Source organism: Serratia sp. 22264 (assembly GCF_052045345.1).
GTDB classification, from domain to species: Bacteria; Pseudomonadota; Gammaproteobacteria; order Enterobacterales; family Enterobacteriaceae; genus Serratia; species Serratia plymuthica.
Window position 1 is genome coordinate 1 of record NZ_JBQEOY010000002.1, and the last position, 226,012, is coordinate 226,012.

The following is a 226,012-nucleotide window of genomic DNA, read 5'->3' on the forward strand; positions in this document are numbered from 1 at the left end:
TGGCGGCAATAGCGCGGTGGTCCCACCTGACCCCATGCCGAACTCAGAAGTGAAACGCCGTAGCGCCGATGGTAGTGTGGGGTCTCCCCATGCGAGAGTAGGACACTGCCAGGCATCAATTAAAGCAACAAGCCCTATGCGAAAGCGTAGGGCTTTTTGTTTTATCTATTTTTGGGTGTTCTACACGAGCATGGGCATGCGAAAAGCCCGTCGGGAACGGGCTTCAACGCCGCTTGCGGCGGCCCCGAAGGGGTGAGTCTCAGGATGAGACGAATATTGTAGGACACTGCCAGGCATCAAATAAAGTCGAAAGCCTCATGCGAAAGCATGAGGCTTTTTGCTTTGGGGCCAAGAAATACCGGGCGCAGCTACGCTGCGCCTCAGTAATCTACATTTTCACGATCCCCAACTGCTGTAATAACGTCAGATTATCCTCAATATGCCAATTGGCGGTTATTGAGCCTTGCTTGATCTGATAGATATCTGTCGCAATAAAATCAATGGGTTGTCCCTTTCCCTGTTTGCCCTGAAAACGGCCGGTAAAATGCCCGCTAAAGCGCAAATGCGCTACGACGCGATCGCCGGTGACAATCATTTGCGCTACCTCGCAACGTAAATCCGGGACGGCCTGGCGGAAGGTTTTCGAGGCCTGTAACGCACCGCGGATGCCCTGTATTCTGCCGGCGGGTAAGGTCATATCGGTAAAGTCGCTGGCCAGCGCCTGTTTTGCCAGTGCTTCATCGCCGGTATTCCAGAAGCTGTCGTAGCGTTTGGCGGCAAGTATCTGCGCCTGCAACTGTGCGGTCGGCAGGGTGTAGTCGCTAATCAACTGCAGTGGTTCGATAAGCGGGGTTGCCAGTGCGTTGCCGGCAAAGATTAGCAATAGTAAGGCCGTAGGCTGTTTCATGATTCTGTCTCTTGTATTGTTCAGAGCATCTATCTTGATTCTTGCTGTTCGAATGAAAAACCCCGATATCAGCGATGAACCTTCAAAGATTATTTACAACTGACAGAACGAGAAAAGGCCCCGAAGGGCCTTTGATTAGGGTGTGTTTGCTTTTTTTCACTTATTATTCGGTTAATGCGAGCTGCCTTGAGAGATGCCCAATCCGGTTTGCGAACGTACAAACTGAGAGCGGAAGCGTTCGCGTTCCTGCTGCCCGGCTAGCGAACTGTCGGTGACTGAGAACAGCCAGGTACCCACAAACGCCACCAACATGGAGAACAGCGCCGGATATTCATAAGGGTAGATCGGTTTTTCATGGCCAAGGATCTGCACCCAAATCGTCGGGCCCAGGATCATCAGGATCACCGCGGTCAGCAAGCCCAGCCAGCCGCCGATCATCGCTCCGCGGGTGGTCAGGCGTGACCAGTACATTGAAAGAATGATAATTGGGAAGTTACAGCTGGCAGCGATAGAGAAGGCCAGCCCCACCATAAAGGCGATATTCTGCTTCTCAAACAAAATGCCCAGCGCGATTGCCACGATCCCCAGGATCACTACCGTGATTTTGGAAACCCGAAGCTCATCACGTTCGGTCGCCTTGCCATCTTTAACGACGCTAGCGTACAAGTCGTGAGATACCGCAGATGCACCCGCCAGCGTCAGGCCGGCAACCACCGCAAGGATGGTGGCAAAGGCCACTGCCGAGATAAAGCCAAGGAAGAAGTTACCGCCAACTGCATTAGCCAAATGCACTGCCGCCATGTTGGTACCACCCAGCAACGCACCGGTGGCATCTTTGAATGCCGGATTAGGGCTGACCAGCAAAATAGCGCCAAAACCGATAATAAAGGTCAGGATATAGAAGTAACCGATAAAACCGGTAGCATAGAACACGCTCTTACGTGCTTCCTTGGCGTCACTCACGGTAAAGAAGCGCATCAGAATATGCGGCAACCCGGCGGTGCCGAACATCAGCGCCAGCCCCAGGGAAAGTGCCGAAATAGGATCCGAGACCAAACCACCCGGGCTCATAATGGCTATGCCCTTCGGATGCACTTTCACGGCTTCGGTAAACAGGGTGTTGAAGTCAAAGTTGACTGATTTCATCACCATCAGAGCCATAAAACTTGCACCGGCCAACAGCAGCACCGCTTTGATAATCTGTACCCAGGTCGTGGCCAGCATGCCGCCGAACAGTACGTACAACACCATCAAAATACCGACCAAAATCACCGCCACGTGGTAGTTCAGCCCGAACAATAACTGGATCAACTTGCCGGCCCCAACCATCTGAGCAATCAGATACAGCGCGACCACCACCAGTGAACCGCAGGCAGAGAGTGTGCGGATCGGTTTTTGCTTCAGACGATAAGAGGCTACGTCAGCGAAAGTATAGCGGCCAAGGTTACGCAGGCGCTCGGCAATCAGGAACAGAATGACCGGCCAGCCGATCAAAAAGCCGATGGAGTAAATCAGCCCGTCATAGCCAGAGGTATACACCAGCGCGGAAATACCCAGGAAAGAGGCCGCCGACATAAAGTCACCGGCGATGGCAAGGCCGTTCTGCAGGCCGGTGATTCTCCCCCCTGCGGTATAGTAGTCCTGGCGCGAGCGGGTGCGCTTGGAGGCCCAATAGGTGATATACAACGTGGCGCCGACAAACAACACGAACATGACGATCGCCTGAATATTCAACGGCTGGCGCTGTACTTCACCGCCAATGGCGTCGGCAAAGGCCAACCCCGGTAGAGCCAGCAGAGCGGCGATGGAGAGTAAACGCCTCATTTCTTCACCTCACGCAGGATTTCTGCAGTCAGACGATCGAACTCGCCATTGGCGCGGAATACGTAGATCCCGGTCAGAACGAAAGAGATCACGATCAGACCCACGCCCACCGGGATCCCACGGGTAATGGTCGATCCGGCAGCGATCGGCGTACCAAGCCACTGCGGATCGAAAGCGATCAGTAAAATAAAGCCAACATAAAGCACCAGCGTAATCAACGAAAGCAGCCAGGCGAAGCGGCCGCGTTTTCGTACCAGCTCTTTAAAACGCGGGTTTTCCTCAATCCTTTGATAAATGGTGTCATTCATCAGTGCGTCTCCAGTAGGTATTGATCGAGAACGCCGCGCTGACAGCCGTCCATCGGGTGATTTCCTGATGAACGGCCGGAGACGGCGGAAATTACGACGGTACTTTCATGGATTGTTTTTCTTCCAACAGCTTGTCTACTACGGCTGGGTCCGCCAGGGTTGAGGTATCCCCGAGATTGCTGGTGTCACCCGCCGCGATTTTGCGCAAGATGCGGCGCATGATCTTGCCGGAACGCGTTTTGGGCAGAGAGTCTGTCCAGTGCAGCACGTCTGGCGTGGCGATCGGCCCTATTTCCTTGCGTACCCAGTTACGAACTTCGGTATAAAGTTCCGGTGAAGGTTCTTCGCCATGATTCAGCGTGATATAGGCGTAAATCGCCTGGCCTTTAATGTTATGAGGAATACCGACAACCGCCGCTTCGGCGATTTTCGGATGCGAGACCAGGGCTGATTCGATTTCTGCGGTACCCAGACGGTGCCCGGAAACGTTCAGCACATCATCGACGCGACCTGTGATCCAGTAATATCCATCTTCATCACGGCGTGCGCCGTCACCGCTGAAATACATGCCTTTAAAGGTGGAGAAGTAAGTCTGCTCAAAACGATCGTGATCGCCAAACAGCGTACGCGCCTGGCCCGGCCAGGAATCGGTGATCACCAAATTGCCTTCGCAGGCACCTTCCTGCGGTATGCCTACGTTATCGACCAACGCAGGCTGCACGCCGAAGAACGGGCGCGTGGCAGAGCCGGCTTTCAACTCGGTTGCGCCCGGCAGTGGGGTGATCATAAAGCCGCCGGTTTCGGTCTGCCACCAAGTGTCGACGATCGGGCATTTGCCGTTACCGATTTTGTTGTAATACCACTCCCAGGCTTCCGGGTTGATCGGCTCCCCGACCGAACCCATGATGCGCAGCGAATCGCGTTTGGTGCCTTCAATCGCTTTATCGCCTTCGGCCATCAGCGCACGAATGGCGGTGGGGGCGGTATACAGGATATTGACCTGGTGCTTATCAATCACCTGCGACAGGCGGTTGACGCCAGGGTAGTTCGGCACGCCTTCGAACATCAGGGTGATGGCGCCGCAGGCCAGCGGACCGTAGAGCAGATAGCTGTGGCCTGTAACCCAGCCGACGTCGGCCGTACACCAGTACACGTCACCGTCGTGGTAGTCGAAGACGTACTTGAAGGTCATGGCGGCATACACCAGATAGCCACCGGTGGTGTGCAGCACGCCCTTGGGTTTGCCGGTCGATCCGGAGGTATAAAGGATAAACAACGGGTCTTCCGCATTCATCTCTTCCGGTGGGCAGTCGGCGGAAACGCCGTTGGTCAGTTCATGCCACCATAAATCACGGCCTTCCTGCCAATAACCCGGCTTGCCGGTACGTTGGAAAACGACCACGTTGGTGATGCTTTTCACGCCAGGGTTTTTCAGCGCGTCGTCGACGTTCTTTTTCAGCGGTACGGCGCGCCCGGCGCGCAGGCCTTCGTCAGCGGTGATAACCAGCTTGGAATTGGAGTCGATAATGCGGCCGGCGACCGCCTCTGGCGAGAAACCGCCAAAGATTACCGAGTGCACCGCACCGATACGTGCACAGGCCAGCATGGCGACCGCGGCTTCCGGCACCATGGGCATATAGATAGCCACGACGTCGCCTTTTTTGACGCCCAACTTTTTCAGTACGTTGGCGAACTGGCAGACATCGTGATGCAGTTGTTTGTAGGTCACTTGTTTCGACTGGGTGGGATCGTCACCTTCCCAGATAATGGCGGTCTGGTCACCGCGTTCGGCCAAGTGGCGGTCGAGGCAGTTGGCCGCCAGGTTCAGGGTACCGTCTTCAAACCAGCGGATACTGATATGGCCCGGGTCGAACGACGTGTTTTTTACCCGGCTATAAGGTTTGATCCAGTCCAGGATTTTTCCTTGCTCGCCCCAGAAAGCCTCGGGGTTTTGCACAGACTGTTGATAATATTGTTGGTATTGTTCTGGGTTAATCAGGGCGTGTTCTGCAATTGCAGAGGGAATAGCGTGTTTATGCACTTGGCTCATAGCTTTTCTCCTTGAAGTTGTTAATGATATGTCAACTGAAGGTTAAGTATAGTTTGCTATGATTCTTTGTTTCTTTTTTGCGCGGCAGATCACGCAACAAAGATATTGATTTGTAATAGTTCTGTCTCATTTGCGCTGTGTATCTATCTGCTTGACGGGAAAAAGGGACCAAATAGGTGGTTTTTGTCAGAAAAGGCTATCTAAAGAACCAAAAAGAATAAACAGTCCCAGATTAAACGCACTTCCTATAGAGCATAGCGAATATAAAACTTTGTGTATTAATTTCTGCTAAATCATTTATACGTATGCTGGCTATTAGTATACCTGCCACTATTAATAATGGAGTTATTATCACCACTCTTAGCTTAATAAGCCTGCCTGGGCGTTGTCGTGTTTGATAAATACTTTGTTGAAGACTGGTTTTAGAAGAATAATTCTCATTTGTGTTCCCAGAGAAAAATATCAATAAAATAATTACCAAGCGAAATGTTTTTTGTTTTCATTTTAAAAACCTTTGTGCAACATAATATAAACATCGTTAGCGGACTAAATATGCAGATTCTGCGAAAAACAACGCATTTTTATTATGGCTAAAAATCAATCGATCGGATTAATGTGTGATTTACCGCACATAAAATTATGTTTTTAATAACAAGTAATTATGCTATGTGACGCTGGAGTGAATGATTTTTATGATTCGATTCAGCGCGCAAGCCTGATAAAACAAGGGTTGCAGACAAGGTCGCTCAAATGGTACTGATTTAAGCAACGTCACACTAAGGGCAGGTGGACGCTTTCTCGTAATGAACATAAGCCCGTATTAAATGATTAATTATTCTTTTCTTCGTGTTGCAATTAAATACGTTGAAAGGAGTCTTTTGAGGACTCTTTGGGTATGAAAAGTGTAAAAATTAGCCTTGCTTGGCAAATCCTGATAGCGCTGGTACTAGGTATTATCGTCGGCGCGGTACTTCATAATCAGACGGAGTCACGCGAGTGGCTGGTCAGTAATATTCTTAGTCCGGCTGGTGATATCTTTATTCGCTTGATCAAGATGATCGTCGTGCCGATCGTTATTTCTACGTTGGTGGTAGGTATCGCCGGAGTCGGCGATGCGAAAAAGTTAGGCCGCCTCGGATTGAAAACCATTATTTATTTCGAAGTGATTACCACCGTCGCCATCGTGGTAGGGCTGACGTTGGCTAATGTTTTTCAACCCGGTCACGGCATCGATATGTCGACGCTGACGGCGGTCGATATCTCTCAATATGAAAAAACCACCGAGCAAGTGCAAAGTGGCTCGCATAGTCTGGTGGCGACCATTCTGTCGTTGATTCCGTCGAATGTCTTTGCCTCCATGGCCAAAGGCGACATGCTGCCGATTATCTTCTTCTCGGTGCTGTTTGGCCTTGGTCTGTCGTCATTGCCGAAAGAAACCAAAGAACCGCTGCTGAAGGTGTTTAAAGCCGTTTCCGAAAGCATGTTCAAAGTCACCCATATGATCATGCGTTATGCGCCAATTGGGGTATTTGGTCTGATCTCAGTGACGGTAGCCAACTTCGGTTTCGCTTCGCTGTTGCCGCTCGCCAAACTGGTGTTATTGGTGTACTTCGCCATCGCCTTTTTCGCCCTGGTGGTGTTGGGCGCGGTGGCACGGATGTGCAATCTGCGTATCTGGACGTTAATCCGTATCCTGAAGGACGAACTGATCCTGGCTTATTCCACCGCCAGTTCGGAAACCGTATTGCCACGCATCATTGAAAAGATGGAAGCCTACGGTGCACCGAAGGCGATCACCAGCTTTGTGGTGCCTACCGGTTACTCCTTTAATCTGGATGGTTCCACGCTGTACCAGAGCATTGCCGCCATCTTTATTGCGCAGCTGTATGGGATTGAGTTGTCTTTAGGCCAGGAAATCGTGCTGGTGGTGACGCTTATGGTCACTTCCAAGGGGATCGCAGGCGTACCCGGCGTTTCGTTCGTGGTGCTGCTGGCGACCTTGGGCAGCGTCGGCATCCCGCTGGAAGGACTGGCGTTTATTGCCGGCGTCGATCGTATTCTGGATATGGCACGTACCGCTTTGAACGTAGTGGGTAATGCGCTGGCGGTACTGGTCATTGCCAAATGGGAACATCAATTCGACAGTAAAAAAGCGCTGGCTTATGAGAAAGAGTTCTTGTCAGGCAATGCCAAACAGGCAAGCGAGTCTTAACAGTCTGCTTGTGTAATTATTAGGAAACCCGCCTTACGGCGGGTTTTTTTATGCCCGGTTTCTGGCGGATCAGGCAGCGAATGTAAAGAATGATCTCTTTGGAGTTACTTTAGTTTTTTAATATACCTGTTGTGATTTATTAACCAACAAAATCAATATGTTTACTTTTTTTTGTTAAAAGTTCCCGGCTGTTTTCCCTTGTCAGATTCGTTGCTGCTTCTATGGTTAATAGGGGCCTTTCCTGATGGAGGAACGGCGCTGTGCGTGTAAAAAATGCCCCATGCCAATTTTGGATTTGGGATAAAACCATCATTTTGATTCATGTAATTGGCTCCTGGGCGGGTAGGCGAGAGCCTGTTTGTCCCCAACAGAGAGATGCATGCCGTGACGATACTTAAACCCCTGATAGCCAGAAACCGCAGTTGGGCGCTACAGCAGCGCCAGCGGAACCCGCATTACTTCCGCAAGCATGTCGCCGGTCAGCAGCCGCTGGCGTTGTGGATAGGCTGTTCCGACAGCCGTGTCCCGGCCGAGGTACTGACCGGCGCACACCCTGGTGAGCTTTTCGTTCATCGCAATATCGCCAATATGGTTCTTGAGGATGACGATAGTCTGATGAGCGTATTGCAATATGCGCTGGAATATCTGCACGTCTCCGCCATTGTCTTGTGCGGCCATTACGGTTGCGGCGGCGTACAGGCCGCGGTGGCGCTACCGGAAATGCCGCTGGCGCGGGAGGACAGCGCGTTGGCGCGGCGGATGGCGCATTTGCGATATTCGCTGGAACATAACTTGCAAGATTATCGGCAGGCAGAGGATGACGATGCTACGCGTCTGAACCGGCTTATCGACGCGCACGTAGTGACCCAGTTTACCCATTTGATAGCCAGCGAACCGGTGCGCCGACACTGGGAGCAGGGCAAGATGCTGGACGTTTTTGGCTGTGTGTACGATCTGCAAGAAGGGCATTTGAAGGAGCTCGTCCATCAGAACGCTGCGGAGGTGGGTCATGAACTTCAGCACTCTGCGTAATGATATTCCCGCCGGAATAGTGGTGTTTCTTGTGGCATTGCCACTTAGCCTTGGCATAGCGCAGGCCAGTGGCTTACCGCCTTTTGTCGGGCTGCTGACCGGGGTCATCGGCGGAATTGTGGTCACCTTGCTGAGCCCTTCGCGCTACGCTGTCAGCGGGCCTGCGGCCGGTCTGGTGACCATTGTGACCGCGGCCATGGAAACGCTGGGTTCATTTTCATTGCTGCTGGTGGCGCTGATGCTGGCAGGAGCGCTGCAGCTTATTTTCGGCCTGTTGCGTGCCGGACGCTGGATCGCGCTGGTGCCCGGTACGGTGATCCAGGGCATGCTGGTGGCCATCGGTATTTTGCTGATCATGCAGCAGGTGCCGGTAGCGTTGGGCGTACAGGGGGACGCGAGCCTGAAGGCGTTGCTGGCAGAGGGGGCCGAGCTGTTGTCGCCCGCCTCGGCACTGGTTGCCCTGGGGGCTCTGTTGATCATGTGGTTGTGGACCACCGCACCGGTGAAACGGATCCCGTTGGCCCGTTATCTCCCTGGTCCGTTGGTGGCGGTGCTCTGGGGCAGCCTGGCCGTGGTCTTTGGCGAGCGGTGGATGCCGGAAAGCATCGGCGCCATGCCACGCATTTCACTGCCTAAATTCGGTAGCGCCGAGGAGCTGGGCGAGCAGCTCAGCCGCCCGGACTGGCAAGGTGCCTGGCGCAACCCTTCGGTTTATCTCATCGCGCTGACGTTGGCGCTGGTGGCTAGCCTGGAAACCCTGCTGAGTCAGGAGGCGCTGAAAAAACTGAAATCCCAAACGCCGGCACCTTCGCCGGACAAGGAAATGCGCGCGCAGGGCGTCGGGAATATGTTGAGCGGTTTTCTCGGCGGTCTGCCGATCACTGCGGTGATTGTCCGCAGTTCGGTGAACGTCAATGCCGGAGCGCGTAGCCGCATGTCGATTCTGCTGCACGGTGTGCTGCTGCTGTTATGCGGCCTGTTCTTCAGCGATGCGCTAAACACCATCCCGTTAGCCAGCTTGGCGGCGGTACTGTTGTATACCGGCTATAAGCTGGCCTCTCCGGCATTGTTTATCGCCCAGTGGCGCCAGGGGTTGCCGCAGTTTATTCCCTTTATCCTCACCGTTTCCGGCATCATTATCTTTGGCATGCTGGCGGGCATTGCTATCGGGCTGATGGCGCAACTGTTGTGCAGTACCTACAAAAGCCACCGCAATGCGCTGCAACTGAGTTGTTACGACGATCATTATGTGGTGCGGTTTCACCAGAACCTGACTTTTCTGCATAATCCGCGTCTGCAAAGCCTGCTGGCGCAGATCCCCGATAACTGCGTAGTGATCGCCGAGCATGATAACGCCGACTATATCGACCCGGATGTGAGGGCGGTGTTGGCTGATTTCGGCGCCGGGGCGGCCGAGCGGGGGATCCAACTGAGCCGTTGGCCCGTAGGGTGAGGCCTTCAGGCCGAATAATCGAACTCGTTCGATGGAAAGCTCATACCCCAGAAAGCAAAGAACCCGCCATAGGCGGGTTCTTCTAAATAGGGCGACCGGGCTCGGACAACCGGTGCTTGCGCCGGGTTGAACAACGCTTCAGCGTTGGCCCTCAAGCCCTGATATCACAGTGCGTTACTTGTCGCGAAATGCATTGTGCAGCAGTTGCCACATATGATGAGCCGCCGGGGTAAAACGCCGGTCAGAGCTGCGCAGCAGATGGCACTGGGCGCTGCTGGCGATTGGGTGATCGAGCGGCACTGCCACCAGAGAACCCTGCCGGACAGGATCGGCGGCGGCAGAGGCAGTCATAAACGAAATCCCCAGCCCTGCCTGACTCAGTCCCATGGCGGTGGAAAACTGATTACAGCGATACGCCGGGTGAAATTGCAAGCCCAGACTTTTGAACATCGCATTCATATGCCGTTGAAGACCGAAATGTTCCGTCAGCGCAATCAGCTGATAATCGACCAGCTCTTCAATGGTAATGCTGCTGTGCCCGGCAATCGGGTGCTGCGGCGAGACTACCGCGCAGATTGGCCCCCACTGAAAGCTGTGCCGTTTAAGTTCCGGCGTGCCAATCGGTCCGAATGCCAGAGCCATATCCGCTTCGCCGCTGACAATATCGTTGAGCATCTCCTGCAGGCTGCCGACCACAATGTCGACAAAAACCTGAGGGTAAGACCGGGCAAACTCACGCATCACCCCTTCGATAAATGCGGTGATAAGCCCGCCGCCGATGCGCACGGATATTGTACCTCCGCGCATATGGCGCAGGTCTTTGAGCTGACTTTCCAACTTCTCACGTCTCTGGCGGCTGGTAAGATGGTCCTCTGCCAGCAGGCGGCCCGCTTCGGTCAATACCACATTTCGCCCACGCCGCTCCAGCAACGGCAATTGTAGAGCCCGCTCCAGTTGGGCAATCTGTCGGCTAATCACCGACGGATTAACGCCAAGAATATCTGCCGCACGGCGGATACCTCCCTGGTTGCCCACTTCATACAGATAGCCGACCTGTCTGTCCTGATACATTTTTACCTTCCTCCCCGATCGTTGACCTGAGGGCAACAATAATATCATTAATCGGATATTTATCATCATGATTGAATAGTGATAATCGAATTAACCGCTCACTTCTTGATATGAATGAAAATACATTTATGAAAAGAAATTGATTTGCCCCAAAAGGGGGCCCGGTAATGGTGAAGTGGCATTTTATTAGAGCGTGTTCGGGTTTTATTTAAATAATTTTTCGTTAATTTTTTATTTTTGTTCTCTGTATTTTATGGGAGGGGGTTGTCGCGTAAAAAATTTTAGCGAAAGGTTTTAATTTTATCTGCCAGCTATTCAGGCACGGATCCTGCTTAGTAACAGGGGATTGTCATCTGATTATTTTGAAGAGAGATGTTATGAGCGAATCGAAAATTTTGGAGAAGCCCGAGAAAGAGCTTGTTGATGAGTGGAGAGTCGGGCCTGGTGCCTGGCTCTCCCTGATTATTGTCCTGCTGGTTTTCTCCGGCTTCTTTTTTAAAGTCGAGGGTATGGCGTGGCTGGGGGCGTTTGACTTCACTACGCTTGGCGGTGCATTCGGCACCATGAAGTCACCGGAAACCAACACCTTTATCGGCAGTGGCGGTATCAGCGCGAAAGCTGGTTTTCTTTTTGCGCTATCGTTGGTGCCCACGGTGATGCTGGCGCTGGGGTTGCTGGAAATTTTTACCCACTACGGAGCGATCCGTGCGGCGCATAAATTGTTGACACCGCTATTGAAACCGCTGCTCGGTATTCCGGGTTATACCGGGCTGGCGTTGATCACCGATTTGCAAAGTACCGATGCCGGTGCGGCACTGACTAAAGAGCTGTATGACAGCGAAAAAATTACTCGTAAAGACGTGGTGATTATGGGGGCGTGGCAATATTCAGGTGCCGGATTAATTAACAACTATTTCTCCATCGGTTCGGCTATGTTTGCTTCGCTGACCATCCCGATAATTATTCCATTGGTGCTGATGTTCATTATGAAGTTTGTTGGTGCCGTCATAGTTCGCTTGATATTAAATACTGTGTATAAGAGGGATTTCGATAATGAGTAATACCACAAGAGTCTCTGGTAACCCGTTCGATATTTTCATTATTGGTGCGCGTAAAGGATTTAATATCGCCATCAATAATCTGATGCCGAATGTATTAATGGCGTATGTGATTGCTGAAATGCTAAATTTACTCGGCGTGATGCAGGCCATTGGTCATATTTTTTCGCCGTTAATGGGGGTGTTCGGCCTGCCGGGCGAAGCTATCACCGTGTTGCTGACTGCCTGGCTCTCGTCGTCGGCAGGCACTGGCGTTGCTATCAGCCTACTGAGCAAAGGCACGCTGGATATCGGGCAGATCACCATCCTCGCACCCGCCATTTTTTTAATGGGTTCACAGCTACAATATATGGGCCGTCTTTTGGGGGTAGCCGATGTCCCGAAGAAGTACTGGCCGCTACTGATGGTCGTCAGCATTCTCAACGCGGTTATCTCTATGCTGGTAATGCGAGTTATTGCTTGAATGAAGCACACTAAGGAGTAAGACGTGTCACGCACACTAGATCACTTTAATTACCTGCATCAGATCCCGGAACTCGGGTTCGAAGAATATAAAACCTCCGCTTATATCGCGGGGGTACTGGAGGCAGTGGGCTACCAGGTCACGCGCCAGGTTAATGGAACTACCGGTATCATGGCCGTTCTGGATAGCGGCAAACCGGGGCCAGTGTTGGCGCTGCGTGCCGATATGGATGCGCTCGGACATATTATTGATGGCGAGCATGTGGCGCGCCATACCTGCGGCCACGATGGTCACTCCTCTGTGGTGCTGACCACCGCCCAGGAAGTGATGGCGGAGGGCCTGGTGAAAAAGGGGAAACTGAAGTTTATCTTCCAGCCGGCCGAGGAACTGGGCACCGGTGCAATAGCCCTGACCGAAGGCGGCGTACTGGAGGATGTTGATATGCTGCTCGGTTTCCACCTGCGCCCGTTGGAAGAGTGCTCTCTGGGGCAGGCGGTGCCGGCGATGTATTACTCAGCCTCAGCCACCGTTGAAGTCATATTCCATGGAAAAGCAGCGCACGCCGCGCGCCCTCATCTTGGCGTGAATGCGCTAGATGCTGCCGCTCACGCGGTACAGGCGGTCAACGGTATTCACCTTGCGCCATCGCTGACCTGGAGCGCGAAAGCCACGCGTTTTCTCTGCGACGCCGGGGTCACCAACTCTATTCCGGACAAAGCGCAAGTGTGCTGGGATCTGCGTGCGGCTGAAAACGAAGCCATGGATGCGTTAAAACCGCAGGTATTGCGCGCTATCGAGAGTAGTGCGGCAGCCTACGGCGCACGGGCTGAAATACGTATTATGAAAGAGATGCCGGCAGCGATCATTGATGACGAGGCAACCGAAGTTGTCTCCCGCGCTATTCGCAGCGTGTTCGGAGACGCCGGGCTGACCGCGCCAAAATCGACACCGGGCAGTGAAGATTTCTTCCACTACCTGCGTCTGCGCCCGCAGGTTAAGGGCGGTTTCTGGGGGCTGGGAGCCAACCTGACGCCAGGGCTGCATCACCCGGAAATGCACTTTGATCGCGACGCACTGGCGCTCGGCGTTAAAGTGTTTAAAGCCTGTGTTCAGGATGTGCTGGGGTGAGCCGGCGACGCTGCGTCGCTTGATATCCATGGCACTTCGGCCGAATAATCGAACTTGTTCGATGGAGAGCCCATACCCTGAAAAGCAAAAACCCAGCCATAGGCTGGGTTCTCTAAATAGGGCGACCGGACTCGGACAACCGGCGCTTGCGCCGTGTTGAACAACGCTTCAGCGTTGGCCCGCAGGGTGAGGCCTTCAGGCCGAATAATCGAACTTGTTCGACAGAGAGTCCATACCCCAGAAAGCAAAAAACCCGCCATAGGCGGGTTCTTCTAAATAGGGCGACCGGACTCGGACAACCGGCGCTTGCGCCAGGTTGAACAACGCTTCAGCGTTGGCCCGCAGGGTGAGGCCTTCAGGCCGAATAATCGAACTTGTTCGATGGAGAGTCCATACCCCAGAAAGCAAAAAACCCGCCATAGGCGGGTTCTTCTAAATATGGTGCCCGGACTCGGAATCGAACCAAGGACACGGGGATTTTCAATCCCCTGCTCTACCGACTGAGCTATCCGGGCAACGCGCAGCATTAAACCGTATTGGGCGGGGGCCGTCAACGGCTTTATGCGTGAAATACCTGAAAAAGCATTCGGTTGCTGACTTTTCAGGCAAGGCGCGCAAAAGTACGCCCACTTTGGTTGCGAAAGTGCCTCGTCAGCCCAGCCTTTCGCCGTTCAATCAGCCTAAAGCACCGTTTCTGCGGCACTGTGCTACCTGCAAGATATCTTCCGCCAGCCGTTTGGCGACGGATACATCCTGGAGCTGGCGTTTTACCAGCAGTTTGCTCAGGCAGCCTTCCTGAATCAGCTCCATCTGCTGCGCCACCATATCGGCGTCGTCGGCGTCCATTTGGCGCAGCAGGTCGCGGGTCAGCTCCAGCGACGTCAGCTTTTGCTGTTCCGCCAATTGGTGTATCGGGTGATCCACCTCCGGGAAGAAGCTGCAGGCGGCAATAAACAGGCAGCCGGGATAACGATCGTGCCGGACGTACTCCGCCAGAACGTCATAGCGCGCCAGCAGCTTTTGCTGCGGGCTCAGGGTTTCGTCCAACAGCAGTTGGCGGCGCCAGGTGTCGATTTGCTGGCCGTGGTAGCGCAGGCTGTCGTACAGCAGCGCCTCGCGATCCGGCCAGAAGCGTTTAAGGTCGCCCGGCTGCACGTCGAGTTTGTTTGCCAGCATTTCCAATGTGGTGGTCGCCAGGCCCTGTTGTTCCAACAGCCCCAGTGCCGTATCAAGGACGTGTTCGCGTTGCACTTGTGCTCCCTCCAAATTCGGTTCTGATCCACAGTGTCGTTTACCGCACTGTTTTCTGCAAATGCGCGCTGAACGCAGGCGCATTCATAAACCCGGTGACGCGTGCGGCCGGCACTTCCTGGCCCGCGCCGTTAAAGAACAGAATGGTCGGCAGCCCAAGGACCTTCAGGTGCTTGAGCAGCGCCGCCTGTTCGGCGTTGTTGGCGGTCACATCCGCCTGCAGCAGCACGGCATCGGCCAGCTTAGCCTGAACTGCCGCATCGCTGAAAGTATATTTTTCGAACTCCTTGCAAGCGACGCACCAGTCGGCGTACAGATCCAGCATCACCGGTTTCCCCTGTGCCTGCTGCAGCGCCAGATTGAGTTGTTCTACGTTATTAATTCGCGCGAAGTTCAGGTGCGCCGGCGCCCTCTGCTGGGCGTCATTGGCACCGAAGGCCCAGTCTTGCAGCGGCCTTGCGGCGATCACCGCCGCTGCCAGCAAGAGCAACTGCAATGCACGCGCCCAGCCGCGCGAAGTTTTCAGGCTCAGCGCGAATGCCCAACCGAAGAATGCCACACCGAGCAGGCTCCATAACCGCAGTCCCCAGGCATCGCCGATTACCCGCTCCAACAAGAAGACCGGCAGCGCCAGGATCACAAAGCCGAAGGCTTCTTTTACATACTGCATCCACGGCCCGCTGCGCGGCAGAAGACGGTTGCCGAACAGGGTGACGAGCACCAGCGGAATACCCATCCCCAGCGCGTACAAGTACAGCGTGCCGCCGCCGGCCCACATATTGCCGCTCTGGGCGATGTAAAGCAGGATGGCGCTGAGCGGCGCGGTGGTGCAGGGCGAACAAATTAATCCGGCCAGCGCGCCCATCAGGAACACCCCAGGCAGCGAGCCGCCCTTTTGGGTGTTGCTCCAGCCTGCCAGCCTCGTTTGCAGCGAAGAGGGCAACTGCAGCGAATACAGGCCAAACATCGACAGCGCCAGCGCGATAAACAGCACCGACAGGCCGATCAGCACGTACGGGTGCTGCAACGCCGCCTGGAACTGCAACCCGGCGGCCGCGACCACCAGACCAAGCAGGGTATAGGTTAGCGCCATGCCCTGTACGTAAACCACCGCCAGCGCCAGAATGCGTCCGCTGCTGTGCGGCTTTTCGCGGCCCAGAATGATGCCGGAAATCAATGGGTACATCGGCAGCACGCAAGGGGTGAAGGCAATGCCAATGCCAATCAACAGGGCCCAAAGTGGCGAAAACGGCAGGTTGGCTGGCGCGGGTTCCGTTGGCGCGTCAGCGGGCGGGGTTGCGGCTGCACTCACCGCATCCAGTGGGATCACACGCGTTTCAGGCGGGTAACAGAAGCCGGCTTCCGCACAGCCCTGATAGGTCACGCTCAGGCTGGCGCCGTTGGCCGCCTGCTGCAGGGGAATGTTCAGAGCGAGCTGTTGCTTGAAAATAGCGACTTCGCCGAAGAACTCGTCCTTGTGGCTCAGCCCTTCGGGCAGCTCAACGGTGCCTAGCGTTGCCTGCTGCGGTACCAGTTTGATTTGCTGACGATAAAGGTAGTAACCGGGACGGATTTGCCAGTTCAGGGCCAACTGGCGATCTTGCTGCTTAAAATCAAAGGCGAATGCCTGATCGACGGGCACGAACTTGCTGCCGCCGCTTTGACCGAACAGCGATGCCTGAGCCGCCTGCGGCAAAAAAAACAGGCTGCAGATCAGGAAGATTAATTTAATGAGGCGTTGATCCATAACAGGTAGTCTTTATCTCCAGCCATCACCGGCAGCACCAACAGCTCGGGCGTTTGATACGGGTGATGTTGTTTCAGGGTGCTGAGCAGGGCATCTTGATGGCGGCGATCGCTTTTGAACAGCATCTGCACTTCGTACTCCTGTTCCAGTTTCCCTTCCCAGTAATATAACGATGTCGCGCCGGGCAGCAGCGTGGCGCAGGCCGCCAGCTTTTCCCCTAAAACCCGGGCCGCCAGTTCTTGTGCGGTAGCCTCATCGGGCGCGGTACAGAGTATGACGACAGCTTCGCAATCAGACATCTTCAGCCCTCTCATCCAGATTATCAGTAGGCACTATACCCTGAAGGCGAGTTGGCTAGAAGGCGAGTTTATCGCCAGTGAGGCGAGGTTCGGGGGAGAACCGGGGCCGCAGCCCCGGTCAAAAGATTACAGCATCACGCTGCCCAGCAGGAAACCGAACAGCACCGCCAATACTACCCCGATGGTGCCGGGGATAAAGAACGGGTGGTTAAACACGAAACGCCCGATGCGCGTGGTGCCGGTATCGTCCATCTGCACCGCCGCGACCAGTGTCGGGTAGGTTGGCAGAATGAACAGGCCGGAAACGGCGGCGAAGGACGCGATGGCGGTCAGCGGCGAGACGTTCAGCGCCAGCGCCATCGGCATCAGCGCCTTGGCGGTGGCGGCCTGCGAGTACAGCAGCGCAGAACAGAAGAAGAAAATCACCGCCAGCAGCCACGGATGGGATTGAATCACAGCGCCTGCGGTCTCTTTGATCCAGTCGATGTTGGCCTGCACGAAGGTATCGCCCAACCAGGCCACGCCCAGGATACAGATACAGGCGCTCATGCCGGCTTTGAAGGTACTGGAGTTGAGCACCATATCGGTATCGACGCGGCACAGCAGAGTGGTCAGCGTGGCGACGCTCAGCATGATGATCAAAATGGCATTGGTGGTGTTCATCAAAGGTTTTGCCACCAACCCAAGGCCCGGGCTGTTGATGATGGCGTAGGCCACCACGCAGACCACACCCAGCAGGAACAGCAGCACCGAGGCTTTGGCGCGCGGTTTGATGTCTATCGCCTTGTTGCCGCGCAGGGTAATCAGGCCTTCTTCCAGGCGTTTCAGGTAAACCGGGTCGTCAGACAGTTTGGAGTCAAACAGCCAGGACACCAGCAGCGACATCAATAGCACGGCGCAGAAGGTGGACGGCATCACCACCATCAGCATATGCAGATAGCTGACGCCATGACCTTCCATCACCGAAGACATATACACTACGGCGGCGGAAATCGGTGAGGCGGTGATGGCGATCTGCGCAGCTACTACGGCGGTAGACAGCGGTCGGCAAGGCTTGATGCCCTGTTCTTTCGCCACTTCGGCGATGACCGGCAGTGCGGAGAGCGAGATATTGCCGGTACCGGCGAAGATAGTCAGGAAATAGGTGACGATCGGCGCCAGAATCGTGATGTGTTTAGGGTTCTTGCGCAGCAGTTTTTCCGTTTGCTGGACCAGATAATCCATACCGCCGGCCACCTGCATGGCCGAGATCGCGGCAATCACCGCCATGATGATGGAAATCACGTCGAAAGGGATGCTGCCCGGCTTAACGCCAATCAACGCCAGGACCAAAACCCCCAACCCGCCTGCAAATCCGATACCGATACCGCCCAATCTGGCCCCTAAAAAAATGGCCAGCAGAACGATAACCAATTCTACGGCTAACATAGTGTCTACTCCTTAAAATAAGATTATTTGAAAATGAAAAGTTAAAAATTTGTGGGCGACAGAAAGTAAAAAGGCACGCTATCCAGAGGATTTAGCGTGCCTTTTAGGGCTACCGGGTGTATCTGTTATTGTTCATTTTCATCCGTATAGCGTTTGGCTTTATAGGCCGGGTGCATCAGGTTCTCCACGGAGAAGATGTCATCCAGCTCGGCTTCAGTCAGCAGACCGCGTTCCAGTACCACTTCACGTACGCTTTTGCCGGTTTCGGCGCAGATCTTCCCGACGATGTCACCGTTGTGGTGGCCAATGAACGGGTTGAGATAGGTGACGATACCGATAGAATTGAACACGTAGTGTTCGCAGACTTCTTTATTCGCGGTAATGCCGTTAATGCATTTTTCCAGCAGGTTATAGCAGGCGTTGGTCAGGATGTGGATTGACTCAAACATCGCCTGGCCAATCACCGGCTCCATCACGTTCAACTGCAGCTGGCCCGCTTCGGCGGCCATGGTAACGCAAGTGTCGTTGCCAATCACCTTGAAACACACTTGATTGACCACTTCAGGTATCACCGGGTTCACCTTGGCCGGCATGATGGAGGAGCCCGCCTGCAGTTCCGGCAGGTTGATTTCGTTCAGGCCGGCGCGCGGGCCAGAGGACAGCAGGCGCAGGTCGTTACAGATCTTGGACAGTTTCACCGCCAGACGTTTCAACGCGCTGTGCACCATCACGTAGGCGCCGCAGTCGGAGGTGGCTTCGATCAGGTCTTCGGCCGGCACTACCGGCAGGTTGCTGACTTCCGCCAGTTTTTGTACTGCCAGGTGCTGGTAGCCTTCCGGCGTGTTCAGCGCAGTACCAATCGCCGTGGCACCCAGGTTCACTTCCAGCAGCAGTTCTGCCGTGCGATGCAGGTTGCGGGTTTCTTCTTTCAGCAGGACGCTGAACGCGTGGAATTCCTGACCCAGAGTCATAGGCACGGCATCCTGCAACTGCGTGCGGCCCATTTTCAGAATGGTTTCGAACTCTTTTGCCTTGCGATCAAAGCCTTCACGCAGTTGGTTGATGGCGTCGATCAGTTTCTGGTTGGAGGCGTAAACCGCGATGCGGAAACCGGTAGGGTAAGCGTCGTTGGTGGATTGGCATTTATTAAGGTGATCGTTAGGATTCAGATACTGATATTCGCCTTTCTGATGGCCCATAAGTTCCAGACCGATATTCGCCAGCACTTCGTTGGTGTTCATGTTCAGCGAGGTACCTGCGCCGCCCTGGAACACATCGACCGGGAACTGGTCCATGCATTTGCCTTTATCCAGCACTTCGTCACAGGCTTGAATGATGACATCAGCGATTTTACGCGGAATGGTTTTCAGCTCTTTATTCGCCATCGCTGCGGCTTTTTTGACCATTACCATGCCACGGACAAACTCGGGCACATCGCTGATTTTGCTGTTACTGATATAGAAGTTTTCAATCGCACGCAGGGTATGAACACCGTAATAGGCTTCTGCGGGGACTTCACGTGTTCCTAACAGGTCTTCTTCGATACGAATGTTGTTTGACATGAGAACCTTCTTTATATTGCTGCCGAATTAATTAATAGTCAGGGAATCAAATTATGTTGCCGAAGGCTTCAGGCATGAAACGATTAACCATAGCGCCCGTTGCAGCCCAGATCATATGCTGGTTAGTAATAAATGACTGAATCCAGATCACCTTCTGAGCCTTCTGGAATCACGCTTTTCCTGTTCTGTGATCTCATTCACGTTTGTTAACTTTAGCAATAAAAAAGGCCGTTGGTTGAAATGACGGCGGGATGACCCCATTGTAATGGTGTCGGCCGTTTACCGGCCCCCCTTTTCACCTTGCCGCCACCGTGCGGGAACGTGCCGTTACTTATAGGAGAACCAGGTGCGCTGGTTACCGTTACTGCTGATATTTCTGTTGGCTTACATCGAAATATCTCTATTTATCAAAGTCGCCGCCGTATTGGGCGTGGCCATCACCCTGTTGCTGGTGGTGTTCACTTCTTGCGTCGGTATCTCGTTGGTGCGCAATCAGGGCATGAAAACCTTCGTGCAAATGCAACAGAAACTGGCCGCCGGAGAAAGCCCGGCTGCGGAAATGGTGAAAAGCGTTTCACTGGTGCTGGCGGGTTTCCTGCTGTTGGTGCCGGGATTCTTCACCGATTTCCTTGGCCTGTTGCTGCTGTTGCCGCCGGTGCAAAAATCGCTGACGCTGAAATTGATGCCGCATCTTTCGGTCTACCGTCCCGGCGGCTGGAGCCAGGGCGGCGATGCCGCCAACGGCAACACCTTCGATGGCGAGTTTCAGCGTAAGGACGACGACCGTTATACGTTGGGAAACCAGCCGGACGATCATGACAAGCGTAACGATCGTTAAAAAAACGCGGCCCCGGCCGCGTTTTTCACATTTGTCCCCTCTGGATTGCCGTCAAAAGCGAAAATTTTTTTGGCCTGGCCCTTGAAGGGGGATGGAATGCCCCCATTTCAAATCCCACGAGGCCGGTAACAACAATCCGGTGACAACCCTAAGTCTGATAGAAACCTTCTTACAGGAGAGCGTTCAATGAGTATTCGTCCATTGCATGACCGCGTTATCGTCAAGCGCAAAGAAGTTGAATCAAAATCTGCTGGCGGCATCGTTCTGACTGGCTCTGCAGCGGGTAAATCTACTCGTGGTGAAGTTGTGGCAGTGGGTAAAGGGCGTGTTCTGGAAAGCGGCAACATCCAACCGCTGGATGTGAAAGTTGGCGATATCGTGATTTTCAACGACGGCTACGGCGTGAAAGCAGAGAAGATCGACAATGAAGAAGTGTTGATCATGTCCGAAAGCGACATTCTGGCAATTGTTGAAGCGTAATTACGCTTTATCTTTCTGAACTGAACGAAACGAGTTGAAGGGAAATACCAATGGCAGCTAAAGACGTAAAATTCGGCAACGACGCTCGCGTGAAAATGCTCCGCGGCGTGAATGTTCTCGCTGATGCAGTAAAAGTGACCCTGGGCCCGAAAGGCCGTAACGTAGTGCTGGATAAATCCTTCGGCGCTCCTACCATCACTAAAGATGGCGTATCCGTTGCCCGTGAAATCGAACTGGAAGACAAGTTTGAAAACATGGGTGCGCAGATGGTGAAAGAAGTGGCCTCCAAAGCGAACGACGCTGCGGGCGACGGCACCACCACTGCAACCGTACTGGCTCAATCCATCATCACCGAAGGCCTGAAAGCAGTAGCTGCCGGCATGAACCCGATGGATCTGAAGCGCGGTATCGACAAAGCGGTTATCGCCGCTGTTGAAGAGCTGAAAAAACTGTCCGTACCTTGCTCTGACTCCAAAGCTATCGCTCAGGTAGGCACCATCTCTGCAAACTCCGACGAAACCGTGGGTAAACTGATTGCAGAAGCCATGGAGAAAGTGGGCAAAGAAGGCGTTATCACCGTTGAAGAAGGCACTGGCCTGCAAGACGAGCTGGACGTCGTTGAAGGTATGCAGTTCGACCGCGGTTACCTGTCTCCTTACTTCATCAACAAGCCGGAAACCGGTTCTATCGAGCTGGAAAGCCCGTTCATCCTGCTGGCTGACAAGAAAATCTCCAACATCCGTGAAATGCTGCCAGTACTGGAAGCCGTGGCGAAAGCCGGCAAGCCATTGCTGATCATCGCTGAAGATGTTGAAGGCGAAGCACTGGCTACCCTGGTGGTCAACACCATGCGCGGCATCGTGAAAGTGGCTGCGGTTAAAGCACCTGGTTTCGGCGACCGTCGTAAAGCCATGCTGCAGGATATCGCTACCCTGACTGGCGGTACCGTTATCTCTGAAGAGATTGGTCTGGAGCTGGAAAAAGCGACTCTGGAAGACCTGGGTACGGCTAAACGCATCGTTATCAACAAAGACACCACTATCATCATCGATGGCAATGGTGAAGAACCTGCGATCCAGGGCCGCGTGTCCCAGATTCGTCAGCAGATCGAAGAAGCAACTTCTGATTACGACCGTGAAAAACTGCAAGAGCGCGTAGCTAAACTGGCTGGCGGCGTTGCGGTAATCAAAGTCGGTGCTGCTACCGAAGTTGAAATGAAAGAGAAGAAAGCTCGCGTTGAAGATGCTCTGCACGCAACCCGTGCAGCGGTAGAAGAAGGCGTAGTTGCTGGTGGTGGTGTTGCGCTGATTCGCGCTGCGTCCAAACTGAGCGATCTGCGTGGCGTGAACGAAGATCAGAACGTGGGTATCAAAGTTGCGCTGCGCGCAATGGAATCACCACTGCGTCAGATCGTTCTGAACTGCGGCGAAGAGCCTTCTGTTGTTGCCAACACCGTGAAAGCGGGCGAAGGTAACTACGGTTACAACGCAGCAACTGAAGAATACGGCGACATGATCGCGATGGGTATCCTGGATCCAACCAAAGTAACCCGTTCTGCTCTGCAGTACGCGGCTTCTGTGGCTGGCCTGATGATCACCACCGAGTGCATGGTGACCGACCTGCCGAAAAGCGATGCGCCTGATTTAGGCGGCGCTGGCGGTATGGGCGGCATGGGTGGCATGGGCGGCATGATGTAATCATCCCCCACACTGTCTGTGTGCTGAGAACCCCGGTCAATTGGCCGGGGTTTTTTTATTCTGTGCTCTTTGCCGCACTGTATTTGATGATATTTTTGCAGCCCGGAGTGATTTAGCTGGTAAACTGATATTTCATCAGCTGTCGCTCAAGGCGTTGACCCGGTACCCGTGGCAACGGATGCTTAAGAGATAGCAACGCTTTCTGATAAGCTTGTGCAGAATTCTCAATATCATATGGGGAACAAGATGCGGATTAAAGCCTTACTGGGTCTTTCGGCAGCTATGCTGCTGGCAGGTTGCAGCAGCACCAACGAACTGTCCGCCGCAGGCCAGCAGGTCAAATTTACCGACACCAAACCGGCGGCTGAATGCCAGCTGGTGGGCGAAGTGACCGGCTCCCAGAGCAACTGGTTGTCCGGTAACGGTGGTGAAGGCAGCTCTATGCGCGGTGCGGCAAACGACCTGCGTAACAAGGCAGCGGCAATGGGTGGCAATGTCATCTATGGCGCAACCAGCCCGACGCAGAACCTGCTTTCAAGCTTTGCCCCGCTGGACAGCAAAATGATTGGCCAGGTTTACAAGTGCCCCTAACGCAGTAACGAGCAGGGTATAACACAAAAAAGAGGCATGCCCAGGCATGCCTCTTTTTGTATCTGGAACGGGCAGTCGATCAGCTTTGCATCAGATGCAGATCGAGGGGGGTTTTGCTTGGCTTGCCGCCGACTTCACGCGTCAGACGCGGCACCATGTAGCCGGAAACCTTGCTCAGCAGCGCCTGCATGATCGCGCGCGCTTCGTCGTCGCTGACCATAAAGTGCGCCGCCCCCTGCACCTTATCCAGTACGTGGATGTAATAGGGCAGAATGCCGGCGTCAAACAGCGCGTTGCTCAGCGCCGCCAGCGTGTCGGCGTTGTCATTGATACCGCGCAGCAGCACACTTTGATTCAGCAACGTGACACCTGCCAGACGCAGTTGCGCCATGCTGGCCTGCAGCTCGCGGTCAATTTCATTGGCGTGGTTGATGTGCGTCACCATCAGCACCTGCAGGCGCGAAGCGGACAGCCGACGGCACAGCTCCGGCGTAATGCGCGCAGGGATCACTACCGGCAGGCGGGTGTGGATACGCAGGCGTTTCAGGTGCGCAATGGCTTCCAACTCGCCGATTAGCCAGTCGAGTTCATGATCTTTCGCCATCAGCGGATCGCCGCCGGAGAAAATAATCTCATCCAGTTCCGGGTGTTGGCGGATATAATCCAGCGCCTGACGCCAGTTGGCCTTGTTGCCCTGGTTGTCCTGATACGGAAAATGGCGGCGGAAACAGTAGCGGCAGTTGACCGCACAGCCACCCTTGACCAGCAGCAGAGCGCGATTGCGGTATTTATGCAGCAAGCCTGGCACCACGCTGCGCTGTTCGTCCAGCGGATCGGTAGTGAAGCCGGGCGCATTGATGAATTCTTCGCTGGCGGTCAGCACTTGGCGCAGCAACGGGTCGTTGGCATCGCCGGGGCGCATGCGCGCTGCGAAGGCGCGAGGAACGCGCAGCGCGAACAATCGACGGGCTTCGCGGCCCTGCGGCAGGTCCGGATGCGTGTTCAGTGATAAAAGCTGCAGTAATTCATCAGGATCGGTAATAACATCGGCGAGTTGATGCAACCAATCTTCTCTATATGCCGTATTTTGGGTTATAATGTGTGCCATTTTTTTGGCTAAGCTACCAGTTTAAATATTCAGAGGGGCCATCATGGCGACTTATTCTAGCAACGATTTCCGTCCGGGTCTTAAAATCATGTTCGAAGGCGAGCCTTATGCCATCGAATCCAGCGAGTTCGTTAAACCGGGCAAAGGCCAGGCGTTTGCGCGCGTTAAAATGCGCCGTCTGCTGACCGGCAGCCGCGTAGAAAAAACCTTTAAATCTACCGACTCTTGCGAAGGCGCAGACGTCGTAGATACCAACATGAACTACCTGTACAACGACGGTGAGTTCTACCACTTCATGCACCCTGAGACTTTCGAGCAACACGGGGTTGAAGAAAAAACCGTTTCTGACGCGGCAAAATGGCTGCAAGATAACGCGGAATGTATCGTTACGCTGTGGGACGGCCGCCCAATCGCCGTTCAGCCACCGAACTTTATCGAAGCAGAAATCACGGATACCGATCCTGGCCTGAAAGGCGATACTGCCGGTACCGGCGGCAAGCCTGCGACCCTGAGCACTGGCGCCGTGGTAAAAGTGCCATTGTTCGTACAGATTGGCGAAGTTGTCCGTGTTGATACTCGCTCTGGCGAATACGTTTCACGCGTAAAATAAGTTTCCAAACAAAGGAGCCCTGAGTGGCTCCTTTGCTTTATCCCTTTCCGCATATCGTTGGCAGACTCTGCATGATGAAGAAAACTCTGTTGGCCGTGATCTCCCTGTTGTTACTTGTCTCCCTTAGCGGTTGTAATACTTTCCGCGGTTTCGGTGAGGATGTTCAGCACCTCGGCGGCGCTATTTCACGCACGGCCAGCTAAAAACATTAATTTTAGTAATGTAATTGTGCAAAATAAACGCGTTTTAAACAGCAACTCTCGTTAATATTTACTAAGCTTAGAAAGCCGTACTTTTTCGTCACTGACAAATAAGGACTTTCATATGCTGAAGAAAAGTATTATCGCGATTTTCTCTTTGATGATCCTGACCTCATTGACCGCATGCAACACCACCAAAGGCGTAGGTAAAGACGTGCAGGCCGGCGGGGAAGCCATCCAGCGCAGTGCAGAATAACCTGCCTTTTTGCCTCTTGTGGTATTCCACGTAACCCCCCCACCGTGGGATACCGCTTCACCTCCGATCTTGGCAAACGCCACCTTTGTGCTGCTATCCTTCCCAGGCGCGGGTATAATTCCCGGGCATTTTCACAAGGCTAAACGGGACGACCTGTTTACGCATCAGCTTCCGGGGACGACCCCATCGTAACGGAGCCTGTTCATGGCTTGGATTATTCTGCTTATTGCCGGTTTGCTCGAGGTGGTGTGGGCTATCGGCCTGAAATATACCCACGGCTTTACCCGCCTGACACCCAGCATTATCACTGTCGCCGCCATGGTGGTCAGCATGCTGCTGTTGGCGCATGCCATGAAAACGCTGCCTGCCGGCACGGCTTATGCGGTTTGGACCGGTATCGGCGCGGTAGGGGCGGCAATTATGGGGATGGTGCTGCTCGGCGAATCGACCAATATCGCGCGCATTCTCAGCCTGTGCCTGATTGTCGTTGGCATCCTCGGGCTGAAGTTCAGCAGTCACTGAGTCGTGGCTTGTTGCACCCAGATTAGTTTATCGGTAGCAAACCCGTAACTCTTGGCGGTTTGCACCAGCCTGTCGCGCGAGGTAGCGTCCAATGTTGGCGTGCGCGACAGGATCCATAAATAATCTCGGTTAGGACCGCAGACCAGCGCGTAACGATATTCCGCATCCAGTTCGATCACGTTATAGCCGCCATAAAAGGGGCCGAAGAACGAAACCTTCAGAGCAGCTACCTGCGGTGAACCTATAAAATAGGCTTTGCCTTCGCTTTCTTGCCATTGCTGTTTTTGCACATTAAAGCCGCGGTTGATCACCTTCAGGCCACCGTCAGCCCGTGGACTGTAGTTGGCGGTAACCTGTTGCAGGCCACGCTCAAAGCGGTGATCGAGACGGGCGATTTCATACCAGGTGCCCAGATAGCCTTTGCTATTGAAGGGGGTCACTACCTTGACGCCTTTGGGGGGCGTGACGCTGCAAGCGACGGAAAGAAGGGCGGAAAAAATCACGCAAAGCTTTGACCATAAACGCATTGGTTACTCCTGTATTACCGGGCTCAGATAAACAGTGTAGCCGAAAGCGAAGGTTGGCGGCCAACGGGGGCTGGCCGCCAAGGGGCTTACAGAGTGACTACCCCAATCAGAGTCACCACGCTGAGAATGGCCGCCAGGCCGTAGAACACCCATTTACCGGCCGGCACGTGAATTTTCAAATCGTGCATCGCATGGTGGATTCGGTGCAAACCGCACCACAGCGGCAGGATAATCATCAGCAGCAAGAACAGGCGGCCGATCAGGCTTTGGCAAAACGCCAGCACGCGGTCATAGCCCAGTGCGTCGCCGGGGAACAGGCCCAGCGGCAGCAGAATGCCGACCAGCAACACGATGGCGGGCGCGACAATGGCTCCCCACATGCCGCCTGCGCCGAATAACCCCCAGAAAACCGGTTCGTCGGAGCGTTTAGGTGTTTGATTTATCATATTTCCTCCGGGTTACACCAAGGCTACGGCCAAAATGATCGCGCTGGCGACCAGCGTCACCACCCACAGTGCTTTCACTATCGGCCCTGGCCCCATTTTCTCGTTGTTGACCACGATATTGGCGGCTTTCGGCGCCAGATCGAACCAGGTTTTGGTATGCAGCAGCGCCGCCAGCAGGGCGATAACGTTAATCAGCAGCACCAGCGGGTTTTGCAGAAAACCGACGAAGCCGGCCCAGCTATCCACACCGCCTTTCAGCGAAAAAATGCCGTAAATCAGTACGATGCTGAACCACACCGCCAGCACCGAGGTGCTTTCACGCAGCATATAGAAGCGATAGAAACCGAGCTTTTGCCACCAGGTCGGCGTCATGGTGCGCACATAAGGCTTACGTTGTGTTGTCATTGCGGTTCTCTCCCTTATTGCGGCTTCAGCATGGCGATCATGAAGTCTTTGGCGCTTTCCACCTTGCCCTGCTGGATGGCAGCGGCCGGGTCGACGTGCTTTGGACACACTTCAGAGCAGTAACCGACAAAGGTACAGCTCCAGACGCCGTTCTGGCCGTTAAGCTGCGCCATGCGCTGCTTCTTGCCATGATCGCGGTTATCCAGGTTATAGCGGTGCGCCAGGGTGATCGCCGCCGGGCCGATAAATTCCGGGTTCAGACCGAACTGCGGACAGGCGGCATAGCATAGACCGCAGTTGATGCAGCCGGAAAACTGGTGATATTTGGCCATTTGCGCCGGGGTTTGCACGTTAGGGCCATCTTCCGGCTTGCGGTTGTTGCCGATGATATAGGGCTTAATCGCCTCCAGGCTTTCGATAAAGTGGGTCATATCGACCACCAAATCGCGCTCGATCGGGAAGTTGCCCAGCGCTTCCACCTTCATGCCGCCGGTGTATTCGCGCAGGAAGGTTTTGCAGGCCAGTTTCGGCACCCGGTTAACCATCATGCCGCACGAGCCGCAGATCGCCATGCGGCATGACCAGCGGTAGGAAAGATCGGGCGCCAGGTTATCTTTGATGTAGCCCAGCGCATCGAGCAGCGAGGTTTGTTCGTCATAAGGCACTGCAAAGGTCTCGAAATGCGGCTCGGCGTCGCGTTCCGGGTTATAGCGCATGACCTCGATTTTCAGGGTGTTCATCTCAGCCATTTGCCTGCTCCTTGTCCTTTTTATCCTGCGCTTCGGCTTCAGCGCCGTACACACGTTTGGCCGGTGGCAATTTGGTGATCTTCACGTCGCTGTATTCCAGTCGCGGTGCACCATTCGGGTTATGGAACGCCAGCGTATGCTTCAGGAAGTTCACGTCGTCGCGTTCGGTACAGCCTTCGTCCAGGCGCTGGTGCGCGCCGCGCGATTCTTTACGGTTGAAGGCGGAGTGCGCCATGCATTCCGCCACGTCCAGCCCGTAGCCCAATTCGATGGTGTACAACAGGTCGGTATTGAACACGCTGGATCTGTCGGCGATTTTGACGCGCTTGAAGCGCTCTTTCAGTTCTGCCAGTTTATCGATGGTCTTTTGCATCAACTCCGGCGTGCGGTAGATGCCGCAACCTTCTTCCATCGACAGGCCCATTTCATCGCGGATTTTTGACCAATTCTCGTTGCCTTCCTGCTTCATCAGGTTGCTCAACCGGGCTTCGACATCACGGCCCTGAGCATCCAGTGCGCTCCCATTGGCCGGGTTGCTTTCCAGCGCGCGGCGGGCGGCGTTCTCGCCGGCTACGCGGCCGAACACCACCAGTTCCGCCAGCGAGTTAGAGCCGAGGCGGTTGGCGCCGTGCAGACCGACGGAAGAGCATTCGCCGACGGCGAACAGCCCTTTAATGCGGGTTTCGCAGTTCTGATCGGTTTCGATGCCGCCCATGGTGTAGTGCGCGGTCGGGCGTACCGGGATCGGCTCTTTCACCGGATCGACACCGACGTAAGCCTTCGCCAGCTCGCAGATGAACGGCAGACGTTCCAGCAGTTTCTTTTCTCCCAGGTGACGCAGATCCAGATAGACCACGTCGCCGCGCGGGGTGGGGATGGTACGTCCGGCGCGCCATTCGTGCCAGAAGGCCTGCGAAACCTTGTCGCGCGGACCGAGTTCCATATATTTGTTTTTCGGTTCGCCCAGCGGCGTTTCCGGGCCCATGCCGTAATCTTGCAGGTAACGATAGCCGTCCTTGTTCACCAGAATGCCGCCTTCGCCACGGCAACCTTCGGTCATCAGGATGCCGGAGCCCGGCAGGCCGGTCGGGTGATACTGCACGAACTCCATATCGCGCAGCGGAATGCCGTGGTGGAACGCCATGCCCATGCCATCACCGGTGACGATGCCGCCGTTGGTGTTGTAGCGGTATACGCGTCCGGCGCCGCCCGTAGCCATGACCACCGCATTGGCGCGGATCTGCACGCGGGTGCCTTCCATCATGTTCATCGCCACCAGACCACGGACCTGACCGTCATCCACCAGAATGTCCAGTACGAAGTGTTCGTCGAAACGCTGGATTTGCGGGTATTTGAGCGAGGTCTGGAACAGGGTGTGCAGCATATGGAAGCCGGTCTTGTCGGCGGCGAACCAGGTGCGTTCAATCTTCATGCCGCCAAAGCGGCGCACGTTGACCGAACCGTCCGGTTTACGGCTCCACGGGCAGCCCCACTGTTCAAGCTGCGCCATTTCACGTGGGCAGTTGTGGACGAAATGATCGACCACATCCTGCTCGCACAACCAGTCGCCACCGGCAACGGTGTCGTGGAAGTGGTAATCGAAGCTATCATGATCCTGAGTGACGGCGGCGGAGCCCCCTTCGGCGGCCACCGTATGGCTGCGCATCGGGTAGACTTTGGAAATCAGGGCGATTTTCAGTTGAGGGTTGGCTTCCGCTGCGGCTATCGCTGCACGTAAACCAGCACCCCCGGCCCCAATAATGGCAAGATCGGCGTTAAAGGTTTGCACTGCATTCCTCCAATATTCTTATTAAGAACGGCGAATTAAATATCTATGCTTAATATTTACAAAAACGCTTCGGGTACTAACTAATTGAACCGATTGATATTGCATAAAGACTGAGGATAGATATCTCCCACCAATTATGTGGAATTAACTATACCTAAAGTTAAGTAGAAGAAATTTGATGTGATCGATTGTTTTGTCTTTTAGCGGTTGGTTGGAGGAATTATTGCCTGCAAGGGATATTTAACGTTTATTCACCTTTTATTAACCTTATTGCTACTCGTTTGTGAGGAATTACTGTCGTTAAAGGCACCCGGCTGTTAAGAATTTGTTTGCATGCCTGGATACGAGTAGACTGCATCCCCTGTTTGATTTCGGAGTAATTACCATGAGCGAAACGGCAAGCTGGCAGCCAAGTGCACCCATCGCCAATTTGTTGAAACGCGCAGCGATCCTGACTGAGATCCGGCGTTTCTTCGCCGATCGTGGCGTATTGGAAGTTGAGACGCCAACCATGAGCCAGGCGACGGTTACCGATATCCACCTGTTCCCGTTCCAGACGCGTTTTGTCGGCCCGGGTGCGGCGGATGGCCTGACGCTGTACATGATGACCAGCCCGGAATATCACATGAAGCGCCTGCTGGCGGCGGGTAGCGGCCCGATCTATCAGATGGGGCGCAGTTTTCGTAATGAAGAGGCCGGTCGCCATCACAACCCGGAATTCACCATGCTGGAGTGGTACCGTCCACATTACGACATGTACCGGCTGATGAATGAGGTGGATGATTTGCTCCAGCAGGTGCTGGATTGCGACAGCGCGGAAACCTTGTCCTATCAGCAGGCTTTCCTGCGCCATCTGGATATCGATCCACTGTCGGCAGAGAAAGCGCAACTGCGTGAAGCGGCGGCCAAGCTCGATCTGAGCAACATTGCCGATACTGAAGAAGACCGCGATACGCTGCTGCAATTGTTGTTCACCGTCGGCGTGGAGCCTTACATCGGGCGTGACAAGCCGGCGTTCGTTTATCACTTCCCGGCCAGCCAGGCGTCATTGGCGGAGATCAGCACCGAAGATCACCGCGTGGCGGAGCGTTTTGAGGTGTATTTCAAGGGGATCGAACTGGCGAATGGCTTCCGCGAGCTGACCGACAGCCGCGAACAGCGCCAGCGTTTTGATCAGGATAACCGCAAACGTGCGGAACGCGGTCTGCCGCAGCACCCGATCGATAACAATCTGCTGGATGCTTTGCAGCACGGTATGCCGGAATCTTCCGGCGTGGCGTTAGGGGTTGATCGGCTGGTCATGTTGGCGCTGGGTGCCGAGAGCCTGAGCGAAGTGCTTGCCTTCCCGGTCGGGCGCGCGTAACCGTATATCCGTCGTCTTTCAAGCCACAGCGTTGTTACCTGCACTCGCTTACCCCAGTTACTTACTTAAGTAAGCGCCTGGGGATGAGCGAGCTGGGCGCCTAGCTGCAACTTGAAAGCCATAGGATATATTGTGGTGATAAAAGGGTTCGGTGTTGCATTGCACGCCGAACCCTTTTTGCATTATGCGCTTACAAGCCGCCCGATTCGCGCTTGGTGTTTGGCGGCGGCGTTGACGGTGGGGTGCGGCCATTGCTGGTCAGGCGCGACAGCGTTTCGCTGCGAACCTGGAACGGCGGGTACGGCAGGGTAATGCCGTGTTCGCGGTAACCTGCCAGGATCAATTGGTGGATCTCGTGGCGCAACGGCATGCGATGGCCCATCTCGGCCGCGTAAATACGCATTTCGAAGATCTGAATACCCTGTTGCAGGTCGACCAGATAAACCTCCGGCGCCGGGTTGTCCAGCACCAGCGAGCAGCGTTCGGCGGCGTTGAGAAGGATCTTGGTCACCTCTTCGCTGTTGGCCTCGCCCGGGGCAGGCACGGTCAGCACCACACGGGTCAGGTTATCCGACAGCGACCAGTTGACGAACTGCTCGGTGATGAACGCCTTGTTCGGCACGATGATCTCTTTGCGATCCCAGTCCGAAATGGTGGTGGCGCGAGTGTTGATCTTGGTGACGGTGCCGGTCAGGTTTCTGATCGTCACGGTATCGCCGATACGGATCGGTTTCTCGAACAAAATGATCAGGCCGGAGATGAAGTTGGAGAAAATCTCCTGCATGCCGAAGCCCAACCCGACGCTGAGCGCGGTCACGACCCACTGCAGTTTCGACCATTCGATACCGATCCAGGAAAAACTGAGGATGGCGCCGAACAGCAACAGCAGATACTTGGTAATGGTAGTGATGGCGTAGCCGGTGCCTGGCGTCAGATCCAGATGCTGCAACACCGCCAGCTCCAGCAGCGCCGGCAGGTTACGTACCAGTTGCATGGTGACGATCAGCACCAGTATGGCTATCAACACTGCGCCGAGCGTGATCGGATGCGCCGTTTCCACCCCGTTGACCGTCGAGGTCACGTCCCACAGGGAGATGTTTTCCAGGAAGGCGAAGGCGGAGTGGATCTCTGACCACAGCACAATCACCGACACCAGCGCGATCATCGTCAGAATCGAACGCACCAACCGCAGCGACTGGGCGCTGATGGTATCCAGATCGATCTCCGAATCATCCACATCCATCGATCCTTCGGTGCTGTTTGGCGTGTGCGTCGTTTCCTCCTCGCCGCGTGCGCGCTGGGCCAGGATGTCGGCACGGCGCTGTTTGGCGCGGTCAAAGGCGATGCGTCGCCGTTGGATTAACATCCAGCGGCGAATAATGTGGTAAATCACCAGCAGGAAGAACCAGATCGCCACCGAAGTTTCCAACCGCGCCAGCAGCGCCTGTGAGGTGGTCAGGTAACCGACGGCGGAGGCCAGCGCGGCCAATAGCGGCGCTGAAAGCAGCAACCCCCACAGCGCGGTGTTGACCATGTTCTCGCCGGAGCCTTTCTTGTCCAGATACAGCGGAATGCCGGCGCGTTTGAGGCTCTTGGTGACGATGGCCAGCGCCAAACACAGCAAGATAAAGCACAGCCGCCCCAGGGTATTGGCAAACTCGCGCTCTTTCAGGCTGTCGAAGGTGATCAATGCCATGATCAACGGCACGATCAGCCAGATCGACATCTTGTAGTACCGCATGGCGCGCGAAACCTGTTTCACCGGCCAGCGGAAGTGCACGATAAACAGCCCTTGCGGATGGGCGAAGGCGGCGCAGATCATGCAGATCCACAGGATCGGCAGCGTTGCGGTGACCCCCTTGCCAATCGCCTCCGCCACGGGGTAGTTCCAGGCGCTCTGCAGGCCAAAACCGAGCGCGGCCCACAGTACCGGCAGCGGTAATGCCACCAGAATCGACCAGAACACGGTGCGCATCGTCAGGAAGAATTCGTCCTGCGTTACCTTGCCGACCCGGCTGTTGGCGCGTTCCAGGAAGGCGTGATAGTGCTTGCGTGAGCTGATGCTGAAAATCACCAGCAGCAGGGCGCCGAAAATCGGGATCAACGTTTCTTTGCTGGTCACCATCATCATGAAGGCACCGCCCAGCTGTGCCAGCGTATCCAGCGACAGCAGACGTGTCAGATCGTGCGCCACGTTAATCGGATAAGACAGGGTGATCGGGTTGACGTCCGGGACCCAGAACAGATAACGGTGGGTGGCGTCTTTGATCTCGTTCAACGCCTCAATCAGCTGAGTGTTGGCCACTTTCAGCTTGGTCAGCTCGAGGATTTGGGTATCGCAGCCGGAAAGCAGCGAATTCAGCAGTTCACGCTGGGTGCGCAGCTGTGCCTCAACGATACGCCGTTCCGCGCTGGTCAGTTCGCTGCCGTCGTCGCGTTTAAACTCGCGCTGCGACAGTTTCTCCAACTGGCTTTCAAACTGCAGGCGCTGTACACGCAATTGGGCCATATCGCCATCCAACTGCTGCGGCTTTGGCATTTCCGGCAGCGTCGCCACCTGGGCGCGCAGGGTTTCCCCCAACGCCGACGACGAACCGAGCCACTGCGCTTGTTCGATAATGGTGCTCAGCGCTTGACGTACCTGCAGCGTTTGCGCGGCGGCCTGGCGCTGCTGCGATGAGATCAGATCCATACGCTGCGCCTGATTGTTCAGGGCAGCGGAGAGTTCACGGTTGATCTGCAATTGTTGGCTGATGCTTTTCGGCAGGTCGCCGTTTTGTTCGGCCAGTTGCTCGGTTTTTTCGAGCGCCAGTTCGGCTTCGCGCTGGCGCTGGGCGTTAAGGTTGTTGCGCAGGGCCTGCAACTGAACGTCGATCTTCTCGTGGCGCTTTTTGTATACCTCGGCGCGCATCCGCGCCAACTCCTGACGGTTGTTGGCCGACAGTTGCGCCAATTCCAACTCATCTACCTTGGCTTTGCGCGCCGCGGCTTCTGTCTGCAACAGCGCCAGAGCCGCCTGGGCATGCGGGGTCGTAGGGTTGGCGGGTTGGGCTTGCAGGCGACGCTGTACTTCGGTGAGCGAGCGGCGGGCGTCGGTCTGCTGCTGCGGCAACTGGCCGAGCGAATCGCTGATCTCCCGCGTGCGCTCCTGTTCCTGTTGCAGCAGACGCGCCTGTTCCAGCAACAGGCTGCTGGTTTGCAGGATCTGTTGTTCCAGATCGCTGGCGGGCAGGTTGTCGCCATTTGGCAGGATTTTGTTGTCTTCCAGCGTCAGTTGGCGGCGCAGTTCCTGCGTCATCTTCGGGAAATCATCGATCACCCGCTGATACTGTTCGGAGCGCGTCATCGACTCCTGGCGCTCCGACAGCCAGTTGAGGGCACTCTGCAGCGCCTCGGTGGTTTCCGCCTGATTAGGCGCATTTTTGTTGCTCTCTGCCTGCTTCAGCTCCTGTTTGAGCTGAGTCTCTGTGGGCACCGCAGCGGCCAGCACCGGTTGAGCCAGTAAACAACCGAGCAATAGCGTGATAATCAGGCGCACGGCGTCAATTCCTTTAGATCTGCGGTGTTTCAGTGGCAGTTGGCGCAGCCGGGATTTCGGCGAAGGCTTCACCCATGCGGGTGACGGTCCCGTTATTCAGCTGTGGAGCGAACTGCACGCTGCCTGGGGTAAACAGGTTGATGACCGTGGAACCGAGCTTGAAGCGGCCCATTTCAGCGCCTTTTTCCAGTGCGATTGCGCCTTCAGCGCCTTCTGCCGGATAGGTCCAGCGTTTGATGATGCCTTCTCGCGGCGGCGTTACGGTGCCGGCCCAAACGGTTTCAATGCTGCCGACAATGGTGGCGCCCACCAGGATCTGCACGATTGGCCCAATGGCGGTATCAAATACGCAGATCACGCGTTCATTGCGCGCGAACAGGTTCGGCACGTTGGCGGCGGTCAGCGGGTTCACGGAGAACAGATCGCCCGGTACGTAAATCATTTCACGCAGCACGCCGGCGCACGGCATGTGGACGCGGTGATAATCACGTGGTGCCAGGTAAGTGGTGGCGAACAGACCGTTACGGAAGGGCTCCGCCAGCATGTAGTTGCCGGCCAGCAGCGCTTCCAGGCTGTAATGATGGCCCTTGGCCTGGAAGATCTGGTCTTCGCGGATCGGGCCGAGCTGGCTGATAGCGCCGTCGGCAGGCAGCGCCAGCCAGTTGGCTTCGCCGATGATGGGACGTGCGCCGTCACGCAACGGGCGAACGAAGAATTCGTTAAAGGTGGCATAGGAGGACAGCTCTGGCTGTTGCGCTTCCTGCATATTCACGCGGTAGTAGCGGGCGAACCCCTTCAGGACAAGCTGGGTGAGCCAACCGGCCTGTTTGTCTGCGCCCCAGCCGGCCAGACGGGTCAGCGCCAGCTTCGGCAACCAATACTGCAATTTAATTTTGATGCTATCCAGCACGTTAACCTCTTGAATCAGGGTAAAGGGCGCGCATTGTAACGGTGGCGCCGCCACTGTCAACGCCCGCCCGCAACGATCAGTCTGCGGCGTCCGTGAGGTTTTTGCGAACCTTCACTTGCGCCATGCTTTCCAGAATGCGGTGGTAGTTGTCGAAACGCTCTTTTGCGATATCGCCTTTTTCCACCGCCGCGCGGATGGCGCAGCCTGGGTCGGTGTCGTGGCGGCAGTCGCGGAATTTACAACCGCCTAAATAGTCACGGAATTCGACATAGGCTTGGGTGATTTGTTCCGGATCCAGATGCCACAGACCAAATTCACGGACTCCCGGCGAGTCGATCACATCGCCGCCGTGCTGGAAATGGTACAGCCGCGCGGCGGTGGTGGTATGTTGCCCCAGGCCGGAGACATCGGAAACCTGATTTACCAGAATTTGCTTATCGCTTGGCGGCAGCAGGGCATTCAGCAGGCTGGATTTGCCCACACCGGACTGGCCGGCGAAGATACTGATACGATCGGCCAACGCCCGTTCAAACGCTTCCATGCCTTCGCGCGTCTGGCTGGAGACTTCCAGCACTCGATAACCGATATGGCGGTAAATCGCCATCATGCCGTCGACCACCTTGCGTGCCGGCGGATCCAGCAGATCGATTTTGTTCAGAACGATCAGCGGTTCGACCTCGAGCGTTTCGCACGCCACCAGGTAGCGATCGATCATATTCAGCGAAAGCTCCGGCAGGATCGCCGAAACGATAACGATCTGATTGATATTGGCGGCGATCGGCTTCACGCCGTCGTAGAAATCGGGGCGGTTCAGCACCGAGGTGCGTTCATGCACCGCCTCGACGATGCCCTTGACCCCTTCATGGGCCCCCACGCCGGGACGCCACACTACGCGATCGCCGGTTACCAGCGAACGTAACGTGCGGCGAATGTTGCAGCGATGTTGGGTGCCATCCGCGGCTTCAACATCGGCGTGCATGCCGAAACGGCTGATAACGATGCCGTCTTGCGGCTCGCCCAGTTGGGAATCATCCAGTTCCGGTTTGTTATCAGTGCGCTTCAGGCGACGCTGATGGTTCGCCTGTACGCGGCGTTGTTGACCTTTGGACAGTTTGTTCTTAGTCACTGCGCCTCACTTGAATCGGCTTTTATCGCTCGTGGCGACCAAAAAGGCTATGATACACGCTATTTTATATTAAATAACCGTTGTTAGCCGCTACGCACCGCGTATCGCCGCCGGCAAACAGCCAGCGCCGGTCGCCGCCTTGCCCACGCTTTGTTTATCTTTCGGCTTTTACGCAGGAAATATCATGACAGGAAACGAAAACAACCTGATTTGGATCGATCTGGAGATGACCGGGTTGGATCCGGAGCGCGATCGCATTATCGAGATCGCCACGCTGGTCACTGACGCCAATCTGAACATTCTTGCTGAGGGGCCGACCATCGCCGTCCATCAATCCGACGAACAGCTCGGCCTGATGGATGACTGGAACGTGCGTACCCATACCGGCAGCGGGCTGGTGGAGCGGGTGAAGGCCAGTCGCTTCGACGATCGCGCCGCCGAACTGGAAACCATTGCCTTCCTCCAGCAATGGGTGCCGGCGGGAAAATCGCCAATCTGCGGCAATAGCGTCGGTCAGGATCGCCGTTTCCTGTTCCGCTATATGCCCGAGCTTGAAGCCTACTTCCATTACCGCTATCTGGACGTCAGTACGCTGAAAGAGCTGGCACGTCGCTGGAAACCGCAAATTCTCAGCGGCTTTAAAAAGCAGGGTACCCACCAGGCGATGGATGATATCCGCGAGTCCGTGGCTGAACTGGCCTATTACCGCGAGCATTTCATCCAATTGTGATGGCGGCTCAGGCCCCTTTGGGGGGCCTATACTGTGAAAGCACTCGATTCCGCCGCTTAATTAGCCAGTTTGGCGCTTTAATCGGCAATCAAACAAAAATCGCGTTTTTTTGCTTTCAGGGGCTTGCGACAAAAAGGATTTCTCGTATAATGCGCACCCCGTACCGATGAAGAATTTCGTTTAGTTCCGACATCGATACGCCGGGCGGGAATAGCTCAGTTGGTAGAGCACGACCTTGCCAAGGTCGGGGTCGCGAGTTCGAGTCTCGTTTCCCGCTCCAAATTCAACAATGCTGCTTATGCGGCGTGATGAATAAAAAAAGTATCAAGCAGTACCCATGCGACGCGGGAATAGCTCAGTTGGTAGAGCACGACCTTGCCAAGGTCGGGGTCGCGAGTTCGAGTCTCGTTTCCCGCTCCAAAAAATTCAAAGGCCATGTTGTTGTTTGATGGCCAGGTGCTCAAAGCATCTCAATGCGGGAATAGCTCAGTTGGTAGAGCACGACCTTGCCAAGGTCGGGGTCGCGAGTTCGAGTCTCGTTTCCCGCTCCAATTTTATCTTCGATTAAACTCAGTTCAACGCCTTTGCCGGCGGGGCTCTTTGTCTCTCCATACACACCCTGTCGAAATGTTGTGAACAGAGTTATCCACAGATAGCGCTCATAATACCCTCAGTTCAAAAAATCAACACCACCGAAATGAAATATGTAATTTATTGATTTATAGCTATATTTTTTTATAAGAAAACGTTATGCCGATCACTTGCTCTTTTTGTTGCAGTTGAAAGACAAAGCATTTTTATTTTTATGCACAAATCCACAGAGCGACTATCGGGGTCTGGACAGCGGAGCCGGCAGGGTTTTAGGCATCCCTCGGTAATCCTTTTTCCACGGCCCGTATCAATCGTTTTTTCTGCGTTGTCTGCACTTCTATGCCCTGCGCTTCACGTCGCGCCAACTGCTGCTCAAGCGCCCAGTCAATATGCTCGTCCAGCATGGGGTCCTGGCTCAGCCTGGAGCGTAGCGCTATCACCACGGCATCCTGATAAGGGGCATTGCCCAGCGCTACGGCGATATTGCGTAGCCAGCGCAAATGGCCGATACGCCGAATGGCGGAACCTTCGGTAATGCGCAGGAATTTCTCTTCCGTCCAGCCGAACAGTTCAATCAACTGAGGCGCATGCAGCGCAGCGCGCGGGCTGAAATCATCTTCGTCGGTGAGCTGGGAGAAGCGATTCCACGGGCAGATAAGCTGGCAGTCATCACAGCCGTAAATGCGGTTACCCAGCAATGGGCGGAACTCTTCCGGGATGGCGCCCTCAAGCTCGATGGTCAGGTAGGAGATACAGCGGCGCGCGTCCACGGTGTAAGGTGCGACAATCGCACCGGTTGGGCAGGTGGTGATGCAGGCGACGCAGCGGCCACACTGTTCCGGCTGTGGTTCATCCACCGGTAGCGGCAGATCGATCAGCAGTTCTCCGAGAAAGAACCAGGAACCGGCTTCGCGATTGAGAATAAGTGAGTGTTTACCAACCCAGCCGATGCCGGCCTTGGAGGCCAATGCACGCTCCATCACCGGCGCCGAATCGACAAAGGGACGAAAGTTCAGCTCGCCGCAGTAGGCCTGGATCTGGTCGCCGAGCTTTTTCAGCCGCTGGCGCAGCAATTTATGATAGTCCCGCCCCAGCGCATAGCGGCTGACGTAACCCAATTGCGGATTATTCAGGGTGCTGGCAAAGGCCGCTTTCGCCGGCAGGTAGTTCATGCGCACGCTGATCACCCGCAGCGTACCGGGCAGCAGCTCATGCGGCCGTGCGCGCAGCATGCCATGGCGCGCCATCCACTCCATTTCGCCGTGGTATTGCTTGTCCAGCCATGCCTGCAACTTGGGTTCTTCGGCGCTCAGATCGGTATCACAAATGCCTACCTGCTGGAATCCTAGCGATTGCCCCCATTGCTTGATATGTTGGGCGAGTTGATTGAGATCGAGGGGGTGCGTCATGACGGGCCACAGTGAAAAACAATACACCGACAGTTTATCACACTCTGTCTGGTCTGCGGACGGGATCCGACAGGCAGAACCTGCCGCCGCCGCCTCGCTCGGCATTTCACTCTACGATTTGATGCAGCGTGCCGGTGAGGCGGCTTACGCCCTGGCACGCGACCAATACCCGGCAGGCAGCCATTGGCTGGTACTGTGCGGCCACGGCAACAACGGCGGCGACGGTTACGTGGTCGCCAGACTGGCTGCTGCAGCCGGCGTAAAGATTACGTTGATTGCCTGCGAGGGCGCGCGGCCCTTACCCGTAGAGGCTGCCGCCGCCCGGCAGGCCTGGTTGAACGCCGGGGGTGAAATTCATCCGGCTGACAGCCGCTGGCCGGAAAGTATCGATCTGATTATCGATGGCCTGCTCGGCACCGGGTTGGGGACCGCACCGCGAGCGCCTTACAATGCCTTGATTGAGGCCGCTAACCGCAGTTCAGCGCCGGTTATCGCACTTGATATCCCTTCAGGCCTGCTGGCCGAAAGTGGCGCTACGCCTGGTGCGGTCATTCGCGCTACGCACACCGTCACCTTTATCGCCCTAAAACCGGGCCTGTTAACCTGCCAGGCCCGCGATTGGGTCGGGCAACTTCATCAGAGTACGCTAGGATTATCTGGCTGGCTGGCGAAGCAACCGGCGCAGATTCATCGGGTTACCGCAGAATCTCTGGCGTTGTGGCTGAAGCCGCGCCGCCCTTGTTCGCACAAGGGCGAGCAAGGGCGTTTACTGTTGGTGGGCGGCGATCACGGCTTTGGCGGGGCGGTACGTATGGCGGCAGAGGCCGCACTGCGCAGCGGCGCAGGCCTGGTGCGAGTGCTTACTCACATTGAGCATGTCGGGCCGCTGCTTACCGCCCGTCCTGAGCTGATGGTGCAACGTCTGAGCGACGATACGCTGCAACAGGCGCTCAATTGGGCGGATGTGGTGGTGGTGGGGCCGGGATTGGGCCAGGGCGAATGGGGTCGGAATGCACTGAAAGTGCTGCAAGCCAGTGATAAACCGGCGTTATGGGATGCCGATGCGCTGAACTTGCTGGCATTAAATCCCGAGAAGCGTCAGAATCGCGTGATTACCCCGCACCCTGGGGAGGCTGCACGCTTATTGGGGTGCAGTACCGCTGATATTGAGAGTGATCGCCTACTTGCAGTGCGCAAACTGGCGGCGCATTACGGTGGCGTGGCGGTGTTGAAAGGCGCCGGTACGCTGATCGCGGATGAGCAGGGCCAGATGGCGATCGCGGACGTCGGTAATGCGGGCATGGCCTCCGGTGGTATGGGCGACGTGCTGTCGGGCATTATCGGTGGTTTGCTGGGGCAAAAGCTATCGCTGTATGATGCAGCCTGCGCGGGGTGTGTCGTGCATGGCGCTGCGGCCGATCGCGTGGCGGCAAGACAAGGAACAAGAGGGATGCTGGCGAGCGATCTATTGCCGGAAATCCCTTATTACGTTAATCCTGAGTTGGCATAAATAGAAACTATCGAATGAAAGAACTCGTTTTACCTCTGCCGGATGAGGCAGCGACTGTCGCATTGGGCGCCGCCTTGGCCAAGGCGTGCGATCGCGCCAGCGTAATTTATCTTTACGGTGACTTGGGCGCCGGTAAAACCACCTTCAGCCGTGGTTTCCTGCAGGCTTTGGGGCACCAGGGCAATGTTAAAAGCCCAACCTATACGCTGGTGGAGCCGTATGCGCTGTTGCCACTGGCGGTATACCATTTTGATTTGTACCGGTTAGCCGATCCGGAAGAACTCGAATTTATGGGCATTCGCGATTATTTTGCGCAGGATGCCATTTGCCTGGTGGAATGGCCGCAGCAGGGCACTGGCGTGTTGCCGGATCCGGATCTGGAGCTGCACCTCAGCTATCAGGATCAGGGGCGAGAGGCAAAAATTCAGGCGGTTTCCGCCTACGGTAGCCAGCTTTTAGACCGTATCCACGGGCCACAGGAATGACGCCGCAATGACGTATGCGTTGAAGAAATTACTCGTAATCACCCTGATCGCCGTATTGGGGTCTTTTGGTGTGGCCAGTGCGCTGGCGGCATCGTCGCTGTCTGATATCAAAGTGTCCAATGCCCAGCGAGAAGCCACGGTATCGGTGAGCTTCAATGGTCCGCCGGATTACGCCTTCTTCCCGCTGCATGGCCCGGACCGCGTGGTCTTGGACGTTAACCAGAAAGGCAAGGTTGGCGGCCTGCCGCTGAGTTTTAGCGGACAGAACCTGGTAAAAAGCATCCGTTCCAGTACGCCGAAAGACGCTCAGAGCGTGCGGTTGGTGTTTGATCTGACTCAGCGCTCGAAAACTCGCGTCGCTACGCGCCAGAACGGCGGCATTTATACCGTCGTATTTACCATTGCCGCCGAGGGCAGCGCCAACACCAATGTGGTGCGCAGAGCGCCGGCGGCCATTCCCGCGCCGGCCCCTGTAGTGGTCCGCGACCCGGTACGCAAAGCGCCGGTGATGAGTGAACCTGAATCCGAATCCGAAGCTGAATCGGCACCGGTGCGAAGAGCGCCGAGCGGCTCGAATCCTTTCACCAATAAGCCGACTGTAGTATCGGGCACCGCATCGGAAATTACGCCGCGCAGCAGCCGCGTATCCGTGGGTTCCGGCGATCGGGTGGTGGTGGCGATTGATGCCGGTCACGGCGGGCAGGATCCGGGCGCTATCGGCCCGAACGGCCTGAAAGAGAAAAATGTTACCATCGGCATCGCGCGCCGTTTGCAGGCCATGTTGGATGCCGATCCGCAGTTCAAACCGGTGCTGACGCGTACCGGCGATTACTTCATCTCGGTGATGGGGCGTTCTGACGTGGCGCGTAAACAGGGTGCCAACGTGCTGGTCTCCATTCATGCTGACGCCGCGCCAAACCGCAGCGCCAACGGGGCCTCGGTTTGGGTGCTTTCCAATCGCCGGGCCAACAGTGAGATGGCAGGCTGGCTGGAACAGCATGAGAAACAGTCTGAGCTGCTTGGCGGTGCGGGTGATTTGCTGGCCAACAGCCAGGCCGATCCTTACCTGAGCCAGGCGGTGCTGGATTTGCAGTTCGGCCACTCGCAGCGAGTGGGTTACGATGTTGCGGTAAAAGTCTTGCAGCAATTGCAAAGCGTGGGTTCATTGCATAAACGCCGCCCGGAACACGCCAGCCTTGGTGTGCTGCGTTCGCCGGACATCCCATCACTGCTGGTGGAAACAGGGTTTATCAGTAATAGCACGGAGGAGCGGCTGCTAGGCAGTAGCGCGTATCAGGATAAAATTGCCAGGGCGATCCACAATGGCCTGCGCAGTTATTTCCTGGCGCATCCGCTACAAGCCGACCCAAAGGTGGAAAACCGTCCGCTGGACGTCGCAGCGGCGGTTAACACTTCAGCCCCGGCCCCAACCCGCACGGTCGCCAAGGCGAAATCCAGCGTGAAGAAAGCGTCAAAACATAAAGTGACGCGCGGTGATACGTTGTCATCCATTGCTTCCCGTTATGGCGTCAGCGTCAGCGATCTGAAGCGCGTGAATAAACTGAAGTCGGACGTCGCGCCGCTGGATCGGACGCTGACCATTCCGCAGGCCTAGCGCCAACATGACAGGAGCCAGTATGCCCATCCAGGTGTTACCGCCACAGCTCGCCAACCAGATTGCCGCCGGCGAAGTGGTCGAACGGCCTGCGTCGGTGGTGAAAGAGCTGGTGGAAAACAGCCTGGATGCCGGTGCGACGCGCATCGATATCGACATCGAGCGCGGCGGCGCCAAGCTGATCCGCATCCGCGATAACGGCTGCGGTATTGGCAAGGAAGATCTGGCCCTGGCGTTGGCTCGTCACGCCACCAGTAAGATCAGTACCCTCGACGATTTGGAAGCGATTGTCAGCCTTGGTTTCCGCGGCGAAGCGCTGGCCAGCATCAGCTCGGTTTCCCGTTTGACGCTCACCTCACGCACCGCAGAACAAAGCGAAGCCTGGCAGGCTTATGCCGAAGGCCGCGATCAGGCGGTGACGGTCAAGCCGGCGGCGCACCCGATAGGCAGCACGCTGGAAGTGCTGGATTTGTTCTACAACACCCCGGCGCGCCGCAAGTTTATGCGCACCGAGAAAACCGAATTTGGTCATATTGATGAAGTCGTGCGGCGCATCGCGCTGGCGCGTTTCGATGTGGCGATAAACCTCAGCCACAACGGCAAACTGATCCGCCAATACCGCGCAGCGAAAGACGAGAGCCAGCATGAACGCCGTCTGGGCAGCATTTGTGGGCCGGCTTTTTTGCAGCATGCGTTGAACATCTCCTGGCAACATGGCGATCTGACCATTCGCGGTTGGGTGGCCGATCCCGCCGGCGCCCGCCAACTGGGCGAAATGCAGTATTGTTACGTCAACAGCCGCATGATGCGCGATCGCCTGATCAACCACGCCATTCGTCAGGCTTATCAGGATCAATTAAAAGATGAGCAGCAGCCCGCTTATGTGCTGTATCTCGAAGTAGATCCTCATCAGGTCGACGTGAATGTTCATCCAGCCAAGCATGAGGTGCGTTTCCATCAGGCGCGGTTGGTACATGATTTTATCTATCAGGCGGTAACCACCGTGCTGCAGCAGGTTGGCACTGCGCCGTTGCCGTTGGCGGATGAACAGGACCAGGAACCCGCTCCGGCCTGGCAGCCGGAAAACCGCGTCGCTGCCGGCGGCAATCATTTCTCGCAGCCTGCGCCACGCCGCGAGGTTCAACCGGCTGCACCTGCGCCGCAGCCGGCCTATCACGCGGGCAGCGGTTATCAAAAGCGCGAAGGTGAGCTGTATGGCAAGCTGCTGCAGGCCGCTCCCGCCGCCGAACCGCACCAGGAAACGCCGAAACAGCCGCTGTTCCCACCGGTGAAAATCGAGCGGGAAACACCGCTGGCGGGCAGCCAGCACAGCTTTGGTCGGGTACTGATGATTCACCCGCCGTGCTACGCGCTGATAGAAAGCCGCCAGCAACTGATGTTGCTGAACCTGCCGGTGGCTGAACGCTGGCTGCGTCAGGCGCAGCTTAGCCCATCGGAAGAGGGGCTGCGGCCACAGCCGTTGCTGATTCCCATCAAGCTGACGTTGAATAAAAACGAGGTGGCTGCCTGCGTACGCCACCAGTCGCTGCTGGTCAAAATGGGGCTGGATCTGCAGTCGGATCATGGGCGTGTGACGCTGCGCGCAGTACCTTTACCATTACGCCAACAAAATTTACAAAAACTGATACCCGAACTGTTAGGCTATCTGGCCGAGCATCAGGAGATGTCGCCCGCGGTGTTAGCCACCTGGATCGCCCGCCATTTAGGCAGCGAGCACGAACAGTGGAACACCTCGCAAGCGATACAATTGCTGACCGACGTTGAACGACTTTGCCCGCAGCTGGTCAAATCACCTCCGAGCGGACTTTTACAACCTGTTGATTTACAGGCTGCACTGACAGCCCTTAAGCATGATTGAAACTGAAATGACACCACGTCCCCCGGCTATTTTTATCATGGGGCCGACCGCCTCCGGCAAAACCGCTCTGGCGATCGCGCTGCGTGAGCGCCTGCCTGTGGAACTGATCAGCGTGGATTCCGCACTGATTTATCGCGGTATGGATATCGGCACCGCCAAGCCGAGCGCCGAAGAGCTGGCGCAGGCTCCGCACAGGCTGATTGACATCCGCGATCCCGCAGAAGCCTACTCCGCAGCGGATTTTCGTGCCGACGCGTTGAAAGAGATGGCCGCGATTACCGCCGCAGGCCGCATCCCGCTGCTGGTGGGGGGCACCATGCTCTACTTCAAGGCGCTGTTGGAAGGATTATCGCCGCTGCCCTCCGCCGATCCGGCAGTGAGAGAACGCATCGAACAGCAGGCGGCTGAGCAGGGTTGGGACGTTTTACACCGTCAGTTACAAGAGATTGACCCGGTTGCGGCAATGAGAATTCATCCGAATGATCCGCAGAGACTGTCCAGAGCACTGGAAGTTTTTTTTATTTCGGGTAAAACTTTAACGGAACTGACTAAAATTTCGGGTGAATCGTTGCCGTATCATGTTCACCAATTTGCGATAGCGCCGACCAGCCGTGAGTTGATCCATCAACGAATCGAGCTGCGGTACCATCAAATGTTGGCGGCAGGTTTTGAGACGGAAGCGCGTGCACTTTTTGCACGGGGTGATTTGCATACGGATTTGCCTTCCATTCGCTGTGTCGGTTATCGCCAGATGTGGTCATATTTGTCTGGCGAAATTAGTTACGATGAGATGGTTTATCGTGGTATTTGCGCAACGCGTCAGTTGGCCAAGCGCCAAATGACCTGGTTACGGGGCTGGAACTCGGTACATTGGCTGGACAGCGAGAAGCCGGGAGAGGCTTTGGACTCGGTAATACAGGTTGTTAGTGCATAGGTTGAGTGATTGTGTACAATTGATGAGTATTCAGCGCGCAAATTTTTTAGGTCGTTTATTTTAGAGCCGACAGGTTCTTAGTTACAAACAACAAGCAAATAAGGAAAAGATAGAATGGCTAAGGGGCAATCTTTGCAAGATCCGTTCCTGAACGCATTGCGTCGTGAACGTGTTCCGGTTTCTATTTATTTGGTGAATGGTATTAAGCTGCAAGGCCAGATTGAGTCTTTTGACCAGTTTGTCATCCTGTTGAAAAACACGGTGAGCCAGATGGTTTATAAGCACGCTATCTCTACCGTTGTTCCGTCACGCCCGGTTTCGCACCATAGCAACAATCCGAGCGCCGGCACCAGTAACTATCACCATGGTAACAACCCGTCTGCGCCGCAACAGCCGCAGCAGGAAAGCGATGACGCTGAATAAAGCGCGTTGCGAGTCAACCATGACGGGGAGCATAAGCAGCCATGGGCTGTTTATGTCCCCCAAACTCGCGGTTTTTGTCCGTTTGAGAGGTTGCACGCTTGTTTGACCGTTATGAAGCCGGTGAGCAGGCCGTCCTGGTTCATATCTATTTCTCGCAAGACAAAGATACGGAAGATCTCAGTGAGTTCGAGTCCCTGGTGTCCTCCGCGGGTGTTGAAGCTTTGCAAGTGGTTACTGGTAGCCGCAAAGCCCCACATCCCAAGTACTTTGTAGGCGAAGGAAAGGCCGAAGAAATTGCAGATGCGGTAAAAGCCAGTGGCGCATCTGTTGTCCTGTTTGATCATTCCCTTTCCCCGGCGCAGGAGAGAAATCTTGAACGCCTGTGTGAATGCCGGGTGATCGATCGCACCGGGTTGATTCTAGACATCTTTGCCCAGCGTGCCCGTACTCATGAAGGTAAGCTGCAGGTAGAGCTGGCGCAGTTGCGTCATATCGCCACGCGTCTGGTTCGTGGCTGGACGCACCTTGAGCGCCAAAAAGGGGGGATTGGCCTGCGCGGGCCGGGGGAAACCCAGTTAGAGACCGACCGTCGTCTGTTACGCGACCGTATCAGCTTGATTTTACGCCGCCTGGAGCGGGTAGCCAAGCAGCGTGAACAGGGCCGACGTGCGCGTACCCGTGCTGACGTGCCGACCGTATCGCTGGTGGGCTATACCAACGCCGGCAAATCTACCCTGTTTAACCGAATAACGTCTGCCGATGTGTATGCGGCGGACCAGCTATTTGCCACCCTGGATCCCACTTTGCGCCGTATTGACGTGGCGGATGTGGGCGATACCGTGTTGGCGGATACCGTAGGCTTTATCCGGCACCTGCCGCACGATCTGGTCGCCGCCTTCAAGGCGACGCTGCAGGAAACGCGCCAGGCGTCTCTGCTGTTACATGTAATCGACGCCGCGGATACTCGCGTCGATGAAAACATTGAAGCGGTAAACACCGTGCTGGCAGAGATTGAATCGGATGAGATCCCTACACTGTTAGTGATGAACAAAATAGATATGCTGGATGATTTTGTTCCGCGTATCGACCGCAACGATGAAAACTTACCGATCCGGGTGTGGCTGTCCGCCGCCAGCGGTGAAGGTATCCCGTTGCTGTATCAGGCGTTGACGGAGCGCTTATCGGGGGAAATCGCGCAATATGAGCTGCGCTTACCGCCACAGGCAGGCCGTCTTCGTAGCCGTTTTTACCAGCTTCAGGCAATTGAGAAAGAGTGGAACGAAGAAGACGGCAGCATCGGCATGGTGATTCGTATGCCAATTGTCGAATGGCGTCGCCTCTGTAAACAGGAACAGGACCTGATTAACTTTATAGTATGATCATATCCTGTTACATTTGAGCTTCGCGTAAGCCTGAAGTACCCAATCACAGAATATGGAGCTAAAACATGGCGTGGAATCAGCCCGGTAATAACGGACAGGACCGCGACCCGTGGGGGAGCAGCAATAATAATGGCGGCAACTCTGGCGGTAACAATAAAGGCGGTCGCGAGCAAGGACCTCCTGATTTGGACGATATCTTCCGCAAGCTGAGCAAAAAACTGAGCGGCTTGGGCGGGGGCAAAGGTTCCAACAGCAATAATGGTGGTGGCACCGGTACCTCAGGTCCGGGTTTCAGCAGCCGTATTATCGGCATTGCTGCGGTTGCGGTGGTGGTGATTTGGGCCGCCAGCGGCTTCTACACCATCAAAGAAGCCGAACGCGGCGTAGTCACCCGTTTTGGCAAGTTCAGCCACCTGGTGCAACCGGGCCTGAACTGGAAGCCGACCTTCATCGACGAAGTTCGTCCGGTCAACGTGGAGTCCGTGCGTGAACTGGCGGCTTCCGGCGTGATGCTGACTTCCGATGAGAACGTGGTGCGCGTGGAAATGAACGTGCAGTACCGCGTGACCAACCCGGAAGCGTATCTGTTCAGCGTGACCAGTGCCGACGACAGCTTAAGCCAGGCCACCGACAGTGCCCTGCGTGGCGTTATCGGCAAGTACACCATGGACAAGATCCTGACCGAAGGCCGTACTATCGTACGTAGCGATACCCAACGCGTGCTGGAAGAGACCATTCGTCCGTACAACATGGGGATCACGTTGCTGGACGTCAACTTCCAGGCAGCCCGTCCGCCGGAAGAGGTGAAAGCCGCATTTGACGATGCGATTGCCGCGCGTGAGAACGAGCAGCAGTACATCCGTGAGGCAGAAGCTTACGCCAACGAAGTTCAGCCACGTGCTAACGGCCAGGCGCAGCGTCTGTTGGAAGATGCCAAGGCGTATAAAGATCGTACCGTCCTGGAAGCTCAGGGTGAGGTAGCGCGCTTTGCCAAACTGTTGCCGGAATACAAGTCCGCACCGGAAATTACCCGTGAGCGTCTGTATATCGAAACCATGGAAAAAGTCCTCAGCCACACCCGCAAGGTGCTGGTCAATGACAAAGGCAACAATCTGATGGTGTTACCGCTTGAGCAAATGCTGCGTGGCCCGGCCGGCACGGCGGGGGAAGGCAATAAAGACACCAGCCTGATTCGTCTCAACCCCGCTCCGTCCGCCAGCAGCGGCGCCAGCTCGAACAGCCAGCGTAGCAACAGCGGCTCGGTCATGGACCAACGCCGGGCTAATGCGCAGCGTGACGACACCACTCGCGTAGGGAGAGAATAATCAATGCGTAAGTCTTTTATAGTTATCGTCCTTGCGGTGCTGGTGGCGCTGTACGCATCTCTGTTCGTGGTGCAGGAAGGCCAGCGCGGCATCGTGCTGCGTTTCGGCAAGGTACTGCGTGACAGCGACAACAAACCGCTGGTGTATGCGCCGGGTCTGCACTTCAAGATCCCGTTTATCGAATCAGTGAAAACGCTGGACGCGCGTATCCAGACCATGGACAACCAGGCTGACCGCTTCGTAACCAGCGAGAAGAAAGACCTGATCGTCGATTCTTACCTGAAATGGCGTATCAGCGATTTCAGCCGTTACTATCTGGCAACCGGCGGCGGTGACGTTTCACAAGCCGAAGTGTTGTTGAAACGTAAATTCAGTGACCGTCTGCGTTCCGAGATTGGTCGTCTGGATGTGAAAGACATCGTGACCGACTCGCGCGGCAAGCTGATGTCTGACGTACGTGATGCGCTGAACACCGGTACCGTCGGTGATGGCGAAGAAGTGGTGACTACTGAAGCTGATGATGCGATTGCTTCCGCGGCGGCTCGCGTTGAGAAGGAAACCACCGGCAATCTGCCGAAGGTTAACCCGAACAGCATGGCTGCACTGGGTATTGAAGTGATCGACGTGCGTATCAAGCAGATCAACCTGCCGGCGGAAGTGTCTGACGCAATCTACCAGCGTATGCGCGCCGAGCGTGAAGCGGTAGCTCGTCGTCACCGTTCACAAGGCCAGGAAGAAGCTGAGAAGCTGCGCGCAACGGCGGACTACGAAGTGACCCGTACGTTGGCGGAAGCCGAGCGTACGGCGCGTATCACCCGTGGTGATGGCGATGCCGAAGCGGCCAAACTGTTTGCTGCCGCATTCAGCCAGGATCCGGACTTCTATGCCTTTATCCGTAGCCTGCGTGCTTATGAAACCAGTTTCAGCAGCAACAACCAGGACGTGATGGTACTGAGCCCGGACAGCGATTTCTTCCGCTACATGAAGTCGCCTGATTCCACGCGTAAGTAACAGCGACAGGTAAATTATTGGGGGCCCGTTTAATCGCGGGCCCTTTCTTTTTTGGGGTGAGGCATGAATTCAACGATTTGGCTGGCGCTTGGGCTGGTTTTGGTGCTGGAAGGGCTGGGGCCAATGCTGTTTCCACAGGCCTGGCGTAAAATGATACTGGCGATGACCCAGTTGCCTGACGCTACGCTGCGGCGATTTGGCGGTGGAATAGTGGTTGCGGGCTGCGTAATCTACTACATGTTGCGTAGCCGCGTGGGGGTTTAAAGTTTAGTCTAAAAAAGACGCAATCGTGTGCTGAAAGTGCTGAAAATCGAAAATTACGGTGGTAGAATCCATTTTTAAGCAACCGGTGATTTTGAAAATGGGTAAGAACGTCGTCGTACTGGGCACCCAATGGGGTGACGAAGGTAAGGGCAAGGTCGTAGACCTGCTGACTGAACGGGCTCAATATGTTGTGCGCTACCAAGGTGGCCATAACGCTGGCCACACTCTGGTTATTAACGGTGAGAAAACCGTCCTTCATTTAATTCCTTCAGGCATTTTGCGTGATAACGTGACCAGCATCATCGGCAACGGTGTAGTTCTGGCGCCAGACGCATTGATGAAAGAAATGGGTGAACTTGAAGCGCGCGGCATCCCGGTACGCGAACGTCTGTTACTGTCCGAAGCCTGCCCGCTGATCCTGCCTTATCACGTTGCGCTGGATAACGCGCGTGAGAAAGCGCGCGGTGCTAAAGCTATCGGCACCACCGGTCGCGGTATCGGTCCGGCTTACGAAGATAAAGTTGCCCGCCGCGGTCTGCGCGTTGGCGATCTGTTCAATAAAGAAACCTTCGCCGTTAAGCTGAAAGAAATCATCGATTACCATAACTTCCAGCTGGTTAACTACTACAAAGTCGAAGCCGTCGATTACCAGGCGACTCTGGATTACGTGCTGTCCATCGCCGATATCCTGACCGCAATGGTTGTTGACGTTTCCGAACTGCTGGACGGCGCGCGCAAGCGTGGCGATCTGATCATGTTCGAAGGCGCTCAGGGTACCCTGCTGGATATCGACCACGGTACTTATCCGTATGTAACTTCTTCCAATACCACTGCTGGCGGCGTTGCTACCGGTTCAGGTATTGGTCCGCGTTACGTGGACTACGTGCTGGGCATCGTTAAAGCCTACTCTACCCGTGTAGGTGCAGGTCCGTTCCCGACCGAACTGTTCGACGAAACCGGTGAATACCTGTGCAAACAAGGTAACGAGTTCGGTGCCACCACAGGCCGTCGTCGTCGTACCGGTTGGCTGGACGCCGTAGCGGTTCGTCGCGCAGTGCAGATCAACTCCCTGTCCGGCTTCTGCCTGACCAAGCTGGACGTGCTGGACGGCCTGAAAGAAGTGAAGATCTGCGTGGGTTACCGCATGCCTGACGGCCGCGAAATGGACACCACGCCGCTGGCTGCAGAAGGTTGGGAAGGCATTGAGCCAATCTACGAAACCCTGCCTGGCTGGAGCGATACCACTTTTGGCGTGAAAGAACACAGCAAACTGCCACAGGCGGCGCTGGACTACATCAAGCGTATTGAAGAATTGACTGGCGTACCGGTAGACATTATCTCTACTGGCCCAGATCGTAGCGAGACCATGATCCTGCGCGACCCGTTCGACGCATAATCCGGCTTTGCTACACCAAAACAAACCGGGCATGTCCCGGTTTGTTTTTATCATTATTCTCCCCGATTGCGGTTTCACGTCAAAAAATCCTTTCTTTAACCCGCTCCAGAGCCTGAGATACGCTAAATAATTAGCGGCGAACTCTCCGGCTGGTTTATTATCCAATAAGTAATCTTTTGAATAATGCCGAAAATCGGCTTGTCAGACGGGTAGAAAGAGACCCAGAGGTAGATGTGCAGTTAACAAGTTTTACTGATTACGGCCTGCGGGCGTTGATCTACATGGCCTCGCTGCCACCGGACAAAATGACCAGCATTTCGGAAGTTACCGAAGTCTATGGCGTGTCCCGTAACCATATGGTGAAGATCATCAATCAGTTAAGCCGGGTTGGGTTTGTGACCGCAGTGCGCGGAAAGAACGGTGGCATCCGTTTGGGCAAACCGGCCGAAACCATTCGCCTCGGCGACGTGGTAAGAGCGCTGGAGCCGCTCTCGTTGGTTAACTGCAACAGTGATTTTTGCCACATAACCCCTGCCTGCCGCCTGAAGCAGGTGCTGCACCAGGGCGTACAGAATTTCCTTGAAGAGCTGGATAGCCACACGCTGGCCGATATGGTCGAAGACAATCCACCCCTCTACAAGCTATTGCTTGTCGAATAAAGCGTCGCTGAGAAGACAAGGCTCAGCGGCACCCTGCTGATGACAACGGAGGAACCGCAATGTCACAAGATCCATTCCTGGAACGAGAAGCAGAAAAATATGAGTCCCCAATCCCGAGCCGTGAATTCATTCTGGCCCATCTGGCGAAAAGAGAAACGCCGGCCAGCCGCGAAGAGCTGGCCAAAGAGCTGGATTTAACCGGTGAAGAGGCGTTAGAAGCGTTGCGTCGTCGTCTGCGCGCGATGGAACGTGACGGCCAATTGATATTTACTCGCCGCCAGTGCTATGCGCTGCCGGAACGTCTGGATCTGCTGCGCGGTACCGTAATCGGTCATCGCGACGGTTTTGGTTTCCTGCGTATTGAAGGCAGCAAAGACGACCTGTATTTGTCGGCTGAGCAGATGAAAATGGCGATCCACGGCGATGTGGTGCTGGCGCAAGCGATGGCTGCCGACCGTAAGGGCCGCCGTGAAGCGCGTATCGTGCGTGTTTTGGTGCCGAAAACCAGTCAAATCGTCGGCCGCTTCTTTATGGACGCGGGTACCGGCTTTGTGGTGCCGGACGACAGCCGTCTCAGCTTTGATATCCTGATCCCCGCCGAGGCCGTCAGCGGTGCACGCATGGGCTTTATGGTGGTAGTTGAACTGACCCAACGCCCGACCCGTCGCACGAAGGCGGTAGGCAAGATTGTTGAGATCCTCGGCGATAAAATGGGCACCAGCATGGCGGTGGACATCGCACTGCGTACCCATGAGATCCCGCATGTCTGGCCGCCGCAGGTGGAAAAACAGGTTGCCGATCTCAGCGAGCAGGTACCCGAGGCCGCCAAAAAAGGCCGTGTCGACCTGCGTCAGCTGCCGCTGGTAACCATCGACGGCGAAGACGCGCGCGATTTCGATGACGCCGTCTACTGCGAGAAAAAACGCGGCGGCGGCTGGCGCCTGTGGGTAGCCATCGCCGATGTCAGCTACTACGTGCGCCCGCGTACCGCGCTGGATGACGAAGCGCGCAACCGTGGTACCTCGGTGTACTTCCCGTCGGAGGTTATCCCGATGCTGCCGGAAGTACTTTCCAACGGCCTGTGCTCGTTGAACCCGCAGGTTGATCGTCTGTGTATGGTATGTGAGATGACCATCTCCGCCCAGGGCCGCCTGTCGACGTCCAAATTCTATGAAGCGGTGATGAGCTCCCACGCCCGCTTAACCTACAATAAAGTCTGGCACATTCTGCAGGGCGATGAGGAGCTGCGTGAGCATTATCACCCGCTGGTCAAGCACCTGCAGGAACTGCACACCATGTACAAGGTGTTGGATCAGGCGCGCGCAGAACGTGGCGGCATCGCCTTCGAAACCGAAGAAGCCAAGTTTATCTTCAACGCCGAACGCCGTATTGAGCGCGTTGAGCCAACGGTACGCAACGACGCGCACAAGCTGATCGAAGAGTGCATGATCATGGCGAACGTCGCCGCTGCACGTTTTGTCGAGAAGCATAACGAGCCGGCACTGTTCCGCGTGCACGATCGCCCAAGCGACGATCACATTACCGCACTGCGCAGCGTGCTGGGTGAACTGGGCCTGACGCTGGGGGGCGGTAACAAGCCGCAGCCGAAGGACTACGCCACCCTGATGGATGAAGTGGCCGAACGCCCTGACCGCGAAATGTTGCAAACCATGCTGCTGCGTTCGATGAAACAGGCGATCTACGATCCGGAAAACCGCGGGCACTTTGGCCTGGCGCTGGCCTCTTATGGCCACTTTACCTCGCCAATTCGCCGTTATCCGGACCTGGCGCTGCACCGCGCGATCAAATATCTGCTGGCTAAAGAGCACGGCCAGCCGAAAGAGCGCTGGACGCCGACCGGCGGCTGGCACAGCGAGTTTGAAGAAATGTTGCAGCTCGGCGAACACTGCTCGATGACCGAACGCCGCGCTGATGAAGCGACGCGTAACGTTGCCGACTGGCTGAAATGCGACTTTATGCAGGATCACGTCGGTGAAGTGTTTAGCGGCATTATCGCCAGCGTAACCGGCTTCGGCTTCTTCGTGCGCCTGAACGATCTGTTCATCGACGGTCTGGTGCACGTCTCAACGCTGGATAACGATTATTATCGTTACGATAATATCGGCCAGCGCCTGATCGGCGAATCCTCGGGCATGGTTTATCGCTTGGGTGATACGGTGGAGATCCGCGTTGAAGCGGTGCATATGGACGAGCGCAAGATTGATTTTGCCCTGGTCTCCAGCACCCGCAAACCGCGCGGCGAAGGTAAAACCGAACGCGATCGCGCCAAGAACGGCGGCCAACGCACCTTGCGTGACGGTGCCGGTGCAGGCCGCGCTCCGGCATCGCAGCGCAACAAGCGCCGTGGTGGCAAGCCACCGGCCAACTTTGAGCCGGACAGCGCCTTCCGCAAAAAAGACGAAGCCAAACCGGCTGACCAGGTGAAGAAAGATAAAAAGGCGAAAGCCAAGAAAGCGTCTGACAAAACCCGGAAAATAGCGGCGGCCACCAAGGCCAAGCGCGCCGGCAAGAAGAAAGGTGCCGAGCAGGCTTAACCTGCCGCACGTTATTATCACCGGCAGGCATTTGCCAGCCGCACAGTAAAAAGAGCATCATGAGCGAAATTATTTACGGCATCCATGCCGTCAAAGCCCTGTTAGATAACGATCCGCAGCGCTTCCTGGAAGTGTTTATTCTGAAAGGGCGCGACGATCGCCGGCTGCAACCGCTGATCGCCGAGCTGGAAGCGACCGGCATTGTTATCCAGGTGGCGAACCGTCAGTGGCTGGATGAGAAAGTCGAGGGCGCAGTACATCAGGGCATCATCGCCCGGGTGCGCGAAGGGCGTCAGTATCAGGAAAACGATTTGCCTGGCCTGCTCGAAGGCATAGACACGCCATTCCTGCTGGTGCTGGACGGCGTGACCGACCCACACAACCTCGGCGCCTGCCTGCGCAGCGCGGATGCGGCCGGCGTGCATGCGGTTATCGTCCCGCGCGATCGTTCCGCCCAGTTGAACGCGACCGCCAAGAAAGTGGCCTGCGGCGCGGCGGAAAATGTTCCGCTGATCCGCGTTACCAACCTGGCGCGTACCCTGCGTTTGCTGCAGGAAATGAACGTTTGGGTCGTCGGCACCGCCGGCGAAGCCGACCATACGCTGTTCCAAAGCAAAATGACCGGCCCGATGGCGTTGGTGATGGGGGCTGAAGGCGAAGGCATGCGCCGCCTGACCCGCGAACACTGCGATGAGCTGATCAGCATCCCGATGGCGGGGACGGTTTCTTCTCTGAACGTCTCTGTCGCCACCGGCATCTGTTTGTTCGAAGCGGTGCGTCAGCGTAGTTGATTTATCCACGGGGGCGCTTGCGCCTCCGTCAATTTCCCACCTTGTGATCCCACCTCCGGCAAAAATCCCCCTTGTGACCATAATTACTCCTGAAGCCTTTATCAGGGAGCAAGACGATGGTCTGGACTACGCACACCGTTTTTAACCAACCCAAACCGCTGGGCAACAGCAATCTTTTCCTGTCCGATACGCCGCTGCGTGAGGCGCTACAGCGCGAGCAGGCTGGCTGGGACGCAGACGTACTCGCCTCGCTGGGCCAACAATTGGGCACTCAGGAATCGCTGGAGTTGGGGCGACTGGCCAACGCCAACCCACCGGAACTGCTGCGTTACGACGCCACCGGGCAGCGCCTGGACGACGTTCGTTTCCATCCCGCCTGGCATATTTTGATGCAGGGGCTGATCGCCAACCGGGTGCATAACCTGCCGTGGCAGGAGGATGCCCGTATCGGTGCGTTCGTGGCGCGCGCCGCTCGCTTTGTGCTGCATGCGCAGGTGGAAGCCGGCACCTTATGCCCAGTAACGATGACCTTTGGCGCTATTCCTCTGCTGCGACGTTTGCTGCCGTCAGAATTTCAATCCTGGCTGTCGCCGCTGCTTTCCGACCGCTACGATGCGCATTTGTCACCGGGTGGGCAAAAGCGTGGTTTGCTGATTGGTATGGGAATGACCGAAAAGCAGGGAGGATCCGACGTGCTGAGCAATACCACCACCGCTACCCCGTTAACGGCTCGCGGTTCTGGGGAAGCGTACCGGTTGGTGGGGCACAAATGGTTCTTCTCGGTGCCGCAAAGTGATGCGCATCTGGTGTTGGCGCAGACCGAAGGCGGCCTGTCCTGCTTCTTCCTGCCGCGTATTTTGCCCGACGGCACGCGCAATGCGATACGGCTGGAACGGCTGAAAGATAAGCTGGGCAACCGTTCCAACGCCAGCAGCGAGGTGGAGTTCCAGGATGCCACCGCCTGGCTGCTGGGTGAGGAAGGGGATGGTGTGCGGCATATCCTTAAAATGGGGGGGCTGACGCGCTTTGACTGCGCGCTGGGCAGCCACGGCTTGATGCGTCGCGCGTTATCGGTAGCCTTGTACCATACCCTGCAGCGGCAGGCATTTGGCAAAACGCTTATCGAACACCCGATGATGCGTCAGGTATTGGGACGTATGGCGTTGCGGCTGGAAGGGCAGACGGCGGCGCTGATGCGCCTGGCTCGAGCTTATGACAGCGCCGACGATCCTCTTGAGCAGGCATTGTGTCGGGTGCTGACTCCGGCGGCGAAGTTTGAGGTCTGCCGACAAGGGATCCCTTTTGTGGGAGAGGCCATGGAGGCGCTGGGGGGCCTGGGTTACTGCGAAGAGAGCGAACTGCCGCGACTCTATCGTGAAATGCCGGTGAACAGCATCTGGGAAGGTTCCGGCAACATTATGTGCCTGGACGTGATGCGAGCCTGGGGAAGATTACCGGCAGTACAGGAAGCGCTGGAGCGTGAATTTGGTGAGGTGAAAGGGCAGAATCGACATTTTGACCTCCAGTGGCGACGCCTGAGCCAACTGATGCGTAAACCCCATGAAGAACAGGGGCGGGCGGTCACCAGCACGTTATTCAATTTGTTCGTGGCGGCACAGCTTCTGCGCTACAGTTCACCACCGTTGGCGGAAGCCTGGTGTCAAATGACGCTCGACGCCCGTGGCGAACGGATACTGCCCGATCGGTTGTGCGATATGCTGTTTGCCAGAGCGATGGGCGGCTAGGGAAAACAGTGGCGTCGCAACAGAATAAGATTTTTAATTAATCACTTGGCCCGTAAGGGATACTGACCTCTGACCAGGAAACATGACATGGATATTCTCAGCGCGTTGGCGGCATTCGCCTCTTACTTCTTCAGTGGCTTTGCCATGGTTCTGGTGTTCTTGTTTGTCTACACCCGCATTACGCCGCATGACGAATGGGCATTGATCAAGGCCGATAACCCGTCAGCCGCCATCGGGTTCGTCGGTGCCTGCCTGGGGTATGTGATCCCGCTGGCCAGCGCGGCGATCAACTCGATCAGCCTGCTGGACTACCTGCTGTGGGGCGTAGTGGCGCTGGTGGTGCAACTGTTGCTGTTCGCTGCGGTGAAAATCTACATGCCGCGCATCAGCGACAAGATTGAGTCCAATCATCTGGCCGCCGGGATTTTCCTGGGGGGCGTTTCGATCAGCGGCGGCGTGCTAAATGCGGCTTGCATGAGTTATTAAAGATAAAAAATCGCCGAGGCGCGCCAGCCGGGCTGATGTGCCTGTTCCTCCATCTGCAGAATACGGTAATAGCTTGCCCCATGCTCATCAGCCTTGCGGGCAATGACCTGTTCGACGTCCTGAGGCGAGCCGGAAAGATTATCCAGGGTGATTTGCGCAATTTCACTGAGCGGTGTAACACGGTCTGCGGGCGCCAGTTCGGCAGACTGGGCGCTGACAGTGAGCAGCCCCATAGAGAGCAGGAGGGCGGTGAGTGCGGCGGAGCGTTTCATGGCGTTCCCCTTCGTCGAACGACCGCAGGTTGCGGCAGGTTGACCGCCAGTGTGCAATATCCAACTTCAGTCTGTGCAAAGCCATTGTAAATATGGTTAAAACGCCTCAGCTTACCGATACAGGATCGCCTGCGAATACCATTGGCCGGGAACGACGGTTTCGCTGTTCATGATGATCATGTAATAACGTGCGCCGCTGGCGTTGGCCTTCCTGTTGATCTCCGCTTCCACATCCATCGGGCTGCCGTAAACCAGGGCGCTGGTGGTGCCTATCTTCACCAACTCAGAAGTTTGCGCTCGGGTGATCTCCTGCGCCCGATCGGTAGGCGGCGGCGGGGCTTTGGGTGTCGTGGTCATTATGCCGCAGGCGGAAAGCGATGCAGCCAGCGTCAGGGGGAGCAGCAGGCGGGAAAGTTTCATGGATACCTCGGGGAAACCGCTATCATGGCTTCAGTGTAACCCAATATAAAGTGGAACAGATTGAGCTAATGCTTTTAGCTCAAGTTTGCCATTATGAAGGCAACAGGTACGCAGAGGGAAAAACGGATGATTGAAATACATGACGAACGGGTGGGCGAGGTTGCGGTGATCCATGCTGTGCCGGCGGGGCAGTATCATCAGCCGCTGCCGACGGTGTTTTTCTACCATGGTTACACCTCGTCGAAAGAAGTGTACGCCTACTTTGCCTATGCGTTGGCCAGGGCGGGTTTTCGCGTGTTGCTGCCGGATGCCGATCTGCACGGCGAGCGCTTTGACGGTAATGAACAGCGGCGCTTGGCCAGTTTCTGGGAGATCCTCAAACGCAATATCGACGAACTGCCGGCGCTCAAAGCGCAGTTTGAGCAGCGTGGCTTGATTGCCGACGGGCGGATCGGCGTGGCCGGCGCCTCAATGGGCGGCATGACCACCTTGGGCTGTTTTGCGCGCTATCCGTGGGTTAACGCGGCTGCCAGCCTGATGGGGAGCGGTTATTACACCTCGTTGGCCCAGACGCTGTTTCCGCCGTTGGATGAACAGGGCAATCTGTTGACGGCCGCCGGTTTTGCGGCGCGCATCGCCGTTCTGGCGGATTACGGTCTGGAGTATCAGTTGGAAAAGGTTACCGATCGCCCGCTGCTGCTGTGGCACGGCGAGACGGACGATGTGGTGCCGGCGGCGGAAAGCCTGCGTCTGGCGACCGAACTGCGCCAGAGCGGCTGGGATCGTCAACTGACGTTTATTACCGAGCCGGGCGTCAAGCACCGCATCACGCCGTTGGCGTTGTCCGCGACTGCGGATTTTTTCCGCCGCGTGCTGTAAAAAAAAGCCCCCTGAAAATAGGGGGCAAGATATTAGGGTTCAGCGAGAGAGTCGCCTGTTCTCATTTTCCGCTTGTTGGCGCGGCTTCGTTCCCTGGCATTGCATTTTTCGCTTAGCGATACAGCTCGGCGCTGACGTGAATGGTGCTGTTGCTGTCCGGCTCATGCAGGGCAATGATGCGGTAGGCGGTGGCACCCCGCTGGTCGGCTATTTTGCTCACCTGGCTGGTGGCGTCATCCGGCGATACCACGTTCTGGTTTAGAGTTACGAAACCGACGCTCTGGCGCTGGTCGGCCTCATGCGAAGTGATTTCGGTGGCGGCCATGACGTTGGCGGAAAACAGTAAAGCAATGGCGGTGGCGATGGTAATGCGTTTCATATTTGCCTCTCTTAACCGTTTGCTTCAACGGCCTGACAGCGGGTGCCAGTGTAGCAAAAAGTTATTTATATACATTGAATAACTTCAAATCTTTTTCGTCGCGCTGTCTGCGGCGGATAAGTACAATTTTAGACCTTCCGGCCGGATTAAAAAGTGTGTGGTTTTGATAGCCTCTTTCAAAAAAAATGAATAAAATTTACGCGTCGATGATGATTTTATTGAAAGATTTTTGGAACTGATGGATCTGCATACATAGGTTCCGCAGAGAGCAAATCGTGCTATTTTTGAATCAGCCCCGCATTACCGATAATAAACCCCACGCTGTCCTTGAGTTTTTCAACCTCCGCAAGTATGATTACGCGTCATTTTTTCAGCCGTACACACATACACGTTCCTTGCTTCCATGGGCCACGGTTGACCCTGACAGGAGGCTGAATAATCCGTAAGGAGCAATTCGATGCGTCATTACGAAATCGTTTTTATGGTCCACCCTGACCAAAGCGAACAGGTTCCGGGCATGATCGAGCGTTACAGTGCTACCATCACTAACGCTGCCGGTCAGATTCACCGTCTGGAAGACTGGGGCCGCCGTCAACTGGCTTACCCGATCAACAAACTGCACAAAGCTCACTACGTTCTGCTGAACGTTGAAGCTCCGCAGGAAGCGATCGATGAGCTGGAAACAAACTTCCGCTTCAACGACGCCGTTATCCGCAGCATGGTTATGCGCGTTAAGCACGCGGTAACTGAAGCATCTCCGATGGTTAAAGCGAAAGACGAACGTCGTGGCGATCGCCGCGAAGACTTCGCTAACGAAACCTCAGATGATGCAGATGCTGGGGATTCTGAAGAGTAATTGCTGCTGTGACGTCTAATCGTCTGGTTTTGTCGGGCACTGTGTGCAAGGCACCGGTTCGAAAGGTGAGTCCTTCCGGGATCCCCCACTGCCAATTTGTGCTAGAGCACCGTTCGCAGCAGGTTGAAGCCGGATTCAGCAGACAAGCATGGTGCCGAATGCCCGTGGTTGTCAGTGGACAACAGTCACAAGCACTAACTCAAAGATTAACGGTCGGCAGTCAGATAACCGTGCAAGGCTTCGTAAGTTGCCATCAAGGGCGCAACGGGCTGAACAAACTGGTTCTGCATGCCGAGCAGATTGAATTGATAGATTCTGGAGACTAGCCTAATGGCACGTTATTTCCGTCGTCGCAAGTTCTGCCGTTTCACAGCGGAAGGCGTTGTTGAGATTGATTACAAAGATATCGCAACGTTGAAAAACTACATTACCGAAAGCGGTAAAATTGTCCCGAGCCGTATCACCGGTACTCGTGCAAAATACCAGCGTCAGCTGGCTCGCTGCATCAAGCGTGCTCGCTACCTGTCCCTGCTGCCATATACTGATCGTCATCAGTAATCGGCCGCTGTCTATTAACGACTTTAAGAGGATAAGGTAATGCAAGTTATTCTGCTTGATAAAGTAGCAAACCTGGGCAGCCTGGGTGATCAGGTTAACGTTAAAGCGGGCTACGCCCGTAACTTCTTGGTACCACAGGGCAAAGCTGTTCCTGCTACCAAGAAAAACGTAGAGTTCTTCGAAGCACGTCGTGCTGAACTGGAAGCCAAACTGGCTAACGTTCTGGCTGCTGCCGAAGCTCGCGCAACCAAGATCAACGAACTGGGTTCAGTAACCATCGCGTCTAAATCAGGCGACGAAGGCAAACTGTTCGGCTCTATCGGCACCCGCGACATCGCTGACGCAGTTACTGCGGCAGGCGTTGAAGTTGCCAAGAGCGAAGTTCGTCTGCCGAACGGCGTTCTGCGTACCACTGGTGAACATGAAGTTGAGTTCCAGGTACACAGCGACGTGTTCGCTAAGCTGAATGTAGTTGTGGTTGCAGAAGCTTAATCGCTCCTGCCAGCCAAGTTAAAACGCCAGCCTTGTGCTGGCGTTTTGCTTTTCTGCGCCCGGTAAAACGCGCTACCCTGCGATTACCCCTGGTGAGGAGAGGCAGTAAATGGCCGATATCAATTTACAGCGCGTGTATGACTTTACCGGTCCTGCGCCGGAGAACTGCTACCTGATTGATCGGCTGTGGCCGCGCGGGGTTAGCAAGGAACGGTTGCTGGGCGTGCAGTGGCTGAAACAGGTTGCGCCGGATAACGCACTGCGGCAGTGGTTTCATCAACACGTCGATCAGTGGGAAGAGTTTGAACGCCGCTACCGGTTGCAACTGGCGGAAAACGAAGCCTGGCAGCCGCTGGTGACGTTATTGCGGCAGGGGCAGGCCTTGACCTTGCTGTACGGCAGTAAAGACACACAGCACAACCAGGGCGTTGTACTGCGTGACTTCCTGTTGGCTCAACTGGCGGATTACCGCTCGCGGCGATAGCCGCCGTCGGCCTGACGGCGGAACAGGGCCTGGGTATTGTCTGCGGTGGTGACCGACAGCGCGGTAATCACGCCGTTGACATCACGTTCGATACGCACTTCCTGACCTACCTTCATGTTGCTGAGCGGTTTGTCGCTCCCTTCCACTTGCGCCATGGCGAAGACTTCGTTCACCGGCAGGCTGTTATCGCGAAATAGCTGCGCCAGCGTTTGGCCAGGCTGGATCTGATAGCGTTGCCAATTGCCCTCAGGTTCCGGTTCGGCCGCTTGCTGCTGGCCATTATCTTGCAGATCGGCCTGCAGCGGTATGCCGTTGCCCTGCTGGGTGACCGGGAATGGCTGCTTCTCTGACGAGTAAGGCCATAACAGCGCCAACAGCAGAATCACGCCGAAGATAAGGGTCCAGCGACGATGGAAATAGGGCAGCGGTTCCATCCAGCCGAAGCCGTCCGGCAGGTGCCAGATCTTCAGCAGTAACGCTTTTATTCCCTGTCCTTTGCCGTTTACCGGCGGTTGCTCTGAATCCGGATCTTCTGCCGCCTCTGGCGCAGGGCCAGGTTTCAGGCGCTGGCTGAAGTTCAGCCAGGTGCGCAGCAACGGCTGGTAGATACGGGTGGTTTTCCTTCTCCTGGGCGAGATTCTGCCCATGGTGACCTCTCTTCAACTGCGTAAAAATGCCACAGTACAACATGGTGTACCGCCGGCCCGATTTCCTGCTTTCAGTATAGTCCGCTAACTGTTTGAAGTGAAAGGCAGCAGCAATTCAATGGCTGTCGCGGCAGGCGATGAGCCTGGGATCGCGGGAACGGGCGTTAACAGGGGGCCATTGTTTCTTTTTCTACGACAAAAGTCATCATTCTCCACACAAGATTTTACCCGGCTTTCCGGCACTGTTATGCTGCGCCTTCGACTTTTTACAGACTAAAGGAAAACCCCATGACAACCCCTTCTTTTGACAGCGTTGAAGCGCAAGCAAGTTACGGGATTGGTTTACAGGTCGGCCAGCAGTTGCAAGAGTCCGGTCTGGAAGGTTTACAACCGGAAGCTTTGCTGGCAGGTTTGCGCGACGCGCTGGAAGGGAATGCCCCGGCGGTTCCGGTAGACGTAGTGCACCGTGCGCTGCGTGAAATCCACGAGCGTGCGGATGCCGTGCGTCGTGAGCGCCAGCAGGCGATGGCCGTTGAAGGTCAGCAGTTCCTGGAAGACAACGCCAAGCGTGACGAAGTGACGCTGACCGAATCTGGCCTGCAGTTCTCCGTGCTGGAGCAGGGCAATGGCCCAATCCCGTCCCGTCAGGATCGCGTGCGCGTGCATTACACCGGTCGTCTGATTAACGGCGACGTGTTCGACAGCTCCGTAGAGCGCGGCCAACCGGCAGAATTCCCGGTTAGCGGCGTGATCCCAGGTTGGATCGAAGCGCTGACTCTGATGCCGGTCGGCTCCAAATGGCAGCTGTATATCCCGCACGATCTGGCCTACGGCGAGCGCGGAGCCGGCGCATCCATCCCGCCATTCAGCGCGCTGGTGTTTGACGTCGAGCTGTTGGAAATTCTGTAATTCAATAACAGATTTCTCTGGGCGCCTTAATGGCGCCCTTGTTTTATGCACCGCTCAGCGCACGCGGAAACAGCAGGTTGTTCTCCAGATTGATGTGTTCCATCAGGTCGTCGATGAACTCGTCGATGCCGCCATACAGCGCCTGCCAGGTATTGCATGCCCCTTCCGGTGGCGTCACGTTATGGGTGAGGAATTTCACCACCTCAAGCTGTTCGCCCGCTTCGTCATGCTCATGCTCCATCACCGAGATCGGCCCGGCGGCCTGGCGCCCCATGCCCTGTTTGATCATCGGGAACAGGATCTGCTCTTCTTTCATCATGTGGTTTTCCAAATCCAGCCGGATCAGGTTCAGCTGTTTAGCCAGGCCGCGCGGGCAGGTGGGTTTATCTGCATGTACCCGCTCAACCTTTTCTGCCATCAGCACCAGTTCGGCCAACTGTTCACGGTGCCGTTGATGGAAGCGCGGCAGAATGTGGTCAATCACTTCGCCGAGCGGCGCAGTGCGCCAGTCGCGGGTTTGTTCCGGTTTGGCGGCGAGGGCGGCCAGCTCGGTTTCCAGCCGATCGATATCCAGCCCTCTGCGCTCGGCGGCGCGTTGCAGCGTTTGCTTGCCGCCACAGCAATAATCCAGATCGTTCAGACGAAACAGGCGGGATGCCCGGGGAATGGCGATGGCGAGTGCGCCTAGGGATTGATTGCGATAATCCATGGTCGTGCCTCTTTAAATGAAGGAATTCTATAACATGTATTTTAAATGCAATTTAAAGGGCGCGCCAGAGAGAAAAAGGGGTAGGTAGCCGAGGGACGGTATTTCCCCCCGGCCTGGGGCTTATTTACTGCTCAAATCGATCTGATAAACCGCAAAACCTATGCTGTCCGTACCCTCAGCCTTCATCGGGTACTGCGCATGCGTTTTGATAAACGCCGTGGCTTTCTCACTGGGTGACGTTTCGAAGCGGATATCCAGCGGCTGTGCACTGCTGAACGTCGCCAGGCGCCAGTTATTGTCCACCTGTGGCCGTACCGCGCCGTGTTTTTTAGTCTCGGCACCGATATACGCCGCCAATACTGAACGGTTTTCGTCCGGCGACGCGAAGGCGATGTGCTTGTCACCGGTGCCGGCAAACTTGCCGCCGTAAGCGCGGTAGTTATTGGTGGCAACTAGGAAAGTGGCGTTCGGATCGATCGGCTTGCCCTTGAACGTCAGCTGCCTGATGCGTTCCGCCTTGTCATTGATCAACTGGCATTCGCCGTCGTAGCGCGCCGGTTGGCTGACGTCGATCTGGTAATTCACACCGTCAATCACGTCGAAGTTATAGGTGCGGAAGCCGTCCCAGTTAATCAGGCCTTGTGGTTTGTTGCTGGAGACGTCGATCTGATTGAACTGCCCGGCCGAGCATTCCAACCATTCCTTCACCTCTTTGCCACTGGCTTTCACCACCACCAGCGTGTTGGGGTAGAGATAGAGATCGGAAGCGTTGCGGAAGGTGAGCTGGCCTTTTTCCACTTCCACGAAGCTGGCCGGGTCATTTTTGCGCCCGCCGACTTTAAACGGCGCTGCGGCTGACAGCACCGGCAGGTCGGCCAGATCCGGATCGCCTTGAATGTAGTGTTCAACATAGGCCTTCTGCGCATTGTTGACGATCTGCACCGTCGGATCGTCTTGCACCAGCGCCAGATAGCTGTACATGTTGTCGTCAGACTTGCCGACCGGCTGGCTGACGAAGTCTCGCGTGCCTTTATGATCTTCTGCCAGCACTTTTACCAGCGCAGCGTCTTCCGCCGCCAGCGATTTCTTGTTTTCTTTGTCGTAGATCGGCCGCGCTTCCGCTTTGGCGGAGGCCACTTTCCAACTGCCGGAGTCGTTGTTCAGTTGCAGATCTACCACGCCGAGGTGATCGCCCCATTGGCCCGGCATGACTGCCGGTATGCCATTCAGCAGACCTTTTTCAATATCTGCGCCTTTGATTGCGGCGAAGTCCTTGCTCGGGAATACCGCGTGGGCATGGCCGAACATGATGGCATCAATGCCCGGTACCTGGCTGAGGTAGTACACCGAATTCTCCGCCATGGCCTTATAGGGTTCGCTGGAAAGGCCGGAGTGCGGGATTGCCACCACCAGGTCGGCACCCTGTTTGCGCATTTCAGGCACGTAGCGTTTGGCGGTTTCGGTAATGTCATTAACCGTCACCTTGCCTTGCAGATTGGCCTTATCCCACACCAGAATTTGCGGGGGGACGAAGCCGATATAGCCGATGCGTAAAGTATGTTCCTTGCCGTCACGGTCTTTTACCGGCGTATCGACGATAATATAAGGCGTGAATAGCGGTTTTTGAGTTTTAGCGTCGATCACGTTGGCGTTGATATACGGGAATTTGGCGCCGGCAATGGCGTTTTTCAGGTAGTCCAGCCCGTAGTTGAATTCATGGTTGCCGATATTGCCGACCACGTAATTCAGCGTATTCATCGCCTTGTAGACCGGGTGTACGTCGCCCGGTTTGAGCCCCTTGGCCGCCATATAGTCGCCCAGCGGGCTGCCCTGAATAATATCGCCGTTGTCCACCAGCACCGCATTGGTGGCCTGCTGACGCGCCTGCTCGATCAGGCTTGCGGTGCGCACCAGACCGAATTTATCGGTCGGTTTATCCTTGTAGTAATCGAAGTCCATCATGTTGCTGTGCAGGTCGGTGGTTTCCAGTACGCGCAGATCGACCGTTGCCGCCTGCGTTGAGGCGCAAACCAGCATAGCGAGGGCGGACAACGTCAGCGGACGCTTCATCATTTTTGGCTTTCTCCATTCCATTTTTCGAGTTTTATCGCAGAGGGACATGTAATTAACATTGGTTGTCTCACCAAACTGTGAAGTGTGGCAGAAAATTGGCCGAGGTTACGCAGGAAATGTCACAGTTGTGACGGCAAAGACTTGAATAAATACCGATGGTTAAACCGTTGTGATGGATATTCCATGCAAAAAAAACTAGGCTGCTAGCAATGAGGAAGGGGAAATGACCCACGGAACTGCATATCTGAGGTGAATGATGTTAGAGCAAATTTGCCAACTGTCCCGCGAGGCGGGGGCGGCAATCATGGCGGTGTATGACGGTGAACAACCGCTTGATGTCGCGCAGAAAAAAGATGATTCACCGGTGACGGCGGCCGATCTGGCGGCGCATGATATTATCAAACGCGGGCTGGCGGCGTTAACGCCGGACGTGCCGCTGCTGTCGGAGGAAGATCCGCCAGCCTGGGAGGTGCGTCGGAACTGGACGCGTTATTGGCTGGTCGATCCGCTGGACGGCACCAAGGAATTCCTCAACCGCAACGGTGAGTTTACGGTCAACATCGCGCTGATTGAAGACGGCCAGGCGGTAATGGGCGTGGTTTACGCTCCGGCGATCGACGTGCTGTACCTGGCCGAGCGCGGTAAAGCCTGGAAAGAAGAGAAAGGGCAACGCCAGGCGATCCGCGTCAGCAATGCTCATCCGCCGCTGGTGGTGGTAAGCCGCTCCCATAGCGACGAAGAATTGAAGGATTACCTGAACCAACTGGGTGAACATCAGACTGTTTCTGTCGGATCTTCGTTGAAGTTCTGCCTGGTGGCGGAAGGAAAGGCACAGCTCTATCCGCGTTTTGGGCCGACCAATATCTGGGATACCGCCGCCGGCCATGCCGTCGCGGTGGCCGCCGGGGCGCAGATCCACGACTGGCAGGGGCAGCCTTTGCTTTATGCCCCGCGTGAATCTTTCCTCAACCCCGGCTTCCGGGTTTCGCTGTTCTGATTCAGTTCAGGAGTTGGTGCAGTTGGGTCATGACCTGCTGCACCTCTTCCGGCGTCAGCGCGCCGTCTTTGGCGAATTGGATCTTGCCCTGTTTATCCAGCACCACAATGGCCGATCCTTTCGGCTGTAGATCCCAGGCTTTGCGAACGTTACCGTTGCTGTCGACCACAAACTGCGACCACGGAAACTCCTTCTTGCTGTCCTCAATGCTGTTGCGAACAAACATCGCGGTGCCGAGCAGGGCGTCGTCGGTATTGACTATTGTCGTCGTTTGGTAACGTTCGTGCGGTAGCTTAGCTTTTTTAATCGCTTCTATCAGTGGGTCGTTCATGTCCTTGGCGGAGCTGCGGCCGGCAATATGCTGGATCACTCGCACTTTCCCACTGAGCTGCGCGCTATTCCAGTTTTTATAGCTAAACTTATCATTAGCGTAATTTAACTCTCCCTTATCGCTGACGCCGACCGGCGCGACGCGTTGCTGGAGCTGGAAGTTGTGCGCAGAGGCCAAAAGGGGAGCAAACAGCAGGGATACAATGAGCATGCTACTTTTTTTCATGCCTTCTCCTTGGAAGGGGACGGTGCCGACAGCACCCAACAGCCTAAAGCATAGGTGGTGATCGGAGGTCTGTCCTGTTAGCCGGATCGCAGTTTTTCCTTCTGGGGGGGAATACCTTTATTTTGAAGGGATATACTGAGAAAGTTATATATTATCATATACAATTCTGTCAAAAAGTGTAAATCCAGTGAAGATGACCGAGCGGAAGTGAACGATATGGTCTTTACTAGGTCTACTACATGGCAATCAAGTTGCGTTCTTACTTTAGAGGCTGCCACCTTGGCGGCTCGCTGAGCGCATGGACCAAACGGAGGAGAGTAAAAGAATGAGAATCTTCCAGCGTTATAACCCATTGAAAGTGGCGAAGTACGTAAAGACCCTGTTTCGTGGCCGGCTGTATATCAAAGATGTAGGCGCGTTCGAGTTCGACGAAGGGAAAATCCTGATACCGAAAATTCGTGACAGACGCCACTTCAGTGTGATGTCAGAGGTGAACCGGCAGGTGTTGTTGCTGCAATCTGAGATGGGTTAATGCGCTATACCCGTCGTGTTTCAAGCGGCAGCGTTGTTTTCTGCAATTTGAAATTCATAGGGTAAATTTTGTGTACCTGCAAAAGCCCCAATTATCGCGGCCCCGATGGGGCCGCTGACGTTTTTGCCGGCAGGGGTCAGGCTGGGGAGTTGTCCCCCGGCGCTTTTGGCAGCACCGCGGCAGGTTTGTCGCTCAAGCGGGTCACCAGCAGCTGATCAATCTTGTAGCTGTCGATGTCCACCACCTCAAATTTATAACCGGCGTACTTAACGAAGTCAGTGCGTTTCGGGATCTTGCGCAGCATGTACATCATAAAGCCGCCAATGGTTTCGTAGTTGCCCGCCTGCGGGAACTCGTCAATGTGCAGCACGCGCATCACATCTTCGATCGGCGTGCCGCCCTCAATCAGCCATGAACTTTCGTCACGCGCCACGATCTGCTCTTCCTGGCCCTGGCCCACCAGATCGCCCATCAGCGTGGTCATTACGTCATTCAGCGTAATGATGCCCACCACCAACGCATACTCATTAAGAATAACGGCAAAGTCCTCGCCGGCAGTTTTAAAGCTTTCCAGCGCTTCAGACAGCGTCAGGGTGTCGGGTACGATCAGCGCCGCGCGGATCTGTACGCCGCTGCTCAGTACCAGGCTCTGGTTGCCCAGCACGCGGTTCAGCAGGTCTTTGGAGTCGACGTAGCCAACCACCTGATCGATGTTGCCATCGCACACCAGAAACTTGGAGTGCGGGTGGGTCGAGACCTTCTGAATGATGCTTTCTTCGCTTTCGCGCAGATCGAAGTAAACCACGCTTTCACGCGAGGTCATCGAAGAGGGAACGGTACGCGATTCCAGCTCGAACACGTTCTCGATCAACTCATGTTCCTGTTTACGCAGCACGCCCGCCAGGGCGCCGGCTTCCACCACCGCATAAATGTCGTCGGAGGTGATGTCGTCTTTACGTACCATCGGCAGCTTGAACAGGCGGAAGATCAGGTTTGCCATGCCGTTGAAGAACCACACCAGCGGCCGGAAAAGCATGATTGAGAAACGCATCGGGTTGATGATCCGGACGGCGAACGTCTCTGGTGCAATCATACCGATGCGCTTCGGGGTCAAATCTGCGAACAGGATAAACAGGCTGGTCACCAACACGAACGAACAGATAAAGCTAACCTGCTCCGCCAGTTCCGGTGACAGAAAGCGATCGAACAGCAGTTTGAACGTCGGAGAAAAAGCCGCATCGCCCACGATACCGCCGAGGATGGCCACGGCGTTCAGGCCAATTTGCACTACGGTAAAATACAGGCCCGGCGTTTCCTGCAGTTTGAGCACCTTGGCGGCGTTGACGTTACCTTCGTCAGCCATCATTTTCAGTTTAATCTTGCGTGATGCAGCCAGAGATATTTCCGACAGTGAGAAAAACGCACTCACGGCGATCAGAAAAAGAATCAGTAAAATACTGTTTAACATATTCTATCCATACGTGCCGACGGGATGACGGCGCTCTTGAGGAAGGGTCGTACCTTGTAAAAAAAGAATTGTAGGGGGCCGCATATCGCGCCCGCCAGAGCTTTATCAAAAAGCAGGGCCGCAAATGCGACCCAGCACAGTATAGCAGCAGCCCCACAGGGGCCGCCAGCGGTTAAAAAATAGTAGGTTAGCCCTGTGGCGGCAGACAAACGCCGATCCCGCCCAGGCCGCAATAGCCCTCAGGATTTTTATACAGATATTGCTGATGGTCGTCTTCGGCATAGTAGAACGGCAGCGCCGGCGTCACTTCGGTGGTGATGGCGCGCTTGTCGCCGGCTTCGTCCATCGCCTGCTGGAAACGTTGCCGGCTGCTTTCGGCTTCAAGCTGCTGTTCCGGCGTCAGCGTGTAAATCGCCGAGCGGTACTGGGTACCGACGTCGCCGCCCTGACGCATGCCCTGCGCCGGGTCGTGGTTCTCCCAGAACACCTGCAGCAGTTGCTTATAGCTGACGATTTTCGGGTCAAACACCACGCGCACCACTTCGGTATGGCCGGTCTGGCCGCTGCACACTTCGCGGTAGGTCGGGTTTGGCGTGTAGCCGCCGCTGTAGCCTGCGGCGGTGCTGTAGACGCCCTGTTGTTGCCAGAACAGGCGCTCGACGCCCCAGAAGCACCCCATGGCGAAGATTGCCACTTCCATGCCATCCGGGACGTGAGTCATCGAATGATCGGTAACCACGTTGAGCGTCGCAACAGGCATCGGCGTCGTGCGGCCAGGCAGGGCGTTCGCCTTGTCGACGGTTTGGGTTTTATCAAAAAATGGCACCACGGTTGACTCCTGTTGTCACAGTAAGAATTGGCCCAAGACGCAGCGGTTCGGTTGTATCTAACCGCAACTTTGCTCACAATAAGCTGCCTATTGAGATATAAGTGTAAGCTTAACGCAGTATTTTGAGCGCCAAAAGAGAAGAATGCGCTTGTTTACGGCGACAGTAAAACGGTAACACGCGGCGTCTGGAATAACGCTGAAGAGGGCTGCCGTCTTGATAGCGCGGAGTCTGCCCTGGCACCAGAGAGCGTTGTTATACAGGAAAGTAAAATAAATAAGGAGAACGCGTGCCACGATACCGTGCCCTGTGCTTTTTTTGTGCGCTGCTCGCGACGCCCGCGGCGTTTTCGGCGAATGTGCGGCTGCAGGTAGAAGGACTCAGCGGAGAATTGGAGAAAAACGTCCGGGTACGGCTGTCTTCCATTACGCCGGAAGAAGTCGGCACCGATGGACGGTTCCGCGCGCGCGTGGATGAAGCTGTCCGTCAGGGGCTGCGTGCGCTGGGCTATTATCAGCCCACCATCGATTTTACGTTGGATGACCGCCCAGGGCTGGCGCGCCCCGTGCTGTATGCCAAGGTGAACCCGGGCGAGCCGGTACGGATTGCCGGTGCCGATATCCAGTTGGAAGGCGGCGCGAAAACCGACGAAGACTATCTGCAATTGGTCAAAAAGGGCCGGCCGACGATAGGGGAGATCCTTAATCACGGCAAATACGACGACTTCAAAGGTTCTCTGACCGGCATGGCGCTGCGCAAAGGCTATTTCGATGCCGATATGACCAAGAGTCAATTGGGCGTGGCGGAGGACCTGCATAAGGCTTATTGGGACATCGACTTCAACAGCGGGCAGCGCTACCGCTTCGGCAAGGTGAAGTTCCAAGGTTCGCAAATCCGCGAAGACTACCTGCAAAATCTGGTGCCCTTTCATCAGGGGGATTATTACAGTTCGGAAGAGTTGGCCGAGCTGAACCGTCGTTTGTCCGCCACCAACTGGTTTAACTCGGTGGTGGTGTCCCCTGATTTCCAAGATTCCAAAGAGAACAAGATTTTGCCGTTAGATGCGCTGGTTACGCCGCGCACCCGCAATACCATCGAAACCGGGGTCGGTTATTCCACCGACGTCGGCCCGCGGATAAAAGGTACCTGGAAAAAACCGTGGCTCAACGATCGCGGACATAGCCTGGAAACCAGCGCCAGCATTTCTGCGCCGGAACAGCAGCTTGATCTGACCTATAAAATCCCACTGCTGAAGAACCCGTTGGAGCAGTATTACCTACTGCAGGGCGGCTTCAAGAACGTCGATCTCAACGATACCAAGTCCGTTACGTCAAAAGCGGTGGTTTCCCGCAACTGGGATCTCTCCAGCGGCTGGCAACGGGCGCTGAACCTGACCTGGCGTCTGGACCACTTTACCCAGGGTACCGTCACCGACACCACCATGCTGCTGTATCCCGGCGTCAGCGTTAACCGTACCCGCTCGCGCGGCGGTTTGATGCCGACCTGGGGCGACAGCCAGCGTTATTCTCTCGACGTGTCCGATACCACCTGGGGTTCCGGCGTCGACTTTGCGCTGATACAGGCGCAGAACGTCTGGATCCGCACCTTGGCCGACAAACACCGGTTTGTCGCACGCGGGCAGGTTGGCTGGATCGAAACCAATAACTTTGAAAAAGTGCCGCCGGATCTGCGTTTCTTCGCCGGTGGCGATCGCAGCATTCGCGGCTACAAATACAAAGGCATTTCACCCCGTGACGATGACGGCAAGCTGACAGGCGCTTCCAAAATGCTGACCGGCTCGCTGGAATACCAATACAACGTGACCGGCAAATGGTGGGGCGCGTTGTTCGTGGATTCCGGCGAAGCGGTGAACGATATCAAGCAAAGCAACGTCAAGACCGGCGCCGGTTTCGGCGTGCGCTGGCAGTCGCCGGTCGGCCCGGTGAAGCTGGATATCGCCGCTCCGGTTGGGGATAAAGAGACCCACGGGGTGCAGTTCTATATTGGTTTGGGGCCTGAATTATGAGCCTGATTAAAAAGATTTGTCTGGGATTTCTGATCGTCTTGTTGCTGCTGATTGGCGGGTTGGCTTATTTGCTCGGCACCACCAGCGGCCTGCATACGGTTATCAACGGCGCTGCGCGTTGGGTTCCGGGGCTGGATATTGCCGGCGTCAGCGGCGGTTGGCGCGATTTGACGTTAAAGGGCGTGAAATACCAGATGCCGGGCGTGACGGTGAATGCCGGGCAGTTCCATCTTTCGCTGGATTTGTCGTGCTTTAAACGCAGTTCGCTGTGCGTTAACGCCCTGACTGCGCAGGACGTGGACGTGGTGGTGAAAACCAAAGAAATGACGCCGTCGGCACCGGTGGAAGAGACCGGCGAGCCGACCACGAATCTGAGCACGCCGTACCCGATTACCTTGCGCATGCTGGCGCTGAACAACGTCAAGGTCAGCGTCGACGACACGGCGATTTCACTGGGCGAGTTCCGCACCGGTGCACAGTGGCAAGAGCGCGCGCTGACCCTGTTGCCGACTAAAATCAGCTCGCTGCTGATCGCTCTGCCGAAAACGCCGCAAAACCCATTGCCGGAAGCCGTGCAGCCGGTCGTTGAGGTGGCGAAAAAGGTCGGCGAAAAAGTCGAAGAGGCTGCCAAGCCTGCGCGACAGCCAGAAGAGAAGCCACTGGGCGAAACGCTGAAAGAACTGTTCGCCAAACCGCTATTGCCGGATCTGCCGGACATTCGTCTGCCGCTGGATATCACCGTCAAGGAAATCAGCGGTGAACAGCTGCGGCTGACGGGCGACACCGAGGTATTGATCACCAGCCTGCTGCTGCAGGCCAGCACCAAAGACCAGCATATCCAACTGGACAACTTTGATGTGAAATCGCCGCAAGGCACGCTGTCCGCCCAAGGGCAGGCGACGCTGACCGGCAACTGGCCGGTGGAGATGGTGGCGAACGGCACGCTGAATATTGAGCCGCTGAAGGGCGAGAAGGTCAAACTGAACCTCGGCGGTGGGCTGCGTGAAGAGCTGAAAGTGGCGCTCAACCTGTCCGGGCCGGTCGGCGCGCAGTTGGATGTGCAAACTCAACTGGCCGAGGCCGGTTTGCCGTTGGCACTGACGCTGCAAAGCAAACAGCTGAAATGGCCGCTGAGCGGCGAGGCGCAATACCAAATCAACGATTTCCGCCTGCGCTTCAACGGCAAGGCGACCGACTATGCGCTGTCGACGCGCGCTAACATCAAAGGCCAGGATCTGCCGCCGGCGGTGCTGACGCTGGATGGCAAAGGCAACGTCGAACAGTTCAAACTGGATCGCTTGCGGCTGGCTGCCTTGCAGGGCAATGCCGATTTGAGCGCGCTGGTGGACTGGAGCAAGGCCATCAGCTGGAATTCACAGCTGATGTTAAGCGGCATTAACACCGCCAAACAGTGGCCGGAATGGCCGGCGAAGCTGGATGGGAAGATCACCACTCGCGGTAGCCTGCACGGCGGCAGCTGGCAATTGCAGGTGCCGGTGCTGCAGCTCGACGGCAACGTGAAGCAAAATAAGGTCACCGCGCGCGGCTCGCTCAGCGGCAACGCTGCCGGGCAGTGGAAAATCCCCGGTATCGATCTGACGCTGGGGCGTAACCAACTGAACGTCAAAGGCCAACTGGACGAGAAAAGTTGGAATCTGGATGCGAACATCGACGCACCGCGCCTGGATGGCGCGCTGCCGGGGCTGGGCGGTACGGCGAAAGGCCTGCTTAAACTGCGCGGCAACCTGCAGGCGCCTCAGTTGCTGGCCGATCTGACCGCTTCCGGCCTGCAGTGGCAGGCGCTGCGCATCAATCGGGTTAAAATTGACGGCGACGTGCGCTCCAGCGATCAGATTCAGGGGCAACTGGCGGTACGGGTTGAACAACTGAAGCAGGATGCTCTGGAGATCAGCCTGCTGACGCTGGATGCCAAAGGCAGCGAAAAACAGCATCAGCTGCAACTGAAGATCAACGGCAAGCCGGTATCCGGCCAACTGGCGCTGCAGGGCAGTTTCGATCGCCAGCAGCAGCGCTGGCGCGGCAACCTGAACAATACCCGTTTCGATACCCCGGTGGGCGAATGGCGGTTAACGCGCGCCATTACGCTGGACTACCTGAATACCGCACAGAAAATCAGTATCGGGCCGCATTGCTGGCAGAATCCGAACGCTGAACTGTGCGTGCCGAAAACCATTGAAGCCGGCCCGAGCGGCCAGGCCAGCGTAGTGCTGAACCGCTTTGATCTGGCGATGGTGAAACCTTTCCTGGGGCCGGAAACGGCCCTGAGCGGCGTATTCTCCGGCCGGGCGGATGTTAGCTGGAAACCGGGCGGCGCACTGCCTGATGCGAAAGTCGCGCTGGTGGGCAACGGGGTGAAAGTGGTGCAGCAGGTACAGGGCAATGCACTGCCGATCGCCTTCGATACGCTGAATCTCAACGCCGGGTTGACCAATGGCCGCGCTCAGGCGGACTGGTTGATCAAGCTGAACAAGAATGGCCAGTTTAACGGCAACATTCAGGTCACCGACCCGCAGGTGCGCCGCAATATCAGCGGTAATGTCAATATCACCAATATCTCGCTGGCGATGATCAACCCGGCGCTGATGGATGGGGAAAAAGCGGCGGGCATGTTGAACGCCAACCTGCGTTTGGGCGGCAGCGCGCAGAAACCGCTGGTTTACGGCCGGTTAGCGCTGGATAAGGTGGATATCGATGGCCACTGGATGCCGTTTGACATGACTGACGGCCGGTTGGTGGTGAACTTCGATGGCATGACCTCGACGCTGGAGGGGCTGATCGGGACGACCCGCGGGCAACTGAATCTGTCCGGTGACGCCGACTGGCGTGACATCAATGCCTGGCGCGCCCGTATCGCCGCCAAGGGCGACAAGCTGCGGGTGACGGTGCCGCCGATGATCCGCATCGACGTTTCTCCGGATCTGGTCTTTGAGGCGACGCCGCAACTGTTCTCGCTCAACGGCTCAGTCAATATTCCGTGGGCGCGCATAACGGTGCAGGAGCTGCCGGAAAGTGCGGTAGGCGTCTCTTCCGATGAAGTGATGCTGGATGATCAACTGAAACCGATCCAGCCAAAAACCGCTGCGATCCCGATCAACAGCAACCTGATGATCCACGTCGGCAACGATGTACGCCTGGATGCTTTTGGCCTGAAAGCCAAACTGAAGGGCGACTTGAAAGTGGTGCAGGACAAGAACGGCCTGGGCCTGAATGGCCAGATTGACATCCCGTCCGGTCGCTTCCATGCTTATGGTCAGGATCTGATTGTCCGCAAGGGCCAACTGCTCTTCTCTGGGCCGCCGGATCAGCCGTTACTCAACATCGAGGCGATCCGTAATCCGGACTCGACCGAAGACGGCGTCACCGCCGGGGTTCGCGTCACCGGGTTGGCGGATGCACCTAAGCTGGAAGTGTTCTCAGACCCGACTAAATCGCAGCAGGAAGCCTTGTCTTATCTGCTGCGCGGGCAGGGTTTGGGCAGTTCCGGCGCCGACGGCAACGCCATGACCTCAATGTTAATTGGGATGGGGGTTGCACAAAGTGGTCAACTTGTGGGTAAAATCGGCGAGGCGTTTGGCGTAAGTAATTTGGCCCTGGACACTCAGGGGGTTGGCGACAGCTCTCAGGTTGTCGTGAGCGGCTATGTTCTCCCTGGCTTACAAGTAAAATATGGGGTGGGCATTTTCGACTCGCTGGCCACGCTGACGTTGCGTTACCGCCTGATGCCTAAGTTGTATCTTGAAGCGGTGTCTGGTATCGACCAGGCATTAGATTTGCTCTATCAGTTTGAGTTTTAGCGATGCGAATAATTGTCTACGGCAGTTTACGACGCAAACAGGGAAACAGCCATTGGATGACCAACGCCCAATGGCTCGGCGAGCATGAGCTCGAGGGCTATCAGATTTATAATCTGGGCCATTACCCGGCGGCGATCCCTGGAGAGGGCTCGGTACATTGTGAGGTGTACCGTATTAACTCATCGATTCTGGCAGAGCTGGACGAACTGAAAAGCAACACCAAGGACTATAAGCGCGAGCTGATTCAGACGCCTTATGGGAGTGCGTGGATCTACCTGTATAAACACAGTGTGGACGGTTACCCGCGGATTAACAGCGGCGACTGGTTGAAGCGTCTCGACGAAAAGTAATAAAAAAACACCGCTCATTGAGCGGTGTTTTTTCATCGGACGGCGGCAAGAATTACTTCTTGGCAGCGCGTTCGAAAGAGGCAACGATTTCAGCTTTGGCAGCGGCAGCGTCTGCCCAGCCTTCCACTTTCACCCATTTGCCTTTTTCCAGATCTTTATAATGCTCGAAGAAATGGGCGATCTGGGCACGCAGCAGTTCTGGCAGGTCGTTCACATCTTTGATGTGATCGTACTCTTTGGTCAGCTTGCTGTGCGGAACGGCAACCAGTTTTGCATCTTCACCGGCTTCGTCGGACATCTTCAGCACGCCTACCGGACGGCAGCGGATCACAGAACCCGGCTGCAGCGGATACGGGGTCGGTACCAGCACGTCAACCGGGTCACCGTCCAGAGACAGGGTGTGGTTGATGTAACCGTAGTTGCACGGATAGAACATCGCGGTGGACATGAAACGGTCAACGAACAGCGCGCCGGTGTCCTTGTCGATTTCATATTTGATCGGATCGGCGTTAGCCGGGATTTCGATAACAACGTAGATGTCTTCCGGCAGGTCTTTGCCAGCTGGGACCAGATTCAAGCTCATGTCGGTTTCCTTTAATCAAACCAGAAATGGAGTGGCGGCTATTATAGCGGACTCTTTTGCGATTTCCTGCCCTTTTCATCACCGACTCCCCCGAGGGGAGCCATCCGCCCCATTTCCAGATTAATCCTCCAACAAGGTTAAGTTTCTCCCGCGGTTGCCGATAACTTCATCAAATAATAATGAGCCGGCGAAGTCTGGCTCTGCGTTTTACCTCCCCTACGTTTGATCTCACAATTTCTGAAGCCGGGAAGAACTCATGCTAAAAAAGATTACGGTGAAGGCCGGGCTGATTGCCTTGCTGAGCCTGACGACGCTGTTGCTGATTATGGTCAGCACGATCGGCGTCAACGCGATTAATGAAGGGTCGCGCTCGCTACATACACTGAACCAGATCCTGGGGGAGGAACTGGGATCGCTGGCCAGCAGTTCCAACCTGACGCTGCGCGCCAGAACCGCCGCTTCGCTGGCGGTGCGTCAGCGGGAAATCGGCCAGATTGAGGTCTCCGACGCTACGGTAGGCCGTATCTATGATTACCTCGAGCAGTCGAAGCACGAAATGGAGCGCTTCGTCAGCGTCGGCACCGTCACGGAACGCGGGCGTGAACTGTCTAGCCGTTTGCAAAACAGCTACCGGGCCTATCTGGAACAGGGGGTCAGGCCGATGGCTGACGCCATCAAGGCCGGCAAGGTCGATGACTATTACGAGATTCAGGAAACCCGTATTTCGGCCCTGAGTATCGCCTTCGAAAAAGACCTCAGCGATTTCCGCAGCTTTGCCATGAAGGTGGGGCAGCAGCGGGTGGATGAGGCGGAAAATAATGCCAGCACCAAAATCACCCTGATCGTGGTCGCCGGTTTACTCAGCGTGCTGTTGGCGATACTGGCCTGGTTTGCTTTGCGGGTGATTATCCTGCGCCCCCTCGATGAATCTATCGACCAACTGGAATATATCGCCGGCGGTGACCTGACGCACCGAATTACCGGCGAAGGGGATACCGAGATGGGCCGTCTGGTGCGCGCCATGCAACGCATGCAACAGGCGTTGGTCGGTTCGGTCAGCAAGGTACGCGATGCCAGCAGCCAGATTGATACCGGCTCACGTGAGCTGGCTGCCGGTAACCTGCATCTGGCGCAGCGTACCGAAGAGTCCGCAGCCTCGCTGGAGGAAACGGCGGCCAGCATGGAACAGCTGACCTCGACGGTGAAGATGAACGCCGAGAATTGCGAGCAGGCAAACCAACTGGCGCTGAGCGTATCCGATATCGCCAACCAAGGCAGTGAGGTGGTCAGCCAGGTGATGGACAAGATGCAGGCGATTACCGACAGCTCGCGGCGCATCGCCGATATCATCAGCGTGATGGACGGCATTGCCTTCCAGACCAATATTCTGGCGTTGAATGCGGCGGTCGAAGCGGCCCGCGCCGGTGAACAGGGGCGCGGTTTCGCGGTGGTGGCCGGCGAGGTACGCAGCCTGGCACAGCGCAGTGCGCAGTCGGCGAAAGAGATCAAAGGGTTGATTGAAGCGTCACAGAATCGGGTGCAGGAAGGTGAGCAAATGGCGGAGTCTGCGGCGAAAACCATGAACGGCATTACCGGTGAAGTGGGCCGCGTGACGGCGCTGATGCGGGAAATTTCGGCGGCTACCCGGGAACAAAGCAGCGGTATTGAGCAGGTGAATCTGGCGGTGGCGCAGATGGATCAGGTCGCGCAACAAAACGCTGCATTGGTCGAAGAGTCTGCGGCGGCGACGCGTTCGCTGGAGGAGCAGGCTCAATTGCTGGCGCAGAGCATGGCGGCGTTCAAATTATGATGGCGTGACAGGGGGCGGCATGCCGCCCCCTGAAGAGAGGCTTTACTCGTCCGGGTTTTCGGCGATAAAGCGCTCGGCGTCTTCAACCATGGATTTGGTGCCGACGAAGAACGGCGCACGCTGGTGCAGTTTCACCGGGGTAATGTCCAGAATACGGTTTTTACCGTCGCTGGCTTTACCGCCGGCCTGTTCCGCCAGGAACGCCATCGGGTTGCATTCATACAGCAGGCGCAGCTTGCCTTGCGGGTGGCTGGCGGTGCTTGGATAAATGTAGATGCCGCCTTTCAGCAGGTTGCGGTGGAAGTCGGCAACCAGTGAACCAATGTAGCGTGAGGTGTAAGGGCGTTGTGTCGCTTCGTCCTGCTCCTGGCAATACTTGATGTATTTCTTCACGCCGCGAGGGAACTTGATGTAGTTGCCTTCGTTGATCGAATACATATTGCCGGTGGCAGGATAACGCACTTTCTCATGGGAGAGACAGAACACGCCCAGAGACGGATCGTAAGTAAAGGCATGCACGCCATAACCGGTGGTGTACACCAGCATGGTGGATGAACCATAAACCACGTAGCCGGCTGCAACCTGGGCGCTGCCTGGCTGCAGGAAATCTTCTTCGGTCACGGGAGTGCCGACCGGGGTGATGCGACGATAGATAGAGAAAATAGTACCGACCGAGACATTGACATCAATGTTGGACGAACCGTCCAACGGATCCATCAACACCACATACTTGCCATTTTCAGCCCGCTCGCCATCGAAAATCACGATTTCATCTTCTTCTTCAGAAGCGATACCCGCAACTTCACCGCGCGCTTTCAACGCAGCTTTCAGCTTTTCGTTGGCGAACAGGTCCAGTTTCATCTGGACTTCACCCTGTACGTTGGAAATGCCGCTGGTACCGAGGATATCAACCAGACCCGCTTTGTTGATGTCGCGGTGGATGATTTTGGCGCCCAGTTTAATTGCAGAAAGTAACGCTGTCAGCTCGCCGGTGGCGTGAGAGAAGTCGTGCTGTTTCTCGACGATAAATTCGCCTAACGTTTTCATGACACAATCCCTGAATCTACGGATGGGTAGCGGTTTGTTAACAAACCGCCAACGTATTCGCGAGCAGTGTAGCCCAAAGATGAGCGCTATTCATAGGCAAATCCATTTCTTCTGGACGATTCTGAGCGGTAGAATAAGGTAACATTCGACGTACTCAATTGAGAAAACTATGCGCATTCACATTCTTGGGATCTGTGGCACCTTTATGGGCGGGCTGGCGGTACTGGCTCGTTCGTTGGGACATGAGGTGACCGGCTCTGACGCTAATGTCTATCCGCCGATGAGCACGCTGCTGGAGAAAGAGGGGATCGACCTGATCCAGGGTTACGATCCGGCTCAGTTGGATCCCGTGCCGGATCTGGTGATCATCGGCAACGCCATGACGCGCGGCAACCCGTGCGTGGAAGCGGTGCTGGAGCAAGGCATCCCATACGTTTCCGGCCCGCAGTGGCTGCATGACTATGTACTGCGCGATCGCTGGGTGTTAGCGGTTGCCGGGACCCACGGCAAGACCACCACCGCCGGCATGGCAACCTGGATCCTGGAAGCCTGTGGTTATCAGCCCGGTTTTGTCATCGGTGGCGTGCCGGGGAACTTCGACGTTTCCGCACGCTTGGGCGGCAGCCCGTTCTTTGTGATCGAGGCCGATGAGTACGACTGTGCGTTCTTCGACAAACGCTCCAAGTTTGTTCATTACAGCCCGCGTACGCTGATCATGAACAATCTGGAGTTTGATCATGCTGATATTTTCGACGATCTGAAAGCGATCCAGAAGCAGTTCCATCATCTGGTGCGTCTGGTGCCGGGCAAGGGCAAGATCATTTTGCCTGATAACGACAACCACCTGAAACAGGTGATGGCGATGGGCTGTTGGAGCGAGCAGGAGTTGGTCGGGGAAGAAGGCGCATGGCGGGCGCACAAGCTGACGCCGGACGCCAGCCACTATGAAGTGTTCCTCGATGGCGAAAAAGCGGGCGAGGTGAAATGGGCGCTGGTGGGCGAACACAATATGCATAATGGCCTGATGGCGATTGCTGCCGCACGTCACGTTGGCGTGCAGCCTGCGGACGCCTGCGCCGTGCTCGGCGATTTCATCAATGCCCGTCGCCGCCTGGAGTTGCGCGGTGAAGCCAATGGCGTCACGGTGTATGACGATTTTGCGCATCACCCAACGGCGATCCTGGCGACCCTGGCCGCTCTGCGCGGTAAAGTGGGCGGCACCGCCCGTATTCTGGCGGTGCTTGAACCACGCTCCAATACCATGAAAATGGGTATCAGCAAGAACGATTTGGCGCCATCGCTTGGCCGTGCCGATGAGGTATTCCTGTTCCAGCCGCACCATATTCCCTGGCAGGTGGCGGAAGTGGCGGAAGCCTGCGTGCAGCCGGCCCACTGGAGTGCCGATCTCGGCACCTTGGTGGACATGATTGTGAGAACCGCCCAGCCGGGTGACCATATCCTGGTGATGAGCAACGGTGGGTTCGGCGGGATCCACGATCGGCTGCTGGAGGCACTGGCCAACAAGCCAGAGCCGAAAGTCACCTACTGATCGACAGGGTTGATTCGAGAAAGGGCCGTTTGCGGCCCTTTTTTTCGCCTATAAAAAAGCCCTCGCGAGCGAGGGCAACGGGGTTCGTCGGATAGGACGACGATAAACTTCAGAGAATTCGCGTTTACGACAGAACTCGGCAGTGGCAGTGACGAGGGTAATCAGTTCGGCAATCGCGTTCTCTGAATTGTTATTTGTAGATTTCGGCAGTCGCGTGCCAGTTGCCGTTTTCGTAGGCTTCGATCACGCGGTACGCTTTAGCGCCTTGTTTATCGGCTTTGTCGGACAGCGCCTGACGAATATCCGAAGGTGCACCTGTGACGCCACTGGCGGTAATGGTGCCGACAGACTGAAGATCCGCGGCCTGGTCATTGGTGATCAACGTAGCGGCTGAAGCGCCGAACGAAAGGGCTGACATCAGGCTAATTGCCGCGAGGGTAGCTTTCATGTTCATGGTCGTGTGTCCTGTAGCGATAACAGCCAGGAAGGGCTTTACAGCGTTTATTATTCTTGAAAGCTGTTATCGGCAATGCTGGTTTCCAGAGAGATATTGCCCGTTGCCGGGTAATGCCGGGGTCTTATTTATAAATTTCAGCCGTGGCGTGGTAGTTGCCTTCATTGCGCGCTTCGATCACACGGTAAGCGGTCGCGCCACGGGCATCGGCTTTTTCAGACAGCGCCTGACGGATATCTGAAGGGGCGCCGGCTACGCCGCTGACGGTAATGGTGCCTGCGGACTGCAGTTTGGCTGCTTGATCTGCATCAACGGATTGTGCTGCAAATGCGCCAAAGGAAAGCACAGACAGGATGCTGAGAGTTGCAACTGTAGCTTTAATCTTCATGATTTCACCTTATCGTATTCTTTTATCAGTTCCAATGAACTGTGATTTACGTCACGGAAATGAGTATACATCTAGTAACTCTAAAAATTAATAGCTAGCTAACAGTTTCTAGTGAAACTTTATTATGGCGTCTCTTATTTTTAATAACCATATGGAATAAAAAACGCTCATAAAACGTTCTTTTGATGTTAAATTTATGTAATTTCAATAAGGTAAGTGTTTTTGACCAAATGTGCGGAAAAGGGCAGCAGCTATCGCTGGCTTTATATAAATGTCATTGGAATGTGCCGTAACAAGGCGGAAATCAGGTTTTAAACGTGGTAGGGCGCGGGGGAAAGGTAAAGACAGAGTTAAAGAAGCGCTAACAAAACGCGACCGTCAGCCGCATTTTGTTAGCGTTGAGTATCATAACTCTTGTTCGAACAGCGACAGAATGGCTTCGTACAGCTGGCGAGCGGTAAAGCTGCTGGCCGGGGTAACGAAAATGGTGTCGTCACCGGCGATGGTGCCGAGTATGCCTTCGGATTTACCCAGGGAATCCAGCAGGCGGGCGATCAACTGTGCGGCGCCGGGGCTGGTATGAATGACCACTACGGCATCGTTGTGATCGACATCCAGCACCAAATTTTTCAGTGGGCTGGTGGTGGTCGGCACGCCGAGCTCGGCTGGAAGGCAATACACCATTTCCATTTTTGCATTGCGGGTACGCACCGCGCCGAACTTGGTCAGCATGCGCGATACTTTGGATTGGTTGATGTTTTCGAAGCCTTCTTCTTGCAGCGCCAAAACGATCTCGCCTTGAGAACTGAATTTTTCTTCTTTCAATAACGCTTTAAACGCCTTGATCAGATCTTCCTGCTTTGCGGGATTACGCATTTTGCACCGTGGAATGTTGACAATAGAAGTGATTATTATGCATATAAATGAATTTTTATGCAATAAGAGGACGTCCGAAGAAAACAATGCTGCCCGGACAATGAGGAAAGGGCGGGATTTTAACAAAATCCGTACCCCATGAATATGCCCTTTCAGCGACCGAAAAAGCGGCCCGTGGCGGTAAAGAAAATGTTATTAAAATGATGTTGTTCTGATGTTGTGTAAGGGTGTAATGTAACCGCCGGTTAACTTGCTTGTGAATAACCTCGCACTATTTTTGATTAATGTGCGCTATGCCCTTAATGTGTAAGCCATTTAATTTAAAATGAGCGCGACATCGGCTGTTTTATTGCGCCAGTTCTCAAACAGACTGTTAAGAGATTGTTTTTAAAGGTGTAATAATTTAAGGTCCGTAACCAACATATTCACGGCGCTTTATATATTTAAGATAATAAAGGAGTATAGGATGAAAGTTGCAGTTCTCGGTGCTGCTGGCGGTATCGGCCAGGCCCTCGCCCTTCTACTCAAAACCCAGCTTCCTTCAGGTTCTGAACTCTCTCTCTACGACATTGCCCCCGTTACCCCAGGCGTTGCCGTCGACTTAAGCCACATCCCTACCGCAGTTAAAATCAAAGGCTTCAGCGGCGAAGATGCTACTCCGGCTCTGCATGGTGCAGACGTAGTGCTGATTTCTGCCGGCGTTGCGCGTAAACCTGGTATGGATCGTTCAGATCTGTTCAATGTCAACGCAGGCATCGTGCGTAATCTGATCCAGCAAGTGGCAACAACCTGCCCGAAAGCCTGTATCGGCATTATCACCAACCCGGTAAACACCACCGTGGCAATCGCGGCAGAAGTGCTGAAGAAAGCCGGTGTTTACGACAAAAACAAACTGTTTGGCGTGACCTCGCTGGATATCATCCGTTCCAACACCTTCGTGGCTGAGCTGAAAGGCAAACAGCCGGAAGAGCTGAACGTGCCGGTTATCGGCGGGCATTCTGGCGTGACCATTCTGCCACTGTTGTCACAGATTCCGGGCGTGAGCTTTACCGAGCAGGAAGTGGCGGATCTGACCAAGCGTATCCAGAATGCGGGTACTGAAGTGGTTGAAGCCAAAGCCGGCGGCGGGTCCGCAACTCTGTCAATGGGTCAGGCGGCGGCGCGTTTCGGCCTGTCTCTGGTTCGTGCGCTGCAAGGCGAAGCGGGCGTGGTGGAATGCGCTTATGTGGAAGGTGACGGCAAATATGCCCGCTTCTTCGCACAGCCACTGCTGCTGGGCAAAAATGGCGTAGAAGAACGTAAAGACATCGGTACTCTGAGCGCGTTCGAGCAGAAAGCGTTGGAAGAGATGCTGGATGTTCTGCATAAAGATATCGAACTGGGCGAAAAGTTTATCAATAACTGATCAACCCAGGACGCATGAGTATGCACAAGCCGCCGGACATCGCACCGGCGGTTTTTTTATGCCCGAATCATGACCTGATACGGGCTTTTCGATTCAGCAGGTCGTTGGTGTGCGGGTCGAAATAGCGGCTTGGCCAGATCTCGGCAGGATGGATGTCCAGCGCTTCGGCAATCAGCCATTCCCCTTTTGGCCAGGGCCGAGATAGCGCGTTTGCCAGTGTTGATGAACTAAGCCCCGCTTTGCGGGATACCGCCGCCAGTGTCGTTCCCTTCTTACGTAAAGCTGCAATGATATCCGCCGGGTGCCAGTCCTTGTTCCTTGAATTCATGTTTGCATTCCCTTTTTTGATTAGCGAAAGTTCTGTTAGTGGTATAACTAACAGGTCAAGATTAATCGTTTGAACAACATGAAACGCTTATACGGAAACTAGAATACCACTAAATTTCCAAAAAAATATCTCATTAATTTCTAAAAAATATCTTTGCACATTTTCCTCAGAGATCATGGCTATGAAAAAAGAGTGGTTTGCCGCCAAGGAACTTACAGGCATTGCAGGATTACCCTCTTCACCACAGGGAATAAATTTGATGGCGCGTCGTGATGGCTGGATCAGCCGCCGGCGTAAAGGCGTGCAGGGAAAGGCGCTGGAATATCATATTGACAGCTTACCGTCAGGTACGCGCAACTTACTGATGATGAAAGAAGATCCGGCTATTTATGACATCGAGCGAAAGGATCCGTTGGCAGTATGGATTGAATATTACTATCACCTGACGGAAACCGAGCGTGACAAAGTATTGGCGTTCCTGATGCGTGAAGGCATAGGTAGCCTGCTGGCGCGTATTACGGAGGGGAAGTGAAACAGACCCGCGCCGCGGGTCTGTAGAAACTGCTTAAGTTTTTTGTTTCTCAAAAATCTCGCTGAACCGCAAGGTGCGCTAATCCTTCCAATGCGGAGCGATGAGGGGATTCCGGCAGAACCTGCAGCGCGGCAATCGCCTTATCTGCTTCTTCTTCGGCGCGTTGGCGGGTATATTCAAGCGAACCGCACTGTTGCATGGCCTGTAAAACAGGTTCCAGCAGATGACGGCCGCTGCCTTGCTCAATGGCTTCGCGGATCATGGCCGTTTGCGCGCTGTTGCCGTTACGCATGGCGTGCAGCAAGGGCAGTGTGGGCTTCCCTTCGTTCAGATCGTCGCCGGTATTTTTACCCAGGGTGCTGCCGTCGGCGCTGTAATCGAGCAGATCGTCGATCAACTGGAAAGCGGTGCCGAGATAACGGCCGTAATCCTGCAGCGCTTTTTCTTCTGCTTCGCTGGCGTCTGAAAGGATCGCCGACGATTGCGCCGCCGCTTCAAACAGACGAGCGGTTTTGCTGTAGATTACCCGCATATAGCTTTCTTCGGTGATGTCCGGATCGTTCACGTTCATTAACTGCAGCACTTCACCTTCAGCAATGACGTTGACCGCTTCGGACATCAGCGCCAGCACGCGGAGTGACTCCAGGCTGGTCATCATCTGGAAAGCGCGGGTATAAATGAAGTCGCCCACCAGCACGCTGGCAGCATTGCCGAACGCGGCATTGGCGGTAGCCTTGCCGCGTCGCATGTCGGATTCATCCACCACGTCATCATGCAGCAGAGTCGCGGTATGAATGAATTCGATCAGCGCAGCGACGGTAATGTGCTTATCACCTTGATAATGCAATGCCCGCGCCGCCAGAACGGCGATCATCGGGCGGATGCGTTTACCGCCACCGCTGATAATGTAATAGCCAAGCTGATTGATGAGTGTGACATCGGAATTCAGCTGTTCGAGAATTGTTGCGTTCACGGCCGCCATATCTTGCGCGGTTAACTCGGTAATTTGCTCTAGGTTCATTGTATTTTTTTCAGCTGTGTTTCTCTTCACCGCGTTGAGATCGCTGCTCACATCGGTACATGGCGGTAACTGTCCTCCTGATTGTACTTGAAAAACGGCTCAGATAAACGCCATGAAAGAAACTGTGCTTTTTTTCTTCTTTTTTCTGCTTCTGGTCTTATTCTGCTCTTGTCATATGCGGGATTATTGCGTAGAATTCGCGCCCTATTGTGAATATTTATAGCGCGCTCTGTACTAAACAGTTGGGCACGCGGAAAGCGGAGTTTTATATGTACGCGGTTTTCCAAAGTGGTGGTAAACAACACCGAGTAAGCGAAGGTCAGACCGTTCGCTTGGAAAAGCTGGACATCGCAACTGGTGAAGCGGTTGAGTTTGACCAGATTCTGATGATCGCTAATGGCGAAGATATCAAAATCGGCGTTCCTTTCGTCGATGGCGGTAAGATCAAAGCTGAAGTCGTTGCTCACGGTCGTGGCGAGAAAATTAAGATTGTTAAGTTTCGTCGTCGTAAGCACCACCGTAAGCAGCAGGGCCACCGTCAGTGGTTCACTGACGTTAAAATCACCGGCATCAGCGCTTAAGTTAGGAGAGCGGATTAATGGCACACAAAAAGGCTGGCGGCTCGACTCGTAACGGTCGCGATTCAGAAGCTAAACGTCTGGGCGTAAAACGCTTTGGCGGCGAAGCAGTACTGGCAGGCAGCATCATCGTTCGTCAGCGCGGCACCAAATTCCACGCTGGTACCAACGTGGGTTGCGGCAAAGACCACACTCTGTTTGCTTTGAAAGACGGTAAAGTCAAGTTCGAAGTTAAAGGCCCGAGCAATCGTAAATTCATCAGCATCGAAGCTGAATAATTTTCCGAGCCTTACTAAATAGATGTAAGCCCCGCAACTCGTTGCGGGGCTTTTTACATTTATGGGCTGCTTATGTACCGGCCCGTCAGCGTTGGCAAAGGTAAGATGGAAACGAAACAGCAGGTCGGAATTGGCATTTCTCTGGCGGTGACTACGGCGATTTGCTGGGGTGCGTTGCCGATTGCGATGAAAGAAGTGCTGGTAGTGATGGATCCATTTACCATCGTTTGGTATCGATTTACCCTTGCTGCACTCGGCCTGGGGGCCATTCTGGCGATACGCGGCAGGCTGCCCCCGGTAAAAATGTTCCGTCAGCCGCGCTGGCTGTTAATACTGGCTGTCGCCACTGCGGGCCTGTTGGGGAATTTTATCTTCTTCAGTTCTTCGCTGCAGTATCTCAGCCCGACGGCATCGCAGGTGATCGGCCAGCTGTCGCCGGTGGGTATGATGTTCGCCAGCGTGTTGATTTTAAAAGAACGCATGCGTATCACCCAAGTGATTGGCGCGCTAATGTTGATCTGTGGACTGATGCTGTTTTTCAATGTCAGCCTGATTGAGATTTTCACCCGCCTGACGGATTACACCCTTGGGGTGCTGTTGGGCGTCTGTGCGGCGATGGTTTGGGTTACTTATGGCGTTGCGCAGAAAGTATTGCTGCGCCGATTGGCCTCGCCGCAGATCCTGGTAATGTTGTACACTTTATGTGCAGTGGCGCTGTTCCCTCTGGCCCGGCCAGAGCTGATTTCCCAGCTCAGCGGTTGGCAATTGGCCTGCCTGCTGTTTTGTGGCGCCAACACGTTGATTGGCTATGGCGCACTGGCGGAAGCCATGGCGCGCTGGCAGGCGGCGCAGGTGAGTGCGTTAATCACGCTGACGCCGCTGTTTACCCTGCTGTTTTCAGATTTATTGGCGCTGGCCTGGCCACACGTATTCGCCGCCCCGGCATTGAATGTCGTCGGCTATATCGGTGCTTTCGTGGTGGTAGCGGGCGCCATGTTTTCCGCAATTGGTCACCGGTGGTGGCCGCGACGGGCAGAAACCAACCTGGTTGCTCCTTTAAAGCAGCCCGGTGAATGATTTACGGAGACGGTAAATGAAGTTTGTAGATGAAGCAGCGATTTTGGTCGTTGCAGGTGACGGTGGTAATGGTTGTGTCAGCTTCCGCCGCGAAAAGTATATCCCGAACGGTGGGCCGGATGGCGGCGATGGCGGTGACGGCGGTGACGTCTATCTGCTGGCGGACGAAAACCTCAATACGTTGATCGACTACCGCTTTGAGAAATCTTTCCGTGCCGAACGCGGTCAGAATGGCCAGAGCCGTGACTGTACCGGTAAGCGTGGCAAAGACATTACCGTCAAGGTGCCGGTCGGTACTCGCGTGCAGGATCAGGGCACTGGCGAGATCCTCGGTGACATGACCCGCCACGGCCAACAACTGATGGTCGCTAAAGGCGGTTGGCACGGTTTGGGCAACACCCGTTTCAAATCCTCGGTTAACCGTGCACCGCGTCAGAAGACGCTGGGCACTGCCGGTGAAGCCCGCGACATCTTGCTGGAGCTGCTGCTGCTGGCCGATGTCGGCATGCTTGGTCTGCCGAATGCCGGCAAGTCGACCTTTATCCGCGCGGTTTCCGCCGCCAAGCCAAAGGTTGCCGATTATCCGTTTACCACTCTGGTGCCAAGCCTCGGCGTGGTGCGTATGGATCACGAGCAGAGCTTTGTGGTTGCCGATATTCCGGGGCTGATTGAAGGTGCATCCGACGGTGCCGGCCTGGGTATCCGTTTCCTGAAGCATCTGGAGCGTTGCCGCGTGCTGTTGCACCTGGTGGATATCGCCCCGATCGACGAATCCAACCCGGTAGAAAATGCCAAAGTCATCATCAATGAGCTGAACCAATACAGCGAAAATCTGGCGCAGAAGCCACGCTGGCTGGTGTTCAACAAAGTTGACCTGGTAGGTGCGGAAGAAGCGGCCGAACGTGCCAAGGCTATCGCAGAGGACATGGGTTGGGAAGGTAAGTACTACATGATCTCCGCCGCCAACCGCGAAGGTGTCAATGCGCTGTGCTGGGACGTGATGAACTTTATCAACAGCCAACCGAAAGCTATGGCGATCGAAGAAAGCGCACCTGAGAAAGTCGAGTTCATGTGGGACGATTACCACCGTGAACAGCTCGCGGAAGTGGAAGCCGAAGCGGATGACGATTGGGATGACGACTGGGACGAAGATGACGACGAAGGCGTCGAGATCGTTTACCAGAAATAATCTTGCGAAGAGAAGGGCCCAGTTCACAATACTGGGCCTTTTTTTATCGACGTTATTTGTTCAGCACGTTTTTGGGTAGCCAGCATTGGGCATTCAGCCCACTGGCATCCTGCCGATTTTCCAGCGTCAGGTGCCCCTGATGCAACTGCACGATACGGGTTACGATGTTCAGTCCTAGCCCACTGCCGCCATAACGCTGATCCATACGGCGGAACGCCTGGGTGAGTTCACCCGCCATCTTTTCTTTAACGCCTGGGCCTTCATCGATCACCTGCAGCAGGTGGCCGCGATCCTGCGGTATAAGCTTAACCTGAATGAGGCTGCCTTCGGGGCTGTAGCGGTGCGCATTCTCCACCAGGTTGCGCAGCAAGAGGCGCAACAGCACCGGATCGCCATGGATTTGCGCCTCCGCAGGGAGTCGCCAAAGCAACTTTTGTTCGCGTTGAGCGGCCAGCTCCTCAAGCTCATCCTTTAGTGGCTGGATCACATCTTTCACCCAGTCAAAACGTTGATAGTGCCCGCTGGCAAAATCCTGCCCGGCGCGCGACAGCATCAGCAGCTGTTCGACGGTGTGCATCAGTTGGTCAATGCGGGTAATCAGCGGTTTGCTTTGTGTAATACCCTGTTTTTCCATCAGTTCCAGGTGCAGTCTGATCCCTGCCAACGGCGTGCGCAGTTCATGTGCCGCGTCGGCGGTGAACAGCCGCTCTTGCTGGATGGTGTTGTCCAGGCGTGAGAAAAGCTGATTGAGTGCCGTGGTGACCGCTTTCATTTCCAGGCTGTCGCTGTTGAGCGGCAGTGGGGTCAGATTATCGGCGGAGCGTTTTTCCAGCCGTTGTTGCAGCTGATTGAGTGGGCGGATAATCCAGCTAATGGCCCAGAATGAGGCGAGCAGCGTGACGATCATCATGATCAGGGAAGGAGCGAGCAGCGAAGCTATCGCTTCGGCGATTTCGGTGTCGACGCGCTCGGTACGGATCTTGGCCGACAGCGTTTCATCCACCAGGAAGCTGATTTGTTCCTGGCTTTCATGCCACAACCAAAAGGCGCTGATAAGCTGGGTGACCAGGAGGATCAGCGCCAGCATCAACAACAGACGACGGCGCATGCTGATCATGATGAGGATTCCAGGCGATAACCGATACCGCGGACGGTACGGATGCGATCCTTGCCCAATTTGCGGCGCAGGTTATGGATATGCACTTCCAGCGTGTTGGAACCTAAATCATCCTGCCAGGTGTAAAGGTCCTGCTGCAGCAGTTCACGATTGACCGTTTGCCCGGCGCGCATCATAAGGCGAGACAGGATGGCGAACTCTTTTGGCGTGACTTCAACCGGCTGTTGTTGAACGTAAACCTGCTGGCTGGAAAGATTGAGCTGGAGATCGTCCAGTTGCATGAGGTTGTCGCTGTGGCCCTGATAGCGGCGGATTAAGGCGCGTACCCGCGCCTGCAGCTCAACCAGCGCGAAGGGCTTCACCAGGTAATCGTCAGCACCGGCGTCCAGCCCGTCGACACGGTCTTCCAGTGCGTCGCGGGCGGTGAGGATCAGCACCGGCAAGTCGACTTGCTGACGGCGCCACTGCCGCAGCAGGCTGGCGCCGTCCTGGTCGGGCAGACCGAGATCGAGGATGATCATGCTGTATTGGCTGGTAATGAGCAGCGCATTGGCTTGCGCCGCCGTAGCGGCGCAGTCGCAGGCATAACCCTCGTTGGCCAATGCCAGCGCCAGCCCTTGCTGCAACAGCTCATCGTCTTCAACAATCAGCAGTTTCATCCTGACCCTCAGTTATTCTGATAAATATCCCGGTACAAGCGGCTTTCGAAACGCACCAGAGGAGCGCGACGCTGTTTCTGATCTTCCGGCGGCACGGCATAACCCGACAGGTATTGCACGAAAGCAAAACGTTGGCCGCTGGCGGTGGTGATAAAGCCCGCCAGGTTATACACGCCCTGCAGTGCGCCGGTTTTGGCGGAAACCTTGCCATCGACACCGGCTTCGTGCAGCCCGCCACGGTAGCGCAGCGTGCCGTCGTAGCCGGACAGCGGCAGCATCGAAATAAAATTCAGTTCGCTGTCATGCTGCGCGATGTATTGCAACGCTTGCATCATGGTCGCCGGGGCCAGCAGGTTATGACGCGAGAGGCCAGAGCCGTCCACCACAATGCTGTTGCCCAGATCGACCCCGGCTTTTTGACGCAGCACCTGACGTACGGCGTCCGCGCCGGCGCGCCAGGTACCCGGAACGCCGAAACGTTCATGGCCGATAGTGCGGAACACGGTATCGGCGATCATGTTGTCCGATTTCTTCAACATGATTTTCAGCAATTCGTGCAACGGTGCCGATTGCGTCTGCGCAATCACCGTGCCGGCCAGGCCAGGTTGAGTCTGGCGTTTCAGGTGGCCATCTATCTGGATGCCGGCTTGCGTCAGCTCATCTTTCAGGATAGCCCCGGCATAGCTGGCTCCATCCTGAATGGCGAACGCCAGCGGCAGCGGATCGCTGCGTTGGGTCAGGCAGCCGGTCAGGGTAAAGCGGTTCAGTTCGCCCGGCACCACGTCCAGCTCACAGTATTGGGCGTCCGCAGAGCCTCTCGCCAATGTTCGCACCTGGCTGAACATGTTGACCGGGTAATAAGAGGCTACGCGTATAAAGGCCATATCGCCTGGGTTTGGCGCACTGTACAGCGATACCGAGAAGCAGTTGCGATCGACGATCGCCGCTGCCGGCGGTGCACTAAAGCACTGCGTCAGATCGTTCCACGGCCAACCTGGGGCCTTGTCGTGGCTGGCGAATACCGACGTGTCGACCAGCACGTCGCCGGTAATCTGGCGCACGCCCTGTTTTTTCAGGATCGCCACCATATTACGCAGGCTTTGGCGTTTAAAGGTCGGGTCGCCGCTGAAGCGGGCGATCAGATTGCCGCGCAGCACACCGTCACTGATGTCGCCCTGGCTTTCCAGCGTGGTGGTGAAGCGATAGTCGGGGCCGAGCTGCAACAAGGCAGCCAGCGCCGTCAGCACCTTTTGGGTACTGGCCGGTAACGCCATTTGCTGTGAATGATAATCGATGGTCGGCGCATCGGCGCCGATCTTCTGAACTACCAGGGCAAGGTTGGCCCCATCAGGCAAATATTGTGTGTAATCTTCCACCGGGGCCGCATTTGCATTCAGAACAAATGCGCAAGCCAATGCACTGACAATTCGTGAAAAACGCATAATCTCGGGATAACAGCTGGATAACGTGCCGTCATACTACGGTGCATTCAGGGAGAAAGTAAACGATGACCCTCAAGGAACTCTACGCTAAAATGCGTATCAAAATGCAAAATCGATCCTGACTTGGGCGAATGTCCCGAGTCAGGCTTCTTTTGTTTGTCGCCTGGAGGCGGGGGGCATACACCCACCGTTTTTTCATTCGAACACGTCAGGACGACGGCTATTTGAACAGGAAGATTTAGAGGTATTTACTATATGAAACAGATCCCGATGACTTTGTTTGGCGCTGAAAAACTGCGCGAAGAGCTTGAATATCTGAAGGGTGTGCGCCGTCCTAAAATCATTGCGGACATCGCGACTGCCCGTGAACACGGCGATTTGAAAGAAAACGCAGAGTACCATGCGGCTCGTGAGCAGCAAGGTTTTTGCGAAGGGCGTATTCAGGAAATTGAAGCCAAACTGTCGAACGCGCAAGTGATCGACATCACCAAGATGCCAAACAATGGCCGCGTGATTTTTGGCTCCACCGTTTCGGTGATGAATCTGGATAGCGAAGAAGAAGTGACTTACCGAATCGTGGGTGACGATGAGGCCGACTTCAAGAAAAATCTGATTTCGGTAAATTCACCTATGGCACGCGGTTTGATCGGTAAAGAGCAGGACGATGTGGTCGTCATTAAAACCCCGGGCGGCGATGTAGATTATGAGATCTTGAAGGTTGAATATCTCTGATATACGCCCAATCGCTCAGAAAATCGCCAGGGTTTTGTAAAGAAAGGAAAAAGGCCGCATGCGGCCTTTTATCTGAATCAGGTGCATGGCACCTTTTCGTTAACCCAATGCTTATTAACGCGGTAGACTGATCTTGCGCTCTTTCGATGGGCGGTAAAGAATAAGCGTACTGCCGATGACTTGTACGTTGCAGGCACCCGTTTCACGCACGATAGCGTCGGCGATCAGGGTTTTGGTTTCGCGATCTTCAGCAGCGATTTTTACCTTGATCAGCTCATGATGTTCCAGAGCCTGTTCAATTTCAGCCAGCACCCCTTCGGTGAGACCGTTATTACCCAGCATGACAACCGGTTTTAACGGATGCGCCAAGCCTTTCAGGTGCTGTTTTTGTTTATTATTCAGATTCATTGTCTTTTTTGCTTAAGTTGGGATTGAAAACGGTACATTCTACCGCCATCTCATGTATATCACCAAATCGGTCTTCACCGGTGTGAGTCTACGTGAGCAGCGAACCTGACATAAGACTCTTTTTATGATAGTTGGAAAACGAGATGGCTAATAAAAAGCGTTCTGCTAGCTCCAGTCGCTGGTTACAAGAACACTTTAGCGATAAATATGTGCAACAGGCGCAGAAAAAAGGGCTGCGTTCGCGCGCCTGGTTTAAACTTGATGAAATACAGCAAAGTGACAAGCTATTTAAACCCGGCATGACCGTAGTGGATTTAGGCGCAGCGCCGGGCGGTTGGTCGCAGTATGTAGTAACGCAGATCGGCGGTAACGGTCGTATCATCGCCTGTGATATTTTGCCAATGGATCCTATCGTTGGTGTCGATTTCCTTCAGGGCGATTTTCGTGATGAACTGGTCCTTAAAGCTCTGTTGGAACGTGTAGGTGAAAGTAAGGTTCAGGTGGTTATGTCTGACATGGCCCCGAATATGAGTGGCACTCCGGCCGTCGATATTCCAAGATCGATGTATCTGGTGGAATTAGCACTGGGAATGTGTCGTGATGTCCTCGCGCCAGGCGGAAGTTTCCTGGTGAAGGTGTTCCAGGGAGATGGCTTTGACGAGTACCTACGGGAAATTCGCTCCCTGTTTACGAAGGTTAAGATTCGTAAGCCAGACGCTTCCCGCGCACGTTCGCGCGAAGTGTACATTGTAGCGACAGGGCGCAAGCTGTAGTACCCTAACGCTGTTTGTTAACACAGTTGTAATATGAGGTTAATCCCTTGAGTGACATGGCGAAAAACCTAATTCTCTGGTTAGTCATCGCGGTAGTGTTGATGTCTGTATTCCAGAGCTTTGGGCCCAGCGAGTCGAATGGCCGTAGGGTGGATTACTCTACCTTCATGTCCGAGCTGACCCAGGACCAGGTTCGCGAAGCGCGAATCAACGGACGTGAAATTAACGTTACCAAGAAAGACAGTAACAAATACACGACCTACATCCCTGTCAACGATCCTAAGTTGCTTGATACGTTGTTGACGAAAAATGTGAAAGTTGTTGGTGAACCGCCTGAAGAGCCGAGCTTGCTGGCTTCTATCTTCATTTCATGGTTCCCGATGCTGTTGCTGATTGGGGTTTGGATCTTCTTCATGCGGCAGATGCAGGGCGGCGGCGGCAAGGGCGCGATGTCCTTCGGCAAGAGCAAGGCCCGTATGCTGACGGAAGACCAGATCAAAACCACTTTTGCCGACGTTGCCGGTTGCGATGAAGCAAAAGAAGAAGTGAGCGAACTGGTGGAATACCTGCGCGAGCCGAGCCGCTTCCAGAAGTTGGGCGGCAAGATCCCGAAAGGCGTGCTGATGGTTGGCCCGCCGGGGACCGGTAAAACCCTGCTGGCGAAAGCCATCGCGGGTGAAGCAAAAGTGCCGTTCTTCACCATTTCCGGCTCCGACTTCGTGGAAATGTTTGTCGGTGTGGGTGCTTCCCGTGTGCGCGATATGTTCGAGCAAGCGAAGAAAGCGGCACCGTGCATCATCTTCATCGATGAAATCGACGCCGTCGGTCGTCAGCGTGGCGCCGGTCTGGGTGGCGGTCATGATGAACGTGAACAGACGCTGAACCAGATGCTGGTTGAGATGGACGGCTTTGAAGGCAACGAAGGCATTATCGTCATCGCTGCGACCAACCGTCCGGACGTGCTTGACCCGGCGTTGCTGCGTCCAGGCCGTTTCGACCGTCAGGTCGTGGTGGGTCTGCCGGACGTGCGTGGCCGTGAACAAATCCTGAAGGTGCATTCACGTCGCGTGCCGTTGGCGCCAGACGTTGATGCTTCTGTGCTTGCACGTGGTACCCCGGGCTTCTCCGGTGCGGACCTGGCTAACCTGGTCAACGAAGCGGCTCTGTTTGCCGCCCGCGGCAACAAACGCGTAGTGTCGATGGTTGAGTTCGAAAAAGCCAAAGACAAAATCATGATGGGCGCGGAACGTCGCTCCATGGTGATGACCGAAGCGCAGAAAGAGTCGACCGCGTATCACGAAGCAGGCCACGCCATTATCGGCCGTCTGGTTCCTGAGCACGATCCGGTGCACAAGGTCACTATTATTCCGCGTGGCCGTGCGTTGGGTGTTACCTTCTTCCTGCCGGAAGGCGATGCAATCAGCGCCAGCCGTCAGAAGCTGGAGAGCCAAATCTCTACGCTGTACGGCGGTCGTCTGGCTGAAGAGATCATTTACGGGCCAGAGAAAGTCTCTACCGGTGCGTCGAACGACATTAAAGTGGCGACCTCGATTGCCCGCAACATGGTGACCCAATGGGGCTTCTCCGAGAAGCTGGGGCCGCTGCTGTATGCGGAAGAAGAGGGCGAAGTGTTCCTGGGCCGTTCCGTGGCCAAAGCGAAACACATGTCGGACGAAACTGCGCGCATCATCGACCAGGAAGTGAAATCCCTGATCGAACGCAACTATATCCGTGCGCGTGCGTTGTTGATGGAAAACATGGACATCCTGCATTCAATGAAGGATGCCTTGATGAAGTATGAAACCATCGATGCGCCACAGATTGACGATCTGATGAACCGTAAAGACGTGCGTCCGCCAGCGGGTTGGGACGATGTGAACAAGGGCAGCAATTCCGACAACGGCGGCACCCCAAAAGCCCCGACGCCGGTAGATGAGCCGCGCACGCCAAACCCAGGCAATACCCTGTCTGAACAGCTAGACAAGTAACTTCGGCTGTGTAATAACATCGAACCCCGGCATGCCGGGGTTTTTTATTGCCCGGCGGGCAGTGATCCAGGCGACAGTAAGGTGAATTAGCGATGCAGTTAACCGTGCGAGACATGACTCTCGATCTCTCCCATCCACGGGTGATGGGGATCCTCAATGTAACCCCGGATTCTTTCTCTGACGGCGGCCGTCACAACACCTTGAATCAGGCGTTGTTGCATGCGCATGCGCTGATTTCAGCCGGTGCGACCATGATTGACGTGGGCGGAGAGTCGACCAGGCCGGGAGCCGCGGAGGTCAGCGAAGAGGAGGAGATCGCACGCGTGGTGCCTGTGGTGGAAGCAATTGCCCGGCGTTTTGAAGTCTTTATCTCGGTGGATACTTCGAAAGCGGGGGTGATTCGCGAGTCGGCTAAAGCGGGTGCGCATCTGATCAATGACGTTCGCTCGCTGCAGGAGCCGGGGGCGCTGGAGGCTGCCGTGGCAAGCGGGCTGCCGGTGTGCCTGATGCACATGCAGGGCGAACCGCGCACCATGCAGCAGGCGCCGCATTATGACGACCTGATCGCCGATGTGAATACATTTTTCCAGCGGCATATCGAACGTTGCAATGCCGCCGGCATTACAAATCAGAAATTGCTGCTCGACCCGGGATTCGGTTTCGGTAAGAATTTGGCTCACAATTATCAACTGCTGGCCAGATTGTCAGAGTTTCATCACTTTGGCCTGCCGCTGTTGGTAGGGATGTCGCGTAAGTCGATGATTGGACAGCTGCTGAATGTCCCCCCTGAACAGCGGGTTATCGGCAGCGTGGCCTGTGCGGTGATCGCCGCTATGCAGGGCGCACAGATTGTCAGAGTGCATGACGTTAAAGAAACCGTCGAGGCGATGCGTGTCGTCGAGGCAACACTTTCAGCTAAGGGATGACAGAGACATGAGCGAGCGCAAATATTTTGGTACCGACGGCATTCGTGGCAAAGTCGGCGATAGCCCTATTACCCCGGATTTCGTGCTGAAACTTGGCTGGGCTGCGGGTAAGGTACTGGCACGTCACGGCTCCCGCAAAATCATTATCGGTAAAGATACCCGCATTTCCGGCTACATGCTGGAGTCGGCGCTGGAGGCCGGCCTGGCCGCTGCGGGGTTATCCGCTTCTTTCACCGGTCCGATGCCGACGCCGGCGGTGGCTTATCTGACGCGTACCTTCCGTGCCGAAGCCGGTATCGTGATCTCTGCATCACATAACCCATTCTACGACAACGGTATTAAATTCTTCTCCATTGATGGGGCCAAGCTGCCGGATCATGTCGAAGAGGCCATTGAAGCCGAAATGGAAAAACCGCTGACCTGCGTGGAGTCTGCCGAGTTGGGTAAGGCGAGCCGGATTATCGATGCCGCCGGCCGTTACATCGAATTCTGCAAAGGCACCTTCCCGAGCGAACTGAGCCTGAAGGGCCTGAAAATCGTGGTGGACTGCGCCAACGGCGCGACCTACCACATCGCACCGAGCGTGTTGCGAGAGCTGGGCGCTACGGTGATTGCTATCGGCGTTGAGCCGGATGGCATGAACATCAATGAGAAATGCGGCGCGACCGACGTTCGCCAACTGCAAGAACGCGTACTGCTGGAAAAAGCGCACGTCGGTCTGGCGTTTGACGGTGACGGCGACCGCGTGATGATGGTTGATCACCTTGGCAACAAAGTGGATGGCGACCAGATCCTGTACATCATCGCCCGTGAGGGGTTGCGTCAGGGCCAGTTGCGCGGTGGCGCAGTCGGTACGCTGATGAGCAACATGGGCCTGGAACTGGCGCTCAAGCAGCTTGGTATCCCGTTTGCCCGCGCAAAAGTGGGTGACCGCTACGTACTGGAGAAGCTACAGGAACTGGGCTGGCGCATTGGCGCAGAAAACTCCGGCCACGTGATCCTGCTGGATAAAACCACAACGGGTGACGGCATCATCGCCGGCCTGCAGGTGCTGACCGCGATAGTGCGTAACAGCATGAGTTTGCACGACCTGTGCAGTGGCATGAAACTGTTGCCGCAGATCCTGGTTAACGTGCGTTTTGTCGGCGAGCACAACCCGTTGGAGTCTGACGATGTGCGTAAAGTCACCGAGCAGGTTGAAACCGAGTTGGCTGGCCGTGGCCGCGTTCTTTTGCGTAAATCAGGTACCGAACCCTTGATCCGCGTGATGGTGGAAGGTGAGGATGAACAGCAGGTTACCGCGCTGGCGCATCGTATTGCCGATGCTGTAAAGGCGGCCGGTTAACGGATTGCCGAGAGCCGGGGGCTGTTTGGGGCCCCCGGAAAACACAGCCTGCGAATTTTATTGGCGTTTTTTTCCGCAAACACGCCGGCTGCTGCAAATTGCCCTTGCGCGGGTTAGCGGCTTTGGTTAGTATTCACACCCGCTTCAGTGGGCAGTTTGATACAACGCCTGCGACTTCTTAATAGAAAAGAAGCCTTTGGGGTGTGAAGCATTTGGCACGCGGTGAAGCCGCAAGGATACGGGTACAACTATGTACGAAGCTCTTCTGGTAATTTTCCTGCTGATCTCAATCGGGCTTGTTGCTCTGATTATGCTGCAGCAAGGTAAAGGCGCTGATATGGGAGCCTCATTCGGAGCAGGTGCGTCTGGCACATTGTTCGGTTCGAGTGGTTCCGGTAACTTCATGACCCGCATGACGGCTATTCTGGCGGCATTGTTCTTCGTCATCAGTTTGATCCTGGGCAACCTGAGCACCAACCAGAGCAAGAAAGGCAGCGAGTGGGAAAACCTGGGTCAGCCAGTGAAATCTGAGCAGACTACCGCACCGGCGGCACCAACCAAGCCGAGCAGCGATATCCCACAGTAAGCGGCAAGCAGTCACAGAGTTTGAAAACGGTTGTTGTTACCTCAATAAAATAACAGCCGTTAGCAGCAAGAATCAGTACCGAGGTGGTGGAATTGGTAGACACGCTACCTTGAGGTGGTAGTGCCCTAACGGGCTTGTGGGTTCGAGTCCCATCCTCGGTACCAAATCCCAGAGATAACTTGCAATTTTGCAATTATCGGCGTAATATTTGCCACGTTTTCGGACGCGGGGTGGAGCAGCCTGGTAGCTCGTCGGGCTCATAACCCGAAGGTCGTCGGTTCAAATCCGGCCCCCGCAACCACTTTCCTTTAAGTGTTTATTTTCAAATACACTTTTCGATTGAATTCCGCTTTTCTCGAACAACATTTGAAAATGACACTTGTTAGAAAGTTGCACCGAAGCCGCTTTGCGGCAAACAGGGTCCAGTTGCATAAAGCCCCGAATTTTCGGGGTTTTTTGTTATTTGGCAACAGAATCACTGGGCTATTAGGCCCTTTTTTTATGTCTTGGGGGTGGGCTTGTCCACATTAGAGCAAAAATTAACAGAGATGCTTTCGGCACCGGTAGAAGCGTTGGGCTTTGAGCTTGTAGGCATCGAATTTATTCGTGCGCGCCAATCGACGCTCCGTATCTATATTGATAGTGAAAACGGCATCAATGTTGACGATTGTGCTGATGTCAGCCACCAGGTCAGCGCTGTATTGGACGTCGAAGAGCCAATCACAGTCGCTTACAACTTGGAAGTCTCCTCTCCTGGCCTTGATCGCCCGATGTTCACCGCTGAGCACTATACTCGTTTCCTCGGTGAAGAAGTCAGCTTGGTCCTGCGCATGGCCGTACAGAACCGTCGCAAATGGCAGGGCATTATCAAGTCTGTCGATGGCGAAATGATCACGGTTACTGTGGAAGGGAAAGATGAAGTGTTCGCGCTGAGCAACATCCAGAAAGCGAACCTGGTACCCCACTTTTAAAGTTTGGATGAGGCAACTAGGATGAATAAAGAGATTCTGGCTGTTGTTGAAGCTGTTTCCAACGAAAAATCCCTTCCGCGTGAGAAGATTTTCGAAGCGTTGGAAACCGCATTAGCCACCGCAACCAAGAAAAAATACGAGCAGGAAATTGAGGTTCGCGTCAGCATTGACCGCAAAACCGGCGATTTCGATACCTTCCGTCGTTGGGTCGCCGTAGATGAAGTGACCCAGCCAACGCGTGAAATCACGCTGGAAGCCGCTCAGTATGAAGAGCCGGGTATCGAGTTGGGCGGGTACATTGAAGATCAGATCGAATCTGTGACCTTTGACCGCATCACCACCCAAACCGCGAAACAGGTTATCGTACAGAAAGTACGTGAAGCCGAACGCGCCATGGTCGTCGACGCTTTCCGTCAGCACGAAGGTGAAATCGTCACCGGCGTGGTGAAGAAAGTTAACCGTGACAGCATTGCGCTGGACCTGGGCAGCAACGCAGAAGCGGTCATTGGCCGTGAAGACATGCTGCCGCGCGAAAACTTCCGTCCGGGCGACCGAATTCGCGGCATATTGTACGCCGTCCGTCCTGAAGCTCGTGGCGCACAGCTGTTCGTCAGCCGTTCCAGCGCAGAGATGCTGAAAGAACTGTTCCGCATCGAAGTGCCGGAAATCGGCGAAGAAGTGATTGAAATTAAAGCGGCAGCCCGTGATCCTGGCTCCCGTGCAAAAATTGCTGTGAAAACCAACGACAAACGCATCGACCCGGTCGGCGCTTGCGTAGGTATGCGCGGTGCGCGCGTTCAGGCCGTTTCGAGCGAGCTCGGCGGCGAACGTATCGATATCATCCTGTGGGATGATAACCCTGCGCAGTTCGTCATCAACGCCATGGCGCCGGCAGACGTTGCCTCGATCGTGGTTGATGAAGATAATTGCACCATGGATATCGCCGTCGAAGCCAGCAATCTGGCACAGGCGATCGGCCGTAATGGCCAAAACGTGCGTTTGGCTTCCCAATTGTTAAAACAGCATCGTGACGATGACCGTTGGGAACTGAACGTGATGACGGCGGACGATCTGCAGGCCAAGCACCAGGCCGAAGCTCATGCCGCCATTGATACCTTCACCAAGTATCTTGATATCGACGAAGATTTCGCCACCGTACTGGTCGAAGAAGGCTTCTCTACTCTGGAAGAGTTGGCTTACGTGCCAATCAAAGAGCTGCTGGAAATTGACGGTCTGGATGAAGATATGGTTGAAGCGTTGCGCGATCGCGCCAAAGCTGCATTGACCACGCTTGCCCTGGCCCAAGAAGAGAGCCTGGGCGACCAAAAACCTGCTGACGATTTGCTCAACCTTCCGGGTCTTGAGCGCAGCATGGCCTTTAAACTGGCCGCGCGTGGGGTTTGTACGCTGGAAGATCTTGCCGAGCAGGGTGTTGACGATCTGGCGGATATTGAAGGGCTTAGCGATGAGCAAGCCGGCGAGCTGATTATGGCCGCACGTAATATCTGTTGGTTTGGCGACAACGCGTAATAAACTGTAGCAGGAAGGAACAGCATGACGACAGATGTAACCGTAAAATCGCTGGCAGCAGAGATTCAGACTCCAGTTGATCGCCTGGTACAGCAGTTTGCTGATGCAGGGATTAACAAGTCTGAGACAGACTCTGTGACCCAGCACGAGAAAGAAGCCTTACTGGCGCACCTTAACCGTGAACACGGTAGTGCGCCGGGTAAGCTCACGTTGCAGCGCAAAACGCGCAGCACCTTGAATATTCCGAGCACCGGCGGTAAAAGTAAATCGGTGCAAATCGAAGTCCGCAAGAAACGCACTTATGTAAATCGCGATACGCCAGAAGCCCAACAGGCTGAAGCGGCAGAGCAGGCACAGCGTGAAGCGGAAGAGCAGGCACAGCGCGCAGCGGAAGAGCTGGCGAAACGCGAAGCAGAAGCAAAGCGCGCAGCCGAAGACCAAGCCAAACGTGAGGCCGCGGAGATTGCTAAGCGTAATTCAGCGGAAAAAGAAAAAGTGACCAATCAACATACCGACGAAATGACCAAGCCAGCTCAGGCAGAAAAAGCACGCCGTGAAGCCGAAGCCGCAGAACTGAAACGTAAAGCGGAAGAGGAAGTGCGCCGCAAGGTTGAAGAAGACGCCAAACGCGTAGCGGAAGAAGCGCGCCGTATGGCCGAAGAGAACGGCGAGAAGTGGGCCGAAGCTGAAGCAGCAAGCGCTGCGGTTGAAACAGCCGATTACCACGTGACCACCTCTCAGCACGCCCGTGCAGCCGAAGACGAAAACGACGCCAAAGTTGAAGGCGAACGCCGCGCCCGCACTCGTGGCGGTAAAGCGACCAAGCAGAAGAAAGGCAACAAGCTTTCCGAGTCTAAAGCAGACCGTGAAGAAGCGCGCGCCGTTACCCGTGGCGGTAAAGGCAAGCGTAAGCCAAGTACTCTGCAGCAGGGCTTCAACAAGCCGGCTCAGGTGGTTAACCGTGACGTTGTGATCGGCGAAACCATCACCGTAGCCGAACTGGCTAACAAAATGGCGGTTAAAGGCTCTCAGGTCATCAAAGCGATGATGAAACTGGGCGCAATGGCCACCATTAACCAGGTCATCGACCAGGAAACCGCACAGCTGGTTGCCGAAGAGATGGGCCACAAAGTTATCCTGCGTCGTGAGAACGAGCTGGAAGAAGCGCTGATGAGCGACCGTGATACCGGTGCTGCCGCCGAGTCACGTGCACCTGTCGTGACCATCATGGGCCACGTTGACCACGGTAAAACTTCTCTGCTGGACTACATCCGCTCCACCAAGGTGGCAGCAGGCGAGGCCGGTGGTATTACCCAGCATATCGGTGCTTACCACGTAGAAACCGACAACGGCATGATCACCTTCCTGGATACCCCAGGCCACGCAGCCTTTACCTCAATGCGTGCCCGCGGTGCTCAGGCGACAGACATCGTTGTTCTGGTTGTTGCAGCCGACGACGGCGTGATGCCGCAAACCATCGAAGCTATTCAGCATGCGAAAGCAGCGAAGGTGCCGTTGGTGGTTGCAGTGAACAAAATCGACAAGCCGGAAGCCGATCCGGACCGCGTTAAGCAGGAACTGTCCCAGTACGGCGTTATGCCGGAAGAATGGGGCGGCGAAGCACAGTTCGTTCACGTATCTGCGAAAGCCGGTACCGGTATCGACGAACTGCTGAACGCTATCTTGTTGCAGGCCGAAGTTCTCGAACTGAAAGCCGTACGCAGCGGCATGGCCAGCGGCGTGGTTATCGAATCCTTCCTGGATAAAGGCCGTGGTCCGGTTGCTACCGTGCTGGTACAAGAAGGTACGCTGAACAAAGGCGATATCGTTCTGTGTGGCTTCGAATACGGCCGTGTACGTGCCATGCGTGACGAACTGGGTCGCGAAGTGACCTCTGCGGGTCCTTCTATTCCGGTTGAGATCCTGGGCCTGTCCAGCGTTCCTGCCGCCGGTGATGAAGCGACCGTGGTGCGTGACGAGAAGAAAGCGCGTGAAGTTGCGCTGTACCGTCAAGGCAAGTTCCGCGAAGTTAAACTGGCGCGTCAGCAGAAATCTAAACTGGAAAACATGTTCGCTAACATGACCGACGGTGAAGTTTCTGAACTGAACATCGTACTGAAATCTGACGTACAGGGTTCTTGCGAAGCGATTTCCGAATCACTGCAGAAACTCTCTACCGACGAAGTGAAAGTGAAGATTGTCGGCTCCGGCGTAGGGGGTATCACCGAAACCGACGCAACGCTGGCAGCGGCTTCCAACGCTATCATCCTGGGCTTCAACGTCCGTGCCGACGCTTCTGCGCGCCGCGTGATTGAAGCTGAAAGCCTGGATCTGCGTTACTACTCCGTCATCTATAACCTGATCGACGAAGTGAAGCAGGCGATGAGCGGTATGCTGGCGCCTGAGTACAAGCAGCAGATTATCGGTCTGGCCGCTGTGCGTGACGTGTTCAAATCTCCGAAATTTGGTGCCATCGCAGGTTGTATGGTTACCGAAGGGACGATCAAGCGTCACAACCCAATCCGCGTTCTGCGCGACAACGTGGTTATCTATGAAGGCGAGCTGGAATCCCTGCGCCGCTTCAAAGATGACGTTAACGAAGTCCGTAACGGCATGGAATGTGGTATCGGCGTTAAGAACTACAACGACGTGCGCGTCGGCGACATGATCGAAGTGTTCGAAATCATTGAGATTCAACGCACCATCGCTTAACGCTTGCACATCTGCTTAAGTCTGTTCCGGGGGGCCTTGTGCCCCCCGATTTGTCTGGAGAATCCATAATGGCAAAAGAATTCAGCCGCGGTCAGCGCGTGGCACAAGAGATGCAAAAAGAGATTGCTATCATTCTGCAGCGTGAAGTCAAAGATCCGCGTATCGGCATGGCTACCGTTTCTGGTGTAGAAGTTTCTCGTGATTTGGCCTATGCCAAGGTTTACGTCACCTTCCTGAACGTATTGACCGAAAACGCCGATCCGGATCTGGTGCCTAAAGGCATTAAAGCTCTGGAAGACGCTTCCGGCTACATCCGCACTCTGCTGGGTAAAGCCATGCGTCTGCGCGTAGTGCCTGAGCTGACCTTCGCGTACGACAACTCACTGGTGGAAGGCATGCGCATGTCCAACCTGGTGACCAACGTCGTGAAGAATGACGCCGAACGCCGTTCTGCATCAGGCGATGACGAGGAGGCTTAATGAGTCGCCCTCGTCGCCGCGGCCGTGATATTCACGGCGTACTGTTGCTGGACAAACCGCAGGGTCTGTCGTCCAACGACGCTCTGCAAAAAGTGAAACGCCTTTATAACGCCAATCGCGCGGGCCACACCGGCGCGCTCGATCCGCTGGCGACCGGCATGCTGCCGATTTGCCTGGGTGAGGCGACCAAGTTCTCGCAATTCCTGCTCGACTCTGATAAACGCTATCGTGTTATTGCCAAGCTGGGTCAGCGTACCGATACCTCGGATGCGGACGGCCAGATTGTGCAAGAGCGCCCGGTGAATTTCACTCAGGCGCAACTCGATGCGGCGCTGGACAGCTTCCGCGGCGATATCAAGCAAGTGCCGTCGATGTACTCGGCGCTGAAGTACCAGGGCAAGAAACTCTACGAGTATGCGCGCCAGGGTATCGAAGTGCCGCGTGAAGCGCGCAGCATCACGGTTTATGAACTGCAGTTCATTCGCTGGGAAGGCGACGAGCTGGAGTTGGAAATCCACTGTTCGAAAGGCACCTACATCCGCACCATCACCGATGATCTCGGTGAACTGCTGGGCTGCGGCGCGCACGTGATCTATCTGCGTCGTTTGCAGGTAGCGACTTATCCGATCGAACGCATGGTCACGCTTGAGCAGTTGAACGCGTTGCTGGAGCAAGCTCAGGCGCAGGAAATCGCACCTGGCGAGTTGCTCGATCCGTTGCTGATGCCGATGGACAGCCCGGTAGAAAACTACCCGGAAGTGAATTTGCTGCCGGTCGTTGCGGGTTACGTCAAGCAGGGGCAGCCGGTACAGGTTGCCGGCGCACCGGCTTCGGGCATGGTGCGAATGACCGAAGGTGAAGAGCGTAAATTTATCGGCGTAGGTGACATCGCCGATGACGGTCGCGTAGCACCGCGCCGCCTGGTGGTCGAACATTTCGACTGAGGGTGGAAAAACGCACTGCCTTGCGATCGCACTGCGCTAAGAGTAGAATGGCGCAGCTTATGCATTGGGTTGCTGAATTAGAGATCGGCGCCTGTATTTATTATCTATAATCTGGAGTATGACAATGTCTCTAAGTGTTGAAGCTAAAGCTCAAATCGTAGCTGATTTTGGTCGTGGTACTAACGACAGCGGTTCTACCGAAGTTCAGGTTGCCCTGTTGACTGCGCAGATCAACCATCTGCAAGGCCACTTCTCAGAACACAAAAAAGATCACCACAGCCGTCGTGGTCTGCTGCGTATGGTTTCTCAGCGTCGTAAGCTGCTGGATTACCTGAAGCGTAAAGATGTAGCACGTTACACCAGCCTGATCGAGCGTCTGGGTCTGCGTCGCTAATCTAGCAAGTTTCAGCGGAAAGGGGCCTATTTTGGCCCCTTTCTTCTAGGAAGCATAAGCAAATCAGGTTAATGTATTACTGATGTTTCCAAACAGGTTCTTCCGTTACAGAGGTTCGCGCGGCTAATGAGAGGCTTTGTCTCAGGCTTGAGATAAGGATTGTCATTAGTCGCGAGGATGTAGTGAGAAGGCAAATCGAGTCACTGGCGTGTCGAGTCGTCAATACGATTGCGCGCCGTTAATCAAGGATATAATTTTGCTGACACCGATCATTCGCAAATTCCAGTATGGCCAGCATACCGTCACCATCGAGACCGGTATGATGGCTCGTCAGGCCACCGCCGCCGTTATGGTGAGCATGGATGACACCGCAGTATTCGTTACCGTAGTTGGCCAGAAAAAAGCCAAGCCAGGCCAAAGCTTCTTCCCACTGACCGTTAACTATCAGGAGCGTACTTACGCTGCTGGTCGTATCCCGGGCAGCTTCTTCCGTCGTGAAGGCCGTCCGAGCGAAGGCGAAACCCTGACCTCACGCCTGATTGACCGTCCGATCCGTCCACTGTTCCCGGACAGCTTCCTGAATGAAGTGCAAGTGATCGCGACCGTAGTTTCCGTTAACCCGCAGGTAAACCCGGACATCGTTGCGATGATCGGCGCTTCTGCTGCCCTGAGCCTGTCCGGTATTCCGTTCAACGGCCCAATCGGCGCTGCACGCGTGGGTTACATCAACAATCAGTACGTGCTGAACCCAACGACCGACGAGCTGAAAGAAAGCAGCCTGGACTTGGTGGTTGCCGGTACCGCTGGCGCAGTGCTGATGGTTGAATCCGAAGCTGACGTTCTGAGCGAAGATCAGATGCTGGGCGCTGTGGTCTTTGGCCATGAGCAACAGCAGATTGTTATCGAAAACATCAACTCCCTGGTTGCCGAAGCCGGTAAGCCTAAGTGGGACTGGCAGGCACCTGCAATCAACGAAGCGCTGCACGCGCGCGTTGCAGAACTGGCAGAAAGCCGTCTGGGCGACGCTTATCACATCACCGAAAAACAAGAGCGTTACGCTCAGGTAGATGCGATCAAGAGCAGCGTAGTTGAAGCCCTGCTGGCGCAGGACGAGACCCTGGACGCGTCTGAAATTCAGGACATCCTGGGCAGCGTTGAGAAAAACGTTGTACGTAGCCGCGTGCTGCGTGGCGAGCCGCGTATCGACGGCCGTGAAAAAGACATGATTCGTGGTCTGGACGTGCGCACCGGCGTGCTGCCGCGTACCCACGGTTCCGCACTGTTCACCCGTGGCGAGACTCAGGCTCTGGTTACCGCAACGCTGGGCACCGCCCGTGACGCGCAAAACCTGGACGAGCTGATGGGTGAGAAAACCGACAGCTTCCTGTTCCACTACAACTTCCCTCCGTACTCCGTAGGTGAGACCGGTATGGTGGGTTCGCCTAAACGTCGTGAAATTGGTCACGGTCGCCTGGCGAAACGCGGTGTATTGGCTATGATGCCTAAACCAGAAGATTTCCCGTACACGGTGCGTGTGGTTTCCGAGATCACCGAATCCAACGGTTCTTCTTCAATGGCTTCTGTCTGCGGTGCCTCTCTGGCGCTGATGGACGCAGGCGTGCCAATCAAGGCAGCCGTTGCGGGTATCGCAATGGGCCTGGTTAAAGAACAAGATAACTTTGTCGTTCTGTCCGACATTCTGGGTGACGAAGATCACTTGGGCGACATGGACTTCAAAGTAGCCGGTAGCCGTGACGGTATTACCGCGCTGCAGATGGACATTAAAATTGAAGGCATCACCCGCGAAATCATGCAGGTGGCACTGAACCAGGCCAAGGGCGCGCGTCTGCACATTCTGGGCGTGATGGAACAGGCTATCAGCACCCCGCGTGGCGATATCTCTCAGTTCGCACCACGTATCCACACTATCCGAATCAACCCGGACAAGATCAAAGACGTGATCGGTAAAGGCGGCTCTGTCATCCGTGCGCTGACCGAAGAGACCGGTACTACCATCGAAATCGAAGATGATGGTACGGTTAAAATTGCTGCTACCGACGGTGAGAAAGCCAAGTTCGCTATCCGCCGCATCGAAGAGATCACCGCAGAGATCGAAGTGGGCCGTATTTACCAGGGTAAAGTGACCCGTATCGTTGATTTCGGTGCATTCGTGGCGATCGGCGGCGGTAAAGAAGGTCTGGTGCACATCTCTCAAATCGCTGACAAGCGCGTTGAGAAAGTGACCGACTATCTGCAGATGGGTCAGGAAGTGCCGGTTAAGGTACTGGAAGTTGACCGTCAGGGCCGTGTGCGTCTGAGCATCAAAGAAGCTACAGCGCCAGAAGCAGGTTCATCTGCACCTGCGCCTGAAGCAGAATAACTGTATAGATAGATTTACAGCTCCCCGCCATGGGGTTGGGAGCTGTTCGTATCGCGCGGGTAGGATGCCTGCGTATTAGCAAACGGATGACAGGATGTTCATCCAATGTTTGTCTTCGGGAGTGGGAAATGAAGCCTTTCTTGCGCTGGTGTTACGTTGCGACAGCACTCATGCTGGCAGGATGCAGCAACCATGATTGGCGTAAAGACGAAGTTTTGGCGATCCCGTTGCAGCCAACGCTGCAGCAGGAAGTGATCCTGGCGCGCATGGAACAAATACTTGCCAGCCGGGCACTGACGGACGATGAGCGTGCGCAGCTTTTATATGAGCGCGGTGTGCTGTATGATAGCCTCGGGCTACGTGCACTGGCGCGCAATGATTTCTCGCAAGCGCTGGCGATACGTCCTGATATGCCAGAAGTTTTCAACTACCTGGGCATTTACTTAACGCAGGCAGGCAATTTTGATGCTGCCTATGAAGCGTTTGATTCTGTACTAGAGCTTGATCCAACTTACAATTACGCGCGTTTAAACCGGGGCATCGCACTGTATTATGGCGGCCGCTTCCCGTTGGCGCAGGATGATCTGCAGGCGTTTTATCAAGACGACCCAAACGATCCCTTCCGTTCGTTGTGGCTGTATCTTGTGGAAAGAGAAATCGATCCCAAGAAGGCTGACGTAGCGCTCCAGCAGCGTTATGACAAAGCGAACCGAGGGCAATGGGGATGGAATATTGTCGAATTCTACCTGGGCAACATCAGTGAAAAAACGCTGATGGAAAAGCTCAAGGCAGATGCAACGGATAACACTTCGCTCGCTGAGCATCTCAGTGAAACTGACTTCTATTTGGGTAAACACTACCTGAGTCTGGGGGACAAGGACACCGCTTCGGCGCTGTTCAAACTGACGGTTGCTAACAACGTTCATAATTTCGTTGAGCACCGCTATGCATTGTTGGAATTGGCGCTGTTGGGCCAAGAACAAGACGACCTATCGGAATCGGACCAGCAATAGCTGACGAACAACTATCAGCCTGATATACATTGGTTTTATAGCCAAAGTTATCGCCTTAACGGGCGAGGGCTTCTTTGTTCGTTTTATAATCTAATTTGAGCCGGTTCACACTTTTCAATGAAAATGACTGAAAATTTTCTCGACGAGTTATGTAGACTGGCTGCCATTATTAATGAGGCACGTGTACATGACTACTGAGCTTGAAACCTCTTTTGCTGACCTGGGGCTGTCTGCTCCTATCATTTCTGCCCTGACCGATCTGGGCTACGAAAAACCGTCACCGATCCAGGCTGAGTGTATTCCTCACCTGTTGAACGGCCGTGATGTGCTGGGCATGGCACAGACCGGTAGCGGTAAAACTGCAGCGTTCTCGCTGCCACTGCTGCACAACCTTGACGCTTCCCTGAAAGCACCACAGATTCTGGTGCTGGCACCGACCCGCGAACTGGCGGTTCAGGTTGCTGAAGCGATGACTGATTTCTCTAAACATATGACTGGCGTTAACGTTGTTGCCCTGTACGGTGGCCAACGTTACGACGTACAGCTGCGCGCCTTGCGTCAGGGCCCACAAATCGTAGTGGGTACCCCAGGCCGTCTGCTGGACCACCTGAAACGCGGCACGCTGAACCTCTCTAACCTGAGCGGTCTGGTGCTGGATGAAGCCGACGAAATGCTGCGCATGGGCTTTATCGAAGACGTAGAAACCATCATGGCGGAGATCCCGGCTGAACATCAGACCGCGCTGTTCTCCGCAACCATGCCGGAAGCGATCCGTCGCATTACCCGTCGCTTCATGAAAGATCCGCAGGAAGTGCGCATTCAGTCCAGCATCACTACCCGTCCGGACATCAGCCAGAGCTACTGGACTGCGCAAGGCATGCGCAAGAACGAAGCGCTGGTGCGTTTCCTGGAAGCTGAAGACTTTGATGCGGCGATCATCTTCGTGCGTACCAAAAACGCGACCCTGGAAGTGGCTGAAGCGCTGGAGCGCAGCGGTTACAGCAGCGCCGCACTGAACGGTGACATGAACCAGGCACTGCGTGAGCAGACCCTGGAGCGTCTGAAAGACGGTCGTCTGGATATCCTGATCGCTACCGACGTTGCCGCTCGTGGTCTGGATGTTGAGCGTATCAGCCTGGTTGTGAACTACGACATCCCTATGGATTCCGAGTCTTACGTTCACCGTATCGGCCGTACCGGTCGTGCTGGTCGCGCCGGCCGCGCGCTGCTGTTCGTGGAAAACCGCGAACGCCGCCTGCTGCGCAACATCGAACGCACCATGAAGCTGACCATTCCAGAAGTTGAGCTGCCAAATGCAGAGCTGCTGGGTGAGCGTCGTCTGGCCAAGTTCGCCGCTAAAGTACAGCAACAGCTGGAAAGCAGCGATCTGGACATGTACCGCGCACTGCTGGCTAAACTGCAGCCGGAAGAAGAGCTGGAAATGGAAACCCTGGCCGCAGCATTGCTGAAAATGGCGCAGGGCGAACGTCCTCTGATTCTGCCACCGGATCCGGTGTTCAAACCGCGTCAACGTCGTGAGTTCAACGACCGTGACGATCGTGGTTCTGATCGTGGCAACGACCGTCGCCGTGACGCGCGTCCAGACAGCCGTGACGGTGGTGCCGAGCGTCCACGTCGCGAACGTCGTGACGTTGGCGAAATGCAGCTGTACCGCATTGAAGTGGGCCGTGATGACGGTGTGGAAGTTCGTCATATCGTTGGCGCGATCGCTAACGAAGGCGACATCAGCAGCCGTTACATCGGTAACATCAAGCTGTTTGCCGGCCACTCCACCATCGAACTGCCAAAAGGCATGCCGGGCGAGATCCTGTCTCACTTCACCCGTACCCGCATCCTGAACAAGCCGATGAACATGCAATTGCTGGGCGATGCACAGCCGCATGAACGTCGTGAGCGTCGCGAAGGCGGTGCTCCAGGTGCAGGTGGCGAGCGTCGTGGCGGTGCTCGTCCGTTCAACGGCGAACGTCGTGAAGGTGCCGGCGCACCGCGTCGTTCTTTCAGTGAGCGTCGCGAAGGCGGTGCCCCAGCTGCAACTGGCGAACGTCGTGGCAACGGCAGCCGTGACGGTCAACGCGCACCGCGTCGTGATGATGCCGCTCCGGCTGCACCACGTCGCCGTTTCGGTGATGCATAACGTCTGATTTAACCGTTCGCGGTTAGTCACACTGAAAAACCAGCCTTCGGGCTGGTTTTTTTATGCCTGAAATTTGCCGTTAAGCGCGGTTAAATGGCGTATCCTTTATAAGGTTTTTTCTTATGGATACTATGCACAGGAGATGCCATGAGTTGGCAGCAATTTAAATCTCAATACCTGGTGCGCTTTTGGGCGCCACTGCCGGCGGTGATCGCCGCCGGGATACTCTCGACTTACTACTTCGGCATGACCGGCACCTTCTGGGCGGTAACCGGCGAATTTACCCGCTGGGGCGGCCACCTGTTGCAGGCGTTCGGTCTGCATCCTGAGCAATGGGGTTACTTTAAAGTTATTGGCCTTGAGGGCACGCCGCTGCAACGCATCGATGGCCGGATGATCATCGGTATGTTTGCCGGCTGTATCGCCGCCGCGCTGTGGGCCAACAACATCAAGCTACGCCGGCCACAGCACCGTATCCGCATTGTGCAGGCGCTGTTGGGCGGCATTATCGCCGGCTTTGGCGCGCGGTTGGCGATGGGGTGTAACCTGGCAGCATTCTTTACCGGCATTCCGCAGTTCTCGCTGCACGCCTGGTTCTTCGCGTTGGCGACCGCAGCCGGTTCTTACTTTGGCGCCAAATTTACCCTGCTGCCGTTGTTTCGTATTCCGATAAAACTGCAAAAAGTGCAGGCGGCCGCGCCGCTGACGCAAAAGCCAGAGCAGGCGCGCCGTCGTTTCCGCCTGGGAATGGTGATTTTTTGCCTGTCGATCGCCTGGTCGCTATGGACGCTGTTTGATGCGCCTAAGCTGGGTATCGCCATGCTGTTCGGCATCGGTTTTGGCTTGTTGATTGAACGGGCGCAGATCTGCTTCACCTCGGCGTTCCGCGATCTGTGGATCACCGGCCGCACCCACATGGCGAAAGCGATCATTATCGGCATGGCGGTCAGCGCCATCGGTATTTTCAGTTACGTGCAGCTCGGTGTTGCGCCTAAAATCATGTGGGCCGGCCCCAATGCGGTAATTGGCGGGCTGTTGTTCGGCTTCGGCATCGTACTGGCCGGCGGCTGCGAGACCGGCTGGATGTACCGCGCGGTGGAAGGGCAGGTGCATTATTGGTGGGTCGGGCTGGGCAATATCATCGGTGCCACGCTGCTGGCTTACTGCTGGGACGATTTGGCCCCGGCGCTGGCTACCGACTACGACAAGGTCAACCTGCTGGACACCTTCGGGCCGATCGGCGGCCTGCTGGTCACTTACCTGCTGCTGGCGCTGGCGTTTGCCGCGATGCTGTGGTGGGAGAAACGCTTTTTCCGCGCCAAACCCGACGCACAGGTGGTTAATTTAAGGAGAGTGTCATGAAACAGGCGGCGATAGTGCCGGATTACCGGCTGGACATGCTCGGCGAGCCTTGCCCCTACCCGGCGGTGGCGACGCTGGAAGCCATGCCGCAGCTGAAACCGGGAGAAATTCTGGAGGTGATCAGCGATTGCCCGCAGTCGATCAACAACATTCCGCTCGATGCGCGCAACCATGGTTACAAGGTGCTGGATATCCAGCAGGACGGTCCGACCATCCGCTACCTTATCCAACGCTGACACCAAGGTTACTCTGCGCCGCCGGTCAACTGATGCAGGCGGCGTTCACTCTGCTCATCTGCCGGTACGTACACCAGCATCCGGTCGCCGTTGCGCGGCGCCGACCACCAGTTATTCTGCCGCAGGCTCATCACCCCGACTAACGGATGGCGAAAGCGTTTGACGTTGTTGTCGATGCTGCGCACTTCATGCCTCTCCCAGAGGGTGCGGAAATCCTCAGAGACCGCCAGATAGCGCGCCAGTTGCGCCTCCCAGATCGGTTCGCCCAAATGCTCCGCCATTTGCGCGCGAAACAGCGCCACCATTTTCGGCATCACTTCATCCCAGTCCAACTGGCTGGCACGCCAGTGCTCGTGGGTGAACGCCAAATAGATACAGTTGCGATCTTCCGGCGGCAGTTCGGCCAGTTCGACGCCCATCAGCAGGCAATAAGCTCGGTTGAAACCCAGGATATCGAAGCGTGCGTTGGAAATGATTGCCGGCAGCGGGTCGAGCTGATCAAGGATTTTTTGCCCGTATGCCGACAACGGCTCACAGCCGTCGTTTTGCGTAGACGCCGGCAAGCTTTGTCCCGCCAGCCTGAACAGGTGGTGAGTTTCCGCTTCGTTGCATTGCAGTGCATTGGCGATCGCGGTCAGCGTTTTTGGCGAGGCTTGAATCGGCCGCCCCTGTTCCAGCCAGGTGTACCAGGTGATGCCAACGTCGGCCAACTGCGCGACTTCTTCACGGCGCAGGCCGGGCGTGCGGCGTTGACGCATACGCGCAAGCCCCAGCCGGTTGGGATCCAGGCTCTCGCGGCGCGTGCGCAGAAAAGCGCCCAGCAGCTTGCGGTTATCGGCGTGAACGCCAGAGGTAATTCGGGTAGTTACGGGCATGAATAATTTACTCCTGCAACAAGACCGGTAGTTTTTATACCATGATAATCAAGAACTGGTACCCGTTTGCTTTAAAGGTGATGCTAATCACATTCCTGGGTTAACACAATGGATGAGAAGCATGAACGCACCATCAACGGCGGCCAAGCTGGGCCGCGCGGGGTTAATTATTTTATTGGCGGGGCAGTTGCTGCCGATGATCGATTTTTCCATCGTGAATGTCGGGCTGGATGCGATAGCGCAGTCGCTGGGAGCCAGCCCGGCGCAGTTGGAACTGATTGTGGCGGTCTACGGCGTGGCGTTCGCCGTCTGTCTGGCGATGGGCGGCCGCTTGGGGGATAACCTGGGGCGGCGCACCCTGTTCCTGTGGGGCGTGCGGATATTTGCCGTGGCTTCATTGATGTGCGGGTTGGCGAACTCCGTCTGGCTGTTATTGGTGGCTCGCGTGTTGCAGGGGGTTGGCGCGGCGTTTATCGTGCCGCAAATCCTGGCCACCATTCATGTGTGCCTGCGGGGCCGCGAACATACCAAGGCGTTGGGAATGTACGGGGCTATCGGTGGGCTGGCGTTTATCGTCGGCCAGGTACTGGGCGGGTTGCTGATCACCCTTGATATTGCCGGCAGCGGCTGGCGCAGCGTATTCCTGATTAATATTCCGGTGTGCCTGTTGGTGCTGGCCTGCGCCCACCGCTGGGTGCCGAATACCCGTGGGGAGAAACGGGTGAATGTTGATCTCCCCGGCACGCTGTTGCTTGGATTGACCATCGCCTGCCTGCTGTTCCCGCTGGCATTGGGGCCGGTATGGCACTGGCCGTGGCCTTGCCTGGTGCTGCTGGCGGCCAGCATCCCGCTGTTGTGGTTACTGTGGCGGGTCGAACGGCGGCAGGAGCAACGGCGTAATTTCCCGTTGTTGCCGCCGGCGCTGCTGCGCTTGCCGAGCGTGCGCTTCGGGCTGGTGATCGCCATCCTGTTCTTCTCCTGCTGGAGCGGCTTTATGTTTGTGATGGCGCTGACGCTGCAATCCGGCGCGGGGCTGAGCTCATTCCAGTCAGGCAATGCGTTTATCGCGCTCGGGGCGGCCTATTTTCTTTCATCGTTGCTGAGCAGCACGGTGGTGGAGCACTTCGGCAAGGTGCGGACGCTGATGTTTGGCTGCCTGATCCAGATGGTGGGTCTGTTGGCGCTGATGCTGACGTTGAAACTGGTCTGGCCGCATCCGGGGCTGTGGAATTTGATCCCGGCGACGGTGTTGATTGGCTTCGGGCAGGCGTTTATCGTCAGCAGTTTCTTTCGCATCGGCCTGTCTGACGTACCGACAGAGCACGCCGGTTCCGGCAGTGCCATGCTGGCTACGGTGCAACAGACGGCGCTGGGGCTGGGGCCGATCTTGCTGGGCACGCTGCTGGTGCAGATGCTGCATTTGACGCCCGGTAATTACCTGAATGCGGTGCTGGTGGCGATTGCGGCCGAATTTTGCCTGATGCTGGTGTTGCTGAGCCGCACGCTGCTGTTTCTGCGTGCCGATCGCCGCCAGCAGGCGCAGGAAGCGATAAAACAGGCCTGACGGCCCGGTGAAAGGTGGGGGAAGCCATTTCCCCCACCTTTCATTTAGCCTTTCACCACATCGCCTTTCACTCCGGCGACAATCTCAAACGAATGCAGCCGTGCCTGATGATCAAAGATCTGGCCGTTGACCATGATTTCATCCGCGCCGGTTTCATGCAGCAGCGCCTGCAACCCGTGGCGAACGGTGCTTTCATTACCGACTATCGACATGCGCAGCGCCTGATCGACACCGTATTGCTCTCCGGCGCTCCACAGCGCGTGGATATTGTCCACCGGCGCCGGCAGCGGGCCCGGTGAACCGCGGCGCAGGTTAATGAATTGCTGTTGCATCGAGGTGAACAGCCGACGGGCCTCTTCGTCGCTGTCGGCGGCCACCACGTTGACGCACACCATGGCATGCGGCTGCGCGCATTGTTCGGAAGGTTTGAAGTTCTCGCGGTACAGCTTCAGCGCCTGGAACAACATTTCCGGCGCAAAATGGGAAGCGAAGGCGAACGGCAGACCAAGCTGTGCCGCCAGCTGAGCGCTGTACAGGCTCGAACCCAGCAGCCAGATCGGCACATGCAAGCCCTGGCCCGGCACGGCCTGCACCGGTTGGCCTGGCTGCGCGTCGCAGAAATAATGCTGCAGTTCCTGCACGTCACGCGGGAAGTTATCCACTTCGCCGGACAGGTGGCGGCGCAGTGCCATCATGGTGCGCTGATCGGTACCGGGCGCGCGGCCAAGGCCCAGATCGATACGCCCCGGATACAACGATTCCAGCGTGCCAAACTGCTCGGCGATCACCAGCGGCGCATGGTTAGGCAGCATCACGCCGCCGGAGCCGAGGCGAATGCTCTGGGTACCGGCGGCCAGAAAGCCCAACAGCACCGAGGTGGCCGCACTGCCGATACCGGTCATATTGTGATGTTCCGCCAACCAATAGCGCTGATAACCCCATTTTTCGGCATGTTGTGCTAAATCTAAAGAGGCGTGAAACGCATCGCGCGGTTTGGCCCCTTGCGGAATGGGGGATAAGTCCAGTACCGAAAGCGGTACCACGGTTTTTTCAGTCATGACATCGTCCATCAGAGGAGTGATCGCTTAAAGGGCGATTGCAGGAGTCTGCAAACTACAAAGTCGAATGTGCTTTAGCGTTAAAAGCATAATCCAATTTAGGGATATAAAAGAGGATATATGTGCTTGTGATATCCTTATGAGAAGAATGGCCTTTTTAGAGTGTATTAAATATGGACGTGATGATCCCCACCTGCCGCTTACCGTTCCGGGAGCCTGAATAATGAAAAAAAAGACGCTGTTTACCCTGTTGTTGATGGTGGTGGCGATCGCTCTGGCGATATTGTTCCGCGCGCATAATCAGGATCTGCTGTTGCAGGGCGAGGTGGATGCGCCGGAAGTGATTGTGGCTTCCAAAGCCAAGGGGCGCGTGATCGAGCGGCTGGTGGAGCGCGGCGATGACGTAAAGGGCGGGCAGGCGATGATTCAGCTCGACAGCCCGGAATTGATGGCGCAGTTGCGGTCCGCACAGGCGACGCGCGATGAGGCCAAAGCGCAGCTTGAGCAGTCGCTGCATGGCACGCGTGAAGAGAGCATCCGCAATCTGCGCGCCAGCCTGGCGCAGGCCGAGGCGGAATACCGCAATGCGCAGAATGATTACAATCGCAACCTGAGTATCGCCGGCAAAGGCTATATCTCGAAGTCCGAACTGGACAGCTCGCGTCGTTCGCGCGATACCGCTTTCCAACAGGTTCAGGCCGCCAAGGCCAATCTGGACGAAGGCGTCAACGGCGACCGTATCGAACTGCGGCAGCAATACGCCGCGGCGCTGCGGGCGGCGGAAGAGAACCTGCTGGAAGTGAAAGCCCAAACCGACGATCTGCGGGTTTTAGCGCCGGTGGACGGCGAAGTGGGGCCGATCCCGGCGGAAGTGGGGGAACTGCTGAATGCCGGTAGCCCGCTGGTGACGCTGATCCGCGTACCGGATGCCTACTTCGTGTTTAACCTGCGCGAAGACATTCTGGCTCACGTACGCAAAGGCGATAAGATTCAAATGCGGGTGCCGGCGCTGCAGAACAAAATGATTGAGGCGGAGGTGCGCTACATCGCGCCGCTGGGCGATTACGCCACCAAACGCGCCACCCGCGCCACCGGTGACTTCGATCTGAAAACCTTTGAAGTGCGCCTGTATCCGTCACAGCCGGTGGACGGTCTGCGTCCGGGGATGAGCAGCCTATGGCTATGGAAAGAGTAAAGGCCGGTTGGCGCTGCTTCAGCCACGCGTTCGACAACGAGTGCCGCATCGCCTTTCGCAGCCCGGTGGTGCACTGGCTAAGTTGGATCTTCCCGCTGATGCTGTTTGGCCTGATCAGCAGCAACTTCTCGGAAGGCACCTTGCTCGATTTGCCGGTATCGGTGGTGGATAGCGATCACAGCTCTCTGTCCAAATCGCTGACCCGCAAGCTGGATGCCGGCTCCCATGCCCATGTCGAAGCCTACGATGGCGGGCTGGATGAATCGCTGCACCGCCTGCGCAGCGCGCAGGATTATGCGCTGCTTTACATCCCGCCGGATTTCGAGGCCAACGCGCTGGCGGGCAAGCAGCCGAGCGTGGTGATGTATTACAACGCGCTGTTTTACGGCGCCGGGCTGTATTCCACTCAGGATTTCAGCGGCCTGATGACTGAAATCAACGCCAGTACCCGCAGCATCATCGCCGGCGAGATGGGCAAAACGCTGCCGCCGCTGGCGGACGTCACGCTGTCGTACGGCAGTTTGTTCAACGCCAGCGGCAGCTATATTTATTATCAGCAGTTCGCGGCCACCATTCACCTGCTGCAGCTGTTTGTGGTGACCTGCATGATTTACGTGCTGGCGCGCAGCAAGTCGTTGTTGAAGGCCAGGCCGTTCAGCCTGGCGCTGCTCGGTAAACTGGCGCCTTACACCCTGTGTTTCACCAGCCTGCTGATGGTGGAGATCGCGGCGCTGGTGGGGATTTTTGACGCCCGCGTCAGCGGCAATCCCTTGTTTATGCTGATGATCGCCTTTTTCTACGTGATGGCGGCGCAGAGCGTCGGCCTGCTGCTGTTTACCTTTACCGGCAGCACCATCACCGCCTACAGCCTGATCGGTATCCTGGTGAGTATCGCGTTGACCTTCTCGGGCATGGCGGTGCCGGAGCTGTCGATGCCGCTGCCGGCGCGGATTATCTCCAATATCGAGCCGCTGACCCATGCGCTGTACGCCATGTTCGACGTGTTCCTGCGGCAGGTGCCGGCCAGTGCCATCTTCAGCGTCTGTGCGCTGCTGGCGGTCTATCCGCTGGTTACCGCGTTGCTGGTGCGTAACCGCCTGTTGCAGCGGTTGTTGAAGGAAGGGGGCGCGGGATGAAGATCTATTGGCAAACCTTTGTCCGGGTGCTGCTTGGCATGCTGGAACGGCCGATGTGGCTGATGCTGCTCCTGTCGTTGTGCATCATGAGCATGGTGTATGCCAACCGCACGGTGTGGGATCTGCCGGTCGGCGTGGTCGATCAGGACCATAGCACCGCCAGCCGCCAGTTGATCCGCCAACTGGACGCCACCTCGAAAATCGCGATCCAGACCTACGACAGCCAGGAGCAGGCCCAGCGAGACCTCGGCTGGCGCAAGCTGTTTGCGGTGATCATCATGCCGGTGGATCTGGAGAAGAAGATCCTGAGCGGGCAGAATATCGTGGTGCCGGTGTACGGCGACGCGACCAACCGCTTGGCCAACGGCCAGATCCAGCAGGACGTGGTGGCGGCTTATCAACAACTGTTGAGCCAGTACAACAACGGGCTGCTGCTGCGCAGCGGTTTCAGCGAACGCCAGGCGCAGGTGATCCTGACGCCGATCGTGGGGCAGACGCTGGACGTGTTCAACCCCGGCATCAGCTTTGCGGCAATCATCTTCCCCGGCCTGCTGGTCATGCTGTTGCAGCACTCGTTGTTGATCGCCTGCATACGCGTCAGCATCGCCATGAAGAGTACGCCGGGCGGTAAAGCACCGTTGGCGGCGCATCTGGGCGGGCTGACGGCGCTGCTGCCGATCTGGTTATTCCTGTCGATCGTGCTGTTTGTGCTGTGGCCGTGGGTGCTGGGCTACCGCCAGACGGCGGGCATCCCGGAAATTCTGCTGCTGACCTTCCCGTTCCTGCTGGCGGTGCTGGGGTTGGGCAAGCTGGTGACCGAGTGCCTGCGCAGCGTCGAGATGATCTACCTGACGCTGGCGTTTATCACCACGCCGATATTCTACCTCTCCGGCACCATCTGGCCGCTGCAGGCGATGCCGGGCTGGGTGCGAACCATTTCCTATTGCATCCCCTCCACCTGGGCCACCAAGGCGATAGCCGGGGTTAACCAGATGGGGCTGTCGCTTAACGAAGTGTGGGGCGATGTGGTGATGCTGCTGGTCCTGGGGATTATTTATACCCTGCTGGGTGTCTGCGTGGGCTTTCTGCGCAACAGCGTGGCGCTGCGCAGCCTGTTTCGCAAGCGACGGGAGTCCTGATTGAGCCAGGCGCCGCATATGGCGCCTTTATTTTTTATTACTCGTTATTTTTAAATAAACAATTAAAATAAACACGTTATTATTATTTTTTCTTGATGGTTTTGTTTTTTATTGTTGTTGATTTTTTTCTTATTTATCGGTAGATGTTGTTTTATTGGACGGTTGATGTTTTTTATGACTGGTTGATTTACTGTCGCATTAGTCGAATAAATAAAACACTCTATTAAAGGGAATATTACTATGTCAACAATAAGGGAATTGACGTTGGACGAAATGAAGCTGATTGGCGGTTGCGGGGATGGAAATAACGGCGGTGACCGTGACAGAACCGACCGCGGTGCGCCTGACACCTGCGCAAACAAAACAGGTGCCTACATGATTATTGGGGCGTTTACGGGTATGCCTGGCGGCCCGCCTGGGATGCTTGGTATGGCTTTCGCTGGCGCCTTAACCGGGATTGTTGGTTGTGATAGAAATAGTCAGTCAAAGAATAACAGTGATAATAAAGGGGCATTGGATGGCAATAGAAACGCTAATAGCGTAAATGGTCAGTGCCGCTGGTAATTACTCATTTATATTACTTTTAAAGTTTTAAGAATAGGTGCTGACTATGGGGCCAGGTAAGCTCGCCAAGTCTTTTGCTACTTTTATCGGGCTGATGATAACCATGCAGTTGCTTTATCACCCGCTATTACTCGCTGGTTCTCCAAGAGAACACTTAGCGAATGCGGCTATTGCTGTTTTTATGGGGTTGGGCGTCAGAAGTTTTTGCCTGATGTGCGTGAGTTTTTATCATTGGTACAATGGAAAGTAATGCGATTTAACGAGAAGCAATAAGATGCCGGCAGCAGAAAAGTTGCCGGCATCCCTTTGATTTATCCCGCTACTGCACCAGCTCCAACCCCGCAACCCGTCGCCAGTAGCCGTTGCAGTCGGCTTTATCGGCCAAAACCAGCGGTTGCGCGCCTTGCTCGTTAGCGCGGAAGTTATCGATCAGCGCCAGCGTTTCTGCGCTCTGCGGCGAAAGGCGTACGATGTCCACCAGCCCTTGCATGCTTGGCAACTCATTGCCGAGGTTATAGCAGTAGCCGCTCATCGTCTGGATGCCGTTGAGCACAAACACCTGCTGTTCTTCCTGCGAACGCATCATCCGCCCCTGCGGGTAGTGGATGCAGCAGGTTTCGCATTCGTCCTTGCCACGGTTCTCCGAGCGAGCGGTGAAGCAGCGTGCCGAATAGGCCAGCGGCAGGTGGCCATAACTCAAGACTTCCACTTCGAACTGATGGCGGAAACCCAGCTCGTCGCATTGCGCCAGCAGATTGGCCAGCCAGTCGCGCGAAAGCTCGACCGGCATGCACCAGCGAACCATGCCCTGGCGGTGCAGCAGGCGCAAGGTATAGGCGTTGTAGCAGTTGAGCGCATGCCCGGCGACGAACGGCAGGCCACGCTCCGCCGCCATGTTCACCGTGCCCAGATCGTTGGCTTCAATCAGAAACTCGCCGTTCTCCACATAGCGTTTCAGTTCGTTCAGCTCCGACGGCGCTTGCAGCAACGCCAGCGTGGAAATCACCACCTGCTTGCCGCTGCGGGCGATCTCCTGCGCCAGCGTCAGCCAGTCGCCCACCTTCATTTCGCGCCGCTTGGTGCAGACGCTCTCGCCGAGGTAAATAATCTCCGCGCTGCTGTTCACCGCCTGCCGGTAGAACTCCTCAATCTCGGTTTTCGGCCAGTAGTACAGCACCGAGCCTAATGCGTATTTCATGGTCTCTCCTGCTACTGCCATTTGCGGTGATAGGCGCCGAGCGTGGTCTGCGTGCCTTCGGACATCGCGCCTAGGGCCTCCATCCAGCCTGCGTCTGCCCGGTAGGTGGCCGGGTCGGCCTGGCAGCGGTCTATCGCCTGGCGCCAGATGCGCGCCACCTGGCTGACATAGGCCGGGCTGCGCTGGCGCCCTTCAATCTTCACCGAAGCGATATTGGCGGCCAGCAATTCCGGCAACAGCTCCAGCGTGTTCAGGCTGGTGGGCTCTTCCAGCGCGTGATAGCGCACGCCGTCCACCCGATAACGTCCTTTGCACAGCGTCGGATAGCTGGCGTTTTCATCGTCCCGATAACGGTCGATCAGCACGTCGTTCAGACGCGACTCCATGCCCTGTGCGGTTTTCTGCCAGCGCACGTAGCGCGCGGGGGAGCAGGCGCCGACGGTATTCGGCGATTCACCGGTCAGGTAGGAAGAGAGATAACAGCGCCCTTCGGCCATGATGCACAGGCTACCGAAAGCGAACACCTCCAGCGGCACCGGGCTGGTGCGCGCCAGCTGTTTGACTTGATGCATCGACAGCACGCGCGGCAGCACGACCCGGCTGACGTCGAAATGGCGCTGATAGAAACGGATCGCCTCTTCGTTGGTGGCGGAAGCCTGTACAGAGACATGGCGTTCCAACTGCGGATAACGCTCGGCAGCGTATTCCAGCATCGCCAAATCGGCCAGGATCAGCACGTCCGCACCCAGTTGCGCCGCCATGTCCACCGCCCGTTGCCAGCGGCCATAGCCGTCCGGGTGGGCGAAGGTGTTGATGGCGATATGCAGTTTGCGGCGGTGCCGGTGCACATACTCGACCGCTTCCTGCAGCTTTTTCTCGGTGAAGTTGAGGCCGGCAAAGTGGCGCGCGTTGGTATCGTCTTTCAGGCCGATGTACACGGCGTCTGCGCCGTTATCCACCGCGGCTTTCAGGGCCGGAAGGTTACCGGCGGGACAAAGCAGCTCCATAGATTTATCCTGGTTAACAAGGGCTGTCGGCGGCGGTATTCAACCGGCAAGCGCCCATCGGGGAAGCAATTTTAGTGAAAGCGCGGCGAACAGGTTTTGATTTGAGGCAGCTTCTGGCGTATTGATAAAGCTGGCGGCCAAATGCACTATTTGTTGATATAGACCGCTTCAGGTACGCGCCGATGTGGCAAAATAGCGCTAGTCTGTGTTGAAAGGAGTGAACGACAGTGTTGGAACAACTACGAGCACGCATTGTGCGCCAAGGGCCGTCGCTGCTGCGCGTTCCGCTAAAATTCACGCCGTTTGCTTTGCAGCGGCAGCTTCTGGAACAGGTGCTGGGCTGGCAATTCCGTCAGGCGCTGGCGGATGGCGATTTGGCTTTTCTCGAATCGCGCTGGTTGAAGATCGAAGTTCGCGATCTGGCGCTACACTGGTTTATGACGGTAGAAAACGACAAACTGGTTGTCAGCCACCACGCCGAAGCTGATGTCAGCTTCAGCGGCGACGCCAACGATCTGATTCTGATCGCAGCGCGTAAGCAAGATCCCGATACGCTGTTCTTTCAGCGTCGGCTGCAGATTGAAGGGGACACCGAATTGGGCCTGTATGTAAAAAATCTGATGGACGCCATCGAGCTGGAAGCCATGCCTGCGCCGTTGCGCATTGGCCTGCTGCAACTGGCTGAATTTGTGGAAGCAGGATTGCAGGAGGGCACGGTGCAGACTTCCCGTGTGCCGGTAGCATGCTGATCCGCGTAGAAATTCCGGTAGACGCGGCGGGGATTGATGCCCTGCTGCGCCGCGCCTTTGGGCGAGATGACGAGGCCGATCTGGTGCAGCAACTGCGCGAAGACGGCCTGCTGACCCTGGGCATTGTCGCCACCGACGACGAAGGCGGCGTGGTGGGGTATGCCGCGTTCAGCCCGGTTGATGTCGCCGGAGAAGACCGGCAGTGGGTCGGCCTGGCGCCGCTGGCGGTGGATGAAAGCCTGCGTCGCCAGGGGCTGGGCGAAAAGCTGATTTACGAAGGGCTGGATTCCCTGAACGAGTTCAGTTACGCCGCCGTGGTGGTGCTGGGCGATCCGGCTTACTACGGCCGTTTCGGCTTTAAACCGGCCGCTGCCTATGGCTTGCATTGCCGCTGGCCGGGTGCTGAAGCCGCGTTCCAGGTTTATCCGCTGGCGGAAGACGCGCTGAACGACGTGAGCGGGGCGGTGGAATATTCCGAGCCGTTTAACCGGCTTTAACCTCAGCGCTCGGCAGTAAATAATCCAATGAGGGCGGCGGGTGACTAACCAATCGCTCTTTTTGTATTTTGCTCAGCTGCTTTACCCGATATTCCAGCCTCAGCGCCGTCGAGCGATCCCCCACCCGGCAGTGAAACGCCAGAGTCAGTTCCCCCTTTCCCCGTAACGCCTTGGCGCCTTTGCCCGCCTGATGCTGCGCCAGCCGCCGCGCTACGTCGGTGGTGATGCCGGTATACAGCATGCCATTCGGCAAACGCAGCATATAGAGGTGCCAGGTTGGAATGTCCATCATTGGGTCCCAGTTGAGAGTTGAGCGTTACTATAGGCAACGTCAGGCTGCCGCTGAACCCTTTTTTTTTCGACATGATTTAACTTGTTGATTTTAAACATGTTGAATGGGCAGACTTAAAAAAGCCTCTTTGGGGGAATCCTGGTGTTACTCTTCAATAATCAGCGGATTAGCGCTAATCTTCAACGGTGCACTGCCGTACAGGCAGCTTAGAAACGTTAGATGGAAGTTCACTGCCGTACAGGTAGCGTGCACTGCCGTACAGGCAGCTTAGAAATTCAATGGGGTACCTGGTTCCGCGCAGGAACGGTTCACTGCCGTACAGGCAGCTTAGAAAATCGACATAAGACACGAAAAGCAGCTAGTCGTGCACTGCCGCACAGGCAGTTTTAATAGGTTTAAGGAACGTAAATGGATACAGATCTGGAACATATCCGCCATTTCCTCGGCAAGCAGCATGTGCTGACGCTGTGCGCCGGCAACGGCCTGGACATGTGGTGCGCCAACTGTTTTTACGTGTTTGACGCCGAGCAGATGGCGTTGTGGTTGATGACCGAAACCCACACCCGCCACGGCGAGCTGATGCTGCAAAATGCCCGTGTGGCAGGCACTATTGCGCCAAAGCCAAAGACCATCGCGCTGATCCGCGGCGTGCAGTACCGCGCCGAGGCGGTGATGCTGAGCGGCGATGAAGAGGCGCTGGCGCGCGCCCGTTACTGCAAGCGTTTCCCGATTGCCAAAATGATGAAAGCGCCGGTGTGGCAGCTGAATTTGCAGGAAGTGAAGATGACCGACAACACCCTTGGATTTGGTAAGAAACTGCATTGGACGCGGGCCTGAACGCAACACACTATACTTTTTCAGAGTCATCAATCGGCATGGGGAAGCGCATGGCACGGGCATTAATCGTAGGAGCCACCGGGCTGGTGGGCAGCGAGCTGTTGCAACAGTTGCAGGGCGATCCGCAGGTGACGGCGATTGTGGCGCCGACGCGCCAACCGCTGCCTGCAAACGAAAAAACAGATAACCCGGTGGGCGAGGATCTGTTCGCGTTGCTGAGTGGCCTGCAGCAACCCGTCGATATTATTTTCTGCTGCCTGGGCACTACCCGTAAAGCGGCCGGCAGCGATGCCAATTTCCGCTATGTCGACTATCAGTTAGTCGTCGAAAGCGCGCTGACCGGGCGGCGGTTGGGGGCGCAGCATTGTCTGGTCGTCAGCGCCGTGGGGGCTAACCCGCGTTCGTCATTCCTCTACAACCGCACCAAAGGCGAAATGGAACAGGCGCTGCGCGAGCAGAACTGGCCGCGCCTGACGCTGGTGCGGCCGTCGATGCTGTTGGGCAATCGCCCGTCGCCGCGTTTACTGGAGCGGCTCACCGCGCCGCTGTTCAAACTGCTACCGGGCAAGTGGCGCTCGGTTGCCGCCAAAGACGTGGCGCAGACCCTGCTGGAGCAGGCGTTCAGCCCCGGCAGCGGCGTTACGGTGCTGGAGTCCGACCAACTGCATCGCTATGGCAACGTACACTGAGATTATCGAAAGCCAGTTCCATGCCCGGCGGCAGTTCGTTGTCCATCAGCCATAAATCGAGATGATGGCTGATATGCGTCAGCAGCGTGCGGCCGGGCTGCAAACGTTGTTGTGTCTCCTGAGCGCGGGTCAGATCGTTATGATTGCGCGGCGCCTGGGGTTGTGGCGGCAGGCTGCAGTCGAGCACCAGCAGATCCAGCGTTATATTGCGCAGGAAAGCCTCGGTGTCCGGCGGCAGGCCGACGGTATCGGTCAGATAGGCCAGCGCGTAGCCTTCTGCCTGGACCAGATAACCCAGCGTCGGTTTGGAATGTTGCAACGGCAGCGGGGTGATATGCAGCCCACCCAGTTCAACCCTTTCGAAGGGGGTTAACGGCGGTTGAAACGCCAGAATACCGGGGTGTTTAAACAGATCGTCACAGCCTTGTTCATCCGCCGGGCCGTACACTGGAATGAAATTTCCGCACCCCCAGCGCAAAGGAAATAACCCCTGAACGTGATCCATGTGGTAATGTGTCAGTAAAAAACGTTGAATTTCCCCCGCCGAAAAGCGCCGTTCCAGCGACGGCAATCCCGCATCCAGCAAGGTCGTTTCCCCCTGAAATTTGAGCATCGCACTGCATGGCCGCCGCCGGAATGCCGGTTCGCGCCGCGCCCGCTGGCACACCAGGCAATCGCAACCGAAAACCGGGATCTGCTGGGCACCGCCGGTGCCGAGAAACGTCAATTGCATACTTCCTCCCCGCTTAAAGATACTTCTCCGCAAAGGCGTTGATATCGCGGAAATCCGCCAATCGTTCCTGCAATATCTGATGATCCCAGTGCCACCACTGGCTGCGTTCGATGCGTTCAATCAAGGCGTCGTCAAAGCGCATACCGATCTTTTTAGCCGCCACGCCGGCGACGATCGCATAAGGCTCGACGTTTTTGGTCACCACAGCCGCGCTGCCGATCACCGCACCGTTGCCGACGCTCACGCCGGGCATCAGGATGGCGTTATGGCCGATCCACACGTCGTGGCCGACGGTGACGTGGTGCTCGCGCCGCCAGTCGAAGAAAGCCTCGTCATCTTCCCCCAGACCGTACTCGGAAGCGCGGTAGGTGAAGTGGTGCTGGGCGATGCGCTGGTAGGTTGGGTGGTTGCCGGGATTGATGCGTGCGTAAGAGGCGATCGACACAAACTTGCCGAGGGTGGCGTAAAAAATCTGGTTGTGCCCGGCGGTATAAGAATAGTCGCCCATTTCCACCTCTTCGAGGATCGCATCGTCGGCCAAATGTACGTACTGGCCGAGCCGGGTGCGGTTAAGGATCACGTTGTCGCCGATTCTCGGTTGTGCAAAGTCGTTCATTGCGTGGCGTCCTGGGGGTATTTGGTTGAAGCCGGTAACAGCGCCAGCAGCGCCGTCAGGGTGTCTTGCAGGTCGCCATCGTTCGCCAGCAGGCGGCAACCGGCGGGCAGCCTTTGCTGGTACTCCGCCGCCCGCGCCAGCCGTTGTTCGATTTGCGCGGCGTCTTCACGCCCACGGTTTTGCAGGCGTTGGCGCAGCACTTCGGTGCTGACCTGCAGGCAGACCGGCAACAGCTGCGCACCGTAGCGCTGCTGCGCCTGCGGCAGATGGGCGCGCGAACCGTTGACCACCACGTCGATCCCCTGCAACAGCCAAAGATCCACTTCGATCCCAAACGCGTAATGCTGCTGGTGCGCCTGCCAGTCGAGAGCGAACAATCCCTTGGCACGGCGGCGCAGAAACTCAGGTTCGCTGAGCGCAATATGGTTTTCGCAGCCGGCGTCCGCCGGCCGGGTGATATAACGGTGCGCCACCAGCGGCGCACTGTCGGCATCGGCCCTAAGCTGCGCAAGCAGGCTGTCTTTGCCGGAGCCGGAAGGCCCCATCAAGTAGATAAGCTGCGCCATCAGAACACCTGCTTGCCCTGGCGCCAGACGTTCTGCACGTAGATGTGCTCGCCGTGCGGCCGCGCCAACACCAGATCCGCCCGCAGCCCCTCGGCGATGGCGCCGCGATCGTGCAGATCCAGCGCCTTCGCCGGGTTGCTGGTGATCATCTGTACCGCCTGCGGCAGGCCGTAGCCGTTACGTTCGTCGGCCGCGATGCGGAATGCCGCATCCAGCAGGCTGGCCGGGTAATAGTCGGAAGACAAAATATCCAATACCCCCAGCGCCGCCAGATGGTGCGCCGCCACGTTGCCGGAATGGGAGCCGCCGCGCACGATGTTCGGTGCGCCCATCAGGACCTGTAACCCCTGCCGGTGCGAGGCGCGGGCGGCGTCCTCGGTGGTCGGGAACTCGGCAATCGCGCTGCCCAGCGCGCAGGACTCGGCCACGTGTTCGGCGGTGGCGTCGTCGTGGCTGGCGAGGGAAATTTTACGCGCCCGGCAGTGGGCGGCGATCGCCTCGCGGTTCGGCGTGGCCCAGCGGGCGGAAAGCTCGATCTGCTGCTCTTCGTACTCGCTCATCTGTTGGTCATTGAGATGATATTTGCCCTGATAATACTCACGGTATTTTTCACGCGAGGCGAACTGGCGCTGGCCCGGCGAATGGTCCATCAGCGACACCAGCGACACCCCCGGTTTGTCCATCAACTGCTCGAACAGTGACAGGGTGCTCTCGTTCGGCAGCTCGCAGCGCAGGTGCAGCCGATGCTCGGCGCGGTTGACCCCGGCGCGCTGGCTGTGGATCACCGCGTCGATCATTTTTTGCAGGTTCTCCAGCCGGTGGCCGCCGTCGCGCACGTCGCCGATCGCCACCGCGTCCAGCACCGTGGTGATGCCGTTGGCGACCATCAGCGCATCATGGCTGCTCATTGCCGAATGCGCCGGCCAGTCGACGTTGGGCCGCGGGGTGAAAAACTTGTCCAGATTGTCGGTGTGCAACTCAATCAGCCCCGGCAGCAGCCAGCCGCCTTCACCGTTCAGCGCCTGCGGCAGTTGGCTCGGCGTATCGGCGAAGCTGCGGATCACGCCGTCGTTAATCTCCAGCGAACCCTCGACAATCTGGTCTGCCAGCACCAGTTTCACGTTATTGATGATCATCAGAAGATCTCCAGCGCCTGGGGCGCTTGCATGTCGTATAACCGGTCGGCGACCTGTTGGCGAACGCCTTCGTCATGGAAAATGCCGACGATCGCTGCGCCGCGCTGCTTGGCCTGTTCTATCAGGCCGACCACCGCCGCGCTGTTGCGGCTGTCGAGTGAGGCGGTCGGTTCGTCCAGCAGCAAAATCGGGTAGTCGACAATAAAGCCGCGCGCGATATTCACCCGCTGCTGTTCACCGCCGGAGAAGGTCGAGGGTGCCAACTGCCACAGGCGCTGCGGCACGTTGAGCTGGTTGAGCAGCGTCTCGGCACGCTCGCGGCATTCGGCACGGTCAACGCCCTGTTCCAACAGCGGTTGCATCACCACGTCCAGCGCGCTGATGCGCGGAATAACCCGCAGAAACTGGCTGACCCAGCCGAGGGTGTGGCGGCGGACCGCCAGGATCTGGCGCGCTTCGGCCTGCACCATGTCCAGCCATTCGCCCTGATGATTGACCCAGATATGGCCGCTGTCGGGCAGGTAGTTGGCGTACAGCGAGCGCAACAGGGTGGATTTACCGCTGCCGGAGTGGCCATGCAGCACCACGCATTCGCCGCTGCTGACCGTCATGTTGGCGTCATGCAGCACCGGCAGGCGCGTGCCGTGCTGTTGGTGGAGCACAAAGGTTTTGCTCAGGTGTTCAACCCGGATTTGAATCGTCATTATTGTCCCCTTGCGTTACGACAGCACCGAAGAAACCAGCAACTGGGTATAAGGATGGTGCGGATCGTCCAGCACCCGGTCGGTCAGGCCGCTTTCCACCACCTGGCCCTCTTTCATCACCAGCAGCCGGTGCGCCAGCAGGCGCGCCACGCCCAGATCGTGGGTGACGATCACCGCCGCCAGCTGCATTTCCACCACCAGATTGCGCAGCAGATCGAGCAACCGTGCCTGCACCGAGACGTCCAGCCCGCCGGTCGGCTCGTCCATAAATACCAGTTTCGGGTGGGTCACCAGATTGCGGGCGATTTGCAGCCGCTGCTGCATGCCGCCGGAGAAGGTGGTCGGCAGATCGTCAAGGCGCGACACCGGGATCTCCACGTCCTCCAACCACTGGGCAGCCTGGCGGCGGATGTCGCCGTAGTGACGCTGGCCGATGGCCATCAGCCGTTCGCCGATATTGCCGCCGGCGGATACTTTGGGCCGCAGCCCGTCGAGCGGGTGCTGATGCACTACGCCCCAGTCGGTGCGCAGCAGGCGGCGGCGATCGCTTTCCGCCATCGCGTACAGGTCGTGCTGTTGCCCGGCCTGTGGGCGATAGAGGATCTGCCCGTGCTGCGGCGCCAGCCGTGCGGAGATGGATTTCAGCAGCGTGGTTTTACCGGAGCCGGATTCGCCGACGATGCCCAGCACTTCGCCGGGGTAGATATCGAAAGAGACGTCGCTAAAACCTTTGCCCGGCGCGTACAAATGGGTGAGGTTGGCCACCGACAACAGCGGCGTGGTGCTCAGGGGTTGGGAAATCATCAGTGCTGCGCCTCTTGCGAAGGTTGCGCCAGCTGCTGCCGGCAGTAGTCGGTGTCAGAGCAGACGAACATGCGGTTGCCCTGGTCGTCGAGCACCACCTCATCCAGATAGCTGTGGCGCGAGCCGCACAGCGCGCAGGGTTCGTCCCACTTTTGCACGCTGAACGGATGGTCGTCGAAGTCCAGGCTTTCCACCTTGGTGAACGGCGGCAGGGCGTAGATGCGCTTCTCGCGCCCGGCGCCGAACAGTTGCAGCGCCGGCATCATGTGCATTTTCGGGTTGTCGAATTTCGGGATCGGCGAAGGGTCCATCACGTAACGGTCGTTGACCTTCACCGGATAGGCGTAGGTGGTGGCGATATGGCCGTAGCGCGCAATGTCCTCGTACAACTTCACCTGCATCACGCCGTACTCTTCCAGCGCGTGCATTTTGCGGGTCTCGGTTTCGCGCGGTTCGATAAAGCGCAGCGGCTCCGGGATCGGCACCTGATAAATCAGGATCTGGTCTTCGTGCAGCGCCGTTTCCGGAATGCGGTGTCGGGTCTGGATCAGCGTGGCTTCCGGCGTGCGTTCGGTGGTGGCTACCCCGGCAACGCGCTGGAAGAAGCGGCGAATGGACACCGCGTTGGTGGTGTCGTCGGCACCCTGGTCAATCACCTTCAGCACGTCGGCGCGGCCAATCACGCTGGCGGTCAGCTGAATGCCGCCGGTGCCCCAGCCGTAAGGCATCGGCATCTCGCGGCCGCCGAACGGCACCTGGTAGCCGGGGATTGCCACGGCTTTGAGGATGGCGCGACGGATCATGCGTTTGGTTTGCTCGTCGAGATAGCCAAGGTTATAGCCGGTCAATACTTCACTCATTGCGGGCCTCCTGACGCTCGCTGAACTCCTGCCGCAGGCGCTTGAGCAGCTCCAGCTCGGCCTGGAAGTCAACGTAGTGCGGCAGTTTGAGATGGGAAACGAAGCCGGCGGCTTCGACGTTGTCGGCATGGGCCAGCACGAACTCTTCATCTTGCGCCGGGCTGGCGACGCCTTCCTGGTACTCGGGGCTTTGCAGTGCGCGGTCCACCAGCGCCATGCTCATCGCTTTACGCTCGGCGCGGCCAAACACCAGGCCATAACCGCGGGTGAAGTGCGGCGGCCGGTCTTCCGGGTCGACAAAGCCGTTGACCATTTCACATTCGGTCAGCAGAATTTCGCCGATATCTACCGCGAAACCCAGCTCTTCAGGCACGATCTCCAGCGAAACGTAGCCAGTACGGATCTCACCGGCGAACGGGTGGGTACGACCGTAGCCGCGTTGGGTGGAGTAGCTCAGCGCCAGCAGGAAACCTTCGTCACCGCGCACCAGCTGTTGCAGCCGCGCCGAGCGTGAACAAGGGTAAACCGGTGGGTTGCGGGTGATGTCGTCCGGCACGCTGCCGTCGTCCAGTTCCGCCAGTGCCAACTGTTCTTGGCTGAGCAAATCAAACACGTGGGCGCAATTTTCCGGCAGCGGTTCGTCGGCCTGCGGCGCGCGCGGTGCTTCACCTTCCGCCAGCAGGGCAAAATCCAGCAGCCGGTGGGTGTAATCGTAGGTTGGCCCCAGCACCTGCCCGCCGGGCAAGTCCTTATAAACCGCCGAGATACGGCGTTCCAGCCGCATGTTTTCGGTCGCCAGCGGTTCGCTGACCGCCAGACGCGGCAAGGTGGTGCGGTAGGCGCGCAGCAGGAAAATCGCCTCGACCAGATCGCCGCTCGCCTGTTTGATGGCCAGCGCGGCCAGTTCGGGATCGTAAATGCCGCCTTCGGTCATCACCCGATCCACCGCCAGCCCCAGCTGTTGTTCAATCTGCCGGATGCCGAGCGCCGGCACGCTGTCGTCGCCGCGCCGCAGCTGTTCCTGTAACTGATGGGCGGCCTCAATGGCTTTTTCGCCCCCTTTAACGGCTACGTACATCAGCACACCTCCACGCGGGTGGTCCGCGGCAACGCCAGCAGGCGATCGCCGCAGGTCAGCAAAATATCCAGCCCCAGCGGAAAGCGCAGCGGGCGGTTAATGAGAAAATCCAGCAGCGCCGGCGGCAACTGCGGTGAAACATTGCGTTGGCGCTCAATGCCGGGGCCGGTCAGGCGCAGCGGGGTGCCTTGTTCCAGCCCATTGAGCTGCACGATGACCGTAGCGCCGAATTCCGGCGAGATTTCACTGCCGTGCGGCAGCGCCAGCAAATCGGCGGCCTGCAACTGTGTATCGAACAGGGCAAAACAGACTTCTTCAGGCTGCGCCGCCAATGGCGCACCGCTGTGGAAGCGTATGTTTGTTAGCACTTGCTCACTTTTAAAGGCTTCACACAGCTGGATCGGGGTTTCCTGATCCGCCAGCGTCAGTAACGCGGCGGTGCTGGCCGCGTTCAGTGCGCCCCAGGCCGGGCCGCCTTGCAGCGTGACGGTATGGCCGGGTTCGCTTAACGCCTTGAGAATCAGGCGGAAAGCGTGCTGCGATTGTTCTATCGGCTGTTCAAATCCGGTTAACAGGCTCATCGGTCAATCCCCCCGAACCAGCGTAAAGAAGTCGACCCGGCTGGAGGCGACAGAACGGGCGCGCAGCTGGCGTTGTTCGTGCAGCAAGGCGGCCAGCGGTTCAATCAGCCGCTGTTGCAGCAATTCGGCCTGATCCGGCTGTTGCAGCAGGGCGTCCGCCAGCGCGCAGAGTTCGGCGTGGGCCTTGTCGCGCCCGGCGATATAGCTGTAGCCATAGCCGCCGTTTTCCAGCTGCACCACCGCACGGGTGACGGTCATGTCGCCCAGCACAAAGCGGCGGCCGGTGGCGCCCATGCGCCCTTGCAGTTGCGCCAGGCCAATTTCCGGCGCGCGAATGCTTTGGTAGCGCGGGCTGAGGTTCAGCGCCTGCCAGTGGCTGCGCAACTGGGCCGGTTGGCTGTGCGCCAGTACCGACATCCAGCGTTGTCTCGGCTGTAAGGCTTGCATTTAGTGCTCCATCGTCAGTTCAATCATGTCGGCGCGCGCCAGGCTGACGGAGTATTCCGCCACGTTGTCTCTGCCGGTGCAGACGTTCAGAGTGCGCACGCACAGCAGCGGCGCGTGGGTAGCGATCTCAAGCAGCCGGCTCTCTTTGGCCTGGGCCTGGCGGGCGCTGATGCGCGTCTGGCTGCGGGTCAGCGGTTGGTGAATATGCTGTTCGATAAACTCGTGCAGCGAGCCGTTGTGGAACTGTTGCAGGGCCGGCCACCAGTCCAGATCGGGCAGATAATGGTCGATCAGGCTCATCGGCACGCCGTTGACCCGGCGCAGGGTGCGCAGGTGGATCACTGTTTCGCCTTCTTCACGCGATAGCGCGCTGGCGATATGCCCATTGCACGGGCGTAACACAGCGAGTAAGCGCTCACTGGTGGGGTGGCTGCCCTGCTCGAACAGGTTCTGGCTAAAGCGGGTATTGGCATGCAGCGGATAGTCATAGGGGCGCATCAGCACCAATATGCCGATGCCATGCCGGCGTTGCAGCCAGCCGCGATCGACCAGCTGATCCACCGCGCGGCGCAGGGTATGGCGATTGACCTGGTAACGATCCGCCAACTGTTGCTCGGAAGGCAGATAGTCGCCACAGCGGTATTGGGTGCGCAACTCTTGCTCCAGCTGCGCGGCGATCTGCTGGTAACGGGTGGGGAAGCTGGTCGGATGTCTAGATAAGTCCATCATAATAAAAACCTCGGCGTGCCGGAACCTATTAAACTCTATGATTTATCAGGATTTCTTACAGTACTGGTGCTTACCCTATGACTTTCAAATTGCAGCTAACAACGCTACGGCTTGAAAGGCGACGGGTATGCCCTGTGGCTTTCAAGTTGGCATTATGTTGCCGCCGCCAGATGACAATCGCGTTACGTGCCGGTGGCGAACAGATGAACTATTTTGGACAGGCCGATGATGCGCAGGGGCCGGCGGCGCGCTAAGCTGGCGCTATTGATGCACTGACCTGAGCCAACCCTATGCCGCAACCTTTGACCGCTCCTGAAAATACCGCTCGCGCCTGGCCGCTGTGGAAACCGATCCTGTTCCTGCTGGTGGTGGCGATCGGCCTCTACTACGTCAAATGGCAGCCTTATTACGGCAAAGCCTTTTTGGCGGCGGACACGCACTCCATCGGCAAATCGATTCTGGCCAATGCCGACAGCAGCCCGTGGCTGGCGGCCTGGCACTATGCGCTGGTGTATTTCACGGCGGTGTGGAAGGCGGCGGTGCTCGGCGTGTTGCTGGGGTCGCTGGTGCAGGTGCTGATTCCACGCGACTGGCTGATGCGCACCCTGGGCCACCCTCGTTTCTCCGGCACTCTGCTGGGCGCGGCGATCGCGCTGCCGGGCATGATGTGTACCTGCTGCGCTGCGCCGGTGGCCGCCGGGCTGCGGCGTCAGTCGGTCTCCAGCGGCGCGGCGATGGCGTTCTGGTTGAGCAACCCGGTGTTGAATCCGGCAACCTTGATTTTTATGGGTTTTGTTCTCGGCTGGCCGTTTGCCGCTATCCGGCTGGTGGCCGGAGTGATTATGGTGCTGGGCGTCGCCTGGCTGGTGCAACGGGTCACCGCCAGGGATCCGCAGCCGGCCGCGCTGCAACCGCCGACTGCGCCGCAGGTGAGAACCGAGGATCGGCCGTTCCTCGGTCGCTGGTTGAAAGCGCTGTGGGCGCTGTTTTGGGCGACCATTCCCGTTTACATAGTGGCGGTGCTGGCGCTGGGCGCGGCGCGCGTGTGGCTGTTCCCGCACGCCGATGGGGCGATAGACAATAGCCTGCTGTGGATTATCGCCCTGGCGATCGCCGGTTGCCTGTTCGTGATCCCCACCGCCGCGGAGCTCCCGATTGTACAGACCATGATGCTGGCGGGCATGGGCACCGGCCCGGCGCTGGCGCTGCTGATGACCCTGCCGGCGGTCAGCCTGCCTTCATTGCTGATGCTGAACAAAGTCTTCTCCGCCAAAGCGCTGTGCCTGACCGCATTGCTGGTGGTGTTGTGCGGGATCGTGACGGGTCTGGTGGGGATGGGGTTGGTGTAAGCCATTCCGATGTAGAAAAAAGAATGGCTATATTCAAAGTGAAAATCAGGGCTTGTTATCGGCGATAATGTTGAGCTGTATTAGCACACCTAGGAATCCTTGTCGGGTTTGTGAAGGGTTGAGTAAGCCCACCAGCTCGGTTGCGTTCTTCATTCTGGTCAGCAATGGCCTCCCGGGAGGCCATTTACCCCCCGACTATTCCACATCAATGGCTAACCGATACATAGCCTCCAGTGCAGCAGGAGATTTGAGCATCATTCTCCGTTGATCGTAAGCCAGCTGACCAAGTTCTACGTATCTGGACTCATACATAGCCTGCCAGAAGTACGTACCGTGTAAACGGTATTGCTCACGAGCATGAGCTGTAGCCATCACGAGTTCAGTCAAGGTGGTTGCTGTTTTCATAAAATGTTCCCTAAGGTGACGTGGGAGAGTCCCCCGTCTTCCTGAAAAATCTTGTGATCACGACGTTTTTGATACCAACAAAATAATCTGGCTCAGCCATGCCAAATCTGCACCTACAATATGTAGGGTAAGCGGTCGAAGACCAGAACGTCTGGACATATTTTTGCAGAACAGCTACATCAGTAAACGTGGACTCATCCGTTCTCTGACCAACGTCGGTCTGGGGGGAATGTCGGTACTGGTTGCCAGTTGGCCTGGGGCAAAATATGCTAACTATCCGAACAGGCAGGAAGATCGCTATTGCCAGTGGTTTCTGACATAAGGAAGGTTTTCTGATGAGTTATTCTGATATTTCGCATGCAGCTCGTAAAGCTCTTAAAGCCATTGATGAAAGCGAACTGGAAAAATGTATCGATAAATGCCTGTGTGAAGAACAGTCTTATTATCTTCAGGACTTTAGACTCTATGATTGTGGACCCTATGTCACGCAGCAATTATTTTACTTTGAAAAAGCAGTTACTGCACTTCGGGTGTCCAAGTCATCCAAAAAACACGAAGAAGCAAGATACACAGCCCTGAAAGCTGGCCGTGATCTGACAGCTGTATTTTCGCAAATGAGGGCAGGGGTTTCTGAGGTTGAGGCAGAAGAAATTACATTTAGAGTAGATGAGCAAAGTTTTCCGCCAACGACGTTCAGTGAACGCCTTTCTGTTCGGATAAGCTACAGCTGGCGAATCGATCAGAATGCAGACTGGCAGTTTGGAAACATTACATTCTCTTACCTTGCGGAAGAACGGCCAAGCTATTTCTCCGTCGAGCCGGCACGCAAGGTTAGCGCTGCCAGACAACAGCAGGAAAAACAAGAAAATTTGTACCAGACTTGGGAGTACCTAAAAGCAACATGTAAGGAATCTGTCCATAAATATCTGAAAGGAGGGCGGGATGGTTCACTGATCCCAAAAAGTTTCACTGTTAAAAACCTGAATAATTTCGGGGCGAATTTTTGGGATCGTACCGGGAATTAGACGTTCCAGTTACAGGAACCATTCCGGTTTCACACCGATGCGTGCGGAAAGCGCCTTGATGTGGGTAATAGTTAAAGAACATTGCCCGGATAAGATCTGACTAACCAGAGACTTTGTACCGATCTCTTCTTTGAGGTCAGAGTAGGTCAGCTTGTACTGGTCAATCAGAGTACGCAGCAGAGCAACGCCAACCGGCATTTCAGCAATAGCACTGTTGAACTCAACGAAACGGTCGCTGTTGTCCTCACAGCCAGCAATTTTGCTCGCCAGAAAGTCGGTTAGCGAGTTTTCATTATCGTTCTCGAACAGGTAGTCCACCAAAGCCAGCGCGTCACAATAATCCCTCTCGGGAAAGCTGCCCCAGGAGGGGGCTGTGGGCCGGGTTTGTGAAGGGGGGAGCAAGCTCACTGGCGCGATAGTGGGCTTAACTTAAGGGCCGCTTTGAGCGAGATGCGGACTGACAGTTGGGGCTCGGTGAACTACCTGTTTATACACTCACTGGCGACGGTACGCTTCCATCGATTGAAGTGAAGAAAAAACAATAGATTGAAGTGCATACCTGAACATATAGATTGCTAGTACGGGCATTAATACGGAGATGAGCAATGACCCTGTTACACCAAATTTAAGAGTCAGTTGTACAAAAGAGGGCCAATTTGGTTTCAACACTGCCTAAATTCGGTCTCCTAACAGCAAGGCAGGTAAGTAACTAAGAAATATTTAACGAAGTTTTTTTTGAAAGCTTGACGATTGTCACAACCAATCCTTTTCATAAAAATTATTTTTAACCAATATGACTTTTATCTATCCTTATGGAGGAATTACTATGACAACTTTAGTTAATGACAATGGTGATCGTATTGAGTTTGAATATGATGAAGATCATGATGTTACACCTTGGGATACTTATGATTCGGATGGTGTAAATACTGGCAGTGGCCAAGTCGGAGGGAATGCCGAGGATTCCTTGACCAAAGAATACGAAGATAAAGGCTATCATTCCCCTAGTCATTCATAACATAAAATCATGAGATTTTTTTTGATTTTCATATTGCTTTTTCCCGGCTTCTCTAGTGGTAACTCGGAGATTCAAGTCTATTTTACTGAGCCGGTTTGTTCGGATTACTCATATAAGTTTGAGGTTCAAACTCAAAGTGGAAGATCAATTAATAAAACTCATGGTGGTTTTTTTTGTACTCAAAAAGATTATCCTTCTGGATTTGACTCATTAAGTGGTACCGTAGGCGTAAGAATTGCCACTTCTTTAAAAAATAGCGAGAGTGATCCAATTAAAAATATTGAGATTGCTGACTATATCCTTTCTGATATGTCAATTGCTAAATATATATGTTTGCAGTTTCGATCATCCCCTTTTGAACTGTCAATTTATACTCAAAATCCAGGCGAAAAACCATCTAGTATCGGTATACGTCCACCTGTCCTAGCCGAACTGAGTTCATGCATGAAAGAACGCCTTCATCTCATACTAATCGGATGTAATGTCTTTACCAGTAAAGATTGCCCTAGAGATAAGATCAATACAATGCATCTGAAATTAATTAAGATAGAGAGGCGTTCTGGATATGCCGAAGAGATAGCTAGCAGCGGAAATCTAGGACGAGGTATTTATGCTAACCTTGAAGATTGGTTGTTTTTTACTAATACACAGCAAGGAGATATACATAGGTGTCTTTGGCTTACACTGAGGAAATTAAATTTTTTGAATAAAGAGAACGATAAACATGATTACTCAGAATGTAAAGAAAAAAACGCTAAGCAAGAAGATCAACTATTACTCATTCCTTTTGACAAAGAAGATTTTTACTCAGCTTTCAGGAAAGCATCCAGCAATGCAAATGAAATAACAATTGTTTCTATGGACTTCAAAGATAAAAAACTTTTTAATATTATTGATTTCTCAGCTGACAATGGTGCAAAAATACATTTCATAGCATCCAGTGATTGGTATTATTCATATATATTAAAAAAGGAAATTGGCACAGCAAATCCTGATGATATATCCATGGCTTTAAAAATTAAAAACAAATATCCTGAGCGAGTAACAATTTCTTTTATTGAAAACAATTTTTATTTTGGAAGCGTTGGTAACACTCTGCATCATAAATTGGCTTTATTCAGAGGTGGCGAAAATACAGTTATTACAGGCACAACAAATATGAATGCCGGAGCAATTAATCATAATCTTGACCAAGCTTATATATTCCATGGCAAATCCATTGTCAATGAATATTCGTCTTACATCGATCGTATAAATTTTCGTTCAATTCCACTTAATGAAATGCCAACAGCTCTTCCTGAGTTAAGTGTTGGCGATATTCAGAGATAAATAGATTATCTGCATTTTTTAGAAAGTATTTATCTTTGGAGTGATGCTGGGTATAACAATCGTGAAAATTGCTCACTAATAATTAACACAGTGAGGACTTGGTAACGTCCGCTCCTGGCACAGAATTGCCTGTCAGATTGGCTCTATGCTGCAGTTGTATCGGGTCAGTTAGCTCAACGCAGCTTATGCACCACCTGGTTAGCGCTGCCGCGCCAGATCAGCGCCGGGTCTTTCAGATCCTGCACAAACTTGCCGTCAATCAATACGTTAATCCTGTCCACCACCTGCATCTGCTGCGCATCCAACTCCGCCAGCCGGTAGCCGGTCCATAGCCAGATATCCTTGCCGGCGCACTCGGCGCGTACCCGTTTCACCAGTTGCAAAATCGACGGCACATTGGCCGGATGCAGCGGATCGCCACCGGACAGCGACAGCCCCTGGCGCGGAATGCGCGCATCGTTGAGATCGGCAATCAGCCGGTCTTCCATTTCCTGAGTAAAAGGCCGGCCGGAATTCAGCCGCCAGGTACTTTTGTTGTAACAGCCGACGCATTGATGCACGCAGCCGGCGACAAACAGCGTGCAGCGGGTGCCGGGGCCGTTGACCACGTCGATCGGGTAGTACTGGTGATAATTCATGTGAGGCCTGCCCATCAGGCTATTTTACTGGCCATTTTGCCTCCGGGCAGTGCTGCAAATCCTCACGTACTGCGTGTACGCTCCGGTTTGTGCGCGCTGGCCGAAGACAAACTGGCTGCGACAATTACGCCTGATGAACAGGCTTCTGCATAGGCTGCACGGCGCTTTTCAGCCGAGCTGCCCATTGCCGAGGTGTTTCACCCGGCGTTTCACCTCTTCCTGCTTGCCGGCGTTGAACGGCCTGGCGTCCGGGCTGCCGAGGTAGCCGCACACCCGGCGGGTGACCGACACCTTGGACGGCTCGTGATTGCCGCATTTCGGGCAGGTAAAGCCTTTGCTGGTACAGGCGAATTCACCGGTAAAGCCGCACTCGTAGCACTCGTCGATCGGCGTGTTGGTGCCGTAATAAGGCACGCGGCTGTAGCTGTAATCCCACACGTCTTCCAGCGCTTTCAAATTGTGTTGCAGGTTGGGGTATTCGCCGTAACAGATGAAACCGCCGTTGGCCAAGGGTGGATAGGGCGCCTCAAAGTCCAGTTTGTCGTACGGATTGACCTTTTTCTCCACGTCGAGATGGAAGCTGTTGGTGTAATAGCCTTTGTCGGTAACGCCCGGCACCACGCCGAAATCGGCGGTGTCCAGCCGGCAGAAGCGATCGCACAGGTTCTCGCTTGGCGTGCTGTACAGGCTAAAACCGTAGCCGGTCTCTTCTTTCCAACTGTCGGTCGCGGTGCGCAGACGTTCGACGATAGCGACCGCTTTGGCGCGCAGCGCGGCATTGTCGTAAACGTGAGTGCCGTTGCCGAACAGCGCGTTGATGGTTTCATGCAGGCCGATATAGCCCAGCGAGATCGACGCGCGGCCATTTTTGAAGATGTCGGCGATATTGTCGTCCGCCTTCAGCCTTACGCCGCAGGCACCTTCCATATACAGGATCGGGGCCACCCGTGCCTTGATGCCTTCCAGGCGTGCGATACGCGTCATCAGCGCCTTTTTCGCCAGCAGCAGCCGTTGGTCCAGCAGACGCCAGAAACGCGTCTCGTCGCCGGCCGCTTCCAGCGCAATGCGCGGCAGGTTCAGGCTGATCACGCCGATATTATTGCGGCCGTCGTGCACCAGTTCGCCATCTTCCTCGTAGGTGCCGAGGAAGCTGCGGCAGCCCATCGGTGTCTTGAACGAGCCGGTGACCTTCACCACCTGATCGTAATTGAGAATATCCGGGTACATGCGCTTGCTGGCGCATTCCAGCGCCAGCTGTTTGATGTCGTAATTCGGGTCGCCATACTGGTGGTTCAGGCCGTCGCGGATGGCGAACACCAGTTTGGGGAATACCGCCGTCTTGCGGTTCTTGCCCAGCCCGGCAATACGGTTTTTCAGGATTGAGCGCTGAATCAGCCGCGATTCCCAGCAGGTGCCCAGGCCGAAACCGAAGGTGACGAACGGCGTTTGGCCGTTGGCGGTGTGAAGGGTGTTGACCTCGTATTCCAGCGACTGAAAGGCGTCGTAACACTCTTTCTCGGTGCGCGCCATCGCATAGCCTTGCGCGTCCGGGATTTTCCACTGTTCGGCCACCTGGCGGTGTTTTTCGAAGCTTTCGCTGACGAAGGGCGCAAGGATCTCGTCGATGCGGTTAATGGTGGTGCCGCCATAAATGTGGCTGGCCACCTGCGCGATAATTTGGGCGGTCACGGCGGTGGCGGTGGAGATCGACTTCGGCGGTTCGATCTCGGCATTGCCCATCTTGAAGCCGTTGGTCAGCATGCCTTTCAGATCGATCAGCATGCAGTTGAACATCGGGAAGAACGGCGAATAGTCGAGGTCGTGGTAGTGGATCTCGCCGCGTTCATGCGCCAGCACCACGTCGCGCGGCAGAATGTGCTGCTTGGCGTAGTGTTTGGCGACGATCCCGGCCAGCAGATCGCGCTGGGTGGGGATCACCTTGCTGTCTTTATTGGCGTTCTCGTTCAGCAAGGCCATATTGCTTTGTTCGACCAGACCGCGGATCTCCTGGTTCAGCCGCCCGCGCAGCTCGCGCGCCACGTCGCGATCGTGGCGATATTCGATATAGGCACGCGCCAGCTGCTTGTATTCGCCGGCCATCAGCTGATTTTCCACCGCCTGCTGAATGTCATGGATATCCACGCGCGGCTGTTGCGCCATCTGTTGAGCGACCACGCGGGCCACGGTTGCGCAGTAATCGGCATCGACAACCCCGACGGCCAGCGCGGCCCGTTCAATAGCCTGCCCAATACGTGCCTCGTCAAAAGAGACCTGACAACCGTCCCGTTTAATCACTACTGGTTTCACGTTGCGACTCCTTGTTCCCCGAAGGATAGGTTATCCACAGGGTAACGCCGCAGCGCGCAAGGGCTCGGCGGCGTGTGGATGAATTTGTGGATAACTACTATATATAGGTAATTTGATTTCTTTACGCACTATATATAGATATTGGCGAGGGTCTTTTGATGTAGAACAAGGAAAGCGGAAGAGCGTGCGCAACCTGTACAGACGTCAATCTGCTCACGAGCGATCGCGAAAATGCGCCAGCAAGAAGTCGACCCAGGCGCGCACCCGTGGCGGCAGATCCGCAGAGGCGTAGTACAGCCATAACTGCGTCGGTTGTGGCCAGCACTCCGGCAGCACCGGTTGCAGCGTGCCCTGCGCAAAATGGGGCTCTGCGTACCAGCTTGCCAGGCAGACTATGCCCAACCCGGCCAGCGCGGCGTCCAGCAGCATCTCCGGCCGGCTGGCGACCAGGCGGCCGTGCAGCTCCAGGGTTTTGGTTTCGCCGTGCTGCCGCAGGGGCCATTTTACGCTGCGGCCGTTGGCCGGATTGCGGTGCAGCAGGCAGTTATGCCGCACCAGATCGTCCGGATCCTGCGGCGTGCCGCGCTGCGCCAGATAACCGGGGGAAGCGGCCAACACCATCTGCATCTGATACAGCGGCCGCGCCACCAGCCGGCTGTCGGGATCGACCCGGCTGCCGATACCCACGTCAAAGCCTTCGCCCACCAGATTGACGACTCGCGCATCCAGAGAAAGATCGAGGTCGATCTGCGGATAACGCTCAAGGAACTGCGGGATCAACGGCATCAGCATCTGGCGGCCGAAGCCGGGGATCATGCTGACGCGCACGGTGCCGGAAGGATCTTGCTGCGCGCCGCCGGCGTTTTCCAGCGTGGCGGACAGCGCCTGCCACAGCGGCGCCACCTGCGCCAGCAGCGCTTTACCTTCGTCGGTCAGCACCATGTTGTGGGTGTTGCGCTGGAACAGACGCAGCGCCAGCTTCTCTTCCAGCACGCGGATATTTTTGCTGACCGCTGCCGGGGTAACGCCTAACTGGCGGGCGGCGGCGGAAAAGTTTTGCGCCTGGGCGGCGCTGAGAAAAGCCGGCAGCAGGCGATGCACGTCAAAGGGCAGCGACATAATGGTTGATACTTTCAGTTGAAATTGAAGTGACAGAGAACAGCCTACACCCCGGGCGAAGGAAATGGAAAAATGCGATATCAATTTTCAACCGAGGATCTCGTATGTCACGCATTTTAGTGTTAACCGCTCACCGCTTTCCCGATGATTCACGCGTCAACAAGGCGCTGATTGAGGCGTTGAACCCGCAGCCCAACGTTACCGTGCATGAACTGATGCGCGCCTATCCGGATTACCGTATCGACGTGGCCCGCGAGCAGGAGCTGCTGCAAAGCCATGACGCGGTAGTGATGCTGTTCCCGTTTTACTGGTACAGCTCGCCGGCGATCCTCAGCGAATGGCAGGACGCGGTATTAACCTACGGTTTCGCCTACGGCAGCGAAGGCACCCGATTGCACGGCAAACCGCTGCAACTGGTGGTGACGACCGGCGGCAATCCGCAGGCCTATACGCCGGAAGGTTACAACCGTTATCCGGTGGCGGATCTGCTGCGGCCATTCAATGCCATGGCCAACCTGACCGGCATGGATTATCTGCCGCCGCATCTGGTGCAGGGGGTGTTTGATATGAGCGATGAACGCCTGGCGCAAGAGGCTGCCGGGGTGGTGAAGCTGCTGCAAAAATTGTAGGGCGCAGCGGGGTGCCGCACTGCGCCCACATTATGGCTGCTAAATAGCTGCGCCGAATAGTGCTACAGGTAGGGTCATGCAAAGCGCCGACACGCCGTGACCCCGTCCCTGGGGGCTCGTCTCGCATATATATGGACGCTCAACGGTCGGCTAACCTGCCATGACGCCCACCCACCTCAAGCTTAGGGTGTAGCGGTATTTTAGTCCTCCAGCAGCCACCATACCGCTTCGAACGGCCGCAGGGTCATTGCCTGCGGTTGGTCTGCTGCATCGGCGTAGTTGCCCATCAGCGGGCGCCACTGGCTGGAAGGTTCCACGCCTTCGGCATCCCAGGCCAGCGGTTCGCGGCTCAGGTTGGCGGCCACCAGCAGACGCTGTCCGTTCCAGCTACGCTGGTAGCACCACAGCGCCGGGTGCTCAGGCGCCAGATCCTGATAGTCGCCGTGGGTCAGCAGTGGATACTGCTTGCGCAGGGTAATCAACTGGCGGTAGGCGTAAAACACCGAATCCAGATCGGCCAGCGCCGCTTCGGCGTTGATCTGCGGATAGTTTGCCGCACAGCCAATCCACGGCGTGCCTTGGGTGAAACCGGCGTTCGGCGCGGCGCTCCACTGCATCGGCGTGCGGCCGTTATCGCGCGATTTGCCGGCCAGGATCGCCAGCAGCTCGGCATCACTCTTGCCCTGGGCGCTCAGTTCGGCATACATGTTCAGGCTTTCCACATCGCGATACTGCCCGATGGCGCTAAAGCCCGGGTTGGTCATGCCAATCTCTTCGCCCTGATAAATATACGGCGTGCCCTGCATGCCGTGCAGCACCATGGCCAGCATCTTGGCGGCCGGCACCCGCAGTTCGCCCTCATCGCCGAAGCGCGAGACGATGCGCGGCTGATCGTGGTTACACCAGAACAGCGCGTTCCAGGCGCGGTTATGCATGCCCTGCTGCCAGTGGCGGAAAATCTGCTTCAGTTCGACGTAGTCCGGCGCCGCCAGCGTCCATTTTTCGCCGCCGGCGTAGTCCACTTTCAGATGGTGGAAGTTGAAGGTCATCGACAGCTCTTCGCCGCTGCGCGCCGCATACCGTTGGCAATGTTCCAGCGTGGTGGAAGACATTTCGCCGACGGTCATCAGGCCGCGCGGCTGGAACACGTCGCGGCTCATCTCTTGCAGGAACTCGTGTATGCGCGGGCCATCGGTGTAGAAACGGCGGCCGTCGCCCTGAGGATCGGACGGAAAATCCTGCTGTTTGGAGACCAGGTTGATCACGTCGAGACGCAGGCCGTCGACACCCTTGTCCGCCCAGAACTGACACACCTTTTTCAGCTCTTCGCGCACCGGCGGGTGTTCCCAGTTGAGGTCCGCCTGTTCGGTGGCGAACAGGTGCAGGTAATACTGGCCGCTGTCGGCGTGCCACTGCCAGGCGTTGCCGCCGAACTTGGAACGCCAGTTGTTCGGCAACGCATCGCCTTCGCCGTCGCGCCAGACATAGAACTGGCGGAACGGGCTGTCAGGGTCTTGCGAAGCCTGGAACCACGGGTGTTCGGTCGAGGTATGGTTGAACACCATGTCCATCACGATACGGATGCTGCGCTGGTGGGCGGCGGCAATCAGACGATCGAAATCCTCCATGGTGCCGTAGGCCGGATCGATAGCGCAGTAATCCGCCACGTCATAACCGTTGTCCACCTGCGGGGAGACATACACCGGCGTCAGCCAGATGGCGTCGACGCCCAGCTCCTGCAGATAGTCCAGCCGCTGGGTCACACCGGCCAGATCGCCGTAGCCGTTACCGGTGCTGTCCTGAAAACTCTTCGGATAGATTTGGTAGATGACACCGTTCTGCCACCAGGGGATTGGATTGCTCATAGTTGTACCTTTGAATCGTGACAACGGGCCCGATACCCTTCATCTTTCAAACTGCAGCGTTGTTGGCTGCAGCCTGAAAGCTATTGGGTATTTGCGACCCCTACATTTCAATCAGACCGGCAATTCGCCGCGGGCGGCTTTGCGTTTGTAGACCATGATGGTCAGCAGCATTGGGATCACCACGGCCACCACAATCGCCGCCGAGTAAACCAGCCAGAACTGCGGTTTGATGGACAGAATACCCGGCAAACCGCCGACGCCGATGCCATTGGCCATCACGCCGTCCAGCCCGCAAATCAGGCCGGCGAAGGCGGAGCCGATCATCGCGCACAGCATCGGGAAGCGGTATTTCAGGTTGATCCCGTACATCGCCGGTTCGGTAACGCCCAGGTAAGCGGAAATCGCCGCCGGCACCGAGATTTCACGCTCGTTGGCCTTGCGGCTGATGATGATAATGCCCAATACCGCAGAAGCCTGCGCAATGTTGGACAGCGCAATCAGCGGCCATACCGGGGTGCCGCCCATGCTCTGGATCATCTGCATATCGATGGCCAGCGTGGTCTGATGCACACCGGTAATCACCAGCGGCGCATACAGGAAGCCGAACAGCGCGGCGCCAATCGGGGCGAAGCTGCCGGTCATGACGGCTTTCACCGCCCAGGCTACGCCGTCGCCGATCATACGGCCAAACGGCCCGATCAGCGCGTGCGCCAGGAATACCGCCAGCAGCAGTGAAACGACGGGCACCACTACCAGATACAGGTAATCGGGCACGATCTTTTTCAGGCGGGTTTCAATCCAGCCCAGCGCCATACCGGCCAGCATGGAAGGGATCACCTGCGCCTGATAGCCGACTTTCTGAATGGCGAACCAGCCGAAGTTCCACACTTCCGGCACTTGCTGCCCGAGTTGGTAAGAGTTCATCAACTGTGGGGAGACCAGCGTGACGCCCAGCACGATGCCGAGTACCGGCGTGCCGCCCATTTTTTTCACCGTCGACCAGCAGATGGCCACCGGCAGGAACATGAAGATCGCTTCACCGAGCAACCACAGGAAGTCGTAGATGGTTTTCCACGCCGGGTGCATTTGCGCCAGCGTCTGGCCGCCGGACATAGGGATGTCGCCGATCACGTTGCGGAAGCCGAGGATCAAACCGCCACTGATCAGCGCCGGCAGCAGCGGGAAGAAGATTTCGGCGAAGTGGGAGATAGCCCGTTCGCTCCAGGTCATGTTCTGGCGCGCCGCTACCTTGGCTTGCTCCTTGTCCGCTTCGTTGACGCCGGTGGTGGCGATCAACGCCTGATAGTAATCGCCGACCTCAGGGCCAATCACCACCTGGAACTGCCCGGCGTTGGTGAAGCAGCCTTTGACCATCGGCAAGGTTTCTATTTCTTTCGGGCTGGCTTTGGCGGGGTCGTTAAGGACGAAACGTAACCGGGTAATGCAATGGCTGACGGTGGCGATGTTATCGCGTCCGCCCACCAGCACAATCAGGCGGTCGATATCCTGTTGCTTAACTTTGCTCATTATAAAGTACCTTTTTTGGGTAAGGCGCAGAGGTGTTGGCTGAGTAATGATCAAAGCTTAGTCATTCCCCTTTTTTAATGAAATGGGAACGTTCCCGGTTTGGGGCGACGATCACAAAACGATAAAAAATGACCGCATTATGCGCCCTGTCGGGGGACAATAATCTCGGAGTGAGGGGGCGCCCGCAAAGCCGCAAAAACATCCTGCAGACTCCGGCGGGTTGTATTATCCTGTACCGGAATAACAAAGAGTTACCTCTCTTCTATTGGGTAAGAGGCTGGTTGCAGACTGCTGACAAAGCCCGTTATTAGGGAGAGCGTGCCGAAGGGGTCGTAGCGGCTTGCCGCCGGAGCGCCCCTCGGTGCGCTAGGCCCGGGTATCTCGGGTTCAAAGACAACTTTGTCATCAAACTCAGTTACCTTTCCCTTATTGGGCAAGAGGTCGGTTGCAGACATCTATACTCAATGCTTTTTCAACGTGATGCCGACGGTGGCATCGCAATACACTTTTCAAGGAAGAATAATGAATCTGATAGCCCGCCGTACCCTTATCTTGTGTTCCGCGCTGTTCCTGAGTGCTTGCGCCAGCCAGCAAACCAGCCCTGAACGTCACGCCCGGCATGCCATTCATCAACTGGCCCAGGTGCACTTTGATCCCAATACCCGTACGCAGATTTCGGATTCGATAAAATCGGCCATTCCGTTTTTTGACCAGTTCTATCAGATAGGGAAAACCGATCGGGCTAATGGCATGACGCGCCAGCAGGCACAGCAGAGGGAGGCCGAGTTCCGCAGCCCTGAATTCCTCAGTGAAGCCGGGCAAAAAGGGATATTTATCAATCGCAAATACTCGGCGGATAACCCGCAAAAACAACGGCAGATCCTGCTGGATTCTGCCGTTGCCACCTACTGGGATGGTTACGAAGGGCGGCCTTGAAGGGCATAGATAAATGGATAGCATAGTAAGAGGCTATTAATGAAAACGCCCAACAAACGAGAATTTGTTGGGCGTTACTTAAAATTCAACTGATCAGAAGGGCGGGGAATTAAAGCAGATTGAATTTCTCCAGAATCGCCTTCACTTCCTTCCTTAACCCAGCTTCGTCCAGTTCATAATCAACACGGTCTGAATCTGGATTATAAATTTCAGCTGCCATAAATAATTCTTCACCACAATTCAAAACGTTCTTGTCTTGATCTTTAATACCGTACAAATTATTTCTTTCAATGCATATATCTTCAGAAAATTGAAGCGCATTAACTTTTGAATTCAAAAAATTTCTTGCTAATTCTATTACCGCCATCTTGTTCATAAATCACCTGTTTCTAAATAGATTCTGCCATTATCCGCATCGGGATTTATTTTCCATCCTGAGAGGAAATCGCCGTTGGCTTTGAGGATAACAACCCTCATGCTCTTGGGATTGAAGTAAACTTTAGACCCATTTTCCCGTCGGTATGTTCCCCTCTCAACGGTCTCTTTATCTGCCAAATGCGCATTGACCTCATCACGGAATTTTGTCAGCGTTTCACGATTTTTCTTTGTGTCACTGATACCAAAATCAATGGCATGTTTGAATTTTTTATCCAGTTGTTTACGGGTAAATCGTCCCGAATCAAGCGGATCACTCTGCATTACATAAATCGGCTCGACGCCGCTGCCCGTGGCATCCGGCTGCCAGTAGATGAAGTCCTGCAGCTCCTGGACGACATCCGCAGGGAAGGTCGTGACCACTATACTATCAGCCTGCCTGACATTGGTGCCGGTATGTACAGGCGTCCTGGGTACCGGCGAACCGTTGCCGGGAGAGTTCACTCAGTATTACATAGATAGTTTCAACGTCAGTTTTCGGTATGACGATAAATCATATGCACGATACAGATGCCATCAACGAAAACACCCAACAAACGAGAATTTGTTGGGTGTTGTTTTAATTAAATTTACCGGAAGAGTCTGCAGGTTATTCGATGCCGTATTTTTTCTCGGTTACGAATTTTGGGGGGGTCCAATTTGGGCCTTTTACGACCTTTCCATTCTGGTCCTGCAATACCCCTCTTTTTAATAAATCATCATAGCGAGCTGAAAGCTCACCGCTGGTTATAACCTCAATTTTGTTATATGTGAACAATATGTCTAATTTTCTATAATCAGATGTTGGCCCTAAGAAGGTCAAAACATCCTCCACACTTTCATTTTTAATAATCTCTTTTAAAGACATTATTTCTTCCCTCCTAGAGCATCCTTTAATTCTTGTTCATATGCAGCTTGTAAGGCTTCATCAGTATAAAGAGCCTGCTCTTTTTCGTTTATTTTGTAATCTTCCAGAGCCGCAGTGTGCGTATTATTCCACACTGCTTTTTGTTCCTTAACGCTTTGAGGTACCTCGCCATCCTTGATGCCCAAACTCCGATAACGCTCCAGTTCTCTCACTTCATGCGTATAGAAGCGCTTGTCGGTATCGGTGGTCTGTAATTCCCCCCTCAGAATTTTTTCCAGACGGTCGACCATTACTTTGTTCTCCGGTGACGATTCAAACCGACCTGCATGCAGTTTTACCTTGTCTACACCTGCACGGTCAATTTTAGCGGTTTTCCAGTCCAGATTCTGGATAGGCCCGCCGGCTTTCTCCGTATGGAAGTCGCGCCCGCTGTACTTGCCTTTGGCATTGCTTTCCCCATAAGGCTTGCTGACCATCACATAGATAGCTTCAACACCGACTTCCGTTGCATCCGGCTGCCACAAGATAAAATCTTGCAGATCCTGGACGACATCCGCAGGGAAGGTCGTGACCACTATACTATCAGCCTGCCTAACATTGGTTCCGGTATGTACTGGCGTGACGGGGGCAGGCGAACTGTTTCCGGTACTCACCACGGCGATAAATAATACGTACGAGACAGATGCCATCAACAAAAACGCCCAACAAACTTGCGTCTGCTGGGCATTTTTTTAAATTAATTTTGAGTCTGTCTTTAATTCTGTGTAATTGCCACCATATTAAAGGTGATCGCTCCGATGGTCACCGAAATATAAACTTCCCTCAACATCTCAAAATCAGGCAGGTAAACAAATTTATAAATAAGCCTAAACGCTACCCTGACGGATAGCGTTGTACTCAGAACTCAGATCGCCTTAACTGTCTTGGTCACCATGTATCGTTATACTCAAATGCAATGAAATAATCATATTTTCCCATGTCAATTTTATGAGTAATGTGATTTTGAACTGGAGTAACCCATTCGTTAACCAAGTCGAATATCCCGTTATTGATGATGTTATCTTCTTTCGGGCTGATTGTTTCATTGATAAGAAAATCATCATCGCCAAAATCTTTGGAGTATTCTTGACCGACCAACAGCTCTGATTTTTTATCGTACCAATTAACTTTTAATTTCAATCCCATGATGTTAATCCCTTATAAATACTTTTTGATGTTACGCTTCGGATCAGCAGGTTTCAGCTGCTCACCTGTTTTCGGATCAAACGCCCCAATATGCTGACCGTCACTGGCACGATAACCTTCCACCTCTGCGTGCTGATAATCCCACTCGTAAATTTTTCGGCCTTTATCCCCCAACCACCGCTCACGTTTACCACCTCCACCTTGCCTAGGTGTCTTAGGTTTGGTGTCTTTTAATTCACCTAACCCTTTAATATCTTGGGTTTTAGGTGCGGGATGATAATCATGACCTTTTTCTTTCACGCCTTTGCGATTGCTACTCAGCATCACATAAATTGCTTCTACACCCGACCCCGTGGCATCCGGCTGCCAGTAGATGAAGTCCTGCAGCTCTTTAAGGTCATCCGCCGGGAAGCTGGTGGTAACTATACTATCAGCCTGTTTTACTGTCGTGCCAGTATGCACTGGCGTGACGGGGGCAGGCGAACTGTTTCCTGTATGGGGAGGTGCTGTCGGCCCGACCGGGGCAGGGTTAATCAGGATGGTTCGCGACGGTGCACCTCCCACCGCAGGAAGCGTAATCCTATCCAGTCCGGTTTTTTCATCACGTACCGCCTTTAGAACAGGCACGCTCGCGGGTACGCCACCTATACCCGTTTTAACCAGCCTGACCTGTTGCTGACCATTCTCCATAACTAAGGAGCCCCGAACCGGTAAGTCGACAGAGTGCATTTCCGGCGAAATGCTGACTTTGCCGGCAGCAATTAGATTGGCTTGAAAGCCAAACATGACAATGTCGCGTCCGTAAAGCTTGTCGCTACCTTTCCCTGCTTCTGTGGGCCAGAAGCCCATCACTAAAGCGCTAACAGTTGCCCCTGCGGTGCTGACGGTTGCGGTCTCAGCTAACGCAATAGCTCCTCGCCACACAGCCCCGGCTATTGAGCCCGCTAACTCACTGGTAGTGGTCAGAACGCCTTCGGCGGCAGTTGATAGCTGTAACATCCCTGGGGCGCGATTTAGCACCATCGCTCCCACAGCTGCAAGGGACGCTTGAGCCGATTTAACCATTTCTGGTGTGTAGACCGGAGTAGGCTTTACTCCAGCTTTGGTCATTAACTCCGCTGTTTTCGCTCTAGTCTCCGCCTCGGCTCTTGCCCTAGTCTCCGCCTCGGCTCTTGCCCTAGTCTCCGTTTCGGCTCTTGCCCTAGTCTCCGCCTCGGCTCTTGCCCTAGCCTCCGCCTCGGCTCTTGCCTTGGCTTCTGCGTTGGCTTTTGCCCTGGCCTCTGCTACCTTCTCATTTTCTGGACGATATTTTTCCAGTACCTCTCCGCGGTTTATCCTTTCAATATCCTTTTTAGTATTTTCAATATTGGCAATAGATATCGCAAGATTATTTTTATCTTCGGATATCAGTTGGTTCGTTTTCTCCTTATCTACCTCCCTTTTCTTTATATAATTCTTGGCATCATTTGCATCGTTTTCATTAACAGGCCACCATATTCTTCCATTATTGAGTATAATATCGGATTCGATGTATTTAACTGCGTTTTCCTCTGCGGAAATTCTCGCATTTATTTCATCTTTAATCGCATTCTGTAATGCCAGTAGTAACTTAGCCCTTTCTTGTGCCGGAGAGTTCTTGCTGTTATTAAGTGCTATCTCAGCATCTATCCTCTTATTCTGAAAGCCACTCAGACTTTCATCAAGGGTCAGTTGCTTCTGATGAGCTTCATCAACGGCTATGGTGAGCTCATATTGGTGGATTTTAGCCACGTTTCTGGCCATATCTAAAGCATTCACCGTCTGAGAGACCGAGTCTGGCCTGAATACCAGCGACATCCCTAATCCGTTATTGATGGTGTTTAAATTTCCACTGATTGTTCCACCTTCATAAGCCTCAACGCCCATGGCCGGCTCTGTCGCACCTGAATTGTCTCCTGGTATAAAACCTCGCTGCCAGCTACCGTATTCATTAAGGTAATAACCTGCAGCAGTTAGCTTTCCTACGTCAATAGCCATAAAAACTCCTTGTAGATAATTCTCTTTATTTATCCATACGCGGTAATGCTATTCGTTCAGTGCATTTCGCTCTGAGAAATTCGGTAGTGATCTGTTCACTGTTTTATTTGTTTGGCAGCATGGTTATCTTCAATGCATGAAGTTGGGAATCCAACTCAAGCCGGGCATCGCGTTCTTCCTTTAACGCTTCGATCAAAAGGGCGACTACGCCGTTAATATTAATTCCACGGGCATCTTGCAGAACGCTGCCGTCATTTAATTTCAGTTCGGTGGTGGTGACGGATTGAGGTAATACGCTTTCCACTTCCTGGGCTATTACGCCGGCCTCAGGAACGCCTTGTTTCAGGTAGGTATAGCCACTGATTTTTCCCAACTTATCCAGCGCACCGTCAATTTTCACGATCTCAGTTTTCATGCGAATATCTGAGCTGCTGTTCCAGCCCCCATTCGCGTACGCATAACCTGTATCCAGGAATTCATACCAGGTTTCCCGACTACTACTGGCAACATGGATCCCCATAAGGTTACTCTTCCCAATGCGTTCATAATGGTAGAGTTCTGAATACAGGCCATTATCCCCTTGAATGCGTACCCCTTTTGTATATCGAGCTGAATTGTTATTAACGTGTTGGGTACCTGTCGCCAAAATCCAGCCATTGATATTGCGCTTGACCAGTTGCCCTACCGAAAGCTCAGCGTTGGCTCTTACCTGAATTTCGTTCCAGTTGCCCAGTCTGTCGCGGTATGAAATCAGGCCGCAATCTTCTTTGCCCGGGATAATCCGTGACCCCATCATCATCGTGGTGGTGACGTTGCCGCTGGTGAAATCGGAATGCACAGGCGGTGCGCCGTACGTCTGCCCGCTGATAAGAGAAGCGGGGCCAGTGGTGACCGCGCCAATGCCGGCGTTATGCGATACCAGCGCGCCACCGGAGATATCCACGCCGTTTTGCATGTCTACCCTGCCGGTAGAGAGGCTAAAGGAGAAGGGGCGCAGCGTGTTCCACTGCCCGTCCTGTGCCTGTCCGTCCGGCGTGATCAGCGCATAAAAACCTTTGCCGTCATTACGGAGAATCACTCCGTTATTTCCGCCGCCCAGACGAAAACCGTTTGGTGATTTGGAGACAATCTCACCGTCGCTGACAACGCGTTTGCGCAATGTGGACAGTGATTTCAGTTCAGTGATGTCTTCATTAATACCGTTAAGCACCTGAGCATTTTTCTTTTCTTCAGCCATGATGAATCTTCCTTTTTGACACTCTGTTATTTGATGGCTAACAGCATCCGGTATCCTTCCGCCCATTCTGGCTAATGGCTATCGGTGTTCACGTTCCGTGTGCTGCCAAACCGCTGGAACACACAATGAATCACTGTATGTTTAACCAGTATATTGTTGCCGTAGGCGACAGAGGTCAATCAGGAAAGGCTATTCGTTGTTGTGTGGCGGCTGATACAAAATGGCGATGAGTTTATGCCCACCGAATGTGGGCAAGAACCGAGGATGCGGGTAGGGGAATTATGCGGGCAAACCCCCGCCGTCAGGCGAGTTTGCTGGGTACGATGATTTGGCGGATGCCCTGTTCGCCGCTGAGCTGGCCCAGCAGTTGTTGGGCGGCCTGCAACCCGGCGCTGCCGTAGCCCAGTTCTACCGAAAACGTCTCGGGGAACAGGAAGTTAAGCAGCGGCGTATTGCCGATGCCGCAGACTTGCAGCGGGGCGATGTGCTGCTGTTGCAGGTATTTGATGGCGCCGAGGGCGATGGTGTCGGAGGCGCACACCAGCGCGGTGGTTTGCGGGCCAATCACCTCGGCGGCCAGTTGAAAACCGCTCTGGTAGCTCAGCTCGCCTAGGGCGACGCTCGGGGTAATCTGCTGCTGGCGGCAGGCGTCGAGATAAGCCTGATGGCGGCGCATGCCGGTGGTGGCATCGGCAAGTTGCACCCCCAGATAGCTGATATGCCGGTGGCCCTGCTGTTGCAGGCGTTCCATCAGCAGCCGAACTGCGCCATCGTCGTCGTAGCAAACCGAGGAAAAACCTTCGTATTCGCGCGCCAGCACCACCATTTTCTCCTGCCAGGGGCTGAGCATGGCCGCCGTCAGACCGGTGAAACCGAACAGGATCACCCCGTCGACGTTGCGCTGTTGCAGCACGTGCAGATGCTCTTCCACCAGGCGGGTTTCAAACTGGCTTTCCATCACGATCGGGTCATAACCCTGCTGATACAGCAGCGGCAGCATGGTGCGCACCGCCTGGTTTTCCGACGGCGAATCGAGGCGGGAAACGATAATCCCCACCACTTTGTCGCTCTGCCCGCGCATGGCGCGCGCCGATTTGGACGGCGTAAACCCCTGCTGGCGGATCACCGCTTCTACCCGTTCACGGGTTTGCGGGCTCACGCTGCCTTCGTTGTTCAATACGCGCGATACGGTGGATTTCCCCACGCCGCTCAGGCGGGCGATGTCCTTGATGGTCAGCCGGTTTTGCATGGTTTACTTATCGTTTAGGTTAAAAGGCGTAATCTGGCGGCCTACGATGAATGCCCGTCAGCATAGCCTATTTTCCAGTACGGATCTTGGTGCAATACGGGGTCTTCGTACTGCGCTGAACGGCCGCTCTTGTCGTTCGATCTTTTTATTTACCGGAGGTTATTACCCGTATGGATCCCGATCCGACCCCAATAGACACCCATTCGGTTTACCGGTAAAACCTCTCCGCTTTGCGCTGCTGTTTTACCGGTGAAATAAACGGTAACCGGTCGCGCGCGCTCTGTCGTTCGCTCCTGCTGCTTTTAAAAATACAAGAATCTGCCCCGGCAGAGGCTTTTTGGCGTGTCCGAAAGCGTCGCCCGGGCGAATTGTGCGTTTACCCGCCGCCGTGAGGCTGCGGGTGACGAGGTGCGAATAATGAAACTTAAAAATATCCCCCGTCAGCTGCTGGGCCTGCTCAGCCGCAATTTGCCGCGTCGCCTGATTCGGCGCGATCCCCTGCTGGAAGGCGTCAGCGGCGCAGCGCATGAACTGCCCGCAGGCATGGCCCAGCAGCGGCTGGAATGCGCCGTCGCCGATGCGACCCAGCTTTACGAACGTTTCCACAGCCACCCGGAAGGCATTACCGCCCATGAGGCGGAGCAACTGCGCCAGCGCTTTGGCGCCAACGTGATTGAGAACCAGCAGGCGGAGTCCTGGTGGCGCCATTTGTGGCACTGCTATCGCAACCCGTTCAATCTGCTGTTGACGGTGCTGGGGCTTATCTCCTACGCCACCGAAGATCTGACCGGCGCACTGGTGATCGGCCTGATGGTGCTGATCTCCACGCTGCTGCATTTCATTCAGGAAGCGCGTTCCAACAAGGCGGCGGACGCGCTGAAAGCGATGGTCAGCAATACCGCCACGGTCATACGCAGCGACGCGCTGACCGGTAAAAGCGAACACCTTGAACTGCCGATTGCCCAGCTGGTGCCGGGCGATGTCATCAAGCTGGCGGCGGGGGACATGATCCCGGCGGATCTGCGCGTGCTGTCGGCCAAGGATCTGTTTATCAGCCAGGCGGCGCTGACCGGCGAATCTCTGCCGGTGGAAAAGATCGCCGAACCGCACGGGGTGGCGGAGGATCCGCTGGAATGCCAGAACCTGTGCTTTATGGGCACCAACGTGGTGAGCGGCACCGCGCTGGCGATGGTGATCGGCACCGGCGGCGACACCTATTTCGGCCAGTTGGCGCAGCGCGTCACCAGCCAGGATGAACAACCGAACGCCTTCCAGAGCGGCATCAGCAAGGTCAGCTGGCTGCTGATCCGCTTTATGCTGGTGATGACGCCGATCGTGCTGCTGATCAACGGCTACACCAAGGGCGACTGGTGGGAAGCGGCGTTGTTCGCGCTGTCGGTGGCGGTGGGGCTGACGCCGGAAATGCTGCCGATGATCGTGACCACCACCCTGGCCAGAGGGGCGGTGAAGCTGTCGCAGCAGAAAGTGATCGTCAAACGCCTGGACGCGATCCAGAACTTTGGCGCCATGGACATTCTGTGCACCGACAAAACCGGTACCCTGACCCAGGATAAAATCGTACTGGAACGCCATACCGACGTGTTCGGTGCCAACAGCGACCGGGTGCTGCGTTACGCCTGGCTGAACAGCTTCTACCAGACCGGGCTGAAAAACCTGCTCGACGTGGCGGTGCTGAGCTGCGCGGAGCAGAACCAGCAGCCGGATGCGCTACAGCATTACCGCAAGGTGGATGAGATCCCGTTTGATTTTGAACGCCGCCGCATGTCGGTGGTGGTCGCCAAAGACGCGCAATATCACGAGCTGATCTGCAAGGGCGCGCTGGAGGAAATGCTGGCGATTTGCAGCCACGTGCGTCAGGAAGATGAAGTTCACCCGCTCAGCGATGCGCTGCTGGCGCGCATTCGGCGCATCACCGACGATCTTAACCAGCAGGGGCTGCGGGTGGTGGCGGTGGCCAACAAGATCCTGCCGGCGCAGGCGCATGAATACGGCGTGGCCGACGAATCCGATCTGATCCTCGAAGGCTACGTGGCCTTCCTCGATCCGCCAAAGGAGAGCACCGAACCGGCGCTGGCGGCGCTGAAGAAAAACGGCGTGACGGTGAAGATCCTCACCGGCGATAACGAGCTGGTGGCGGCCAAGGTCTGCAAAGACGTCGGGCTGGCGGCAGAGCACGTGCTATGCGGCAGTGAAATCGAACACATGACGGACGAGCAGCTGGCGCAGGCGGCCGCGCGCACCACGGTGTTCGCCAAACTGACGCCGATGCACAAGGAGCGCATCGTCAAGCTGTTGCGTCAGCAGGGGCACGTGGTCGGCTTTATGGGCGACGGCATCAACGACGCCCCGGCGCTGCGGGCGGCGGATATCGGCATTTCCGTCGATTCGGCGGTGGATATCGCCAAGGAAGCGGCAGACATCATCCTGCTGGAAAAAAGCCTGATGGTGCTGGAGCAGGGGGTGATCGAGGGGCGCCGCACCTTTGCCAACATGCTGAAGTACATCAAGATGACCGCCAGCTCCAACTTCGGCAACGTGTTCAGCGTGCTGATCGCCAGCGCTTTCTTGCCGTTCCTGCCGATGCTGCCGCTGCATCTGCTGATCCAGAACCTGATGTACGACATTTCTCAGATCGCCATTCCGTTCGACAACGTCGACGAGGATCAAATTACTCAGCCACAGCGCTGGAACTCCAGCGATCTGGGGCGGTTTATGGTGTTCTTTGGGCCGATAAGCTCGATCTTTGACGTGCTGACCTTCTGCCTGATGTGGTGGGTATTCAAGGCCAATACGCCGGAAATGCAGACGCTGTTCCAGTCCGGCTGGTTCGTGGAAGGGCTGCTGTCGCAAACGCTGATTGTGCATATGATCCGCACGCGCAAAATTCCGTTTATCCAGAGCCGCCCTTCATGGCCGCTGTGCATCATGACGTTGGCGGTGATCGCCACCGGTATCGGCCTGACCTTCTCACCGTTGGCGGGTTTCCTGCAATTGCAGGCGCTGCCGCTCGGTTATTTCCCGTGGCTGGTGCTGATCCTGGCCGGTTATATGGTGCTGACCCAGTGCGTGAAAGGCTGGTTCGTGCGCCGCTACGGCTGGCAGTAATCCCTCAAGCCCTCTCTGCGCTGCAAGAGAGGGCCTCTGTGATCCACCCCGGCTTTTCATCTTTGCGGTTGGACATCTGAACTATGCTCAGTCTTTATTGACAGCTTCGCTGTTTTTATTGATTTTTTCCTTCGAGGAATTTCTGATGCATAGACCGCTCCGTTATACGCTACTGGTTTCATCGTTATTGCTTTCCCTCGGCGCGTTGGCACAACCGGCCGGCTCGCTGCCGCTGATGCCCTGGCCACAGCAGGTCGAACTGACGCAGCCGGCGGGCAGGCTGGTGCTGGATCACCGCCTCACGCTTAACGTGCAGGGCGACGATCTGGCACAGGCGCAGCTGCGCTGGCGGCAACGCATCGAACTGCAGACCGGTTGGACGTTGGCACCGCAAACCGCAAAAACCGAGGGGGCGGCGATTCAGGTGAATATCAAAGACAAAGTGGCCGCTCAGCCGCTGCCCGGCAGCGATGAAAGCTACAAGCTGGCGGTGACGCCGCAGGGCGTCACACTGACCGCCAATACCCGCTTCGGCGCGCTGCGCGGCATGGAAACCCTGTTGCAACTGATGCAGACCGACGGCCAAAACACCTTCCTGCCGCTGGTGACGATTGCCGACGTGCCGCGTTTCCCGTGGCGCGGCGTGCTGCTGGATTCGGCGCGCCATTTCTTGCCGCTGCCGGATATCCTGCGCCAGCTCGACGGCATGGCGGCGGCCAAACTCAATGTCTTCCATTGGCATCTGACCGACGACCAAGGCTGGCGCTTTGCTTCTGAGCGCTACCCCAAACTGCAACAGCTGGCCAGCGACGGCCAGTTCTATACCCGCGAACAGATGCAGCAGGTGGTGGCCTACGCTACGGCGCGCGGCATCCGGGTGGTGCCGGAAATCGATCTGCCGGGCCATGCCTCCAGCATCGCCGTGGCCTACCCGGAATTGATGAGCGCGCCGGGGCCGTATCCGATGGAACGCGAATGGGGCGTGCACAAGCCGACGCTCGATCCGACCCGCGACGAGGTTTATCGGTTCGTTGACGCGATCATCGGCGAATTGGCGGCGATTTTCCCCGATCCCTACCTGCATATCGGCGGTGACGAAGTCGACGCCAGCCAGTGGAAGGCATCGGCCTCGATTCAGGCGTTTATGCAAAAAAATCAGCTGGCGGATACCCATGCGCTGCAAGCCTACTTCAACCAGAAGCTGGAAAAAATCCTCGAACGGCACCAGCGGCGCATGGTCGGCTGGGATGAGATTTATCACCCGTCGCTGCCGCGTACCATTGTCATCCAGTCCTGGCAGGGGCCGGATTCGCTTGGCGCCAGTGCGCAGGACGGTTACCAGGGCATTCTGTCCACCGGTTTCTACCTCGACCAACCGCAGAGCGCCGCCTATCACTATCGCAACGAAATTTTGCCCCAGCCGCTGGGGGTCGATACCGAAGTGCGGCCCGCCGAGCAGGCGCAGAGCTGGCAGTTCAGCATGCCGCGCCTGAAGGGCAGCGCAGTAGAAGGCAGTTTTACTTTGATCGAAGGCAAGCAGGGCTGGCGTGGTTTTATCGACTTCAACGGCAAATCCCGCCGTGCATTGCACGATATCGTCTGGCGTTCGCCGCAGCAGGTGACCTTCCGCCTCGACAGCTGGATGGGCGAGACGCGCCCGGTATTCAGGCTGCAACAGGACCAACTGAGCGGCTATATGCTGATCGGCAACGTGCGCTACCCGACCAGCGGCAGCAGGCTGGCGGCGATCCCGGCGGGCAAAATGCCGGTGGTGCCGGGGGCGAAGCAGCAGGCCAATATTCTCGGCGGCGAGGCGGCGCTGTGGGCGGAAAACGTCCGTGCGCCGATCCTCGATCTCAAGCTGTGGCCGCGGGCCTTCGCGGTGGCGGAGCGGCTGTGGTCGGCACAGGACGTGACCGATGAAAACAACATGTACCAACGGTTGGCGGCGGTGGATGCCTGGTCAGTGGTGTCGGTGGGCTTGCAGCAGCATGCCGAAACCGCCCGCGAATTCACCCGGCTGGCGAACAGCGTGGAGATCTTGCCGCTGCAAATGCTTGCCGAGGCGGTGGAGCCGGGGCAGTACTACACTCGCCAGCACCTGAAATTCAAGGCCGGCAATTATCATCAGTTCGAACCTTTGAACCGTTTTGCCGACGCGCTGCCGCCGGAAAGCAACGCGGTGCGCGACATGGGGCGACAGGTTGAGGCGCTGCTGAAGGACAAAAACGATCGCGCAGCGGCGCAGGCGATCCGCGAGCGTTTGCAGCGCTGGCAATTGAATACTGCTGCGGTGAAAACGACCATCGCCGGTAACCGGGTATTGCAGGATTTGGCACCGGTGGCGCAGGACGTCGGCGCGCTGTCCACGCTGGGGTTGATGCTGCTGGAGCGCTATCAGCAGGGTAAGCCGTTGAGTAAAACCGAAGCCGGGCAGATACAACAGCAATTGGATGCCGCGGCACAGGTGCGTGACGAAGTGGTGATTGCGGCGGTTTACCCGCTGGAGGCGCTGCTGCGCGCCTGCGCGATCGAATAAAGGGGGGATTTAGGGCTCGGCATGCTGAGCCCTAAAACTTACAACTGCAACGGCGGCAGCTGTTTGAAAATGCTGACCAGCCCTTCGCCCCAGCCTTTGCGAATGGCGCTGAAGTGCGGGTGATCTTCGGTAATGCGGTACTGCTGTTGGCTGCTGAAACTGTCGCGCGGGTAGATCATCACGTCGAGCGGCAGGCCGACCGACAGGTTGCTGCGCAACGTGGAGTCGAGAGAAATCAGCGCGCACTGCATCGCCTGCTCCAGCGGGGTATCGTAATTCAGCACCCGATCGATAATCGGCTTGCCGTATTTGCTTTCGCCAATCTGGAAATAGGGCGTATCCCGGGTGGCTTCGATAAAGTTGCCCTGCGGATAGATATGGAACAGCCGCATCTCTTCGCCGTCAATCTGGCCGCCGAGCAGCAGGCTGCAACTGAAATCGGTGGTGCTGCCGCTCTGTTGGGCTTCGCTGTCGCGCAGGATCACTTCGCGCACCGTTTCGCCCACCAGCGTGGCGGCTTCATACAGGTTGGGCACGTTGAGCAGGTTGGGGCGATCGGCATCCTTGCTGCGGCGCAGCAGCAGGCTGATGATGCTCTGGGTGGTCGCCAGGTTGCCGGCGCTTTGCAGCACCAGCGTGCGCTCACCGTCCTGCTGGAACACGTGCAGCTTGCGGAAGGTGGAGATATGGTCCACTCCGGCATTGGTGCGGGAGTCGGAAGCAAACACCAGCCCGGATGACAAGCGCATGGCCACACAATAGGTCATACCAAAATCCTTCAAACGCGAAATAACACCGTGCTCGATGACGGCACGCCGGAAAAACCCAGCGTGCCGCAAACCGCTGCATTCGGCAAGGGGATGTTATTGCCCCTGAGCCTGGCCGGTCGGCATCATCTGCACCGCGGCCACCGTCTGCATATCTTCGCTGCCGCCGCCGAGCCTGATACCGCGCACCGGGCAGGCATCCAGATAATCGATCCCCACAGCCAGCTTAAGGTGCTGATTCGGCAGGCGGGTATTGTTGGTGACGTCGAAACTGTGCCAGCGTTCGTCCACCCAGGCTTCCGCCCAGGCGTGGGTGGCGACGTGGGCGGAATCTTCGCTGTAAAGGTAGCCGCTGACGTAGCGCGCCGGAATGTTCAGGCTGCGGCAGCAGGCCAGAAAGACGTGGGTATGATCCTGGCAGACGCCGTTGCCGGAAGCGAACGCCTGGGCGGCGCTGTCAGTCACCTCGGTGGCGCCCGGCGTGTAAGGCATTTTCAGCAACAGATCGCCCATCAGTTTTTCCAGCCCGGCAAGCAGCGTTTCCGGTTGGTAATAGCGCAGCGCGAAGGCCTGGATGGCGCTGTCGGGCTGGGTCAGCGGGCTATGGCGCAGGAACACCAGCGGCGAGAGATGCCCCATCGTCGGGTCTTCTACGCCGTCTTCAATCTCCACCACGCCGTGAGCCTGAATGGTGATCGCCTGATGCGGGTGATCCAGCGTCAGCACGTGCAGCACATTGCCGAAGGCATCGGTGGTGCACACCGCGTCTTCCGGCAGCGTTAACTGCCAGGAGATGATGCGCTGGTGTTGCGAATCCTGCGGCGTCAAACGCAGATACTGGGTGCTGCGCTTCACCTGCTGGGCGTAGGTGTAATGGGTATTGTGCTCAATATTCAGTTTCATTGCGCCTCCAGGTAAGTGTGATGGATGCTTTCCGCGATGCCGTTGATCTGCCCGAGGAATAAGCCCAGCCAGTCGCTCAGCCCCACCTTGTTCAGATCCTTCATGCTGCTGAAACGCAGTTCGGCGTGCAGCGTGTGCGCCAGCCGGCGCGGTTCATTGGCACTGTTGCCGCCAATCTGCTCCAACTGTTGCACCATATCGCCGACGCAAGCCAGCAGGGAGCGCGGGATTTCGTTACGCAGGATCATCAGTTCGGCAATGGTTTCCCGGCTGAGCTGCTGCTTGTAGATGCTGTGATAGGCTTCGCGTGCGCTGACGGCCCGCAGCAGCGTGTCCATGCGGTAATACTCGCGCACCGGATCGTTGTCGTTATCCAGCAACTCGTTTTTTACCCCCAGCAGGCGTGCGGTGCTGTCTGCCCGCTCCAGCAGGGTGCCGAGGCGGATAAAGCACATCGCGTCGCTGCGCAGCAGGGTGCCGAACATCGCGCCACGAAACAGGTGCGAGCGCTCCTTGACCCAGTCGAAGAAGCCGTCGGCGCCCACCGACCCTATGCCCTGGCGGCGGATCAGCTTCATTTCGATCCAGGTGGCGTTAATGCATTCCCAGACCTCGGAAGACAGGCTGCCGCGCACCGCATGGGCGTTGTTCCAGCCCATTTGCAGGCAGCTGTAGATGCTGCTGTGGTTACGGCTGTCGAGCGCAAAAAAGCTCACCAGGTTGGCCATCGTCAAATCGGGATAGGCGGCGGCGTACAGTTGCCCGGTGCCGGTCAGGTTGAGCGGCACCTGCAGATCATGATCTTCGCTGTCGCGGATCGGCATCATCGACAGTTTGTTGGTCACGTCGAGCACCCGGGCGATGCTTTCCGCCCGCTCCAGATAGCGGGCCATCCAATAGAGTTCACTGGCAGTTCGGCTCAGCATGCGTCATCCTCCAACACCCATGTATCCTTGGTTCCCCCGCCCTGTGACGAGTTGACCACCAGTGAGCCTTGCGCCAGCGCTACGCGCGTCAGGCCGCCGGGCACCAGGCGAATTTCCGCGCCGCTCAGGGCGAACGGCCGCAGATCGATATGACGCGGTGCCAGGCCATCGTTGACAAAGGTCGGGCAGGTCGACAGCGCCAACGTGTTCTGCGCAATGTAGTTATGCGGTTTGGCCAGCAGCAGCGCGCGGAAGTGGGCGATTTCGTCTTTGGTCGCTGCCGGCCCAATCAGCATGCCGTAACCGCCGGCGCCGTGAACCTCTTTCACCACCATTTGTTCCAGGTTCGCCAGCACGTACGACAGCTCATTCTTGTGGCGGCACTGCCAGGTGGGCACGTTGTTGAGGATCGGCTCTTCCTGCAGATAGAAGCGCACCATGTCCGGCACGTAAGGGTAGATCGACTTGTCGTCGGCCACGCCGGTACCTATGGCGTTCGCCAGCACCACGTTGCCGGCGCGATAGACGGAAAGCAGCCCCGGCACGCCGAGCATCGAGTCCGGGCGGAACGCCAGCGGATCGAGGAAGGCGTCGTCCACCCGGCGGTAGATCACATCCACCTTGCACGGCCCGGCGGTGGTGCGCATAAACACCGCGCCGTCCTTGACGAACAGATCGGCGCTTTCAACCAGCTCCACGCCCATCTGCTGGGCCAGGAAGCTGTGCTCGAAATAGGCGCTGTTGAAACGGCCCGGCGTCAGCACCACCACGGTGGGATCGTTAATCGGCGAGCTTTCGCGCAGGGTTTGCAGCAGGTGCGACGGGTAGCGCTCCACCGGGGCGATGCGCTGCTGGGCGAACAGTTCCGGGTACAGGCGCATCATCATCTTGCGGTTTTCCAGCATGTAGGACACGCCGGACGGGGTGCGAAGATTGTCCTCCAGCACGTAATACTGGCCGTCGCCGCCGCGCACCATATCCACGCCGACGATGTGCGCGTAAATATTGCGGTGCAGATCGACCCCTTGCATGCAGGGCTGATACTGATCGTTAGCCAGTACCTGTTCTGCCGGAATAATCCCGGCTTTCAGAATATGCTGTTGATGGTAGATATCGTGCAGAAAGGCGTTGAGCGCCTGTACGCGCTGACGAATGCCGCGATCGAGCATCGCCCATTCGGCGGCGGGGATGATGCGCGGCACGCTGTCGAACGGGATCAGCCGTTCGGCGCCGTCATCCTCACCGTAAACATTAAAGGTAATGCCCACCCGGTGAAACAGCAGTGCAGCCTCTTCTCTTTTACGCTGAATAGCCTTTTGGTCGGCCTGTTGCAGCCAATGCCAGTAAGCTTCGTAATGGCCCCGGTGTTTACCCTCAGCCAGAAGCATCTCATCAAAAAACGGTGAAGCGGACAGGTCGATATTTAGCATCGTCACCTCGTTGACATTGCAGGCTGTAACAAGATCGAGCATAAAATGTGCCAAAATGTGAAAGAGGCGAAAACCGGCGTAAAAAGCAGGAAAAAGGCAGGGAAAAGCGCGATTTGGGTGCAGGCGCGGCGGGCGTTGCCTTAAAATGGGGCGAAATTGTGGTGCGTTGGGTTAACTATGATCCCTGATAGCGCACCCTAACGGATCGTTGCTTCAGGCGGGACAAATAAAAACGGCCAGCCGATGGCTGACCGTTGGGCGCGGTAGTCGTGGCATTAACGACGAACGGCGATGGCTTCGATCTCGATTTTCACGTCTTTCGGCAGACGGGCCACTTCGACGCAGGAACGGGCCGGGAACGGCGCGTTGTGCTCGGTGAAGAAGCTTTCGTAAGCGGCGTTTACGGTGGCGAAATCGTTCAGATCTTTCACGAACACCGTGGTTTTCACGATGTCTGCGACTTTCAGGCCGGCGGCTTCAACGATCGCTTTAACGTTTTCCAGCGACTGGCGTGCCTGTGCGGAAACGTCGTCGGCCACTGCGCCGGTTTTCGGATCCACCGGGATCTGGCCGGAAGTGATGATCATGCTGCCCAGATCAACGCCCTGCACGTAAGGACCAATGGCTGCCGGGGCGAGTTCAGTGCTGATGTTACGTGACATTTTTTCTCCTGATATACCCTTCGTCTTTCAAACCGCAGCGTTGTTGGCTGCGTACGCTCACCCCAGTCACTGACTTGAGTCAGCTCCTGGGGACTCTCGTACTTGCCGCCTGGCTGCGGCTCGAAATCCATTGGGTAGCAACGTGGGTAGATTATCTTCAGGGACTCATTATAGGGAGTGACGAGCGGATTAACAGCGTCGTTCCCGGCAAATGGGTATATTTCAATCCGCCTGCAGCACCACCTGATGGTCGAACTCTTTCTCGCAGTAGCGGCATTTCAGGTGCACCTCGCCGTCGCGGGATTTCACGCCGAAACTGGACGCCACCGGCTCGCTGCGGCTGATGCAGTTGCCGTTCGGGCAGGTCAGCACGCCGTCGATATGGTCCGGCAGGCTGAGAGTCAGCTTGCGCACCACTTCGTAGTTGTCGATGCGGTTCACCGTGGCTTTCGGCGCGTACATCGCCAACTGGTTGGCCTGCTGCTCGGTCAGGAAGGTGTTCTCGATTTTGATCAGGTCTTTGCGGCCCAGCTCGTTGGAGGGCAGGTTCAGGCCGATGGTGATGCGCTGGTCGGTGGCGGTCAATTTGAACAGCGTCAGCAGCTTAAAGCCCACCTGCGCCGGAATATGGTCAATCACCGTACCGCACTTGATCGCTTCAACCTGCAGTTTGTTATCGTGAGTCATGACGGTTCCCCCTTAAAGAGCCAAATCTGCGTTTAATACCAGCGCCAGCAGCGCCTGGCGGGCGAAGATGCCGTTGCCTGCCTGCTGGAAGTAGTAGGCGTACGGCGTGGTATCCACGTCGGTGGTGATCTCGTCAATGCGCGGCAGCGGGTGCAGCACTTTGAGATTGGCGCGCGCGCCGGCCAGATCCGCCGCGCGCAGCACGAACTGCGCCTTCACGTTGGCGTATTCCGAAGGATCCAGGCGCTCTTTCTGCACCCGGGTCATGTAGAGAATATCCAGCTCCGGCACCACTTCTTCAATGCTGCTGTGCAGGCTGTACTCGATGCCTTTTTCTTCGAGCATTTTCAGGATGTAAGCCGGCATCGCCAGCGCATCCGGGGCGATAAAGTAGAAGCGGTTGCCTTCGAACTTGGCCAGCGCCTGCGCCAGCGAGTGTACGGTGCGGCCGTATTTCAGGTCGCCGACCATGGCGATGTTGATGTTGTTCAGGCGGCCCTGGGTTTCCTGGATGGTGAACAGGTCGAGCAGCGTTTGGGTCGGGTGCTGGTTGGCACCGTCGCCGGCGTTGAGCACCGGAACACCGCCGGAAAATTCCGTCGCCAGCCGTGCGGCGCCTTCCTGCGGGTGACGCATCACGATGGCGTCTACGTAGGTGCCGATGACCGAGATGGTGTCGGCCAGCGTTTCGCCTTTCTTGCCCAGCGACGTATTGCTGCCGTCGGCAAAGCCGACCACCGAGGCGCCGAGGCGGTGCATCGAGGTTTCGAACGACAGGCGGGTGCGGGTCGAGGCTTCGAAGAAGCAGCTGGCGATCACCTTGTGCTTGAGCAACTCGGGCTGCGGGGTGGCTTTCAGGCTGGCGGCGGTGCGCAGCACCAGCTCCAGATCCTCGCGGCTGAGATCGTTAATAGAGATGATATGTTTGTGATACAGCGGGTTGGCCATTTTTCACTCTCCTCGACTCGTGCCCGTGGCGCGGGGCTTTTTAAGGCAAAAAAAAGCCCCTCAACGAGGGGCTTGAAACGATCGGTTTAGCAACAGGAGAAACAACGGCAGTTGGCCGCCGATTGGCGGTCGGTTTTGTCGGTTGCGGCTAACAAAACACATGGCGTTTTTCATGCTTTCTCCTGGCAAATTGTCGCGCATTATACTCGCGCTTTTCGCCACTGCAAGCGCTAAAACGCCGATTTTTGCCGCTTCGCAATCGATTGGCCGGCGATGGCCGCTTGCCGGTTATTTGCTGACGCGATCGTAGTAGACCATGTCGGCGTTCAGGCCCTGCTGGTAGCCTTTGACGTTCTCGCGCAGCACCACTTCGGTTTTGGCCTGATCGATAAACACATACGGCGAACTGCGTTGCAGCTCCTGTTGCATGGCGGTGTACAGCGCGGTGCGTTTGGCCGGATCGGCTTCGGCTACCGCCGCCAGCGTCTGTTTGCTCAACTGCGGGATCTGCCAGCCGTTGAGGCCCGCGACCGTGCTGGTTTTGCCGTCGTTATAGGCGAAGGCGCTGGCGTTGGAATGTGCATCAAAATAATCCGGGATCCACAGGCGGATCGCCGCCTGGTGCTGTTTGGCGCGTACCCGTGAATACACCTGGCTGCCGGCGGCCGGCAACAGATCCAGCTTCACGCCACCCTGGGCAAAACTGGCCTGCAACGCCTGGGCGATGGTGATAAACGGTGGCTTGTTCTCCACGTCCAGCGTCAGGGTGGCGTTGGTGATGCCGGCCTTGGCCAGGATCGCCTTGGCCTTGGCCGGATCGAAGCTGAACGGGTTGTCTTCCAGCGCGCCCGGCAGCCCGATTGGCAGGAAGCTCTGATGCACAAAATACTGGCCTTTCAGCAGATCCTTGGTAATGCCCTGATAATCGATCAGATAGCGCGCCGCCTCCCAGAAGGCCGGGTTTTTCAGCAGCGGATTGGCGGCGTTGCCGGTGTTGAACACTAAATAGTTCTGCTCGGCGGACGGGATTTCCAACACCTTCACGCCCGGTTGATTTTTTAACGCCAGGGTCTGGTCCGGGCCAAGCTCACGCGCCACATCGGCGTCGCCCTGCTGGATCAGCAGGCGGCGGGTGGCCGGGTCCGGCACGCTTTTAATGATGATGCTGTGCAGCAAGGGTTTGCTGCCCGGCGAGGTTGGATTGGCGTCCAGCACGATCGCCTGATGCGGCTGGTAGACGCGCATTTTGAACGGCCCGCTGCCGGCGGAGTGCATTTTCAGCCAGGCGTTGCCGTAGTCGCCGTCTTTGGCGTTCGGCTGCACCGCCTTGCTGTCGACGATCGAGGCGATCGGCGTGGAGAGAATATTCAGCGCCACCGCCGGGCTGACGTCTGCCGTCCAGCTCAGTTGCAGGCTGTGCTCGTCGATTTTCTTCAGGTGCGCATCAATGTTGTCCGGCTGCCAGCCGAGCACGTTGAGGATAAACGCCGGCGATTTGTTCATTTTCACCGCGCGGCTGTAGGAGAAAATCACGTCGTCGGCGGTCAGCGGATTGCCGGAGGCGAACACCGCCTGCGGGCGCAGTTTGACGGTCAGGGTTTTTGCCGCCGCATCGCCCTGCCAGCTTTCCGCCAGCACCGGCACCACTTTCGCCGGATCATCGCGATCCGCCTGCACCAGCCGCTGATACAGGCTGGGCACGGTCTGGATGCTGGACAGCTCATTGGCTTCCGCCGGATCCAGGCTGACGATATCGTCCAGCGATTGCACCACCACCAGCGTGTTGGCCGGGGTGGCGGCAAGCGTAGAGGCGGACAGGGCGGCAAGCATTAACAGCGTCAGGACTTTGGCTTTCATCGGTGCGTATCCCCTGAAGGCACTGCGCGGCAGTGCTGAGAAGTAGTTGTTATCGTTAGTTTTCACGGCAGTTTTGCCGTTAGTCTGCCACGGTAGAACCTTTGCCCAAGGCTGGCAAAGGTCAATCGGCTATTTGATATGACAAGAATATATTAGGCGCGCCGGCCGGGGGGTGCCAGAGCGGGGAAGGGGTTGGGGCACGCAAGCCGGCAGGCCTGCGCGCCCCATTGCCTGTGCGTGACGCGCCCCGGCAATATGCTTTAAATCGTTTCGCTCAACGTGGCGACCATCACCGCCTTGATGGTGTGCAGGCGGTTTTCGGCCTGATCGAACACCACGCTGTGCGCGGATTCGAACACTTCATCGGTGACTTCCATGCCGCCCTGCAGCCCGTATTGTTCCGCCATCTGTTTGCCGAGGGTGGTTTGGTCGTCGTGAAACGCCGGCAGGCAATGCAGGAATTTGACGTTCGGGTTACCGGTCAGTTTCACCATCGCCATATTGACCTGATAGGGTTTCAGCAGCGCGATCCGCTCCTGCCAGGTTTCTTTCGGTTCGCCCATCGACACCCACACGTCGGTGTACAGGAAATCCGCGTCCTTCACCCCTTCGGCAATGTCTTCGGTCAGGGTGATCTTGGCGCCGGTCTGTTGCGCCAGCGCCTGACACTCGGCCACCAGCTCCGGTTGCGGCCAACAGGCTTTCGGCGCCACCAGGCGCAGATCCATGCCCGCCAACGCGGCCGCTTCCAGCAAGGTGTTGCCCATGTTGTTGCGCGTGTCGCCGAGGTAAGCGAATTTCACCTCGCTCAAGGGTTTGCCCGGCAGCTGTTCCTGCACGGTGAGCAGGTCCGCCAGCAACTGGGTGGGGTGGAACTCATTGGTCAGCCCGTTCCATACCGGCACGCCGGCATGGGTGGCCAGGGTTTCCACCAGATGCTGGCCGTAACCGCGGTATTGAATACCGTCATACATCCGGCCCAACACGCGGGCGGTGTCTTTCATCGATTCTTTATGGCCGATCTGGCTGCCGCTGGGGCCGAGATAGGTGACCTGGGCGCCCTGATCGAAAGCGGCAACTTCGAAAGAGCAACGGGTGCGTGTCGAGTCTTTTTCGAAGATGAGCGCGATGTTCTTGCCCTGCAGACGCCGCGTTTCCTTACCCTGCTTTTTGGCCTGCTTCAATTCGGCCGAAAGCCGCAGCAGCGCCAGCAGCTCTGTCGGCGTGAAATCCATTAATCTCAGAAAGTGACGTTTGTAGAACGGGTTCATCGTACTCATTTCCGCATGTCCTGATCGTTTTAATTGAATTAAAATTCACTTTATATGTATGAATATTCAATTTCAACCCCGCAGAAGAAATCTTTCACGTTTATCGTGGCAGCTATGGCGGCGGTGTGTGAAAATAGAAGGAATACAGGCCATTTGACTTGAGGATATAGGCATGGCAAACCGCGAACAGCTGGAAGAACAACGTGAAGAGACCCGCCTGATCATCGAAGAACTGCTGGAAGACGGCAGCGATCCGGATGCGCTCTACACCATCGAACACCACCTCTCTGCTGAAAAGTTTGAAGTGCTGGAGCAGGCTGCTGTCGAAGCCTTCAAGCTGGGCTACGAAGTGACCGACGCCGAAGAACTGGAAGTGGAAGACGGCACGCTGGTCATGTGCTGCGACGTGATCAGCGAAGTCGGCCTGAATGCCGACCTGATCGACACCCAGGTAGAGCAGTTGTTGGCGCTGGCGGAACGTTGCGGCGTTAACTACGACGGTTGGGGCACCTACTATGAAGATCCGAACGGTGAAGACGGTGAGGATGATGAAGAAGACGGTGAATTGATCGACGAAGATGACGACGGCAAACGCCACTGATTAATGCTGTGGGCCGGCGCAAGCCGGCCTCTAATTGAAGCCGATGAAATACCAATCCCTGTTATCCCCGATTTTAAACTTCCTGCACTGCGAAACGCCCGATGGCTGGATCGACGCTGCGCGGCGTCCGGAAAACCTGCCGCTGTTGCTGACCGACCATATGGTGTGCGAGCTGAAAGCGGCGCAGACCGGCATGTGGCTGATTCGCCGCTACGTGGCGGACAAAGAGAGCGGCGATGCCTTGCTGGCGCTGCTCAGGCCCTACGAGGCTTTTCTGCATGAAGCGCAGGGCGAGCCGGAGGCCTTGTTCCGCCAGGGCCAGTTCACCAGGAAAATCTTGCCGAAAAACGGTTCGGCCTACGGGCAGGATCTGGCGGACAAGATGGTGCTGCTGATCAAAGAAGAGCTGCACCATTTCTCGCAGGTGCTGGAAATCATGCAGGCGCGGCGCATCCCCTACAAAAAAATCACCGCCAGCCGCTATGCCAAAGGCATGATCCGCGAGGTTCGCACCCACGATCCGGCCACGCTGATCGACAAGCTGATCTGCGGCGCCTATATCGAAGCACGCTCCTGCGAACGCTTCGCCCGGTTGGCGCCGCATCTGGACGACGAGTTAAACCGTTTCTACGTCTCGCTGCTGCGCTCCGAGGCACGGCATTATCAGGATTACCTGACGCTGGCCGAGCAGATTGCCGGCGGCGACATCAGCGAGCGGGTGGCTCACTTCGGCCGCATTGAAGCTGAGCTGATCCTGTCGCCGGACAGCGAGCTGCGTTTCCACAGCGGCGTGCCCGCCGCCGCCTGACTGCCGGGCGCCCGGTTTTCACGTCGGCGCGCCCAGCAGCAAATCCACCGCTTTTTCCGCCAGCATGATGGTCGGTGCATTGGTGTTGCCGCTGGTCACCTGCGGCATCACCGAGCAATCGATCACCCGCAGCCGTTCAAAGCCGTGTACCCGCAGTTGCAGATCGGTCACCGAGTCCTGCGGCGATTGGCCCATGCGGCAGCTGCCTACCGGGTGATACACCGTTTTGCAGAAGTTACGCACGAACTCCTCCAGTTGCGCCTCATCGTTCAGCCATGCCGGCTGCGGCATCAGCAGATCTTTGACGATCGGCTTGAGGGCGGCGGTTTGCAGGAAGCGCAGGCCGAACTTCACCGCGCGCACGCTGCCGGCCAGATCTTCCGGGTGGCCGAGGTAATTGGCGTGCAGCTTGACCGGATCGCGCGGATCGCGGCTGCGCAGCAGCACTTCGCCGCGCGCCTTCGGTTGCAGGTAGCCGACCTTCAGCGTGAAACCGTGAATATTCGGCAGCGGCTCGCCGGGCACGTCGTCCCAGCTGTCCAGCAGCGGCAGAAAGTGGATCTGCACGTCCGGCCGGCCGTCGCCCAGGCTGTCGGAGAAGGCGGCGCCTTCCAGCACGTTGGAGGTGAGCACGCCGCTGCGGAACGCCAGCCATTCGGTGCCGTGGCGCAGCGCCTGCAGGCCGCGATCGGCGCCGAACAGGCTGACCGGCTCGCGGGTGCTGACGTTGATCGACATATGCAGGTGATCGTGAAAGTTTTTGCCCACCGGCAAGTCCGCGCGCGGCTCGATCCCCAGCTGTTGCAGGTGTTCGCGCGGCCCAATGCCGGATAACATCAGGATCTTCGGCGAGCCTACCGCGCCGGCGCTGAGGATCACTTCTTTTGCGGCCTGCGCGGTGACTTCGCCGCCGCCGTTCTGGCTATACACCACGCCAGTGGCCATGTTGCCGTCGAACAGCACCCGATGCACCAGCGCGTTCAGTTTCACCACCAGCCGTTGCTCGTTACGCACCGCTTTCAGATAGGTGCGGGCGGTACTGGCGCGTTCGCCGTTGTGGGTGGTGGTCTGATAAAAGCCCACGCCGTGCTGGCTGTCGCCGTTGAAATCGTTGCGGTAAGGCAGGTCCAGTTCCTGGCCGGCGCGGATAAACGCCATGCTGAGCGGGTGGCGGTAGCGGTTCTCGCTGACCGGCAGCAGCCCTTCGCCGCCGTGATAAGCGTCGGACAGGCTCTCGTTGGCCTCGGCGCGTTTGAAGTAGGGCAGCACGTCCTGATAGCCCCAGCCGACGCAGCCGTAACGTTCGGCCCATTCGTCGTAATCCTGCCGCTGGCCACGAATGTAGATCATGCCGTTGACCGAACTGCTGCCGCCCAACACTTTGCCCTGGGCAATTTGCATGCGGCGGTTGTTGGCGTGCGGTTCCGGTTCGGTTTCATACGGCCAGCTTTTTTTGGCGATGATCTTCGCCACGCCGGCCGGCATCTTGATGAACAGGTTATTGTCGTCGCCGCCGGCTTCCAGCAGCAGCACCCGCGCCTGGGTGCGGCGGATTAACTGCGCGGCCAGTACGCAACCGGCGGAGCCTGCGCCGACAATGATGTAATCAAAAGCGTTTTCCGACATGACTGTTCCCCGTGCGAATGCGGCATAAGCCTGTCAGGGCAGAGTATCGCAAGGCGGCAAGAGGTCAATTTGCAATCGTTAATTTGTTAATGAATATCACAAAAAATATGATTTTTTGACTTTTGTTTTTTGTTATTTCTTTGATTTTATTGTTTTTATATAAGTAAATTAAAACATGACCATGTTAATGATTTTGAGTGCGTCGCTTCTGGCAGGGTTTTGGGGCCGTGGGATAGCAAAAAACGGTAACGAGCCTGGGAGAAACGCGTTAATAAAATCGCTGCGTCTTTGTTTTTTACCGAGAAATTAAATATGGGATTAATCTGATTAGAAAGAAAGTGTCAGGGAAGTGGGGCTGCTATATGATGACGACACTTGTTAGCGGATAATATATTAAGAAATATGGAAATTTCAATTAATAAGTCTAATTATTTAAAAGGGATTGCCATCATTCTGATGTTGATCCACCACTTGTTTGCCTATCCAAGTCGAATTAGCCCTGATATTCCGGTGTATTATATCGTTAGCGGGATAAATATTGAGATGTATCTTGGCCTGTTCGGCAAGATTTGCGTGTCGATGTTCCTGTTCTTGTCCGGTTACGGTTTTTCACTTAAAAAAGAAATTTCTTTTAAATATATCTGGGGCAAGCTGAAGAATTTATATATCAGCTACTGGATAGTGTTGTTTATCTTTGTGCCGATCGGCATTATTTTCTTTCCGGGTGAAAGATATTCCCTTTCACCGTCGCTGTTTATCGAAAACCTGATTGGCCTCAAATCCACCTACAACAGCGAGTGGTGGTTCTTCAAACTTTATGTTCTGTATGTGCTCTCGCTGCCGCTGCTGTCGAAACTGAATACGACGACCTTGCTGGGGCTGATGTTTGCGGCGGCGCTGTGCGGCAGGGGATTGCAGTATTTCCCTTGGGCGCCGCAGATGCTTATCGAGTATTGCACCTGGCTGCTGCCTTTTGGTTTTGGCATGGTGTTTGGCCGTACCCAGCGGGCCCCGGCGGACTCGTGGTTGGTGAAGCTGATTGATACGTTGGGCCGCACCCATCCGTTGATCTTGCTGGTGGTGACTGTGGCGGTGTTTATCGTCGCCCATAACCCGGGGCTGTTGGTAGTGACGCCGCTGTTTATCATCGCGATGATGAAAACCGCCGACGGGCTGGGTAGCAGGGTGAACAAGGTGGTGGTTGAGCTGGGCAAACATTCGATGTACATGTGGCTGACACACAGCTTCTACTGCTATTACTTCACCCAGAAACTGATTTTTGCGCCGCGTTATACGCCGCTGGTGCTGCTGCTGTTGATCCTGGTGTCGTACCTCACCAGCCTGGTACTGAGCCGGATTGAGTTAGCTATCAAAAGCGGGGGAATGGGGGGAAAAGTGCGGGCCTCTGAGTAGGGCCACCGCATGCGGCGCTTGCCATGACAGGGGACGAACATCTTCGCCCCCTGCCCGGAAGCCAGATTAAAGCGTTTTCAGCATGGTCACTTCGCAGTCGACGTGGCCGGTGGTGCCCATGGCGCAGTCGATATGTTCGAAGCCCAGATGCTCATACAGCCCGATGGCCTGCGTCAGGCTGGCGGTGGTTTCTAAATAACAACAGCGGAAGCCCTGTTGACGGGCAAACTCCAGCGCCTGCAGCGCCAGGCGCTTCGCCAGGCCCTTGCCGCGCAAAACCGGCAGAAAATACATTTTCTGTAATTCGCAAATATCGTCATCACCGCCTTGCAGCGGGGCAACGCCGCCGCCGCCGGCAATCTGGCCGTCGACTTCTATCACCCAATAAGCACTGCGCGGCAGGCTGTAGAGCTGATACAAGACGTCCAGATTGGGGTCGGAAACGGTATAGCCTTTATCCGCCGTCAAACCGTGCTCGGCGGAGACTTCGCGAATGACGTTAGCAATAGCGGCATTGTCGTCGGCCGTTATTGGGCGCACCAGAAGACGCACTGGGGTTGCTGTTGTCATGTTTACACTCGCCATAAATTACTGGGACCACGTTTTTTATCGCAGCACAAAAGGCGCCGGGTTTATATCTCGGCGGCGTCCATGCGGCATTAATATCTTGTAATAACATTTAAAGCGGGCCGGATGCAACGGTAAAGCGGGCCGGATGCAACGGCGATAAAAAAACAGCGGGGAGAACCCCGCTGTTTTCAGCTGTTGCAGCGAACCGACAGATTACAGCGCGGCGATGCTCGCCTGCTGCTCTTGCAGTTTCACTTTGCCTTCTTTGCAGGCCGCCAGACGCTCGCGCTCTTTGGCGACCACCGCTTCCGGTGCGCGCGCCACAAAGCCTTCGTTCGACAGCTTGCCTTCGATCGAGGCGATTTCCGCATCCAGCTTGCCCATCTCTTTCGACAGACGCGCGATTTCAGCGTCTTTATCGATAAAGCCGGCCATAGGGATCAGCAGCTCGGCACCGTCCACCAGTTTGGTGACCGACAACGGGCCTTTGTCACCGGCTGGCAGCAGGGCGATAGACTCCAGGCGCGCCAGACGCTCGATAAAGCTCTGGTTCTCCTGCACGCGACGCTGGGCGTCGGCGTTGCAGTTGCGCAGCAGCACGTCCAGCTGTTTGCTTGGGGCGATGTTCATCTCGGCGCGGATGTTGCGCACCGCGGTGATCGCCTGCTTGATCCACTCCAGGTCATTCAGCGCCTGCGTGTCTTCCAGCGCGGCGTCGTACTCTGGGAACGGCTGCAGCATGATGGTGTCTGCGGTTTCGCCGGTCAGGGTTTTCACGCGCTGCCAGATGGTTTCGGTAATGAATGGGATCACCGGGTGCGCCAGGCGCAGCAGGGCTTCCAGCACGGTGATCAGTGTGTGGCGAGTGCCGCGCTGTTCCGCTTCGCTGCCGTTGCTCACCACCGGCTTGGTCAGCTCCAGATACCAGTCGCAGAACTGGTTCCAGGTGAATTCATACAGAATGTTGGCGGCCAGATCGAAGCGATAGGTGTCCAGCGCTTCGCGGTAAGCCTTCACCGTACGGTTGAATTCGGCCAGGATCCAGCGGTCCGCCAGCGACAGCACTTTCTCGCCGCCGTTGAAGCCGCAGTCTTGACCTTCCGCGTTCATCAGCACAAAGCGGCTGGCGTTCCACAGCTTGTTACAGAAGTTGCGGTAGCCTTCCAGGCGCTTCATGTCCCAGTTGATGTCACGGCCGGTAGAGGCCAGCGCCGCCAGGGTGAAGCGCAGGGCGTCGGTGCCGTGCGGTTCGATACCGTTCGGGAACTGCTTCTCGGTGCGCTTGCGGATTTTTTCCGCCAACTGCGGCTGCATCATGTTGCCGGTGCGTTTTTCCAGCAGATCTTCCAGCGAGATGCCGTCGACCATGTCCAGCGGATCGATGACGTTGCCTTTCGACTTGGACATCTTCTGCCCTTCGTCGTCGCGGATCAGGCCGGTCATGTAGACCGTCTTGAACGGAACTTGCGGCTTGCCGTTTTCGTCCTTCATGAAGTGCATGGTCAGCATGATCATGCGCGCAATCCAGAAGAAGATGATGTCGAAGCCGCTGACCATCACGCTGGTCGGGTGGAAGGTTTTCAGCGCGTCGGTCTGCTCTGGCCAGCCCAGGGTAGAGAAGGTCCACAGGCCGGAAGAGAACCAGGTGTCCAGCACGTCTTCGTCTTGCGTCAGCACCACGTCGGCGCCCAGGTTGTTTTCGCTGCGCACTTCTTCTTCGCTGCGGCCAACGTAGACTTTGCCGTTCACGTCGTACCAGGCCGGAATGCGGTGGCCCCACCACAGCTGACGGGAGATACACCAGTCCTGAATGTCGCGCATCCAGCTGAAGTACATGTTTTCGTACTGCTTCGGCACGAACTGAATTTCGCCTTGCTCAACGGCTTCCACCGCCACTTTCGCCAGCGGCGCAGTGCGCACGTACCATTGGTCGGTCAGCATCGGCTCGATCACCACGCCGCCGCGGTCGCCGTAAGGCACCGTCAGGTCGTGCGGTTTAATCTCTTCCAGCAGGCCGAGCTCTTCGAAGGCGGCAACCACCGCTTTACGCGCCGCGAAACGCTCCAGGCCACGGAACTGGGCCGGAATTTCGTTGCAGTAGTCGGTGCAGATTTCGCCGAGCGTGTTGAACACTTCCGCTTCCTGGCGGATATCGCCGTCGAAAGTCAGGATATTGATCATCGGCAGGCCGTGACGTTTACCGACTTCGTAGTCGTTAAAGTCGTGCGCCGGGGTGATTTTCACGCAGCCGGTGCCTTTTTCCATATCGGCGTGTTCGTCGCCGACGATGCGGATGCGGCGGCCCACCAGCGGCAGAATGATTTCTTTGCCGATAAGGTCTTTGTAGCGCGGATCTTCCGGGTTCACCGCCACGCCGGTATCACCGAGCACGGTTTCCGGACGGGTGGTGGCGACCACCAGATAGTCTTTGCCTTCGGCGGTTTTGGCGCCGTCGGCCAGCGGGTAGCGCAGGTGCCACATCGAGCCTTTGGACTCGCGGTTTTCCACTTCCAGATCGGAGATGGCGGTGCGCAGTTTCGGATCCCAGTTCACCAGGCGCTTGCCGCGGTAGATCAGATCTTCTTTGTGCAGGCGGACAAACACTTCGCGTACCGCATTGGACAAGCCTTCGTCCATGGTGAAGCGCTCGCGCTCCCAGTCGACGGAGTTGCCCAGACGGCGCATCTGGCGGGTGATGGTGCCGCCGGATTCCGCTTTCCACTGCCAGATTTTGTCGATGAACGCGTCGCGGCCATAGTCATGGCGGGTTTTGTTTTCTTCTGCGGCGATCTTGCGCTCAACCACCATCTGGGTAGCGATACCGGCATGGTCGGTACCGGCCTGCCACAGGGTGTTTTTCCCCTGCATGCGCTGGTAGCGGATCATGGTGTCCATGATGGTCTGCTGGAAGGCGTGGCCCATGTGCAGGCTGCCGGTGACGTTCGGCGGCGGGATCATGATGCAGAAGCTTTCCTGGCTGGTATCGCCGTTTGGCTTGAAGTAACCCTGGTTTTCCCAGTGATCGTACAGCTTCTGTTCGATCTCTTTCGGGTCGTATGCGGTATCGAGATGACTGTTTGTCTTTTCCATTTTATATCGTTGTTCAGTGAGTTGGCGGCGTTGCCGTGGTCAAATGGAAGCCGACGCTGCGATAGGCTTTATATCGGTCGCGCGCCAACTGTTTCAGGGTGTCTTCGTAAGGGACGAAGTCTACCACTTCATGGAAAGCAGTAGCAAAATCTGCAAACTGCGGCAGCAGGGCGATCAGCAGATCCCGTGGGGAGTTGCCGCGTTTGCCGGGCCAGCACAATTCTACCGGCGCGCCGTAGTGCGGGCCTTCGCCGGCCAGGTTGTGCGGCACGAACTGGTGCGGATCGCGCTGCCACAGTGCTTCGTCCAGCCGCTGGGCCTGTTCCTGGCTCTCGCAGGCGATCAACACCCGCTTGCCGGAACGCCAACGTTCGGCGGCAACGGCACAGGCCACGGCCTCATGCGCGCTGAGCGCGCCTGCCGGTTCCGCGTGTTCAATAAGATAGAACGTTGCCTGCTTGATCATCTGATTCACCGCTGCCTATAAAAAATGTAGGGGCACAGCATGCTGTGCCCCTCGGGATTATACCTGAATTACCGCTCAGATTTAATCGTCGCCGTTTAACCCAGCGCGGTTCAGTAAAAACTGAGACAGCAAGGCTACCGGACGACCGGTTGCGCCTTTGGCCTTGCCGGAACGCCAGGCGGTGCCGGCGATGTCCAGGTGCGCCCAGCTGTACTTGCGGGTAAAGCGCGACAGGAAGCAGGCGGCGGTGATGGCACCCCCCGGACGGCCGCCAATGTTCGCCATATCGGCAAAATTGGAGTCCAGCTGCTCGTAGTACTCGTCGGTCATCGGCAAACGCCACGCGCGGTCGCCGGCCTGCTCGGACGCGCCGATCAGTTCGTGCGCCAGCGGGTTGTGGTTCGACATCAGGCCGGTGATGTGGTGGCCCAGCGCGATCACGCAGGCGCCGGTCAGGGTGGCGACGTCAATCACCAGCTCCGGATCGAAACGCTCTACGTAGGTCAGGGTGTCGCACAGCACCAGGCGGCCTTCTGCGTCGGTGTTGAGCACCTCGACGGTTTGGCCGGACATGGTGGTCAGCACGTCGCCCGGACGATAAGCGCTGCCGCCCGGCATGTTTTCACAGCCGGCCAGCACGCCGATCACGTTCAGCGGCAGGTTCAGCTCCGCCACTACGCGCATCACGCCGTACACGGTGGCCGCGCCGCACATGTCGTACTTCATCTCGTCCATGCCTTCGGCAGGTTTGATCGAGATGCCGCCGGAATCGAAGGTCAGCCCTTTGCCCACCAGCACGATCGGCTTAGCGTCCGGGTTCGGGTTGCCCTTATATTCCATCACCGACATTAATGATTCGTTCTGCGAACCATGGCCGACCGCCAGATAGGCATTCATCCCCAGCTCTTTCATCTGCTGCTCGCCGATGACGCGGGTAACGATGTTGGTGCTGAAGGCGTCCGCCAGTTGGCGAGCCTGGGAGGCCAGGTAACCGGCGTTACAGATGTTCGGCGGCATGTTGCCGAGATCTTTCGCCGCTTTAATGCCGGAAGCCACCGCCAGACCGTGCTGGATAGCGCGTTCGCCGCTGGTCAGCTCGCGACGGGTCGGCACGTTGAACACCATTTTGCGCAGCGGACGGCGCGGCTCCACTTTATTGCTTTTCAGCTGATCGAAGGTGTAGAGCGTTTCTTTGGCGGTTTCCACCGCCTGACGCACCTTCCAGTAAGTGTTGCGGCCTTTCACGTGCAGCTCGGTCAGGAAACAGACCGCTTCCATGGAGCCGGTATCGTTAAGGGTATTGATGGTTTTCTGAATCACCTGTTTGTACTGGCGTTCATCGAGCTCGCGCTCTTTGCCACAGCCGATTAACAGGATGCGTTCGGAGAGAATGTTAGGTACATGGTGCAGCAGTAATGTCTGCCCGACTTTACCTTCCAGTTCGCCACGGCGCAGCAATGCGCTGATATAACCATCACTGATTTTGTCGAGTTGTTCTGCGATAGGGGACAGGCGGCGCGGCTCGAAAACGCCGACTACAATACAGGCACTGCGCTGTTTTTCCGGGCTACCGCTCTTTACACTGAACTCCATGCACTCTCCTGAATCTTAAAGACAAAGGCGGAAGCTACGGCTAGAATGACCCAACTCCGTAATGAACTCCCGCCATTGAGTTAACTAACTATGTTAACCTGAACGGCGTAAATTGCTCTGTTTTGGCGACTATAGGCAAGTTCCTATAGGACACCCAAATGCTAGATGTTGTAATACTATTTTAGCTATGACGGTTGCCATATGATGAGAATAAATGGCGGATTAGCGATGAAACTATCGATTTTCCTGCAAAAAGACAAGTTTTCACAGGCGTAATAAGCGTGATCATCATAAGATATCTGGTACGGGAAACGCTAAAGAGCCAAATCGCGATCCTTTTCATCCTGCTTCTGATCTTCTTTTGTCAGAACCTGGTCAAGGTGTTAGGCGATGCGGTGGACGGCAATGTCCCGACAAATTTAGTCCTTTCACTGCTTGCATTGGGTGTGCCGAAGATGGCGCAGCTAATCCTGCCATTAAGCCTGTTTCTCGGCTTGTTGATGACGCTTGGGCGGTTGTACACCGACAGCGAAATCACCGTTATGCACGCCTGCGGGCTGGGTAAACGCACCCTGATCATCGCCGCGATGGTGTTGGCGCTGATTACCTCCGCCGTGGCGGCGGTGAACGTGTTCTGGGCCGGCCCGGTGGCCTCCCGTTATCAGGACGTGGTGATCAGCGAGGCGAAAGCCAACCCGAGCATCGCCGGCCTGGCGGAAGGGCAGTTCAAACCCTCGCAAGACGGCAACGCCGTGCTGTTTATCGGCAACGTCAAGGGCAGCACTTTCAACGACGTGTTCCTGGCGCAACTGCGGCCGAACGGCAACCAGCGCCCTTCCGTGGTGGTGGCCGAGCGCGGCAAGATCAACCAACTGAAAGACGGCTCGCAGGTGGTGACGCTCGACAAGGGCACCCGCTTTGAGGGCACCGCGTTGCTGCGTGACTTCCGCATTACCGATTTCAACGACTATAAAGCCGTGGTGGGCCACCGTGCGGTCGCTATTGACGGCAACCAGGCCGAACAGATGTCGATGCAGGCGCTGTGGCAGTCGGACGATCCGGACGCGCGCGCCGAGTTCCACTGGCGCCTGACGCTGGTGCTTTCCGTGGCCATTATGGCGCTGCTGGTGGTGCCGCTCAGCGTGGTGAACCCACGCCAGGGCCGCGTGCTGAGCATGCTGCCGGCCATCCTGCTGTATTTGATTTTCTTCCTGCTGCAGACCTCGCTGCGCTCTAACGGCGGCAAAGGCAAGCTGGACCCGATGATCTGGCTGTGGGTGGTCAACGCGGCGTACTTCGCGATCGCGCTGGCGTTAAACCTGTGGGATACCGTGCCGATGCGCAAGCTGCGTGCACGCCTGAGAGGAGCGGCCTGATGTTTGGCGTTTTAGACCGTTATATCGGTAAGACGATTTTCAACACCATCATCATGACGCTGTTCATGCTGGTGTCGCTTTCCGGCATCATCAAGTTCGTCGACCAGCTGCGCAAAGTGGGACAGGGCGACTACTCGGCGCTGAGCGCGGGGATGTTTACCCTGCTGAGCGTGCCGAAGGACATCGAGATTTTCTTCCCGATGGCGGCCCTGCTGGGCGCATTGCTCGGCCTGGGGCAACTGGCGACGCGCAGTGAACTGGTGGTGATGCAGGCTTCCGGTTTTACCCGCATGCAGATCGCCGGCTCGGTGATGAAAACCGCTATCCCGCTGGTGCTGTTGACCATGGCGATTGGCGAGTGGGTGGCGCCGCAGGGCGACCAGATGGCGCGCAACTACCGTGCGCAGCAGATGTACGGCGGCTCGCTGCTTTCCACCAAAAACGGCCTGTGGGCGAAGGACGGCAACGACTTCATCTACATCGAGCGCGTGGCGGGCGAGAAAGAGCTTTCCGGCGTAAACATCTACCATTTCAACGACCAACGCAGGCTGGAGACGGTGCGCTACGCCGCTACCGCCAGCTTTGAAGACGGCGTGTGGAAGCTTTCGCAGGTGGATACTTCCGACCTGACCAACGAAAAACAGGTGACCGGCACCCAGACGCTGACAGGCGAATGGAAAACCAACCTCACCCCGGACAAACTGGGCGTGGTGGCGCTGGACCCAACCTCACTCTCCATCAGCGGCCTGCACAACTATGTGAAGTACCTGAAACAGAGCGGCCAGGAAGCCAACCGCTACCAGCTGAACATGTGGAGCAAGGTGTTCTCGCCGCTTTCTGTGGCGGTGATGATGCTGATGGCGCTGTCGTTCATCTTTGGGCCGCTGCGTAGTGTGCCGATGGGCGTGCGCGTGGTGACCGGCATCAGCTTCGGGTTCCTGTTCTACGTGCTGGACCAGATCTTCGGCCCGCTGAGCTTGGTGTACAACATGCCGCCGGTGTTGGGCGCGTTGCTGCCGAGCATGCTGTTCCTGTTGATCAGCGTGTATATGCTGCTGAAACGCAAGTAGCGGCGCGACAGACGATTTAAAAAGGCGTAGCCATGCGGTTACGCCTTTTTTGTTTCTGCGCGTTGCTGACGCGTTCTGGGGCACAATGCCTGCGCCCCGATAGGCCACTCGTCAACGGATAGCCGAGTCGGAGGTTCCGGCTGCGTACCTCTTTCTGGTATATTCTGCTGAGCGGTATTTTTTAGCTATCGGGAGCCGGCAGTTAATGGAATATGAAGACAATATCAGCAGCATTATCAGCAAACGTCTGGAAGCGGTATTGGCTGATTTCGGCGAGCTTATCTGGGCATATGTTGTCTTATCCAAAAAAGATATGTCGTGCATCTTTGGCGTAACAAACTACCCGGGGGAATGGGTAAAGCAATATAAAGAAAAAGGATTGCAGTATACCGACCCGGTGGTGATTACCGCGCTGAATCGTCTGACGCCTTTCGCCTGGGATGAAAATTTGATGGCCGGCGCAGGGTTTCGCTTCCCTGAACTTTTCGATAAGGCGCGTGAGTTTGGCGTGGCTAACGGCTATACCTTCGTGTTGCACGATTTTAATAATAATCTTGTCACCCTGTCCTTTACGCTCAACTGCGAGCGCAAAGCGGAAATAATGCAGGCGCTTATCGAGAATAAAGGCGACATTACGGTATTGCTGGCGTCAGTGCATGAGACGTATCTTGCGCTGGCTTCACTGTCAGAAAAAAACGCCGCCGACTCGGAAAAAAACTCCCGCTTTACCGAAAGAGAAAACGAGATCCTCTATTGGGCCAGCGTGGGTAAAACCTACCAGGAAACGGGAATGATCCTGGGGATAAAGACCGGCACCATCAAGTTTCATATGTCCAACATTGTCAAAAAGCTGGGGGTGGCGAATGCCCGGCATGCAATACGTCTGGGTATGGAACTTCAACTGATTAAACCGGTTTGTTGATTAGATTGCCGGCTCTGACGTCAGCGGCCAGGCGTTCAGAATGCTTTCGTCCGGCACGCTGAGCTTACTGAATATTCTGGCTTTCAACGCCTCCAGACTGTTGTCGTCCACATGACCCAGCAACAGATGAACAGGCTCGTTCTTTTCAGAAATACCTGTCTCCAGCAGCGAGACATTCCAGCCTGAACTCTTGATGATATGCAGCATCGGATGGCTGGCGACGGCAAGAATGCCGTCATAGCGGTGCTGCCGCGCATAGTTAATCAGCGAGAGGAACAAAGCCAGGGTAACGGGAAATCGACGCCCCAACAGCGAATGGGTTCTTTCTTTATCCACGAAAAAACGCGTGGACTCGATGAAGTTCCCTTCTGGAATGTAGGCGTTGTTAAAAAATGAGGAGAATGCGCCGTTCAACATATTGTCGTGTTTCATATCAATCATCCTCGTGCCGCAAATGATTACGCCATTCTTAACGCCAAAAATGTAATTGGTCTTTTCATTATCAAACTGATCCAGCTCCTTGCCGTCTGAACAGTTTACGGCCCACTGTAACCGGTCCTTAAACGTGTTCTTTCTTAGCATATAAAGGTCTTCTGATTTTTCGTTACTCATTGAGGAGTAGTTAACGCTATAGATATTAAACATAATGTTACCCTTGTATTAAAATAGAGTTATCCGGTAACATCAGTGAAGTTTCATTAACCGCATGCCAGGCGCAATAATGATAATTCTTTTTAATGGGTTTTGGTTAACCTTATTATTCCCACTGCCGGGTTTCAGCATGCGTGAGCATGTCCGCTGGCCCTGGAGCAGAGGGTTCAGCGTCGTAGGCACTGACTTTAGCGGTTGTTAGGGGGGAAGATATTTACTGTGCCTGGGATGCAGAGTGAGAATAATCCTGTTGGCGGTCGAGAAGATGAATATTAATAAAGAGAATGGCGGGTGAAGCGTGGAAAGTATTTTCTAACCGGAACGCTATAGGGAGAAATTATTATTTTACAGAGTGCTGCTTGCTGGTTGACGGCTGGACAATCTTCATTAGCGTTTTTTAAAATGGTTCTATTGCTCGATAGTCTTGGTGTGAAATAATAAGCTACATGAACAAATAAAGGTATAGTGCCGTACTATACCTTAGTCTAACTAGCCTCTGACGCTATAAGACCATATAATTTCCCCATTGAATTTTGATAAAAAAATAATAAAAAAACCTGACCTATGTTGAATCAGGTTGCTAAATAGACTAACACCAGGGAAATTTTACTTAGAGCTATCAACTCAGCAGAGGCAAGTGTTCTCTGCTGGTTTTTGGCATGGGTGATATTGCTATAGCGCGCTATTGCATAGTGGGTCATACACCAGCCATCTTGCTGTGAAAATGCCCCCCACCGCTACCGCCTTCCCGTAGTGGTACGGTACCGATACCACTTTCTGGCATCCTCAAAAGGGTGCATATTAATTTCTATTGATTGGTTGCTTATCCATTTTGCGCAGAGCTGATGCCGCTTCGGCATGATTGCGGTCTGAATGAACCGTTTTTATCGCTCCTGTGGTGGGCGGCGTGGCCATCTGACATGCAGAAGCGGCGGACGTGCGGGCGATAAAGCTCTCGCATTCTTTGCAGAAAAGCATGGTAGGAAGGGGAAAACAGCGACTATGACGATTTTTTCAGCACTTAACTCATTGAACAACGGATAAGTGTTGCACGTGGATCGCTGAAAGGTATAATGCACCCGTTTTCCGCATACTACTTGCAGTGCCGAAGTGGCGAAATCGGTAGACGCAGTTGATTCAAAATCAACCGTAGAGATACGTGCCGGTTCGAGTCCGGCCTTCGGCACCATTAGTACAGCGCGAACAAGAAGCCACCGAGAGGTGGTTTTTTTGTGCCTGCGATTCTGCCCCGCGAGTTTTCCTCATCTTACCCGGACTTATCTTCATCAACGGATTGCAGTACCTCGTAACTTGGTAGGTTTGCCCTCCAGGCCCTTGAAACGCGCCTTTTTGCCTGTGAGATGCTGGACTAACGGGAAGTGATGTTTATCATGTTATCGAGACTACAGATCCAGAGAGCGTGTTATGCAACATATCATTGAAGGTTTCCTCAGCTTCCAGAAAGAGATTTTCCCTCAGCGTCAGGAGCTCTTCCGCAGCCTTGCCTCCAGCCAGAACCCTAAAGCGTTGTTTATTTCGTGTTCTGACAGCCGCCTGGTGCCGGAGCTTGTGACCCAGCAAGAGCCGGGGCAGCTTTTCGTTATCCGCAACGCAGGCAACATCGTTCCTTCCTTTGGTCCGGAACCGGGCGGGGTGTCGGCGACCATCGAATACGCGGTTGTGGCACTGGGCGTCACGGATATCGTGATTTGCGGCCACTCGAACTGCGGTGCCATGAAAGCTATAGCGTCTTGCCAGTGCCTCGACCCGATGCCTGCTGTAGCGCACTGGTTGCACTATGCGGACGCGGCAAAAGCGGTGGTAGACAAGAAAACGTGGGATAGCGAAACTGACAAAGTTAACGCTATGGTTGAAGAGAACGTAATAGCCCAGCTAAATAATATTAAAACTCACCCGTCCGTTGCCGTTGGTCTGCGCAACAACGGCCTGCGTCTGCACGGCTGGGTGTACGATATCGAAAGCGGCGAGATCCGCACGCTGGATAAAAATACGAAGAATTTCGTTTCGCTGGCGGATAACCCCGACGTTTGCTTCGAATAACGTGATGCCTGGCCTTGGCTATGAAATTGAATCCACGCTCCGGCGTGGATTTTTTATGGATAGGTCTAATTAGTTGAATGTAATTAATAATGTTCTTTATCTGTTCAGAACGCTGAATGAAGCACGGGAGATAGTCGATCTCAGGTTGAATGAATACAACAGTGAGCGACCTCATGAGTCCCAGAATAACCTGATGCCGGAAGAGTACCAGCTGATGGTTGAAAAACCGGAAATATCAAAAAGTGCGTGGAACGAAACCGGGTGAGCTTGCAATCGCACCATTCGTAAAGTGCGAACAGGAAGCCACTGAAAGGTGGTTTTTTTGTGCTTGTAATCTGGTTGTCCCTCTTTTCTGTTTAAATCCTATTTACCTTATTGCCCTGTTTTATAAAGGATATATTTCATTCGATGTTGTGCTGTTAACCCAACAACAAGCTGCTGGCCATCTATGCGTATTGCTGTGTTTATATACAGCCATGGCATAGGATAGGCCTATCGCCAATCAGGAAGAAGGCAGGGAAAAGCATGAAAATTCTTAAGTACGTTTTATGCGAGCGCAATGAAGATTCGATAACCGTAAGAGGAGATCGTAGTGGTGGTGGCAATTTCGGCGATACCACTCATGGTGGTGCAGATAATGGCCGCGATAGTAACTCTGGTACCATCAACCGCAATGATAAAACCAATGATACTGAGTTTGCTTCTATCTATGCCGACTTGGAAACTTATGAAGCCAAGATCCCTTATATGTATGTTGATACCAATGGGCATGTGACGGTTGGAATTGGCACAATGTTGCCATCCGTTGCTGATGCACAACGTTTGGCTTTTAATAAGCCCAGTGGGGTACGTGCGACTGCTGCGGAAATCAAAGCTGAGTTCGAGCGTGTCCAAAGGGCATTTGCCAAGAATAAAGTGGCAACCGCATATCACTCTCCAACATCTTTGACGTTAACGGAAGACACCATTAAAGAGCTTGTACGTACACATGTGGATGCCGACCGTATTTCGCTGCACAACCGCTATAGTGACTTCTACGATTTTAGCCTGGGGATCCAGGTTGCCCTGCACGATATGGTCTATCAGTTAGGGAGTGCCGGTTTGGGTAAATACACCACTTTTAATAAAGCGGTGAACGACAAAAACTGGACTAAAGCGGCCGATGAGTCGAATCGCAAAGATGCCAATAAAGCGCGCAATGATGCGACTAAAAAAGCATTCACGGATGCCCAGGCAGTAAAAGATGCTGCCGAATGGCAACGTGATCGAGCTGCCCGTCGGTCCGAACGCTGATGTGACTTACTGACGATACCGCCCCTCCCAGGGCGGTATTTTTATGGGAAGACAATGGCTTCAGTTTCTACGCTGTAGCGCCCGTCTTTTTCCGGCTTCAGCAAAAAATAACGCGTACTGCGATAGGTCGCATTCTGCACGCTGAAGTTCTGCTGAACGACATAAACGTTTTTCCCGTTAGTGCTGGCCAGGCCCGCGCCCAAGAAATCAATCGCATAATTGCCGTCACTGTTATCGGCCAGATTAAAGGCTCCGTCTTTTTCATCCACAAAATGGATGGACTCATCGACAGCCTTCAACGACTTGCCTTCATTAACCTGTTTAGCTCTGAGCTCGACAGCTTCGTTGCTAATTGCCTGGTACATCAAGGCTGGCAAACGTTCCGGCAAGCTTGCTGGCGTACCGATAACCAACCCTTTTGGGCCGGCAGTGAATGAGCCGGCGCGCAAGCTGTGGTTGATCAGGCAGGCCCCCAGATACTGATTGAGCGTATTAAAATCCATCGCATTTTCGGTTTGCTCAACCGGTGCCCCGAACTGTTGGTATTTTTGGTAAAAGTCTGCACAGGAAGTGGCCTTGAGCTGTGCGCTTCCCGGCCCTTTGAAATAAAACTGATCTGAAAAGCCGCTGTTACCGGCGAAAATGGACTGATCAATCTCGGCAGTGGAGAGCAAGCCAGCTTCGGCGCCTGAAAACCACGATATAAAGGGGACAACTAGCCATAACCTTTTCATGTGAGCCATTCCGTGTGCTTCCTTTTCAAAAAAGATAGGTTGATCAGGGGAAAGACGCTTAGTGTGTGTGCCTGGATTATAGCGCGGATATTGGCGTGTAAAGCAGCAGATGCAAGAAATTGGTGTAGGGCGATTTTCTCTTCCGGAATTCGGTATATTCAATATATTGAGTCTGGTTATCCGCGATAGAGGGTATCGTCGATTCTATCCCCTATAACGGATAATATTTGCCTTATCCGCTATAGGGGATAATACTGATTTCATCCGCTTGGGAGGATAAAATGAAAATCACCTCGGCAAAGATGTTGGCGCATGCGCTACGCAATGAACGTAAAAAGCGTAACCAAAGCCAAAGCAAAACCGCTGACAGCATTGGGTTAAAGCAGGCCACGGTTTCCGCGTTTGAAAACAACCCGGACGGCACGCGGCTAGAGACGTTGTTCAAACTGCTTGCTGCTCTGGACTTAGAGCTACAGGTTACTCCGCGCGGCAAACCGGTCGATCCCAAAACCTGGGATCAGGAGTGGTGAGCATGGAAAAGCTACGTGTGGCGCTGAATGGTACCCTTGTTGGGATGCTGGAAAAGCATGCGGGTGGCGCGATGTCGTTTGTTTACCACGAAGATTGGTTGGCACAAGTCGGCGCGCGCGCCATATCGTTATCCCTGCCGCTACAACCAGCACCGTTTCGCGGTGACGTGGTGTATAACTTTTTCGACAATCTGCTGCCGGACAGCGAGCTTATTCGCAGCCGCCTACAGGCGCGTTTTAAAACGTCAACCAAACAACCTTTTGATCTGCTTTCCAGCATTGGCAGCGACTGCGTAGGGGCGATCCAGCTTTACCCTGAACATGTTGATGTGGCCCCGGTAAAGCAAGTGAACGCCGTGCCTGTGAGTAACGAAGAAATAGAGCAACTTCTGCTGGGGTACCGCGAGGCGCCGTTGGGCATGGAGGCGGGTACTGATGATTTCCGGATCTCTCTGGCGGGTGCGCAGGAAAAGACCGCGTTGCTTTGGTTCGGCAATCAATGGTGTCGGCCACAGGGGAGTACTCCAACCAGCCACATTATAAAACTGCCCATTGGGCATATTGCGCATAACAATCTGGATCTCAGCGAAAGCTGTGAGAACGAGTGGTTATGTTTGCGCATTGCAGAACAGTTTGGCCTACCGGTAGCGCAAGCTGAGTTGGCGCGTTTTGGTGAACAAAAGGTTCTGATTGTTGAACGCTTTGACCGGCGTTGGGCGCGGGATAACAGCTGGTTGATTCGTTTGCCCCAGGAGGATTTCTGCCAGGCGTTAGGTATTGCCCCTGCGCTGAAATATGAGGCTGATGGTGGGCCCGGTATTGCGACTGCGATGCAATTGTTAATGGGTTCTCAGCAGCCATTACTCGATCGAGACACCTTCTTTAAAAGCCAAATTGTATTCTGGATGCTGGCGGCTATTGATGGGCATGCCAAAAACTTTAGCTTGTTCATTGAGCAGGAATCGGCCTATCGAATGACTCCGCTTTATGATGTGCTCTCGGGTTACCCCTTTATGCATGCCCGCGGCATCGCGCCACAGAAAGCAAAAATGGCCATGGCCGTATTGGGGCAGAGTCGCCATTACCGTTGGAGCCAGATCTTACCTCGGCACTTTATCTCTACCGCGAGAGCCGTAGGGTATTCTGAAGAGAAAACGGTGCAGGTGATGGCTGAGCTAAAAGCGCAAACAGAACAGGTGATCGCTAATGTGGAAGCGATGCTGCCGGAGGAGTTTCCCCGTTCTGTGAGTGATGCGATTTTCTCTGGGGTTCGGCGGCAGGCTGAGAGGTTGGTGGGGTAGGGGGATGGTTTGTTATTGAACCGCATGAAAAATTAAGACACCTGGAGTCGGTGTCACTCCAGTCCTCATGTGGCTTATGAAGACATTACTAACATCGAGGTGTGCTAATGAATGGGGAACCGGTCAACGGTTATACGGACGATTTCCGGAGAACGCGAGCTACTGGAAGGAGTAAAACATTCACTGCCTAGCACCAAAGATGCGGACTCCTATCAGGTACCCTTGTCAAAGCAAGCTCTTGCCATTCTTCAGCAAATTAAAAATCTGAGTGGGAATTTTGAGCTGAACTTCGTTGGAGATCACGATCTGCGTAAACCGATGAGAGAAAATCCGGTGAATAAAGCGCTGAGGGTGATGGGTTATGATACAAAAGCTGAAGTTTGCGGGTATGGCTTCATGACGGTGGCCTGTAGTTCTTTGATTTAATCTGAATTGTAGCCAAGGAATGCGGTGGAGGGGCAAAGGAGTCATCAGGAATGCAGCCCTGTGCGTGCGGCTTACATCCATAAGGTGGAGCATCTTGGGGAACGTAGGCGAATGCTACTGTGGTGGGCGGATTATCTGGATGCAAATCGGGAGAAAGGGATTAGTCCGTTTGATTTTGGAAAGAAACATTGAAATATGTTTAATCACAAAACGCAGGGGATCGTTAAAAAATTTATAAATTTCATAACGTTACTTGAAATTTAGAGTGTTAGGAACAATCACTGGTGAAAATAGTACGACCCTACTATTGCGGAAGAAGTATATAGACTGCTATAGTATTTCCACTGGCGTAGTAGGGTTCTACTACAAATGTGAGAGGGTGAGTAAATAACAGTTCCCGCTGCTATTTACTCTTAACATTCTGCTAAAAAGTGCTATGAGAGACTCTAACAAAATGAAAGAGAAAAAGTATCAACCCCTGCGTAAAAAGTCAATGAGGAAGAGAGTTGGTGTAACTTGTATCTTCATGCTGATGCATGCGTTACCCATCTTTTCATTACAAATGGATTTAGATGTACATATGGGAGATGCGAATTTGAAACACTCGATTGTGCTTAAAACTACTGGAGGAAAGGGGGGGTAATCTCCCTAACTTACTATGAAAAAAATTGTTACATTAGAGAGTGTTGCTGAGATCCGCTTAGGGATGCCCTTTAAATCGGCGATACAAGATGCTGGTGAGCAAGGCTCCTGTTACCTTATCCAGACAAAAGATATTGGACTTGATGGCATTCTAGATCTGGACGCTTTAACTTCTGTTATCCCAGAAGGTAATCCTGAGAAACATTACCTTTTCCCCAATGATATTTTATTACGTCTACGGGGGCCTGTGTTTTCAGCCGGGATTATCGGAGAGAGCAAAGATAAACCAACTATTACGTCCAATCAATTAGCAGTAATTAGATGTCATGAGAATCTAATATTACCACATTATTTACATTGGTATATAAACTCTACTTCTGGAAGTAAATATATTCTTAGTATGAGCGAAGGTACTAGTATTAGTAAGATTAACTCAAAAACAATTGCTAAAATGAATGTTAAAATTCCAACTTTGGAAGATCAAAAGAAAATTGGTCTTATAAATAGAAACTGGATTAAACAAAAAACTATCTATAATTCTCTAATACAGAATGGCGATGTGTTCTTTGATGGCATATGTGAAAGTATCATTAATAGTGAGATGTTAGAAAATGAGTGAAATGATTGCGCTTCGTAAATCACTTTGGCAGGCTTGTGAATTGCTAAGGATGAAATTTGACGCTTCTACCTATAAAGATTATATATTTTCAATGTTATTATTGAAGTATGTTTCTGATATGAAAAATAGTTGCGCTGAAAATTTAATTTCAGATATCTCTTTAGATATGCTAAAAATAATTTCTAAAATTCCAGAGAAAGCAAGTTTTTATCATATCTATAATGAGGCTAAGCGTGATGGAGAGTATGTCGGGGAGAGGGTTGATGACTCATTAAGATTAATTGAACAGGCTATTGATGCAGTCTGCCAAAGTATAGATGGTCATTTATTTGATTCTATACAATTCGCTTCAGTTAATTTTGGTGCAAGATCAGAAAGAGATCGGATGCTTTACGAGTTACTCAGTATTTTTTCACTTCCTGAAATGGACTTTAGTTATAACCAAGATGGTGTTAATAAGATAAAAGTGGCATGTGGCTATCTTTTTGAAAAGATTTCATCTGACTCAGCAGGGCGAGGCATAGAGTTTTATACTCCAGAAGGTATTTCATTGCTAATTGCAGAGTTGTTGCAGCCTAAGGAAGGAGAGAGTATTTGTGATCCTACTTGTGGGTCTGGTTCTCTTTTAATTACCTTAGGTGAAAAAATCAAAAACTCCTATAGAAGCAATAATTATACCTTGTTTGGTCAAGAGGTTAATAGATCTAGTTGGGTTTTGGCTAAAATAAATATGCTTCTACATAACGAGATGAATAGCCGGATAGAATGGGGGGATGTTATATCAAACCCTCAGCTTCTGGATTCTGATAATAGATTGATGAAGTTTGATGTAGTTGCTTCTAACCCTCCGTTAAATATTAGCGGTTGGAATCATGATGATTTAGTACGTAATAGTTATGGTCGTTTTAATTTAGGTCTTCCACCTCAGACTAAGGGTGATTATGCATTTATTTTGCACATGGTTTCAGCACTTAAGAGTGCAACTGGGAGAATGGCCATACTGGTATCTCACGGAGTATTGTTCCGTGGAGGTCAAGAGGAGAACATAAGGAAAAATTTAGTTGATGAAGGATTATTGGATGCGGTAATAGGTCTACCAGATAGACTTCTTCCTGGGACAGGGATATCAACCGCCATTTTGATCTTTAGGAAAGACAGAAAAAACTCCGATGTCGTATTTATTGACGCATCTGATTTGGCTAAACCAGTAAAAGGGCGTAATGTAATAACAAGCGAAATCATTGAAAAAATATCAAAATGCTACTTTGATAGGAGAAGTGTTGACAATTTTTCGCATGTAGCTTCTTTTTATGAAATTCAAGAAAATGATTTCAACTTAAATATATCTCGATATGTTAAGAAGCATGAAGAGTTGGCTCTTGTAGATCTTGAGAGATTACGTCAACAACGTGACGACCTACTATCAACATTGCATGAATTAGAAAAAGAAATGCAATATTTTATTGATAATTGATGGGAATGGTTGATGCAATAGTATCAACCATTTTCTGATTAAATTTCAATACTCCCAGTGATTATAAGCCAATGGCATCTTATTCAACTTAGCTCTGTGTTCACGCCAGTTAGGCAAATGAATACTCATCAGGCCGATAAAATGCTCATTGTGCTTGCGTTCGTGTAGATGAACTAGCTCGTGAACCACAATGAACTCAAGGCATTCAGGTGGTTTTTTTACCAGTTCGAGATTGATCCAGATACGTGCTGTCTGTGGATTACAGCTACCCCATTTGGTCTTCATTCGCTTGATGCCAACAAAACTGGCTTCAGCCTTTACCTCTGGCTGCCATTTTGCCATTAACTTAGGCAGTCTTTGTTTTAAAATACCACGATACCACTGGTTGAGAACCGCTTCCCGCTGGGCCGTATCATAATGCGGAGGTACCTTCATGCGTATCCAACCACCCTGAAGTTTCACTTCAGCGGGCTTATCTACTAAAACTACATCCAGCCGATATCCTCTTCCCCAAAGGTAGTGTGTTTCGCCACTACACATTTCTCGTTCACTCTGGCGCGGCTGAGCCTGAAATTGTGCTTGCTGCTGTCGGATCCATACTAGCCTTCTGACTACAGCCATCCTGATAGCTGTGTCTGACAGAGAGACGGGAGCTGACACTCTTACTCGGCCATCCGGAGGCAGTACACTGATATGCAAGTTTTTGATTGGCTTACGCTGCAAATCGAGAGTGAGCTCACCAAAGGTAACCAATGGCATCAGCGATACTCCTTCTGTGCCTTCACCAGGGCCATTACATCTGCGACCGTCACTGAATAACCTTTGATCTCTTCCGCGATAGCGAAACTAATCTCGCGTTCTTTAAAACGATCCCCATACCAGTCGGCCTTTTTGGTATGACGGACTGCAGCATCTATCTTTGTCACCAAGACTTCATCCTGCCCGAGGTTGTCAAACAACGCTTTCTTGGCGAGGGTATCAATATTTGCTGGATAAGTACTTTTACTACCTGACTGCGGATGTTTAACCTGCTTCGCCAGTTCACGTACGTGCTCCAGATACTCCTGATAGGAGATCGCCTGTTGACGACGAAGTGCGATCAGTTCATCAAGCAACACCGACATTTTTTCGTAGTATTTCGGGTTGACTGGGTTTTCATCAACAATGGTTCTGCGAACGTTATTTTCAATCGCTTCAGCCATGGCCTCTTGGTTGCCACGCATGTCAGCTGGAAGTCCATCCAGTGCTTCTTCTCCGCGTTCAATAATCAACTCAAGCAGTCCTAGTTCCTCAAAATCCATGAGAGTTTCACTTGGATCTGCATCAACCCAAAGATCCAGCATCTGCCGCATACCTGGCTCGAATTGTTTCATGTCCACGAAATCGCCACTGGCAATTTTTATTTCATCGCGGACTTTTGTGTAAAACTCAACATCGATGCGGATTTGATTTGCCTGCTGCTCGCTATAACCAGCATCTGTTAGCTCACCTGCCAGATTGGTAAAAGCACGGATAAGCTTCGCTACGGATTGATACAATGTCAGACGTAAAGCTTCTTTCTCAGATAACTGCTCTATCGACGCCCCTGATTCCCCACAGAAATAATGCTGATAATCAAGTTGATTGCGTGGCATTTTTACTGGTTCGCAAAGGGTGCGAACGGCATCCAGAGCACCATCCAGATCGATTTTTGCCTGTTGCAATCGGTCCTTCAGTAAACCGGCTACGTCTTCTTTGTCGTAGCCATCAAAAGCTTCTGCGGTGTAGTCCTGTACGGTTTTTTCCAATGAGCGGAAAAGGTCTTTATAGTCGACAATATAGCCATATTCTTTATCTTCACCATCCAACCGGTTAACGCGACATATCGCCTGGAAAAGGTTGTGATCGGCCATTTTCTTGTCGATATAGAGGTAAGTTGCTGAAGGAGCATCAAAGCCAGTCAATAACTTATCAACGACTATCAGAAGGCGCATCTGACCTGGTTCTTTGATGAAGCGTTGTTTGACCTCTTTTTCGAAATCACTCACACGTTTGGCTGCTTCAGCCTCAGGTTGTTCAAAATATTCCGCAAGCATTTTGCGGTAGATGTTGTACTTGGCTAGTTTCTCAGTCAGTCCTTCACCGCTCTCTTCGCCTTTAATCTCACTGGCATTTGGCTGGTAGCTCGTCACAATCGCACATTTACCGGCAAAACCTGCGTCACTAAACATCTCATAGCATTTGCAGGCCTGATAGACGCTGGAACAGACCAGCATGGCGTTACCTCGGCCGTCGGCGAGCCGTGGTTTTTGTTCAAAATCGAGAAGGATGTCAGCCACAATCTGTTCCAGCCGCGAGCGGCTCGACAACAGCTTCTGCATCGAAGCCCATTTCTGCTTGAGCTGCTGCTGGCCAAGGCGAGAAAGTTTAGATGTCTTAGCATCAAACCACTGGTCGACTTTTTTCTGAGATTTGACCCGCTGATCAATGTCACGAGCTTCGTAGCGCAGGTCCAGTACAACCCCATCATTGACTGCTTCATCAAATTTATAAGTGTGGATATAAGGCCCGAAGACCTCCACTGACTTCTTCTTATCTTTCTTCATCAGCGGGGTACCGGTGAAACCGATAAATTGTGCATCTGGCAAAATGCTTGTCATTGCCGCATGCAATTTGCCGGATTGGGTTCGGTGGCACTCATCCACAAGCACGAATAATTTTCCCTTCGGGCTAAAATCGGCAGGGATATTTCGTTTTATTTGTTCGATAAAATCGTCCGTGTCAGCGTCTTTGTCATCCTCCTCCTGACGACCAAACTTATGCACTAACGAGCATATAAGCCAGGGCTTGGTTTGATTCAGGCGAGTCACCAGGTCCGCACCGCTCCGAGTGCGAAGGATCTCTTCTTCCACACCGTTAAATACTTTCTCGATCTGTTCATCAAGTTCTGTACGGTCGGTAATGATCAAAACTCGGCTGTCGGTAATATTTTCTCTGATCCACTTTGCCAGCCAAACCATTGTCAGGCTTTTACCGCTGCCCTGGGTATGCCAGATAATCCCGCCTTCATTGCGTTGAATAAACGGTTTTGTTGCAGTGACGCCAAAATATTGGTTATGACGGCAGGTTTTTTTCACTCCAGCATCGAAAACGATAAAGTCGTGGATCAATTCCAGCAGGCGCTGTTTATTGCATATCTGAGCCAGGTGACGATCAAGCATGTAGGCGTGAGGTGATTCCGCGGCTTCTTTCCATTGAAGGTAATATTTCTCCGGCGTTTCGATTACACCATAGCGAAGCCCTTCTAAATCATTACCGGCCATCACCAGTTGGATGGTAGTGAAGAAGTTGCGGATGAAGGCTTTTTGCTGATTATCGAGGTTTTGGCGGATGCCCTCTGAAACTGACACTGTAGAACGTTTTAGCTCAATGACACCAAGCGCAATACCATTAACATACAGCACCAAATCCGGGCGCTTTTTATTTTCACCGTTGTAGGTGACTTCTTCAGCTATCGCAAAATCATTGGCTTCTGGATTTTTCCAGTCCACCAACCACACGGTTTGATTCTGCTCACCAGCACCTTCTTTATCCTTCACTCCGTAGCGTAGCAGGCGATACACCTCTTTGTTTGCATCATAGAGGATACGGCCTTCACCGAGGCTTGCGGCTCGATCCAGTTGCCGTAATGCTCGGGCGATTAGGACTTCTGAAACGCCGCGCTTTGTTAGCCAGGCAGAAACTAAGCTTGGTTCGATGTTCCGGTTGTCTTCTCTTTTGTGCCAGTTACCAAGATAGTGATAACCGAGATGATCGGTGAATAACTGGATAACACGTTTTTGTGTCATGCGTTCACGTTGACCAACACTGTTCATAACACCTCCCTAAATACGCTATCACTACCACTGGTTAACACTGCCAGCATTTCCGCTTCGTGAGTGGCGATTTCTTCTTCCCCCCACTGATTGTTCTTCTTCATCAGCTCCATCATGGCGAGCAGTTTCAGACTATCAATTTCATTACGTTCAAGGCTCGCTTCGAAGTACTCTTGCTTTTGTTTTGGCTGGAAATTACTAAGTCGCGAATTCTTGCTGTGGCTAATCAGGCTAAGGTTGCCGAAGGAATGCAACGATGTATCTGGTAATGTCCTAAAGCCATCCATGGGGTGCTGAGGGTAGAAATGCTCTAATGAACTTCGGAAGGTAAATTCAAAACGTTTCACTACCTCAGCTTTATTTCTGTCACGACACCACAGTAAGTAGTCCAGGTAATTGAATACCAAGTTGTTTGCTATCACCCCAAAGCGCATCTTCTTCTGAATCTTGTCCGGCAGTACCGCAGGTTGGAGATGTACCTCTTTACCGTAGATAATCTCAAAATATGATTTTGGTTCTTGTTCTGCCAGAAAGTTTTGAAAGACAAACGCGGAGGCAAGATGCTCCAGATACTCGAGGTACTTCCTTGCATCTATTTGGTTTTCAGCGGAATGGGCATTAAACAGGTAGTACAAAGCCCCATTCAACCAGTGCTTGTAAACCAGAGTAGGGGTTGAAACGTGGAATGCGGAAAGCAACATCAAGATCTGTCGGTTGATGTCTACATAGCTATCATCATCTTCATTAAACGTATTGGTATAGCTGGTGCTCTTTTCTGAATACCAACGCAGGCGCTTAAGGCTCCACCCATCGCTACCTTTAGCGAATTCTCTTTTTATCACGAAGTGATCAAAAAGATATTTGCATTTGATAAGTGCAAAGATGAAATTCTGTACCGCTTTAACCGGGTCATTCTGCTTTAATAACCGAAGTTCGAACTGTTCTATTAATTGTTTGTCATCAAGCGGAACATCTACTCTCACCTCCCCAGTTTGACTACAGACACGCAGCACATGGAGCAGGAAGTTGGAGAAGTTGATAATACTATTAAAACGCTCTGAGCTACCTTCATCTTCTTCACCTCTATCACCACTTATGATTGAAGATGACTTGATAATGTCAGCCAGTGTGCGGTTTGTTTGGTTTTCTCTTGTGCCAAGCTCCGAAGCCGGTGGGATAAGCATGTCAGCTAGAGAATTAAAATCAGCAGGCACAAATTGCCCCCAATTTTCCTGCCCAAATAATTGATGACGTTCGGCTGGTGTAAAACCGTACTGGACATAACGTTCCATGTTGGAGCAAGCATCCCAAACGCGTGAGAGGGTGTTAAGGTTGCTCTGTCGATCTTGCCGGTCCGTTATCTCGTTGAGCACCGCCATTAGTCGAGCTTTTACCACCTCATGCTTTTCGAGTTGCTCACCTCGATTGTTCATCACCTCAAAAAAATGATTGAGGTCGGTATCGGCAGGCACTTCTATTCGGGCAATTTGTACATGGTCGAAAAGGTAGGTACAGAAATGATTTAATGACTCACCAATCAGCTTCAAGTCGCGTAGTACCTTGCCAATAAGTTCATAGCCGTTGATCAGCCCGTCATTAAATTCTTTGCTCCGCAGTTTATGCGGTTCCACGCCTTGCCAGAGTCGAGCAAAGGTTTCGCCAGACTTAGGTCTGCTCTCAAACCCTAAGTTAATCCTTTGGTACCAGCTCATATCCAGCGTGGATTCCGCATGTTTTTTTAACCAGTTAGCAAGAAGGGATAGAGTAGTGAAACGCTGCTGTCCGTCGATTATCTCTGACTGCCCATCAGGGCGAGTGAACACGACCAACGTACCGATGTAGTAAGTTTGAGGGAGAGGGCTATGCAGGCTTTTTTGCTGATAGTCGAGTATGTCCTGCACAAGTTGAGTGATCTCACCTTCTCCCCAGGCATAGTTACGCTGGTACATGGGGATAAGGTAACGAGATGCATCACCCAGTAATGATCTGACCGTAAAGGAAGTTACCTGTGCATCACTCATAGTAGTTCATCTCCTTGAACAGCCTCACCAGCTCATCTTGCTCATAGTTACCAGTACGGCGGTTATTATTATTTTCTGAAGCCCGAATTGTGAGTAGCGGCATAGATAGCACATCACCAGGTACTTTGGCTTCTTTGATTACCCGGAACAGATTGTTATCCAGCACATACTTATCCATGGTTGCAAGTTGTACCACTTGCTGTCGGATTCGGCATCTGTATGCCCAGATAAAGCTTTTTTCAATCGCGGCAGATAACGACTGCCCGCCAAATTTGTCGATATAAAAGATCAGAGCACAATCAAACATAGTGCGTATATATTGATCCCCTGTTCGATAGCGATTTCGATAGCTATTTAACGTTCTTAGTATCTGAGTTGCCATTTCACTCAGGACTACGCCCTGAATTACTAAAGGTTGTTGGGTGTGGCTGGTAGCATGCTCACAGGAGATAATTGCCGATACCTGTTGTTGGTAATGTTCTGCCATTTCGAAAAAGCGCCTTCCATTGATAACCATCTGATCCAGATGGAAAGGGAAACGCATTTTCTGGCTATCAATCTTGCGCTGGTACTGATTGTTATAGTCATCCACGAAATGGTGAGCCATGCGTAAAGATTCCACATAAGGGAAGTGACCAATCTGATCAAGATTGATCCCCTTAAATAGACCGACTTCATCCTTACCAAAGAAACGAGCTGAATTCCCCTGTGACCACTGACGTACCCTGTAGAGATAGGATGCGAAAAGATTAGCCAGGTCATCACTAGGCAATCCTTCCCAATGGGCAACGGATGCAGCTTTCAGTTCTACTTCATGGCTGGCGAACTCACGTAGATGGAAGGCTTTAAGCAGGTCGTGTGGATCCAGATCTCGCCCACGGGCATTTTGTGAGTCGAAGAATTGAAAGGCTTCAGAAAGGTCAGTTAGTACAAAGACCACAACCTGGCAGCGATTGAGAAGAAAATCGATATGCTGTTCGCTGAATTCACGGTGGCTAATCCTGCGTTTTAGCTCCTGATAATTTTGGTACAGATTGTATTCCGACACTTGGCTAGCAAAGCGTTGCCGCTTCATAAAACCTTTAACTATGGGCTTTAGCTGGGCCAGCGTTTCTCGCAAATCCCCGCGTTCCAACCCTGCAATCCGTGTTTCGATAAGGGCCCATACGGCCAGTAATAATGTCAACGTTCGTTGCTGGCCATCGACGATATCCAGTCTATGTTCTTCATTGCTCTCAGCCTGATGAAACACTACTGAGCCCAAGCGATAAGCCGATTTATCAAGATGGCTATCAATATCAGCAAACAGTTCGCTGATATTTTTCACTGTCCATTTATAAGGACGCTGATAAGTCGGAATTGTTACGCCAGTCAGGCTAAGTAGACCCTTGACCGACAGAACTGTCTTATCAAGGGTATGTTTCATGACATGTGATCCAATGGCAAACGGATTCGTCCAGTAAGTAGTTGTTGCATCATTCCTTGTATTATATCGCGAGCCTTGGCTAGTTTTTTCTCCAAAACCGCGAGCTCAGCGTCCATATCTGAAAGGATGGTGGCGATGGCGGTTTGTTCTCGTTTGGACGGAAGAACAATCTTTAGTGTTAAAAATTGGCTTTTTGAAATATTGTAGCGAGTAGAACCTTGCGCCATAATTGAAACAGCAGTTCTTCCTGCATCAGAGCGAAACCAATAAGCTAAATACAACGGTATGTACTTAGGCTGCGAATTGGCTCTAAAACCAAAGCAAAAACTATTAAGATATAGTTTATCAATATCTTCGGACATCAAAGAACAAAAGCAAACTTCTTCCGGTATTTCTGAAGACCCGTTAAATAAAAGATCCCCCGGTAAAACTGGGTTTTGAACCTCGTGAACATTAACCCTCTCCAGCAGACCCACATTGACGATAACATTTGCCATAATGTTAGTAAATGGAACGTATAAACTGTTACCTGAGCCAAAGTCATCCTTACTTTTCCCTGACAGGCCTCCATAGGTTGCGCCCATTTCTCCCATTGTCACAATTTCCCAGTCCTCAGGAATTATTCCGAGCTCGCTGGGCTGATAGTTCTTAAGAACCCCATCCGGTTGTTTAGCAAATTCTGGTAGGCGAGTGTTACCAGTCAGAAGCTGTTGCATGGTGGCAGTTTTGATTGCCTGTTTTTTTGATATTAAATGCTCAAGTTCTGTGATCAGCGCATCGGTATCAGATAGCACATTAGCAATGGCAATTTGTTCTGCGACAGAGGGCAACGGTAAGCAATACTGTTTAATATCATTACTAGTAATGTTAGGATCTTTTCGGCTGCTACTGGCAACCATTTTCCAGTAATCAACATTATAATTAAGATTATATAGCAAATATTCAGGCGTTAATTTGTTTTTGTGAGGGGAAATAGATACAAGGGCTTGGTTTATTGCTGAATCAATTTTCAGAAGACCTGTTCGTCCAATTTGATTGAAGCCGCCATACATTGCAATCAGAACTGATCCAGCTTTATGTTTTTTTAAGCTAGTTTCATTTAATGCTGAGTCAGTAACTAGTTCTTCAGTTTTCCAGATAGCTCCATTATTCAAGTCCAGTGTTTTAGCCCAAGGATGAACACCGGATGAATAATATTTATCAAAAAGCGCTCTTGAAGGAGTCGTCCCTCCACCAAATGAGGCTAGTTCATTTAGGTTAATGACATCCCAATCTTCTGGAATAAGTCCCAACTCTGTATTCTTATAGCCCACAGGAATTGCCTTTTCACTACGAATTTCTACTGAATTATTCATCATGCCCACTCGATCCCCATAGCCCGAATGTGAGCAACAACTTTGGCTTCCAACTCAGCTACATTTTTAGTTAGGTCTGGCAAAGTAAAGCTATAGCGTTCCTCCAGTTCTTTCACACGCTTTGCCAGTCGCTGAGTAACACGCTCAATTTCCCCAATGAAAGCACCAGCTAAGCTAGCGCGCCATTTATCTTGTACCAATAGTAGTTTAATGTCGCTATCTGTAAGCTTTGAATAATGAGAAAACACTGCAAAATCCAGTTTTTCTTGGGCTTCTTTATGAGCTCTTTTTGATTGGGTCTCGGCTTCGAATAATCCCTGAGCAGCTTTTAGCGTAATCTTTTCTTCTTTATCCGTGGTAACTTTAAGGCGAGCCTTAACACTGGAAGCTGTTACTTTTTCTTTGTCGTTCATTGCATCAGAAAGCAACCCATCTTCACCGCTGTTTTCTTCAATGAAGCTTTCAAGTGCTTGGACTGTTTCATCATAAGCAACTTGGAGCTGATCAAGCTCCAGTTTCTCGGTAGCAAAATAGCGAGCTACTAAAAGGGCTGGCGGCAACAGTTCAGCCTTATACTTTTTCTTGCCTATTACCAGATCCGGTGTTTCTTTGAGTTTTTCTCCTTTTTCGACAATAAGTTCACGAAGCACTTTGCCCGCCTGCCAGCCATCCTGACTCAGGACATAAACATCGTCCTGCATGACATTCATCCAGTAGTCCATCAGTAACTGATAGATGGCGTAGTTCTCAAGTAGCGGGGTGTCAGCTGTAGTTTCAGAAGCATAGGCAGCGAGGAGCCGCTCACCAATCTCTTCAATCAGCTGTTTGGGTGAGTCCCCACGAGCAATTTCTTCAAGCTGACAACCTGCAAACCACTTTTCAAAGGGTATCAGTGCTCCTGCTTTGAAAGCGGCAAATTCCGGGTGTGCCAGGATAGTGGTCTTTACTTCACTTGCTTCGACTCGTGCATTGCTGTAACCAGGCCGGGCTGGTTCGAACAGATCCTGACGTAAAGTTGGGAAAATTTTCCAGTAAGCACTGAGAGCGTCAATATCGCAATTAGGAATGCCGCCAGCCAAATGGCCCGAAAGGTCGTGCAGATCTTCCGGATCGCTGCTATCGATATAGCGAGGGATATTGAGGTTGTAGGCGTTGTCAGCAATTTCAGACAGCGGTATCAGGCGGCTAAAGCGAGCCATTTCTTGTTCGCGATTGAAGGCATCTACAATTTTGTGGATATCTTGGGCACGTAAGCGGTTTTTATTGCCGTCCTTAATAAAGCCCTTACTGGCATCGATCATAAAGATGCCTTGCTGACTCTCGCCATTAGCATTGTACGCTCGGAGTCGAGCATCTTCTTTATCGATGACGATGATGCAGGCTGGGATACCTGTGCCATAGAACAAGTTAGCAGGCAGGCCAATAATGCCTTTAATGTAGCCCTGCTTGAGTAGATTTTCACGAATACGCGCTTCGGCATTGCCCCGGAACAATACGCCGTGAGGCAGGATCACTGCGCCTTTACCTGTGCTCTTGAGACTCTTGATGATGTGCAGCAGGAAAGCATAATCACCATTTTTTTCTGGCGGTGTACCCCAGATAAAACGGTCAAAAGGATCGTTCGCAGCATCCAGCCCGCTGGTCCAGTTTTTGTTGGAGAAAGGGGGGTTGGCTACAGCAAAGTCGAAGGTTCTCAGATTATCGTTGCCATCCTTCCAGTGTGGATCGGCTAAGGTGTTACCTTTCCAGATTTTAGCGGTGGCGTTGTCATGCAGGATCATGTTCATGCGTGCCAGTGCGCTGGTCGCATAATCCATCTCTTGCCCATAGATAGTTAGCCCCTTGGGACCTGCTTCATCACTGGCTTTTAGTAATAGTGAGCCTGAACCACAGGTAGGGTCATAAACGGTAGCATCCTGTGGTGTCTGTTTGCTGATACCAATCACTTTCGCCAGAATGCGTGACACCTCTGCAGGGGTATAAAACTGCCCCTTGGATTTACCTGACTCTGTAGCAAAGTGGCGCATCAAATATTCGTACGCATCACCCAGTAGATCGTCTCCCTCGACGCGGTTGGCTGAGAGATCCAACCCTTCGAAGATTGCCACCAGCTTGGAAAGGCGGTCGATCATCTCCTTGCCTTTACCCAGCTTGTCTTCATCATTGAAGTCGGCAATGTCGATAACACCTTTCAGGTCATTAGCTTCAGCCAGTAATCTGATGGTTTTATTAATTTTTTCGCCAATTTCTTTGTTGCCCTTGAGAGCAACCATATCGTCGAAACTTGCACCTTCCGGCACTTCAATCATCGCGTAAGGGTTGCCCTTAGCTTTGTCAGAGACGTACTTCATAAACAGTAGGGTCAACACATAGTCTTTGTACTGTGAAGCATCCATTCCGCCACGCAACTCATCGCAGCTCGCCCAAAGGGAGGAGTAAAGTTCGTTCTTCTTGATAGCCATATGGTGTCCGGTGAAACAATACTGAGAACGCAACAGGGGGTAACAAGCACCAGTGCTGAAACGCTGCCTGTGGCGTGAGAAATTGGATAAGAGTTTACCAAGTTGGAAGCGTTGAGACTATGCCGAGGTACCCAGGTCAAACTAAAGCAGTATTCAAAAAATGAAGTAGTTTGCTGATACATCACTGATCAAAATAGTCGCTATCAAGCTTAGGGACCTTAAGCAGCCTTGAGCTCACGCCAACCTCATTGTCCATCATCAGGTGCACAAGCCGGTTGCCGTCAATGAGCACCATGCCTTCCACCGAATGAGCAAATTCAACTGCATGCTTGGTAAAGCCAGATGTAGTGATGAATACGCCACGTTTGGCTTTCTGCCCCACAAGTGCGCCGTAGAAAGCATGCAATTCAGGGCGCCCCACGGTGTTTTGCCAACGTTTGGCTTGTACATACACTTTTTCCAGACCTAGCTTGTCCAGTGAGATAACGCCATCAATACCCGCATCACCACTGCCCCCAACGCGCTTTAGATCATCGCGATGGCCTCCATAACCTAAGCGATGCAGAACATCCAGAACGATGATTTCAAAACGGCCGGGAGATACTTGAAGTAAGTTCTCAAGTAGTTCTGCTGCAACAGCATCGCGGATCTCTTTAATGGATTGTTCTAGTCGATCATCCGGGCTGCTGGTAAGCATGGCTTCGCTGTTAGGTACCTCCACCGTTGGGTCTAAGTCTACTGCATCCTTGTTTTGTTGAAGCTTTACGTTGGTGAAAGCCAGTGCGATATGCTCAACTTCGCTATTCGTTAAAGGTTGGGGATGTTGTAGTAGCCAGTCGACCCCTTTAGCAGTTAGGCACCATTTCCCTCTAGATAGACTTTGCGACAACCCCGCACGCTTCAAACGATCGTGTGCCCAGCCGGTGCGATTTTTGTAAACTAATTGGCCGCTGGCGATGGTTTCTGCTCGTTGTTCTTCGTCCAAGTTCAGTAAATCTGCTGCAGCATCTTGAACATCTCGCGAGAGGGCACCTTCAGGTTTAGTCCCCAAAAAGCGCAATACTGGCTCGATAAATTGATCGTATGTAGGCACTGACATTGCGGGGCTCCTAATCCTTATTATCTGTTTATGACTTTAAGCTTTATATTGGAAACTAATCCAACGCTGCCTCTTTCAATTCCAACTTCGCCATAAGATTCTTGTTAACGTCCATCCCATCAGCCCCACTATGTATCCGTCGGTGGCAGGTAGGGCAGATAGCACCAACCCACTGCGGGTGGTCGGGGCCTTCATCGGCTAACCGTTTTGTGTGGTGGGGTTCTAAGTACGGCTCACCGTTGTTTTTCTTGAACGGCGCAGGCTGGTCGCACGACTCACAGATACCATTGGCACGTTGCAGAACGTATTTTTTCACGTCCTCACTGCGTTTGAACCACGATTTCTTACTGTCTCCCTGCTGGCGCTGGCCCGTCATCATTGATGATTTCATCGCCTTGGCACGTAGCTGTTCGAGCGTTTCTTTCTTCGGGGCTACTTCTGAAGTATCAATATCATTATCAACTTCTCGAGCAGAAGATACCGGGAATAGATTAAAAACTATCCCTTTCCTCATTTTATCTTTTTTATAGTCCAGGCAGTCAATATAATCCCAAGTATCACATTCAAACATTCCAACGAATCTTACACCCTTATCTTTCTTATTATCTTCAAAGAGGAATATGTCTTCGCCATTCTCTTTGTGGTCACGGATGGCCTTATTGCCTCTAATAAACTTCATGTCATCTTTTTGGCCCTCTCCTGTGTAGGAGAAACTGCCATCAGCAGACCATCCATCCTTGTACCCATAAGCCTCGCCACTTTCACCGGTGAAAATGAAGATGACGGGGAACTCTGTCGGCGTCCAGATGCCGCCCTGGAGTTGCCCACCGTAGAGGTCGATGAGCTCTTTACGCGTGTACAGTTTACCTTTTACTAAGTGCTCAATAGGGTGTGGCGTTTCTACGATATCGAAACCGAGATTTTTAAGCGCTTGAATAGCTATCTTAGAACCACTATTAGAGCTTATTTTTTCTAGTGGTTTTCCGAACTGATAAATATAAGCGGCCGCAGCGATGACTCTGATGTCGTAATTTTCATTATTATAACGAAGTACACATTTTTTAATTCGTTTGACGTTATATTTTTCCAGAAGAGCATCACAACCCAGTGCTTTATATTCTTCAATAGCTTTTAAAACAGCCTCTTTCGAAGATAACGTTTCTATCTTAATAGTCAAAACATCCCCCTCTCATTGCAGAACAGGTTCTGGGCAATGCGTGGGCTTACTGCCAGTAGGCGGTGGCCATACGTAGTCATCCAGCAGTTAGCTCATCGATTTATCGAATGCGTTAACTATGCCAGGCCAAGGGGAAAATGCCTACCTTAGTGAATGTATTTATCGTGATATGTAATCGAAATCTATGGGATTTTCTGGAGGGGATAAGAACGGCATCAAACTAATACCGTCCTTATTATTATCATTTTTATCTATCTTTAGCCTGCCAGCTCCTGGCACTCCATCTCCCGTAGTGCGCGGCCATAAAGGTTGCACAGGGCGGGCACCAAGTGAGCTGTTGCATTGAGGTAGTGATTCAGCTGTTCCCAACCGGCGTCACTGGTTTGTGGGTGCTTTTGCAGGAGGTTGCCGCACAGCATCAGGCCATGACATAACCCTTCGGCCTGTTCGGCGGAAAGTGCGGCTAAGTCTAAGAGCTGTGATGAATCTAAGGTGCTGAGATCGAGTTGGTTGAACAGTTGGCGATAGAGGGTGAGGGTACTTGTGGCGGGTTGTGAGGTGGAAGTATCTGCCATGATTGCATCTCCATATGTCATTAGATAATGACTATCACCAGAGACGCTAAACTCGGGTGGTAGCCCAGACGGGGTTAGCGTTACCGGGACATAGGAACCGGCGCTTCTTGCGAAGCCCCCGCCTGAGCCACCATTATTTGGGGTGAGCTAAAGCTGCGGCATTATTACACAACGCCGCGGTATATGTCAGATTCGGAACGCTAACTCCGGCTGCGGATTGTGCCGCAGCCAGGAGACTATAGCGCTGGCAGAAAGGCGAAAAAATAGCCTGTATGGAATTACAGGGGCTTACTACTTAATCTGGAATCCAGCTCGCAACAATCGCCATTAACGACCCTTGTCGCCGCCAACCCCATCACCCCAAATCCCCCCCATTGCTCGCAATCACCTTCTTGTACCACCAGAAAGATTTTTTGCGCGTGCGGGCGAGGGTGCCGTTGCCCTGGTCGTCGCGGTCGACGTAAACAAAGCCGTAGCGCTTGCTCATTTCCCCGGTCGAGGCCGCCACCAGGTCTATGCAGCCCCAGGTGGTGTAGCCGATCACCGGCACGCCGTCGGCGATGGCGTCGGCCATGGCGCGGATGTGCTCCCGCAGGTAGCTGATGCGGTAATCGTCCTCAATCTCGCCGGCGGCATTGAACTCATCGTGTGCGCCCAGGCCGTTTTCCACCAGGAACAGCGGCTTTTGGTAGCGGTCGTACATCATGTTCATGGTGATGCGCAAACCCAGCGGGTCGATGCCCCAGCCCCAGTCGCTGCGCGGCACGTGCGGGTTCGGCAGCGATTTCACCACGTTGGCGGCGCTGCTGTTGTTATCGTTCATATCGGCAGAAGCACAGCGCGAGGCGTAATAACTGAAGGAGACGAAATCGACCGTATTCTTCAGGATCTCGGTGTCGCCTTCCTCCATCGCGATGCGCACGCCTTTCTCGCGGAACACCCTGGCAGAGTAAGAAGGGTAAGCGCCACGGGCCTGCACGTCGATAAAGAACAGGTTCTCGCGGTCTTTCTCCAGCGCGGCCCACACGTCTTCCGGCTTGCTGGACCAGGGGTAGAAATTGCCGCCCGCCAGCATGCAGCCCACCTGGTTGGCGGGGTTCACCTCATGCGCAATGCGGGTCGCCAGCGCGCTGGCCACCAGTTCGTGGTGCGCGGCCTGGTATTTTACCTGCTCGGGGTTTTCGTCGGCCTCGAACACCAGCCCGGCGCCGGAGAACGGGCTGTGCAGCAGAATGTTGATCTCATTAAAGGTGAGCCAATACTTCACCAGGCCGTCGAAGGCTTCGAAGCAGGTGCGGGCATAGCGGGTGAAAAACTCCACCATCTTGCGGTTGCGCCAGGAGCCGTATTCGGTCACCAGGTGCATCGGCACGTCGAAATGGCACAAAGTGACCAGCGGCTCGATGCCGTATTTGCGGCACTCCTCGAACAGGCTGCGGTAGAACGCAATGCCCTGCGGGTTGGGCGTCAGCTCGTCGCCATTCGGGTAAAGCCGGCTCCAGGCGATGGAGGTGCGGAATACGCTAAAGCCCATCTCCGCCATCAGCGCGATGTCGTCGCGGTAGCGATGGTAAAAATCGATCGCGTCGTGGCTCGGGTAAAATTCGTCTTCGCGCAGGGTAAAGCGCTTCTCCAGGCCCAGCTTCACCGGCATGCGGTTGGCGCCATGCGGGATCATGTCGACCGTGGTCAGCCCTTTCCCGCCCTCCAGATAACCCCCTTCAGACTGGTTGGCGGCCAAGGCGCCGCCCCATAAAAACCCTTGCGGGAATGTTGAATCAGACATGCAATCCTCAATTTTCTCAATGGGTCGCGTTAGCGGTATTCGCCGCAGGCGCAGTGGCCGCCGTTGGGGCTGCTTCGCTTTCCGGAATGTCTTCGAAGCCCAAGATCAGCGTGAGCACGAAAGACAGCACCACGGAAAGCAGCATTACGCCTCCCACCCAGACAATGCTCATCGGGTTCGTCGGGTCAAAAAACTGCACGCTGGTGAACAGGCCGGGCGAGGCCATCGAATGGCTGGCCAGCCCGCCGATACCGGCGACGGCGCCGCAGACAAAGCCGCTGATCAGGCTGGCGATTAACGGGCGTTTAAGCCGCACCGCCACGCCATACAGCGCCGGTTCGGAAATCCCCGCCACAATGGCGGAGGCGGCAGCGGCCAGCGCGGTCTGGCGCAGTTCGCGGTTTTTGGTTTTGAACGCCACGGCCAGCGAAGAGCCGCCGAGCGACAGGTTGGCGCCAATCTCGGAAGGCATCACCATGCCTTCTTTGCCGGTTTCGGCGATGGTCTGAATAATGGTCGGGGTGAACACGCGGTGCATGCCGGTCATCACCAGCAGCGGCCAGATGGCGCCCATAATGGCGACGGAAAGCCAGCCCAAATAGCCGTGCACGGTGTACACCAGCGCCGAAATACCGCTACCGATCCAGATGCCCAGCGGGCCAATCAACACAATCGCGATCGGCGCGGCGATCAGCACAATCAGCATCGGTTTGAGGAAGTTCTTGGTCACCGCCGGGGTGATGCGATCAACCCATCGTTCGATATACGACAGGATCCAGGTCATCACCAGCGCCGGGATCACCGTATAGGTGTATTTCACCGCCGTCACCGGGATGTAGGCGAACTCCACGGCCTGGCCCTGCGCCGCCTTGGCCATCAGATCGATAAAGTTGGGGTGCAGCAGCACGCCGGCAATGGCGATCGCCAGCGACATGTTGGTTTTGAACTTCAGCGCCGCAGAGGCCGCGACCATCACCGGCAGGAAGAAGAACGCGCCGTCGCCGATCACGTTCAGGATGATCAGGGTCGAGGAGCCTTTTTCGAACACGCCGGCCATATCCAGCATCATCGCCAGCAGCTTCACCATCGAGCCGCCGATAATGGCGGGGATCAACGGCGACATGGTGCCCACCAGCGCATCGAGAATGCCAGCGCCGATGCCTTTCAGGGTGATTTTGCGTTTTGCGGGCGCGGCGGCAGGGGGGTTACCCGGCAGGCCGAGCGCCAGCACCGCCTGGTAGGCTTTCGATACCTCGTTGCCGATGATCACCTGGCACTGCTCGCCGCTGTGTACCACGCCCAGCACTCCATTGATCGCTTTGAGCGCGGGGGTGTCGATCAGCGCCTTGTCTTTGACAACGAATCTCAGGCGGGTCATGCAGTGCGTCACGGCGTCGATGTTGCCGGGGCCGCCCACCGCATTCACGATTGCCTGCGAGATCTCTGTGTAGTTCTTCGGCATGAAATATCGTCTCTTAAGATAGGAATTCGGATTGCCCAAAGGCGAATTTTTACTGCCTGGGCGATCCGCCGTTCCATCTCAATGAAACGCCCACAAGAAACCGGTTTCACAAAATCATGAAGATGTATTTTGTTGTTGGCAAGAATTATGATTTTTTGGTTTTTCGTTTCGTGAAGCTGGTCACTTTTAGATCAGGGGCGCTCGCGCCGGCGGGCGTGAAAACATTTCAAACGGGGGGCGTCTTGGGTAGACTGCGCTCATCCAATGGATTTTGACGGCGCACAGATGGCAACAATACTTGAGGTGGCTAAAAAGGCCGGCGTTTCTAAGGCGACGGTGTCCCGCGTGTTGTCCGGCAGCGGCTATGTCAGCCCGGAGAAGCGCGAGCTGGTGGATAAAGCCATCGCCGAGACGGGTTATCGGCCCAACCTGCTGGCGCGCAATCTGGCGACGAAAACCACCCAGACCATCGGGCTGGTGGTCACCAACACGCTGTACAGCGGTAACTACTTCAGCGAGCTGATGTCCCAGTCCGCCCGCATCATGGAAGAAAACGGCCGTCAGCTGATCCTGGCGGACGGCAAGCACACCGCAGAAGAAGAAATGGCCGCCATTCAATTCCTGCTGGATCTGCGCTGCGACGGGGTGATCATCTACCCGCGTTTTCTCTCCATCGCGCAAATGGACGAGATCATCTCCCAACACAAACAGCCGATCCTGGTCATCAACCGCCGCTTGAGGCTGAACGACAGCTACTGCATTTTCAGCGATCAGCACGCCACCAGTGCCGCGGCGGTGGCGCACCTCATCCAACTGGGGCATCGCGATATCGCGTTCATCACCGGCTCGCTGGATTCGCCCACCGGGCTGGAGCGGCTCTCCGGCTACAAAGCAGCGTTGGCGGAGCAGAGCATTGCGGTCAGCAACGCGCTGATTGTCGAAGGGAAGTGGAATGCGCAAAGCGGCATGGCGGCGGTCGATGCGCTGCTGGCCGGCGGCCACGCGTTCAGCGCCATCGTCGCCAGCAATGACGAAATGGCCATCGGCGCCATGAAGCGGCTGGCGGAATGCCAAATCCCGGTGCCGTCCGCCGTGTCGGTGATCGGGTTCGACGATATCCCGCTGGCGCCTTACACCATTCCCTCGCTCTCCAGCATGAAAATGCCGGTGACCGAAATGATTAAGGAAACCATCAACCGCCTGGTGTCGATGCTAGACGGCGGCGAGCTGAGTAAACGCCCGACTTTCCCGGCGAGCCTGATCCTGCGCGATTCGGTGGCGGCGGGGCCGCATTTGTCGGCAGAGAAGACGTGCCGTTAACGGCGGATCAGCATATAGGCGCGCGGCGAGCTGCCGGTCATATTTTTAAAGAAGGTTGAGAAGGCGCTGTCGCTGGAGAATTCAAGCTTACCGGCGATATCCGACAGGCCGTATCCCTCCGCCAGCAGCTCGATGGCTTTGATCAAACGCCATTGCTGGCGCCACTGCTGGTAGCTCAATCCGGTCTCCTTGCGAAAGATGCGGCTAATGGTTTTCTCCGAAGCGCCGCTGTAGCGCGCCAGCTCATTGAGCGGCGGCACCTCCTCCATGCCGGCCAGTTGCCGTAAGCGGCGGTCCTTGGGCAGCGGCAATAAGGTCGGTTCGCGCTGCGCATGCCGTATTTCGTCCAGGCATACGGCAAGAATATTGGCGCTGGGGCCGTTTTCCCACTGGGTGGCAAAGTCGGCGAGGGCGATCCGCTCCAGCACTTCCCGCAGCAAAGAAGAGGCCGACAGCACTTCCAGATGGGGCGAAAGGCCGGGGTAGCGCTGGTTGTCGAGATAAACCGAGCGATAGCCCGCCACGCCGGTAACCTGAACGCGGTGCACCACCTTTGGCGGGATCCAGGCAATGCGTGCCGGCGGCAGGAGGCAAATGCTTTCATTGAGCGTGATGCGCATACAACCCCGTTGGCTGAACAGCAACTGCCCCATGTGGTGCCAGTGCGGCCCGGAATCATGCTGAGCCAACTCGGCCGCAATGCCTAACACGCTATTGTTGATCGCATCGGGATCAAATTCGTCCTGTGCGCTGAGCCATGCCATAAGTGTGTCCGATTTTATAAGTTTTTTGTCTTTTATATTGTAATAGTCAGGATGGGGAAGGTGCTACTTTGTGGCCTACTTTCTTTTTGGAGACGGGATGTATCGTGCAACGCGGACTGACCCTCACCCTGGCGACACTGATGATGATGTTTCCCCAGATTGTGGAAACGATCTATAGCCCGGCGCTCACGCACATTGCCGACGGTTTTCACGTCAGCGCGGAGGTCGCGGCGCAAACCCTGTCCTGTTACTTTTTCGCTTTTGCATTCGGGGTCGTCGTTTGGGGCCGTTTGTGTGACGTGATCGGCCGGCGCCCCACCATTTTGGCCGGTTTGGCGCTGTATCTGCTGGCGTCGATCATCGCCATCTTCAGTACCGGCTTTACCCTGCTGTTGGCGGCCAGGGTGCTGGCGGCGTTTGGCGCGGCGGTGGGCTCCGTAGGCACTCAGACCGCCATTCGCGACCGGTTCGACGGCTATGAGCTGGCGCGGGTGTTTTCCGTGATGGGGATTGCGATGGCGGTCAGCCCCGCGGTGGGGGTGCTGAGCGGCGCCCTGTTGACCCATTACTGGGGCTATCAGGGGGTGTTCGCCGGGCTGGCGGCGTTGGCCGCCTTGCTGCTGGCCTATGCCGCATGGCAGTTGCCGGAAACGCGCCCGGCGCAGGTGGTGAAAAGTTCTTTCTTCGGCACGTTTGGCCGCATGGCGAAAGACGGCGATATCTGGCGCAGCGCATGGCTGGTGGCTCTGTTCAACGTCTGCATGTTCAGCTATTACCAACTGGCGCCGTTTCGGTTTGAAACGCTGGGCATTCCGCCGCAGTGGTTTGGTTATACCGGGTTGGTGCTGGCCGCCGGCGTAGGGATCGGCGCGGCCATCAACAAGTTTCTCATCGCCAAACAGTGGCTGTTTACGCCGTTGCTGATACTGGCCTGCGTATTGGCGCTGATCGGCGGCGGCCTGGTGTTCCTGTTGGAGGATAAGCTGTGGTTCGTGCTGCCGATGATGCTGGTGGTGATGGCCTACGGCATCGCGATCCCCAATATTCTGGCGCGGGCGCTGCGGAATTATAAGGATTGCATGGGCACTGCGGGCGCAATCCTTGGCCTGCTGTATTACCTGATGCTGGCGGCGGGGCTGGTGTTGGCCGGGTTGGCGCAGCGGCCGGGCATCGTGCTGATGGCGAGCAGCGCCTGCGCGCTGCTGCTGGCGTGGACCGTGGTGCGCGGCGAACGCACCGCCACATTGGGTAAACGCCATAGCGAGCAGGCGTAACCTTCGGGTAAGCATGGGTTCGCCAACTGTTAATTGACGAAAGCAGAATGACTGCGGGGTGATTAACTGAGTTTACTACCGCTGCACCCTAAGCTTGAGGCGGGTGGGAGCCATTGCAGGTTAGCCGCCCCTTGAGCGCAGGGGTTCACGGCGTGTCGGCGTTCTGTATGGCTCCCGCCTGTAGCACTATCAGGCGCAGTTCTTTAGGTTGCACCCATTAATGCGGCTTTTCACTCTCAACCCAACGCGGCAAACCGTCCTCGGATCTCCTCCTCCGGCAAATCCACGCCAATAAACACCAGCGTACTGCGCCGTTCTTCCTCAGGCAGCCACTCGCGGTCCCAGTCGGCGTTATACAGCCGTTGCACGCCCTGGAACAGCAGCCGGCGCGGTTCGTCCCTGATCGACAAAATGCCCTTGTAGCGCAGCAGGCTGTCGGCGTATTCCAGCAGCAGGCCTTCCATCACTTCGGAAATCTGCATCAGTTCCAGCGGCTGGTCGTGATACACCACGATCGACCGGATGTCGTTCTGCGGCTGCGGAATACGGCGGAACAGCGGGGCGGGCGGCGTCAGGTTCAGCCTGTCGTTGAGCGTAAAACCTTCGATGCCGAACAGCAGGCTCAGGTCGATATCGCCGTGCGTCACGGTGTAAACCGGCGCGCGGGCGTTCATCAGTTGCAGGCGTTGGATCAGCGCCTCGCAGTCCGGCGCTACGTCGGTTTTGGTCAGCAGAATGCGGTCGGCGTAGCCCACCTGTGCCTGCGCGATGCTGAACTGGTTCAGTTGTTGGTCGGCGTGCGCGGCGTCCACCAGCGTGATGATGCCGTCCAGCAGGAAACGTTCGCAAATGAGCTCGTGCGAGAAAAAGGTCTGGGTGATCGGGCCGGGGTCGGCCATGCCGGTGCATTCGATGATCAGCCGGTCGAATTCCAACTGGCCGCCGTCTACGCCGTCCAGCAGATCCAGCAGCGCGTCTGCCAGCTCGTTGGCTTTGCTGCAACAGATGCAGCCGTTGCTCAGGGTGGTGATGCGGCTGGCGCGGTCGCCAATCAGCGCATTGTCGATCGGCACTTCGCCGAATTCGTTTTCGATAACCGCAATCTTGTAGCCGTGGTCGGCGTTCAGAATATGGCGCAGCAGGGTGGTTTTGCCTGCGCCCAAAAAGCCGGTCAAAATGGTGACGGCGATGGGTTTCATGTCGGGTCCTTATTGACTCAAATCAGCAGCAGCGCATACCGCCTTTGCCGTCGCCGCCGTAGCGGGCCTGCTGGCGTTCGCGGAAAAACTCTTTATAGGTCATCACCGGCTTGTCCGGGTGGTTGTCTTTCATGTGCTGGACGTAGGTATCGTAGTCAGGCACGCCCACCAACATGCGCGCCGCCTGCCCGAGATATTTCCCCGCCTGGCCGAGATTTCCGAACATGGCCTTCTCCCAAAAAAATTACCCTGCATAACTGATTTCATTATGCAGGGTATCCGTTAAATCACCATCAGTGCTGCGGCGAAACTTTGACGTCCCCCTCAGTTACGCCGTGGGATGGCGCTTCTTCGGGTACCGGCACGTACGGCGTTTCCTGGTCGCTGCGGTTCGGGTTTTTATACGCCGCCATCGCGGTTTTCACCCCGTAGAAGATGATGCTGTACACCACCAGCAGGAACAGAATGCTCAGCCCGGCGTTGGTGTAGTTGTTCACCACGATATGCTGCATGTTGGCTACCTGCTGGGCGCTCAGCTCGGCACCGCCCTCGGCGATTTTGCGTTTGTACTCGCCGGCCTGGAAGAAGAAGCCTTCCAACTGCGGGTTGTCGCTAAACAGCTTCAGGCCCAGCGCATAGGTGGTGCAGATCAGCAACCACACCGCCGGCAGCACGGTGACCCAAATGTATTGGGTGCGCTTCATCTTGATCAGCACCACGGTGCCCAACACCAGCGCTACGGCCGCCAGCATCTGGTTGGAGATGCCGAACAGCGGCCACAGGCTCTTCACGCCGCCGAGCGGATCGACCACCCCTTGGTACAGCAGGTAGCCCCACAGGCCCACGCAACCGGCGGTGCCGACGATACCGGCCACCAGCGAGTCGGTTTTTTTCAGGAAGGGCGCAAAGTTACCCAGCAAGTCCTGCAGCATAAAGCGGCCGGAACGGGTGCCGGCGTCCAGCGCGGTCAGGATGAACAGCGCCTCGAACAGAATGCCGAAGTGATACCAGAAGCCCATGTTGGCGCCAGGGATGATCTGGTGGAACACGTGGGCGATGCCCACCGCCAGCGTTGGCGCGCCACCGGCGCGGTTCAGTACCGAAGGTTCGCCGATGTCCTTGGCGGTTTGCAGGATCTGTTCCGGGCTGATGACGAAGCCCCAGGAGCTGACGGTCGCTGCCGCGTGGGCGGTCACGTCTTTGAGCGACGCCATGATCATCGGCGCGTCTTCGGTGCCCAAACGGTGCAGGTCCGGCATGGTGATGCCCAATGCCGCCGGTGGGGTGTTCATGGCGAAGTACAGGCCCGGTTCGATGATCGAAGCCGCCACCAGCGCCATGATGGCGACGAAGGATTCCATCAGCATCGCGCCGTAACCGATAAAGCGCGCGTCTTTTTCATTGGCCAGCAGCTTCGGCGTGGTGCCGGATGCGATCAACGCATGGAAGCCGGAAACCGCGCCGCAGGCGATGGTGATGAACAGGAACGGGAACACCGAGCCTTTCCACACCGGGCCGGTGCCGTCGACAAACTGTGTCACCGCCGGCATTTTCAGCTCGGGGTTGAGGATCACGATGCCAATCGCCAGCCCGACAATCACGCCAATCTTCAGGAAGGTGGCCAGATAGTCGCGCGGCGCCAGGATCAGCCACACCGGCAGCAGGGCGGAGACGAACGCATAGCCAATCAGCGTGAAGGTGATGGTGGTGTCTTTAAAGGTCAGCGCCGGGCCCCAGTACGGGTCCTGGGCGATCACGCCGCCGAACCAGATGGACGCCACCAGCAGCACAATGCCAATCACCGACACTTCACCCACCCGGCCAGGGCGCAGGAAGCGCATGTAAATGCCCATAAACAGCGCGATCGGCACGGTGGCGCAGACGGTGAACACGCCCCACGGGCTTTCCGCCAGGGCTTTCACCACGATCAGGGCCAGCACCGCCAGGATAATGATCATGATCAGGAAGCAGCCGAACAGCGCGATGGTGCCCGGCACCGGGCCCATTTCCTTTTTGATGATCTCGCCGAGCGAAGCGCCGTTGCGGCGCGAGGAGATGAACAGCACCATAAAGTCCTGCACCGCCCCCGCCAGCACCACGCCGCCCAGCAGCCACAGCGTGCCGGGCAGGTAACCGACCTGCGCCGCCAGCACTGGGCCGACCAGCGGGCCTGCGCCGGCAATGGCGGCGAAGTGGTGGCCGAACAGCACGTTCTTGTTGGTCGGCACGTAGTTCAGGCCGTCGTTGTTGACCACCGCCGGGGTGGCGCGGAAGGCGTCCAGCTTCATCACTTTGGTGGCGATATACAGGCTGTAATACCGGTACGCCACCAGATACACCGCCACCGACGCGACGATGATCCACAGCGCACTGATGTTTTCGCCACGGCGCAGCGCAACCACGCCCAGGCAGGATGCACCGAGTATCCCCAGTAGCATCCACGGAATGTGTTTTAAAATCCCCTCTCGGTTCATGAGGTGTCCTTAATATTCTAATCTGCAAAAAAATGAGTGAGTTAATCCGCTTATAAGATGTTTCAGGCGCGTGGCCCGGGTGCGAATAACGGTGGCGCCGTAGGTTTGGCAACAGCTCATCATCAAGGGTCTGGAGAGGGGAAGACATGTGAATTTCAGTCAGCGGTTCCCTGCGCTGGGTGAACGGTTGAAATGGGCAGGTGAGCGGTTGGGGCCGTGTTCGGGGTGAACGGCATCGGGCGCAGCCGATGCCGTATGCAGCAGCTTACTGGGTTGAGTCAAACGGGGGGCGTTTCCTCGCCGCTCATTTTCGCCATCACTTTTTTGGCGAGCCAGGTGGCAAGAGTGGTGCCATTCACCGTCAACCCCTCAACGTTCACCATTACGCCAACTCCAGCAGGAGAAGCGATTTGCCCGGGGGCGTCGCTGGCTATCAGCAACAGATAGCTGTTGGCGCCCGCCAAGTCGCCATCCTTATAGAGCATTGCCGGTGACAGAGCGGATGCCGGGGTCATGAACCATCCCATGCACAGCTGTGAGGTACCGGCGGTGACGCCGGTTGTGGGCGTATGGAGTTTTTGCAGCAGGATTTCGCTATCCGGCAGGTTCTTATTCAGGCCCAGATTAAATCTCAGCCATTGCAGCATATCCCGTGGCGAGGTCATCACGCCGCCACCGCCGTAGTACGCGTCGAAGTTGTGGGAACTGGGCGATGCGAGCTCGTAGGTGCCGTCATTGCCATTGTCGCCAGCGCTATAGGTATAGCAACGAGGGAGCATTTTCGGTGCAGCGGGCGGTTTAGGCTCGGTAGAGAGCATGCCCTTGATATACGGCGGGCTGTACTGCGAATCGTTCATCCCCAATGGGCGGAAAATCCAGCTGTCGATGAGCTGCGCAAATTTGGCATGGCCGATTTTTTCGGCCAGCAGCCAGCCCAGCAAAGAGAAAGCCAGATTCGAGTAGGCATAACGCTCCGTGGTTCCTTCGGGTTCAAAGGGATTGCCGCGCAGGAATCCGAACATCTCGTCAACCTCATAAGGGACAGGAAAGGGCGTCGGCAGGGTGCCGGATCCCGGCACATTATCGGCCGGAAAACCCGAGGTGTAATTCACCAGGCTGCGCAGGGGAATATCAAGATAATTGCTGCCGAGGGTGGAAGGACGCACCATGTCCCCGACGGTGGTGTCGTCATCAATCATGTCTTTTTGCAGGGCCATGGCGTAGGCGGTGGCGGTAAAGGTCTTGCTGCAGGACGCTATTTTAAACAGCACGTCATCGGTGAATGCCATGGAATGGTTATCCCAATCGCGCAGATTGCCGTACCGGTAAATCCCGCCGGGGTCGGGGAAATCGCCGCCGTCCCAACAGATGGCAATACCCACCCCATCGGGGAAAGGCTCGGTCTGGTCGGCGCTGGCTTGTTGGAGCAATTGATCCAGTTGGTCGGTGGTCGGCGGGCGATAGTTATGGTCTGGCATGGCGCTGTCCTCTATCAACACGCCGGAAGGGGCGTTCAATCAAGATAGCTTATATTTCGTACAGCTGTGGAGAGCATCGCTCGCTGCTGCATGGGCAACACTCACCCGACAGCCGCTGTTGCCAATGCAACAGGTTCCGTTTTACTTATCTCGCTAACCTTTTATTTTTCAATTAGATCGAATGATCAGGCGGTTGGCACGCATCCTGCTAATCGGTTTATAACCAAATTGCGTAATTCAATATCTATAAATCAATAATGGTTATATAAACGCCGCATAACGGTACCGACATTCAGAAAAAGGAGAGGAAGCATGTCCAAATCGAACGAGCAGCAGCCCATCCAGTTTGCCTACTGGGTGCCGAACGTATCCGGTGGGCTGGTGATCAGCAACATCCCGCAGCGTACCGGCTGGGACATCGGCTACAACCGCAAGCTGGCGCAAATCGCCGAGCGTGCCGGTTTCGATTATGCGCTGACCCAAATCCGCTTCACCGCCGGTTACGGGGCGGATAATCAGCATGAATCGGTAGCGTTCTCGCAGGCGCTGCTGGATTCCACCTCAAGGCTCAAGGTGATCGCCGCGCTGCTGCCGGGGCCGTGGAACCCCACGCTGGCGGCCAAGCAGATCGCCACCATCAGCCACCTGTCCGATGCGCGCATTGCGGTCAATATCGTCAGCGGCTGGTTCCGCGGCGAGTTCAAGGCCATCGGCGAGCCCTGGCTGGATCACGAGGAGCGCTACCTGCGTTCGGAAGAGTTTATCCGCTGCCTGCGCGGCATCTGGACCGAGCCCAGCTTTACCTTCGCCGGCGATTTTTATCGCTACCGCGATTACTCGCTCAAACCCAAACCGCTGGATCCGCTGCCGGAGATTTTCCAGGGCGGCAGCTCGCGGGCGGCGCGCGACATGGCGGCGCGGGTGTCGGACTGGTATTTCACCAACGGCAACAGCATCGAGGGCATCAAGCAGCAGGTGGACGATCTCCAGACCAAGGCGACGGCCAATCACCACCGCGTGAAGGTCGGGGTGAACGGTTTTGTCATTGCGCGTGATACCGAGCAGGCGGCGCAGGCGGTGTTGCAGGAGATCATCGACAACGCCAACCCGGCGGCGGTAAAAGGCTTCGAACACGAGGTGAAGAACGCCGGGGCGGCCTCGCCGGAGGGCGAAGGCAACTGGGCCAAATCCAGCTTCGAGGATCTGGTGCAGTATAACGACGGCTTTAAAACCAACCTGATCGGCACCCCGCAGCAGATCGCCGAGCGCATCATCGCGCTGAAAGACGCCGGGGTGAACCTGATGCTGCTGGCGTTCCTGCATTTCCAGGAAGAGGTGGAGTTCTTCGGCAGAGAAGTGATCCCGCTGGTGCGTGAACTGGAACGCCAGCGGGCGGCAGCCTGAATCAGTAAATCTTTCTGGCGTTGATCCCGGCCGGGAAGAGGCCGGTGGCGAAGATGTGCCCGTTAACCTGCAACTGGTCGTCGGGCAGCATCTCCAGCGGGTATTCGTTGGCCAGATAGCTGAGGAAGTTATTGCGGTCATCGAGCGTTTGAAAGCCGATTAGATCGTAGAAAAACAGCGACTCGATTAACCCGCGGTGCTCGGGGATCTGCCTGAGCAGCGCCGCCGACGGGAACGGCAGGTGGAAGAAGAACGCGCACGGGTTCAGCAACCCCTGTTCCTTCAGCGCCTGGCCGCAGGGCAGCAACTGGTAATCATCGATGCAGATGATGTCGCTTGGGCAAACATATTCGCAGGCGATGTCGGCGAAGTGCAGGTTGAGCTGCCGGTAAGCCCGGTAATTCTCCGGCGTGAAATGCGCTTTCTCCGGCTGGTTGTGGAACACCGGCCACAGCCCATCGTGATAATAGCCCTGATAGTGGCGGCAAAACTCGTCGACAGACAGCGGGAAAGTCACCTGTTCATAACCGGCATTGTGCCGATAGCAAACCGGGCGCTCGCCAAAGTTCTGCACGTCGCCGTTCCAGCCCAGCCACAATCCCCGATCCGCCTCATTTGCGCCGTCGGGCGAAAGGGCCTGCGTGGCGCAGGCCAGATCCTTGCTGTCACACTGCTTGTTCGAGATCAAAACCAAACGGGACATGGTGTTTTCCTTACTCAGTGCACGGACTGGGGGATATTGAGTGCGCCGCAGGGTTGATCAATCGCGGGCTGCGTGATGGTCCACACCCTGTCTGGCTGGTTGATCGGTTCATAGCCCACCTTGGCGTACAGCCACGGCGCCTGGCTGGCGTAGAGCATGATACGGTGCAGCCCGCTCATGAGCGGATGTTCCAGGCAACTGTGCATCAGCCATTGCCCCAGCCCGTTGCCGCGGTATTCGGCCGTGATGAATACGTCGCTCAACCAGGCGAAGGTGGCATGGTCCGTCACCACCCGGGCAAAACCGATCTGGCGTTTTTTGCGGTACAGGCCGAAGCACAGACTGTGGCGAATGGCGTGCTCCAGCGTGGCGCGGTCGATCCCCTGCGCCCAGTGCGAATGACGGAGAAAGTGATGAATAAAATCGATGTCCAATAGCCGGCGATCGGTACTGATCGTCAATGCGCCTTTATGCCAGGTGAATAGCGGCCCATCATTTACTGCGTTCGGCTGATTATTATTGTCGGCTATTACCGACCGAGGTTGATGCTTCATCGTCGTCCTCTGTGCATTGCCAATAAATAAGGTCGTCACCGGGGAGAAACCACGGCGTTACAGCATCCAGCTTATTTCCGCCTCGGTGACCTGTTCTTCGAAACGGCGCAATTCGGCGGTTTTGCAGGTGTGCCACAGCGCGGTAAACGCCGGGCCGAGCGTTTCGCGCAACGGCAGGCTTTGCCGGAACAGCGTTAGCGCTTCTTGCTGGTTAAGCGGCAGCGCCGCCGCGTCGTCGTTTTCATACCCGTTGCCGCAGGCCGCCGGGGGCAGCGGCAGTGGGTGTTCCAGCCCGTACAGCATGCCGCTCAGCATCGCCGCCACCGCCAGATAAGGGTTGGCGTCGGCGCCGGCCAACCGGTATTCGATCCGCTGGTTGGCGCTGTCGGCGCAGGGCAGACGCAGCGCCACCGTGCGGTTGTTGTGGCCCCAGGAGGCACGCAGCGGCACGTGCATGCCTGGGCGGAAACGGCGGAACGCATTGATGTTCGGCGCGAATATCGCCATCGAGGCCGGCATCAGCGCCAGCATCCCGGCGATCGCCTGCGTCATGGCGGCGCTCAGTTCACCCGGTGTGCCGGCCAACAGGTTGTGGCCCTGTTCATCCTGCAGGCTGATATGAAAATGCAGACCGCTGCCGGCGGCCTGCGCGCAGGGCTTAGCCATAAAGCAGGCGTGCTGGTGGTGTTTTTCCGCCATCTGGCGCGTCAGCCGTTTCAGGGCCAGCACCTGGTCGCAGGCTTCCAGCACCCGCGCACTGTGGTGCAGGTTCAACTCATACTGGCCGGAGGCGGCCTCGGCCACGATCCCCGTCAGCGGCAGCGCCTGCAGCCGGGCCTGCTGCTCAATCTCATTGAGCAGCGCATGGTGGCGCTCCGGGGCATCGACAGAAAAACTCTGCGTTGGGCAGGGGTTGGCCCCGGCGGGCTGCTGCTGCGGATCGTGCAGATAAAACTCCAGCTCGGCCGCCACCACCGGGTAATAGCCTTTGGCATGCAAGCGCCCGAGCACCTGTTGCAGCACCACGCGCGGTTCCAGCTCGCAGGCGTCGCCATCGGCATTTTGCATCGTCAGCAGCAGTTGAGCATGGCGTTGCGGATCGCGGGCGCAGGGCCGCAGCGTGCCGGGCACCGGCAGGCACAAGCGATCCGGTTCGCCCGCCTGCTGGCCCAGTCCGCTTTCTTCGATCACTCGCCCGCCGAGATCCATGGCGTAAATCGACAACGGGAAATAGCAGCCCTTATCCAGCGAAAACAGTTCGGCAACCGGCAGCCGCTTGCCGCGAAACTGGCCATTCAGATCGTTGAGATAAATATCGACGTGTTCGGTCTGCGGGTAGCGCTGTAAATACTGTTCGACTTCTTTGCGAAACGAGCGCGAGCGCGACCGCGAGGCGGGAATATCCGCCAGCAGAGGGTTGAAACCAATAATATTAGAATACATGGCGGCCCCCGAGCTTAATGAAAAACGCGGGTTCAGTAATAAACAAGGCAGGGTATAAACACATGAGGCATCCGTCTCGTGAGGCCATTGCGGCGATGTAATGATGTTATCCGCGCCCCTGAAAACTGTCTGTAAAAACGCCGTAACTTTATTTCCGCCCAGAATAAAAAAGCTGTAAATAATACGCGGCGGCCCAATGGCTGAATAATAAAAGGCTGCATATACTGCGGAGAATAAAACAAGTCGGAGAGAGCCATGCTCAGAGTCATTATCGTATTTGCCGCCGTCATCACCACCTTCAATGCGGCAGCCTCGTCCGAAGCGGCCTGGGCCAAGGGCGATAAAGCGCTGCAGGCTGCCTGCCTGAAGGCCAGCGGGTTGAAAGCGGCCAAAGCCGTCGGGGCGATCATTCATTATGATGACGACGTCGGCTACTCGGCGCTGTTGATCGGCGGGCGCTACCCGCAGCCGTTTATGAAGAACAAGCCGGGCAAGGAGCTGTGCCTCTACCAGCGGGCGACCCAAAAGGCGGTGGTTCAGGAAGCCGACGGGCTGTTTGGCCGCTGATACTCTGGCGCAACCAATCTGGGTATTGCGGATATAGGCTACGGTCTATAATTTGATGCAGTGGAATAAGCCCATACCGAGGGATAATTCAATGGGTACTTTAAAAGACATGCTAGCCTCGCGTACCCCGGAGAGTCTGCAACGAATCGAAGAAATGGCGCAAGAAATGTGGCTGGAAACACGGCTGTACCAGTTGCGTGAGGCGCTGAATATCTCACAACAGGAACTGGCGAATAATCTGGGTATCTCCCAGCCTTCCGTCGCGGCGATAGAGCAGCGTGGCAATGAACTGAAAATATCGACATTGAAGCGCTATGTGGAAGCGATGGGCGGAACGTTGCGGCTGGATGTCGAACTGCCGGACGGCAAGCACGTCGGATTTAGAGTTTAAAAGCCAAAAGGGGCGCCG

General features: G+C 55.3%; 213 protein-coding genes, 7 tRNA genes, 1 rRNA gene and 2 pseudogenes. 114 read left to right on the plus strand and 109 right to left on the minus strand.

Going from position 1 to position 226,012, the window contains the following annotated elements; genetic code table 11:
* Positions 1-114 (plus strand): 5S ribosomal RNA (gene rrf / locus ACTJJ1_RS10890); the annotation flags it as partial.
* A gap of 274 nt (positions 115-388) precedes the next feature.
* Here the strand turns inward: rrf and ACTJJ1_RS10895 are convergent.
* From ACTJJ1_RS10895 to acs, 4 genes are all read right to left on the minus strand, one after another.
* Complete coding sequence (locus tag ACTJJ1_RS10895) at positions 389-907, minus strand: ester cyclase (RefSeq protein ID WP_122290111.1); 519 nt, start codon at positions 905-907, stop codon at positions 389-391.
* 171 nt (positions 908-1,078) lie between these two features.
* A complete protein-coding gene (gene actP / locus ACTJJ1_RS10900; protein ID WP_440833661.1) occupies positions 1,079-2,731 on the minus strand; it encodes a cation/acetate symporter ActP in 1,653 nt (550 codons plus the stop codon).
* Positions 2,728-3,039, minus strand: coding sequence for a DUF485 domain-containing protein (locus ACTJJ1_RS10905; RefSeq protein ID WP_004954024.1), 312 nt, complete (start codon positions 3,037-3,039; stop codon positions 2,728-2,730). Before ACTJJ1_RS10905 ends, actP begins: the two co-directional genes overlap by 4 nt.
* A 91-nt stretch (positions 3,040-3,130) precedes the next feature.
* Positions 3,131-5,089, minus strand: coding sequence for an acetate--CoA ligase (acs, locus tag ACTJJ1_RS10910; RefSeq protein WP_006323166.1), 1,959 nt, complete (start codon positions 5,087-5,089; stop codon positions 3,131-3,133).
* Positions 5,090-5,984: 895 nt separating this feature from the next.
* On the opposite strand from acs, the gene gltP reads away from it, so the two are divergent.
* Positions 5,985-7,301: a glutamate/aspartate:proton symporter GltP gene (gltP, locus tag ACTJJ1_RS10915; protein WP_004954016.1), complete on the plus strand. Its 1,317-nt coding sequence runs from the start codon at positions 5,985-5,987 to the stop codon at positions 7,299-7,301.
* A 161-nt stretch (positions 7,302-7,462) separates the two neighbouring features.
* On the opposite strand, the gene ACTJJ1_RS10920 is transcribed toward gltP, so the two are convergent.
* On the minus strand, positions 7,463-7,624 hold the full coding sequence (locus ACTJJ1_RS10920) for a hypothetical protein (RefSeq protein WP_155728975.1): 162 nt from the start codon (positions 7,622-7,624) through the stop codon (positions 7,463-7,465).
* A gap of 52 nt (positions 7,625-7,676) precedes the next feature.
* Between ACTJJ1_RS10920 and ACTJJ1_RS10925 the strand changes: the two genes are divergently transcribed.
* Positions 7,677-8,333 carry a carbonic anhydrase gene (locus tag ACTJJ1_RS10925; RefSeq protein WP_062791160.1) on the plus strand — a complete coding sequence of 219 codons (657 nt, stop codon included), beginning with the start codon at positions 7,677-7,679 and terminating at the stop codon, positions 8,331-8,333.
* A complete protein-coding gene (locus tag ACTJJ1_RS10930; protein ID WP_006323172.1) occupies positions 8,311-9,786 on the plus strand; it encodes a SulP family inorganic anion transporter in 1,476 nt (491 codons plus the stop codon). The genes ACTJJ1_RS10925 and ACTJJ1_RS10930 overlap by 23 nt, the downstream gene beginning before the upstream one ends.
* Before the next feature lie 174 nt (positions 9,787-9,960).
* Here ACTJJ1_RS10930 and ACTJJ1_RS10935 read toward each other — a convergent pair whose 3' ends face one another.
* The gene (locus tag ACTJJ1_RS10935; RefSeq protein ID WP_004954009.1) at positions 9,961-10,857 is read right to left on the minus strand and encodes a LysR family transcriptional regulator; all 897 of its coding nucleotides are present in this window, start codon (positions 10,855-10,857) and stop codon (positions 9,961-9,963) included.
* Positions 10,858-11,234: 377 nt separating this feature from the next.
* Here ACTJJ1_RS10935 and ACTJJ1_RS10940 point away from each other — a divergent pair, with 377 nt between their 5' ends.
* The 3 genes from ACTJJ1_RS10940 to ACTJJ1_RS10950 are packed head-to-tail and all read left to right on the plus strand — an operon-like array spanning position 11,235 to position 13,506.
* On the plus strand, positions 11,235-11,918 hold the full coding sequence (locus tag ACTJJ1_RS10940; protein ID WP_122288544.1) for a nucleoside recognition domain-containing protein: 684 nt from the start codon (positions 11,235-11,237) through the stop codon (positions 11,916-11,918).
* Complete coding sequence (locus ACTJJ1_RS10945) at positions 11,911-12,378, plus strand: YjiG family protein (RefSeq protein ID WP_004954002.1); 468 nt, start codon at positions 11,911-11,913, stop codon at positions 12,376-12,378. The genes ACTJJ1_RS10940 and ACTJJ1_RS10945 overlap by 8 nt, the downstream gene beginning before the upstream one ends.
* Before the next feature lie 24 nt (positions 12,379-12,402).
* Entirely contained in the window at positions 12,403-13,506 is a 1,104-nt protein-coding gene (locus ACTJJ1_RS10950) for a M20 peptidase aminoacylase family protein (RefSeq protein WP_004953999.1), read from the plus strand.
* 195 nt (positions 13,507-13,701) lie between these two features.
* On the opposite strand, the gene ACTJJ1_RS10955 is transcribed toward ACTJJ1_RS10950, so the two are convergent.
* The 7 genes from ACTJJ1_RS10955 to aspA all read right to left on the minus strand — a co-directional run bounded on the left by ACTJJ1_RS10955 (position 13,702) and on the right by aspA (position 19,793).
* Entirely contained in the window at positions 13,702-13,926 is a 225-nt protein-coding gene (locus tag ACTJJ1_RS10955; RefSeq protein WP_440833667.1) for a hypothetical protein, read from the minus strand.
* A gap of 19 nt (positions 13,927-13,945) precedes the next feature.
* Positions 13,946-14,021 (minus strand) — tRNA-Phe (locus tag ACTJJ1_RS10960).
* A 160-nt stretch (positions 14,022-14,181) separates the two neighbouring features.
* Entirely contained in the window at positions 14,182-14,757 is a 576-nt protein-coding gene (gene dicD / locus ACTJJ1_RS10965; protein WP_006323175.1) for a division control transcriptional repressor DicD, read from the minus strand.
* A gap of 40 nt (positions 14,758-14,797) precedes the next feature.
* Positions 14,798-16,504, minus strand: coding sequence for a protein-disulfide reductase DsbD (locus ACTJJ1_RS10970; RefSeq protein WP_440833669.1), 1,707 nt, complete (start codon positions 16,502-16,504; stop codon positions 14,798-14,800).
* Positions 16,480-16,803 carry a divalent cation tolerance protein CutA gene (cutA, locus tag ACTJJ1_RS10975; RefSeq protein ID WP_004952623.1) on the minus strand — a complete coding sequence of 108 codons (324 nt, stop codon included), beginning with the start codon at positions 16,801-16,803 and terminating at the stop codon, positions 16,480-16,482. Before cutA ends, ACTJJ1_RS10970 begins: the two co-directional genes overlap by 25 nt.
* 126 nt (positions 16,804-16,929) lie before the next feature.
* A complete protein-coding gene (locus ACTJJ1_RS10980) occupies positions 16,930-18,231 on the minus strand; it encodes an anaerobic C4-dicarboxylate transporter (protein WP_004952626.1) in 1,302 nt (433 codons plus the stop codon).
* A 125-nt stretch (positions 18,232-18,356) separates the two neighbouring features.
* A complete protein-coding gene (aspA, locus tag ACTJJ1_RS10985) occupies positions 18,357-19,793 on the minus strand; it encodes an aspartate ammonia-lyase (protein WP_004952628.1) in 1,437 nt (478 codons plus the stop codon).
* A gap of 346 nt (positions 19,794-20,139) precedes the next feature.
* On the opposite strand from aspA, the gene ACTJJ1_RS10990 reads away from it, so the two are divergent.
* The 4 genes from ACTJJ1_RS10990 (at position 20,140) to ACTJJ1_RS11005 (ending at position 23,399) form a co-directional block, all read left to right on the plus strand.
* Positions 20,140-20,631, plus strand: coding sequence for an FxsA family protein (locus ACTJJ1_RS10990; RefSeq protein ID WP_004952631.1), 492 nt, complete (start codon positions 20,140-20,142; stop codon positions 20,629-20,631).
* Between the two features lie 186 nt (positions 20,632-20,817).
* Complete coding sequence (locus ACTJJ1_RS10995) at positions 20,818-21,111, plus strand: co-chaperone GroES (protein WP_004952634.1); 294 nt, start codon at positions 20,818-20,820, stop codon at positions 21,109-21,111.
* Between the two features lie 50 nt (positions 21,112-21,161).
* Positions 21,162-22,808 carry a chaperonin GroEL gene (gene groL, locus ACTJJ1_RS11000; RefSeq protein WP_004952637.1) on the plus strand — a complete coding sequence of 549 codons (1,647 nt, stop codon included), beginning with the start codon at positions 21,162-21,164 and terminating at the stop codon, positions 22,806-22,808.
* A gap of 246 nt (positions 22,809-23,054) precedes the next feature.
* Positions 23,055-23,399: a DUF4156 domain-containing protein gene (locus ACTJJ1_RS11005; protein WP_004952640.1), complete on the plus strand. Its 345-nt coding sequence runs from the start codon at positions 23,055-23,057 to the stop codon at positions 23,397-23,399.
* 79 nt (positions 23,400-23,478) lie between these two features.
* Here the strand turns inward: ACTJJ1_RS11005 and epmB are convergent, their stop codons facing one another.
* Positions 23,479-24,507, minus strand: a complete 1,029-nt coding sequence (epmB, locus tag ACTJJ1_RS11010; RefSeq protein ID WP_004952644.1) for an EF-P beta-lysylation protein EpmB — start codon at positions 24,505-24,507, stop codon at positions 23,479-23,481.
* A 43-nt stretch (positions 24,508-24,550) separates the two neighbouring features.
* Between epmB and efp the strand changes: the two genes are divergently transcribed.
* The 4 genes from efp to sugE all read left to right on the plus strand — a co-directional run bounded on the left by efp (position 24,551) and on the right by sugE (position 26,095).
* A complete protein-coding gene (gene efp, locus ACTJJ1_RS11015; protein ID WP_004952647.1) occupies positions 24,551-25,117 on the plus strand; it encodes an elongation factor P in 567 nt (188 codons plus the stop codon).
* A 71-nt stretch (positions 25,118-25,188) separates the two neighbouring features.
* Positions 25,189-25,320 carry an entericidin A/B family lipoprotein gene (locus ACTJJ1_RS11020; RefSeq protein ID WP_006323186.1) on the plus strand — a complete coding sequence of 44 codons (132 nt, stop codon included), beginning with the start codon at positions 25,189-25,191 and terminating at the stop codon, positions 25,318-25,320.
* A 121-nt stretch (positions 25,321-25,441) separates the two neighbouring features.
* Complete coding sequence (locus tag ACTJJ1_RS11025) at positions 25,442-25,573, plus strand: entericidin A/B family lipoprotein (protein ID WP_006323187.1); 132 nt, start codon at positions 25,442-25,444, stop codon at positions 25,571-25,573.
* Positions 25,574-25,777: 204 nt separating this feature from the next.
* On the plus strand, positions 25,778-26,095 hold the full coding sequence (gene sugE / locus ACTJJ1_RS11030) for a quaternary ammonium compound efflux SMR transporter SugE (protein ID WP_006323188.1): 318 nt from the start codon (positions 25,778-25,780) through the stop codon (positions 26,093-26,095).
* On the opposite strand, the gene blc is transcribed toward sugE, so the two are convergent.
* The 5 genes from blc to frdA all read right to left on the minus strand — a co-directional run bounded on the left by blc (position 26,089) and on the right by frdA (position 30,011).
* Positions 26,089-26,622, minus strand: coding sequence for an outer membrane lipoprotein Blc (blc, locus tag ACTJJ1_RS11035; protein WP_440833676.1), 534 nt, complete (start codon positions 26,620-26,622; stop codon positions 26,089-26,091). The genes sugE and blc overlap by 7 nt on opposite strands.
* 86 nt (positions 26,623-26,708) lie before the next feature.
* Complete coding sequence (frdD, locus tag ACTJJ1_RS11040; protein ID WP_004952659.1) at positions 26,709-27,068, minus strand: fumarate reductase subunit FrdD; 360 nt, start codon at positions 27,066-27,068, stop codon at positions 26,709-26,711.
* Positions 27,069-27,080: 12 nt separating this feature from the next.
* Positions 27,081-27,473, minus strand: coding sequence for a fumarate reductase subunit FrdC (gene frdC / locus ACTJJ1_RS11045; RefSeq protein ID WP_004952662.1), 393 nt, complete (start codon positions 27,471-27,473; stop codon positions 27,081-27,083).
* Positions 27,474-27,487: 14 nt separating this feature from the next.
* Entirely contained in the window at positions 27,488-28,222 is a 735-nt protein-coding gene (locus tag ACTJJ1_RS11050; protein ID WP_006323190.1) for a succinate dehydrogenase/fumarate reductase iron-sulfur subunit, read from the minus strand.
* Complete coding sequence (gene frdA / locus ACTJJ1_RS11055) at positions 28,215-30,011, minus strand: fumarate reductase (quinol) flavoprotein subunit (protein ID WP_122289729.1); 1,797 nt, start codon at positions 30,009-30,011, stop codon at positions 28,215-28,217. The genes ACTJJ1_RS11050 and frdA overlap by 8 nt, the downstream gene beginning before the upstream one ends.
* A 385-nt stretch (positions 30,012-30,396) precedes the next feature.
* Here frdA and epmA point away from each other — a divergent pair, with 385 nt between their 5' ends.
* Positions 30,397-31,374 carry an elongation factor P--(R)-beta-lysine ligase gene (gene epmA, locus ACTJJ1_RS11060; protein WP_004952670.1) on the plus strand — a complete coding sequence of 326 codons (978 nt, stop codon included), beginning with the start codon at positions 30,397-30,399 and terminating at the stop codon, positions 31,372-31,374.
* A 190-nt stretch (positions 31,375-31,564) separates the two neighbouring features.
* Here the strand turns inward: epmA and mscM are convergent, their stop codons facing one another.
* The 3 genes from mscM to rsgA form a co-directional block, all read right to left on the minus strand.
* Positions 31,565-34,912, minus strand: a complete 3,348-nt coding sequence (mscM, locus tag ACTJJ1_RS11065; protein WP_440833680.1) for a miniconductance mechanosensitive channel MscM — start codon at positions 34,910-34,912, stop codon at positions 31,565-31,567.
* Between the two features lie 13 nt (positions 34,913-34,925).
* Positions 34,926-35,822 carry an archaetidylserine decarboxylase gene (gene asd, locus ACTJJ1_RS11070; RefSeq protein WP_440833682.1) on the minus strand — a complete coding sequence of 299 codons (897 nt, stop codon included), beginning with the start codon at positions 35,820-35,822 and terminating at the stop codon, positions 34,926-34,928.
* 76 nt (positions 35,823-35,898) lie between these two features.
* Positions 35,899-36,948 carry a small ribosomal subunit biogenesis GTPase RsgA gene (gene rsgA / locus ACTJJ1_RS11075; RefSeq protein ID WP_440833684.1) on the minus strand — a complete coding sequence of 350 codons (1,050 nt, stop codon included), beginning with the start codon at positions 36,946-36,948 and terminating at the stop codon, positions 35,899-35,901.
* Between the two features lie 184 nt (positions 36,949-37,132).
* Between rsgA and orn the strand changes: the two genes are divergently transcribed.
* From orn to ACTJJ1_RS11095, 4 genes are all read left to right on the plus strand, one after another.
* Positions 37,133-37,678 (plus strand): oligoribonuclease, encoded by a 546-nt coding sequence (gene orn, locus ACTJJ1_RS11080; protein ID WP_004952679.1) that lies wholly within the window; start codon positions 37,133-37,135, stop codon positions 37,676-37,678.
* Between the two features lie 204 nt (positions 37,679-37,882).
* Positions 37,883-37,958 (plus strand) — tRNA-Gly (locus tag ACTJJ1_RS11085).
* A gap of 64 nt (positions 37,959-38,022) precedes the next feature.
* Positions 38,023-38,098: transfer RNA gene (locus tag ACTJJ1_RS11090), tRNA-Gly, on the plus strand.
* A 55-nt stretch (positions 38,099-38,153) separates the two neighbouring features.
* A tRNA-Gly gene (locus ACTJJ1_RS11095) sits at positions 38,154-38,229 on the plus strand.
* 309 nt (positions 38,230-38,538) lie between these two features.
* Here the strand turns inward: ACTJJ1_RS11095 and queG are convergent.
* Entirely contained in the window at positions 38,539-39,678 is a 1,140-nt protein-coding gene (gene queG, locus ACTJJ1_RS11100) for a tRNA epoxyqueuosine(34) reductase QueG (RefSeq protein WP_006323223.1), read from the minus strand.
* On the opposite strand from queG, the gene nnr reads away from it, so the two are divergent.
* The 16 genes from nnr to ACTJJ1_RS11180 all read left to right on the plus strand — a co-directional run bounded on the left by nnr (position 39,677) and on the right by ACTJJ1_RS11180 (position 58,138).
* Positions 39,677-41,188: a bifunctional ADP-dependent NAD(P)H-hydrate dehydratase/NAD(P)H-hydrate epimerase gene (gene nnr, locus ACTJJ1_RS11105; RefSeq protein WP_440833687.1), complete on the plus strand. Its 1,512-nt coding sequence runs from the start codon at positions 39,677-39,679 to the stop codon at positions 41,186-41,188. The two genes, queG and nnr, sit on opposite strands and share 2 nt — an antisense overlap.
* A gap of 14 nt (positions 41,189-41,202) precedes the next feature.
* A complete protein-coding gene (tsaE, locus tag ACTJJ1_RS11110; RefSeq protein ID WP_004952688.1) occupies positions 41,203-41,673 on the plus strand; it encodes a tRNA (adenosine(37)-N6)-threonylcarbamoyltransferase complex ATPase subunit type 1 TsaE in 471 nt (156 codons plus the stop codon).
* A gap of 7 nt (positions 41,674-41,680) precedes the next feature.
* On the plus strand, positions 41,681-43,288 hold the full coding sequence (amiB, locus tag ACTJJ1_RS11115; RefSeq protein ID WP_421414893.1) for an N-acetylmuramoyl-L-alanine amidase AmiB: 1,608 nt from the start codon (positions 41,681-41,683) through the stop codon (positions 43,286-43,288).
* A gap of 22 nt (positions 43,289-43,310) precedes the next feature.
* Complete coding sequence (mutL, locus tag ACTJJ1_RS11120; protein ID WP_440833690.1) at positions 43,311-45,167, plus strand: DNA mismatch repair endonuclease MutL; 1,857 nt, start codon at positions 43,311-43,313, stop codon at positions 45,165-45,167.
* The gene (gene miaA, locus ACTJJ1_RS11125; protein ID WP_006323238.1) at positions 45,160-46,101 is read left to right on the plus strand and encodes a tRNA (adenosine(37)-N6)-dimethylallyltransferase MiaA; all 942 of its coding nucleotides are present in this window, start codon (positions 45,160-45,162) and stop codon (positions 46,099-46,101) included. Before mutL ends, miaA begins: the two co-directional genes overlap by 8 nt.
* 114 nt (positions 46,102-46,215) lie before the next feature.
* On the plus strand, positions 46,216-46,524 hold the full coding sequence (gene hfq, locus ACTJJ1_RS11130; protein ID WP_004952704.1) for an RNA chaperone Hfq: 309 nt from the start codon (positions 46,216-46,218) through the stop codon (positions 46,522-46,524).
* A gap of 98 nt (positions 46,525-46,622) precedes the next feature.
* Positions 46,623-47,903 (plus strand): ribosome rescue GTPase HflX, encoded by a 1,281-nt coding sequence (gene hflX, locus ACTJJ1_RS11135; RefSeq protein ID WP_004952707.1) that lies wholly within the window; start codon positions 46,623-46,625, stop codon positions 47,901-47,903.
* Between the two features lie 68 nt (positions 47,904-47,971).
* Complete coding sequence (gene hflK, locus ACTJJ1_RS11140; RefSeq protein WP_004952710.1) at positions 47,972-49,231, plus strand: FtsH protease activity modulator HflK; 1,260 nt, start codon at positions 47,972-47,974, stop codon at positions 49,229-49,231.
* 3 nt (positions 49,232-49,234) lie between these two features.
* A complete protein-coding gene (hflC, locus tag ACTJJ1_RS11145; protein WP_004952713.1) occupies positions 49,235-50,242 on the plus strand; it encodes a protease modulator HflC in 1,008 nt (335 codons plus the stop codon).
* 63 nt (positions 50,243-50,305) lie between these two features.
* Positions 50,306-50,506 carry a DUF2065 domain-containing protein gene (locus tag ACTJJ1_RS11150; RefSeq protein WP_004952715.1) on the plus strand — a complete coding sequence of 67 codons (201 nt, stop codon included), beginning with the start codon at positions 50,306-50,308 and terminating at the stop codon, positions 50,504-50,506.
* Positions 50,507-50,603: 97 nt separating this feature from the next.
* On the plus strand, positions 50,604-51,902 hold the full coding sequence (locus ACTJJ1_RS11155; protein ID WP_004952718.1) for an adenylosuccinate synthase: 1,299 nt from the start codon (positions 50,604-50,606) through the stop codon (positions 51,900-51,902).
* A gap of 233 nt (positions 51,903-52,135) precedes the next feature.
* Positions 52,136-52,561: a nitric oxide-sensing transcriptional repressor NsrR gene (gene nsrR / locus ACTJJ1_RS11160; RefSeq protein WP_004952720.1), complete on the plus strand. Its 426-nt coding sequence runs from the start codon at positions 52,136-52,138 to the stop codon at positions 52,559-52,561.
* Positions 52,562-52,620: 59 nt separating this feature from the next.
* The gene (rnr, locus tag ACTJJ1_RS11165) at positions 52,621-55,116 is read left to right on the plus strand and encodes a ribonuclease R (protein WP_020438322.1); all 2,496 of its coding nucleotides are present in this window, start codon (positions 52,621-52,623) and stop codon (positions 55,114-55,116) included.
* A 59-nt stretch (positions 55,117-55,175) separates the two neighbouring features.
* Positions 55,176-55,907, plus strand: coding sequence for a 23S rRNA (guanosine(2251)-2'-O)-methyltransferase RlmB (rlmB, locus tag ACTJJ1_RS11170; RefSeq protein ID WP_004952724.1), 732 nt, complete (start codon positions 55,176-55,178; stop codon positions 55,905-55,907).
* A gap of 116 nt (positions 55,908-56,023) precedes the next feature.
* Positions 56,024-57,652 (plus strand): isovaleryl-CoA dehydrogenase, encoded by a 1,629-nt coding sequence (locus ACTJJ1_RS11175; protein WP_004952726.1) that lies wholly within the window; start codon positions 56,024-56,026, stop codon positions 57,650-57,652.
* 87 nt (positions 57,653-57,739) lie between these two features.
* A complete protein-coding gene (locus ACTJJ1_RS11180) occupies positions 57,740-58,138 on the plus strand; it encodes a DUF350 domain-containing protein (protein WP_004952729.1) in 399 nt (132 codons plus the stop codon).
* Here ACTJJ1_RS11180 and ACTJJ1_RS11185 read toward each other — a convergent pair.
* On the minus strand, positions 58,135-58,410 hold the full coding sequence (locus ACTJJ1_RS11185) for a DUF1471 domain-containing protein (RefSeq protein ID WP_004952731.1): 276 nt from the start codon (positions 58,408-58,410) through the stop codon (positions 58,135-58,137). The two genes, ACTJJ1_RS11180 and ACTJJ1_RS11185, sit on opposite strands and share 4 nt — an antisense overlap.
* A 111-nt stretch (positions 58,411-58,521) precedes the next feature.
* Positions 58,522-58,830, minus strand: coding sequence for a biofilm peroxide resistance protein BsmA (bsmA, locus tag ACTJJ1_RS11190; protein ID WP_004952733.1), 309 nt, complete (start codon positions 58,828-58,830; stop codon positions 58,522-58,524).
* A 126-nt stretch (positions 58,831-58,956) separates the two neighbouring features.
* Between bsmA and yjfP the strand changes: the two genes are divergently transcribed.
* Positions 58,957-59,709 carry an esterase gene (gene yjfP, locus ACTJJ1_RS11195; protein ID WP_440833697.1) on the plus strand — a complete coding sequence of 251 codons (753 nt, stop codon included), beginning with the start codon at positions 58,957-58,959 and terminating at the stop codon, positions 59,707-59,709.
* Positions 59,710-59,821: 112 nt separating this feature from the next.
* Here yjfP and ACTJJ1_RS11200 read toward each other — a convergent pair whose 3' ends face one another.
* Complete coding sequence (locus ACTJJ1_RS11200) at positions 59,822-60,088, minus strand: DUF1471 domain-containing protein (protein WP_004952740.1); 267 nt, start codon at positions 60,086-60,088, stop codon at positions 59,822-59,824.
* A 457-nt stretch (positions 60,089-60,545) separates the two neighbouring features.
* Between ACTJJ1_RS11200 and rpsF the strand changes: the two genes are divergently transcribed.
* The 5 genes from rpsF to ACTJJ1_RS11225 all read left to right on the plus strand — a co-directional run bounded on the left by rpsF (position 60,546) and on the right by ACTJJ1_RS11225 (position 62,478).
* Positions 60,546-60,944 carry a 30S ribosomal protein S6 gene (gene rpsF / locus ACTJJ1_RS11205; protein ID WP_004952743.1) on the plus strand — a complete coding sequence of 133 codons (399 nt, stop codon included), beginning with the start codon at positions 60,546-60,548 and terminating at the stop codon, positions 60,942-60,944.
* Positions 60,945-60,952: 8 nt separating this feature from the next.
* The gene (priB, locus tag ACTJJ1_RS11210; protein ID WP_004952746.1) at positions 60,953-61,270 is read left to right on the plus strand and encodes a primosomal replication protein N; all 318 of its coding nucleotides are present in this window, start codon (positions 60,953-60,955) and stop codon (positions 61,268-61,270) included.
* A gap of 4 nt (positions 61,271-61,274) precedes the next feature.
* A complete protein-coding gene (gene rpsR / locus ACTJJ1_RS11215; protein WP_002210155.1) occupies positions 61,275-61,502 on the plus strand; it encodes a 30S ribosomal protein S18 in 228 nt (75 codons plus the stop codon).
* A gap of 39 nt (positions 61,503-61,541) precedes the next feature.
* Complete coding sequence (gene rplI / locus ACTJJ1_RS11220) at positions 61,542-61,994, plus strand: 50S ribosomal protein L9 (protein ID WP_004952751.1); 453 nt, start codon at positions 61,542-61,544, stop codon at positions 61,992-61,994.
* 109 nt (positions 61,995-62,103) lie between these two features.
* Positions 62,104-62,478, plus strand: a complete 375-nt coding sequence (locus ACTJJ1_RS11225) for a DUF488 domain-containing protein (RefSeq protein WP_004952755.1) — start codon at positions 62,104-62,106, stop codon at positions 62,476-62,478.
* On the opposite strand, the gene ACTJJ1_RS11230 is transcribed toward ACTJJ1_RS11225, so the two are convergent.
* On the minus strand, positions 62,460-63,125 hold the full coding sequence (locus ACTJJ1_RS11230) for an OapA family protein (RefSeq protein ID WP_440833701.1): 666 nt from the start codon (positions 63,123-63,125) through the stop codon (positions 62,460-62,462). The genes ACTJJ1_RS11225 and ACTJJ1_RS11230 overlap by 19 nt on opposite strands.
* Positions 63,126-63,413: 288 nt before the next feature.
* Between ACTJJ1_RS11230 and fklB the strand changes: the two genes are divergently transcribed.
* Entirely contained in the window at positions 63,414-64,034 is a 621-nt protein-coding gene (gene fklB, locus ACTJJ1_RS11235) for an FKBP-type peptidyl-prolyl cis-trans isomerase (protein WP_004952760.1), read from the plus strand.
* A gap of 43 nt (positions 64,035-64,077) precedes the next feature.
* On the opposite strand, the gene ytfE is transcribed toward fklB, so the two are convergent.
* Together ytfE and ACTJJ1_RS11245 are read right to left on the minus strand one after the other, a co-directional pair.
* The gene (gene ytfE, locus ACTJJ1_RS11240; protein ID WP_004952763.1) at positions 64,078-64,743 is read right to left on the minus strand and encodes an iron-sulfur cluster repair protein YtfE; all 666 of its coding nucleotides are present in this window, start codon (positions 64,741-64,743) and stop codon (positions 64,078-64,080) included.
* A gap of 120 nt (positions 64,744-64,863) precedes the next feature.
* Positions 64,864-66,816 (minus strand): bifunctional 2',3'-cyclic-nucleotide 2'-phosphodiesterase/3'-nucleotidase, encoded by a 1,953-nt coding sequence (locus tag ACTJJ1_RS11245; protein ID WP_409443627.1) that lies wholly within the window; start codon positions 66,814-66,816, stop codon positions 64,864-64,866.
* Between the two features lie 256 nt (positions 66,817-67,072).
* Here ACTJJ1_RS11245 and cysQ point away from each other — a divergent pair, with 256 nt between their 5' ends.
* Positions 67,073-67,813: a 3'(2'),5'-bisphosphate nucleotidase CysQ gene (cysQ, locus tag ACTJJ1_RS11250; RefSeq protein ID WP_440833704.1), complete on the plus strand. Its 741-nt coding sequence runs from the start codon at positions 67,073-67,075 to the stop codon at positions 67,811-67,813.
* A gap of 1 nt (position 67,814) precedes the next feature.
* Here the strand turns inward: cysQ and ACTJJ1_RS11255 are convergent, their stop codons facing one another.
* Positions 67,815-68,369 (minus strand): YtfJ family protein, encoded by a 555-nt coding sequence (locus ACTJJ1_RS11255; RefSeq protein ID WP_006323250.1) that lies wholly within the window; start codon positions 68,367-68,369, stop codon positions 67,815-67,817.
* A 325-nt stretch (positions 68,370-68,694) separates the two neighbouring features.
* Here ACTJJ1_RS11255 and ACTJJ1_RS11260 point away from each other — a divergent pair, with 325 nt between their 5' ends.
* Positions 68,695-68,901: a DUF1107 domain-containing protein gene (locus ACTJJ1_RS11260; RefSeq protein WP_004952776.1), complete on the plus strand. Its 207-nt coding sequence runs from the start codon at positions 68,695-68,697 to the stop codon at positions 68,899-68,901.
* A gap of 136 nt (positions 68,902-69,037) precedes the next feature.
* On the opposite strand, the gene ACTJJ1_RS11265 is transcribed toward ACTJJ1_RS11260, so the two are convergent.
* Together ACTJJ1_RS11265 and msrA are read right to left on the minus strand one after the other, a co-directional pair.
* Positions 69,038-70,369, minus strand: coding sequence for a hemolysin family protein (locus ACTJJ1_RS11265; protein ID WP_004952778.1), 1,332 nt, complete (start codon positions 70,367-70,369; stop codon positions 69,038-69,040).
* A 187-nt stretch (positions 70,370-70,556) separates the two neighbouring features.
* Positions 70,557-71,198 carry a peptide-methionine (S)-S-oxide reductase MsrA gene (msrA, locus tag ACTJJ1_RS11270; RefSeq protein ID WP_004952780.1) on the minus strand — a complete coding sequence of 214 codons (642 nt, stop codon included), beginning with the start codon at positions 71,196-71,198 and terminating at the stop codon, positions 70,557-70,559.
* 287 nt (positions 71,199-71,485) lie between these two features.
* Between msrA and tamA the strand changes: the two genes are divergently transcribed.
* The 3 genes from tamA to ACTJJ1_RS11285 are packed head-to-tail and all read left to right on the plus strand — an operon-like array spanning position 71,486 to position 77,387.
* Positions 71,486-73,222 (plus strand): autotransporter assembly complex protein TamA, encoded by a 1,737-nt coding sequence (gene tamA, locus ACTJJ1_RS11275; RefSeq protein WP_020438324.1) that lies wholly within the window; start codon positions 71,486-71,488, stop codon positions 73,220-73,222.
* On the plus strand, positions 73,219-77,037 hold the full coding sequence (gene tamB, locus ACTJJ1_RS11280) for an autotransporter assembly complex protein TamB (RefSeq protein WP_440833708.1): 3,819 nt from the start codon (positions 73,219-73,221) through the stop codon (positions 77,035-77,037). Before tamA ends, tamB begins: the two co-directional genes overlap by 4 nt.
* A gap of 2 nt (positions 77,038-77,039) precedes the next feature.
* Complete coding sequence (locus ACTJJ1_RS11285) at positions 77,040-77,387, plus strand: gamma-glutamylcyclotransferase family protein (RefSeq protein WP_004952785.1); 348 nt, start codon at positions 77,040-77,042, stop codon at positions 77,385-77,387.
* Positions 77,388-77,439: 52 nt separating this feature from the next.
* On the opposite strand, the gene ppa is transcribed toward ACTJJ1_RS11285, so the two are convergent.
* Positions 77,440-77,970 carry an inorganic diphosphatase gene (gene ppa / locus ACTJJ1_RS11290; protein ID WP_004952787.1) on the minus strand — a complete coding sequence of 177 codons (531 nt, stop codon included), beginning with the start codon at positions 77,968-77,970 and terminating at the stop codon, positions 77,440-77,442.
* A 256-nt stretch (positions 77,971-78,226) separates the two neighbouring features.
* Between ppa and ACTJJ1_RS11295 the strand changes: the two genes are divergently transcribed.
* Positions 78,227-79,780, plus strand: coding sequence for a methyl-accepting chemotaxis protein (locus ACTJJ1_RS11295; RefSeq protein ID WP_409443624.1), 1,554 nt, complete (start codon positions 78,227-78,229; stop codon positions 79,778-79,780).
* 42 nt (positions 79,781-79,822) lie between these two features.
* Here ACTJJ1_RS11295 and fbp read toward each other — a convergent pair whose 3' ends face one another.
* Entirely contained in the window at positions 79,823-80,827 is a 1,005-nt protein-coding gene (gene fbp, locus ACTJJ1_RS11300; RefSeq protein ID WP_004952791.1) for a class 1 fructose-bisphosphatase, read from the minus strand.
* Positions 80,828-80,996: 169 nt separating this feature from the next.
* Here fbp and mpl point away from each other — a divergent pair, with 169 nt between their 5' ends.
* Positions 80,997-82,376: a UDP-N-acetylmuramate:L-alanyl-gamma-D-glutamyl-meso-diaminopimelate ligase gene (mpl, locus tag ACTJJ1_RS11305; RefSeq protein WP_004952794.1), complete on the plus strand. Its 1,380-nt coding sequence runs from the start codon at positions 80,997-80,999 to the stop codon at positions 82,374-82,376.
* 190 nt (positions 82,377-82,566) lie between these two features.
* Here mpl and yhcN (ACTJJ1_RS11310) read toward each other — a convergent pair whose 3' ends face one another.
* From yhcN (ACTJJ1_RS11310) to argR, 3 genes are all read right to left on the minus strand, one after another.
* Positions 82,567-82,830 (minus strand): peroxide/acid stress response protein YhcN, encoded by a 264-nt coding sequence (gene yhcN / locus ACTJJ1_RS11310; RefSeq protein WP_006317488.1) that lies wholly within the window; start codon positions 82,828-82,830, stop codon positions 82,567-82,569.
* Between the two features lie 124 nt (positions 82,831-82,954).
* Positions 82,955-83,218 (minus strand): peroxide/acid stress response protein YhcN, encoded by a 264-nt coding sequence (gene yhcN, locus ACTJJ1_RS11315; protein ID WP_440833712.1) that lies wholly within the window; start codon positions 83,216-83,218, stop codon positions 82,955-82,957.
* Between the two features lie 405 nt (positions 83,219-83,623).
* Complete coding sequence (gene argR / locus ACTJJ1_RS11320) at positions 83,624-84,094, minus strand: transcriptional regulator ArgR (protein ID WP_004952803.1); 471 nt, start codon at positions 84,092-84,094, stop codon at positions 83,624-83,626.
* Positions 84,095-84,560: 466 nt separating this feature from the next.
* On the opposite strand from argR, the gene mdh reads away from it, so the two are divergent.
* Positions 84,561-85,499, plus strand: a complete 939-nt coding sequence (gene mdh / locus ACTJJ1_RS11325) for a malate dehydrogenase (RefSeq protein WP_004952806.1) — start codon at positions 84,561-84,563, stop codon at positions 85,497-85,499.
* Between the two features lie 67 nt (positions 85,500-85,566).
* Here the strand turns inward: mdh and ACTJJ1_RS11330 are convergent, their stop codons facing one another.
* The gene (locus ACTJJ1_RS11330) at positions 85,567-85,827 is read right to left on the minus strand and encodes a helix-turn-helix domain-containing protein (protein WP_004952809.1); all 261 of its coding nucleotides are present in this window, start codon (positions 85,825-85,827) and stop codon (positions 85,567-85,569) included.
* A gap of 181 nt (positions 85,828-86,008) precedes the next feature.
* On the opposite strand from ACTJJ1_RS11330, the gene ACTJJ1_RS11335 reads away from it, so the two are divergent.
* The gene (locus ACTJJ1_RS11335; RefSeq protein WP_013811267.1) at positions 86,009-86,359 is read left to right on the plus strand and encodes a DNA-binding protein; all 351 of its coding nucleotides are present in this window, start codon (positions 86,009-86,011) and stop codon (positions 86,357-86,359) included.
* A 49-nt stretch (positions 86,360-86,408) separates the two neighbouring features.
* On the opposite strand, the gene ispB is transcribed toward ACTJJ1_RS11335, so the two are convergent.
* Positions 86,409-87,380, minus strand: a complete 972-nt coding sequence (gene ispB, locus ACTJJ1_RS11340; RefSeq protein ID WP_346826814.1) for an octaprenyl diphosphate synthase — start codon at positions 87,378-87,380, stop codon at positions 86,409-86,411.
* A 269-nt stretch (positions 87,381-87,649) separates the two neighbouring features.
* Here ispB and rplU point away from each other — a divergent pair, with 269 nt between their 5' ends.
* The 4 genes from rplU to cgtA all read left to right on the plus strand — a co-directional run bounded on the left by rplU (position 87,650) and on the right by cgtA (position 90,502).
* Positions 87,650-87,961 (plus strand): 50S ribosomal protein L21, encoded by a 312-nt coding sequence (rplU, locus tag ACTJJ1_RS11345; RefSeq protein WP_004933561.1) that lies wholly within the window; start codon positions 87,650-87,652, stop codon positions 87,959-87,961.
* Positions 87,962-87,978: 17 nt separating this feature from the next.
* A complete protein-coding gene (gene rpmA / locus ACTJJ1_RS11350; protein WP_004933559.1) occupies positions 87,979-88,236 on the plus strand; it encodes a 50S ribosomal protein L27 in 258 nt (85 codons plus the stop codon).
* Positions 88,237-88,341: 105 nt separating this feature from the next.
* The gene (locus ACTJJ1_RS11355; RefSeq protein ID WP_041417291.1) at positions 88,342-89,313 is read left to right on the plus strand and encodes a DMT family transporter; all 972 of its coding nucleotides are present in this window, start codon (positions 88,342-88,344) and stop codon (positions 89,311-89,313) included.
* 16 nt (positions 89,314-89,329) lie between these two features.
* Positions 89,330-90,502 (plus strand): Obg family GTPase CgtA, encoded by a 1,173-nt coding sequence (gene cgtA / locus ACTJJ1_RS11360; protein ID WP_004952823.1) that lies wholly within the window; start codon positions 89,330-89,332, stop codon positions 90,500-90,502.
* A 52-nt stretch (positions 90,503-90,554) separates the two neighbouring features.
* On the opposite strand, the gene pmrB is transcribed toward cgtA, so the two are convergent.
* Genes pmrB through dacB form a run of 3 tightly spaced genes read right to left on the minus strand, consistent with a single transcriptional unit; the run spans position 90,555 to position 93,720 of the window.
* Positions 90,555-91,619, minus strand: coding sequence for a two-component system sensor histidine kinase PmrB (gene pmrB / locus ACTJJ1_RS11365; RefSeq protein WP_440833717.1), 1,065 nt, complete (start codon positions 91,617-91,619; stop codon positions 90,555-90,557).
* Entirely contained in the window at positions 91,616-92,278 is a 663-nt protein-coding gene (pmrA, locus tag ACTJJ1_RS11370; protein WP_004952828.1) for a two-component system response regulator PmrA, read from the minus strand. Before pmrA ends, pmrB begins: the two co-directional genes overlap by 4 nt.
* An 8-nt stretch (positions 92,279-92,286) precedes the next feature.
* On the minus strand, positions 92,287-93,720 hold the full coding sequence (gene dacB / locus ACTJJ1_RS11375; RefSeq protein WP_004952830.1) for a serine-type D-Ala-D-Ala carboxypeptidase: 1,434 nt from the start codon (positions 93,718-93,720) through the stop codon (positions 92,287-92,289).
* Between the two features lie 255 nt (positions 93,721-93,975).
* On the opposite strand from dacB, the gene greA reads away from it, so the two are divergent.
* A complete protein-coding gene (gene greA / locus ACTJJ1_RS11380) occupies positions 93,976-94,452 on the plus strand; it encodes a transcription elongation factor GreA (protein WP_004952832.1) in 477 nt (158 codons plus the stop codon).
* A 114-nt stretch (positions 94,453-94,566) separates the two neighbouring features.
* On the opposite strand, the gene yhbY is transcribed toward greA, so the two are convergent.
* Positions 94,567-94,860, minus strand: coding sequence for a ribosome assembly RNA-binding protein YhbY (gene yhbY / locus ACTJJ1_RS11385; protein ID WP_004933536.1), 294 nt, complete (start codon positions 94,858-94,860; stop codon positions 94,567-94,569).
* A gap of 143 nt (positions 94,861-95,003) precedes the next feature.
* Between yhbY and rlmE the strand changes: the two genes are divergently transcribed.
* The 19 genes from rlmE (at position 95,004) to yedF (ending at position 114,654) form a co-directional block, all read left to right on the plus strand.
* The gene (rlmE, locus tag ACTJJ1_RS11390) at positions 95,004-95,633 is read left to right on the plus strand and encodes a 23S rRNA (uridine(2552)-2'-O)-methyltransferase RlmE (RefSeq protein WP_004952836.1); all 630 of its coding nucleotides are present in this window, start codon (positions 95,004-95,006) and stop codon (positions 95,631-95,633) included.
* A 56-nt stretch (positions 95,634-95,689) separates the two neighbouring features.
* A complete protein-coding gene (gene ftsH / locus ACTJJ1_RS11395; protein WP_037430164.1) occupies positions 95,690-97,621 on the plus strand; it encodes an ATP-dependent zinc metalloprotease FtsH in 1,932 nt (643 codons plus the stop codon).
* Positions 97,622-97,713: 92 nt separating this feature from the next.
* Positions 97,714-98,547, plus strand: a complete 834-nt coding sequence (gene folP / locus ACTJJ1_RS11400) for a dihydropteroate synthase (protein WP_004952843.1) — start codon at positions 97,714-97,716, stop codon at positions 98,545-98,547.
* A 7-nt stretch (positions 98,548-98,554) separates the two neighbouring features.
* Complete coding sequence (gene glmM, locus ACTJJ1_RS11405) at positions 98,555-99,892, plus strand: phosphoglucosamine mutase (protein ID WP_004952846.1); 1,338 nt, start codon at positions 98,555-98,557, stop codon at positions 99,890-99,892.
* A 250-nt stretch (positions 99,893-100,142) separates the two neighbouring features.
* Positions 100,143-100,478 carry a preprotein translocase subunit SecG gene (gene secG / locus ACTJJ1_RS11410; RefSeq protein ID WP_004952849.1) on the plus strand — a complete coding sequence of 112 codons (336 nt, stop codon included), beginning with the start codon at positions 100,143-100,145 and terminating at the stop codon, positions 100,476-100,478.
* Between the two features lie 77 nt (positions 100,479-100,555).
* Positions 100,556-100,642, plus strand: a tRNA-Leu gene (locus tag ACTJJ1_RS11415).
* 60 nt (positions 100,643-100,702) lie between these two features.
* Positions 100,703-100,779: transfer RNA gene (locus tag ACTJJ1_RS11420), tRNA-Met, on the plus strand.
* Positions 100,780-100,996: 217 nt separating this feature from the next.
* Positions 100,997-101,449 carry a ribosome maturation factor RimP gene (rimP, locus tag ACTJJ1_RS11425; RefSeq protein WP_004952852.1) on the plus strand — a complete coding sequence of 151 codons (453 nt, stop codon included), beginning with the start codon at positions 100,997-100,999 and terminating at the stop codon, positions 101,447-101,449.
* A gap of 21 nt (positions 101,450-101,470) precedes the next feature.
* Positions 101,471-102,979, plus strand: coding sequence for a transcription termination factor NusA (nusA, locus tag ACTJJ1_RS11430; RefSeq protein WP_004952855.1), 1,509 nt, complete (start codon positions 101,471-101,473; stop codon positions 102,977-102,979).
* Between the two features lie 24 nt (positions 102,980-103,003).
* On the plus strand, positions 103,004-105,691 hold the full coding sequence (gene infB, locus ACTJJ1_RS11435) for a translation initiation factor IF-2 (RefSeq protein WP_004952860.1): 2,688 nt from the start codon (positions 103,004-103,006) through the stop codon (positions 105,689-105,691).
* 68 nt (positions 105,692-105,759) lie between these two features.
* On the plus strand, positions 105,760-106,170 hold the full coding sequence (rbfA, locus tag ACTJJ1_RS11440; protein ID WP_004952863.1) for a 30S ribosome-binding factor RbfA: 411 nt from the start codon (positions 105,760-105,762) through the stop codon (positions 106,168-106,170).
* Positions 106,170-107,114, plus strand: a complete 945-nt coding sequence (gene truB / locus ACTJJ1_RS11445; RefSeq protein ID WP_004952866.1) for a tRNA pseudouridine(55) synthase TruB — start codon at positions 106,170-106,172, stop codon at positions 107,112-107,114. Before rbfA ends, truB begins: the two co-directional genes overlap by 1 nt.
* A 124-nt stretch (positions 107,115-107,238) precedes the next feature.
* The gene (gene rpsO / locus ACTJJ1_RS11450) at positions 107,239-107,508 is read left to right on the plus strand and encodes a 30S ribosomal protein S15 (protein ID WP_004933502.1); all 270 of its coding nucleotides are present in this window, start codon (positions 107,239-107,241) and stop codon (positions 107,506-107,508) included.
* Positions 107,509-107,764: 256 nt separating this feature from the next.
* Positions 107,765-109,888 (plus strand): polyribonucleotide nucleotidyltransferase, encoded by a 2,124-nt coding sequence (gene pnp / locus ACTJJ1_RS11455; protein WP_006323268.1) that lies wholly within the window; start codon positions 107,765-107,767, stop codon positions 109,886-109,888.
* A 128-nt stretch (positions 109,889-110,016) separates the two neighbouring features.
* Entirely contained in the window at positions 110,017-110,901 is an 885-nt protein-coding gene (nlpI, locus tag ACTJJ1_RS11460) for a lipoprotein NlpI (protein WP_004952871.1), read from the plus strand.
* Between the two features lie 123 nt (positions 110,902-111,024).
* The gene (gene yrbN / locus ACTJJ1_RS11465; RefSeq protein WP_223499600.1) at positions 111,025-111,099 is read left to right on the plus strand and encodes a protein YrbN; all 75 of its coding nucleotides are present in this window, start codon (positions 111,025-111,027) and stop codon (positions 111,097-111,099) included.
* Complete coding sequence (locus ACTJJ1_RS11470) at positions 111,089-113,056, plus strand: DEAD/DEAH family ATP-dependent RNA helicase (RefSeq protein WP_062791123.1); 1,968 nt, start codon at positions 111,089-111,091, stop codon at positions 113,054-113,056. Before yrbN ends, ACTJJ1_RS11470 begins: the two co-directional genes overlap by 11 nt.
* 147 nt (positions 113,057-113,203) lie before the next feature.
* Positions 113,204-114,418 carry a selenium metabolism membrane protein YedE/FdhT gene (gene yedE, locus ACTJJ1_RS11475; RefSeq protein ID WP_004952877.1) on the plus strand — a complete coding sequence of 405 codons (1,215 nt, stop codon included), beginning with the start codon at positions 113,204-113,206 and terminating at the stop codon, positions 114,416-114,418.
* Positions 114,415-114,654, plus strand: a complete 240-nt coding sequence (gene yedF / locus ACTJJ1_RS11480; protein WP_004952879.1) for a sulfurtransferase-like selenium metabolism protein YedF — start codon at positions 114,415-114,417, stop codon at positions 114,652-114,654. Before yedE ends, yedF begins: the two co-directional genes overlap by 4 nt.
* 8 nt (positions 114,655-114,662) lie before the next feature.
* Here yedF and ACTJJ1_RS11485 read toward each other — a convergent pair whose 3' ends face one another.
* Positions 114,663-115,529 (minus strand): helix-turn-helix transcriptional regulator, encoded by an 867-nt coding sequence (locus tag ACTJJ1_RS11485; RefSeq protein WP_440833725.1) that lies wholly within the window; start codon positions 115,527-115,529, stop codon positions 114,663-114,665.
* A 121-nt stretch (positions 115,530-115,650) separates the two neighbouring features.
* Between ACTJJ1_RS11485 and ACTJJ1_RS11490 the strand changes: the two genes are divergently transcribed.
* On the plus strand, positions 115,651-117,093 hold the full coding sequence (locus ACTJJ1_RS11490) for an MFS transporter (protein ID WP_440833727.1): 1,443 nt from the start codon (positions 115,651-115,653) through the stop codon (positions 117,091-117,093).
* Positions 117,094-117,137: 44 nt separating this feature from the next.
* Here ACTJJ1_RS11490 and ACTJJ1_RS11495 read toward each other — a convergent pair whose 3' ends face one another.
* On the minus strand, positions 117,138-118,151 hold the full coding sequence (locus ACTJJ1_RS11495; protein WP_440833729.1) for a luciferase-like monooxygenase: 1,014 nt from the start codon (positions 118,149-118,151) through the stop codon (positions 117,138-117,140).
* Positions 118,152-118,374: 223 nt separating this feature from the next.
* On the opposite strand from ACTJJ1_RS11495, the gene ACTJJ1_RS11500 reads away from it, so the two are divergent.
* The 5 genes from ACTJJ1_RS11500 to ACTJJ1_RS11520 all read left to right on the plus strand — a co-directional run bounded on the left by ACTJJ1_RS11500 (position 118,375) and on the right by ACTJJ1_RS11520 (position 122,435).
* The gene (locus tag ACTJJ1_RS11500; protein WP_004952888.1) at positions 118,375-119,346 is read left to right on the plus strand and encodes an HlyD family secretion protein; all 972 of its coding nucleotides are present in this window, start codon (positions 118,375-118,377) and stop codon (positions 119,344-119,346) included.
* The gene (locus ACTJJ1_RS11505) at positions 119,328-120,482 is read left to right on the plus strand and encodes an ABC transporter permease (RefSeq protein WP_006323277.1); all 1,155 of its coding nucleotides are present in this window, start codon (positions 119,328-119,330) and stop codon (positions 120,480-120,482) included. The genes ACTJJ1_RS11500 and ACTJJ1_RS11505 overlap by 19 nt, the downstream gene beginning before the upstream one ends.
* Positions 120,479-121,621 (plus strand): ABC transporter permease, encoded by a 1,143-nt coding sequence (locus tag ACTJJ1_RS11510; RefSeq protein WP_409443618.1) that lies wholly within the window; start codon positions 120,479-120,481, stop codon positions 121,619-121,621. The genes ACTJJ1_RS11505 and ACTJJ1_RS11510 overlap by 4 nt, the downstream gene beginning before the upstream one ends.
* Before the next feature lie 240 nt (positions 121,622-121,861).
* A complete protein-coding gene (locus ACTJJ1_RS11515; RefSeq protein ID WP_440833732.1) occupies positions 121,862-122,185 on the plus strand; it encodes a hypothetical protein in 324 nt (107 codons plus the stop codon).
* A 46-nt stretch (positions 122,186-122,231) separates the two neighbouring features.
* On the plus strand, positions 122,232-122,435 hold the full coding sequence (locus tag ACTJJ1_RS11520) for a hypothetical protein (RefSeq protein WP_122289479.1): 204 nt from the start codon (positions 122,232-122,234) through the stop codon (positions 122,433-122,435).
* 69 nt (positions 122,436-122,504) lie between these two features.
* Here ACTJJ1_RS11520 and ACTJJ1_RS11525 read toward each other — a convergent pair whose 3' ends face one another.
* Together ACTJJ1_RS11525 and ubiU are read right to left on the minus strand one after the other, a co-directional pair.
* Positions 122,505-123,383, minus strand: coding sequence for a U32 family peptidase (locus tag ACTJJ1_RS11525; RefSeq protein ID WP_004952900.1), 879 nt, complete (start codon positions 123,381-123,383; stop codon positions 122,505-122,507).
* 11 nt (positions 123,384-123,394) lie between these two features.
* Positions 123,395-124,390: a ubiquinone anaerobic biosynthesis protein UbiU gene (ubiU, locus tag ACTJJ1_RS11530; protein ID WP_062791111.1), complete on the minus strand. Its 996-nt coding sequence runs from the start codon at positions 124,388-124,390 to the stop codon at positions 123,395-123,397.
* A 227-nt stretch (positions 124,391-124,617) separates the two neighbouring features.
* Between ubiU and ubiT the strand changes: the two genes are divergently transcribed.
* Both ubiT and ACTJJ1_RS11540 read left to right on the plus strand, forming a co-directional pair.
* Complete coding sequence (ubiT, locus tag ACTJJ1_RS11535) at positions 124,618-125,139, plus strand: ubiquinone anaerobic biosynthesis accessory factor UbiT (RefSeq protein WP_004952907.1); 522 nt, start codon at positions 124,618-124,620, stop codon at positions 125,137-125,139.
* Positions 125,133-125,636, plus strand: coding sequence for a GNAT family N-acetyltransferase (locus ACTJJ1_RS11540; RefSeq protein ID WP_006323293.1), 504 nt, complete (start codon positions 125,133-125,135; stop codon positions 125,634-125,636). Before ubiT ends, ACTJJ1_RS11540 begins: the two co-directional genes overlap by 7 nt.
* Here ACTJJ1_RS11540 and ACTJJ1_RS11545 read toward each other — a convergent pair.
* Positions 125,623-125,925: a GIY-YIG nuclease family protein gene (locus tag ACTJJ1_RS11545; RefSeq protein ID WP_041416704.1), complete on the minus strand. Its 303-nt coding sequence runs from the start codon at positions 125,923-125,925 to the stop codon at positions 125,623-125,625. The two genes, ACTJJ1_RS11540 and ACTJJ1_RS11545, sit on opposite strands and share 14 nt — an antisense overlap.
* Before the next feature lie 411 nt (positions 125,926-126,336).
* Between ACTJJ1_RS11545 and ACTJJ1_RS11550 the strand changes: the two genes are divergently transcribed.
* Both ACTJJ1_RS11550 and ACTJJ1_RS11555 read left to right on the plus strand, forming a co-directional pair.
* Entirely contained in the window at positions 126,337-126,765 is a 429-nt protein-coding gene (locus ACTJJ1_RS11550; RefSeq protein ID WP_202291421.1) for a YhbP family protein, read from the plus strand.
* 50 nt (positions 126,766-126,815) lie between these two features.
* Positions 126,816-127,454: an NAD(P)H-binding protein gene (locus tag ACTJJ1_RS11555; protein ID WP_440833736.1), complete on the plus strand. Its 639-nt coding sequence runs from the start codon at positions 126,816-126,818 to the stop codon at positions 127,452-127,454.
* On the opposite strand, the gene phnP is transcribed toward ACTJJ1_RS11555, so the two are convergent.
* Genes phnP through phnF form a run of 11 tightly spaced genes read right to left on the minus strand, consistent with a single transcriptional unit; the run spans position 127,405 to position 135,705 of the window.
* The gene (phnP, locus tag ACTJJ1_RS11560) at positions 127,405-128,187 is read right to left on the minus strand and encodes a phosphonate metabolism protein PhnP (protein WP_004952921.1); all 783 of its coding nucleotides are present in this window, start codon (positions 128,185-128,187) and stop codon (positions 127,405-127,407) included. The genes ACTJJ1_RS11555 and phnP overlap by 50 nt on opposite strands.
* Before the next feature lie 13 nt (positions 128,188-128,200).
* Positions 128,201-128,803, minus strand: a complete 603-nt coding sequence (locus ACTJJ1_RS11565; protein WP_062791101.1) for a DapH/DapD/GlmU-related protein — start codon at positions 128,801-128,803, stop codon at positions 128,201-128,203.
* Complete coding sequence (gene phnN / locus ACTJJ1_RS11570) at positions 128,800-129,369, minus strand: ribose 1,5-bisphosphokinase (protein ID WP_004952929.1); 570 nt, start codon at positions 129,367-129,369, stop codon at positions 128,800-128,802. Before phnN ends, ACTJJ1_RS11565 begins: the two co-directional genes overlap by 4 nt.
* Positions 129,369-130,505, minus strand: a complete 1,137-nt coding sequence (gene phnM / locus ACTJJ1_RS11575; protein WP_440833739.1) for an alpha-D-ribose 1-methylphosphonate 5-triphosphate diphosphatase — start codon at positions 130,503-130,505, stop codon at positions 129,369-129,371. Before phnM ends, phnN begins: the two co-directional genes overlap by 1 nt.
* Positions 130,505-131,209: a phosphonate C-P lyase system protein PhnL gene (gene phnL, locus ACTJJ1_RS11580; RefSeq protein ID WP_004952934.1), complete on the minus strand. Its 705-nt coding sequence runs from the start codon at positions 131,207-131,209 to the stop codon at positions 130,505-130,507. Before phnL ends, phnM begins: the two co-directional genes overlap by 1 nt.
* Before the next feature lie 15 nt (positions 131,210-131,224).
* Complete coding sequence (phnK, locus tag ACTJJ1_RS11585) at positions 131,225-132,013, minus strand: phosphonate C-P lyase system protein PhnK (protein WP_004952936.1); 789 nt, start codon at positions 132,011-132,013, stop codon at positions 131,225-131,227.
* Positions 132,013-132,873, minus strand: coding sequence for an alpha-D-ribose 1-methylphosphonate 5-phosphate C-P-lyase PhnJ (locus tag ACTJJ1_RS11590; RefSeq protein ID WP_004952938.1), 861 nt, complete (start codon positions 132,871-132,873; stop codon positions 132,013-132,015). The genes phnK and ACTJJ1_RS11590 overlap by 1 nt, the downstream gene beginning before the upstream one ends.
* A complete protein-coding gene (locus ACTJJ1_RS11595; protein WP_241921388.1) occupies positions 132,866-133,951 on the minus strand; it encodes a carbon-phosphorus lyase complex subunit PhnI in 1,086 nt (361 codons plus the stop codon). Before ACTJJ1_RS11595 ends, ACTJJ1_RS11590 begins: the two co-directional genes overlap by 8 nt.
* On the minus strand, positions 133,951-134,532 hold the full coding sequence (gene phnH, locus ACTJJ1_RS11600; protein ID WP_122289472.1) for a phosphonate C-P lyase system protein PhnH: 582 nt from the start codon (positions 134,530-134,532) through the stop codon (positions 133,951-133,953). The genes ACTJJ1_RS11595 and phnH overlap by 1 nt, the downstream gene beginning before the upstream one ends.
* 3 nt (positions 134,533-134,535) lie before the next feature.
* On the minus strand, positions 134,536-134,979 hold the full coding sequence (phnG, locus tag ACTJJ1_RS11605; RefSeq protein WP_330763301.1) for a phosphonate C-P lyase system protein PhnG: 444 nt from the start codon (positions 134,977-134,979) through the stop codon (positions 134,536-134,538).
* Entirely contained in the window at positions 134,980-135,705 is a 726-nt protein-coding gene (phnF, locus tag ACTJJ1_RS11610; protein WP_440834020.1) for a phosphonate metabolism transcriptional regulator PhnF, read from the minus strand.
* Positions 135,706-135,998: 293 nt separating this feature from the next.
* Here phnF and ACTJJ1_RS11615 point away from each other — a divergent pair, with 293 nt between their 5' ends.
* On the plus strand, positions 135,999-137,057 hold the full coding sequence (locus ACTJJ1_RS11615; RefSeq protein WP_440833743.1) for a permease: 1,059 nt from the start codon (positions 135,999-136,001) through the stop codon (positions 137,055-137,057).
* Between the two features lie 195 nt (positions 137,058-137,252).
* Here ACTJJ1_RS11615 and ACTJJ1_RS11620 read toward each other — a convergent pair whose 3' ends face one another.
* Positions 137,253-137,462, minus strand: a complete 210-nt coding sequence (locus tag ACTJJ1_RS11620) for a hypothetical protein (RefSeq protein ID WP_041416707.1) — start codon at positions 137,460-137,462, stop codon at positions 137,253-137,255.
* Positions 137,463-137,797: 335 nt separating this feature from the next.
* On the opposite strand from ACTJJ1_RS11620, the gene ACTJJ1_RS11625 reads away from it, so the two are divergent.
* Positions 137,798-138,487: a hypothetical protein gene (locus tag ACTJJ1_RS11625; protein ID WP_440833745.1), complete on the plus strand. Its 690-nt coding sequence runs from the start codon at positions 137,798-137,800 to the stop codon at positions 138,485-138,487.
* Between the two features lie 9 nt (positions 138,488-138,496).
* On the opposite strand, the gene ACTJJ1_RS11630 is transcribed toward ACTJJ1_RS11625, so the two are convergent.
* A complete protein-coding gene (locus tag ACTJJ1_RS11630) occupies positions 138,497-138,895 on the minus strand; it encodes a helix-turn-helix domain-containing protein (protein WP_004952952.1) in 399 nt (132 codons plus the stop codon).
* A 418-nt stretch (positions 138,896-139,313) separates the two neighbouring features.
* On the opposite strand from ACTJJ1_RS11630, the gene ACTJJ1_RS11635 reads away from it, so the two are divergent.
* The gene (locus ACTJJ1_RS11635) at positions 139,314-139,505 is read left to right on the plus strand and encodes a hypothetical protein (RefSeq protein ID WP_147150496.1); all 192 of its coding nucleotides are present in this window, start codon (positions 139,314-139,316) and stop codon (positions 139,503-139,505) included.
* A 21-nt stretch (positions 139,506-139,526) separates the two neighbouring features.
* The gene (locus ACTJJ1_RS11640) at positions 139,527-140,834 is read left to right on the plus strand and encodes a phospholipase D-like domain-containing protein (protein ID WP_440833748.1); all 1,308 of its coding nucleotides are present in this window, start codon (positions 139,527-139,529) and stop codon (positions 140,832-140,834) included.
* A gap of 173 nt (positions 140,835-141,007) precedes the next feature.
* Here ACTJJ1_RS11640 and nrdG read toward each other — a convergent pair whose 3' ends face one another.
* From nrdG to ACTJJ1_RS11655, 3 genes are all read right to left on the minus strand, one after another.
* Complete coding sequence (gene nrdG, locus ACTJJ1_RS11645) at positions 141,008-141,472, minus strand: anaerobic ribonucleoside-triphosphate reductase-activating protein (RefSeq protein WP_440833750.1); 465 nt, start codon at positions 141,470-141,472, stop codon at positions 141,008-141,010.
* Between the two features lie 168 nt (positions 141,473-141,640).
* Entirely contained in the window at positions 141,641-143,779 is a 2,139-nt protein-coding gene (nrdD, locus tag ACTJJ1_RS11650) for an anaerobic ribonucleoside-triphosphate reductase (RefSeq protein ID WP_020453680.1), read from the minus strand.
* A gap of 213 nt (positions 143,780-143,992) precedes the next feature.
* The gene (locus ACTJJ1_RS11655) at positions 143,993-144,898 is read right to left on the minus strand and encodes a LysR family transcriptional regulator (protein ID WP_006323316.1); all 906 of its coding nucleotides are present in this window, start codon (positions 144,896-144,898) and stop codon (positions 143,993-143,995) included.
* A 104-nt stretch (positions 144,899-145,002) separates the two neighbouring features.
* On the opposite strand from ACTJJ1_RS11655, the gene ACTJJ1_RS11660 reads away from it, so the two are divergent.
* Entirely contained in the window at positions 145,003-145,527 is a 525-nt protein-coding gene (locus ACTJJ1_RS11660; protein ID WP_004952965.1) for an NAD(P)H-dependent oxidoreductase, read from the plus strand.
* 200 nt (positions 145,528-145,727) lie between these two features.
* On the opposite strand, the gene treC is transcribed toward ACTJJ1_RS11660, so the two are convergent.
* Positions 145,728-147,392: an alpha,alpha-phosphotrehalase gene (gene treC / locus ACTJJ1_RS11665; RefSeq protein ID WP_006323318.1), complete on the minus strand. Its 1,665-nt coding sequence runs from the start codon at positions 147,390-147,392 to the stop codon at positions 145,728-145,730.
* A gap of 111 nt (positions 147,393-147,503) precedes the next feature.
* Positions 147,504-148,919, minus strand: coding sequence for a PTS trehalose transporter subunit IIBC (gene treB, locus ACTJJ1_RS11670; RefSeq protein ID WP_020453681.1), 1,416 nt, complete (start codon positions 148,917-148,919; stop codon positions 147,504-147,506).
* A 522-nt stretch (positions 148,920-149,441) separates the two neighbouring features.
* Here treB and ACTJJ1_RS11675 point away from each other — a divergent pair.
* Entirely contained in the window at positions 149,442-149,855 is a 414-nt protein-coding gene (locus ACTJJ1_RS11675) for an Exc2 family lipoprotein (protein ID WP_202291410.1), read from the plus strand.
* A gap of 109 nt (positions 149,856-149,964) precedes the next feature.
* On the opposite strand, the gene ACTJJ1_RS11680 is transcribed toward ACTJJ1_RS11675, so the two are convergent.
* From ACTJJ1_RS11680 to treR, 8 genes are all read right to left on the minus strand, one after another.
* The gene (locus ACTJJ1_RS11680) at positions 149,965-150,231 is read right to left on the minus strand and encodes a colicin immunity domain-containing protein (RefSeq protein ID WP_073439997.1); all 267 of its coding nucleotides are present in this window, start codon (positions 150,229-150,231) and stop codon (positions 149,965-149,967) included.
* The gene (locus tag ACTJJ1_RS11685; protein WP_440833754.1) at positions 150,228-150,734 is read right to left on the minus strand and encodes a colicin D domain-containing protein; all 507 of its coding nucleotides are present in this window, start codon (positions 150,732-150,734) and stop codon (positions 150,228-150,230) included. The genes ACTJJ1_RS11680 and ACTJJ1_RS11685 overlap by 4 nt, the downstream gene beginning before the upstream one ends.
* 145 nt (positions 150,735-150,879) lie before the next feature.
* A complete protein-coding gene (locus ACTJJ1_RS11690; RefSeq protein ID WP_037432097.1) occupies positions 150,880-151,137 on the minus strand; it encodes an immunity protein in 258 nt (85 codons plus the stop codon).
* Entirely contained in the window at positions 151,137-151,826 is a 690-nt protein-coding gene (locus ACTJJ1_RS11695) for an S-type pyocin domain-containing protein (protein WP_440834022.1), read from the minus strand. The genes ACTJJ1_RS11690 and ACTJJ1_RS11695 overlap by 1 nt, the downstream gene beginning before the upstream one ends.
* A 238-nt stretch (positions 151,827-152,064) precedes the next feature.
* Positions 152,065-152,322, minus strand: a complete 258-nt coding sequence (locus ACTJJ1_RS11700) for a colicin E3-like toxin immunity protein (RefSeq protein WP_062869385.1) — start codon at positions 152,320-152,322, stop codon at positions 152,065-152,067.
* 12 nt (positions 152,323-152,334) lie between these two features.
* Positions 152,335-154,338, minus strand: coding sequence for an S-type pyocin domain-containing protein (locus ACTJJ1_RS11705; RefSeq protein ID WP_440833757.1), 2,004 nt, complete (start codon positions 154,336-154,338; stop codon positions 152,335-152,337).
* A 103-nt stretch (positions 154,339-154,441) separates the two neighbouring features.
* On the minus strand, positions 154,442-155,575 hold the full coding sequence (locus ACTJJ1_RS11710) for a tail fiber domain-containing protein (protein ID WP_440833759.1): 1,134 nt from the start codon (positions 155,573-155,575) through the stop codon (positions 154,442-154,444).
* A gap of 301 nt (positions 155,576-155,876) precedes the next feature.
* Positions 155,877-156,824, minus strand: coding sequence for a trehalose operon repressor TreR (treR, locus tag ACTJJ1_RS11715; RefSeq protein ID WP_004952991.1), 948 nt, complete (start codon positions 156,822-156,824; stop codon positions 155,877-155,879).
* 417 nt (positions 156,825-157,241) lie between these two features.
* On the opposite strand from treR, the gene mgtA reads away from it, so the two are divergent.
* Both mgtA and ACTJJ1_RS11725 read left to right on the plus strand, forming a co-directional pair.
* A complete protein-coding gene (gene mgtA / locus ACTJJ1_RS11720; protein WP_440833761.1) occupies positions 157,242-159,950 on the plus strand; it encodes a magnesium-translocating P-type ATPase in 2,709 nt (902 codons plus the stop codon).
* Between the two features lie 145 nt (positions 159,951-160,095).
* A complete protein-coding gene (locus ACTJJ1_RS11725; protein ID WP_440833763.1) occupies positions 160,096-162,489 on the plus strand; it encodes a beta-N-acetylhexosaminidase in 2,394 nt (797 codons plus the stop codon).
* Between the two features lie 38 nt (positions 162,490-162,527).
* On the opposite strand, the gene ACTJJ1_RS11730 is transcribed toward ACTJJ1_RS11725, so the two are convergent.
* The 9 genes from ACTJJ1_RS11730 to argF form a co-directional block, all read right to left on the minus strand.
* Complete coding sequence (locus tag ACTJJ1_RS11730; protein WP_004953000.1) at positions 162,528-163,256, minus strand: proteasome-type protease; 729 nt, start codon at positions 163,254-163,256, stop codon at positions 162,528-162,530.
* 96 nt (positions 163,257-163,352) lie between these two features.
* On the minus strand, positions 163,353-164,159 hold the full coding sequence (locus ACTJJ1_RS11735) for a transglutaminase family protein (protein WP_004953003.1): 807 nt from the start codon (positions 164,157-164,159) through the stop codon (positions 163,353-163,355).
* Positions 164,156-165,085 carry an alpha-E domain-containing protein gene (locus tag ACTJJ1_RS11740; protein WP_006323351.1) on the minus strand — a complete coding sequence of 310 codons (930 nt, stop codon included), beginning with the start codon at positions 165,083-165,085 and terminating at the stop codon, positions 164,156-164,158. The genes ACTJJ1_RS11735 and ACTJJ1_RS11740 overlap by 4 nt, the downstream gene beginning before the upstream one ends.
* Complete coding sequence (locus ACTJJ1_RS11745; RefSeq protein WP_020438356.1) at positions 165,079-166,515, minus strand: circularly permuted type 2 ATP-grasp protein; 1,437 nt, start codon at positions 166,513-166,515, stop codon at positions 165,079-165,081. Before ACTJJ1_RS11745 ends, ACTJJ1_RS11740 begins: the two co-directional genes overlap by 7 nt.
* A 275-nt stretch (positions 166,516-166,790) precedes the next feature.
* The gene (ridA, locus tag ACTJJ1_RS11750; RefSeq protein ID WP_004953012.1) at positions 166,791-167,177 is read right to left on the minus strand and encodes a 2-iminobutanoate/2-iminopropanoate deaminase; all 387 of its coding nucleotides are present in this window, start codon (positions 167,175-167,177) and stop codon (positions 166,791-166,793) included.
* Between the two features lie 222 nt (positions 167,178-167,399).
* Complete coding sequence (gene pyrI, locus ACTJJ1_RS11755) at positions 167,400-167,864, minus strand: aspartate carbamoyltransferase regulatory subunit (protein WP_004953014.1); 465 nt, start codon at positions 167,862-167,864, stop codon at positions 167,400-167,402.
* A 12-nt stretch (positions 167,865-167,876) separates the two neighbouring features.
* The gene (pyrB, locus tag ACTJJ1_RS11760) at positions 167,877-168,812 is read right to left on the minus strand and encodes an aspartate carbamoyltransferase (protein ID WP_004953017.1); all 936 of its coding nucleotides are present in this window, start codon (positions 168,810-168,812) and stop codon (positions 167,877-167,879) included.
* Between the two features lie 288 nt (positions 168,813-169,100).
* Positions 169,101-170,669: an ABC transporter substrate-binding protein gene (locus tag ACTJJ1_RS11765; protein ID WP_440833768.1), complete on the minus strand. Its 1,569-nt coding sequence runs from the start codon at positions 170,667-170,669 to the stop codon at positions 169,101-169,103.
* A 260-nt stretch (positions 170,670-170,929) separates the two neighbouring features.
* A complete protein-coding gene (gene argF / locus ACTJJ1_RS11770) occupies positions 170,930-171,949 on the minus strand; it encodes an ornithine carbamoyltransferase (protein ID WP_004953024.1) in 1,020 nt (339 codons plus the stop codon).
* A gap of 163 nt (positions 171,950-172,112) precedes the next feature.
* Between argF and rraB the strand changes: the two genes are divergently transcribed.
* Both rraB and miaE read left to right on the plus strand, forming a co-directional pair.
* Positions 172,113-172,541 carry a ribonuclease E inhibitor RraB gene (rraB, locus tag ACTJJ1_RS11775; protein WP_004953027.1) on the plus strand — a complete coding sequence of 143 codons (429 nt, stop codon included), beginning with the start codon at positions 172,113-172,115 and terminating at the stop codon, positions 172,539-172,541.
* A 43-nt stretch (positions 172,542-172,584) separates the two neighbouring features.
* Positions 172,585-173,349 carry a tRNA isopentenyl-2-thiomethyl-A-37 hydroxylase MiaE gene (gene miaE / locus ACTJJ1_RS11780; protein WP_004953030.1) on the plus strand — a complete coding sequence of 255 codons (765 nt, stop codon included), beginning with the start codon at positions 172,585-172,587 and terminating at the stop codon, positions 173,347-173,349.
* An 18-nt stretch (positions 173,350-173,367) separates the two neighbouring features.
* On the opposite strand, the gene ACTJJ1_RS11785 is transcribed toward miaE, so the two are convergent.
* Positions 173,368-174,975: a GMC family oxidoreductase gene (locus ACTJJ1_RS11785; RefSeq protein WP_020453683.1), complete on the minus strand. Its 1,608-nt coding sequence runs from the start codon at positions 174,973-174,975 to the stop codon at positions 173,368-173,370.
* 402 nt (positions 174,976-175,377) lie between these two features.
* On the opposite strand from ACTJJ1_RS11785, the gene ACTJJ1_RS11790 reads away from it, so the two are divergent.
* On the plus strand, positions 175,378-176,388 hold the full coding sequence (locus tag ACTJJ1_RS11790) for an acyltransferase family protein (protein ID WP_440833771.1): 1,011 nt from the start codon (positions 175,378-175,380) through the stop codon (positions 176,386-176,388).
* Between the two features lie 66 nt (positions 176,389-176,454).
* On the opposite strand, the gene ACTJJ1_RS11795 is transcribed toward ACTJJ1_RS11790, so the two are convergent.
* From ACTJJ1_RS11795 to pepA, 4 genes are all read right to left on the minus strand, one after another.
* Positions 176,455-176,958: a GNAT family N-acetyltransferase gene (locus tag ACTJJ1_RS11795; RefSeq protein WP_006323361.1), complete on the minus strand. Its 504-nt coding sequence runs from the start codon at positions 176,956-176,958 to the stop codon at positions 176,455-176,457.
* A gap of 213 nt (positions 176,959-177,171) precedes the next feature.
* A complete protein-coding gene (locus ACTJJ1_RS11800) occupies positions 177,172-180,048 on the minus strand; it encodes a valine--tRNA ligase (protein WP_041416716.1) in 2,877 nt (958 codons plus the stop codon).
* A gap of 13 nt (positions 180,049-180,061) precedes the next feature.
* On the minus strand, positions 180,062-180,511 hold the full coding sequence (locus ACTJJ1_RS11805; RefSeq protein WP_012005017.1) for a DNA polymerase III subunit chi: 450 nt from the start codon (positions 180,509-180,511) through the stop codon (positions 180,062-180,064).
* 84 nt (positions 180,512-180,595) lie between these two features.
* Positions 180,596-182,107: a leucyl aminopeptidase gene (gene pepA, locus ACTJJ1_RS11810; protein WP_004953046.1), complete on the minus strand. Its 1,512-nt coding sequence runs from the start codon at positions 182,105-182,107 to the stop codon at positions 180,596-180,598.
* A gap of 281 nt (positions 182,108-182,388) precedes the next feature.
* Between pepA and lptF the strand changes: the two genes are divergently transcribed.
* The 3 genes from lptF to ACTJJ1_RS11825 all read left to right on the plus strand — a co-directional run bounded on the left by lptF (position 182,389) and on the right by ACTJJ1_RS11825 (position 185,475).
* The gene (gene lptF / locus ACTJJ1_RS11815; RefSeq protein WP_004953048.1) at positions 182,389-183,483 is read left to right on the plus strand and encodes an LPS export ABC transporter permease LptF; all 1,095 of its coding nucleotides are present in this window, start codon (positions 182,389-182,391) and stop codon (positions 183,481-183,483) included.
* Complete coding sequence (gene lptG, locus ACTJJ1_RS11820) at positions 183,483-184,553, plus strand: LPS export ABC transporter permease LptG (RefSeq protein WP_004953051.1); 1,071 nt, start codon at positions 183,483-183,485, stop codon at positions 184,551-184,553. The genes lptF and lptG overlap by 1 nt, the downstream gene beginning before the upstream one ends.
* Positions 184,554-184,758: 205 nt before the next feature.
* On the plus strand, positions 184,759-185,475 hold the full coding sequence (locus ACTJJ1_RS11825) for a LuxR family transcriptional regulator (protein ID WP_409443594.1): 717 nt from the start codon (positions 184,759-184,761) through the stop codon (positions 185,473-185,475).
* Here the strand turns inward: ACTJJ1_RS11825 and ACTJJ1_RS11830 are convergent, their stop codons facing one another.
* Positions 185,476-186,120 (minus strand): acyl-homoserine-lactone synthase, encoded by a 645-nt coding sequence (locus ACTJJ1_RS11830; protein ID WP_440833775.1) that lies wholly within the window; start codon positions 186,118-186,120, stop codon positions 185,476-185,478.
* Between the two features lie 1,110 nt (positions 186,121-187,230).
* Here ACTJJ1_RS11830 and ACTJJ1_RS11835 point away from each other — a divergent pair.
* The 4 genes and pseudogenes from ACTJJ1_RS11835 (at position 187,231) to ACTJJ1_RS11850 (ending at position 189,480) form a co-directional block, all read left to right on the plus strand.
* Positions 187,231-187,315: transfer RNA gene (locus ACTJJ1_RS11835), tRNA-Leu, on the plus strand.
* Positions 187,316-187,551: 236 nt separating this feature from the next.
* On the plus strand, positions 187,552-188,187 hold the full coding sequence (locus ACTJJ1_RS11840; protein WP_434462279.1) for a carbonic anhydrase: 636 nt from the start codon (positions 187,552-187,554) through the stop codon (positions 188,185-188,187).
* A 97-nt stretch (positions 188,188-188,284) separates the two neighbouring features.
* Positions 188,285-188,452: pseudogene (locus ACTJJ1_RS11845) on the plus strand (integrase core domain-containing protein); the annotation flags it as partial.
* A 260-nt stretch (positions 188,453-188,712) separates the two neighbouring features.
* Positions 188,713-189,480 (plus strand): hypothetical protein, encoded by a 768-nt coding sequence (locus ACTJJ1_RS11850; protein WP_440833777.1) that lies wholly within the window; start codon positions 188,713-188,715, stop codon positions 189,478-189,480.
* A gap of 41 nt (positions 189,481-189,521) precedes the next feature.
* Here the strand turns inward: ACTJJ1_RS11850 and ACTJJ1_RS11855 are convergent, their stop codons facing one another.
* Positions 189,522-190,223, minus strand: coding sequence for a hypothetical protein (locus ACTJJ1_RS11855; protein WP_440833779.1), 702 nt, complete (start codon positions 190,221-190,223; stop codon positions 189,522-189,524).
* Between the two features lie 272 nt (positions 190,224-190,495).
* Here ACTJJ1_RS11855 and ACTJJ1_RS11860 point away from each other — a divergent pair, with 272 nt between their 5' ends.
* From ACTJJ1_RS11860 to ACTJJ1_RS11880, 5 genes and pseudogenes are all read left to right on the plus strand, one after another.
* Complete coding sequence (locus ACTJJ1_RS11860) at positions 190,496-190,744, plus strand: helix-turn-helix domain-containing protein (RefSeq protein ID WP_004953056.1); 249 nt, start codon at positions 190,496-190,498, stop codon at positions 190,742-190,744.
* A 2-nt stretch (positions 190,745-190,746) separates the two neighbouring features.
* The gene (locus tag ACTJJ1_RS11865) at positions 190,747-192,045 is read left to right on the plus strand and encodes a type II toxin-antitoxin system HipA family toxin (RefSeq protein WP_440833780.1); all 1,299 of its coding nucleotides are present in this window, start codon (positions 190,747-190,749) and stop codon (positions 192,043-192,045) included.
* Positions 192,046-192,171: 126 nt separating this feature from the next.
* A pseudogene (locus tag ACTJJ1_RS11870) lies at positions 192,172-192,663 on the plus strand (tyrosine-type recombinase/integrase); the annotation flags it as partial.
* A 466-nt stretch (positions 192,664-193,129) separates the two neighbouring features.
* Positions 193,130-193,732 (plus strand): restriction endonuclease subunit S, encoded by a 603-nt coding sequence (locus ACTJJ1_RS11875; protein WP_440833782.1) that lies wholly within the window; start codon positions 193,130-193,132, stop codon positions 193,730-193,732.
* On the plus strand, positions 193,725-195,206 hold the full coding sequence (locus ACTJJ1_RS11880; RefSeq protein ID WP_440833784.1) for an N-6 DNA methylase: 1,482 nt from the start codon (positions 193,725-193,727) through the stop codon (positions 195,204-195,206). Before ACTJJ1_RS11875 ends, ACTJJ1_RS11880 begins: the two co-directional genes overlap by 8 nt.
* A 45-nt stretch (positions 195,207-195,251) precedes the next feature.
* Here ACTJJ1_RS11880 and ACTJJ1_RS11885 read toward each other — a convergent pair whose 3' ends face one another.
* The 11 genes from ACTJJ1_RS11885 to ascF all read right to left on the minus strand — a co-directional run bounded on the left by ACTJJ1_RS11885 (position 195,252) and on the right by ascF (position 212,423).
* A complete protein-coding gene (locus tag ACTJJ1_RS11885; RefSeq protein ID WP_440833786.1) occupies positions 195,252-195,965 on the minus strand; it encodes a M48 family metallopeptidase in 714 nt (237 codons plus the stop codon).
* On the minus strand, positions 195,965-199,060 hold the full coding sequence (locus ACTJJ1_RS11890) for a type I restriction endonuclease subunit R (RefSeq protein WP_440833788.1): 3,096 nt from the start codon (positions 199,058-199,060) through the stop codon (positions 195,965-195,967). Before ACTJJ1_RS11890 ends, ACTJJ1_RS11885 begins: the two co-directional genes overlap by 1 nt.
* Positions 199,057-201,081, minus strand: a complete 2,025-nt coding sequence (locus tag ACTJJ1_RS11895) for a DUF262 domain-containing protein (RefSeq protein ID WP_440833790.1) — start codon at positions 201,079-201,081, stop codon at positions 199,057-199,059. The genes ACTJJ1_RS11890 and ACTJJ1_RS11895 overlap by 4 nt, the downstream gene beginning before the upstream one ends.
* On the minus strand, positions 201,074-202,507 hold the full coding sequence (locus ACTJJ1_RS11900; RefSeq protein WP_440833792.1) for a DUF262 domain-containing protein: 1,434 nt from the start codon (positions 202,505-202,507) through the stop codon (positions 201,074-201,076). The genes ACTJJ1_RS11895 and ACTJJ1_RS11900 overlap by 8 nt, the downstream gene beginning before the upstream one ends.
* Complete coding sequence (locus ACTJJ1_RS11905; protein WP_440833794.1) at positions 202,504-203,865, minus strand: restriction endonuclease subunit S; 1,362 nt, start codon at positions 203,863-203,865, stop codon at positions 202,504-202,506. The genes ACTJJ1_RS11900 and ACTJJ1_RS11905 overlap by 4 nt, the downstream gene beginning before the upstream one ends.
* Positions 203,862-206,324 (minus strand): type I restriction-modification system subunit M, encoded by a 2,463-nt coding sequence (locus tag ACTJJ1_RS11910; RefSeq protein ID WP_440833796.1) that lies wholly within the window; start codon positions 206,322-206,324, stop codon positions 203,862-203,864. The genes ACTJJ1_RS11905 and ACTJJ1_RS11910 overlap by 4 nt, the downstream gene beginning before the upstream one ends.
* A gap of 181 nt (positions 206,325-206,505) precedes the next feature.
* Positions 206,506-207,423 (minus strand): restriction endonuclease, encoded by a 918-nt coding sequence (locus tag ACTJJ1_RS11915; protein ID WP_440833798.1) that lies wholly within the window; start codon positions 207,421-207,423, stop codon positions 206,506-206,508.
* Between the two features lie 55 nt (positions 207,424-207,478).
* Positions 207,479-208,600, minus strand: a complete 1,122-nt coding sequence (locus ACTJJ1_RS11920) for an HNH endonuclease (protein ID WP_440833800.1) — start codon at positions 208,598-208,600, stop codon at positions 207,479-207,481.
* Positions 208,601-208,857: 257 nt separating this feature from the next.
* Positions 208,858-209,175 (minus strand): hypothetical protein, encoded by a 318-nt coding sequence (locus tag ACTJJ1_RS11925; protein ID WP_440833802.1) that lies wholly within the window; start codon positions 209,173-209,175, stop codon positions 208,858-208,860.
* Between the two features lie 355 nt (positions 209,176-209,530).
* A complete protein-coding gene (locus ACTJJ1_RS11930; RefSeq protein WP_440833804.1) occupies positions 209,531-210,961 on the minus strand; it encodes a 6-phospho-beta-glucosidase in 1,431 nt (476 codons plus the stop codon).
* A gap of 16 nt (positions 210,962-210,977) precedes the next feature.
* Positions 210,978-212,423: a PTS cellobiose/arbutin/salicin transporter subunit IIBC gene (ascF, locus tag ACTJJ1_RS11935; protein WP_440833806.1), complete on the minus strand. Its 1,446-nt coding sequence runs from the start codon at positions 212,421-212,423 to the stop codon at positions 210,978-210,980.
* Positions 212,424-212,708: 285 nt separating this feature from the next.
* On the opposite strand from ascF, the gene ACTJJ1_RS11940 reads away from it, so the two are divergent.
* On the plus strand, positions 212,709-213,743 hold the full coding sequence (locus ACTJJ1_RS11940; protein ID WP_440833808.1) for a LacI family DNA-binding transcriptional regulator: 1,035 nt from the start codon (positions 212,709-212,711) through the stop codon (positions 213,741-213,743).
* Here ACTJJ1_RS11940 and ACTJJ1_RS11945 read toward each other — a convergent pair.
* Positions 213,740-214,507: an AraC family transcriptional regulator gene (locus ACTJJ1_RS11945; RefSeq protein ID WP_073440194.1), complete on the minus strand. Its 768-nt coding sequence runs from the start codon at positions 214,505-214,507 to the stop codon at positions 213,740-213,742. The genes ACTJJ1_RS11940 and ACTJJ1_RS11945 overlap by 4 nt on opposite strands.
* 104 nt (positions 214,508-214,611) lie before the next feature.
* On the opposite strand from ACTJJ1_RS11945, the gene ACTJJ1_RS11950 reads away from it, so the two are divergent.
* On the plus strand, positions 214,612-215,781 hold the full coding sequence (locus ACTJJ1_RS11950) for an MFS transporter (RefSeq protein WP_440833810.1): 1,170 nt from the start codon (positions 214,612-214,614) through the stop codon (positions 215,779-215,781).
* Positions 215,782-216,017: 236 nt separating this feature from the next.
* Here the strand turns inward: ACTJJ1_RS11950 and yjiA are convergent, their stop codons facing one another.
* The 4 genes from yjiA to ACTJJ1_RS11970 all read right to left on the minus strand — a co-directional run bounded on the left by yjiA (position 216,018) and on the right by ACTJJ1_RS11970 (position 220,932).
* Positions 216,018-216,980: a GTPase gene (yjiA, locus tag ACTJJ1_RS11955; protein ID WP_440833812.1), complete on the minus strand. Its 963-nt coding sequence runs from the start codon at positions 216,978-216,980 to the stop codon at positions 216,018-216,020.
* Positions 216,981-217,002: 22 nt separating this feature from the next.
* Entirely contained in the window at positions 217,003-217,206 is a 204-nt protein-coding gene (locus tag ACTJJ1_RS11960; RefSeq protein WP_004953088.1) for a YbdD/YjiX family protein, read from the minus strand.
* 67 nt (positions 217,207-217,273) lie between these two features.
* A complete protein-coding gene (locus ACTJJ1_RS11965) occupies positions 217,274-219,454 on the minus strand; it encodes a carbon starvation CstA family protein (protein WP_013811350.1) in 2,181 nt (726 codons plus the stop codon).
* A gap of 278 nt (positions 219,455-219,732) precedes the next feature.
* Positions 219,733-220,932 carry a serine hydrolase domain-containing protein gene (locus ACTJJ1_RS11970; RefSeq protein ID WP_440833815.1) on the minus strand — a complete coding sequence of 400 codons (1,200 nt, stop codon included), beginning with the start codon at positions 220,930-220,932 and terminating at the stop codon, positions 219,733-219,735.
* A 312-nt stretch (positions 220,933-221,244) separates the two neighbouring features.
* Here ACTJJ1_RS11970 and sfnG point away from each other — a divergent pair, with 312 nt between their 5' ends.
* Positions 221,245-222,336 carry a dimethylsulfone monooxygenase SfnG gene (sfnG, locus tag ACTJJ1_RS11975; RefSeq protein WP_440833817.1) on the plus strand — a complete coding sequence of 364 codons (1,092 nt, stop codon included), beginning with the start codon at positions 221,245-221,247 and terminating at the stop codon, positions 222,334-222,336.
* A 1-nt stretch (position 222,337) separates the two neighbouring features.
* Here the strand turns inward: sfnG and ACTJJ1_RS11980 are convergent, their stop codons facing one another.
* The 3 genes from ACTJJ1_RS11980 to ACTJJ1_RS11990 are packed head-to-tail and all read right to left on the minus strand — an operon-like array spanning position 222,338 to position 225,036.
* A complete protein-coding gene (locus ACTJJ1_RS11980) occupies positions 222,338-223,039 on the minus strand; it encodes a trehalose-6-phosphate synthase (RefSeq protein ID WP_006323392.1) in 702 nt (233 codons plus the stop codon).
* 14 nt (positions 223,040-223,053) lie between these two features.
* Positions 223,054-223,593, minus strand: a complete 540-nt coding sequence (locus tag ACTJJ1_RS11985) for a GNAT family N-acetyltransferase (RefSeq protein WP_020438382.1) — start codon at positions 223,591-223,593, stop codon at positions 223,054-223,056.
* Positions 223,594-223,650: 57 nt separating this feature from the next.
* Positions 223,651-225,036, minus strand: coding sequence for a glutamine synthetase family protein (locus tag ACTJJ1_RS11990; protein ID WP_440833820.1), 1,386 nt, complete (start codon positions 225,034-225,036; stop codon positions 223,651-223,653).
* Positions 225,037-225,291: 255 nt separating this feature from the next.
* Here ACTJJ1_RS11990 and ACTJJ1_RS11995 point away from each other — a divergent pair, with 255 nt between their 5' ends.
* Entirely contained in the window at positions 225,292-225,603 is a 312-nt protein-coding gene (locus ACTJJ1_RS11995) for a hypothetical protein (RefSeq protein WP_440833822.1), read from the plus strand.
* 91 nt (positions 225,604-225,694) lie between these two features.
* Positions 225,695-225,994 carry a helix-turn-helix domain-containing protein gene (locus tag ACTJJ1_RS12000; protein ID WP_020438386.1) on the plus strand — a complete coding sequence of 100 codons (300 nt, stop codon included), beginning with the start codon at positions 225,695-225,697 and terminating at the stop codon, positions 225,992-225,994.
* Positions 225,995-226,012 lie beyond the last annotated feature (18 nt).

Excerpts from the sequence above, each read along its gene's own strand:
- miaA (WP_006323238.1), top strand. The coding sequence starts at position 45,160 with ATGATTGAAACTGAAATGACACCACGTCCCCCGGCTATTTTTATCATG.
- ACTJJ1_RS11265 (WP_004952778.1), bottom strand. The coding sequence starts at position 70,369 with ATGTTAAACAGTATTTTACTGATTCTTTTTCTGATCGCCGTGAGTGCG.
- ACTJJ1_RS11785 (WP_020453683.1), bottom strand. The coding sequence starts at position 174,975 with ATGTCGGAAAACGCTTTTGATTACATCATTGTCGGCGCAGGCTCCGCC.
- truB (WP_004952866.1), top strand. The coding sequence starts at position 106,170 with ATGAGTCGCCCTCGTCGCCGCGGCCGTGATATTCACGGCGTACTGTTG.
- yhbY (WP_004933536.1), bottom strand. The coding sequence starts at position 94,860 with ATGAATCTGAATAATAAACAAAAACAGCACCTGAAAGGCTTGGCGCAT.
- phnM (WP_440833739.1), bottom strand. The coding sequence starts at position 130,505 with ATGATCATCAATAACGTGAAACTGGTGCTGGCAGACCAGATTGTCGAG.
- ACTJJ1_RS11020 (WP_006323186.1), top strand. The coding sequence starts at position 25,189 with ATGATGAAGAAAACTCTGTTGGCCGTGATCTCCCTGTTGTTACTTGTC.
- ACTJJ1_RS10980 (WP_004952626.1), bottom strand. The coding sequence starts at position 18,231 with ATGTTAGCCGTAGAATTGGTTATCGTTCTGCTGGCCATTTTTTTAGGG.
- ACTJJ1_RS10940 (WP_122288544.1), top strand. The coding sequence starts at position 11,235 with ATGAGCGAATCGAAAATTTTGGAGAAGCCCGAGAAAGAGCTTGTTGAT.
- ACTJJ1_RS11680 (WP_073439997.1), bottom strand. The coding sequence starts at position 150,231 with ATGAACAAGATGGCGGTAATAGAATTAGCAAGAAATTTTTTGAATTCA.
- efp (WP_004952647.1), top strand. The coding sequence starts at position 24,551 with ATGGCGACTTATTCTAGCAACGATTTCCGTCCGGGTCTTAAAATCATG.
- amiB (WP_421414893.1), top strand. The coding sequence starts at position 41,681 with ATGACGTATGCGTTGAAGAAATTACTCGTAATCACCCTGATCGCCGTA.
- ACTJJ1_RS11225 (WP_004952755.1), top strand. The coding sequence starts at position 62,104 with ATGGCCGATATCAATTTACAGCGCGTGTATGACTTTACCGGTCCTGCG.
- ACTJJ1_RS11505 (WP_006323277.1), top strand. The coding sequence starts at position 119,328 with ATGGCTATGGAAAGAGTAAAGGCCGGTTGGCGCTGCTTCAGCCACGCG.
- rpsF (WP_004952743.1), top strand. The coding sequence starts at position 60,546 with ATGCGTCATTACGAAATCGTTTTTATGGTCCACCCTGACCAAAGCGAA.
- ACTJJ1_RS11730 (WP_004953000.1), bottom strand. The coding sequence starts at position 163,256 with ATGACCTATTGTGTGGCCATGCGCTTGTCATCCGGGCTGGTGTTTGCT.
- ftsH (WP_037430164.1), top strand. The coding sequence starts at position 95,690 with ATGGCGAAAAACCTAATTCTCTGGTTAGTCATCGCGGTAGTGTTGATG.
- hfq (WP_004952704.1), top strand. The coding sequence starts at position 46,216 with ATGGCTAAGGGGCAATCTTTGCAAGATCCGTTCCTGAACGCATTGCGT.
- ACTJJ1_RS11690 (WP_037432097.1), bottom strand. The coding sequence starts at position 151,137 with ATGTCTTTAAAAGAGATTATTAAAAATGAAAGTGTGGAGGATGTTTTG.
- ACTJJ1_RS11180 (WP_004952729.1), top strand. The coding sequence starts at position 57,740 with ATGGATATTCTCAGCGCGTTGGCGGCATTCGCCTCTTACTTCTTCAGT.
- ACTJJ1_RS11050 (WP_006323190.1), bottom strand. The coding sequence starts at position 28,222 with ATGGCTGAGATGAACACCCTGAAAATCGAGGTCATGCGCTATAACCCG.
- ACTJJ1_RS11695 (WP_440834022.1), bottom strand. The coding sequence starts at position 151,826 with ATGGCATCTGTCTCGTACGTATTATTTATCGCCGTGGTGAGTACCGGA.
- ACTJJ1_RS11940 (WP_440833808.1), top strand. The coding sequence starts at position 212,709 with ATGGCAACAATACTTGAGGTGGCTAAAAAGGCCGGCGTTTCTAAGGCG.
- yjiA (WP_440833812.1), bottom strand. The coding sequence starts at position 216,980 with ATGAAACCCATCGCCGTCACCATTTTGACCGGCTTTTTGGGCGCAGGC.
- ACTJJ1_RS11910 (WP_440833796.1), bottom strand. The coding sequence starts at position 206,324 with ATGGCTATCAAGAAGAACGAACTTTACTCCTCCCTTTGGGCGAGCTGC.
- bsmA (WP_004952733.1), bottom strand. The coding sequence starts at position 58,830 with ATGAAACTTTCCCGCCTGCTGCTCCCCCTGACGCTGGCTGCATCGCTT.
- ACTJJ1_RS10995 (WP_004952634.1), top strand. The coding sequence starts at position 20,818 with ATGAGTATTCGTCCATTGCATGACCGCGTTATCGTCAAGCGCAAAGAA.
- ACTJJ1_RS11615 (WP_440833743.1), top strand. The coding sequence starts at position 135,999 with ATGCCGCAACCTTTGACCGCTCCTGAAAATACCGCTCGCGCCTGGCCG.
- cutA (WP_004952623.1), bottom strand. The coding sequence starts at position 16,803 with ATGTCTGATTGCGAAGCTGTCGTCATACTCTGTACCGCGCCCGATGAG.
- ACTJJ1_RS11740 (WP_006323351.1), bottom strand. The coding sequence starts at position 165,085 with ATGCTGAGCCGAACTGCCAGTGAACTCTATTGGATGGCCCGCTATCTG.
- ACTJJ1_RS11915 (WP_440833798.1), bottom strand. The coding sequence starts at position 207,423 with ATGTCAGTGCCTACATACGATCAATTTATCGAGCCAGTATTGCGCTTT.
- ACTJJ1_RS11830 (WP_440833775.1), bottom strand. The coding sequence starts at position 186,120 with ATGTTTAATATCTATAGCGTTAACTACTCCTCAATGAGTAACGAAAAA.
- hflC (WP_004952713.1), top strand. The coding sequence starts at position 49,235 with ATGCGTAAGTCTTTTATAGTTATCGTCCTTGCGGTGCTGGTGGCGCTG.
- ACTJJ1_RS11925 (WP_440833802.1), bottom strand. The coding sequence starts at position 209,175 with ATGGCAGATACTTCCACCTCACAACCCGCCACAAGTACCCTCACCCTC.
- ACTJJ1_RS11980 (WP_006323392.1), bottom strand. The coding sequence starts at position 223,039 with ATGTCCCGTTTGGTTTTGATCTCGAACAAGCAGTGTGACAGCAAGGAT.
- ACTJJ1_RS11470 (WP_062791123.1), top strand. The coding sequence starts at position 111,089 with ATGACTACTGAGCTTGAAACCTCTTTTGCTGACCTGGGGCTGTCTGCT.
- yhcN (WP_440833712.1), bottom strand. The coding sequence starts at position 83,218 with ATGAAGATTAAAGCTACAGTTGCAACTCTCAGCATCCTGTCTGTGCTT.
- rplI (WP_004952751.1), top strand. The coding sequence starts at position 61,542 with ATGCAAGTTATTCTGCTTGATAAAGTAGCAAACCTGGGCAGCCTGGGT.
- dacB (WP_004952830.1), bottom strand. The coding sequence starts at position 93,720 with ATGCGTTTTTCACGAATTGTCAGTGCATTGGCTTGCGCATTTGTTCTG.
- ACTJJ1_RS11895 (WP_440833790.1), bottom strand. The coding sequence starts at position 201,081 with ATGAGTGATGCACAGGTAACTTCCTTTACGGTCAGATCATTACTGGGT.
- nlpI (WP_004952871.1), top strand. The coding sequence starts at position 110,017 with ATGAAGCCTTTCTTGCGCTGGTGTTACGTTGCGACAGCACTCATGCTG.
- ACTJJ1_RS10905 (WP_004954024.1), bottom strand. The coding sequence starts at position 3,039 with ATGAATGACACCATTTATCAAAGGATTGAGGAAAACCCGCGTTTTAAA.
- ACTJJ1_RS11150 (WP_004952715.1), top strand. The coding sequence starts at position 50,306 with ATGAATTCAACGATTTGGCTGGCGCTTGGGCTGGTTTTGGTGCTGGAA.
- ACTJJ1_RS11515 (WP_440833732.1), top strand. The coding sequence starts at position 121,862 with ATGTCAACAATAAGGGAATTGACGTTGGACGAAATGAAGCTGATTGGC.
- secG (WP_004952849.1), top strand. The coding sequence starts at position 100,143 with ATGTACGAAGCTCTTCTGGTAATTTTCCTGCTGATCTCAATCGGGCTT.
- cgtA (WP_004952823.1), top strand. The coding sequence starts at position 89,330 with ATGAAGTTTGTAGATGAAGCAGCGATTTTGGTCGTTGCAGGTGACGGT.
- ACTJJ1_RS11175 (WP_004952726.1), top strand. The coding sequence starts at position 56,024 with ATGGTCTGGACTACGCACACCGTTTTTAACCAACCCAAACCGCTGGGC.
- nnr (WP_440833687.1), top strand. The coding sequence starts at position 39,677 with ATGACGGGCCACAGTGAAAAACAATACACCGACAGTTTATCACACTCT.
- phnK (WP_004952936.1), bottom strand. The coding sequence starts at position 132,013 with ATGATTTCCCAACCCCTGAGCACCACGCCGCTGTTGTCGGTGGCCAAC.
- yjfP (WP_440833697.1), top strand. The coding sequence starts at position 58,957 with ATGATTGAAATACATGACGAACGGGTGGGCGAGGTTGCGGTGATCCAT.
- epmA (WP_004952670.1), top strand. The coding sequence starts at position 30,397 with ATGAGCGAAACGGCAAGCTGGCAGCCAAGTGCACCCATCGCCAATTTG.
- ACTJJ1_RS11625 (WP_440833745.1), top strand. The coding sequence starts at position 137,798 with ATGAGTTATTCTGATATTTCGCATGCAGCTCGTAAAGCTCTTAAAGCC.
- ACTJJ1_RS10955 (WP_440833667.1), bottom strand. The coding sequence starts at position 13,926 with ATGGCGGGTTTTTTGCTTTCTGGGGTATGGACTCTCCATCGAACAAGT.
- ridA (WP_004953012.1), bottom strand. The coding sequence starts at position 167,177 with ATGTCACGTAACATCAGCACTGAACTCGCCCCGGCAGCCATTGGTCCT.
- frdC (WP_004952662.1), bottom strand. The coding sequence starts at position 27,473 with ATGACAACACAACGTAAGCCTTATGTGCGCACCATGACGCCGACCTGG.
- ACTJJ1_RS11700 (WP_062869385.1), bottom strand. The coding sequence starts at position 152,322 with ATGGGATTGAAATTAAAAGTTAATTGGTACGATAAAAAATCAGAGCTG.
- ACTJJ1_RS11705 (WP_440833757.1), bottom strand. The coding sequence starts at position 154,338 with ATGGCTATTGACGTAGGAAAGCTAACTGCTGCAGGTTATTACCTTAAT.
- ACTJJ1_RS11025 (WP_006323187.1), top strand. The coding sequence starts at position 25,442 with ATGCTGAAGAAAAGTATTATCGCGATTTTCTCTTTGATGATCCTGACC.
- ACTJJ1_RS11970 (WP_440833815.1), bottom strand. The coding sequence starts at position 220,932 with ATGCCAGACCATAACTATCGCCCGCCGACCACCGACCAACTGGATCAA.
- phnP (WP_004952921.1), bottom strand. The coding sequence starts at position 128,187 with ATGCAATTGACGTTTCTCGGCACCGGCGGTGCCCAGCAGATCCCGGTT.
- rplU (WP_004933561.1), top strand. The coding sequence starts at position 87,650 with ATGTACGCGGTTTTCCAAAGTGGTGGTAAACAACACCGAGTAAGCGAA.
- rlmE (WP_004952836.1), top strand. The coding sequence starts at position 95,004 with ATGGCTAATAAAAAGCGTTCTGCTAGCTCCAGTCGCTGGTTACAAGAA.
- ACTJJ1_RS11890 (WP_440833788.1), bottom strand. The coding sequence starts at position 199,060 with ATGAACAGTGTTGGTCAACGTGAACGCATGACACAAAAACGTGTTATC.
- ytfE (WP_004952763.1), bottom strand. The coding sequence starts at position 64,743 with ATGGATTATCGCAATCAATCCCTAGGCGCACTCGCCATCGCCATTCCC.
- ACTJJ1_RS11555 (WP_440833736.1), top strand. The coding sequence starts at position 126,816 with ATGGCACGGGCATTAATCGTAGGAGCCACCGGGCTGGTGGGCAGCGAG.
- ACTJJ1_RS11900 (WP_440833792.1), bottom strand. The coding sequence starts at position 202,507 with ATGAAACATACCCTTGATAAGACAGTTCTGTCGGTCAAGGGTCTACTT.
- yhcN (WP_006317488.1), bottom strand. The coding sequence starts at position 82,830 with ATGAACATGAAAGCTACCCTCGCGGCAATTAGCCTGATGTCAGCCCTT.
- argF (WP_004953024.1), bottom strand. The coding sequence starts at position 171,949 with ATGAGTACGATGAACCCGTTCTACAAACGTCACTTTCTGAGATTAATG.
- ACTJJ1_RS11330 (WP_004952809.1), bottom strand. The coding sequence starts at position 85,827 with ATGAATTCAAGGAACAAGGACTGGCACCCGGCGGATATCATTGCAGCT.
- rlmB (WP_004952724.1), top strand. The coding sequence starts at position 55,176 with ATGAGCGAAATTATTTACGGCATCCATGCCGTCAAAGCCCTGTTAGAT.
- ACTJJ1_RS11825 (WP_409443594.1), top strand. The coding sequence starts at position 184,759 with ATGGAATATGAAGACAATATCAGCAGCATTATCAGCAAACGTCTGGAA.
- ACTJJ1_RS11875 (WP_440833782.1), top strand. The coding sequence starts at position 193,130 with ATGAAAAAAATTGTTACATTAGAGAGTGTTGCTGAGATCCGCTTAGGG.
- fbp (WP_004952791.1), bottom strand. The coding sequence starts at position 80,827 with ATGAAAACGTTAGGCGAATTTATCGTCGAGAAACAGCACGACTTCTCT.
- ACTJJ1_RS10920 (WP_155728975.1), bottom strand. The coding sequence starts at position 7,624 with ATGAATCAAAATGATGGTTTTATCCCAAATCCAAAATTGGCATGGGGC.
- mdh (WP_004952806.1), top strand. The coding sequence starts at position 84,561 with ATGAAAGTTGCAGTTCTCGGTGCTGCTGGCGGTATCGGCCAGGCCCTC.
- treC (WP_006323318.1), bottom strand. The coding sequence starts at position 147,392 with ATGAGCAATCCAATCCCCTGGTGGCAGAACGGTGTCATCTACCAAATC.
- nusA (WP_004952855.1), top strand. The coding sequence starts at position 101,471 with ATGAATAAAGAGATTCTGGCTGTTGTTGAAGCTGTTTCCAACGAAAAA.
- ACTJJ1_RS11595 (WP_241921388.1), bottom strand. The coding sequence starts at position 133,951 with ATGTACGTAGCCGTTAAAGGGGGCGAAAAAGCCATTGAGGCCGCCCAT.
- ACTJJ1_RS11245 (WP_409443627.1), bottom strand. The coding sequence starts at position 66,816 with ATGATGAAGCGTCCGCTGACGTTGTCCGCCCTCGCTATGCTGGTTTGC.
- ascF (WP_440833806.1), bottom strand. The coding sequence starts at position 212,423 with ATGCCGAAGAACTACACAGAGATCTCGCAGGCAATCGTGAATGCGGTG.
- ACTJJ1_RS11490 (WP_440833727.1), top strand. The coding sequence starts at position 115,651 with ATGAACGCACCATCAACGGCGGCCAAGCTGGGCCGCGCGGGGTTAATT.
- ACTJJ1_RS10935 (WP_004954009.1), bottom strand. The coding sequence starts at position 10,857 with ATGTATCAGGACAGACAGGTCGGCTATCTGTATGAAGTGGGCAACCAG.
- ACTJJ1_RS11930 (WP_440833804.1), bottom strand. The coding sequence starts at position 210,961 with ATGTCTGATTCAACATTCCCGCAAGGGTTTTTATGGGGCGGCGCCTTG.
- orn (WP_004952679.1), top strand. The coding sequence starts at position 37,133 with ATGACAGGAAACGAAAACAACCTGATTTGGATCGATCTGGAGATGACC.
- ACTJJ1_RS11495 (WP_440833729.1), bottom strand. The coding sequence starts at position 118,151 with ATGACTGAAAAAACCGTGGTACCGCTTTCGGTACTGGACTTATCCCCC.
- epmB (WP_004952644.1), bottom strand. The coding sequence starts at position 24,507 with ATGGCACACATTATAACCCAAAATACGGCATATAGAGAAGATTGGTTG.
- rpsR (WP_002210155.1), top strand. The coding sequence starts at position 61,275 with ATGGCACGTTATTTCCGTCGTCGCAAGTTCTGCCGTTTCACAGCGGAA.
- ACTJJ1_RS11800 (WP_041416716.1), bottom strand. The coding sequence starts at position 180,048 with ATGGAAAAGACAAACAGTCATCTCGATACCGCATACGACCCGAAAGAG.
- ACTJJ1_RS11965 (WP_013811350.1), bottom strand. The coding sequence starts at position 219,454 with ATGAACCGAGAGGGGATTTTAAAACACATTCCGTGGATGCTACTGGGG.
- ACTJJ1_RS11790 (WP_440833771.1), top strand. The coding sequence starts at position 175,378 with ATGGAAATTTCAATTAATAAGTCTAATTATTTAAAAGGGATTGCCATC.
- rpsO (WP_004933502.1), top strand. The coding sequence starts at position 107,239 with ATGTCTCTAAGTGTTGAAGCTAAAGCTCAAATCGTAGCTGATTTTGGT.
- ACTJJ1_RS11520 (WP_122289479.1), top strand. The coding sequence starts at position 122,232 with ATGGGGCCAGGTAAGCTCGCCAAGTCTTTTGCTACTTTTATCGGGCTG.
- pepA (WP_004953046.1), bottom strand. The coding sequence starts at position 182,107 with ATGGAGTTCAGTGTAAAGAGCGGTAGCCCGGAAAAACAGCGCAGTGCC.
- ACTJJ1_RS11510 (WP_409443618.1), top strand. The coding sequence starts at position 120,479 with ATGAAGATCTATTGGCAAACCTTTGTCCGGGTGCTGCTTGGCATGCTG.
- greA (WP_004952832.1), top strand. The coding sequence starts at position 93,976 with ATGAAACAGATCCCGATGACTTTGTTTGGCGCTGAAAAACTGCGCGAA.
- ACTJJ1_RS11565 (WP_062791101.1), bottom strand. The coding sequence starts at position 128,803 with ATGAACGACTTTGCACAACCGAGAATCGGCGACAACGTGATCCTTAAC.
- ACTJJ1_RS11840 (WP_434462279.1), top strand. The coding sequence starts at position 187,552 with ATGCAACATATCATTGAAGGTTTCCTCAGCTTCCAGAAAGAGATTTTC.
- yedF (WP_004952879.1), top strand. The coding sequence starts at position 114,415 with ATGAAACAGGCGGCGATAGTGCCGGATTACCGGCTGGACATGCTCGGC.
- gltP (WP_004954016.1), top strand. The coding sequence starts at position 5,985 with ATGAAAAGTGTAAAAATTAGCCTTGCTTGGCAAATCCTGATAGCGCTG.
- ACTJJ1_RS11960 (WP_004953088.1), bottom strand. The coding sequence starts at position 217,206 with ATGTTCGGAAATCTCGGCCAGGCGGGGAAATATCTCGGGCAGGCGGCG.
- blc (WP_440833676.1), bottom strand. The coding sequence starts at position 26,622 with ATGCGTTTATGGTCAAAGCTTTGCGTGATTTTTTCCGCCCTTCTTTCC.
- miaE (WP_004953030.1), top strand. The coding sequence starts at position 172,585 with ATGAAATACCAATCCCTGTTATCCCCGATTTTAAACTTCCTGCACTGC.
- ACTJJ1_RS10930 (WP_006323172.1), top strand. The coding sequence starts at position 8,311 with ATGAACTTCAGCACTCTGCGTAATGATATTCCCGCCGGAATAGTGGTG.
- ACTJJ1_RS11735 (WP_004953003.1), bottom strand. The coding sequence starts at position 164,159 with ATGAAACTGAATATTGAGCACAATACCCATTACACCTACGCCCAGCAG.
- ACTJJ1_RS11260 (WP_004952776.1), top strand. The coding sequence starts at position 68,695 with ATGAGAATCTTCCAGCGTTATAACCCATTGAAAGTGGCGAAGTACGTA.
- ppa (WP_004952787.1), bottom strand. The coding sequence starts at position 77,970 with ATGAGCTTGAATCTGGTCCCAGCTGGCAAAGACCTGCCGGAAGACATC.
- ACTJJ1_RS11995 (WP_440833822.1), top strand. The coding sequence starts at position 225,292 with ATGCTCAGAGTCATTATCGTATTTGCCGCCGTCATCACCACCTTCAAT.
- ACTJJ1_RS11945 (WP_073440194.1), bottom strand. The coding sequence starts at position 214,507 with ATGGCATGGCTCAGCGCACAGGACGAATTTGATCCCGATGCGATCAAC.
- actP (WP_440833661.1), bottom strand. The coding sequence starts at position 2,731 with ATGAGGCGTTTACTCTCCATCGCCGCTCTGCTGGCTCTACCGGGGTTG.
- tamB (WP_440833708.1), top strand. The coding sequence starts at position 73,219 with ATGAGCCTGATTAAAAAGATTTGTCTGGGATTTCTGATCGTCTTGTTG.
- ACTJJ1_RS11765 (WP_440833768.1), bottom strand. The coding sequence starts at position 170,669 with ATGAAAGCCAAAGTCCTGACGCTGTTAATGCTTGCCGCCCTGTCCGCC.
- infB (WP_004952860.1), top strand. The coding sequence starts at position 103,004 with ATGACGACAGATGTAACCGTAAAATCGCTGGCAGCAGAGATTCAGACT.
- frdD (WP_004952659.1), bottom strand. The coding sequence starts at position 27,068 with ATGATAAATCAAACACCTAAACGCTCCGACGAACCGGTTTTCTGGGGG.
- groL (WP_004952637.1), top strand. The coding sequence starts at position 21,162 with ATGGCAGCTAAAGACGTAAAATTCGGCAACGACGCTCGCGTGAAAATG.
- sugE (WP_006323188.1), top strand. The coding sequence starts at position 25,778 with ATGGCTTGGATTATTCTGCTTATTGCCGGTTTGCTCGAGGTGGTGTGG.
- ACTJJ1_RS11860 (WP_004953056.1), top strand. The coding sequence starts at position 190,496 with ATGAAAATCACCTCGGCAAAGATGTTGGCGCATGCGCTACGCAATGAA.
- ACTJJ1_RS11155 (WP_004952718.1), top strand. The coding sequence starts at position 50,604 with ATGGGTAAGAACGTCGTCGTACTGGGCACCCAATGGGGTGACGAAGGT.
- ACTJJ1_RS11710 (WP_440833759.1), bottom strand. The coding sequence starts at position 155,575 with ATGGCTGAAGAAAAGAAAAATGCTCAGGTGCTTAACGGTATTAATGAA.
- ACTJJ1_RS11655 (WP_006323316.1), bottom strand. The coding sequence starts at position 144,898 with ATGTCGCTGCCCTTTGACGTGCATCGCCTGCTGCCGGCTTTTCTCAGC.
- ACTJJ1_RS11545 (WP_041416704.1), bottom strand. The coding sequence starts at position 125,925 with ATGGACATTCCAACCTGGCACCTCTATATGCTGCGTTTGCCGAATGGC.
- glmM (WP_004952846.1), top strand. The coding sequence starts at position 98,555 with ATGAGCGAGCGCAAATATTTTGGTACCGACGGCATTCGTGGCAAAGTC.
- ACTJJ1_RS11335 (WP_013811267.1), top strand. The coding sequence starts at position 86,009 with ATGAAAAAAGAGTGGTTTGCCGCCAAGGAACTTACAGGCATTGCAGGA.
- ACTJJ1_RS11285 (WP_004952785.1), top strand. The coding sequence starts at position 77,040 with ATGCGAATAATTGTCTACGGCAGTTTACGACGCAAACAGGGAAACAGC.
- ACTJJ1_RS12000 (WP_020438386.1), top strand. The coding sequence starts at position 225,695 with ATGGGTACTTTAAAAGACATGCTAGCCTCGCGTACCCCGGAGAGTCTG.
- phnG (WP_330763301.1), bottom strand. The coding sequence starts at position 134,979 with ATGCAAGCCTTACAGCCGAGACAACGCTGGATGTCGGTACTGGCGCAC.
- ACTJJ1_RS11185 (WP_004952731.1), bottom strand. The coding sequence starts at position 58,410 with ATGAAACGCTCCGCCGCACTCACCGCCCTCCTGCTCTCTATGGGGCTG.
- ACTJJ1_RS11540 (WP_006323293.1), top strand. The coding sequence starts at position 125,133 with ATGCTGATCCGCGTAGAAATTCCGGTAGACGCGGCGGGGATTGATGCC.
- mpl (WP_004952794.1), top strand. The coding sequence starts at position 80,997 with ATGCGCATTCACATTCTTGGGATCTGTGGCACCTTTATGGGCGGGCTG.
- rnr (WP_020438322.1), top strand. The coding sequence starts at position 52,621 with ATGTCACAAGATCCATTCCTGGAACGAGAAGCAGAAAAATATGAGTCC.
- ACTJJ1_RS11795 (WP_006323361.1), bottom strand. The coding sequence starts at position 176,958 with ATGACAACAGCAACCCCAGTGCGTCTTCTGGTGCGCCCAATAACGGCC.
- ACTJJ1_RS10895 (WP_122290111.1), bottom strand. The coding sequence starts at position 907 with ATGAAACAGCCTACGGCCTTACTATTGCTAATCTTTGCCGGCAACGCA.
- ACTJJ1_RS11525 (WP_004952900.1), bottom strand. The coding sequence starts at position 123,383 with ATGAAATACGCATTAGGCTCGGTGCTGTACTACTGGCCGAAAACCGAG.
- pyrB (WP_004953017.1), bottom strand. The coding sequence starts at position 168,812 with ATGGCCAACCCGCTGTATCACAAACATATCATCTCTATTAACGATCTC.
- ACTJJ1_RS11850 (WP_440833777.1), top strand. The coding sequence starts at position 188,713 with ATGAAAATTCTTAAGTACGTTTTATGCGAGCGCAATGAAGATTCGATA.
- ubiU (WP_062791111.1), bottom strand. The coding sequence starts at position 124,390 with ATGGAGCTGCTTTGTCCCGCCGGTAACCTTCCGGCCCTGAAAGCCGCG.
- ACTJJ1_RS11355 (WP_041417291.1), top strand. The coding sequence starts at position 88,342 with ATGGAAACGAAACAGCAGGTCGGAATTGGCATTTCTCTGGCGGTGACT.
- mgtA (WP_440833761.1), top strand. The coding sequence starts at position 157,242 with ATGAAACTTAAAAATATCCCCCGTCAGCTGCTGGGCCTGCTCAGCCGC.
- ispB (WP_346826814.1), bottom strand. The coding sequence starts at position 87,380 with ATGAACCTAGAGCAAATTACCGAGTTAACCGCGCAAGATATGGCGGCC.
- treR (WP_004952991.1), bottom strand. The coding sequence starts at position 156,824 with ATGCAAAACCGGCTGACCATCAAGGACATCGCCCGCCTGAGCGGCGTG.
- ACTJJ1_RS10925 (WP_062791160.1), top strand. The coding sequence starts at position 7,677 with ATGCATGCCGTGACGATACTTAAACCCCTGATAGCCAGAAACCGCAGT.
- ACTJJ1_RS11675 (WP_202291410.1), top strand. The coding sequence starts at position 149,442 with ATGAATCTGATAGCCCGCCGTACCCTTATCTTGTGTTCCGCGCTGTTC.
- phnL (WP_004952934.1), bottom strand. The coding sequence starts at position 131,209 with ATGACGATTCAAATCCGGGTTGAACACCTGAGCAAAACCTTTGTGCTC.
- fklB (WP_004952760.1), top strand. The coding sequence starts at position 63,414 with ATGACAACCCCTTCTTTTGACAGCGTTGAAGCGCAAGCAAGTTACGGG.
- ACTJJ1_RS10970 (WP_440833669.1), bottom strand. The coding sequence starts at position 16,504 with ATGGATCAACGCCTCATTAAATTAATCTTCCTGATCTGCAGCCTGTTT.
- rpmA (WP_004933559.1), top strand. The coding sequence starts at position 87,979 with ATGGCACACAAAAAGGCTGGCGGCTCGACTCGTAACGGTCGCGATTCA.
- ACTJJ1_RS11620 (WP_041416707.1), bottom strand. The coding sequence starts at position 137,462 with ATGAAAACAGCAACCACCTTGACTGAACTCGTGATGGCTACAGCTCAT.
- cysQ (WP_440833704.1), top strand. The coding sequence starts at position 67,073 with ATGTTAGAGCAAATTTGCCAACTGTCCCGCGAGGCGGGGGCGGCAATC.
- folP (WP_004952843.1), top strand. The coding sequence starts at position 97,714 with ATGCAGTTAACCGTGCGAGACATGACTCTCGATCTCTCCCATCCACGG.
- ACTJJ1_RS11905 (WP_440833794.1), bottom strand. The coding sequence starts at position 203,865 with ATGATGAATAATTCAGTAGAAATTCGTAGTGAAAAGGCAATTCCTGTG.
- lptG (WP_004953051.1), top strand. The coding sequence starts at position 183,483 with ATGTTTGGCGTTTTAGACCGTTATATCGGTAAGACGATTTTCAACACC.
- phnH (WP_122289472.1), bottom strand. The coding sequence starts at position 134,532 with ATGAGCCTGTTAACCGGATTTGAACAGCCGATAGAACAATCGCAGCAC.
- ACTJJ1_RS11990 (WP_440833820.1), bottom strand. The coding sequence starts at position 225,036 with ATGTATTCTAATATTATTGGTTTCAACCCTCTGCTGGCGGATATTCCC.
- ACTJJ1_RS11745 (WP_020438356.1), bottom strand. The coding sequence starts at position 166,515 with ATGCTAAATATCGACCTGTCCGCTTCACCGTTTTTTGATGAGATGCTT.
- ACTJJ1_RS10945 (WP_004954002.1), top strand. The coding sequence starts at position 11,911 with ATGAGTAATACCACAAGAGTCTCTGGTAACCCGTTCGATATTTTCATT.
- ACTJJ1_RS11255 (WP_006323250.1), bottom strand. The coding sequence starts at position 68,369 with ATGAAAAAAAGTAGCATGCTCATTGTATCCCTGCTGTTTGCTCCCCTT.
- aspA (WP_004952628.1), bottom strand. The coding sequence starts at position 19,793 with ATGTCAAACAACATTCGTATCGAAGAAGACCTGTTAGGAACACGTGAA.
- ACTJJ1_RS11500 (WP_004952888.1), top strand. The coding sequence starts at position 118,375 with ATGAAAAAAAAGACGCTGTTTACCCTGTTGTTGATGGTGGTGGCGATC.
- phnN (WP_004952929.1), bottom strand. The coding sequence starts at position 129,369 with ATGGCGCAGCTTATCTACTTGATGGGGCCTTCCGGCTCCGGCAAAGAC.
- ACTJJ1_RS11590 (WP_004952938.1), bottom strand. The coding sequence starts at position 132,873 with ATGAGTGAAGTATTGACCGGCTATAACCTTGGCTATCTCGACGAGCAA.
- ACTJJ1_RS11635 (WP_147150496.1), top strand. The coding sequence starts at position 139,314 with ATGACAACTTTAGTTAATGACAATGGTGATCGTATTGAGTTTGAATAT.
- rraB (WP_004953027.1), top strand. The coding sequence starts at position 172,113 with ATGGCAAACCGCGAACAGCTGGAAGAACAACGTGAAGAGACCCGCCTG.
- queG (WP_006323223.1), bottom strand. The coding sequence starts at position 39,678 with ATGACGCACCCCCTCGATCTCAATCAACTCGCCCAACATATCAAGCAA.
- ACTJJ1_RS11005 (WP_004952640.1), top strand. The coding sequence starts at position 23,055 with ATGCGGATTAAAGCCTTACTGGGTCTTTCGGCAGCTATGCTGCTGGCA.
- ACTJJ1_RS11855 (WP_440833779.1), bottom strand. The coding sequence starts at position 190,223 with ATGGCTCACATGAAAAGGTTATGGCTAGTTGTCCCCTTTATATCGTGG.
- ACTJJ1_RS11985 (WP_020438382.1), bottom strand. The coding sequence starts at position 223,593 with ATGAAGCATCAACCTCGGTCGGTAATAGCCGACAATAATAATCAGCCG.
- argR (WP_004952803.1), bottom strand. The coding sequence starts at position 84,094 with ATGCGTAATCCCGCAAAGCAGGAAGATCTGATCAAGGCGTTTAAAGCG.
- pmrA (WP_004952828.1), bottom strand. The coding sequence starts at position 92,278 with ATGAAACTGCTGATTGTTGAAGACGATGAGCTGTTGCAGCAAGGGCTG.
- pmrB (WP_440833717.1), bottom strand. The coding sequence starts at position 91,619 with ATGATCAGCATGCGCCGTCGTCTGTTGTTGATGCTGGCGCTGATCCTC.
- ACTJJ1_RS11200 (WP_004952740.1), bottom strand. The coding sequence starts at position 60,088 with ATGAAACGCATTACCATCGCCACCGCCATTGCTTTACTGTTTTCCGCC.
- sfnG (WP_440833817.1), top strand. The coding sequence starts at position 221,245 with ATGTCCAAATCGAACGAGCAGCAGCCCATCCAGTTTGCCTACTGGGTG.
- ACTJJ1_RS11550 (WP_202291421.1), top strand. The coding sequence starts at position 126,337 with ATGGATACAGATCTGGAACATATCCGCCATTTCCTCGGCAAGCAGCAT.
- ACTJJ1_RS11230 (WP_440833701.1), bottom strand. The coding sequence starts at position 63,125 with ATGGGCAGAATCTCGCCCAGGAGAAGGAAAACCACCCGTATCTACCAG.
- ACTJJ1_RS11725 (WP_440833763.1), top strand. The coding sequence starts at position 160,096 with ATGCATAGACCGCTCCGTTATACGCTACTGGTTTCATCGTTATTGCTT.
- treB (WP_020453681.1), bottom strand. The coding sequence starts at position 148,919 with ATGAGCAAAGTTAAGCAACAGGATATCGACCGCCTGATTGTGCTGGTG.
- phnF (WP_440834020.1), bottom strand. The coding sequence starts at position 135,705 with ATGGACTTATCTAGACATCCGACCAGCTTCCCCACCCGTTACCAGCAG.
- ACTJJ1_RS11295 (WP_409443624.1), top strand. The coding sequence starts at position 78,227 with ATGCTAAAAAAGATTACGGTGAAGGCCGGGCTGATTGCCTTGCTGAGC.
- ACTJJ1_RS11485 (WP_440833725.1), bottom strand. The coding sequence starts at position 115,529 with ATGCCCGTAACTACCCGAATTACCTCTGGCGTTCACGCCGATAACCGC.
- acs (WP_006323166.1), bottom strand. The coding sequence starts at position 5,089 with ATGAGCCAAGTGCATAAACACGCTATTCCCTCTGCAATTGCAGAACAC.
- rbfA (WP_004952863.1), top strand. The coding sequence starts at position 105,760 with ATGGCAAAAGAATTCAGCCGCGGTCAGCGCGTGGCACAAGAGATGCAA.
- tsaE (WP_004952688.1), top strand. The coding sequence starts at position 41,203 with ATGAAAGAACTCGTTTTACCTCTGCCGGATGAGGCAGCGACTGTCGCA.
- ACTJJ1_RS11660 (WP_004952965.1), top strand. The coding sequence starts at position 145,003 with ATGTCACGCATTTTAGTGTTAACCGCTCACCGCTTTCCCGATGATTCA.
- nrdG (WP_440833750.1), bottom strand. The coding sequence starts at position 141,472 with ATGAATTATCACCAGTACTACCCGATCGACGTGGTCAACGGCCCCGGC.
- ACTJJ1_RS11885 (WP_440833786.1), bottom strand. The coding sequence starts at position 195,965 with ATGCCATTGGTTACCTTTGGTGAGCTCACTCTCGATTTGCAGCGTAAG.
- yedE (WP_004952877.1), top strand. The coding sequence starts at position 113,204 with ATGAGTTGGCAGCAATTTAAATCTCAATACCTGGTGCGCTTTTGGGCG.
- ACTJJ1_RS11865 (WP_440833780.1), top strand. The coding sequence starts at position 190,747 with ATGGAAAAGCTACGTGTGGCGCTGAATGGTACCCTTGTTGGGATGCTG.
- pyrI (WP_004953014.1), bottom strand. The coding sequence starts at position 167,864 with ATGACTCACGATAACAAACTGCAGGTTGAAGCGATCAAGTGCGGTACG.
- ACTJJ1_RS11880 (WP_440833784.1), top strand. The coding sequence starts at position 193,725 with ATGAGTGAAATGATTGCGCTTCGTAAATCACTTTGGCAGGCTTGTGAA.
- mutL (WP_440833690.1), top strand. The coding sequence starts at position 43,311 with ATGCCCATCCAGGTGTTACCGCCACAGCTCGCCAACCAGATTGCCGCC.
- hflK (WP_004952710.1), top strand. The coding sequence starts at position 47,972 with ATGGCGTGGAATCAGCCCGGTAATAACGGACAGGACCGCGACCCGTGG.